Raw genomic sequence first — 230,686 nt, forward strand, 5'->3', positions numbered from 1 at the left:
TTTTGGCTGTCATAGCGAGCAAGCAGAGTCGCAGTTTGCGCCAGAATATCGGCTTCAACCTGCTTAAGAATATAATGCGCAGCCCAAACACCCGCCGCACTCACTAACAGTGCAAGCAGCATGTTCATCGAACAAATGCGTATCCTTAGTTTCATACCCAGCCATTCATGCTAATTGATGATTCATACAGACAGCTACTGGCACTTTCTCAAAAAATTAAAATGAAAAATATCACTTAAAAGTTGTGATTTTTTGATACGGAGAACTAGATCAAAGTTTTTGGGATATAAAAAAGGCAGCCCTGAGGCTGCCTTTAACAATTGAATTATCTATTTCGCGTTTTTGCGCTTGTCAGTGATATCCCACTTACCATCGTTGTAAAGCGCGGTCCAGCCTGATGGTTTGCCATCCGTTTCGGTACGCACGTAATGCTCTTTACTCTTACGGCTAAAACGAACCACCGCCTTCAGGCCATCTGGGTCCTGAGATGGGGCTTCGGCCAGATATTGATACTTCTCTGGCAGGCGATCACGGTACTTGGCTAGCTCTTCCACGAGTGGCGCACGAGTCTCGCGCGATTTAGGAAAATTGCTGGCCGCGAAGAACAGACCTGATGCACCATCACGCAGAACAAAGTACGCATCCGAGTTTTCACATGGCAGTTCAGGGAAGTGGACCGGATCTTCTTTAGGAGGTGCAACTTCACCGTTTTTCAGGATCTTACGCGTGTTCTTACAAGATTCACTGGTACAGTCCATGTATTTACCAAAGCGACCGTTTTTCAGCACCATGTCTGAACCACACTTGTCACACTCGACAACCGGGCCATCATAGCCTTTCACTTTGAATTCGCCTTGTTCAACGATATAGCCGTCACAGTTAGGGTTGTTACCACACACGTGTAGCTTACGCTTATCGTCAATCAGGTACGCATCCATCGCGGTTTCACAGATAGGACAACGCTTCTTAGCGCGCAGAGCCGCTGTTTCAACATCCTCTTCCAGAACGTTGATGATGCCTTCTTCATCGCCCAGGTTGATGGTAGTTTTACAACGCTCTTTTGGCGGCAAAGCGTAACCGGAACAACCCAAGAAAACACCCGTTGACGCAGTACGAATGCCCATTGGTCGTGAACAAGTCGGACACAGAATGTTGGTCATCACGATGTGGTTTGGTTTCATACCACCGTGCTCTTCATCTTGTTCTGCCTGCTCCAGGTTCTGACTGAAATCTTCAAAGAAGTTATCCAGTACACCTTTCCAGCTGGTTTCACCTTCCGCAATCTGGTCCAGTTTCTGTTCCATGCGTGCGGTAAAATCGTAGTTCATCAGATCTTCAAAGCTGTCATCAAGACGGTCGGTTACGATCTCGCCCATCTTTTCAGCGTAGAAACGGCGCTGATCCACTTTTACGTAGCCACGGTCTTGAATGGTCGAGATGATCGACGCGTAAGTCGAAGGACGACCAATACCACGCTTCTCCAACTCTTTAACCAGTGCCGCTTCAGTAAAACGAGCTGGCGGCTTGGTGAAGTGTTGTTTTGGATCGAGTTTTTCCAGGGACAGCGTCTCACCAACTTTAACGGCTGGAAGAATCTGATCTTCATTTTTACCCAGAGGGCGTTGAACTCGCGTCCAGCCATCAAACTTCAGAATACGGCCTTTCGCTTTCAGCGTGTATTCTGCAGCCTTCACGCTCACTGTGGTTGAATCGTATTGAGCAGGTGTCATCTGACAAGCAACAAACTGGTTCCAAATCAGAGCGTACAGTTTATGGGCATCCGCTTCCATACCTTCCAGATCATCAGCCTTAATCGCGACATCTGAAGGACGGATCGCTTCGTGCGCTTCCTGAGCCCCTTCTTTGCTACCGTACACGTTTGGTTTACCTGGCAGATAAGCTTCGCCAAATTCACTGGTGATGTACTGACGAACCGCATCAACCGCTTCCGAACTCAGGTTGGTTGAGTCGGTACGCATATAGGTGATGTAACCTGCTTCATACAAACGTTGCGCCAGCATCATGGTCTTTTTCACACCGTAACCAAGGCGGGTACTCGCCGCTTGTTGCAGTGTAGAAGTAATAAATGGTGCAGATGGTTTGCTACTGGTTGGCTTGTCTTCGCGTTTGCACACTTCATAAGCCGCTTTTTGCAGCACCGACATCGCCGCATTCGCTTCCGTTTCGTTGGAAGGTTTGAATGCGACGCCATCTTTTTGTGCCACCAGCAGGCGGAAATCGTCTTTACCCGGCGTTTTGGTGTCTGCGTGGATGTCCCAGAACTCTTCTGGCACAAACGCTTTGATTTCGCGCTCGCGCTCAACCAGCAATTTCACAGCCACAGACTGAACACGCCCTGCCGAAAGGCCACGTGCTACTTTTTTCCACAGCAACGGAGACACCATGAAGCCCACAACGCGGTCCATAAAACGACGCGCCTGCTGAGCGTTCACACCATCCATATTGAGCTCGCCAGGATGCTGGAAAGCCTGTTGGATAGCGTTTTTGGTAATTTCGTTAAACACAACACGTTTATATCGCTCTTCATCGCCACCGATGATCTCACGAAGGTGCCAAGCGATAGCCTCTCCCTCGCGGTCCAAATCGGTTGCGAGATAAACGCTGTCTGCGTCTTTCGCTAATTTCTGTAGTTCGGCAACAACCTTCTCTTTACCCGGTAGGATTTGATAATTCGCTTCCCAGCCATGATAAGGGTCAACACCCATTTTCTTGATCAGCGCGGCTTGGTCTTTCTCTTTCTTTAAGCGCGCTTTCTCTTCTGCGCTCAAATTTTTAGTCGACGTAGCGGCCGCTTTCTTGGTTGGTGTAGTACTGCTCTGACCGGCAGTAGGCAGATCGCGGACATGACCGACACTAGACTTCACAATAAAGTCTTTGCCAAGATATTTATTGATTGTTTTGGCCTTGGCTGGCGACTCCACTATAACGAGTGATTTACCCATAATTTGATTCAAATGTCCTTAATCACTATGCGAACAGTCGATCGCATTGACGTTCTAAAATATTGCTTCTTTTTTTACTATCGAGCCGAACAAAGAGAAGATCAACTTGTTTTTTTAAAAAACCATTTATTTGCTCGACAATTCGACGAAAGCGTATTCTCTGTTCTAAAACCCGCACATACTAAAGTGACTGTGCGTCCCGTGCGACCGCAAACGAGTGAAATATGGAACAAATCACAAATTGCTTAACAACGAGGATGCGAATTTAGCTGCTTTTGATCATGGTATTTACGTGTCACAGCTCTAAACTGGAGCCAGTTCCAACCTGAGGAGAAGTACAATGAATGAGAAAAAAGCCATCAGTGAATTTGATCTGTTGCTGATCGCCAACCAACTGATTCAGGAGCACGAAAGCTATATAGAGGGCATGCGTGCCGAGAGCGTGGAAGAGAAAGAAGGTGTTCTGGTGTTCAAAGGCAACTACTTTTTGGACGACAAAGGTTTGCCTACGGCGAAAACAACGGCGGTATTTAATATGTTCAAATATCTCGCCCACCAGCTGTCCAAAGAATTTACTGTACAAAAATAATAAAAGCCTCGTTAAGAGGCTTTTATTTCAATCACTTTAGTGACTCAGCTGTGCAAACTTATCAAAATAATCCGGGAAGGTTTTTGACGTACACTTAGGGTCATTAATGGTCACTGGCGTATCGCTCAGAGCAACCAAAGAGAAGCACATCGCCATACGATGGTCGTCGTACGTATCAATCGCGGCATGAGTCAACTGCTCCGGTGGCGTAATGATGATGTAATCTTCACCCTCTTCCACCGTTGCACCGACTTTACGCAACTCAGTCGCCATTGCAGCCAGTCGGTCTGTCTCTTTCACTCGCCAGTTATATACATTGCGAATCGCCGTAGTGCCGCTGGCAAACAGGGCCGTGGTAGCAATGGTCATTGCAGCATCAGGAATATGGTTGAAATCCAAATCCACCGCATTCAGTTCGCCGCGACGAGCGATAACGTAATCATCACCCCATTCGATTTGTGCGCCCATTTTTTCCAACGCTTCAGCGAATTGAATGTCACCCTGAATACTGTTCTTACCGATACCGGTCACTTTTACCTGGCCACCTTTAATCGCGGCCGCGGCCAAGAAATAAGACGCCGATGATGCATCCCCTTCCACCAGGAAGTTACCTGGAGCAACATAAGACTGGCCAGCTGGAATGACAAATTCCTGATAATCGTTGTTGATCACCTGAACGCCAAACTGTTCCATGATGTGCAAAGTAATGTCGATATAGGGTTTCGATACCAGCTCACCCTCAATCTTGATGGTTACTTTACCTTTTGCCAAAGGTGCAGACATCAGAAAAGCGGTTAAGAACTGACTGGAGATCGAGCCGTCAATTGAGACGGTTCCCGACTCTAAACCTGTACCCGTGATACGCAATGGTGGGTAGTTTTCGTTTTCCAGATACTCGATCTGCGCACCAGCTTGACGCAAAGCATCAACCAGATGGCCGATTGGGCGCTCCTTCATGCGCGGCTCACCCGTCAGGATGAACTCGCCCTCTCCCAGACACAACGCAGCGGCCAGAGGGCGCATAGCAGTACCTGCGTTACCTAAGAACAGTTCCTGAAGCTCAGAGACGGTAAACGGCTTACCGAGCCCTTCCACTTCACATTCGGTTTTGTCTTCTGACAAACGATACACCACGCCCAGCTTGCTTAGGGCATTCAACATGTGGCGAATATCATCACTGTCGAGCAGGTTGGTCAGACGCGTCGTACCTTTGGCTAACGCAGCCAGCAGCAGAGCGCGGTTTGATACACTTTTGGAACCCGGAAGGTTCACTTCTCCGTCAATTTTTGCAATGGGTTGTAACGTGAGGCTTTCCATTAAAGTTGTGTTCCTTGCACCGCCACTATTCCTGTTTTTATTTAGGGCAGTGAAAATTCTTCGTATCCGCAGACTAACCAAATTCTATGGGGATAGCCAGTGCTAATCTGCGGTTTAAAATGAAATTCTACCGACACCATAGCCGCCAGCAGAAAGCCGTACAGACCAGGCTACATCTCCTTATCCACTCTTACTCCGTCGTCAAAATACAGAATACGTACCCGGTCACCGGAACTGAACAACATCTGACTATCGACATCCTGAATCACGTCAATCAACTTACCTTCTGAAGTTTTGATCAGAATTTCCACCAGACGATACTCTACATGATAGGTTTGGTTGGCATTGGAACGAGCAATGCCCGCGCCCGCCACCGCACCAATCGCCGTCGCGACTTCTCGACCATGCCCATCCCCAAACTGGTTGCCAATCAACCCACCAACTACGGCGCCAAGCAGAGTCTCCCAACCATTCGCCTTTGAATGCACGATATCTTGTTGAGAGATGTAGCGTACCGTTTCAACCTGGCCGAACACCACCTCATTCACTGGGCGAGCCTGATTCCGCTGATAGGCAGCATTGGCAAACAAAGGAAAAATCAATAAGATCAAAAACCACCGTTTCATTTTTATCTCCTTGAAGATGAATGTTGTTGGGAAACTGCTTGGGTTACTAGGACACTAACGAAGCTATGGCGATATATCTCACCGAACTTGCACCGGGAAACTTTGATTTTCCCTCTCCCTACTCTGCGCTGAAAGAACCTAATGGCCTGCTGGCGTTTGGGGGCGATCTCAATCCCGAGCGGATTTACCAAGGTTACCAAAGCGGCATTTTTCCTTGGTATGGTCCTGATGAGCCTATTCTATGGTGGAGCCCTTCGCCACGCGCTGTGTTTGATCCTAAGACCTTCATTCCGGCAAAAAGTGTGAAAAAGTTTCAACGCAAGCACCAGTACACTGTCAGTATTAATCACGCGACCGCTGATGTCATTGATATGTGCGCAGCGGTACGTTCTCCGGAAGAGACCTGGCTGAATGAAGAAATGCGTCACGCCTACACTCAGCTTGCCCGTGCAGGAAAGTGTCATTCAGTGGAAGTGTGGCACCAGGACGCCTTAATTGGTGGGTTGTATGGCATTGAAGTAGGCCGATTATTTTGTGGCGAGTCGATGTTCAGCCTTGCAACCAACGCATCAAAAATTGCATTGTGGTATTTCTGCCATCATTTCAAAACCAATCAAGGTCAGTTGATTGATTGCCAGGTGATGAACCCGCACCTTAAATCATTGGGCGCTAAGGAATTATCCCGCGACAAATTCATGCAATCATTGCTATCTTTAAAAGAACAGCGTGTAACAGAAAGTTGTTTTCAACCTCAATGGCTGACTTGCCCGGTTGAAGCATCTGCTGAGGAGTAAGTATGAGTTCCGATCTGCAGCATATTCGTATTGGTCTCACCAACAACCATCCGTGCAGCTACCTCAAAGACCGTATGGAGCGCGTCGCGGTCGCTATCGACACTCAGATGCAATCGCCAGAAAATTATGAAACTCTGCTGGCCAACGGTTTTCGCCGCAGCGGAGATACGATTTACAAGCCCCATTGTGATACTTGCAGTGCCTGCGAAGCTCTGCGGGTTTCTGTGGCAGATTTTGTACCATCCAAAAGTCAGAAGCGATTGCTCGCTAAAACGTACCGCGAGTGTCGTTGGGAACTCAAGGACGATATGGACAAAAACTGGTTCGCGCTCTATTCACGTTATATTAAAGCGCGCCATCGCAACGGCACCATGTACCCGCCGCGCAAAGACGAGTTTGATAAGTTCGCACATTCTGAGTGGCTCGATACACGCTATTTGCATATTTATCATCATGATACCTTGGTTGCGATCGCGATTACCGATTTGCTTCCGCACAGCGCCAGTGCATTTTACACCTTCTTTGACCCGGACCACCCACTCTCGCTGGGCACACTCGGTGTGCTGACCCAACTGGAGCTTTGTCGACAAATGGGTAAACAATGGCTTTATTTGGGATATCAAATCGATGAATGTCCTGCCATGAACTACAAAGTGCGCTTCCAGCCTCATCAAAGGCTAGTAAATCAGCGTTGGCAAGGGTAGAATACGCCCCAACTTTACATATTGATTGATTAACGGCAGAATGCGGCCGTTAATTTTTGCCTAATTTCTAAAGAGGATTAAATGGCTAAAGAAGACGTAATTGAGATGCAAGGTACGGTCCTTGATACTCTTCCAAACACAATGTTCCGTGTTGAGCTAGAAAACGGTCACGTAGTAACAGCTCACATCTCTGGTAAAATGCGTAAGAACTACATTCGTATTCTTACTGGTGACAAAGTTACTGTAGAGATGACTCCATACGACCTGACTAAAGGCCGCATCGTCTTCCGTGCTCGTTAATCACTGATTTTCGAATGCAACAAAAACGGAGCTTTGAGCTCCGTTTTTGTTGCCTGAGAGACAGGATGAACAGCAAAGAAAAAGCGCACTACTCTGAGTGCGCTTTTTTGTTTGTGCCGTGAGATCAATGAACCACTTCTTCTCGTGTCCCCATGTACTTGAAGGTGAGTTGATCTTCGTTCAGATCCACTTTAACCGTACCTCCATCCACCAGAGAACCGAACAGCAGCTCGTTGGCCAGTGGTTTCTTCAGCTGTTCCTGAATCACTCGGCCCATCGGACGCGCGCCCATTTCACGGTCATAGCCTTTCACTGCCAACCAGTGGCGAGCGTCTTCCGACACTTCCAGTGATACTCCACGCGCATCAAGTTGTACTTGCAGCTCGACGATGAACTTGTCGACAACCTGATGGATCACACGTTCGTCCAGCGCGTTGAACCAAATGATATGGTCCAGGCGGTTACGGAACTCTGGCGTGAACACCTTCTTGATTTCCGCCATCGCATCATGGCTATGATCCTGCTGAATCATACCGATCGATTTTTTCACCGTCTCCGCGACACCAGCGTTGGTGGTCATCACCAAAATCACATTGCGGAAGTCAGCTTTGCGGCCGTTATTATCCGTCAGCGTGCCGTTGTCCATCACCTGTAGCAGCAGGTTAAAGATATCCGGGTGCGCTTTTTCAATCTCATCCAGCAGCACGACTGAGTGTGGATGTTTGATAACGGCATCGGTCAACAAACCACCCTGATCGAACCCCACATAACCCGGAGGCGCGCCGATCAAACGGCTGACCGAATGACGCTCGCCGTATTCCGACATGTCAAAGCGCAGCAGTTCGATGCCCAGCAGCTTAGATAGCTGAACGGTCACTTCTGTTTTACCGACCCCAGTTGGGCCAGCAAACAGGAATGAACCGACCGGACGATTGTCCGACCCCAGACCTGCACGAGTTAGTTTGATGGACTCGGTCAGAACATCGATAGCGTTGTCTTGTCCGAACACTAACATCTTCATTTTTTTATCCAGATTTTTCAGGATATCTTTGTCAGATGAAGAGACTGATTTTTCCGGAATACGCGCCATTTTAGCAACCATGGCTTCGATTTCTGCAACACCAACCGTTTTTTTACGGCGACTAGCTGGCATCAAGCGAACACGTGCACCGGCTTCGTCAATCACGTCAATCGCTTTGTCTGGCAGATGACGTTCGTTGATGTATTTCGCCGACAACTCTACCGCGGCACGCAACGCTTCTTTGGTGTAACGTACATCGTGGTGCGCTTCGTATTTCGGCTTCAGACCCATCAGAATTTTGGTGGTGTCGTCTAATGAAGGCTCGACGATATCAATTTTCTGGAACCGACGAGAAAGCGCGCGTTCTTTTTCGAAAATGTTGCTGTATTCCTGATAAGTCGTTGAACCGATACAACGTAGCTTTCCGCTGCTCAGTAGAGGCTTAATCAAGTTTGCTGCATCTACCTGTCCACCAGACGCAGCACCTGCACCGATAATGGTGTGGATTTCGTCAATGAACAGAATGGCGTCTTTCTCTTTCTCCAACTGTTTCAGGATGGATTTGAAACGTTTTTCGAAATCACCACGGTATTTTGTTCCAGCCAGCAGCGAACCGATGTCTAACGAGTAGATCACGCTGTTCTGAATCACTTCAGGCACCTGGCCTTCTACAATTCTCCACGCCAAGCCTTCTGCAATGGCAGTTTTACCAACGCCAGCTTCACCCACTAACAGCGGGTTGTTTTTACGACGGCGGCACAACACCTGAATCGTACGTTCCAGTTCTTTGTCACGACCGATCAGAGGATCGATTTGACCTTGTTTCGCCAGATGATTCAGGTTAGTGGCAAAACTTTCCAGACGTTCATCAGAGCTGACGTCTTCACCACTCTCTGTGCCAAACGAATCGGACGATGGCTCATCGCCAGAACTGGATGCTTTGGTAATGCCGTGGGAAATGTAGTTCACGATATCCAGACGGCTGATATCATTTTTCTTCAGCAAATATGCAGCGTGAGACTCTTGCTCGCTAAAGATCGCCACCAGCACGTTTGCACCAGTCACTTCACTGCGGCCAGATGACTGCACATGGAATACCGCGCGTTGAAGCACGCGCTGAAAACTCAGCGTTGGCTGTGTTTCGCGAGTTTCATCATTTTCAGGAATGAGAGGGGTTGTTTGGTCGATAAAAGTGTCAAGTTCACGACGTAATGTGTCGATATCTGCCTGACAGGCCAGTAATGCTTCCTTCGCTGCATCGTTTTCCAACAATGCAAGTAGGAGGTGCTCGACGGTCATAAATTCATGTCTTTTGTCTCGCGCCCGAGCGAACGCGCCATTTAGACTCGACTCTAGTTCTTTGTTAAGCATAAGGCCTCCTTAAGGAACAACCACATTGTCGTCGCAAGTGCTAAGCTCGCTCCATGGTACACAGCAGTGGATGCTCATTTTCCCTTGAGTACATTGTCACCTGTGCGACTTTCGTCTCTGCAACCTCTGCAGTAAATGTGCCACAAATTGCTTTCCCTTCGTAATGCACTTTCAGCATCACTTGAGTTGCTCTTTCAATATCCATCGAAAAGAAACGTTCCAGGATTTCGATTACAAAGTCCATCGGTGTGTAGTCATCGTTGTTTAAGACCACGTTATACATAGCCGGCGGCTTAATTGCTGTTTCTTCTCGCTCCAGTAAATCTGAGCCTGGAGTTACCCATTCAAAATTTTTACTCATGACGGCCGTATTTCAGACTGTTTCTCAAACAAATTAGACATTCCAGTCCCTTCTATCAGCACGGTTTCATAACGTAACATGCTGTCAGTTCAGGTGAAAAACAACCCTTACTTAGAGACTAATGCAGCAATTGTATCGCTGCAAATAAAACATTGCTATTCAGCTTCATCACACAAGCAAACGTTCAAAAAGACGCCACCATTATGCAAACGCACTCACAATATGCTTCGCTATTTGCAAATAGCATTTTTATCAAAATGCCACGGATAGATAGGAAAGTTAACGAAGTTGCAATCAAACAAGTGCCAACTTGACGCAAGATGGCAACAAAAGTGATTTACTTATAAAACTCTATATCTTTATACGTTTTTACTATTGACTGTGTTCAATCATTGACTACATTGGTCAATTAGTGACTAAAAATTTGGCAGCGGCTGAATTGCTATTCACTATTTGGAGAGCTCTTCGATGGAGAAAAGAGAGTGTTCTCTTCAACAACATCAGTAACAAAATGCATGAGGGATGTATAGCATGGCTACAGGTACAGTGAAATGGTTCAACAACGCCAAAGGATTTGGATTTATTTGTCCTGAGGGTGAAGATGGAGACATTTTTGCACACTACTCAACGATTCAAATGGATGGCTACCGCACACTGAAGGCGGGCCAGCAGGTATCGTATGAGGTTGAACAAGGACCTAAAGGTTACCACGCGAGCAGCGTCGTACCGATTGAAGGTCAATTAGCAAAATAATCGCTGCCAAAACATTTGTAATAGACAGTCAGTAAACTTTACCGGACTGAAAAAAGAAAACCCGCCAGCTGGCGGGTTTTTTATTGTCTGTGTATTTATGCGCGGTCAACAATGTGATTCAGAGTTGCACTCGGGCGCATCAGTGGTGCCGCTTTCTCAAATTCAGGCAGGTAGTAACCGCCCAAATCACCCTCAACGCCTTGCGCGCCATTCAGTTCAGCAACGATCTTTTCTTCGTTGTCTTTCAGCTGTTGCGCGATTGGAGCAAATTCCGCGGCCAGATCCGCATCTGCGGTCTGCTCAGCCAGAGCTTCTGCCCAGTACATCGCTAGATAGAAGTGGCTGCCACGGTTGTCCAGTTCACCCACTTTACGTGATGGTGACTTGTTGGTATCAAGGAATTTGCCCGTTGCTTTGTCCAGTGCGTCCGCCAGAACCTGCGCTTTCGCATTGCCGGTCACCACGCTCAGGTGCTCCAGAGAAGCGGCCAGAGCCAGGAATTCACCCAGTGAATCCCAACGTAGATGGTTTTCTTTCTGAACTTGTTGAACGTGTTTTGGAGCCGAGCCGCCTGCGCCAGTCTCAAACAGACCACCACCATTCATCAGTGGAACGATAGACAGCATTTTCGCTGACGTACCCAGTTCCAGAATTGGGAACAAGTCAGTCAGGTAGTCACGCAGTACGTTACCCGTTACGGAGATAGTGTCCAGACCTTGCTTGATACGAACCAGTGAGAACTTAGTCGCTTCAACCGGAGACAGGATCTTGATTTCCAGCCCGGCTGTGTCGTGCTCAGGCAGGTACTGGTTCACTTTCTTGATCAGCTCTGCGTCATGCGCACGTGCTTCATCCAGCCAGAATACCGCTGGCGCGCCTGATGCGCGAGCGCGAGTAACCGCCAGTTTCACCCAATCCTGGATTGGCGCATCTTTCACCTGACACATACGGAAGATGTCGCCCGCTTCCACAGCTTGCTCAAGCAGTACATTGCCTTCAGCATCGACAACGCGCACGGCGCCGTCTGCATCAAGGATGAACGTTTTATCGTGAGAGCCGTACTCTTCCGCTTTCTGAGCCATCAGACCCACGTTCGGTACACTGCCCATGGTGGTTGGGTCAAACGCGCCGTTCTCTTTACAGAATTCGATCACCGCTTGGTAAACGCCCGAGTAACAACGATCCGGGATCATCGCTTTCGTATCTTTCTGTTTACCGTCTGGGCCCCACATTTGACCAGAAGAACGAATCATCGCTGGCATTGATGCGTCAACGATAATGTCACTTGGTACGTGCAGGTTGGTGATACCACGGTCAGAATCAACCATCGCCAGTGGTGGCTGAGTTTCGTAAACCGCTTGAATCGCTGCTTCAATTTCAGTGCGCTGCGCTTCTGGCAGAGTCTGAATTTTCGCGTACACATCACCCAAACCGTTGTTCACATCTACGCCCAGCTCTTCAAACACTTTACCGTATTTCGCGAAGACGTCTTTGTAGTACACCTTCACCGCGTGACCGAAAATCACGGGGTCAGACACTTTCATCATGGTCGCTTTCATGTGCAGAGACAGCAGAACGTTCTGCGCTTTCGCGTCCGCGATTTCTTTTTCGAAGAATTCAATCAGCGCCTTTTTGCTCAATACGCTGGTATCAATGATTTCTTTATCTTGCAGTGCGAATGGTTTCTTCAGCACTTTGGTTGAGCCATCGTTGCCAACAAACTCAATCGAAACTTGAGTTGCACCGCTCAGCGTCACCGATTTCTCGCTGCCAAAGAAATCTTTATCTTCCATGCTTGAAACGTGTGATTGAGAGTCTTTTGACCATGCGCCCATTGAGTGCGGGTTTTTCTTCGCATAGTTCTTCACTGATGCTGGCGCGCGGCGGTCTGAGTTACCTTCACGCAGCACTGGGTTCACCGCACTGCCTTTGATTTTGTCGTACGTTGCTTTGATCGCTTCTTCTTCGTACGTACTTGGCTCTTCAGGGTAGTTTGGTAGCGCGTAGCCTTTGTCTTGCAGCTCTTTGATCGCAGCTTTCAGCTGAGGAATAGAGGCAGAGATGTTCGGCAGTTTGATGATGTTCGCTTCCGGAGTCTGAGCCAACTCGCCCAGTTCAGCCAATGCGTCGCCAATGCGTTGTTCTTCTTTCAAATGCTCAGGGAAGTTGGCCAGAATACGGCCTGCTAGCGAAATATCACGCGTGTCAACATTGATGCCTGACGATGCCGTGAATGACTGAATGATTGGCAGTAATGAATACGTGGCAAGCGCCGGTGCTTCGTCAGTAATGGTGTAAATAATTGTAGGTTTTTCTGTAGGCATGAACTTTCCCTATTTGTTCTAACAGCACCGTTGGATGAAACAGCACTGTGTGAATGTCCGTACTCAAGTAAGTATTACATCCTCAAACTTGTGCACGATAATCCCACTCTTTCAAGTCTCAGGTCGAACGACATTCATTGTGTTCGGTTTAGTCCGTGAGTGAAGGCAGTTATAATTAAACAAAAGCAAGATAATAGTCTATCATCTTGTTCGTCAATCCTGTTTTCGGGCGCGCAAATGATAGCCTAAAATCGACAGCCAGAAAACTTTCAAACACAACTCATTCACATTTTTGCAAGGTACTTAACATGTCATCCCGCTCACCGCGAGCTTCTTCTTCCTCTTCTCATCCCGCAGGAAAATCTCATTTTAAACAGGCAAAACGCCCAGGTTCTGCACGTCCAAATAAGCCTGCGTCATCGGTGCGTTCACGTACCGACAAACCGAGAGTTTCACCTCAAGAACGTAAGGTTGTGATTTTTAACAAGCCCTTCGATACGCTGAGTCAGTTTACCGATGACGATGGGCGCAAAACGCTGGCCGACTTTATTCCAGTCAAAGATGTGTACGCCGCTGGCCGCCTGGACCGCGACAGTGAAGGTTTGATGGTGTTGACCAACGATGGCATTCTGCAAGCCAAGCTGACTCAGCCGCAGTCCAAATCGCCTAAAACCTATTGGGTGCAAGTGGAAGGTGCGCCCCAGGAAGCGGATCTGGATAAACTGAGAAACGGCGTCGAATTGAAAGATGGCCTGACATTACCTGCCATCGTTGAAATCATGCCTGAACCTGAAGTGTGGGAGCGAAATCCGCCAGTGCGCTTTCGAGCCGCTATTCCGACAACCTGGCTCGCTATTACGATTATCGAAGGACGTAACCGTCAGGTGCGTCGCATGACGGCCAATATCGGTTTTCCAACTCTGCGTCTGATTCGTTATTCGATGGGCGACATTGTTCTGGGTGACCTCCAGCCCGGCGAATGGAAACACATTGAGATTTAATGCGCCGACTTCCCATAAAAAACGCCCCAATCAGGGGCGTTTTTCTTTATTACTTGTGACGCTCTTTGAGCTTGTTAATCACATCGTTCATGGCAAGCCCTTGGTCTTGTAGCAATACCAGCAGGTGATATATCAAGTCTGCCGATTCACAAATCAGCTCCGCCTTATCGCCCGACGTCGCCGCAAGCGCGACTTCAACGCCTTCTTCACCCACTTTCTGCGAAATGCGTTTGGTGCCACGCGCATAAAGGCTAGCGGTGTAAGAGGATTCTGGGTCGGCACTCTTGCGGGCAGCCAGTAGCTGCTCAAGTTGATGAAGCCACACCATTTGTGACTCCTCTTGCGCGTCACCATCCCAACACGTCGTTGTGCCAGTGTGGCACGTCGGGCCAATCGGCTTCACTTTGACCAGCAGAGTATCTTGGTCGCAATCAAGTGCAATGTTCTTGAGTTCAAGCACATTACCCGACGTCTCACCTTTGGTCCAAAGGCGCTGCTTGGTACGGGAGAAAAATGTCACCTGATTGGTTTCTATTGTTTTCGCCAGCGCCTCTTGGTTCATGTAGCCCATCATCAGCACCTGGCTGGATGCAAAATCTTGAACGATCGCCGGCACCAGACCATCGACCTTGTCCCAGTTAATGCGGTCTGAGAGCTCTGTCATCACTGCTTGGCTCATAGTCTTACCTCGATCTGTTGTTGTTTTAGATAGTGTTTGAGTTCACCGATATTAATGATTTGCTTGTGAAATACCGATGCCGCTAGAGCGCCGTCGACATTCGCCAACTTGAACGCGTCCGCAAAGTGTTCCATCGCGCCCGCGCCGCCCGAAGCAATCAGCGGCACTTTACAAACTGCACGCACCATATTGAGCTGCTCTAAATCGTAGCCATTTCGCACGCCATCTTGGTTCATCATATTCAGCACGATTTCACCTGCACCACGCTTTTGTACTTCTTGCACCCAATCTTTGGTTTCCCATTGGGTGGCTTTAGTGCGCGCTTCATCACCGGTAAACTGGTAAACCTGATACTTGCCCGTCTCTTTGTCGTAATAGGAATCGATGCCGACGACGATACATTGAACGCCAAATTTATCCGCTAAATCGGTGATCAGCTGCGGATTGGCCAGCGCGGGTGAGTTGATGGAAACTTTGTCGGCACCAAACTCCAGAATGCGCGCCGCGTCATCTGCGGATTTAATGCCACCCGCAACACAGAACGGAATATCAATCACTTCTGCAACGCGTGCCACCCAGCTTTTATCCACCACTCGGCCATCACTTGATGCGGTGATATCGTAAAACACCAGTTCATCGGCGCCTTCTTCTGCGTAACGTTTTGCCAGCGGTACGATGTCACCGATGATTTCGTGGTTGCGAAACTGAACGCCTTTCACCACCTGTCCATCACGGACATCAAGACATGGAATTATGCGTTTTGCCAACATGCGAATGCCTCCTCAGCGGTGAATTTGCCATCCAGCAGCGCGCGGCCAACGATCACGCCTGCGACACCAGTGTCTTTCAACGCTTCGATATCGGCTAAGCTGCCAATGCCACCGGATGACTGGAATTGCACCTGTGGGTACTGCTTGCACAAGTCGACGTACAAGCCCACATTTGAACCAGCCAACGTGCCGTCGCGTGAAATATCGGTGCACAGGACATGTTTTAGCCCAACGGTCAGGTAGTTCTCGATCAGCGCTTCAATCGTCACGCCTGAATCTTCCTGCCAACCGGAGATGGCAACTTTGCGCACGCCGTTGTCGTCGATGTTGATGTCGAGAGCCAGCACGATTTTCTCCGCGCCATATTTGCTCATCCAGCCTTTCACCAACTCCGGCTGTTTGACCGCGGTAGAACCCACGACCACCCGTTGCGCGCCCGCTTCCAGCAGGTCAATCACATCTTGTTCGCTGCGCACACCGCCGCCGATTTGAATATTGGCTGGCGTACTCGCCAAGAGTTTGGCAATTAAGTCCAGCTGGCGCGCTGAGGTGTCTTTCGCGCCGGTTAAATCCACCAAGTGCAGCCAGTTTGCACCCGCTTGGTGATACAGGTTGAACTGCTCTGCCGGGTCTACTTTGTATTCGGTCACTTGGCCGTAGTCGCCTTGATAAAGGCGAACGACCTGACCTTCAATTAAATCTAATGCGGGAATGATCATTCTAAATCCTTATTCCTGCCTAACGACATTGTCGTCAGACGTCAATCCTTACAGTTCCAGAAAGTTTTGAATCAGCTTAGAGCCTGCTCTTGAAGAGCGCTCCGGGTGAAACTGCACACCGTAGTAGTTGCCGTTTTGAATCGCGGCACTGAAGGGCTGACCGTACTCACATTGCGCAATGGTGTAATCGCCGACGGGCATGGCAAAGCTGTGGACGAAGTAAAAGTACTCGCCCTCTTCGATGCCTTTGAACAGCGGATTTCCAGCGTTGGCCGAGACGGTATTCCAACCCATGTGCGGCAGTGGCAAATCGCCCGTTTGCATCAGGCGGACCTCGCCACTGACAAGACCAAGACAATCGACAATCTCATCGGCTTTCTGGCCTTTTTCTTCCGATAATTTCCCCATCAGCTGCATGCCAAGGCAAATCCCAAGCATCGGCTTTTCAACTTTCTTGACCAGCTCGATCAGATTACGTTGCTCTAGGTTTTTCATCGCTTCGCTGGCCGTACCGACGCCGGGAAGGAACAATTTGTCTGCCGCGAGCACGACCTCTGGGTCTTTCGAAATCGACACGTCGTAGCCCAAACGTTCAATGGCAAACTTCACCGAAGAGACGTTGGCACAACCGGTATCAATAATGACAACTTTCTGGCTCATCACAGCACCCCTTTACTGCTCGGCAGTTCATTACCCTGCACCTGAATCGCCTGGCGCAGCGTGCGGCCAAAGGCTTTAAACAAGCTTTCGATGATGTGGTGATCGTTCTCGCCCGCCGACGACAGATGTAGCGTACACGCCAAGGTGTCGGTTAAAGAGCGGAAAAAGTGATACACCATTTCCGTCGACAAATCGCCAACCTGTGGGCGGCTGAAATCTGCGTCGAATTTAAGATACGGGCGACCCGATAAGTCCAGTGCGCATTGCGCCAAACATTCATCCATTGGCAGGGTGAAACCAAAGCGACCAATGCCACGTTTGTCACCCAGAGCCTCTTTCAGTGCCTGACCCAGAGCCAATGCGGTGTCTTCTACCGTATGGTGATCGTCGATGTGTAAGTCGCCCACTACTTTCAGTTTGAGTTGGAAGCCACCGTGGGTCGCAATTTGATCCAGCATGTGGTCGAAGAAACCCAAGCCTGTCTCGATTTGATTGCCACCGGTTTCATCCAAATTCACCGCAACCAGAATGTCGGTCTCTTTGGTTTTACGGACCACTTCGGCTGTGCGCGCTTTGACGGTCAGGTCTTTCACAATCTCGCGCCAGCCCATGGTTTGCGGATTATATTGAATACCGCGAATCGCCATATTCTCTGCCAATTGCAGATCGGTCATTCGATCGCCAATCACTACTGATTGTTTGAAATCAACTTTGCCGCCTTGCAGGTACTCTTTCACCATGCCCAATTTTGGTTTACGGCATGAACAGTTGTCTTTTTCAAAGTGTGGGCAGATCAGCACGTCATCAAATTTAACGCCCTGAGATTCGAAAATCTCCATCATCATATTGTGTGGCGCATCGAAATCTTCTTGAGGGTAGTTGTCAGTCCCCAATCCGTCCTGATTGGTCACCATGACCAGACGGTACCCCGCGTCCTGAAGAGTCAGCAGACTCGGAATCACATACGGTTCGAGTTTGAGTTTGTCTAAACGGTCGACCTGAAAATCGACAGGTGGCTCAACAATTAAGGTGCCATCACGGTCGATAAAAAGAATTTTCTGTTGATTGCTCACGGGAATGTCCTTTTCTTACAGCAGCGATACCCGCTGCCTGTCATAACTTTTAATTACTGGTAGTAGTTGCGAATAAACGCGACCGTTTTCTCACACTCTTCACGGTTACCCACCGAAATGCGCACACAATTTTCAATCGGTGAATTGCGCAAGATGATGCCGTGTTCCCATGCTGCTTTAAACAGCGCGTCGCCATCCGGGAATTTCACCAGTAAATAGTTGCCCCAGCCTTCAAATACCTGGACACCGTCAATCATCTGCAAGCCAACCTGCAGGTAAGCACGGTTGGCATTCAAATCCAGCACCTGGAATTTGGCACGTGCCAGCCCGGCTTCAGACAGCGCCTGCACCGCGATATCCGCCACAGGCACCGGCACTGGGTAAGGGGCAATCACTTTCAGCAAAACGTTGATAAGTTCAGCGTTTGCCAGCGTGAAACCACAACGTAGCCCGGCCAGCGCAAATGCTTTCGACAATGTGCGCAGAATCGCCAGATTCGAGTACTCAGCCAGTAAGTCAACGGTGGACGCTTCCGGGCAGAAGTCGATATACGCTTCATCCATCACCACAATCGCGCGGCCTTTGGTCATCTTTAATAATGAGATGATGTCTTCGCGCTTCACCAGATTTCCGGTTGGGTTATTCGGGCTGCACACAAACACCAATTTCACGTTGTCCAGATTGGCTTCGATAGTTGGCAGATCAAGTTGCCAGTCTTGGGTAAGCGGTACTTTCTTGCGTTCTACACCAAAGGTTTCGGCACTGATGGCGTACATACCGTATGTCGGCGGACAGAATAAAATCGCATCTTCATTCGGTTCACAAAAGGCACGAATCAGCAATTCGATGCCTTCATCAGCACCACGCGAAGTCAGAACCTGTTCTGGTTTTACACCAGCGTAATTGGCATAAGCCTGAATCAAGGCTTTAGGTTGGCAATCGCTGTAACGGTTGAGGCGGGCAAAATCCGTTTTGTACTCGTTATCAAATGGTGATTCATTGGCATTCAGCCATACATCACCACTACCACCAATGCGGCGTGCAGACAGATACGGGGTCAATGCCTGAACTTGTTTACGTGCGAGTTTTTCCATGATGATTAAGCCTTCTGTAACTTTTCTACTCGAATGGTCACGGCACGTTTGTGTGCATCCAGACCTTCCGCATTTGCCATTGCCACAACGGTCGGAGCCAGAGTTTGCAGACCCTCTGCACTCAGCTCTTGCACTGTCATTCGTTTACTGAAGTCTGCCAAGCCCAAGCTTGAGTACGTACGGGTATAACCGTAGGTTGGCAGTACGTGGTTGGTACCTGATGCGTAATCGCCAACCGACTCTGGCGACCAGTCACCCAGGAAAATAGAACCAGCATTGTCGAGCAGTGGCACTAACTCACGTGGATTTTTGGTCTGAACAATCAGGTGTTCCGGCCCATAGAAGTTTGAAATCGATACCGCTTGAGTCAGTGACTCAGCAATGATGATTAAGCTTGATGCCAGCGCTTTTTCAGCGATACCGGAACGTGATAGTTCTTTCAGTTGCTTTTGCACTGCGTCGGTCACTTTGTCGGCAACGACTGGTGATGGCGTCACTAACACAACTTGAGAATCTGGGCCGTGTTCTGCCTGGCTGAGCAAATCAGCAGCGATAAAATCTGGATCTGCGGTATCGTCAGCAATAACCAATACTTCTGACGGACCTGCTGGCATATCAATCGCCGCACCACGGAAATCGTTGCTCACCTGACGCTTAGCTTCGGTGACATACGCGTTACCCGGGCCAAAAATCTTATCGACTTTAGCCACGGTTTCGGTGCCGTAAGCCATGGCCGCAATCGCCTGGCCGCCGCCAACGTTATAGACTTCATCAATCTTACACAGCTTCGCTACATACAGAATTTCGTCGGCAATCGGCGGCGGTGAACACAGCACCACTTTACGACAACCCGCAATTTGCGCCGGAACACCCAACATCAATACTGTTGACGGCAGTGGTGCGCTGCCACCCGGAATATAAAGGCCCACTTTATTGATGGCGCGTGTCACTTGCTCACACACCACACCCGGCATGGTTTCGACCTTAATTGGTTGCGGTTTCTGTGCTTTATGGAACTTTGCGATATTGGTGTAAGCCTGCTCCAGTGCCTGTTTCATCTCGTCGCTAAGACGTTCAGACGCTGCGTCAATTTCGTCTTGAGTGACACGAATCGATTCTGGTGTCACACGGTCAAACTTTGCAGTCAGCTCCAGCAGCGCAGAGTCGCCTTCTGCACGCACCTTCGCGATCACTTCAGAAACGGCAGCAGTAATATTGGCACCTTCTGCAATGGCAGGACGCTCCAGAATGGAATCTTGCTGAGTCTCACTCAACGATTGCCAAACAACAGTTCTCATCGCGATTACTCCATAATCTTTTCGATTGGTAGAACAAGAATAGAACTTGCGCCTAATGCTTTCAGCTGTTCCATCGTTTCCCAGAATAGATTCTCTGAGCTCACCATGTGCACGGCCACCTTGGTTTTATCAGCAGAAAGAGGCAGAACGGTTGGATCTTCAGCACCCGGCAACAGGGATTTCACTTGCGCCAGTTTATCGACCGGAGCATGCAGCATGATGTACTTCGATTCTTTTGCTTGTTGAACGCCCTGCATACGAGCCAGCAGCTTTTCAATCAGTTCAACTTTATCAGCCGCGAAATCACCGCTGCGCTGAATCAGAACCGCTTTAGACTGGTAAATGACTTCCACTTCTTTCAGGCCGTTCGCTTCCAGAGTTGCGCCGGTAGAAACCAGGTCAGCAATAGCGTCAGCCAGGCCAGCACGTGGTGCCACTTCCACCGAACCGGTTAGCATACAAGTAGTGAAGTCAATGCCCTGCTCATCCATGTAGGCTTTTAGCAGTTGCGGATAGGTGGTTGCGATGCGTTTGCCACGCAGATCTTGTGGACTGTTGTATGGCAGTTCTTTATCGATGGCGATAGACAGGCGACAGCCTCCGAAATCCATACGACGCAAAGAAACAAATTCACTCGGCTGGTTGAGAGCCTTACGATCAAGACGGGTTTCTTCCAGTACGTTTTCACCCACGAAACCTAAATCCACAACACCGTCCATGATCAGGCCCGGAATATCGTCATCACGAACCAGCAACAGGTCAATCGGCATATTTAGTGAGTGCACGACCAGGCGCTCACCCATGATATTGAATTTCACACCACATTTTTTCAGCAGTTCCTGACACTCTTTGCTCAGGCGACCTTTCTTTTGAATTGCGATTCTTAGGCGTTGTGTTTGCATTACATTCTTCCTTAATAACTTGTTGAATTTATTTAAGATTTATAAAAGCCAAATAGTAAAAAACCCTCGAGAGATTGGTCTCCCGAGGGTCTGAAATCTGTAAATATTTTCATGTAACCACCGGGAGCGTCCTGCCTCCCGGGTATGCGTACATCTCCCGAAAGACAACTTAGGGATGATGGTGATGATGAATGTTCATTACAAAATTACGCATACTTAACAACTTTGGGTTGGTTAACTGGATTGCTTTCAACACTAACCAAGCTGGAGATAATTTGCAACCGCTAATTTATATTTTTTTCACCTGATGAATCCACACCGAAGCGGTCTCCATCACCAACCCGAAGAAACGAGTAAAGTATTAGTACGGAACTCATCCGATTTTCTTAGCGGCCACTTCCTCAATTTCATCAAAAAGTGATATTTGAGCGCAAGTCACTGACAAAGATATGCACCACATCACATAAAGATGAGTAAGCCTTTGTGGTTTCTTAAATGTAAGACACGGTCTAGACCTTAAGTTACGCTAAGTTTAAAGAGGTCATTTTACCTTGGTATCGTGAAGTGAGTGCTCATGTAGATTCATTGTGTGCCGCAGCTTACAACACGCTGGAACTGATCGGCGAGAGCTCCAGCATGGCAGATGTGCGCAACAAGATTTTGAAATACGCCAACAGTGACACTGAAGTCCTTATCCAAGGTGAAACCGGTGTGGGCAAAGGCCTGTGTGCCAAACTGATACACAAACTCTCTGCGCGGCGTGATCACCCATTCATTGAAGTGAACTGCGGATCCATCGCCAGCGGTCTGATTGCATCTGAACTGTTTGGCCACCAAAAAGGCGCATTTACTGGCGCTATTTCTGACCATATTGGTTACATCCAACGCTCGCACAACGGCACACTATTTCTCGATGAGATTGGTGATATGCCACCGGACTTGCAAATTCATCTGCTGCACTTTCTTGAGTCCAAAAAGATGCAGCGTTTGGGCTCAGACAGCAGCGTAGTGGTCAATTGCCGCATTATTGCGGCCAGCCATGTAGATTTGAAGCAAGACATTATTCAAGGCGGATTCCGGGAAGATTTATATTATCGCCTCAATATTTTGCCGCTCTTTATTCCCCCATTGCGTGAGCGCAAAGTCGATATCACCGGCTACGCTCAGTATTTCCTCAATGTGTTAAGCGATGGTAAGAAAAAACACCTGACCAAACCGGTACTGGATTATCTCAGCCGCCACTCTTGGCCGGGCAATGTGCGGGAACTGCGCAACGTGATCCAAAGAGCGATCATTATGTGTGGTGATAAGAACATCACTATTGCGGATTTGGGATTAGAAATTATCGACCGTCAAATGCTGCCCGCTTCCGATACGATTGATTCCGACTATTTATTGCAGGTCATCAGCGATCATAAACACAATATGAGTGCCGCAGCCCGCTATATGGGAATATCTCGCACCACTCTTTACCGGCTTTTGAAAAAGTACAATCTGCAGAAATAAAAAACTCCGCCTGGGCGGAGTTTTTTATTTGGAATTCGACGATTAAGCCGTTTCGCAACTGGTCATTTTCGCTTTTGACAGACTGACAAAAACAAAACATACCGCGATGAAGGCTGCGCTCGCTGCGGAAAACGACAACATCACTGACGCCGTCATACCCAGCACCACGAAACCTACCGCAGAAACACCAGCTACCGCCAAAGAGTAAGGAAGCTGCGTTGATACGTGATCGATGTGATTACAACGTGCACCAGTTGAAGACAGAATCGTGGTATCTGAAATTGGTGAACAGTGGTCACCAAATACCGAACCTGCCAGCACAGCACTCAGCATTGGCAGCATCAGAGCTACATCGGTAGCACCAGCCATATCCCCTGCAATCGGCAGCATGATGCCGAATGTGCCCCAAGAAGTGCCGGTCGAGAACGCCATGATGCCCGACAGAGCAAAAAGAATCACTGGCAACCAGTGTGGGTTGATGTTGCCTTGCACCATGGATGAAAGGTAAGCGCCGGTTTTCATATCGCCGATAACAGAACCGATTGTCCAGGCGAAAATCAGAATCAGAATCGCACCGAACATCGATTTCGCACCGATCCACAGTGTTTTCGCGATTTCACCCAAACCAATACGCTGCTTCAGAACTGTATACAAAGCCACAGCCAGACCAACCAGGCCACCGTAAATCAGTGAAGTGCCCACATCGGTATTTTCAAATGCGCCCAGCACGTTGAACGCTATACCATCGCTGGCCAGTGATTGACCCCCCGTGAAGAGCATCGCGCCAATAGTAGCGATGATCAGCAGAACGATAGGCAGGATCAGATCAGACACTTTACCGTGCTCGCTTTCGCGGATATCCAGCTCTTCATTGAGATCGTGAGCCGCTTGAGAGTCACTATCATCGTCACTGTCGAAACCACGGCCCTGAGACGCATTAATTTCATGTTGACGCATTGGGCCGATGTCCATCTTGAACCAGACCACCGCGAATACCATCAACAGAGCGAAGATCGCGTAGAAGTTCATCGGTACCAGACGCATGTACGCACCCAGTGGTGAATAATCAGTGATACCGTGTGACACCAGAATGCCACCGATGATGGTCATAATGTAGGCGCCCCAACTTGATGCTGGCATCACCACACACATTGGCGCTGCGGTCGAATCCAGAATATACGCCAGTTTAGCGCGAGACACGTAAAAGCGGTCAGTAACCGGACGAGCAATAGAACCTACGGCCAGGCTGTTAAAGTAGTCATCAACAAAAATGAACACGCCCAGGAAAGCGGCCAGAAGTTTAGAGCCTCGTTTACTTTTCACTCGAACCTGAGCCCACTCAGCGAACGCACGAGTGCCGCCAGAGAGTGTCAGCAACGCCGTCATCATACCCAGCAGAAGCAGGAAGCCAACAATACTCATGTTCCAAGTATTCAGACCGCCGTCTTCAACAAAGACACTCGATACTTTAGAACCGACATAGCTCAATGCCCCACCGACAGAGTAGTCAGCAAGAAGTAACGCACCTAATAAAATACCTACACCGAGAGATACCAATACTTTGCGGGTAACTATAGCCAGGCTAAGAGCCACCAGCGGCGGAAGTAAAGATAGTGGAGAGGAAGCAAAATCAATTACATTCATGATCTTCAAAAACCAGTAATAAATGGCTAGAGATCTACTGCAGACAAACCACGCAACGCTGCACGCAATTTATGTTGAACTAAGCGAAAGGGAAGCGAACACTTCACCCAACCCTACAGTAGCGCTCCATAGTTTAACAACAATATAGACTATGGCAGTGTTGCCCCTATTCGCTGACAACCCCAGCCAGCCGCTTTGATGTGCGAACTGACTTCGGCGATAAAACCTTTCATCATGGTTCATTGGCATCACCCCAACCATGAGTACTATTCGATACCGCGCCTCTACATCGAAAGTAGGACAATAAGTGGCAGTTAATACAAATTAACCGAATCTCACGTCGTACTTCCCATTAGGTGGGCGCTATTGTACTTATCAAGATTGTCAATGCAACATATCCTGTTATTTTAATTCGCCCACACAATGTCACATTGAACTTACATCCATTGATACTCATTTCATATCGCTATGCAATGGATATCACTTTGCATATATATAATGAAAGAAAAAACACCCATCTATTTAACTGAAATTGGCGCTAAAACCTTAATTAACTTATGGATGAATGGATTGCACAATAATAGTGAATGTCGCGCATTTAAGTTTTGACAGATATTTTGCTTAATATTCTGTATTCAATGTTGCCAGAATAAATTCCTAGGTTTAGTATTGAACTGTTAATTATTTTATTTCATAGGAAACGGTAATGTCGGAAGTTACGAAAACTCTATTGAATATTCGCAGCCTGCGCGCTTATGCACGCGAATTGACTCTGGAGCAGCTAGAAGAAGCTTTGGATAAATTAACTATCGTTGTTCAAGAGCGTAAAGAATCTGAAGAAGAAGAACGCGCAGAACGCGAAGCTCAGGAAGCGAAACTGGCAGCAATTGCAGAACAAATTGCAAAAGACGGCATTGATGTTGACGCGTTAATTACTGCTCTTGCTGGTGAAACAAAAACTAAAGCAAAAGGCAAACGCGCTCCTCGTCCAGCGAAATACAAATACATGGACAACGGCGTAGAAAAGACCTGGACAGGTCAAGGCCGTACACCTTCTGTTATCCAGAAAGCTCTGGACGAAGGTAAATCACTGGAAGAGTTCGCTCTCTAAGCCTTTGTGCTCTTAGCTCCAAGTAAAAAAGCTCCTTCACGGAGCTTTTTTTATTTTTGATATAATACGATTATCTCAGCAGACCAAACGTTATATTAAACTTACTGACTATAATTGGTTGCATATAATCAGAAAGGTCTTATCCCCCTTTCAGATTTTTCTGACATTTTAAGTCATTGTTGTCTAAAAAATTCGGCGCTTTTACTTTTAGAATGAGAACGTCGTTCTCTAATTACTCATCAGCAAACTGCAGATAAAAAAACGCCACCGTTAACGGTGGCATTTTCTTAAACAAAGAATTAGCGTTCCCAGTACGCTTCTTCCAAACTATCTTCACGCTCTGGCAGTCCACGGGATAAACGTGGCGAATGTTGAACCAACACCTCATAACTCACGCGATTTGAATATTTACAAACCTGAGAAAATGAAGAATAGGTTAAGAATTCATGCTGGTGTTTGCTTGAATTCGGAACATTTTCTTTATGGTATTTATTTGCTGCCATATCGTGCAGTAGAGCAGACAAAGCGGCATCACCGGCACCATTGGTGTTTTTAATTTTCTCCGGACCACCCATATAAGGAGAAATATGAGAATAAATACGAACAGGATTAATGCAGCTGATTTTGCTGGCAGGACGGCTGAACTCATAGCGGTTGAATTCTGGAATCGAGCCAGGCAATAAAGGCAGAGAGGTTTCACGTTTCGCTGAATCCTCGGTGTAACCCGCCATAAACAGGCCAACCGGACCTGCGGTACACAGAACAAGGTCAACCCAGTCCAACGCTTTATCTGACGCCGCCAGAGGATCGCGCTCGCCCGTCAGAGCTTCCGCTTCATCTTCGTTCATCGCGACAACCGTCACGTGGTCACGTAGGAAATCCTGCCAGAATTTAGGATCGTCCTGAATCACGAACTTAGTCCCCAGCGTCAGTACCACAGGAACGTCGTATTTTTTCGCGTACTCAATGGCGCGCATAGTGGCTTCCGGCATCGGATCGCCTTCTTTACAACGCACCAAATAGGCGGTAATTACCAACGCTGAAGCACTTTTGAAAATCTTCTCAGGAATATTTTCCGGGCTCAGCTGGTTCATCTGACCTTCACTGATCGCAAACGTGCGCTCACCATCTTCGGTAATCAGAGCGAAACAACGACCAATAGCGCCATCGACACCCTGCAGGTAATTCAAATCCATGCGGCTGGAGGTATTACACAGATAACGGTAACCATAACTGCCGATTTTAATATCCTGACTCATTACGCCTAATAAGGTCGAACGATCATCAGCCAGTACAGAATAGTTATGAAGTGTGTTACCGATAGTGCCACCCGCATATTCATTAGTAATCAGCTGTTCAGACTTCAACTCATTGTACAGTGCTTCAGCCGCTTCATCGCTGATTACCAGCGAGTGTCCTTTGCTCAGACCATAACGCTCAATCAAGTCAGTATCGACTTTCGCTTCAATATCCACCAGAGTCTGGTCGATACCAATAATATGAGTGCGCGACATTTTTTTGCTTTCTTGTGCTTGAATCACAAGAGGATCGCGCGCGTGAACAGGGAAATAATGCTTGGATTTGCGTTGGCCAGGAAATTTCATAACGTCAGTTTGGGCTTGGGAATGAAAGGATGCGCGATTCTACCTCGCACCCTATAAGGCGGCAACTCACACAATTATAGCAAACGATTGCAACGTGGATATTTTTATCAACGCCATAAATAAGAACGATTACATTCTGCAGCTATGTTTATATTGGCGAATTGCCCAGCGATATTTGTCGCTGGAAAGCGATAAATATTTATCCCCTGCCCTTCGGGCATTTTGCGCAGCGTTTCGCTACTGGCGGAAAGAGCATCAAATAGCATCGCAAGGAAGTGTGATTGCGGTCGCGGATCTGTCCTCAAAAAAATCTTTCTGTTAGAATCTGCCTCCTAGTTAATCAAGTGGTGTTTAGTCATGTCAGAGAACCGCAACGCAAACAGCCAAAAGAAAGTCATAGTCGGTATGTCAGGTGGCGTTGATTCATCCGTTTCAGCTTATCTTCTTCAACAGCAGGGTTATCAGGTTGAAGGCCTGTTCATGAAGAACTGGGAAGAAGATGACAACGAAGAATACTGTACAGCGGCGGAAGATTTGGCGGATGCTCAGGCAGTCTGTGACAAACTGGGTATTCATCTGCATACCATCAACTTTGCAGCGGAATACTGGGACAACGTGTTCGAGTATTTCCTGGCTGAGTACAAAGCAGGTCGTACGCCAAACCCGGACATCCTTTGTAACAAAGAAATTAAGTTCAAAGCCTTCCTTGAATTTGCTGATGAAGTGCTCGATGCAGACTACATTGCGATGGGTCATTATGTGCGTCGCACCTTCCCGCAAAACGGTGAAAAGCCGCAAATGTTGCGTGGCCTCGACAGCAACAAAGATCAGAGCTACTTCCTTTATACACTAAGCCACGAGCAAGTTGATCGCAGCCTGTTCCCAGTGGGAGAATTGGAAAAGCCTGAAGTTCGCCGCATCGCGGAAGAACAAGGACTTATCACCGCGAAGAAGAAAGATTCGACCGGTATCTGTTTCATCGGTGAGCGCAAATTTACCGATTTCTTGTCTCGCTATTTGCCAGCGCAACCGGGTAAAATCGAAACGCCTGAAGGTAAAGTGATTGGTGAGCATCAGGGCTTGATGTATCACACGCTGGGTCAGCGGAAAGGTTTGCACATCGGTGGCACCAAAGATGGCTCTGAAGAGCCTTGGTACGTAGCCGATAAAGATCTGAAACGTAACGTGCTGATTGCTGTTCAGGGCGCGGATCATCCATTGTTGAAATCAAATGGTCTTATCGCCTCTCAATTGCATTGGGTAGACCGCACCCCAATCACAGAGCCAACTCGTTGCACCGTGAAAACACGTTATCGTCAAACGGACATCCCGTGTACAGTCATCCCAGTCGATGACAACACCATCAAAGTGATGTTTGACGAGCCACAAGTGGCGGTTACCCCGGGTCAGTCTGCCGTATTCTATCAAGGCGAAGTGTGTCTTGGCGGCGGCATTATTGAAGAACGACTGTCTTAGTTCATTCCGCTAGTCAACCTTAGGAGTATATACGTGGCTAACACAAATTATGACCGTACCATCGCTTTCGCCGGGATCTGCCAGGCTGTCGCTCTGGTTCAGCAAGTGGCGAAAAACGGTTACTGTGATTCAGACGCGTTTGAAACTTCACTTAAAGCTATTCTGTCGACGAACCCATCGAATACGCTGAACGTATTCGGTAGCGAGGCCAACCTGAAAGTCGGCCTCGAATGTCTGGTCAATGGCATCGACAGTACACCTGCTGGCAGCGAAGTGACTCGCTACATCATCAGTCTGATGGCTTTAGAACGTAAACTAACGAGCCGCCGTGACGCGATGTCGCAGCTCGGCGATCGTATTCAGATGATTGAACGTCAGGTCGAGCATTTCGACTTGCTGGAAGATCAAATGATCAGCAACCTAGCCAGCGTTTATCTGGATGTGATTAGCCCTATTGGCCCACGTATTCAGGTAACGGGTACCCCAGCGGTACTGCAACAAACGGCGAATCAGCAAAAAGTGCGTGCACTGCTGCTATCCGGTATTCGCTGCGCCGTATTGTGGCGACAAGTGGGTGGTAAACGACGTCATTTGATTTTCGGGCGCAAGAAGATGATTGAACAGGCAAAAATCCTGTTAGCCAGACTGTAATCAAGTCCTCGTAAGCTCGCGATCTATCGCGAGCTACTTTTTTGCGCCTCAGACATATTTTTGACCACAATAACTTTAGCGCAAACGTTTGCGCAATATTCGTGACAATTGCCACTGTTATTGGTATAAAGCACACGAAATTTAGAAACTCAATTCAGGAGAACACCATGGAACTGTCAGCATTGACTGCTGTTTCACCAGTAGACGGCCGTTACGGAAGTAAGACAATTGCACTACGCAGCATCTTTAGCGAGTTTGGCCTACTAAAGTACCGCTCTATCGTTGAAATCCGTTGGCTGCAAAAATTAGCTGCCACCGACGCGATCAAGGAAGTACCAGCATTCAGTGCAGAAGCAAACCAGTTCCTGGACGATATCGCCGCTAACTTCAGTGAAGAAGACGCGCTGCGCATCAAAGAAATCGAACGTACCACTAACCACGACGTAAAAGCGGTTGAGTACTTCCTGAAAGAGAAAGTTGCTGGCATGCCAGAACTTCACGCGGTAAACGAATTCATTCACTTTGCTTGTACATCTGAAGACATCAACAACACGTCTCATGCTCTGATGCTGAAGGAAGCGCGTGAAACTGTGATTCTGCCAGAAATCCGCAACCTGATCGATGCGATCAAAGCACTGGCTGTGGAATACCGCGATATTCCACTGTTGTCTCGTACACACGGTCAGCCTGCGTCGCCATCGACCATGGGTAAAGAAATGGCAAACGTTGCCTACCGCATGGAACGTCAATACAAGCAAATCGAAAACGTTGAGATTCTGGCGAAAATCAACGGCGCCGTAGGTAACTACAACGCACACCTGTCTGCCTACCCAACGGTTGATTGGCACAAATTCAGCGAAGAGTTTGTCACTGAATCTCTGGGCGTAACTTGGAACCCATACACCACTCAGATCGAACCTCACGATTACATCGCAGAGCTGTTTGATGCCGTGGCGCGTTTCAACACCATTCTGATCGACTTTGACCGTGACGTTTGGGGCTACATCGCACTGGGCCACTTCAAGCAAAAAACCATTGCAGGCGAAATCGGTTCTTCAACCATGCCGCACAAAGTGAACCCGATTGACTTCGAAAACTCTGAAGGCAACCTTGGTCTGGCAAACGCAGTCTTTGGTCACCTGGCGCAGAAACTGCCTATCTCTCGCTGGCAGCGTGACCTGACGGATTCAACCGTACTCCGTAACCTGGGTGTGGGTGTTGGCTACGCGATCATCGCTTACACTTCAACGCTCAAAGGCATCAGCAAGCTGGAAGTGAACCGTGACGCTCTGCTGGCTGAACTGGACAAAAACTGGGAAGTTCTGGCTGAGCCAGTACAAACTGTGATGCGTCGTTACGGCATTGAAAAGCCTTATGAGAAGCTAAAAGAGCTGACTCGTGGTAAACGTGTCGACGGCGAAGCGATGCGTAACTTCATCGACGGTCTGGAACTGCCTGAAGACGAGAAAGCACGTCTGAAAGAGATGACGCCAGCGAGCTACATCGGTTACGCCATTGAGCTGACTGATCAGCTGTAATGCCTTAGCGGCGAAAGCAACAAAAATTAAAAAGGGAGCCTAGGCTCCCTTTTTGTTTGCGGCAAATGTTAAACGTGCAACTGATATCTCGCGTTTAATCCTTTTCAAAAAACAGCGTCACTTTACCCACTTCCAGACCAAATTTGCGAATGGTGGTGACATTAAATAAACGCTTGTCGTCCTGGCGGAACAGCCAATCATCAAAACTGACCGTCACTGCGCTGTCATCCGTTTTGAGCAGGAAATCGTATTGCCATTGCAGCGCGTTGCCAATCTCCTGTCCTGTCGCAACACCAATCACATCATCCGCTGTACCTTGATAGTGCCCATCACCAGTTCGAGTAATGGTCCACACTCGCTGGCTCTCTTCGCCATCATCAAATACGAAATCTTCGATTAAGGTGAGTGTATCGCTGGAGACGTTGCCCTGAATCACCACCTGAAATCGTCGGGTCTGTTTGTCACTGTAATCCTGCACCATACCCCAGGCGCGGGTTTCACCGCGAAAATAACCAAACAGATCAAACGCAGGCTGACTGGTCTGGTAATCTTTCAACTCCGCCGAACAGCCAGCAAGAAGTATCATAAAAACCAGCGACCACGCTTTCAAAGAGTGTCTCATCGATTCATTCCTATTAACTGATTACGCAATTTCGGGTATTCGGTTTTGGGTGACAACCAGATGGACAAGAATGCATCGTTCATCTGCTCATCCGCCACCGAGCCGAGCAAACGTTGCTGCCCCTGCTGGGTGAAATAATACATTTGTCCGCTGAGTCCGTCCGATACGTAGACTAAGCGCTCTCCCGCTTTCACATCAGGAATCATGCTGGTCAGTGCGTCTAACCATTGGTCACTGCTGGATTCGTTATACCCAAGCTTGTGCCATTGATCTTGTGTCGCTTCCAGCAGTTGCTCACGACTGATGTCGCGCAAATATCGGATCTCCAGTGCCACCGGATGCGGGGTCACATCGCTGTCTTGCTGATAGTGTCCATCAGGTGTACGCAGTTGTGACGAGTAGATATCGAGCCAGAACCAAGACAAGGTAGCCTGACCGACAACAGGCCAATCCGTCCATTGCGCCGAAGGCTTCCCATTGATTTCAGCACTGTTAGCGGTGGCGGTCCATAGGACGGCCATCAGGTAGAGTTGAGCGGTTACGAGTGGCGTTTTCATTCCTAAATACCTTCATCAGTAATAAAGACAACACAAACCATTCCAAGAACAGTGCCAACACTGACCAAAAAACAGACAGCTCAAATTGCACTGCACCAAAACGATAACCGGCCCAATAACTTAACGCGCCACCTGATGCAGTAACGATTGATACGAAAAATTTAGGCAAATGGCTCACTGCCGGAACGGCAAAACTGGCAAACCAGGCAAAGGCAAACCACAATCCCATCAACCAAATCGGAAGGTGCAGAAAAGTAAAAGAAAACAGCCCGACATACAGATTTGCGTAATCCAACGCAATGCCTAAAGTGGCAATCAGAATCACCCGCTCAAGGGCAATGGGTAGCCGCAATGCGGTAAAGGCCATCGTGGCCGTGACAACACCGATCGTTATCCATTGCAACCGCTCCTGCCCCAATACTGCCAATAGCCAGATGAACTCAAACCACAGCGAAATCAGCAGGAAGCGATGCATTATTGACCTCGTTGCAACGTCATATGGATGGTGCTGATGGTGCGGGCATTAAAGCCGCCTTCGCAATAACACAAGTAGTAACGCCACATACGGACAAAACGCTCATCGTAGCCCAGCGCTTGCACGGTGTTTAACGCGGCTTCGAAACGCAAACGCCAGTCGGCCAGTGTTTTGGCGTAATCCATACCAATATCAAACACATCGCGAACGATGAAGTCTGTGTGGCGAGTTGCCATTTGCGTCAGCACAGTAATCGACGGTAAAAAGCCGCCGGGGAAAATGTATTTCTGAATGAAGTCGACGTTGTTGCTGTAGTAATCGTAGCGTTGATCAGCAATCGTGATCGCCTGAATCGCCATCAGGCCACCCGGTTTCAACAACGACTGACATTTCTCAATGTAGGATTGAAGATACGCTTTGCCGACCGCTTCAATCATCTCAATGGAAACCAGTTTATCGAACTGCCCCTCCAGTAGACGATAATCCTGCTTCAATAACGTGATTTGATCCTCCAGACCCAGGCGAGCGATTTCCGCGTCTGCATAGGCGAACTGCTCCTCAGAGATGGTCGTTGTGGTTACCTTGCACCCATAGTGTTGCGCCATGTAAATCGCCATCGCGCCCCAGCCAGTGCCAATTTCAATCACGTGATCATTCTCAGTGAGCTGCAATTGCTGACACAAACGGTCCATCTTCTGAATCTGCGCCTGCTCCAGGGAATCGCTAGTACTGAGATATAAGGCGCTGGAATAGAGCATGCGTTCGTCAAGAAACGTCTGATACAGGTCGTTGCCTAAGTCGTAGTGGGCTTCGATGTTTTGCTTGGCACGCACAATGGAGTTGCGTTTTAGCCAATGACCCACTTTGTTCATCGCACGAGTTACAAAACTGCTTTGCGCTTCCAACTGATCCAGCGCGCTCAGGTTGCGGGCCATAAGCTCTGTCACTGCGGTTAAATTCGGGCTGTCCCACCAATCATCCATGTACGCCTCGGCAGCGGCGATACTGCCGCCTTTCAGGACACGGCCGTAGAATCCCGGATGAGTAACCCGAATATGAGCCTGAGGCTGACCTTCATGAGCGAAACCAAAATGTTCGACCGTCACATCATGGCCTTCATACGCCTCTTCTAACGTCAAACTGCCAATCTTAATCAACTGTAGCGACTTCAGTGCCACGGAGCGCGCACCTTTCTGTAACGCCGTCATTGATTTGGGCATTTCTAGTGAAGACGAATTTAGCATTGAGAATTCTCCTTGTTATTCTTATCTGCCTCATGCTGGCGATACTTGGGATGCGAATAGAATGGCGCGCCTTTTATCCACAATTTCAGAGCGTGCCAATAAATCCCGGTCAACACTTTTACCGTCATCATCGGCGTTCGGATCAGCAATGTAATCAGAGCTTTTGTGGTAAAAGGCTGCGCTTTTAAAGCCAGCGTGGCATCAAATTCCTTTTGATCCCGATGGCACTCAAGGTGCACCATCAACGCATCAGACAGCGGTTTAAGCTTCCATTGATAAATCTGCTCAACCGGGTTAAACGGCGACACATGAAAGGCTTTGTCGTGCGTCCAGTTTTCCCCCAGATCACCGCGTTCTGCCGGAACGGCGTAATAATGTCGCTCATTCCAGGGCGTGTTGCTGACCTCTGCAAGCAGGTAGCGCCAAACGCCTTGCTGATCATAAAGATAGTAGAAATTTACCGGACTGAAATAGAGGCCAAGATAGCGCAGGTGCACCACAGCTTGCACCCTGCCCCTTATCTGCTCGCCGGTCAGCTCAAACACTTTGTCCTGAACCGCAGTTTTCAAACCACCAGTACCAAGATAATCCTCGCGGCGAAAGCGTGCCCAATGCCACCAGCGCTCGCCCAAACCCCACACCCGTTTTTGCAACACTGGCCATTCGTCCAAATCAATATTCGGCATAAACAGCGGGTAGTTCAGCGCATGTTCAACTGGCGTAAAGCGGCGATGGCGAACATGACCCACCATCAACGCGCTGTTTGCCAAGTCGGCATTTCTGGTGCTCATGCTGCGCCCTTATCGACCCGCGCAGCCTTGGACTGCAATTGCGTAACCACATCCAACGCACTTTTCACACCGTCTTCATGAAAACCGTTATGCCAGTAAGCCCCACAAAACCAGGTGTGATTAACACCACTGACTTCTGCTTTGCGTTGCTGGGCACGAATCGACTGCTCAGTAAACACGGGATGGTGATAGATAAAGCGGCGCAGAATTTTGTCAGGATCGATGCTTTCGCTACTGTTGAGCGTGACACAGAACGTTTCGTCGCTTTCAATGTGCTGCAAAATGTTCATATTGTAGGTTAGCGATGGCAATTTGATTTCTTCACCATTTTGCCCGTTCAGCCAATAGTTCCACGATGCCCACGCCGCTTTACGTTTTGGCAGCAAGCGGCTGTCTGTGTGTAACACCACCTCGTTAGCCTGATAAGCCATCGACGACAGAACCGCTGTTTCGCTCTGACTTGGGTCATCGAGCATGGCCAGTGCCTGATCACTGTGACAGGCGAAAATCACTTCATCGAACGTTTCAATGCCATGTGAAGTTTCAACATCCACACCAAACAGTGAGCGTGTAACCCGCTTAACCGGAGTGTTGAGGCGAATGCGTTCCGCAAATCCCTTCGTCAGTGGTTCGATATAAGCGCGTGAACCTCCTTCAATCACGTACCACTGTGGCCGGTCGGTGACTTCCAGAAGACCGTGGTTGACGAAGAAGCGCAGGAAGAACATAAGCGGGAAAGCGCGCATATCGGCGAGTGATGAAGACCAAATCGCTGCGCCCATCGGCAGAATATAATTGTGGCAAAAATAGTCCGTAAACCGGTGATAGGAGAGGAATTGCCCTAAGGTTTGCAAGTTCTGCTGCGCATTATCCGCTTCGGCTTTGGCCAGTTTATTGAAGCGAAGAATCTCGCCGATAAAGCGATAGAAGCTCGGTTTCAGCAGGTTGCGTTTCTGCGCAAACAGCGTTGCGAGTGTATGGCCGTTGTATTCCAATCCATTCGAATCGTTGCGTACGCTAAAACTCATCTGCGTCGGTAAGCCTTTTACACCGATTTCGTTCATCATGCGGATGAAATTCGGATAGGTTCGATCGTTGTACACAATGAATCCGGTATCAACAGAATAGCGCTGCCCTTTGACATCCACATCGACCGTTGCGGTGTGGCCGCCGATGTAGTCGTTGGCCTCAAACAGAGTAATGTCGTGCTGCTGATGCAGATAGTAGCCGCAAGTCAGCCCTGAAATTCCCGTTCCGATAATCGCAATTTTCATGAGTTATCCTTCTGTGTGCGAAAAAGCCGGCTAACAATTTGGTACTGCCAGGTATAGGGCAACATGCCCAACATACGAACGACCCAGGTAAAACGAGCCGGAAAATAGAGATTCGCCACGCCCTTCTCTAAGCCGTGGCGAATCGCGTGAGATGCACGTTCCACCGAAATGATCATCGGCATCTCAAAGGTATTTTTCTGTGTCAGCGGCGTAGCGACAAAACCAGGGAACACGCACGTGACATTAATGCCTTTGCTGGCCCAATCGAGTCGCAGGGTGCGCGCCAAATACGCCACCGCGGCTTTCGAGGCGCCGTAAGCTTCTGCGCGCGGCAATGCCAGTTCACTGGCGATTGACCCGACCAAAGCGACGCGATGACCTTTAGACAAGTGAGGCTGAATGGCCTCAATGGCGTTGGCCAAACCCAGCACATTAATCTGCATCACTCGCGCCATGAGTCTGGCATCCATTTCACCGTCATCGATATATTCGCAATCGCCGGCATTCAAAATCCACAGCGTCGGAATAAAGGGTAATGAGTTGAGTACGGTGTGCGTTGCATCGAGGTCGGTTAAATCAAATTGCAGTGGTTTAATCGAAGCGTACAACGCGCTCAATTCACTCAATACCTGTTCGTTTCGCCCACAGGCAATGACCTGCCAGCCGAGTCGCGCATAGTCTTGTGCCAACTGTCGGCCAATGCCGGACGTTGCTCCGGTGATAAGTACGCCACTCATTGGCCAAGCCTCCGCTTGATTGAACGAATCACGCTGCCAAGGAGCGGCAATTGCTCGTACAACATTTCGCCCAAATCAAAATAGTCACGGTGATAAATCACTTTGCCGTCCTGAAAACGAAGGTGGCTGACGCCCTGCACATTCACCAGTTTCCCGTTGCCGAGCTTTGGATGTTGCAGATGCATAGTCCAGGTCAGGAAGGCGTTGCTTTGACTTTGATGCTGTTCATGAATAGTAAAGTCGCACCGATCCACGTTTTGATAGAGGTTAGCGAAATAGTCAGACAGGGAGATAAAACCCTCTATTCGATGAGCGGCATCTTCAAACACAATGTCTTGATGGTAAATATCCTGCAGCGTGTGCAGATTATGTTTGTTGAGCTGAGAATAGAACCGCGCAACGGTTTGTACATCCATGAGCTGACCTCGCATTGGTTGTACAAAAATTATTTCCGTACAACTTAACTGTAAGATAGTGCAAATTGAAAAGTTGTACAAAATTTTTTTTGTATAACTTTTGTAAAAAAGGTTTACGCATGAAGGTACAAAATGGATCAGAAACGGCAGCAACAAAAAGCGCGCGCTTTGAAAGAGATAGAGAAATCGCAGAGACAAAAAAGCCAGCTCGAAAGCTGGCTTTAATCAAAATCACATTACGAATTACGCAGTGCAGCAATTCGCTTATCGAGCGGTGGGTGGCTCATCAGCAGCTCAGTCATGGTGCGTTTACCATTGATACCGAACGCCATCATCGAACCTTCCAGTTGTGGTTCGTAACTCATTTTCAAACGTTCCAGCGCCGCAATCATCTTATGTTTACCGACCAGTTGCGCCGCGCCTGCATCAGCATGAAACTCACGCTTGCGGCTGTACCACATGGTGATGAAGCTTGCCAGGAAGCCGAATACCAGTTCCAGCACCATCGACACACCAAAGTACACCATCATGTTGCTGCCTTCGCCGTCTTCAGAATCACGCGAAGCAACCAGATTCGCGATAAAACGCGATAGGAAAATAACGAAGGTGTTCACCACGCCTTGCATCAGCGTCATCGTGACCATGTCACCGTTTGCGATGTGGCTGACTTCGTGCGCCAGCACCGCTTCCGCTTCATCACGCGTCATGTTATGAAGCAGACCCGTCGATACCGCGACCAGAGAATCATCACGCTTCGCACCCGTCGCAAACGCGTTCATATCCGGTGATTCATAAATTGCCACCGTTGGCATGCCGATGCCCGCCTGTTGCGCCTGACGGCTCACGGTTTGCATCAACCAATGTTCCATTTCATTGCGCGGGTTTTCAATCACAACGCCGCCCACTGAACGCAGCGCCATTCCTTTCGACATCAGAAGCGAAATGAATGCACCGCCGAAACCAAACACCGCAGCCATCACCAGCAAACCAGACAAACTGCCTGGCTGCATACCTGTGACGGCATACACAATATTCAAAACAACGCTCAACACCAGCACAACGGCCAGGTTGGTTGCTAGGAATAACAATACTCGCTTCATTACCTTTCTCCGAACGGAATCTTTTTTGTTATCTCAAAACCTTTAAGCACAGTAGCTGAGAGGCTTCGAGGGTTTTCTAATACATAGTGTCTAAGATTTAATATTCAAGGTTAAGCGGTAAATTGAAACATTTAATGTCTGGAAAAATGGAGAATAGGACAAGAGATCCGATGAGTCGCGTTTTAGACTTTGGTCTTATTGAGGCTAATACTTAAAGCATCTACATTCCATGGGTCGAAGGATTTCAACTTGAAAACAAAGGAAACCATCATGGCTGAAGCGCATAGCTACCAAATGGCGATTGATTTACTTTGCTGTCACTTAGGCTTAACTGAAGAAGAAGCTAAGAAGCAACTGGGTATCAGTTCAGAGCAAATGATTCAAAAACAGATCGCGGACACTCAGCAATCTCTGATGGGTATTGGCCAAGAGAAATAATCGCGAGAATGAAAAAAGGGCTGCACACGTGCAGCCCTTTTGCTTTTTAACTTCTGTTAAGCCGTAACGACTTCACCAACGAGCGGTGTCACATCAATATACTTACCGAGTTCGCTGCGCTTAGCGCTCGGAACGTATGGTATTTCACCCAGCTTCGGCGCACCGATGCGAGCTTCCAGAATCTCAATGATGTCCGCGTAATGCTCGGTCCCCGGATTTACGCGGTTTGCGACCCACCCCACTACATTCAAGCCATCGGCGCGAATGCTTTCGACGGTCAACTGTGCGTGGCTCAAGCATCCCAGTTTAATGCCGACTACCAGAATAACCGGCAACTTTTCTCGTTTAACCCAAGTCGACAGGCAATCCGTGTCGGAAACTGGCACACGCCAGCCACCAGCACCTTCAACCAGAACGATGTCGGCATTGGCTTTCAGCTTAGCGAGTTTTTCACTCAGCACGCTGTATTCAATGGTGACATTTTCATGCTTGGCTGCAATGTGCGGTGACGCTGGCAGTTCCAATGCATATGGATTGATGTCGTCATAATCCATTTTCTTCGATGCCGCTTGCAACAAGTGCAGTGCATCCGAGTTACGAAAACCGTGCTCGGTTTTGTCACATCCCGCGGCAACTGGTTTGTAACCAATTGTCGACAAATCCTTGGCAGCTAATGCTTGTAGGATCGCTTTAGAAGCGACCGTTTTGCCCACATCGGTGTCCGTACCCGCAATAAAAAAAGCATCTATCATCGATGTATAACCCCTAAACAAACCTGATACGTTGCAGGTAGAAGACCTTGATGGTTGCGATATAGCTGATATTCCTGCTCAACCTGTGCGAGCATTCGGCGGCTGGTAAGCCCTTGCGAGCGACCATTCACATGATTCGCGCCAATCCCTTTGAGATCGCGCATTAAAGCGAACGCCGTGTCATACCAGACCGTTATCGTGGGTAAGTCTATGTGATGTTTCTCGCACTGAGCTTGCGCTAACGCAATTTTTACCTGATTGAGCGTGATGAAATGATTGACGTGTTGATGTGCATCAATTTTCATCCATGAACGCTGCAATTCAAGCAAAGAACCATCAAGAAGTGTTGAAAAATAAGCGCTTGCGCCGACTTTTAAAACGCGACGAATCTCTTTAAGTGGTCGTGATAAGTCATCACACCACTGCAGTGCCAAGCTGGAAAATACGCAGTCAAATGTTGCATCAGAAAACGGCAGTGCTTCGGCATCCGCTTCGACATAGCGCATGTTGTCGATTCCGCAGCGCTGTTTGGCCTGCTCTAACATCGCCGGAGACAGGTCAGCGCACGTCACCCGCGCGCCTCGCTGCTGCAATACTTGCGAGCAATATCCAGTGCCGCACCCCAAATCGAGAATGTGCCAGCCGCTTAAATTGTCCGGCAATTTCGCCAGCAGACGCTGGGCAACATCGCGTTGAAATGCCGCGTGACGATCATAACTCTGCGCCGCTTTGCCAAAGGCTTGGGCTATCGCGGCTTTGTCACTGACGACTGCGCCCAACGCTTGCGCCATTTCACTCATGAGACGCCTCCACACATTGCTTTAAGGTGTCGGCCATCTGCTGAACTTGTTGCGGTGTGTGATGAGCAGTCAGCGTAATTCGCAGCCGCGCGCTGCCACTTGGCACCGTGGGCGGGCGAATCGCCGTCATCCATAACCCCGCTTCACGCATCGCGCTGGCGACATGCAATGCACGCTGCGCAGAACCGAGCACGAACGGTTTGATTGGCGTTTGCGTCGCGACAAATCCCGGCACATCGCGCAGCAATTCGTGATAAAGCGCAGACAGTTCGGTCAGTTTGTCCCGCCGCCATGCCTCGCCTTGAATCATGCCGGCAGCGTGCGTTAACGCATGCGCCTGCGCCGGTGGCATCGCCGTGGAATAGACATGATGACGAGCAAACTGAGTGAGGTAATCCCCCAGCGCGGCGTCGCACAAAATCGCTGCGCCTGACAAACCAAACGCTTTGCCAAACGTCACCACTAGCACTTGCGGCTTGATTCCGGCTGCCTGACAACTGCCCGCGCCGCGCTCACCCAACACGCCCACGCCGTGCGCATCATCCACCGCGAGCCAGGCATTGCTACCCAATGCGGCTTGAATCTCGGCCAGCGGTGCTTGGTCGCCATCCATGCTGAACACGCCTTCGGTGACCACCAGCGTGGCAACCTGCTCATCCAGCAAACGGGTTAAATGAGCGACATCGTTGTGCTGAAAACGCTTCATCTGCGCCGAAGACAACAGGCCCGCTTCCATCAGCGAGGCGTGATTGAGCTTATCTTGCAGCAGCAAATCGCCTTTTTGCAGCAGGGTAAACAGCAGCGCCTGGTTGGCACTGAATCCAGAGCCAAACAGCACCGCGCGTTCAAACCCGAGCCACTCACACAAGGTGCGCTCTAAGGTTTGGTGCGCCTCGCTAAAGCCGGTCACCAAAGGTGACGCGCCACTGCCGCAACCATACAGGCTGAGCCCCTGCTGCCAGGCATGAACCAAGGCCGCATCGCTCGCCAGCCCCAGATAGTCGTTGCTGGAAAAATTGACATAACGCTGCCCGCGTTGCGCCAGCAGCGTTTGATTGCTGCGATCCAGCACTTGTAGCGAGCGACGCAGCCCCTGCTGCTCGCGGTCAGCAAGGGCTTGATGAATGCGCGAATTAAAGGCTGGCATCGTAGAACATGTCATCCGCTGTTGGACGCGCGGCCACACGTTCTACCACGCGGTCCAGCAGTTCATTTTCAGTAATCTCGTCGGGCTTTTGCGCCACTTGTTGGCTGTTGATGCCCAGTTTTTTGAACAGCAGCATGTCGCTGTCTTCCGCCGGGTTGGGAGTCGTCAGCAGTTTGCAGCCATAGAAAATTGAGTTTGCACCCGCCATAAAGCACAGCGCTTGCATCTGTTCATTCATCTTTTCACGGCCCGCAGACAGGCGCACCGCCGACTGCGGCATCATGATGCGCGCAACGGCAATCAGGCGCACAAAATCAAACGGTTCGACATCGTCCACTTGTTCCAGCGGCGTGCCTTTGACTTTCACCAGCATGTTGATCGGCACGCTTTCCGGATGCACAGACAGGTTCGCCAGTTCCACCAATAAGCCAGCGCGGTCATTGGTGCTCTCGCCCATGCCGATGATACCGCCCGAACAGATCTTCATGCCCGCATCACGCACATGGGACAGCGTATCGAGACGATCCTGGTAAGTACGCGTGGTGATGATGTTGCCGTAGAACTCCGGCGAGGTATCCAGGTTATGGTTGTAGTAATCAAGGCCCGCATCCGCCAGCTCTTGCGCCTGATCAGAAGTTAACATGCCCAGCGTCATACAGGTTTCCAGCCCCATGCCTTTCACGCCGGAAATCATCTCTTTGAGCAGCGGCATGTCGCGCGCTTTCGGGTTTTTCCACGCCGCGCCCATACAGAAACGGGTTGAGCCTGAGCTTTTGGCTTTTTGCGCAGCATCCAGCACGCGTTCTACTTCCATCAGACGCTCTTTATCGACATCGGTGCGGTAGTGCGCGCTCTGCGGGCAATATTTACAATCTTCCGGACACGCGCCGGTCTTGATGGAGAGTAATGTGCTCACCTGAACATGGTTGTGCGGATGATGCTGGCGGTGGACGAGTTGAGCGTCGAACAGCAGATCCATAAACGGTTTTTCAAGCAGTGCTTTAACTTCAGCCACTGTCCAGTTATGACGAATTTCCACGTGTAATCCTTGTTGGTGTTATTAGTTTTATGCCCAAGTGACCGGGTGTTTCAGGCTGGCGAACCAAAGTCGTCAATGCTCCGCAACGCCCTGTGGCATGGGGATTATGCTTGGCTAGTCTACTGACACACGGTAGACTGTCAACAACAAGAACGATCACAAGTTTACATTTGATTATTTTTTAATCTTATTTTTATTGCGGAATTGTCATGGATTTAGCCTTCGACCGCCAGCACATCTGGCATCCCTACACTTCAACCCTTACACCTCTGACCTGCTATCCGGTCACGCATGCTGACGGTGTTTTCATTTATCTCGAAGATGGAAAAGCGCTGGTCGACGGCATGTCCTCGTGGTGGTCCGCCATTCACGGATACAATCATCCTCGCCTGAATGCCGCAGCGCATCAGCAGATCGATAAGATGTCTCACGTCATGTTTGGCGGCATCACCCACCAGCCGGCCATTGAGGTATGCCAGCGCTTGCTCTCTCTGGTGCCGAATAATCTTAAACATGTATTTCTCGCCGATTCAGGTTCCGTGGCAGTGGAAGTGAGTTTGAAAATGGCGCTGCAATACTGGCACGCCAAAGGCGAACAGCGCCCGAAATTCCTCACCCTGCGCCACGGCTATCATGGGGATACCTTTGCTGCGATGTCGGTCACTGATCCGGATAACTCAATGCACACGCTGTACAAAGGTTTTCTCCCTGAGCATCTGTTTGCCGAATCACCCAACACCGGCTTTTGGGAAGAGTGGAATGAACGCGATATCGAAGATTTTCGCCATCAACTCTCCGAGAATCATCGCCAGATCGCAGCCGTCATTCTAGAGCCGATTGTGCAGGGTGCGGGTGGAATGCGCATTTATCACCCGGAGTTTTTGCGTCAGGTACGCGCGCTGTGTGATGAGTTTGGCGTGCTGCTGATCCTCGATGAGATCGCCACGGGCTTTGGTCGAACCGGCAAATTGTTTGCGTGTGAACATGCGAACATTCAGCCGGACATTTTATGTGTCGGGAAAGCGCTCACCAGCGGCTACATGACCTTATCGGCCGCACTGACCACCAAGGAAGTCGCTGATACGGTCTGCGGCGGCGAAGCGGGCTGCTTTATGCATGGTCCAACCTTTATGGGCAACCCGCTGGCGTGTGCGGTCGCCTCGGCCAGTCTGAGCCTGATTGAAGAAGGACATTGGCAGCAACAGGTGAAGCAGATTGAGTTGGGCTTTGCCGAGCGCTTGCCGCTGCTCAATCGCTACCCGCAAGTCAAAGCCACGCGCTGGCTCGGGGCGATTGGTGTGGTTGAGACGCATCAACCGGTCAACATGGAAGCGATTCAGGCGCTGTTTGTGCAGCATGGCGTGTGGATTCGTCCATTTGGTCGCTTGATTTACATGATGCCGCCATTTATCAGTGAGCCACAGCATCTGGATCAACTGATTCAAGCGGTGGAAGCGGCGCTCCAATCCCCAGAATGTTTTTTGAGTGATACCGACTGATTGAGTCAGATTCAATGGCGCGTTTGAGCGGTGTTTTTTGAGAAAAGATCCCGTCATTCGTAGAGACAACAAAAAACCTGGCGACTGAGGCCAGGTTTTTTAGTTAAATCATTAAGTTGTCAAGCGAGCGCTGTTTCACTCAGCAGCACGTACACCTGCTCGGCTTCCACCAGCACACGCCAGGTCTTCAGCGCCACATCCGGTTTTTCCACACACTGCCCTGTCAGTAAGCTGAAATGTTGTTTGTAGAGCGGCGAGGCAACGCACGGCTCTCCTTTCACATCGCCGACAATACCGCGAGCCATCACATAGGCCTTGCCAATGGGATCCCAGTGTTGCACCGCATACACGTGCGGCTCATCACCGGGCAGATAGAATAGCGCTGCTTGTTGATCGCCAATCCACGCGCCACATCCTTGAAATGGCGTCAGCTCGCTCAAATGACACAGTCGTTGTTTCATGATGATATCTCCTCGCTAACCGGAATACGCTGACCACGCAGGCGCTGATATGGCAGGCTCACGCTGCCCTGTTCGTGATTAATGAACGGACGGAACTTACGCAGTTTGTCCTCATTTTCAAGCGTACTTTTCCACTCGCATTGATAGGTATCGACCACACGCTGCATCTGGTTTTCCAGTTGCTCGCACAGTCCGAGCGAATCGTCCAGTACCACCTGTTTGAGATAATCCAGACCGCCTTCCAGATTGTCGAGCCACACCGATGTGCGTTGCAGCTTGTCGGCAGTGCGGACATAGAACATCAACACGCGATCAATCAAGGTCACAAGCTGCGATTTGGTTAAGTCAGAAGCCAGCAGGTCGGCATGACGGGGGCGCATGCCGCCATTACCGCACACATACAGGTTCCAACCCTTTTCGGTCGCAATGACACCGATATCTTTGCTCTGCGCTTCAGCACATTCGCGTGTACAACCCGAGACGGCAAACTTGAGTTTGTGCGGTGCGCGCAAGCCTTTGTAGCGATTCTCCAGCTCAATCGCCAGCCCAACCGAGTCATCCACGCCATAGCGGCACCAGGTTGAACCGACACACGATTTCACCGTTCGCACCGACTTACCGTACGCATGGCCGGTCTCAAAGCCGGCGTTAATCAAGGTGCGCCAGATCTCAGGAAGTTGCTCCATTTGCGCGCCGAACAAGTCAACCCGCTGACCACCGGTGATCTTGGTGTACAGATCGTACTGCTTCGCCACTTCCCCCAGCACGATCAGTTTTTCCGGCGTTATTTCGCCGCCCGGCACGCGTGGCACCACAGAATAAGAGCCGTCTTTTTGCAGATTCGCCATAAAGGCATCGTTGGAGTCCTGCAGCGCACTCAGCTTCGGTTCCATAATGTGCTCGTTCCACAAAGAGGCAAAGACCGAAGCCGCGGTCGGTTTACACAAATCACAACCCAAGCCGTGGCCGTGTTTCTCCAGCAAGGTGTCGAAGTCTTTGATTTCTTCCACCTGGCAAATGTGGAACAGTTCCTGACGGGAGTATTCAAAGTGTTCACAAATATGATTGTTCACTTCCACGCCCATGGCCACCAGTTCAGCGTCCAGCACCGATTTCACCATGCTGGAACAGCCGCCACAGCCAGTGCCCGCTTTGGTGACGGATTTGAGTTCATTGAGCTCGGTCGCGCCAGCATGAATCGCAGCCACCAGCGCGCCTTTGGTGACGTTGTGGCACGAACAGATCATGGTGTCGTCCGATACTTCGCCGCTCAGCATCGACGTATCAAACAACAGGTGCGCCGGATGATCAGGCAGCACGGTTTGGTTGAGATACGCCTGCAGTAACGCATCGTAGTCGCTGTTGTCACCCACCAGAATCGCGCCGAGTAATTGGGTACCACTCGCATCGACTATCAGTTTTTTGTAGGTTCCCTGTACCGTGTCCTGCAACACCAGTTCCTGCGCGCCCGCGGTTTGCATCTGCGCGTCACCAATTGAGGCCACATCCACCCCCAACAGTTTGAGTTTGGTACTCATGTCCGCCCCCGTGAAACTGCCGCTATGTCCCATCAACTGGTCAGCCACGGCGCGCGCCATGGCGTACCCCGGTGCCACCAGGCCAAAAATCCGTTGTTGCCACAGCGCACATTCGCCAATGGCGTAGATGTTCTCGTCGCTGGTTTGGCAACTGTCGGAAATGACAATGCCGCCACGTTCGCCCACCGCTAAACCGGACTGACGCGCCAACGCATCCTGCGGGCGAATGCCGGCAGAAAACACAATCACGTCCACTTCCAGCGGCTCTGCATCTTTGAATACCATGCGATGCTTGGCGCTTTCGCCGTCAATGATGCGCTCAGTACCCGTTGAGGTATGCACCGTCAGACCAAGCTGCTCAATTTTCTGTTTCAGCACACCACCCGCACCATCATCGAGCTGAACCGGCATGAGTCGCGGCGCGAATTCGATCACATGCGTTTCTAATCCCAGCAGACGCAGCGCGTTGGCCGCTTCTAATCCCAGCAGCCCCCCCCCGATCACTGCCCCCGTGCGAGCATGTTCACACGCATTGCGAATCGCAGACAGGTCGTCCAAAGTCCGGTAGACAAAGACGTTGTCACGCTCTGAACCCGGTACGGGGGGCACAAACGGATAAGAACCGGTTGCCAGCACGAGGGAGTCGTAACCCAGCACATCTTCGTCATCCAGAATAATGCTTTTCTGCACTCGGTTAATGGCCGTGACCTGGCTACCCAGAATCAGATTGATCCCGTGTTTTTGATACCACTCTTCGCTGCTCAGCATCAGATCATCATGCGATTTACCGGAGAACAGCGACGAGAGTTGTACGCGGTCGTAAGCGATAAAACGCTCCTCGCCAATCACGGTAATCCGTTTTTCAAGGTGGGCTTGTTTTTCCACCAGCTTAGCAACCAGATGGTGACCGACCATTCCGTTGCCGATAATGACAATATGTTCCATCATTTTGCGTTTCCTTATGCAGTTTTGGCGACTGGTGCAGCAGCAGGTTGACGACCTTCAGATTTCGATTGTTTCTCATACAAAAAGCGCAGTACCGACTGACGATATTTCTGATACGTCGGGTCATCCGCCAGTTGAACGCGATTGCGTGGGCGCGGCAGTTCAATGTTGAGCACTTCGCCGACCGTCGCAGCCGGGCCGTTGGTCATCATGACGATTTTGTCCGACAGCAGCACCGCTTCGTCCACGTCATGGGTGATCATGATGACGGTGTTATTAAGCTCAGCCTGAATCTCCATCAGCGCATCCTGCAAGCGAGCGCGGGTTAAGGCGTCGAGTGCACCGAACGGTTCATCCATCAACAACACTTTGGGTTGCAGTGCCAGCGCGCGGGCAATACCGACGCGCTGCTTCATCCCACCCGAGATCTCATCCGGTTTCTTATCCGAGGCGTGCGCCATTTGGATCAGGTCGAGATAATGTTCAACCTGCTGTTTAATTTGGGCTTTACTTTGTCCTTTGGCGACCTGTTTCACCGCCAGCTCAACGTTTTGGTACACCGTCAGCCACGGCAGCAGCGAATGGTTCTGAAACACCACCGCGCGCTCTGGCCCAGGGCCATCGACTTCGCGTCCATCCACAATCACACCACCGTCGGTGGGCATGTAAAGGCCCGCGACCAGGTTAAGCACGGTTGACTTGCCGCAACCTGAGTGGCCAATCAGTGAGATGAACTCGCCTTTTTGGATCTGCAGGTCGACGTTTTTCAGCGCGACAAACTCACCTTGTGGCGTGGGAAAGCGCATGCCGAGTTGGGTTAAATCTAAAAATGCTTTGGACATATGCCGTTCTCCTTAACGCAGCGCTTGCTGTTTGTTCCAAGACAGATGTTTTTGCAGTTGCAGCATGCCGCGATCCAACAGCAGCCCGATAAAGCCAATCGCAATCACCGCCACCATAATTCGCCCCAGCGACGCCGAGCTGCCATTTTGAAATTCATCCCACACAAACTTGCCGAGACCCGGGTTCTGCGCCAGCATCTCCGCGGCAATCAGCACCATCCAGGCAATCCCGAGCGACAACCGCAGCCCGGTGAAGATCATCGGAATCGCTGAGGGCAACACGATGGTGCGAATATGTTGCCACCACGACAGGCGCAACACCTTGCTCACGTTAATCAGGTCTTTATCCACACTGGTGACGCCAACCGCGGTATTGATCAGCGTCGGCCACAAGCTGCACAGCGCCACAGTCAACAGCGAGTTGACGAACGATTTGGCAAACATCGGGTCATCGCTGACGTAAGTCGCACTCACCACCATGGTGACAATCGGTAACCAAGCCAGTGGCGATACTGGTTTCAGCAGTTGAATGATGGGGTTGAATGCCTGATACAGTCCGTGGTTGAGCCCCAGAACAATACCGAGCGGTATCGCAATCAAAGACGCCAGCGCAAACCCCGCCGCCACCGTGACCAGGCTGGTCCCGATCTGATCAAAGAATGTCGGTTTACCGGTGTACGGACGAATGCGGACATCCGCATTGGGGTCTTTGGCCAATTTGGCAGCGTTACGCTTCTCCTGGCGTTCAATAAAAGCCTGCTCTTTTTCTCGCTCTTTGAAGTGTTCATTAACCAAGTTGCTGAACTGGGCGAACGTCTGCACCGGTCCTGGCAGCGTACCGAGTGACGTTTCGACCTGTCTGGCGGCGAGGTGCCAGAACATCAGAAAGATAAGGATTCCAATCAGTGGCATCAGCATCACTTTACTGCGACTGACCACTTTTTCGCGACTGGGGATCAGTGAAATTACATTGCTCGACATAGCAAACTCCTTGCGCTATTGCGTCTCGTCCCTGTGAAGGCAGGTCTGGTGCAGCCGTGTGGCCTTGACCCAAAGCACCAGACCCCGTGTTTTATACTTTGTCGTTACCCTTCAGACCGATAGCGAACTTGTTGAGGTAAGCGTTCGGTTGATGGCCGTCGTAGACGATGTCATCGATGAAGTGTTTCTGTGGCGCACGGAAACCGTCTTCATGGTTGAAATCCGGAAAGTCTTTCGCGCTCATCACACCATCTTCAATCAGAGATTCCGCCGCCTGCTGATAGATATCCGGACGGTAGACCTCTTTGGCGATATTCATGTACCAGTCGTCCGATTTGGCATCCGCAATCTGGCCCCAGCGGCGCATCTGAGTCAGATACCAAATCGCATCGCTGTAGTACGGATAGGTTGCGTTATGACGGAAGAACACGTTGAAATCCGGCACCTCACGTTTGTCACCTTTTTCGTACTCAAAGGTGCCTGTCATGGAGTTGGCAATCACCTCTTTATCGGCACCGACATACTGACTTTTCGACAGCATCGCGACAGCTTCGCTGCGGTTGGCGTTGTTGTTTTCATCCAGCCAATGCGCTGCACGAATCAAAGCTTTCACCACGCGAATGTGCGTATTCGGATATTTCTCCGCCCACGCTTTTGATACGCCAAACACTTTTTCCGGGTTGTTTTTCCAGATCTCGTAATCCGTGACCACCGGAACACCGATGCCTTTGAACACCGCCTGCTGGTTCCACGGTTCACCCACGCAGTAGCCTTTGATGGTGCCCGCTTCCATGGTCGCTGGCATTTGTGGTGGCGGAGTGACGCTGAGCAGGACGTCGGCTTTCAACTGACCGCTGTTGTCCCCCGATTGCGGTGCGTAGTAACCCGGATTGATACCGCCTGCCGCCAGCCAGTAACGCAGCTCGTAGTTGTGCGTCGAGACCGGAAACACCATGCCCATGTTGAAAGGTTTGCCTTGGTCGCGATATTGCTGCACCACAGGTTTCAGAGCATCCGCTTTAATGGGGTGAACGATTTTGCCGTCGCTCTCTTTGCTCAAAAACGGCTTCATCTGCTCCCAGGTATCATTGGAAACGGTGATGGCGTTGCCGTTAAGATCCATACTGAACGCCGTGATGACTTCTGCTTTGGTGCCGATACCAATCGTCGCACCCAGCGGCTGGCCCGCCAGCATATGCGCGCCATCCAGTTCGCCGTCAATCACGCGATCAAGCAGCACTTTCCAGTTCGCCTGCGCTTCGAGCGTGACGTACAGTCCTTCGTCTTCAAAAAAGCCTTTTTCATACGCGACGGCAAGTGGTGCCATATCCGTCAGTTTGATAAAGCCGAACTTCAAATCTTCCAACTCTGGCTCACCCACCTGAGCATAGGCTCCGGCGCTCAGCAGTGAAGCGCTCAACAGTAAGCTGCGCATCCATGGTGTTTTCGATTGCATCGCAATACTCCCTTTCCTTGATTACAAATCCTGTCTGATTCCAAAACTTGCTTGATTCAAAAAGCCACAAAAAAGGCGCTACTGCTTCTCAGAGCAGTAGCGCCTTTGCTATTTCCGTCATCACCGCCGTTGATGATGTGGGTCAGCAGCCTTGCGGCTTATTCCAAATTGTCGGATGTACTTCATTTCCGTTACTGAAGATGACAATCCAAGTTACATGCCAGTTTTCATAGTTATTATTTATCAATAGGTTAAGTTGAATTTCTGAGATATTTACTGTTTTCGTGCTTTGTTTATGTGCAAAGTGCACCAGTGACAAGAATTCCGCCTAACCCCAAAGTATTATCAGAGACCCAGACCTTCCATAGTGTGGATCACGTTCTTCGCCACCTGCGCCAGTGACAGGCTCGACTGCATCGCGCTGCTGCGCAGTGCGCGATACGCTTTATCTTCATCCAAACCATGCAGACGCATCAGTATCCCTTTGGCCTTTTCGACCCATTTACGCTCTTCCAGTTTTTGCGTCAACGACTCGATTTCCTGCGCCATCGCCATACTGGTCTCACGCACCTGCTTGGCATAGTCAATCCAGGGCTTGAGCTCAAACGCCGAGTCAAAAGGCAACAAAACGAAATCGTGATGTTGCGGTAAGCGATTGATATCGTTCACCTGAAGCTGTTTAAGAATCACCAGAAGCGGCACCTTGCGCTGGGAACAAAACTCGACAATGAGCCTCAGCTCTGCACTCGGTTGGCGCCACGACACCACCACAGTGGGTGAAGATTCTTTGTCGATCATGCGCTCCAACTGAGCCAGTTGGCAGAGCAGGATCTGGTCGTAGTGCAACGCAAGTTTGGCACTGATCCCGGCCTGATCGCTGACGCTGTCACAGCACACCACAATGGATTGAGAAGAGTGAGAGAGAGACATAGCCATTCCTTGTTGTGTTCAAACTCTATGGAATGAAACTGCAAGGAGTGCGCCATGTTGAAGGTGCGAAATTTAGTTCAATAATAACAATAATATAAAGTTAATATCTGACAGTTTATAACTCTTTAGGGCTAGATTGAGCGGTACACCCAAAAGTGCTCACGACCTTCCCGGCGCCCTCTTGTTACAGAGAAGCGCTCAGGAACGGTGACACATGTTGACTTCACGATGTGATAGTTGAATGACTTGGTTGCGTCAATCCGCCATTTGATGTGGCAGAGGAGAAAAACGCGGGGGTAAATCAGTGCGTGTCGACATAGGCTTGCCAATAGCGAAAGGCCGTCGCCATCGCGGTATCGCGATCGAGCGTCTTCGCAAACAGCACAGCGGTCATGGTCGCAACGACACTGTTCGCCATCTGGACCCACTCTTCTTGCGGTGTACCCAGTGGGCAAGTGTTAGGCAGCGCGATGTCTGAGACAAACTGCTCAGGCCAATAGTAAGAGTGCACGCCATCGGTCTGGCTGAGCCACACCGTCTGGCTCACCTTCGGGTTGTACTCCGACTCACCGGACTGGCCTTTAAATGAGATCACCGCATGGGCGGTTTTGCCAATCACGTGCTCAACTTCTGCGTGCAGTTGTTGAAAACCCGGATGGAAACTGCCTCGCAGACCAATTTCACCGCCGCCAGGATTCAGCGCCCGCGCTACCGTGTTGATCGGCGTGCGCAGGCCGTAGCGGTTTTTCCAGCCAATCATCACCTCGGCTTGCGGCGCAAAATGACGCAGCGGCAGATACGCAATGTTGCCTGTTTGCAGCAGCGCTTTAGCGTGCTCTGCATCCTTGGCTAGCGGAACCTCACACGCAGCCAAATAAGCTTCTGCATGCTCACGTGACGCCGGTTTGTCGTTGTAGCCGTGCATCAGTACTTTGTGTCCGTTGTCAGCCATGATTTTGGCGGCCAGCAGATGCCAGGGTTTACCCGCCGCGGCACGTTTTCCGGCGTAACAGGGCCAGTCAATCTCCGCGCCAATACTCGGCACTCGGGACTGAAACGCTTTCACAAATCCGGCGATCTCAGCATTGGTTTCGTTTTGCACTCGGATCAGCATCAACAGCATCGCCATCTGATCATCGCCCACGTCTCCGTTCAGGTAGTCATCCATCACCTGAAATGCCTGCTCAAAACTGAGCGGTTTTCGGCCGCGTTCACCGCGGCCGACAGTACGAATACAGTCCAGAATTGTGCTCATTGAGTCCTCTTAATAAGCCGGGGCGCTTGCAGGTTGCGAATGTGACTGGGTCACCGCGTGCGCCGTTTGCATCAGTTGCTCCCGAAGTTTTACCACGTCTCCCATAATGATCAATGCCGGACTGAGACCTTTGAGTGCATTTGCTGTTTGTGTGAGCTGATTGAGCTCAAAGGTCACGACCGTTTGCTGCTCAGAACAGCCTTGGCCGACCACAGCAACCGGCGTTGAACCACTGAGACCCGCGGACATTAAACCCTGTTCAATCGCGTCTGCTTTTTCCAGCCCCATGTAGAACACCAGCGTCTGACCGCTGCTCACCAAACCCGCCCAGGCAGGCAATGCACCCGTGACGACTTGGCCGGTGATTAACGTCACGCTGCGCGAGACCTCTCGATGTGTCAGCGGAATCAACGCGCTTGACGCACAACCGATGGCGGCAGTAATGCCCGGCACCACTTGATAAGCGATGTTGTGTTTGACCAGCGCCAGCGCCTCTTCACCACCGCGGCCAAAGATGAACGGATCGCCGCCTTTCAGACGCACCACCTGTTTACCTTGCTGAGCGAAATCGACCAGCAGCGCGCTGATGGCTTCCTGTGTCATACTCGGCTGTCCGCAACGTTTACCCACATACACCATCTGCGCATCGGGATTGGCGAGTTCGAGAATATCGCGGCCGACTAAGCGGTCATAGACCACCACATCAGCGTGTTGCAGGACTTTCACGGCTTTGACGGTGAGTAAGTCCGGATCGCTCGGCCCCGCGCCGACCAGAAACACAAAGCCTTTTTGACCAGCAGGTTGGCTTGTCTTCGGCGCGCTTGGGCTGTTCTGATAGAAGCGATCATGCACCGTAAAGGAGGTCGCGTCAGAGCGGGGACTGCGCGCAAATCGTGGGGTTGAATCGGTTTTCATGGCTCGACTCCTGAGATTAAGGTTTCGCCATCACCAGCACAGAACGGCTGGCCAGCAATTTGTTGACTTCCGGCAGGCAGGAACCGCAGTTCGTGCCGCACTTCAATTTGCTCTGTAACTGGTTGAGCGTCACGCAGCCATCCTGCGCCATCGCGTGTTGAATCTGTTTGTCCGTGACGCGAAAGCAGCTGCACACCAACTGGCTGGTTACGGTTTTCCCGGCAAGTGCGAGCACCGAACCCAGCTGCAATGGCTTGCCAATCAGCGCCACCATCGCGGTGTACTCCTGCTCGACGGGTTGGGTGGAGACCATCAGGATGCCAGCCACTTCCATCGCAGGTGTATCAGCTTTTGCGCGCCCGATGACCATCATCCAGCCTTGCGGCAGATCCCAACGCAGCACCTGCTCGCCGCTGAGCAATTCAAACTGACCTTTGCCCAGCTCCGTTAGTGAGGCAAAACGCGTCACACCAAGGCGTTCTTCCTGCTGATAGCTGACATAATCACATTCTGGTAGCGTGCGGGACGCGCCGACATACAGGCCGTAACTTTGCATGGTGACGGGTGCAAGATGCACGTGAGCCGACTTAAACGCAGGCTGACCGGAGATGGGGTCGGCCGCGCGCAGCACGGCACGATTCACCTGAGAGTGCGCGCTGTAACGCCCGGCCCAGTGCATGGACATAAATAGCTGCTTTCCTTTCAGCCCCTCATCAAACGCCACGCGCGCGAACACGCACTGAGTTTGGCTGTCACTGCGCAGCGCGGCGATTTCCCCTTCCTTGAGGCCAATCGACTGGCCCGCAAGTTTGTTGACGTAGAGCGTCGGTTCGACTTCTGCCGCTGCCAGTTTGGCAATGTGTCCGGTGCGGGTCATGGTGTGCCATTGATCGCGCTGACGCCCGGTATTGAGCCACCACTCACCGCTTGGCACCTCATGAGGCTCAACGGCGATAAAATTGGCACGTCCGGATGGCGTTGAAAACTGGCCGTCGCGATATGGCGCACTGCGTGTCAGCGGCCATTGCACCGGCGTCCAGCGCTCATACTCATCGTCACTCATCGTTGCAAACATCGACAGATCGAGCAGATAGGGAGTACCACGGTTGATGCCCGTCAACCCCGCGTATTCGCGAAACACATCCGCTACGCTTTGAAACGCAAACCCGTCAGCGATGTTCAGGCGTGAACATAACGCACTCCCGACTTGGCTCACCGCCCACCAATCCGGTTTGGCGTCTCCGGGCGCGGCAAGAAAGGCGCGCTGACGCGACAAACGGCGCTCGGAGTTGGTGACCATGCCCTGTTTTTCACCCCAACCTGCCGCAGGCAGCAACAAATCCGCATACTCGGCGACATCGCTGCTGGCGGTAATATCCGAAACAACCACAAAGTCGCAGTGTTTCAAAGCACTACGGATACGGTCGCTGTCTGGCAACGAGACTACCGGGTTGGTGGCCATGATCCACAGCACCTTAATGTGCCCTGCTTCGACGGCATCAAACAGATCCAGCGCTTTCAGACCCGGTTTATTCGCGATGGTTGGCGATTGCCAGAACGTCTGTACTTGCTGGCAGGCGATGTCATCAAAACCGCGGTGCACAGCAAGTTGATTCGCCAGCCCGCCGACTTCGCGTCCGCCCATCGCATTAGGCTGACCAGTGAGTGAGAATGGCCCGCAGCCTTTGCGACCGATTTTACCGCTCGCCAGATGTGCATTGATGATAGCGTTGCCTTTATCCACCCCCGATACGGACTGGTTCACACCCTGGCAAAACAGCGTCAACGCCGTCGGGCTGGAAGCAAACCAACGGAAAAACGTGCGCAGCGCCTCATCGTCAACATCCAGCGCTCGGCTGACGTGACTCAACTGATAACGCTCATCCGAAATTTCCGTCAATAACGCCTCAAAACCCTGCGTGTGCTCGTCAATATACGTCTGATGGAGCGTGCCGCTGTCTTTCATAAAGCGCAGCAGGCCGTTATACAGCAAGACATCACCATCATTTGCGATCGCCAGATGCAAATCGGCCTGCTCAGCGGTGACGGTGCGCCGCGGGTCAATCACCACCAGCTTGAGTCTGGGGTTTTGTTCACGCGCCTGCTGAATACGACGAAACAGCACCGGATGCGTCCAGGCACTGTTGGCACCCACCAGCACCAGTAGGTCCGTTTGATCGATGTCATCGTAATTAACGGGAACCACATCTTCGCCAAAAGCGCGAACATGCGCGGCCACCGCCGACGACATGCACAGACGGGAGTTGGTGTCGATGTTGGCGCTGCCAACGTAGCCTTTCATCAACTTGTTGGCGACGTAGTAATCCTCAGTCAGGATCTGACCTGAGACATACATCGCCACCGAATCCGGTCCGTGCTGCTCAATTGCCTGATGAATACGAGTGGCAATATCGTCAATTGCCGCATCCCACTGGATTTCTTGGCCTCTGAGTTTGGGATACAGCAAACGGCTGGGCATATTGAGGCTTTCAGCTAATGCAGAACCTTTGACACACAGCGCGCCCTGGTTTGCCGGGTGTGTTTTGTCCCCAACGATCGTCTCACGGTTGGCTGACACGCCACACCCGACGCCACAGTATGGACACGTTGTGAGAATATTGGCTTGAGTCATCATCACTTCCTTGTGCTCAAGGCAAATAAAAAGCGCCTTACTTCCGAGAAGTAAGGCGCCTTTGCCTAGGTATTAACAAATATCTTTAATCGATATAGACAGAGCAAACCTTATACCAACTTTTGCGCTTTTATTTTTCAATAAGTTAGCAACATACGTCTGTTTTCGTTGCACCAGTGAAGTGCAGACTGCCCTGAAATTCAACACCAATTCGAGCAACCAACTAACCACAGGTTTGACAACAACGGACAAACCTTGACCAGCCATTTAGACGTCTAGACGTTGACATTCATCAGCGAGGCGATTAGTCTTCACGCCTTTCTATTTTTAAGTTTGTCGTTTACATGTCCGGTTCCCAGCACACTACGAAAACAGTTGCACCGTCTGCGGTCGCGCTGATCCCACTGATTATCTTTCTTGCACTGTTTATTGGTGTAGGTACTTACTTGTCTTTGCAAGGCGTTGAGTTTGCCTTTTATCAATTACCTGCACCGATTGCGATTCTGCCCGCTATCATCATCGCTTTTCTGTTGAGCAAAGATAAGCTCAGCCGCTCTATCGAGCACTTTATGCATGGCGTCGGCCATCAAGACATCATCGCGATGTGCATGATCTATTTGCTGGCGGGTGCCTTTGCCGCCGTTGCTAAGGCTTCTGGTGGTGTGGATGCGACCGTCAACCTCGGTTTGTCAGCCATTCCAACCAACATGATTCTGCCTGGTTTGTTTCTGATCTCCGCCTTCATCGCCACCTCAATGGGTACCTCGATGGGGACCATCGCTGCGGTAGCACCGGTTGCACTTGGCATTGCGCAATCGGCCGGAATGAGCTTACCAATGACTGCCGGCGTCGTCCTGAGCGGCGCAATGTTTGGTGACAACCTGTCGATCATCTCGGACACCACGATTGCGGCAACGCGCTCGCAAGGCTGCGAAATGAAAGACAAGTTCAAAGAGAACGTTCGCATCGCATTGCCAGCCGCGCTGATTGCGTTGGTCGTGTTCGCTTACCACAGTACCGCGACACAAGTGCCGCAAGCCGGCCCGATTGAGTGGCTGAAAGTGCTGCCGTACATCACGATTCTGGTGTTGGCTGTCTCTGGGATGAACGTCTTTGTGGTCCTGACTATCGGTATTTTGCTTGCAGGCGGTGTGGGTCTGGCGTCGGTCGATGGCTACGCGCTCACCAATCTGGCTCAGGATATCTACGCCGGATTTGGCAACATGCAGGAGATCTTCCTGCTGTCTATGCTGATCGGTGGATTGAGCGAACTGATGCGTCGTCAAGGCGGACTGGCTTTTCTGACTAATCTGGTCAGCCGTTTGATCAATACCTTTGGCTCACGCCACTCAAAACACGCGAACAGCCGTGCGAGTGAACTGGGTATTGCCGGACTGGTTTCGCTGGTGAACGGCTGCACCGCGAACAATACCGTCGCGATTATTGTCTCAGGCAGCGTGGCTCGTCAGTTAGCTGAGGAGAACAATGTCTCACCTCGCCGCTCTGCCAGTTTGTTGGATATCTTCTCGTGCGTGGTACAAGGCATTCTGCCTTATGGCGCTCAGGTGCTGCTGCTTGGCTCTGTGTTTAAGCTGTCACCGCTGGAAATCGTCGCAAACTCCTACTACTGTTTTGCACTGGCGATTGCTGCCATCGTTGCCGTGTTCCTCAAACACCAACCGCGACAAGCCACAGTGAAAGCAGAGAGCTAACAAGCGCTCTCAGCCCCGCCTGCCCGACCATTGATTGGACAACGCGGCTGAAAGTAACGTTGCCTTGCTGTGTTCAGCACATAAAAAAACGGAGTGTTTACACACTCCGTTTTTTTGTACCTGTTCACTCAGACTGGCTTAGCCGATGTGAGTCACGCCGCCCATGTACTTTTGCAGTACCGCTGGGATTGCGATGCGACCGTCAGCTTGCTGGTAGTTTTCCAGAATCGCAACCATGGTACGACCAACCGCCAGACCAGAGCCGTTCAGCGTGTGAACCAGTTCAGGTTTTTTCTCGCCTTTACGACGGAAGCGTGCTTGCATGCGACGAGCCTGGAAATCCCACATGTTTGAACAAGAAGAGATTTCACGGTAAGTCTTCTGAGCCGGAACCCAAACTTCCAAGTCGTAAGTCTTGCATGCGCCAAAGCCCATGTCGCCAGTACACAGAACCACTTTGCGGTATGGCAGCTCAAGCAGTTGCAGAACTTTCTCAGCGTGGCCCGTCAGTTCTTCCAGTGCTGCCATTGAGTCTTCAGGCTTAGTGATCTGAACCAGCTCAACTTTGTCAAACTGGTGCATACGAATCAAACCACGCGTGTCACGACCGTATGAACCCGCTTCAGAACGGAAACATGGTGTGTGCGCTGTCATTTTCAGTGGCAAATCCGCTTCTTCAGTGATGGTGTCACGAACTAGGTTCGTTACCGGCACTTCAGCAGTTGGGATCAGAGACAGGCGACGAGGTTCTTCATCGCTGGCTTTTTCTGCCAAAGGTTCAGTATGGAACAGATCTTTACCAAATTTTGGTAGCTGGCCAGTACCAAACAGCGTGTCTGAGTTGACCAGATAAGGCACGTACAGTTCAGTGTAACCGTGTTGCTCTGTGTGCAGATCCAACATGAATTGCGCGATTGCACGGTGCAGACGAGCAAACTGACCTTTCATGATCACAAAACGTGCACCAGTAATTTTGGTTGCGCTCGCAAAGTCCAGACCATCGCCCATTTCACCCAGGTCAACGTGATCTTTCACATCGAAATCGTACTCTTTGGGTGTACCCCAACGAGACACTTCAACGTTGTCGTTTTCGTCTTTACCGTCTGGCACAGAATCGTCAGGCAGGTTTGGCACGCTTTGAGTGATCGCGTCAAGCTGGCTTTGAATCGCATCCAGTTCCACTTTCTTCGCGTCCAGATCGTCACCCAGAGTACCGATCTGTTTCTTCACTTCTTCCGCGCCTTCTTTGTCGCCTTTCGACATCAGTTGGCCAATTTGCTTGGAGATGGAGTTACGCGTGGATTGTAAATTTTCAACTTCTACTTGAATGGACTTACGTTGTTCTTCAAGTGTACGAATTGTGTCCACGTCGAGTTTAAAACCGCGACGCGCCAGTTTTGCAGCTGTTTCATCCAGCTCAGTACGAAGTAATTTAGAATCCAGCATTGCTAATCCTATGCTTTAAGAGTTGCGAAAAAACGCGTGTGCTTCCTTTTTAATCAAAGCCACGCGTATAGAAATTTAACCCGTCAACGATAACGAAAAGCCGCTAATTTTCATAGCGCTTTTGTGGGCTTTTTGCGTCTAAATCCGCCAGATAATCTAACTTTTCACCAATCTTGGTTTCTAAGCCCCGATTCGTCGGCTGATAATAGCGAGTTCCTGTCATTTCAGGAGGGAGATAGCGTTCACCCGCCGCATACGCGCCGGGTTCATCATGGGCATAACGATACTCTGCGCCATAGCCAAGATCTTTCATCAAACTGGTTGGTGCATTACGCAGGTGCACGGGCACTTCATACTCGGGCAAATTCTGTGCATCACTCAGTGCCTGCTTCCAGGCGGTATAGACCGCATTGCTTTTTGGCGCGCAAGCGAGATAGACAATGGCCTGGGCAATCGCACGATTGCCTTCTGCCGGACCAACCCGAGTGAAACAGTCCCACGCCGACATCGCCACTTGCATGGCGCGCGGGTCGGCATTACCGACATCTTCAGAAGCAATCGCCAGCAGGCGACGTGCGATATAGAGCGGATCGCAGCCCGCTGAGATCATGCGCGCCGCCCAATACAGTGCACCATCCGGATTCGAACCACGAATCGACTTGTGTACCGCTGAGATTAAGTCGTACCAAATGTCGCCTTTGTTATCAAAACGCGCCACTTTTTCGCCCGCGACTTCCGCCAGCAGGCTGAGCGTGATCTGCTTTTCGCCCTGCTCGTTCTCTTCTGCCATGTCATACAGCAGTTCAAGATAGTTGAGCGACATGCGCGCATCACCATTGACTAACTCGGACAGGCGATCCAGAACATTGTCATGAAACTGCGCGGCTTGTTTACCCAAACCCCGCTCGGTGTCTTCAATGGCCTGATCCAACGCCTGACGAATTTCCGTCTGGCTGAGTGACGTCAGTTTGTACACGCGCGCACGCGACAGCAGTGCGTTATTGAGTTCAAAAGAGGGGTTTTCAGTAGTGGCGCCAATGAAAGTCACCGTACCATCTTCGATGTGTGGCAGAAAAGCATCCTGCTGCGATTTGTTGAAGCGGTGGACCTCATCGACAAACAGTATGGTGCGCCGGCCTGCAAGCTTGTTTTCTCGTGCTTTCTCTATCGCGGCGCGTATCTCTTTCACGCCTGAAGTGACTGCCGAGACGCGCTCCACTTCCGCATTGGCGTAGTTCGCGGCAACTTCTGCCAGAGTGGTTTTACCTGTGCCGGGTGGGCCCCACAGAATCATCGAATGAATGTGGCCAGCTTCCAGCGCCCGGCGCAGCGGTTTACCCGGACCAAGAACGTGTTGCTGACCAATATATTGTTCAACGGTTTGTGGGCGCATTCGCGCAGCAAGGGGACGAAAATCTTCGTCCCCGGCAAAATCAAAACTGTAGTTGCTCACGGTACTCACTTACCGGGTATGTGTAACCCGATTTAATTACGTTGGTCGTCGACTTCCACACCGTCAGGAACATCGAACTTAAAGCGGCTTGCCTGCGGCTTTTGTTGTTTCACATCATTAAACGTGAACAGACTCTTCTGTCCATCCTGCTCAATAACATTAAAACCTTTTACCACACCTTTGCTGTCGATGGTGATTTGGAACTGACCCTGATTCGAATCGACCGCTGTTGGCGTCAGAGTAAAAACATCGCCTTTCTCTTCAACCTGGTAGGCATCCCAGTCACTGGCGCGATTACGGGTCAGCAGGACAAACGGCGTTTGCTCGGTCGCTTGTTCCTGATTGTAAATGGTCACCTGTTCAATAAAAGGGCTGTAATACCACAGCGATTTACCATCCGACACCAGCAGATTCTCGTCTGGCGCCAGTGTCTCCCAGCGGAACAGACTCGGGCGAGCAATATCGACCAGACCATTGCCTTCCATGACGACGTCACCGTCGGGGCTGACAACCTGCTGCTCAAACTTGGCACTGAAGCCATCGGCCAGCGCCAAACGCTCGCTGAGCGTCTCTTTTGGCGTCGCGAATACGGAAAAACTACAAAAAAACAGTGCGAACCATTTCTTCATTCTGTTACTGCTCCTAGCAATTGGGGATAAGGAAGTTATAGGCTTTTCGCTTCCTTATTGTGTCAATCCTGTGTGGGAAAAGTTCGATTATTTGCAGGGAAAGTTACTGCCCGCAGCACTGTTTGAACTTTTTACCGCTACCGCACGGGCAAATGTCGTTACGGCCAATCTCCTTGAACGGGTTGACGCTTTGCGCTTTGTTACCCAACATCGCTTCGTCTGCCGCCAACGCGACCTCATGCACCATCAAATCGAGCTGTTCAATCATGTTAGCCAGCATCGGCAGTGATTCATAACCGGCTTCTCTCATCTGAGCGTGAGTCTGCTCTTCGTCGATCGCCAGCATCAGCGTGGTCAGCAGAGCTTGAAGCATACGCATAGAACCATCGGAAAGATTGACCGACTGCCATTGTGATTCGACTTGCGGCCACACACTCATAAAGCCTTCAGCGAAATCAGCCAACGCCTCTTCACGCGACATCTCCTGATGGGCAAGCAAAGCCAACAAAGCATACTCATTGCGTTTGAGCTGGTGATATTGGGCATGAATCTGAGCCACGATGACCGCTTCCAACGCGGGTGCCTGTTCACCGAATACCACCGGGATCCACATCTCTGGATCCAGCGGCTGAGTCGCCAGGTTGGCCGCGTACACGGCACCTTCAATAAACAACGGGGATTCATTGCACTCAATCTGAGCCAAATTCACTAGCTGGTAACTCATGAAATCTCTTTTATCATAATGACTGGTTAGCCGAGCATTATACCCCAGCCTGCCGATTTGGCGAGTTTGACGGGGAAAATCATCGGGGCAACATATTTTTCTTTTAAAAATTTATTCATAAGAGCATTATTTCAGAATAATTCAAATAACAACCCATAACTCACTATGAAACGTCACTTTGGCTTTACTTTAATCGAGTTGATTGTCGTCATTGTTATTCTCGGCATTCTGGCCGTTACGGCGGCGCCTCGCTTCTTTAACCTTCAGAGAGATGCGCACGAAAAACGCGCCGCCGCGGCTTTTGCCAGTTTCCGCACCTCGGTGACTATGTACAATGCCCAATGGCTGGTTGACGGTGAACCCGCTATTTCTCAAGCCGTTGGTTATGGTCAAGGCGACATCTATCCTTCAACAACGGGCTATCCGATTTCCGTTAATCAAATCCCGTACAACGAAGGCAACTCGATTCGCGGCGCGGATTGCGTGGCACTCTGGCCAGCGCTCCTCAATACCGATCTGACGATTCGTTCGCAAATGGATACGGGCTATGTGTTGCCTTCCGATAGCGACATCGTGAGTTGGTACACTGGCAGTAACGAATGTTATTACTACTACACCTCCGGTTACAGCGCAGAAGATAGTCTGCCGATACTCTATTACTCCCCTCTGACTGGCGAGATCAGTGTCACAACCGAGAGTCCGACCGTCACGCCATAAGCCTTCGTGACATTGCGCCCGCTTCCAACTACAATCTCGCCTCAATTTTATTTGGCGAAGACAAAAACAGAATATGCGAGTCATTTTAGGCCCGATGGAGGGCGTGCTGGATCACCTGATGCGTGAAATGCTGACACAGATTAACGATTACGATTTCTGTGTCACCGAGTTTGTTCGTGTGATCAATCTGCCGCTTCCGGACCATGTGTTTTACCGTCTTTGCCCAGAGCTGAAACAAGGCTCGCGCACCAAAGCGGGTGTTCCCGTGAAAGTTCAGTTGCTCGGCCAAGAGCCACACTGGATGGCGGAAAATGCGGTACGCGCCGCTGAACTTGGCGCATGTGGGGTTGATCTGAATTTCGGCTGCCCGGCTAAAATGGTTAACCAAAGCAAAGGTGGCGCGGCACTGCTGCAACACCCTGAACTGATTTATCAGGTGATCAAAGCGTGCCGCGATGCAGTTCCTTCTGATATTCCGGTCACCGCTAAGATTCGCCTTGGTTGGGAAAACCCGGATGACTGTTTTGAGATTGTCGACGCCGTACAACAAGCTGGCGCGGATGAACTGACCGTTCATGCCCGAACCAAAGCGGGCGGCTACAAAGCCAGTGAGATCAAATGGGATTACATCGATCAGATTCGCCAGAAAACCACCGTTCCTCTTATTGCAAACGGTGAAATCTGGAATTATGCCGACGGTCAGGCGTGCATTGAAACGACGGGTGTGGATTCTTTGATGGTGTGTCGCGGCGCATTGAACGTGCCCAACTTGGGCAACATCGTCAAACACAACCACAGCGCAATGCCATGGCATGAGGTGGTGGATCTGCTGCTGGAATACTCAGCGTATGAAGTGCGTGGTGACAAAGGTAAATACTACCCGAATCGTGTAAAACAATGGTTCTCTTACCTACGCCAATCTTACCCACAAGCAGCCGACCTGTTCCGTGAAATCCGCACTATGACAGAAGTCGACCCTATCGTGAGCCATTTTCAGCGTTACCGCGATACCCTTACTTAACACTAACAGCTGGTGTTAAAACACCAGCTTATCTTTCCCTGTAGTTTTCGCTTCATACAGCTTTTCGTCTGCCAGTTTAAACAGCTCATCGAAACTCCAGTCTGGGTCGCTTTCAATGACTTCTACTCCGCCTGAAATGGTGAAACCATTCGGCACAACCTGTTTGGAATCCTTGGTAATGGCATCTTTGATTCGCAGCATAACGGTCTTTAACTGCGCTGCATCTTCGCTGGTCAGATACACAACGAATTCCTCGCCGCCAAAACGTGCAACGGCATCGGTATCACGCATGCTGTGTTCAATCCGTTCGCCCATGTAACAGATTACGTCATCTCCTACGTCATGGCCGTGAGTATCGTTAATGGACTTGAAATTATCGATATCCAGCACCGCAATAGACAGGTAGCGACGATGTTTTTGCGATGCCAGGAACTCTTTCATTCCCCGTCGATTCAGCAACCCTGTCATCGGATCTCGAGACGCCAGATTCTCGTAGTAGGACTTCTCAATGCGGGTGTTGAAGTAGAACAGAGCCACCACTGACACCATGTAAGCCAGCAGCAGCGCAATCAACGCTGACTGTTTCTCCGCTAAAAACTGTTTCGCTTCCGCAGCCCAATTCCACTCGTAGTAAAGATAGTGATCGAGATTGACGTAGTTAGCTTCCAGACGATAAGGCTGATAAGCCGAGCCATCGGCGGGAAGGTCTGCCGTTCTCACCAACTGAATTTTACCCTGCAAACGTGAGTCGCTACCGATGAGTTTATCAACACTCACATCCATTACCACGACGCCTTGAAATTCACTTTCCCGGAAAACAGGCATGGCTAAAGCCATATTGTTACGCTGACGCAGGACTTCACTGAAAGCACTGGGACCGACAACACTGATCACATCTGCATTGCTCGACGCTTGCTGCCAAAACGTTCTCAGTTTCACGGTAACCAGTTGTTCCCTGGTAAGGTCTTTGATCACCGAATCTGGCGCTGATATGGCATAACCTTGATTGTCAATGTAGTGGACACCAGTAATGTAGCCATCAAGATCATGAATAAAGGAAAGTGTGGGCGCCAAAGACACTTTCCGCAACATTGATTGGTAAAGAGGATTCTGAGCATCACATAAGGACTCAACGCCTATCATCATGTAGCTAATGCTAATTGGCGGCGAAGAATTGGCCTTTTGATTCGAAACGACGCTTGATTCCTTGTGCTTGATTCGGCACAAACCGTCACTGATGTTTTGATTGAAACCCGACGCAGGAATCGGCGGTGATTCTAGGTAATTGGAAAATCCATAATTCAAGGCAATGACAATTTTGCTCACCCTTTTGAGCATCTCTCCTACACTGTGATACTCATCGTCAATATCGTTGTTCAAGACCTGCATGTAGGAGTAAATCATGGCGGCTAGCATCACCAATACGACGAGAAACGGTCCCAAGATTGCGTTTTTTTTACTGTAGTTCTTCTTTGGTTTCATTTAAGTAATCTGAGATTAAGCGGAGAGCAACCTGCTCACTATATAAACATGGGTGGATATGATACAGCAGAATCACAGCAATAGTATAAACCAATCATTACGTCTTCAGCGCTTCCATCAATGACAGTTATCAAATGCTGTCTACCAGATTGATGCAGACATGCAGCTACCCACGGTGGCTATGGACCGATATAAAACAAAAAGCCTCCCGTTGATTTGACACCAAACGGGAGGCTCATTTTATGTTGTACGGGTTGATTAACTCAGCAACAGACTGTCATCACTCAGCTCTTCGCCACGCACTTTAGAGAACATTTCCAGCAAGTCGGGAACCTGCATATTGGCACGCTGTTCACCCGCCACATCAAGAACAATTTGTCCTTGGTGGAGCATAACGGTGCGATCGCCACAAGCTAACGCATCTTTCATCGAGTGCGTGACCATCATGACGGTCAGGTTAAACTCTTTCACGATCTTTTTAGTCAGGTCGATGATGAAAGCCGCCATACGTGGATCCAGTGCCGCTGTATGTTCATCAAGTAATAAAAGTTTGCTGTCTGACAGCGTTGCCATCACCAGACTTACAGCCTGACGCTGGCCACCGGAAAGCAGGCCAATGCTGTCACCTAAACGATCTTCCAGCCCAAGCCCGAGGATACTGATACGTTCCTGAAACAGCTTACGGCGATTGGAAGAGAGTGCATGCGTCCAGCTGCGGCGTTTGCCTCGCATATAGGCCAACGCCATATTTTCTTCGATGGTCAGAGCGCCGCAAGTCCCCGCCAGTGGGTCCTGGAAAACGCGCGCGCACAAATTGGCGCGTTGGTCCACACTCTGGCGAGTTACGTCCGTTTCATCAATCAGGACTTTGCCACCTACCATTGGCGTTTCCCCGGTAACGGCGCCCAACAGCGTCGATTTACCCGCTCCGTTCGAACCGATAACGGTCAGAAACTGATGCTCAGGCACCTCCAGGCATACGCCTCTCAGCGCTCGGTTTTCCAGAATAGTGCCAGGGTTAAACGTAACTTGAATATCTTCTAAACGGATCATACTGCTTCTCCTGACGACTTACCCTGCTTAGATACCGCTATCTTCTGAGCAGGTGCACTACCCTTTTTTAATTTCAGATTCCTTTTCATTTTCGGCATGATCAGCGCCAGTGCGACCAGCACCGCGGTTACCAGGTTCAGATCCGATGCCTGCAAACCAAACATGCCAGTACTCAGTGCAAAAGCCACCGCAAGACGGTACAACACCGAGCCTACAATCACCGCCGTGACTGCAACCCAAATTTTTCGCCCCGGGATCAGTGTCTGACCCAGAATTACCGCAGCCAGACCGACCACGATCGTACCGACACCAGAGGTTACGTCAGCGAAACTGTTGGTTTGTGCAAACAGAGCACCGGCAAAGCCAACGAAACCGTTCGACAAAGCAAGACAGAAATAAGTGTAAAACGCGGTGCTGGCACCTTGCGCCGCAACCATACGCGCGTTGACGCCCGTGGCACGAAGACCCAGACCGAAATCACTGTTCAACAGACGAACGACAAACAGCGCCGAAATCAATACCAGTACCGCGACCACTAGCGGGCGAATGTACATGGAATCGCCCATGGCTTCGAACGGCGTGAGAATGGTGTCATCTCCGAGAAGCGCCAGGTTTGGTCGGCCCATAATGCGGATATTGATGGAAAACGCAGCAATCATGGTAAGAATCGATGCGAGAAGATGCAGGATGCCACATCGAACGGTGAGGAACGCGGTTACCCAGCCTGTCGCAGCGCCGGCCAAAATAGCCATGCCCGTTGCTACCCAAGGGTTAATGCCTGAAACAATAGCGGTTGCGGCGACCGCAGCTCCCATAGGGAAACTACCGTCCACACTCAAATCGGGAAAATCAAGAACTCGGAATGTCAGATAAACACCCAGAGCAACCAACCCGTAAATAAGGCCTACTTCCAAAGCCCCAAAAAATGCAAAAGCAGACATACAAACTCCCTTTCTGCTTAACAATGCCGGCATGGAGTCATACCGGCATGATTAATCTATTATTTTACGCTGGTCGCACGGTCCAGAACGGACTGAGGAATGGTCATGCCTAACTTGTCAGCCGCCGTCTTGTTGATGACGAGATCAGAACCTTTCGCTACTTTCACATCCAGAGTACCTGGATCAGCACCTTCAAGGATCGCCGCTACGTAATCCGCAGTCTGTACACCAATCTGGTAGTAGTCGAAGCCCAAGCTCGCAACCGCACCACGTTCAACGTATGACGTTGCGGCACCAAATACCGGCGTTTTCGCCTGATTTGCGGCCACAATCATGCCTTCGATGGCACTCGCAACTGTGTTGTCAATCAGTGCATAGATGATGTCAGATTTTGCAGCAATCGCTTGAGTCGCAGATTGTACATCCGCACTTTTCAGCGCTGTTGCTTCAACCAGCTGCACGCCATTTTTCTTCGCGGCCACTTTCAGAAGCTCCATCAGGCTAACCGCGTTCGCTTCACCCGGGTTATAAACGACACCAATCGATTTCACATTTGGCATCAGTTCTTTGATCAACTCAACGTGTTGTTCAACCGGAGAAAGGTCAGACAGACCCGTAACGTTTTTGCCCGGCTGTTCCATCTTCTTCACCAGTTTGGCGCCGACAGGATCAGTGACTGCTGTGAAAACGACGGGAATAGATTTGGTCGCAGCGACTAATGCCTGAGCAGTTGGTGTGGCAATGCCCACCAATACGTCTGGGTTTTCACCCACAAATTGACGTGCAATCTGTACGGCAATCGCTGGGTTACCTTGAGCGGTTTTGAAGTCAAATTCTAGGTTTTTGCCTTCTTCATAGCCTTTCGCTTTCAAACCGTCCAGAAGCCCTTGACGAGCCGCATCCAAAGCAGGATGTTCAACGATTTGCGATACAGCCACTTTAGCGACATTGGCCAGAACAGTGTGTGAAGAGAGTAATGCAGCTCCGGCTAGAACGGCGGTAGCTATAGCTTTGCCTGCTTTCATCTTAACTCCTTGATTTAAGCATTATTATTTTGGATGTTGTGTTGTGTTTGTTTTTATCGCGCACAGAGTGTGCAGCTAACGACATTATTACCAGTAAGTTTGGGGAAAGGGAAGCAAGAGTTAACAGGAAAGTAACAAAAAGAGAGATGGGAATATGGTATACAGCGCAAAATCAAGAGGAGTTCACTATTTGCACTTTTTCACTTGAAGAAAAGGCCGTCTTGAACTAATCAAAACGGCCTCTCAAAGGAACTAGAACCAGCGTTCGAGCGCGGCCTTATCCAACTGACGGAACGCTCTATTGAGCACCATCGCCAGCTCTTTATAACGTGGTTGAGACTTAATGGGTTCGAGTGCAAATCCGGTTTCAACGATTTTCTGATACAGTTCGCGATACCAACTCGCGAGCGCTGGCGGCAATTGTGTGTTGGCGCGGTTGCCCAACCACCAGATACCTTGCAGCGGCAAACTGATTGCAAACAGGGCGATGATGATGGATTGTGGCATCGCCTGCACATTGTGGAACGTCATCTGGGTCAGCACACTGATTGCGGCAACCGCAGGCATCACTTTAATACCAAAGCGGGTTGCTTTAATGATGCGCTGCTCCGGGAACAGAAGGTTCAACTCTTTTCGCATCGGCCAGGTATCCATGTACTTCTGACCATCTTTTAGGCTGTGAACGATTCCGGCTCTATTACTCATACCATTTCCCCTCACTGTCTGGCGATCATTTCACTAAAAAATAGTTGAATGATTCAACAAATGGCGTAAAAATTTGACAAAAGCTAATATTGTTTCAAATTTTTTTTGTTATATTGGCCCATTATCGCTATCCTTTGCGGACTCTCAATCTCATTGTTGCCGTTATTTACAATTTAGGCAACTCCGAGGCGAATGCTGCACGGAACGCACCGACGATTTCACTGACACTGTCACGTCTTACTATACGGAAATTGAAGTTTTATTGACCAAGATTAGTACGCACTCTTTGGTGGGTCGTCTATTCTTGTGATTAATTTTTATCCTAACCGATTATTACAGGTAGTTACTCATGTCTAAGCTAGTTTTAGTTTTAAACTGCGGTAGTTCTTCACTGAAGTTCGCTATTGTCGATGCACAAAATGGCGACGAGTTCCTTTCAGGCCTTGCTGAATGTCTACACCTTCCAGAAGCACGAATCAAGTGGAAACTTGATGGTAAGCACGAAGCACAATTGGGTGAAGGCGCTGCACACGATGAAGCTCTGACTTTCATCGTTGAAACTATTCTTGCTTCTAAGCCAGAACTGGCAGAGCAACTGAAAGCCATCGGTCACCGTGTTGTACACGGCGGTGAGCAGTTCACTCAATCAGCACTGATCGACGAAACCGTTCTGAAAGGTATCGAAGACGCAGCAAGCTTTGCACCTCTGCACAACCCAGCACACATCGTGGGTATCAAAGCAGCACAAAAAGCATTCCCTGCTCTGCAGAACGTTGCGGTATTCGACACTGCTTTCCACCAAACTATGCCAGAAGAAGCGTACCTGTACGCTCTGCCATACAAACTGTACAAAGAGCACGGTATCCGTCGCTACGGCGCACACGGTACTTCTCACCTGTTCATCGCTCGTGAAGCGGCTGAGCGTATGGGTAAACCAGCAAACGAACTGAACATCATCAACTGCCACCTGGGCAACGGTGCTTCTGTTTGTGCCATCAAGAACGGCCAGTCTGTAGACACTTCTATGGGTCTGACTCCGCTTGAAGGTCTGGTTATGGGTACTCGTTGTGGTGACATCGATCCTGCGATCATTTTCCACCTGCACGACACTCTGGGTTACTCAGTTGACGACATCAACAAGATGCTGACTAAAGAGTCTGGTCTGCTGGGACTGACTGAAGTGACTTCTGACTGCCGCTTTGTTGAAGACAACTACGGCGCTAAAGAAGAAGCGACTCGTGCGATGGATGTATTCTGCCACCGTCTGGCAAAATACGTTGCTGGTTACACTGCGAGCATGGACGGCCGTCTGGACGCTATCGTGTTCACTGGTGGTATCGGTGAAAACTCTGCACCAATCCGTGAAATGGTTCTGAACCGTCTGGCTATCTTCGGTATCGAAGTAGACGGCGACGCAAACCTGAAAGCACGCTTCGGTGGTGAAGGTGTAATCACTACTGCAAACAGCCGTATTCCAGCGATGGTAATTTCTACCAACGAAGAGCTGGTTATTGCTGAAGACACTGCACGTCTGACTAACATCTAATCATATTCATCTGGCTAACTGCGAAGTTAGCCAGTGTTTTATAGGGGCTCAACTCCTATTCATTCTGAATACGCAGTTGGGCTTTGTTCCTTTCAATCTAAGTCCCTTAGATTGCAATCAATAGTGTTGAGGTACTTTACGAATGTCCCGTACTATTATGCTTATCCCAATCAGTGCCGGCGTTGGTTTGACCAGCGTGAGCATGGGTCTTCTGCGCGCTATGGAGCGCAAAGGTGTAAGCGTTTCTTTCTACAAACCAATCGCACAACCTCGCAGCGGCGGTGACCAACCAGATCTGACGTCCACTATCGTGGGTCGTAACAGCGACATGAAAATTGGTGAGCCAATGTCTATGTCGTCTGCAGAAACTCTGATCGGTAGCGAAAAAATGGACGTTCTGCTGGAAACAGTGGTTGAGCGTTACAACCAAATCAACACTGCAGAGGTCACTCTGGTTGAAGGTCTGGTTCCAACTCGCAAACACCCATTTGCTAACCAAGTGAACGCGGAAATCGCGAAAACTCTGGGCGCAGAAATTGTGTTCGTTGCGACACCTGGTACGGACAACCCAACGCAGTTGAAAGAGCGCATTGAAGTTGCGTGTTCTAACTTCGGCGGCACTAAGAATAAAAACATTTCAGGCGTCATCATCAACAAGCTGAATGCACCGGTTGATGAAGCTGGCCGTACTCGTCCAGACCTGTCTGAAATCTTCGATGATGCAGATGGCGCAAAACAAGCCAATGTTGAAGTGATGCAGATCTTCAACACCAGCCCAATCCGTGTTCTGGGTTGCGTGCCTTGGAACGTTGATCTGATTGCAACTCGTGCCATCGACATGGCGAAACACCTGAACGCTGAAGTAATCAACCAAGGCGACATCAACACTCGTCGTATTAAGAGCATCACTTTCTGTGCGCGTTCAATCCCGCACATGATTGAACACTTCCGCCCAGGTTCTCTGCTTGTGACTTCTGCAGACCGTCCTGACGTTATCGTTGCAGCCTCTCTGGCAGCAATGAACGGCGTTGAAATCGGTGCTGTACTGCTGACTGGCGGTTACGATATTCCTAAAGAAATCGTTAGCCTGTGTAAACCAGCGTTCGACACTGGTCTGCCAATCTTCAAAGCTCAGGGTAACACCTGGCAAACGTCTCTGAACCTGCAAAGCTTCAGCCTGGAAGTACCGGCAGACGACCGAGAGCGTATCGAATTTGTTTGCGACCACGTTGCAAGCCACATCGACGGTCCTTGGATTGATACTCTGACTGAAGGTACTCAAGGTACTCGTCGTCTGAGCCCACCAGCGTTCCGTTACCAACTGACTGAGTTTGCCCGTCGTGCCAACAAACGTATCGTTCTGCCAGAAGGCGACGAGCCACGTACAGTGAAAGCGGCAGCCATCTGTGCTGAACGCGGTATCGCGACCTGTGTACTACTGGGTAACCCAGATGAAATCCGTCGTGTTGCAGCACAGCAAGGTGTTGAGCTGGGCGCTGGCGTTGAAATCATCGATGCAGATTCAGTTCGTGAAAACTACGTTGCTCGCCTAGTTGAACTGCGCGGCGCGAAAGGCATGACTGAAGTTGTGGCACGTGAAAAACTGGAAGACTCCGTATTCCTTGGCACCATGATGCTGGAAGCGAACGAAGTTGACGGTCTGGTTTCTGGTGCGGTTCATACCACAGCAAACACCATCGTACCTCCGTTCCAGATCATCAAAACAGCGCCGAATGCGTCGATTGTATCGTCTGTATTCTTCATGCTGCTGCCTGATCAAGTACTGGTTTACGGTGACTGTGCAATCAACCCGGATCCAACCGCTGAACAACTGGCTGAAATCGCAATCCAGTCTGCAGACTCTGCAGCGGCATTCGGTATCGACCCACGCGTAGCGATGATCTCTTACTCTACCGGTACATCTGGTAAAGGTGCAGACGTTGATAAAGTACGCGAAGCAACACGTCTTGCTCAGGAAAAACGTCCTGATCTGATCATCGACGGTCCTCTGCAGTACGACGCAGCAATCATGGAAAACGTAGCGGCTTCTAAAGCACCTAACTCTCCAGTTGCGGGTAAAGCGACCGTATTCGTGTTCCCAGACCTGAACACAGGTAACACCACTTACAAAGCGGTACAACGTTCAGCTGACTTGGTATCAATCGGTCCAATGCTGCAAGGCATGCGCAAGCCGGTTAACGACCTGTCTCGTGGCGCGCTGGTTGACGACATCGTCTACACCATCGCTCTGACTGCGATTCAGGCAGACCAAGAGCAGAAATAATCGCTCTTAGTGCTAAGCAAAAAGCCTTCGGACTCCGAAGGCTTTTTTGTATCTCTTACCCCGTCAATCGCTATCTCACACTCAATGCAGTATCAATAGCGTCACCGCTCCCGCAACAACCGACAGCACCATCGCTGGTGCAACCCTAACCCACAAGCCTCGATCCCCGATACTGATCACCATCCCCATTTTTACCAACGTATTGACCGAAGCAGCGATAATGATCCCCATCGCAGCGGTATAAGCATCCAGCGAGTGAGTACTTTGCCGGCCTAAAGCCAGCGTGATCGCATCAACATCCGTAATACCGGAGACCGCAGACAGTGCCAGTGTCCCCGCCTGACCAAACCAATCTGACAGCGCATGCGCGAGCAGCATGATAATGGCCAGAATGACACCAAACCAGAGTGCAGATTGCAGCGCTAACGGGTTTTTATGATTGGCCGACTGGTCTTCATTAAAATCCACATCCGTCGAGCGCCAGATAAACCAGGCCGGAATATAGAGCCCAATCATCATCACGACGATGACAGGCCAGAGAATCGGGGTTAATTCGGTATTGATCAGAGAAGCCACAATCAATAAACGCGGAAACATGGTACCGCAACAAAGCAGAATACCCGAAGCAAGGAGTGGGCTGATAGTGGGCTGATCGCGCGACAGATTGGAAAATTGTAAAGTCAGAGCGGTTGAAGAGCTGAAACCAGCAAACACGGATGTAAATAACACCCCGCGTTTCGCACCACCAATTTTAATCGCAAAGTAGCCGAGAAAGGAAATGCTGGCGATTAGCACCACCATCCACCAAATCTCATACGGATTGAGTGCCTGCCAAGGCCCGAAGCTTTGATTGGGTAGAAGCGGCAACATGACAATAGAAATCAACATCAGACGCAGCGCCGCGTCTAACTCGTACTCTTGCAGTTTTTGCAACGCTTCGTGCAGCTCTTTCTTGTTATCCAATACCACGGCCGTGATCACCGCCGCTGCGGCCGCAAGCACAGGTTCCCCAGACACAGCCAGACTACCAAGCACAAACGTCACCAGCAAACTGACCACCCCGGTGATACTGATGTCCTGACTTTTGCGTTGCTTGAGTACAAACGCGATGCTGGCTAATACCACCAGCGCCAGTAACGCAAAGCCAAGCAACAGCGGAGAATAATGAGCAGCCAGTATCGCAGACAAGCCACCGTAAAGACCGACCAACGAGAAGGTGCGAATACCCGCGACCCGACTGCCTTCAACATTGTTGCGAGCCACCCAACCACGTTGCGTACCGACGATCGCTCCAAGTAGCAGTGCGACGAGAAGATTCCAGACAACACTCTGGCCGCTGACAATTTCGTTTAAGTCCATCGCCCTCTCCTTATCTCATCACTTACCTTCAGTGTATGCGATTTACCCGGTTAATCCGTGAGCGAGGCAAAATTGTGGTTATCTTTCAGTGCACTGAAAAAGGGAGATAAAAAAGCGCGGCCAGATGCTGCGCTTTTCTTCACGTAATGCGGGTTACATTTTTTCCCGGCCATGTGGCGATTCCAGATCCAGTTCAGGACCAACCGGCACCACTTGTGTTGGGTTGATGGTTGTGTGACTGAAGTAGTAATGTCGCTTAATGTGGTAGAAATCCGTGGTCTCTTTCACACCCGTTACTTGATAGAGCTCTTTCATATAGCCATTCAGGTTCGGGTAGTCGGCGATACGTTTCTTGTTACATTTGAAATGGCCAACGTAAACCGCATCAAAGCGAATAAGCGTGGTAAACAAACGCCAGTCGGCTTCAGTAATTACACTTCCCGCCAGATAACGATGAGTAGCCAGATGCGCTTCCACTTTATCCAAAGCATCAAACAGGGAATCATACGCTTCTTCATACGCTTCTTGTGTGGTAGCAAAGCCGCAGCGATAAACCCCATTGTTGATGTTTGGATAAATGAACGTATTCCATTCATCGATCAACGGGCGTAGGTGTTGAGGATAGTAATCGTCATCGTTGCCAGTCAGCTCGTTGAATGCAGAGTTGAACATGCGAATGATTTCTGAGGATTCGTTACTCACGATGGTCTGAGTTTTCTTATCCCACAACACCGGGACAGTTACACGGCCTGTATAATCTGATTTAGCCTGAGTATAAATCTGGTGCATTTTTGTATGACCAAACAACGGCTCTGGGATGCCAAATTTCCAGCCTTCGCTCATCATATCCGGACAGACGATGGTCACATCAATATGTTCCTGAAGCTGCTTCAATGAGCGGAAGATCAGGGTACGATGCGCCCATGGGCAAGCCAGAGACACGTACAGATGATAACGACCTGATTCCGGAGCAAACTGTGCATCTGCTTTGTTTTCGATCCACCCACGAAAGCCCGCATCCTCACGCACAAAGCGTCCGCTGCTGCTTTTCGTGTCGTACCAAACGTCTTGCCACACGCCTTCGATCAGTTTACCCATGACTCACCTCGTTCTAATTCAAGTAATGCTTTAATTAAGTCCATTATAGATATTGAAAAATAGGATATAACCGGAGAGTTCTGGCTTAGTTATTCGAAAAATTTGAACTAGGTGTAACACCAGCCTTTAAGGCATATCAGGGTTCTCTAAGCAGTTAAAACCGACCCAAAACTGGGTCTTCATCCCGATCGATTTTACATCAACAATCTCACCGGGCTGTTGAGGGTAATGCACCCATCGGTCATAAAGACGATAGCTACAGGTTGTGATGACGCCTAACGCCAACATCACCACTATCACGTGACTGAGTAGCGATGGTGCTACTGCGGACAACTTAGGCTTTAACGATGCCCAAAATGCCGCCAATGAGATAATGGCCAGCAGTTGGCTCATCGGCGAATCCAATACACCGGAAACCAGACTGTACAGTAATCCTGTCAACATGCTCGCGCCTAACACTTTAGTGACACGGGAAGCAGCGGTGGTGACCTTAAACAACAGTAAAAAGCACAACGCAGCATAGCAAACAGCCGATATCCAACCCCAATGGACTAACACGTTTAACACTGAATTATGGGGGCGACCAAAGTTGAAGTCGTGGCAGACAAAGGCACCACCACCATTCCCCCAAAATGATGCAATACTCAATGCTTGTGACCACAACGCCAGCCTGTCTGACGTTGTAGTGCGAAATAAAATGGCTTCACTTTCAATACCAAGAAGATACGACGGCAGTGGATTCAAAAATGCAAATGAAATACACGCCCCAAAAAAGGCGGCGATTAACAGCGTCTTGATCCATTGGCGCCACAGCGCCCTGTCCACTAGGGACATCAGAATAAAACCGGACAACACAGCCAGAACGACTCCCCTGCCGTTAAGGGTAAAGCAGACTGAAAACGCCATTGAAACCGAAAGCAATGGCAAGAAGGCAGATTTTTTTCTTCTCAGAGCACGCACGGCCAAATATGCCATGGGCAAAATTAACCAAACTTGCACCTGATTAATAAATCGGGGATTAGAAAATCCGTAGAAGGTTGTCGTACCAACTGGAACTCGGTGATAGAGAAGCGTCCAGAACGCCACTGCGACACTCAAAAATAGCAAGACATTAAGCAACATCGCTAAATTGAATAACACTGAGCGAGAAGACTGAAAATAAGAATTGAACAGGCCTAGCAGTAAAAACAAGCCCATCAGATAAAACCATTGGGTTGGCGCACTGATACTATAGTGACTCAATGCAGTGGCAATCATACTGGATACGATAAACACCACTGCCAATCCTTTAACTGGCTGTTCAAGCGATTGATAAACTTTGATCACAGGCCGGCGAATACGTGCCGACACAACCAATCCTGCCGCAAATAAAATGAGCAACAGGCTGACAACTAAGCGTTTAGAGTCATAGATAAACAACAGTTGGTTGCGCGGAATAAAGACATTAAAACTAAAGACAATCAGCGACCAGAAAGTCAGTTTGACGATCAAGGTTTCCCATAACGAATTACGATTCACCATTTGCGCCTTTCATTATTATTTTCAATAACCTGAGTATTGTTGATATTTTATAAATGGCAAACTTGGATCGGCGTTTTGAGAATTGAGAGCAACGAAGAACTTGGAGCGAGAAATAAAGACAAAAAAAGCGCGACCCAATTAAGGAGCCGCGCTTAAGCCCGTCACAGGCTGAATTTACGCACTAACGTGCAAGCAGGATACGGAATGCGTATCTGTGCCTTCGATTTGTGGTTTGGTCTTCGCACATTCCGCGGTTGCTTGCGGGCAACGAGTACGGAATACACAACCGGATGGTGGATTGATTGGCGACGGCAAATCACCTTCCAACATCTGAATTACTTTGGCGCGCTCCAGGTTTGGATCCGGAATGGGTACCGCCGACATCAGCGCTTTGGTGTATGGATGCAGAGGGTTAGCAAACAGTTCATCGGCTTCGCCCAGTTCCACCGCATTGCCCAAGTACATCACCAATACGCGGTCAGAAATGTGTTTTACCACTGATAAATCGTGCGCGATGAACACCAGGCTGAGGCCCAGTTCTTTCTGTAGCTCTTTCAGCAGGTTGACCACCTGAGCCTGAATTGAGACGTCCAACGCTGATACAGGTTCGTCACAGATGATCATCTTAGGTTTCAGAATCAACGCGCGAGCGATACCGATACGCTGACACTGGCCACCTGAGAACTCATGCGGGTAACGGTTAATCACGTTAGGCAACAGGCCTACTTTAGCCATCATTTCCTTAACGCGATCTTTGACTTCCTGCTTAGACAGCTCTGGGTAGAACGTCTGCAATGGTTCAGCAATGATGTCGCCCACCGTCATACGCGGGTTCAGAGAAGCCAGCGGATCCTGGAAAATCATCTGAATTTCTTTACGCGTATTGCGGCGTTTCACTTCCTGCATGCGAGTCAGATCCTGACCCAGCCAAACCACTTCACCTTCGGTTGACTGAACCAGACCGATGATCGCGCGGGCAAAGGTGGATTTACCACAGCCGGACTCACCCACAACGCCCAATGTTTCGCCTTCGTAAAGACGCACGTTAACGCCGTCTACCGCTTTCAGAGTAGATGGTTTAGTCCATGGCCAGCCCGATTTAGCCGCGATGCTGAAGTGAACTTTCAGGTTTTTTACATCTAACAGTAATGGTTTATCTGCGCTCATTTTGTCCAAGTCTCCCAATCAGAAAAACAAGCACGCTGACGACCATCACCAAATGGAGTCAGAATCGGTGCTTCACGCTTACAACGGTCCATCACACGATGGCAGCGCTCTTGATAAGGGCAGCCAACAGGCAGACGCAGTAAGTTTGGCGGGTTGCCAGGAATGGTTGGCAGAATTTCGCCTTCTGTATCCAGACGAGGAATCGCTTTAAGCAGACCTTCCGCGTATGGGTGACTTGGGTTATAGAAAATCTCGTTAACGCTGCCGTACTCCATGGTACGACCCGCGTACATCACCAGCACTTTGTCACACGATCCTGCAACCACACCGAGGTCGTGAGTGATCATGATGATTGCCGTGTTGAATTCGCGCTTCAGCTCGTTCAGCAGATCCATGATCTGCGCCTGCACGGTCACATCCAGTGCAGTGGTTGGTTCGTCGGCGATCAGCAGTTTCGGACGACACAGCAGTGCCATCGCGATCATCACACGCTGACGCATACCGCCCGAGAATTCGTGTGGATACATGGTGATACGTTTACGTGCTTCAGGGATTTTCACCGCTTCCAGCATGCGTACTGATTCTTCAAACGCTTCCGCCTTGCCCATGCCTTTGTGCAGCATCAATACTTCCATCAGCTGATCGCTGACTTTCATATATGGGTTCAGAGACGTCATCGGGTCTTGGAAGATCATCGCGATCTGCTCGGAACGAACTTTGTTCAGTTCTTTCTCAGGCAGGTTAAGAATCTCTTTACCTTCGAATTTTGCACTGCCCGAAATCTTACCGTTTTTCGCCAGCAGGCCCATGATCGCGAATACCGTCTGAGATTTACCCGAACCGGACTCACCGACAATACCCAGTGTCTCACCTTGTTTAAGTGAGAAGTTCAAATCGTTGACTGCGGTTACGATACCATCTTGCGTGGTAAATTCGACGCGCAGATCTTTGACATCTAATAAGCTCATCATTGCTTCCTTAATCTTGCTCTTTTCTGATTATCTGTCTTTTGGATCCAGCGCGTCGCGCAGGCCGTCACCGACGTAGTTAAAACAGAACAGGGTAATCACCATGAATGCGGCTGGGAAGAGAAGCTGCCAAATCGCGACTTCCATTGTGTTCGCACCTTCTTGTAGCAGTGCACCCCAGCTGGTCATTGGTTCCTGTACACCCAGACCAAGGAATGAGAGGAAAGATTCTGTCAGAATCATGCTTGGGATCAGCAGCGTTGAGTAAACGGCTACGATACCCAGTACGTTAGGCACGATATGACGGGTAATGATTCTCCATTTGCTAACACCACATACGTGGGCCGCTTCGATAAATTCTTTGCTGCGCAGGCTCAGAGTCTGGCCACGCACGATACGCGCCATATCCAGCCAGGCAATAGCGCCGATAGCAACGAAAATCAGAATGATATTACGACCGAAGAAGGTCACCAGTACGATAACCAGGAACATGAACGGAATTGCGTACAAAATTTCCAGAATACGCATCATGACACGGTCAGTACGGCCGCCGATGAAACCAGAAGCAGCGCCATACAGCGTACCAATCAGAACCGCCACCAGCGCGCCCATGATACCGACCATCAGAGAGATACGGCCACCCACCAGAGTTCGCACCAACAGGTCACGACCCAAAGCATCGGTACCAAACCAGTGCTCAGCCGTTGGCGCTGCATGCATTGCGTACCAGTCCGTATCTTCGTATGTGTAAGCAGAGAACATTGGCACAAAAATAACGGCCAGTGTAATTAAAGACAGAATGAACAAGCTGACCATCGCCGCTTTGTTGCGCATGAAACGAATGCGAGCATCCTGCCACAGGCTGCGACCTTCAATTTCCAGGTTCTCAGTGAACTTTTCGATCGCTTCTAAGTTTTCTTTTTTGGTTAACATAATATCCGTGTCCAATTAGTAGCGAATTTTAGGGTCGATATACGCGAGCAGAATATCCACAACCGCATTGAAGAGAATGAATAGGAAACCGATAAGGATCGTTACACCCATAACCAGAGAGTAATCACGGTTAAAGGCAGCGTTAACGAACAGTTTACCAATCCCTGGCAGACCAAAAATCGTCTCGATAACCACTGAACCGGTAATGATGCCGACGAATGCCGGGCCCATGTACGATACAACAGGCAACATTGCTGGTTTCAGCGCGTGTTTAATCACGATGTAGCTGTAGCTCAGGCCTTTCGCACGTGCGGTACGAATAAAGTTACTGTTCAGTGTTTCAATCATTGAACCACGGGTAATACGCGCAAAAGTTGCAACGTACAATAGCGACATACCAATCACAGGCAGCGCCATATAGTGGAAGGAGCCATCTTGCCAACCACCCGCCGGGAACCAGCCAAGGTTGATGGAGAAGATGTAAATCAATACCGGCGCTAACACGAAGGATGGCATGACCACCCCGAGCATGGCCGTCGACATTATCGTGTAGTCTATCCAGGTGTTGTGCCTTAGTGCCGCAATTGTGCCAACCGCTACCCCCATAATGACGGTAAAGATGAAGGCCGCAAAACCCACTTTGGCAGATACTGGCAGCGCACTCGCGATAAGCTCGTTCACCGAATAGTCTTTGTATTTGAATGATGGACCAAAGTCACCCTGTAGGATGTTGGTCAGATACGTTAAATACTGTTCAGATACTGGTTTATCCAAACCGTATTTCGCGTTGATGTTGGCCATTACCTCTGGCGGCAAAGGACGCTCAGAAGAAAATGGGTTACCTGGTGCAAAACGCATCAGAAAGAAAGATATTGTGATCAGCACCAACAAGGTTGGAATCGCTTCAAATATCCTTTTTGCAATGAATTTAATCATAAACTCACTCTTTCAGTCTGTGACAATAGAAAATGAAAAGACGCTGTATGTGCGCTGCACATACAGTGTCTATATATTTATAGTTTTAAATGCTCAGGAATTACTGAGCTTTGATGTAAAGATCTTTTGCGTAGATCTTATCTTCCGCGTTACCAGCTGGGTAGCCGCCAACAGTCGGAGATACTAGACGTGATTTAACGTACTGGTAGATAGGCGCGAGTGGCATATCACGAGCCAGCAGTTTCTCAGCATCAACGTACAACCCTTCACGTTCAGCGTCTGAAGTGGTGTTCATCGCTTTTTCCATCACTGCATCGTATTCTGCACTGTGATATTTCTGGTCGTTTGAGCTGTTGTTAGACTGCATCAGTGACAGGAAGCTTGATGCTTCGTTGTAGTCACCACACCAACCTGCACGAGTCACGTCGTAGTTACCTTGACGACGAGTATCCAGGAAGGTTTTCCACTCTTGGTTTTCTAGCGCTACGTCAACACCCAGTGTGGTTTTCCACATTGATTGGATCGCAGTTGCAATCTTCTTGTGGTTTTCTGAAGTGTTGTACAGCAGTGTGAATTTCAGAGGGTTTGATTTGTCGTAACCCGCTTCAGCCAGAAGTTTCTTCGCTTCAGCAATGCGCTCTTTCTGAGTCATCTTGCCGTAAGCTGGCATTTCTGGGTGGAATCCTGCCGTGATTTCTGGCGTCAGGAAGTAAGCAGGTTTCTGGCCTTGGCCAAGAATCGCGTCGGTGATGATGTTACGGTCAATCGCGTAAGACAGTGCTTTACGGATACGAACATCGTTGAAAGGCGCTTTCTGGTTGTTGAAACCGTAGTAGTAAGTACACAGGTTACCTTGTACTTGAACTGACTCTGGGTGCTCTTTCTGCAGACGTTTGAAGTGCTCAAGTGGCAGTTCGTTGGTGATCTGGATTTCGCCAGATAGGAAACGGTTCATTTCCGCAACTTGGTTTTCAATCGGCAGGTAAGTCACTTTGTTGATGACTGTGTGCTCGTTGTCCCAGTAGTTCGGGTTACGTTTCAGTTCCATGCGTTCGTTCACAACCCATTTGTCTAGAACGTATGCACCGTTACCGACGAAGTGATCAGGTTTAGTCCACTGATCGCCCCATTTTTCAACCGTTGCACGGTGAACTGGTTTCACAGTAGTGTGGCCCATCATTTTCACAAAGTATGGAACCGCTGATTCAAGTTTGATCTCCAGTGTGTTTGCATCCAATGCTTTCACACCCAGAGTTTCTTTGTCTTTTTTCCCTGCGATGATGTCAGCAGCGTTTTCCATCGTCGTCATCTCTAGGTACCAAGAGTATGGCGACGCGGTTGCTGGATCAACTGCACGTTTGAAGCTGTATACGAAGTCTTCAGCAGTCACAGGATCGCCGTTAGACCATTTCGCATTTTTGCGCAGGTGGAAAATAAAGGTTTTGTTGTCTGTCGTTTCCCAGCTTTCAGCCACACCTGGAATAGTGTTGCCAGCTGCATCCTGGTTCACCAAGCCTTCTAGCAAATCGCGGATAACGTTTGACTCAGGCACACCTTCCGTTTTGTGCGGATCGATAGACGCAACTTCAGTACCGTTACCGCGTACGAGTTCTTGTACATCCGCCAATTTGGTGCCTGCTGGAACGTTAGCAGCGATGGTTGAGAAAGAAGTGGTTGCCACTGCAAGGCTAGCGCCTAGAAGAAGGGCTTGTGTGATTTTATTTTTATACATGCATAAACTCCAAGTTTTCATTTTGCATCCATGACTTCTCTGGAGAGCATCTAGAACGAAACGGCTAGCACTCAGGTTGCTTAGTGCAAAAACTAAACTAAAAAAACCTAAACCCTCACAGAGAATGCGGCACACATTAGCAATCATCGAAGTAATTTGCCATAAATTTGTGGCAAAAACTGAATATATTCTGAGCCAACTTCAATAATTAGCGTAATACTTCAAGCTTGTTCTATAGGCTAGATTATTAGAACAAAGAACAACTTACGCGTAGACCATAGTGCCATTTCATCTAACTAAGATTGCATTTATAGAATCTTATGCTAGAAATTACTCAAAAATTTAACATTTAGTGTACAAGGCGTCTAATTGAAAGTGATGATCCACTCGTCAGATGACAGGATTTGTGAAGATAATCACCTCTTGCACTAGGATGATCAGGACTGCACTTCTTCGGCGCAGCCAGTGCATAAATATTGAAAGGATAGTTCGGCAGGAAACAGGAATATGCAGCGACCCACTTTGCATCAGTGGGCGCTGCAATTGAGCATTATTGAGCGTCGCGAATCAGTTCTGCGAGGCTGGTTAAACGGCGGCGGGAATCTTTCACGTACGGATTTTGAGTATCCCAGGCATAGCCAGCCAAAATAGAACAGATCATCTGTTTGATACGCTGATTGGGCTTGTCATAGTAGATAACATCCTGAAGCGAACCGTCATACCACCCTTCTACATAAGTGCGGAACGTGTTCACACCCACCATCAACGGCTCGGCATACTCTTGCTGCCAATCAACGGCTTCACCGCTCAATTGACGCTGCACGCAGCGCACCGCAAATTGCGCAGATTTCATGGCAATTGTTACACCGGATGAAAAGACCGGATCCAAAAATTCGCCGGCGTTGCCAAGCAAAGCATAATGGCGGGTAGCAAGGTGCTTCACGTTCGCAGAGTAACCACGCAATTCACCAGGCGCATTTGGGTATTCCGCCTGCTTGAGCAGCTCTGCCAGGCCAGGCTCTTCACTCACCAGTTGTTGCAGTGCGGTGAGTTTGTCCTGCGGATAACGTTCAAAGAACGCGGGCTCACCAACCACACCTAAAGAGCATGTACCGTTAGAGAATGGGATCAACCAGTACCATACGTCGCTGTTCTCCGGATGAACGGAAATCAGAATTTTATTGCGGTCATAAGGCAGGCTTTCGGACTGAATATGATCAACCACGTGAGTAAAAATCGCTTTACGTGGCGGTAAGCAAGATGGTTCTTCCAACTCGAGCAATTTTGGCAATACTCTGCCAAATCCACTGGCGTCCAATACATAGTCCGCTTCTACCTGGTAGTGTTGATCCAACTCGTCTGCAATCGTCAACCAAGATTTTGAACCTTCAAAAGTTACCGCCAGCACTTCATGACCGTAACGAATCTCCACGCCCTGCTCTGCCGCGCTGTCAGCCAGTACTTTATCAAAGTTGGCGCGTTGGACCTGAAACGTCGTGCCCGGTCCTGGCGTAAATTTATCGGTGAAATCAAACTCGGTATACACGCCCTGCTTGCGAAACGCCGCCCCATTTTTAAATTGGAATCCCGCAGCTTGCACCGCGTCGGTCATGCCCGCCTCTTCAACCACTTCCATACACGCTGGAAGCAAACTTTCGCCGATGGAAAAACGCGGAAACTGCGCTTTTTCGACCACCAGCACATCAATTCCTTGCTTGAGCAACAGTGCTGCAGCCGTCGAACCTGACGGGCCTGCACCGATAATAACCACTTGACGCTGCTGAATATTCATTGTTTTTACTGTCATTTTGACTTTGCTTTGAGTTTAAGTAAGGTATGGCCTAAACCAATATTGTCGGTACGTTCTTCAATGACCAACCCCGCCGCTTCGATAAGTTCAAGGAAGTCATCACTGCGGTAGAAACGGCTGTTGCCGTTGGCAAGGCAGGTGAAATAGAGTGAAGTCGCATTCAGACTGTATGACGCCGCATCATATTTCTGTGCATCCCAAAACAGTTCGAGAATATACACCACGGCATCTTCGGTTAACTGAGCTCGTACCCGTTGCAGGATACTGAGAATTTCCATTGGTGAAAAGCAGTCAAGAAACTGGCTCATCCACCATACGTCGGCTTTCTCCGGCAGCGCTTGCGCTTTGTCGAGCATATTGGCCGGATACGGATGAATACGCTCGGCAAATCCTTGCTCGGACGCATTACGCATCGCCATTTCCAGTTGCTGTGGTAAGTCGACAATCGTTACCTGCACCTCTGAATCATAACGGCAGCATTGCAGTGCCCATTTTCCGGTGTTGCCGCCAATGTCGACCAGATGTTTCGGCTTGTCGGCAAACACCCGTTCCAACAGAACCGGGAACGAGCGATCGGAGTAAAAATGGTCGAACTGGAACCAGCTCTGTTTGGCTTGTTCCGGCAGGCGTGACAACCCTTGGTAAATGGTTTCCCAATCCCCCAGCTCTTTCAGCCCCGCAGGCTTGCCCTCTTCTATCGCCTCCGTTAAGTGCATCATCGCGGCGTAACAGACGTCAGCGGTGAAATCCATATTGGCGCGGGTCATGCCGTCATGCAGCAGGAAAAAGCCCAAATTAGCAAGACGATAGTGCGGTTTAGTCCACAAGACGATGTTGGCGCTAATCGCCATGTCGAGCAGCACTTTTACGCCGTACTCGGATACGCCTGTCTGCTGATGAATTGCCTGTGCGGACAAACCAGTGTCACCCGCCTCATCCAGTGCTTTTAAAATCCCCAAATCACGCAATGTTCTTGCGGTATGGAATACGATCGGGGCAAATGAAAGTTTTTGGGCTTCAGTCTTCGCTTCGAGAGCGTTAAAGGGGTCAAGTTGTTCCATCAAGAGAACCTAGCTGTTATTAGTGTGTTCGGAAATTCACCTATTGAGCCGCCGCAGCTTGCGCAAGCTGTTTCTTAATATCGACGTTTAAGTTGTTGACCCAACGGTTATAATTGCGGTGAATGCTACCATCGTTCGCTTTTAAGTTTTCTGACCTAACGTAAAGAATTGAGTAGTATTTTTCGTTATAAGGAATATGAATTTCAGCGAAATGGTTACGCACACTAATTTTGGCGTCCAAAAGGCCGGGCTCTATCTCTTGAATAACCCAGCCGCGTTGAAGTGCTGCTTGAGTAATTGCTAATTTAATTTGATCACTTTGAAGATTATAAGCAACTGGAGTATTCTCCACATTCAGAACATGCTGGACGCGACCACAAGCAGCCAACAAAAATATTAATAAAACTGATAGGGTTAATTTAATTACCTTCATGGCTTATCCTTATTTTCAGCAAAATGAAAAGTCGGCCATAGTATTTAATCCCCTCGGCAACAAATCAATCGTTTATGTCAAATCAATTGCAATTCATGTCGTTCAATATCGACGCCTGGTCAGCCAACGCGCAGGGAATTCATCAATGCGATGAATGGAAATCATGGAGTCAGGATGGAATCTGGCCAGAAGGGCCGATTGAAGCCGGACTCATTCCGCCAATGATGCGCCGCCGCATGAGTCCGCTCAGTAAATTAGCGGTTCAAACGGCACTCTCTTTAATGAACGAGCATGCGGTTGATTATCTGGTATTTTCCAGCCGTCATGGTGAACTGCATCGCAGTGCCGAGCTGGTGAAAGAGATTCTACACGGCGAAGAAGCCTCTCCGATGAACTTCTCGCAGTCGGTGCACAACACGGCAGCCGGACTATCAACCATCGCCAGCAAACAAGCCATTCCGGTCACCTCGATTGTGGCGGGAGACAACACTTTTCACAGCGCACTGACTGAAGCTTGGTTGTATCTGTCAGAGCATCCTGAGCAACGTGTGCTGCTGGTCGATTTTGATCTACCCCTGCCACAAGCCTATCAGGAATTTGAAGACAAGCAGTTCAGCGGATACGCATTGGGGCTGGTTCTTTCTGCGGGCGGCCAGTGGAACGTGACCGGATTGGCAGCAACTTCAGAGGTCGATATCCTGCCTCAGGCACTGGTCGTGCTGAAACATTATCTGGCTAGTGAAACACAGTGGTTGGTTCAGGGCGAGCGCAACACTTGGCAATGGCAGCAGAAATGAAAATCATCAGCCAGTATTGGCGAATATTCGCCACCGGTTTCTGTTTCAGCGTGTTTGGCCTTGGCGGCCTGACCCTGAGCTTTATCATCATTCCGTTGATTCGGCTGACAACGCGCGAGCAAATTAAACGAGAATATCGGGTACAAAAAGTGATTCGTGCCACCTTCAACTTCTTTTGCAAGTTAATGAAGGCCACTGGCGCAATTGATTATCGAATTGACGGAGCGGAGATCCTCAAGCAGGACCGCAACTGTTTGATTGTCGCCAACCACCCAAGCCTGATTGACTATGTGCTGATAGCTTCGCAGTTACCGCAATGCGACTGCTTGGTGAAATCGGCCATTTGGTCCAATCCGTTTATGAAGCACATCGTCAAAGCGGCTGGCTATATTCCTAACGAAACGCCGGATGATCTGCTGAGCCTGTGTGATGAGCGTTTTGAGCGCGGTAACGTGCTGCTGGTCTTTCCGGAAGGCACCCGCACCACGCCGGGAGTAGAATCCAAATTGCAACGCGGCGCAGCGCAGATTGCGATTCGTACTGAACGCGATTTACGCGTCATTCACATTACAGTGACACCCAGCTTTCTGACGAAACAGAAAAAGTGGTATCAGGTTCCCGATACACGTCCATTTTTCCTGATGGAAGTTAAGGATAAAGTTGAGGTCGCGCCCTTTATAGAGCAAACTAACAATCCGACTTCGGCGGCTAGGCGATTAAATCGACATTTAGCTGAAGTGATTTTTCCAGTTGATAAATAACAAAAAAAGTAGGTCCCAGTGGAAACACTACACAACGACATTAAACAATTGATCATCGATGCCCTGAATCTAGAAGACATCAGCATTGATGATATTGATACTGAAGCTCCTCTTTTCGGAGATGGTTTAGGTCTGGATTCGATTGATGCGCTTGAGCTTGGCTTAGCGATCAAAAAGAAATACAACATTGTGATTGACGCGGACGACACCAACACTCGCCAACATTTTTCATCCGTCGCCAATCTGGCTCGTTACATCTCATCTCAAACCAGTAACTAATTGATAGACATCGCTATGACAGACACAAATAAGCAGCAAGTATTTGATCAGGTTAAAGACGCTCTGGTAGAGCTGTTTGAGATCGACGCCGACGACATTCAGCCAGACGCGCATCTTTATCAGGACCTAGATCTGGACAGCATTGACGCCGTGGATTTGGTGGTTCATCTGCAAAAAGTTACCGGCAAGAAAATTAAGCCGGAAGAGTTTAAGGCCGTACGCACCGTTGAAGACGTGGTTGAAGCGGTAACCGAACTGCTCAAGGACGCCTGATGCGCCAACTGCTGACAGCCCTGTCTGCAATTGTTCTGCTCGCTTACCCTTTCGCTGTCTATTATGGCATCGATAAACTTGGATTAAGTATCATTGGGCTGTTACTTGCTGTGATGTTCGCTTTACGCATCATCACAGCAAGTCGAACCAAACTAAAAGAATTCAAACAGTTAGCTGCAATTAGTGGTCTCATTGGGATCACTTTGATTATTTTGGGCGTGGTGTTTCGCAAAGAAGGGTGGCTGATGTTCTACCCGGTGGCGGTTAACGCCTGCATGCTGCTGTTTTTTGCCAGTAGCCTTAAGCAACCACAGACCCTGATTGAACGTCTGGCCCGTTTACAAGAACCCGATTTACCTGCCAGTGGCGTGCGATATACGCGCAAAGTCACGCAGGTGTGGTGTCTGTTTTTCCTATTCAATGGAATCACAGCGCTGTACACCTGTTTTTTGCCGCTGGAAATCTGGACGCTGTACAACGGTCTTATCAGTTACTGCCTAGCTGGCGCACTGTTTACCATTGAATGGCTGGTTCGCCGCTCTGTTCGTCAACACGATTGAACACCAAACTGTTTGCCAGAATAACTGTTCGCAAGGACTGATAAAGCATGAATCACAGCAACACTCCTTTCTGTTCCCTGTCACAACTCTTACTAACATCACGTGACAAGAACGTGGTGGCCTTTCAGGGCGATGAACACATTGGCTGGTCGCAGTTTGTTCAGAATGTGAGTGATTACACACATCTTCTGAATCGCTACCCGCAACCAACCGTCGCCCTGTGCGCCCGTGACAGTTACTGGTTCGCCGTCGGCTTTTTTGCTCTGTGTCACAGTGGAAAATCCATAGTGCTGCCTGGTAATTATCAGCCTCAGGCGCTGGCTGAATTGAGCGCCCATTTTGATCTTTTGCTGCACGACAGTGAACTGAACGATATCGCCAACTGCCCGAATATCGAATTGGGCAAAGTGACGGATCCATCGCCGCATTTCGACTTTGCTCCGCTTGATCTTGATGCGACCAAACTGACCCTGTTTACGTCCGGTTCGAGCGGCGTACCAAAAGCGATTCATAAAACGTTGCGTCAACTGGATGTCGAAGTCAGCATTCTGCAGTCTTTGTGGGGCGAAGCCCTGTCAGGATGCCGAATTGAAGCGACCGTATCGCATCAGCACATTTATGGCTTACTGTTTCGCCTGTTATGGCCTTTGTGCGCAGGCCGACCGTTTGCACGTCACAATCTGGAGTTCCCAGAGCAAGTGAACGCTCACGCAAGCCCTGACGTGGCGTTAATCAGCAGCCCCGCGTTATTAAAACGCCTATCGGAAGAACATCAGGCAAACACTCTGCGCATGACGTTTTCATCCGGCGGCCCACTGCCCCACTCTGCGGCTGTCCACGCCCACGAACTATTTGGCTCGCTGCCCGTCGAAGTGTTTGGCAGTACGGAAACGGGCGGTATCGCGCATCGTCAACAAGCCCATGCAGTGACACCTTGGCAGCTGTTTCCGCGTGTTGAAGCGACACTCAATCAAGAAAACTGTCTGCGCCTGCGTTCTGCGCATGTCGATCCACAAGGGTGGTATCAAACTGCCGATGAGTGCGAATTTGTTGATGAACGCCACTTTGTGCTCAAAGGACGGACTGACCGCATCATTAAAGTGGAAGAAAAGCGGGTTTCTCTGGTCGAAGTGGAAAAACGTGCAGAGCAACTTAGCTATATTGATGAGTGCGCCGTGATCCCGGCCAGCGAAGGTGAACGCACCGTATTGCTGGCGGCGATTGTGCTGACCCAAGACGGTCACCAAAGCGTCGCAACATTGGGCAAAGGTAAATTCTGGCTGCTGCTGCGCAACGAACTGCGCCAATGGCTTGAACCGATTGCCGTGCCGCGCCGCTTTCGCATCGTCACGGAAATTCCGCTCAACAGTCAGGGCAAAAGACAAAATACCGAAATCGAGCGACTGTTTGCCGATGCGCAGACTCGCGATTAGATAACGAGCACTATGATCAAAAGAAAACCGACGTTACTGGCTACCGACATTCAACCATCGCAGGCAACATTGTCCTTGCGGGTGGATGCCGACATTCTGGATTTTTCCGGCCATTTCCCACAGTTTGCTCTGCTGCCGGGCGTATCGCAGATCGACTGGGCAATTTTCTACGCTTGCGAACTGCTGTCGACGCCCGACCAGTTTAAAGGGATGGAAGTGATCAAGTTTCAGGAGCCGATTTTGCCAGATATGGAAGTCATCCTGACCCTGAACTGGGATGCCGACAAACAAAAACTGGCGTTTCAATATCGCTCCGAACGCGATGGTCACCCAGTGGTGCATTCCTCGGGCAAAATGAAACTGGGAGAACGCAGTGACTGAGAATTCCTTCGCTCCCGCGTATCATCCCTGCTTTTTGATCCCCTGCTACAACCACGGCTCAACCGTAGCCGCGGTGCTTGATTCGCTGGCTCGTTTTGAGTTTCCGGTGCTGCTGGTCGATGACGGCAGTAATCAGGAAACCAAAGCCGCGCTGAGTGAAGCCGCACAACGCGATAACGTGCATCTGCTGACGCTGCCAGTCAATCAGGGCAAGGGCGGCGCGGTGATGGCGGGCATCCGTCAGGCGCACTGGCTTGGTTTTAGCCACGTGATTCAGATTGATGCTGATGGCCAGCACGATATTGAAGCGCTGCCTACACTGATTGAAGCGTCTCAGGCCAATCCGCAGCATCTCATTTCCGGCCAACCGGTGTATGACGAGAGCGTACCAAAAGCGCGACTTTATGGCCGTTACGCTACGCATATCTGGGTATGGATTGAAACGCTGTCGTTTGCTATCAAAGACAGTATGTGCGGTTTTCGCGCCTATCCTGTGGCCAAAACCGTCGAGGTACTAAGCCGTTTTGATATTGGCAGCCGCATGGATTTCGACATCGAAATTCTGGTGCGTATGTACTGGCAAGGTGTCGACATCGATTTCGTCGAGACACGGGTGATTTACCCGGAAGGCGGCATTTCTCACTTCGATGCGCTGTGGGACAACGTCAAAATCAGTTGGATGCATACCCGTTTGTTCTTTGGCATGCTGCCAAGAATCCCGGCACTGCTGGCCAGAAAAAAACGTCGCCAAACAGGCAGCGACGCTCACTGGTCAAAACGTCAGGAGCGCGGCACAGTACTTGGCATCAAAACACTGATGTGGGTTTACCGCCTGCTGGGTCGCGGCGCGTTTCAACTGATCCTCAGAGGGGTGATGGCTTATTACTACCTGACGGGCAAACAGGCACGCCGCGCGTCTGAGCACTATTTGCAACAGTTGACCCATTACGCTGCCAGCAACCACATCACGCTGCCTGTCAATCTGACCAGCTATCGGCATTTGCTTTCGTTTGGCGAAACCATGCTCGATAAGCTGGCGGCCTGGCGCGGAGATTTTAGTGCCGACAACCTGACCATTCATGGCCAGGAGCAGTTTCAGTCGATGGTGGAAAAGCAGCAAGGTGTGCTGATTTTAGGTTCGCATCTTGGCAACATCGAACTGTGTCGCGCGCTCGGCCGTCGTCACGCCAACATCAAGATCAATGCTCTGGTGTTTACCGAACATGCTGAACGCTTCAACGCGGTGATGAAAGCCATCAATCCGAGCTCCGAACTCAACCTGATTCAGGTCTCGACACTCGGCCCTGACACCGCCATTCTGCTGCAACAGAAAATTGAGCAGGGCGAATGGGTAGTGATTGTCGGCGATCGCACCTCCACCAGCAAAGAGAGCCGCGTGGTCTGGGCCGATTTCCTTGGTCAATCTGCACCGTTCCCGCAAGGGCCATTCATGCTGGCATCCGTATTAAAAGCGCCGGTTTACCTCTTGTTTGGTCTGCGTGACGACACACAAAAAACACCACATTTTGACGTTTATTTCGAACATTTCAGCGATGGTATTGAGCTGCCAAGGGCACGCCGACAAGCCGCGCTGCAAGAAGTGGTTCAGCGCTATGCTGAGCGCCTGCAACACCACACGCTGAATGCACCGCTACAGTGGTACAATTTTTTCAACTTTTGGACATTAAGCAAACAACACCATGACGATGAACAACAATAAGATTCTCTTTGGCGCGGAGCGCCTGACCATCGAAGATGTGGTCGCTATTGCCAATGGCGCACAGGCGGCAATTAACGATTCTGACGCCTACAAAGCGCGCATCGATCGCGGAGTGGCGTTTCTTGAGCGTCTGTTGAAAGAAGAAGGCGTGATTTACGGCGTGACGACCGGTTACGGCGACTCATGCACCGTGGCCATTCCACCCAGTCTGGTTGAAGAACTGCCGCTGCACCTGACCCGTTTCCACGGTTGTGGCTTGGGTGAAATTCTGACTCATGAGCAGTCGCGCGCAGTTCTGGCCACGCGTTTGTGTTCGTTGGCACAAGGTGTTTCTGGTGTGTCGCACGATGTGCTCAATCAACTGATCAATCTGATTAACTTTGATATCGCGCCGCGCATTCCTCAGGAAGGTTCGGTTGGAGCCAGCGGCGATTTGACGCCTCTGTCCTACGTTGCCGCAACACTCATCGGTGAGCGAGATGTACTGTACAAAGGCGAACTGCGCGAAACCCGCGACGTGTTTGCCGAACTGGGTATTCCGCCGATCAAGCTTAAACCCAAAGAAGGTCTGGCGCTGATGAACGGCACGTCAGTGATGACCGCGCTGGCCTGTCTGGCGTACAAACGCGCAGAATATCTGGCACAGCTCTCGACCAAAATCACGGCGCTGGTCTCGGTGGGCATGCACGGCAACGACTTCCACTTTGATGAAGCGCTGTTTGCGGTGAAACCTCATCCTGGTCAACAACAAATTGCCGCTTGGCTACGTGACGACCTTCAGGCTGAACGTCCACCACGCAATAGCGACCGTCTGCAGGATCGTTACTCGCTGCGCTGCGCACCGCACGTCATTGGTACAGTGCAAGATGCTCTGCCGTGGTTGCGTCAGCTGATTGAAAATGAACTCAACAGCGCTAACGACAACCCAATTATCGATGGCGACAACGAACGCGTGCTGCATGGTGGTCATTTCTACGGCGGCCACATCGCCATGGCGATGGACACGTTAAAAACTGGCGTGGCAAACCTGGCCGATCTGCTGGATCGCCAAATGGCTCAGCTGATGGACTACAAGTTCAACAACGGCCTGCCATTTAACCTCACCGGAGCAGAAGGCGCACGTAAACCGATTAACCACGGTTTTAAAGCAGTACAAATTGGCATCTCAGCCTGGACAGCAGAAGCGCTGAAACACACCATGCCAGCGAGCGTTTTCTCCCGATCCACGGAGTGTCACAACCAGGACAAAGTGAGCATGGGCACCATCGCCGCGCGCGACTGTTTACGTGTTCTGCAACTGACCGAACAGGTGGCGGCGGCTTCACTGCTGGCGGCCACACAGGCGATTGAGCTGCGTAAACGTCATCAGGAACTGGATGAGCAACACATGAGCCACAGCCTGAAGCAGATGGTTGACGCGGTGCAGAGTGAGTTTGAATTTGTGGTAGAAGATCGCCCGTTAGAAGCCGATCTGCGCTTGTTCATCGAACGTATTCAGACCCAACACTGGGCCTTGTATTAATCATTGAGGAGAAAGTATGAGTGATGTGACTTTCCCGCTGGAAACAGAGGTGACACTGGTCACCTCTTTTCAGGACGCCGACCCGATGGGCGTGGTGTATCACGGCAACTACTTCCGCTATTTTGAAGAAGCACGCCGTGAGCTGTTGGATAAAATTGCCTATGGCTATCTGGCGATGAACGATTCCGGCTACATGTGGCCGGTTATCGATACTCGCGTTAAATATGTGAAAGCGATTCCGTTTAACCATAAAATTCGCGTCCATGCTCGCCTGACTGAATGGGAAAATCGCCTGCGCATTGACTACGTCATCTTTGATGCCGAAAGCGGTCAACGTATGTGCAAAGCGCACACCACTCAAGTTGCGGTCGAACGACAAACGCAAGAAATGTGTTTCGTCTCCCCAACGGTTTTCACCGACAAAGTGTCCCACTGGCACCAAACCGGAGAGTGTCTGGCATGATGGCAAAAAAGACGTATCGCTTACTTACCCTGCTGGCGCTCAGCGCCGCCAGTCTATTCTCAACAGCCATGGCTCAGGTCACTGATCTGGCGTCGCTGCAGACTCAGTTGCAACGCTTTGAGATTGTGCGTGGTGACTTCACGCAAAGCCGTAAAATTGAGATGTTTGCCGAGCCACTCTCTTCGCAGGGCACATTTCTGCTTGATAAAGCGCATGGCCTGTTGTGGCAACAAAGTACACCTTTTCCGGTCAATCTGGTGCTGACGCAAGACAAATTGCGCCAGACGTTTGCCGGCCAAGCGCCGCAAACCATCACCGCCAAAGAGAACCCGATGGCATTCTATTTCAGCCATATTTTCCTGTCGGTGTTCCACGGTGACACCGAGCAACTGCAATCTGAATTTGACCTCGATTTTTCTGTTCAGGATGAGCAGTGGACGCTGGTTCTGACTCCGAAAGGCGCTCCTCTCAACGCGGTGTTTAAACACATTACGTTGCAGGGTCAAGACGATATCAACGCTCTGTCACTGCAGGAAGTTCGTGGTGATAACACCGAGATCCGCTTCAGCGCGCAAACGCACGAGCCGCAAACGTTAAGCCAAGCGGAACAAGCGCAGTTTGAGTTTTAATATGCCAAACTTGCCAAGCTCCCGCTCCATTGCCTCTTCGCGCCTCGCCTTTTTATGGCTGGCGCTGGTTGTGCTAGCTTCAGCATTGCTCGTGAAACAATGGGCCTTTTCGGCTAGCTCGCCGATTGAAACCGACATCATGAAGCTGCTGCCGCAGTCACGGCAGAACCCGCTCGCTCAGGCCGCGTTTGATAAAGTGACTGACAGTATGAGCGATAAAGTCGCCTTTGTTCTGACTGGTAAGGATTCCACGTCACTGTTCGCTGCCGCGCGCGACCTCGAAACCAAACTCCGTCACCAGAGTGAACTGACTGAAGTCACCGGACAGATTGACGCAGCCAAGCAGCAAGCCTGGGCGAGTTATTACTTTCAGCACCGTTTTCAATTTCTGACTGACGCGCAACGTAACCGTCTCAAAACGACACCAGAACAGCAGGTGCAAAGCGTCATCCAAGCGCTCTATAATCCCTTTTCCGGCGTGACCGGACAGGAGCTCGCCAGCGATCCGTTTCTGCTGTTTCGTGATTACCTCAGTCACCTCAATCAGTTGTCGACCCAATTTCAATTGCACCAAGGTTTCCTGACCACACAAAAAGATGGTCAGACGTACGTACTGCTCACCGCCTCACTGACTGATTCGCCTTATAGCCTGCAAGCTCAGCAGATCGTGGCTCAGGTTAATGAGTGGCAACAAGCAATCAAGCAGCAGTATCAGGTCGAGATGGCTTACACCGGCGTGGTGTTCTACGCAGATTTCGGGACCCGCAGCGCCAAATCTGAAATCAGCACCATCGGCAGCGTGTCGCTGCTCGGCATTGTGCTGTTGGTTATGCTGGTGTTTCGCAGCGCGGCGCCACTGCTGCTGGCTTTGCTATCGGTATCGGTCGGATTATTGGTTGCCTTAGCGACGACCACTGCCATTTTCGGCAAGGTGCATCTGTTCAGTTTGGTGTTCGGCGCCAGCTTGATTGGCGTTTCCATCGACTACGCGTTCCATTATCTGACTGATCGTCTGGCTGCCGGTAGACGTTGGGACAGCGTTGCCGGGCTCAAACACATTCTTGCCGCCATCACGCTGGGATTAATCACCAGTTTAATTGGCTATTTGGGCTTGCTCGTTGCGCCGTTCCCGGGCTTGCAGCAACTGGCGCTCTTCTCCGCGATTGGTTTGCTGGCCGCCTACGCTACCGTGGTGAGTTGGTATCCGTTACTGGCGCGCGCGCCAACGCCCTCTCGTCATTTGCCCGCCATGGGCTTGCTCAGTCGATGGCTCGATTGGTGGCAAGGTCGCACTATACGCATCGCTCTGCCTTCAACGCTTCTGGTGCTCAGTGCCATCGCTCTGACACAGGTGCACTACGATGACGACATTCGTCAACTGCAAGCCATGCCTCAGGCATTAAAGCAGCAGGAAACGCGGGTCAGTCAGGTCACTGGCATGAACTCGTCACAGCAGATGTTGGTGGTTTCGGCCAACGATGACGAGGCCCTGATGCAGAAACTTGAACAGCTCGATGGCACACTGCAAAACTGGCAACAGGATCAGGTGTTACAGGGTTACCAGAGCCTGCATCAATATCTGGCGTCACAGCAGCGCCAGCAAAGCGACTTTGCGCTGGTTGAGCAACTCTACCAAGGCTTTGCTCCGCAACTGAGTCAAAGCTTGCGACTGGCTAGCGAGCCGACGTTGAGCGCCTCATTTATCCCCGTATCGCTGAGTGATTATCTGAGCGCAAGTGTCTCTGAGCCGGTGAAGTTTCTCTATCTTGGCCGGATTGGCGAAGCGGTCGCCGCGGTCATCATGTTAAAAGGCGTGCAGCATGCCTATGTGATTCAGGCGTTTGCTGCCAATGACGCACATCTGGCTTATCTGGATAAAGCAGCCGAAATCTCGCAGCTGTTTGGCGAGTACCGCGTCAAAGTGATGGAGCTGCTGGCGGCTGCCTTGGCCGGAATCGCCCTGCTGCTGATGTGGCGTTACGGCTGGCGACACACGCTGCGCATTCTGTTCCCCTGTGTGATTGCGTGCATGGTCGGACTGGCGGTCACTGTGCTGACGGGTTCGGCTCTCAACCTGTTTAACCTGCTGGCCTTAGTGCTGGTGATTGGTATCGGTATCGACTACACACTGTTTTTTGCCGAGCAGTCTCGCAGCCATAGCACGTTGCTCGCGATTACTTTGTCGGCGATAACCACTCTGCTGTCGTTTGGTCTATTGGCTCTGAGCCAGACTCACGCGATTCACAGCTTCGGTGTCACCACCTTAAGCGGCATTTTTATTGCCTGGCTGCTCTCGCCGCTGGCGATTCAGCCACCACCACCTTCGGAGTCAAAATCATGAAGTGGTTACTGACCAGTCTGATGAGTCTTTGGTTGTGCGCTTGCAGTTTGCAACCCCAGATCAGCGCGACACAAGTCGAAATCAGCCCGGATGTTTGGGTAGAACTGCCTAAGCCGGCTCAGCTTAGTCAGTCGTTTACCGCCAGCCAGCTGATTTCAGCGACCTGGCACAACGAAACTGGCCACAGTCAAAGTCAGCAGTTACCGGTGCAGCTTCAGGTCAGCGATCAGCAGGTGCTGCTGGCGGGCTTTTCCTCGTGGGGCACACGCATTCTTTCTCTCGATTACGATGGCGAGCAGATTCAGACTCAGGTGCTGTCCGGTTTAGAGAACACCGTTCCAAAGCCGGAACAGGTACTATTTAACCTGATGATCACGCTCTGGCCGCGAAATGCTTGGGAAGCCCCGCTAAATAAGGTAAGGTGGCGAATTATTGATGACGCTAATCAGCGCACTGTGATCAATGAAAAAGGTGAAACTATTCTGGCTATCACCTACTCCGGCGACACTCCGCTTAGCGGCGATATTCATTTTAAGAATCTGCCTCTGAACTACGACATCACGATTCAGACGCTGACTCTTCAACCGACACAAACAGCATCACAACAGTAGATAAGCCATGATGAATTCCCATTCTTCATTTCCAATTTTCATTCATGACTGTGGCTTTCACTCCGCTATGGGGCGCGAAGCAGCGCAAATTCATCACACGTTGGCCAGCGGTCAATGCGCGCATATGTTGCGCGACGATGAAATTCTTAACACAGGGACATCGACCATCATCGGCCGGGTCACGGAGACATTACCTGACGTTCCGGCGACACTGGCGCGTCATGACTCGCGCAACAACCAACTGGCGTTGTCAGCCTTACAGCAAATTGAACTCAGCGTGCGAAGCGCAATCGAGCGCTTTGGCGCTGATCGGGTCGCCGTAATTGTTGGCACCAGCACCTCAGGCATTTCGGATGGCGAACACGCCTACGCCCAGAAGCTGGACCAAGGCGCTTTCCCTGCTGATTATCACTATCGCAAACAAGAGCTTGGCAACACCAGCGAGTTCGTTGCGGATTACTTTGGGATCACTGGCCCGTGCTACGCTATCTCCACCGCCTGCTCCTCCAGTGGCCGCGTGTTTATCAGCGCCAAACGGATGCTCAAAGCGGGCTTGGTCGACGCAGTGATTGTCGGCGGCGCCGATACCATCTGTAAGCTCACTCTCAACGGTTTTAATGGCCTGGAAGCGCTGTCAAACTCGCTCTGCCAGCCATTCAGCGCTGAGCGCAGTGGTATCAACATCGGCGAAGCGGCCGCGTTTATGCTTCTTTGCCGCGAACCGAGCAACATCGCCCTGCTCGGCGTAGGCGACAGTTCCGACGCACACCATATCTCCGCGCCTCATCCTGAAGGCGTCGGTGCGTTTGATGCGATGCAAAAGGCGCTCGACGATGCCGGTTTAACCCCACAGGACATCGGCTATATCAATGCCCATGGCACCGCCACACCGCTCAACGACAGTATGGAAAGCAAAGCGATATTCCGTTTGTTTGGCGACGGCGTTCCGGTAAGTTCCACCAAACCGTTAACCGGACATACGCTCGGTGCCGCCAGCGCTACCGAAGCCGCCATCGCCTGGCATTTGCTGCGTTACGATCTGCCGCTGCCACAACAGCGTTGCCACAACAAAGCGCAAGACATTGAAGTCTCCTTGGTCGAATCAGACCAAACGCTGCATGGAAAAGCCATTTTAAGTAACTCGTTTGCCTTTGGAGGCAACAACATCAGTTTGATTTTTGGATACGTCAATGCGTGAATACCCAGCCATAGAGCAACTGCTTCCGCACGCCAGACCGATGATTCTGGTCGATCGTGCTCTCGACATTGGTGCTGAGTCGATTCACTGTCAGGTGGATATCGGCGCTCACCTGATGTTCTTTGATAAAGAGACGCAAACCATTCCGGCGTATGTCGGCATTGAGTTTATGGCTCAGTCTATCGCCGCGTGGTCCGGTTTCCATGCCCTTGAAAAAGGAACCGTACCACCGATCGGATTTCTGCTCGGCAGTCGCCGCTATCAGGCAGAGTGCGATCATTTCACTCAGGGACAAACGTTGGATATTCATGCCGAACAGGTGATGGAAGATAACGGCATGGCCGTCTTCTCCGCCCGTCTTGAGCATCAGGGCCAGTTAGTGGCACAGTGCCAGCTTAATGTGTACGTGCCATCAGAAGAAAAATTACAAGAAATGAAAATCAGGAGTCACGCATGACCCGACAAGTTCTCGTCACCGGCGCCAGCAAAGGCATCGGCAAGGCCATTGCAATTCAGTTGGCAAAAGATGGGTTTACCATTGTTGTGCATTACATGGGCGATGAAAAAGGCGCGCAAAACACACTCGACACCATTTTACAAAACGGCGGTCAGGGCCGTTTGATTCAATTTGATATCGGTGACCGAGCTGCGTGTCGCAGCAAAATTGAACACGACATTGAACAACACGGCGCCTATTACGGCGTGGTGAACAATGCTGGCATCACCCGTGATACCGCGTTCCCAGCCATGACCGAAGAAGAGTGGGATGGCGTAATTCACACCAACCTCGACAGTTTTTACAACGTGCTGCACCCGTGCGTGATGCCGATGGTGCAACTGCGCAAAGGTGGCCGCATCGTCACGCTTGCTTCAGTGTCCGGCATCATGGGCAACCGTGGCCAGACGAACTACAGCGCAGCGAAAGCGGGGGTGATAGGCGCAACCAAAGCACTGGCGCTCGAACTGGCTAAACGCAAAATCACCGTCAACTGCGTGGCTCCGGGCCTGATTGATACGGGTATGATCGACGAACACGTCAAAGAGCATGCCCTGCCTCAGGTTCCTCTGCGTCGTATGGGTGAACCCGAAGAAGTGGCCGGTTTGGTCAGCTACTTAATGTCGGATATTGCGGGCTACGTGACCCGTCAGGTTATTTCAGTCAACGGAGGTCTGCTATGAACCGTCGTGTTGTTGTCACAGGGATGTCCGGTATTACTGCTTTTGGTAACGACTGGCAGGCCATTGAGCCTAAGCTGCGCGACTGTCAGAACGCTACCCAGTACATGCCGAGCTACGAACAGTATGAAGGTTTGAACACCAAACTGGCGGCGCCGGTTATTGGATTCGAACTGCCGAAACATTACAAACGTAAGCAGGTACGCGGTATGGGCCGCGTCTCACAACTGGCTACCGTTGCGACCGAAAACGCGCTGATTCAGGCCGGACTGATTGGCAACGACGTTCTGACCAACGGCCAGACGGGCATTGCTTACGGTTCATCGACCGGCAGTACCGACGCCATCGGCGCGTTTGGTGTCATGCTGAATGAGAAAACCACCAAAGCAATTACTGCGACCACCTACGTACAGATGATGCCGCATACCACTGCGGTAAACGTTGGACTGTTTTTTGGTCTGCGCGGCCGCGTCATTCCCACCAGCAGCGCTTGTACTTCTGGCAGTCAGGCAATTGGTTATGCCTACGAAGCCATCAAACATGGTTACCAGACCGTGATGGTGGCTGGCGGCGGCGAAGAGCTGTGCCCGACTGAATCGGCGGTGTTTGACACCCTGTTTGCCACCAGCCTGAAAAATGACGCGCCGAAGACCACGCCACGCCCATACGACAGCGAACGTGATGGTCTGGTGATTGGCGAAGGCGCTGGCACGTTGGTGCTGGAAGAGTACGAACACGCCAAAGCTCGCGGGGCAAAAATTTATGCGGAAATCATTGGCTTTGCCAGCAACTGTGATGCGGCACACGTGACGCAACCACAGATGGAAACCATGCAGATTTGCATGGAAATGGCGCTGCGTGACGCCCAATTGGATCCGGCGAAAATCGGTTATGTGTCGGCGCACGGCACCGCTACCGACCGCGGTGATATTGCCGAGAGTAACGCCACCGCGAATGCGCTGGGCAAAGTGCCAATCAGCTCGCTGAAGAGTTATTTTGGTCATACGCTGGGGGCCTGCGGAGCAATTGAAGCGTGGTTAAGCCTCGAAATGATGCACACTGGCTGGTTCCACCCGACGCTTAATCTGGAAAGTCTCGATCCCCAATGCGGCGATCTCGACTACATCACAGGCACTGGCCGTGAGATGACGGTCGATTACCTCATGAGTAATAACTTCGCATTTGGTGGCATCAACACCTCGATCATCTTTAAACGCCACGCCGAGTAACGCCGATAGCGCACTCGCAAATGGTCAAAAGCCGTCCCTCTGGACGGCTTTTTTGTCTCTATTTTTCGTCAGGAAAAAAGATTTACGCCACCGCCCGACTGAGTATTTCCACAATCTGCGGGCGGAAAATAAAGAACACGGCGCCAAGCAGGCACAATCCCGCCCAGACGAAATCCATTCGAAACGGCTCTTTCATGTAAATCAGCGCAAAGGGTACAAACACCGACAGCGTGATGACTTCTTGCAGGATTTTCAATTGGCCGAGGTTCATGACCGTGTAACCAATGCGGTTTGCCGGCACCTGGAACAGATATTCAAACAGCGCGATACCCCAACTGAGCAGCGCAGCAATCACCCACGGCTTATGACCAAGCTCACGCAGATGGGCATACCAGGCAAATGTCATGAAGACGTTACTGATCAGCAACAAACCAATCGTAATCAGCATAGGAGGAAGAGCAAACATGCGGGACTCCGAAAAACAAGATCGAAAACGCGCGCAGTGTGCGCCGAGTTGCGTTGGCCGTCAATCGGATTCATCGCTTTGACGCAAAACTGGGAACGATACCGAATTTAAAATCAAAATGCCTCCTGATCTGTTTATTTCTCCCTAATTGATCACAAATCTGAATGACAACATCAGGCGCAGCGGCTTTGGCACTGTTCATCAGCAGCACTTGGATTACACTGAGGCAAATTTTATGGAGAGATACGATGAGCAAAGTATGGGTCACTGGCGACGCAGTCGTCGACTTAATTCCTGACGGTGAAGCGCACTACCTGAAATGTCCGGGTGGTGCACCTGCTAACGTGGCTGTGGCGATTGCGCGCCTTGGCGGCAACAGCGCATTTTTCGGTCGGGTCGGGAACGATCCCCTTGGCCGTTTTATGCAGCAAACGTTGAACCACGAGCAGGTTGACTGCCAGCATCTGGTTCTGGACGACGAGCAACGCACGTCGACCGTCGTCGTGGATCTGGACGAGAGCGGCGAACGCAGCTTTACATTTATGGTCAAGCCAAGCGCCGACCAATTCCTGCAACCCACAGATATTCCTACGTTTCATGCCGGAGACTGGTTACATGTCTGCTCGATTGCTCTGGCCAATGAGCCAAGTCGCAGCAGCACCTTTGCAGCGATTCAGCGCGTCAAACACGCGGGCGGCTTCTTCAGTTTTGACCCGAATCTGCGTGAAGAAGTATGGGCCAAGCCGGAAGAGCTTACCGAAGTGGTGATGCGCGCGGTGGCGTTGGCGGATGTAGTGAAATTCTCCGAAGATGAGCTGATGCTACTGACAGGCACCCATTCGATTGAGCAAGGCCTGCTGGCGTTAGCGCCGTTGTCACTGCCTCTGGTTGTGATTACTCAAGGTGCCAAAGGTGCTCTGGTGGTAACTTCAGGCAGCCAAACGCTGGTGAGCGGCAAAGTCGTCAAACCGGTGGATACGACGGGGGCGGGAGACGCGTTCGTGGGTGGTTTGTTGTATCAACTGTCGGTCAGTGGACACTGGCAATCAAACGATGCAATTGCTCAAGCCATCCACTTAGCCCATGGTTGCGGAGCCCTCGCCACGACGCAAAAAGGCGCGATGACAGCCCTGCCCGATTTAGCGGCATTGCAACACTTCCTTAGCGAATAACTCTGAATGTGTCCGTCAGGCGAGCCTCGTGCTCGCCTTTTTTATCGCCAATAGAACGTGACTTAGCACATATACCCAGATCACAAATCTTATTCAGATCGTGAATCAGCTAAAAGTTTTCAATAATTTTTCGGGATCGTTCCCTATCAATTGGATATAGTCCAACCCACACAATGAGTGATGATTTATCAGGTGTTAGGTCATTTATATTTGAACACTGCCAGATAATTTTTACTCATACATCCACGCTGCCTTATGATTATTTGGGAACGTTTGCAAACCATCAAATTATCATCCAATGTGGAGAAACAGAATAATGAAAACTAAAGCATTGACGCTGGCCGTTGCCGCTGCCCTCTTCCCTGCCACAGCCGTTTGGGCAGATTCTGATATTGCGACGCTGGAAGCGCGTATCAATGATTTGGAATCGCGCCTGGCACAAACTGAGCAAACCGCGCAGCAGGCGCAAGAATCCGCGTCTTCGTTTGAGTTCCACGGCTACGCGCGCGCAGGCCTTTTGATCAATGACAATCTCAATGGCGCAACAGGCACTGGCCCTTACATGACCGCCGCCGGTGCACTGGGTGCACCAGTTGGCCGCCTTGGTCTGGAAGATGACAACTATCTTGAAGCTAACCTGATTCACAACCGAACGCTTGATGACGGTTCGACCGCCCGCTTTCGTATCATGTTGGCTGACAGCGTTGAAACCAACAACGAATGGACCGCAGACGACAGCCAACTCAACGTGCGTCAGGTGTATGCCGAACTGGCGAACTTAAGCTCGTTCTCCGGTGCGTTTGAGCACTCGACCCTGTGGGCCGGTAAACGCTTCGACCGCGATAACTTTGACATCCACTTTTTTGACTCTGACATTGTGTTTCTCTCTGGTACCGGCGCTGGCATCTACGATGTTCAGTTTACCGACAGCTGGAAAGCCAACTTCTCTGTCTACGGCCGAGACTTTGGTGAAATCGACAGCTCAAGCACCGACGTGGAAAACTACATTGCGACCATGAATAACCGTTTTGGCAACTTCCAACTGATGGTCAGCGGCATGACTTCGTCGGATAACCAAGGCCGCGACACCGACAGCGCCTCACCAAGCAAACGTGCAGAAAACGGTGTACACGCGCTGTTTGCCTACCATGGTGAGAGTTTCTATGGCCTGAGCGACGGTTTCTCCAAATCCGGCGTGTTGATCGGTCAGGGCTTGGGGGCTGAACTGAAAGGCATCGGCTCAAACGGCGACCTGAACGATGACGCTAAAGCCATGCGTTTGTTCAGCTACGGCGTGACCCGCTTTGCGGATAACTGGCGCATCGCCCCTGCCGTCATGGCGGAATACAGTCAGGACCGCATCAAAACCAATGACGAATTCAAATGGGCTTCGGTCAACGTTCGCCTCGCGCAGGAACTGACCCAAAACTTTGAAATGGTGTACGAAGGTTCATACCAGTACATGGATCTGGACAACAGTGTCGATAAAGCCAAAGGCAGCTTCTACAAAGCGACGATAGCCCCGACTTTCAAACTGGCAACGTCAGCGGGCTTCTTTGACCGCCCGGAAATTCGCTTTGCCGTGAGCTATGTCGACTGGAGCAGCGCGCTGGATGATTACGCCGTCAGCCTCGACAGCGATGCCAGCACCATGGGCAGTGGCGGCGAAACCGTCTTTGCCCTGCAAATGGAAACCTGGTTCTAAACCATACCTCCCATCAACCCGGCTTCAGCCGGGTTTTTTGTTGCGTTTAAGATAGCAAGCCGTCAGTTGCAGAGCCTAAAGGAGCCAGCTAACCTTTAGTCTGGGTTTACAATTAGGTGGATGTAATGGGCGAAAAATCAGAACATTGCGAAAGAATAGTCTGCCAGCAATGCGCGGTAGAGCGTGCGTTGGACTTCGATTTTACCATGGCATTTCAGCCTATTATTGACTGTCAGGCGCAACGTGTATTTGGCTACGAAGCACTGGTGCGAGGTCTCCACAATGAGCCTGCTCCTGTGGTGATAGCACATGTAACCGAAGAAAATCGCTACCTCTTTGACCAGCAATGCCGCATCAAGGCCATTTCTCTTGCCTCGAAGCTGGGTATTGACGGCATACTGAGCATCAACTTTTTGCCCAATGCGGTCTATCAGCCGGAACGCTGTATTCGCACCACCCTGGAGGCGGCGAACACTTATCAGTTTCCCACTCAGAACATTATGTTTGAATTCACTGAAGGGGAGCAAATTGCCGACAGTCGTCATGTCAAACGCATTATTGAATACTATCAGTCGCTGGGGTTTAGAACAGCGATTGACGATTTCGGTGCCGGCTATTCGGGGTTAAATTTGTTAGCTGACTTTCAAACCAACATCGTCAAACTGGATATGGCGCTGATACGCAGCATCGATAGCGATTTCGCGCGCCAAGCCATTGTGCGCCATTGTCTGGCGATGTTTGCCGAACTCAATATTACGCCGCTCGCTGAAGGGATTGAAACGCTGGCTGAATATCAATGGCTCAAGGAAGCGGGTATTTCTCTGATGCAAGGCTATCTGTTTGCCAAACCCGGTTTTGAGTGCCTGCCTGCGGTAAATTTTATCCGTTGATCGTTACCTTGGTCTGCAAAGACAAAAGCCACCTTGGCGGTGGCTTTTTAGCATGCGGTGAAATCACCAACGTAATGATTAACGCGGTGCAAATGACCATTGCATGGCGTTGAGCGGGGCAAACGTGGCGCTGGCTACCGCATGATTCAGCGAAATATGCGTCGCGTTTGACGGTGTAAATACGCGCCCGGTCATCACGTGCTCACCATCATTGATGAAGGTTTCCAGCGATGAGTTGTCCGCCAGAATGCGCAGCTTCACCTCGCTTGATGTCAGTGGCAGTTCACGAATGGTATCGCCCTGACGAATCTGGGTGTGGCTTCGGTCAAACCGCAGCACGCCTTGCTCGCCGTCAAGAGTCAGCACCACAGCGTGCTCATCATCATGCAGTAAACGCAGTTCACTGCCCCAAGGCAGTGTCACCTCCAGATCGAAGCTTTTGCGACCCAGATCCAGCGGCTGCTGGTTGAGCGTCAGTGCGCGAGTCTCACCACGCAATTGCGCCAGTTCTGCAATAGGTTGTTGAATGATTTTGCCGTTGTGCCAACTCAGCTCGCGCAGCGCAGTAAACTGATGAATCCAGCCATTGTCGCAACTCGGGTGTTCAACCTCGTCCGGCAATCCCATCCAGCCGCACATCACGCGGCGGCCATCGGCGGTTTGCATCGATTGCGGAGCATAGAAATCGAATCCCGCATCAAGTTGCCAGCCTTGCAGAAAATGAAAGCCGCCGTTGTCATCCTGATGAATGCGAAAGATACGATTGTGATGAACGATGGTGTGATGCGGATTATCCGCATGAATGCCTTGCGGACCAAACACCACAAACTGCTCACCGGCCATCTCAAACCAATCCGGACACTCCCACATATAACCGTAGGGCGCCAACTCTTCGCCATACAGCTTATCAAACTGCCAGTGCTGCAAATCCGTTGAATGGTAGACGGCCAGACGACCTTGCAAATCCTGAGTCTGCGCACCGAGCAACATATGCCAGCGCCCCTGGCGTTGCACCACTTTCGGGTCGCGAATGTGTTCCGTGACGCCCGGCGGTAACGTGCGAATCTGCGGGCCTAATTTTTCAAACTGATTTTGTTGATTGAGGCGCGCTGCACACTGCATTGTCTGGCGTTGACGGTCGTGTCCAAGACGCGTGTTACCGGTGTAGAACAGCCATAAATCGTCACCATCACTGACAGCATGACCAGAAAATACCCCGTGGCTGTCGAACCAATCCGACGGCGTTAACGCAATGGACTGCCACGCCCAGTTCACCATATCCTGGCTTTTCAGGTGCACCCAGTATTTGTCTTTGTGCTCACAGGCAAACGGATACCACTGATAGAACAGATGGTACTCGCCTTGGTGATAGATAAAGCCGTTCGGATCATTGAGTAATCCCTGCGGCGGTGAAATGTGCCACTGTGGGCGATACGGACAAGGCGTCGGCTGCAAATACGCTGAAGCGGCCTGACGCTGCGCACTGGCGATGGCCAGACCAAGCTCGGCGAGATCAGCATCGGTGATGTCGCTACCGCGCGCCATGCACAGCTGCCACTCGCCCAGTACTGACTCAGCACTCACCTCTTGCGGCAGCGGCTGAACACGCTCAGCATCACGCACCGCCACCGTCACCCGCCCTTCCGGGGCTAAAATTCGTTGAATATTATCGACCCCGCCCGCGAGATCAATAAGTCGCTGTAGTGACATGAACTTACCTAATATCAAATTCGGGAACGTTCTCAAAAATATAAAACAAACATCGTTTAGGCAAGTTTTTCCGTAATAAAGCGAGGGATAATCCGGTTGAGTGTGAAGCCGGGCACAGAAACCCGGCAACAGCAGAGAGGAATTTGAGCGTGAGTTTTAGCAGGTTTCGCGGGCTACATTCTGGAAAGTGAGCACAACTTTACTCATCTCCTGGCCGCGTCCGGCAATGCGTTCCAGAAGCATCTTTGCTGCATTTTCTCCAGCTTTATCAAAGGCATAATTAAAAGTTGATAACGGAGGTGTGCTGACATAGGCCAGTTCGTCATTGCCGACTCCGAGTAGTTTCACCTGTTCACCAACCTTTACGCCGGCTTCCTGCAGCGCTTTGATCGCGCCGACGGCCAAACGGTCGGTTGCACAGAACAGGCCATCCATTTGCGGATATGATTTGATCTGCTCTTTCGCCAGACGATAGCCGGATTCAATCGAAAAATCGCCACGCACATGAAACAGCAGCGGCTTATTGTGAAATGCCAGAGCCTGCTCCAGACCTTGTGAACGTTGGACATCCACCGCAATGTCATCACTCTGAACGCCGATAAAACCGATCTGTTCGCAGCCCGCTTGCACTAAGCGGTTGCCCGCTTCAAAGCCAACGCGCGTATCATCGTGCACCACACTCGGAATATTGTGCAGCGAGCCGTCCTGTCCCACCAGCACCACCGGCACCGCCGATTGCTGAATCGCTTTGACGAGCGGCGCGTCCAGATGGGTGGCATAGAACACAATCCCTTCGACACGCTTTTGATTAAATATTTGAATATATTCAAGTTCTTTTGCATGAACTTGATGAGTATTGGCAAGCAATACATGTTTACCCGCTTGTTCGAAGATCGCCGTCAGGCCATCCACGCCTTGTGCAGTCGCATGGGACGATACCCGCGGCACAATCACACCAATCAGGTTAGTTTTCTGTGATTTAAGATCTTTCGCCACCTGGTTAACGACGTAGCCACACTCAGAAACTGCCTTTAACACTTTGATTTTGGTCGACTCTTTTACGCCGTACTCATCATTAATTACGCGAGAGACGGTCGACTTTGACACACCAGCCAACCTGGCGACATCATGCAAACTTGCCATAAAGCATCCTATTTCACCTTCCAATTGGGATTGATTGCAGAAATACCCTATTCCAACCCCGGCATTAGCGTGATTTTACCCTTGTTTTGTTGTTTCTCGATCCTGCTTTTGGCGATCATTCTCACAGAATTCATCACGATCTTTTGACCCAGCGGAATTAATTGACAAGAATCGCTTTTGCAAACGTTCCCAAAAATATAATCATAAAGCAGCACACAACTAAACCCAGACGCATTGAAGCGGCCGACACCGCGCAACTTCAGACAGGACGGGTATACTGACAAGTAACAAGAACCGGGGTGAGTTATGGACTATCCAGTCATAGCAAAACAACTTCTCGAGCACTTGGGTGGCAAAGCCAACATCCAGGCGCTGGCACACTGCGCAACACGACTACGTCTGGCAGTGAAAGATGAATCACAGATTGATGAAAGCGCAATCGAAACGCTGGATGGCGTTAAAGGCCAGTTCAAGGTCGCGGGCCAATACCAGATCATTTTTGGCTCAGGTATCGTCAATCAGGTGTATGCCGAAATGGCGAAACTGACCGGCATGGCCGATATGTCGACCAACGACGTCGCCAGCGCTGGCGCGCAAAAACAGAACATCGTGCAGCGCGCGGTAAAAGGCCTATCCGATATTTTCGTGCCTATCATTCCGGCCATCGTCGCGGGCGGTCTGCTCATGGGCCTGTTCAACGTACTGACCGCCAAAGGCTTGTTTATTGATGGTCAATCGCTGATTGATGCCAACCCCGGTCTGGCGGATTTGGCCAGCATGATCAACACCTTCGCCAACGCCCCGTTTGTTTACTTACCCGTTCTGCTGGCGTTCTCTGCGTCACGCAAATTTGGCGGAAACCCGTTCCTTGGCGCGGCACTGGGTATGCTGATGGTTCACCCGGATCTGCTTAACGGTTGGGGCTTTGGTAGTGCGACCGTGGCTGGCACTGTGCCGACGTGGAACATTCTCGGGCTGGAAATTCAGAAAGTGGGTTATCAAGGCTCAGTTCTGCCAGTGCTGGTTTCGGCCTTCATTTTAGCCAAAGTTGAGCTCGGTCTGCGCAAAGTGATTCCGTCCGTACTCGATAATCTGCTGACACCGATGCTGGCGATTTTCATCACCGGTTTCCTGACGTTCACCTTAGTGGGCCCAATCACGCGTGATGTTGGCTTTATGCTGGGTGACGGCCTCAACTGGCTGTACGATTCGGCAGGCTTTATCGGCGGCGCGCTGTTTGGTTTTATCTATGCTCCGTTCGTGATCACCGGTATGCACCACAGCTTCATTGCAATTGAAACTCAGCTGCTGGCGGATATCGCAACCACTGGCGGCACCTTCATTTTCCCGATTGCAGCCATGTCAAATGTGGCACAAGGCGCCGCAGCGCTGGCGGTCGGCTTTACCACCAAAGACATCAAGCTCAAAGGCATTGCCGTGCCATCGGGCATTACCGCACTGCTGGGCATTACGGAACCGGCGATGTTTGGTGTGAACCTGAAACTGCGTTACCCGTTCATCGCCGCCATCACAGGTTCTGCGATTGCCAGTGCGTTCATTACTCTGTTTAACGTCAAAGCGCACGCACTGGGTGCGGCAGGTTTGCCAGGCATCATCTCCATCAACCCGGAGAAAATCGGTTACTACGTGGTGGGCATGGTGATTTCGTTTGCGGTTGCGTTTGGTCTGACTCTGATGTTGGGCATGCGTGAAAAAGCAAAACAAGGCGTTCGCGCTACAGCGTAATACGTGCCCCCTATAACGATTACGCTTTGCCCACTCGATTGAGTGGGCATTTTTTATTGCCAGAGGAAGTTGATCGTTACCTCGCGGCCATTGTCGCGTTCAATAGTGTGATACTGCCATTTATAGTGACGAATAATGCGATTAGTCAGCTCAAGGCCCAGACCAAAGCCGAGTGTATCCTGAGCATCACTGCCACTGTGATCCTGATTGGAAATGGTCACACGAGCCCCTTGCTGAGTGATGAGCACTTTGCCAAACAGCGTGTGTTGATAGGCATTGCGAATGAGGTTACTCAACACAATGTGGCACAGCGTTTTGGGCAGTAAAAACTGACCGGGAGAGAGATGCACTTCCACCTCTACCTCTTTGTTTTGCACCAGATAACTCAGTTCCTGACTGATGTGTTCAACCAATGTACACAGCTCCACTTCACTCAGCGGTGGTTCACTCTCGTTGCCGCGATTTAGCCATAACAGCGTTTCAGTCAGGTCGGTCATCGTAACCCCTGCACGTATTATCCGTTCCACCACTTGTTTCTGCTTGTCCAGGCTGTCCGGTTTATCAAGCAGCTTAGCCAGCAACTCAGCGTTGCTGCGCACCACGGCGATCGGTGTGCGCAGCTCATGGCTGGCATGAGCGAGGAACTTCTGTTCACGACGCAATGAATCTTCCACCGATGACACGCTATTGCGCAGGACATCTGCCAGACGGTTCAACTCGTTGTACTGAAAATCCGGCAGCGGCTCATTGAGCTGCGCAGGGGTCAGGTTTTTCGCCCAGTGACCCAGTCTCTCCACTGGTTTGGCGACCAGTTGCATCAGAAAATACATACATAACGCAAACAGCGCGATACCCAGCGCGCCGTAGCTCATCAGTTTGACAAAATGGGGCCACTTGCCTTTGGGCATACCATGGTCAATTTTGGCGTGCGTAAAGTCATCCATCACGCGCGAAATGTAGAGTGTTTCGGTCGTGCCCTGATCGTAACGCATCAGAAACAGCGCGCGCTCCGGCACCGAGAACCAGCTCGAACTGTCGATACGTTTGCTAAAGTCGAGATGTTCACCGGGCACGGCAAACACTTCGCGAATCGCGGGTTGCACATCCTGCCAGCGGCGGGCGACCTGAAAGCCGAGAATCATCTTAGGCTTGCCGTTCTCCAGTTGCGCGTGACGCCCAATTTCAACCATGGTCATACGCATACCGCCATCAAGCCCTTGCTCGAAGTAGTTGGCGGCGAGAGTGGAATAGCTCAGCACCGTGATGGTGCCCATCGCCATCACCGCGCAGGCAAAAAATATTTTCAGGCTACGACGCAGTTTCATCATTACCCTGCCGTTGTATGGCGAATCCGTAACCGGGAAGAGTGTGAATCAATGGTTCTAATCCCTCTTTATCTATCTGTTTACGCAGGTTGAACATGTGTACTTTGAGGCTGTTGCTGCCCGGTTGTTCATCACCCCACACATTCAAAACAATCTTCTCCCGTGATACGCCCGATGGGTATTCACGCATCAGCAATTCGAGAATTTTAATCGCAATCGGCGAGAGTTTGATCTCCTGCCCGGCGCGCGTCACTTTGCGCTGCGCCATATCCAGTTCCAGATCGGCGACACGCAATTTCGACACCTGTCCGCTGCGGCGCTTCGCCAACACCTGAATGCGCACCATCAGCTCTTCCATCGCAAACGGTTTGACCAGATAGTCGTCCGCACCATGGCTAAAACCTTGCAGTTTATCGTCCAACGTATCGCGCGCGGTCAGCATCAATACCGGTGTTTCAATTCCGCGTTCACGAATACGCTCGCATACCACCAAACCTTCTATTTTGGGCAGATTGAGATCGAGTACAATCACGTCGTAGCGATTTGCCATGATCAGGTTGTAGCCAACTTGTCCGTCGGCGGCGAAATCGCATTCGATCTCTTCCAGAGACATATAGTCAATCAAAGCGGTGGCCAGATCGATATCGTCTTCCACCAATAACGCCTTTAACATTCCTTTTTACCTACTGCTGTTACGGATAAGGGCTTTGCTGAATCTTTCGACCTGAAGGTCACTGTGCAAGGCCGAATGGCGCGCGTGACGCTCATTCTTGCGCTTTGCTTTACATCATAGCGTAACTGAATGATGCCAAAGAAAAAGGCAGGTCAAAGCCGACGAATTTTTTTGTCGTGCTCAGCGTAATGGAACGTGGGTTAAGACCGGGTTAACCGAATGCAAGACGCCCGGCCAAAACCGGGCGCTTGAGATTGGCAGATTAGAACTGATAACCGAGTTTCAGCTCGATGGTGCGTTCCGCGCCATACCAGCAGTTCATGTTGTTGTAGCAGGTGTAGTACGCCTGATCGAACAGATTACTGGCGATAAGATCCGCACGCGCCCCTTGCAGACGCTCACTCACGCGGCCGAGATCGTAACCCAGTGACAGGTCAACCACGGTGTAATCCGGCACTTTGCCTTGAGTATTGGTCGCGTCCATGTACATTTCACCGACATAGCGCGCGCCGCCGCTCACTCTGCTGCCGCCCAACATCCCTTCATCAACTTGGTAAGTGCTCCATAAGGTAGCGCTGTGTTTGGGTACATAAATCGGCGTAGTCCCTTGCAAACCATTGGCGCTGTCTTTGGTCACTTCGACGTCAGCGTAAGTGTAGCTTGCCGCGATGTCCCAGTTTGGTATCAGCCACCAGCGGCCTTGAACTTCTACGCCTTGTGAGCGCACTTCTCCCACCTGAATATCATCCTGATAGTTAGCCGAGCTTGGGTCCGTCACCACTACATTGTTTTTCACAATGTGGTAGAGCGACACGCTGGCCTGCTTGCTCATGTCCGCCGACTGATATTTCACGCCCACTTCCATCTGCTCGCCTGTTTCCGGCTTGAACGGCTGACCGAACTGACTGTCGGTGCCAGCCACTGGTGAAAAACTGGTGGCGTAGCTGGCAAACGGTGCGAACCCGGAATCAAACTGATACAGCGCGCCAACGCGATAAGAAAACTCGTTGTCGTCGGCTTTGGTGCTGTAACCGGACACCACGCTTTCGCTGGTGTAGTGATCGAAACGCCCGCCGGCAATCAGCACCCAGCGATTCCAGCGCAGTTGATCCTGGAAATAACCGCCAAGCTGTTTGATTGCGATATCGTAGTCGTATGCATACTGCGCCGACACTGTGCTGCTATCGAGCAAATTGTTGTTGGGATTGAACAGGTTAAAGCTGTAAAAATCGCTGTCGGTGGTGGTGTAGGTTTTATACAGCGAGTCGCCTTTCAGGCGTTGGTAATCAACACCGAACAGCAGATTGTGTTCCACGCTGCCCCAGTTGATCACACCGGACAGTTGGTTATCCACCACCAAACCGTTGTAACTTTCATCGGTGCTGTAAATGTTGCGCGTCAGCACGCCCGTGGTTTCATCAAAACCACCACTGCTGTGATAGAGGTTTTTCTGGGTCAATGATGCGTCGGTGTAACGCAGGTTCTGTAAGAACGCCCAGTTATCGGTGAACTGATGCTGCACTTTATAACCCAGCATCAGAATTTCACGCTCGAATTTGCTCCAGTTGGTGTCACCCGCGTAAGTCGAGGAGGACGTTGACCCGTTGGCGTTAGAGGTCACGGTGCCTGACGCAGGCAAAGCCGAGTTCATGCCCATCGCCGGATCGTTCTGATAATAGAGGTTAAGATTGATCAGCGTTTTGTCGGTGACTTGCCAGTCAAGTGACGGCGCAATCAAATAGCGCTCTTCCTCCGTACCATCAACCTGGCCGTCCTGTTTGCGCGCTTTGGCAATCAAACGGTAAGAGAGCGCATCGCTGAGCGGCCCGGTGGTATCGAGCGTCACTTGCTGCAAATGGCGCGAACCCGTGGAGGCCGACACTTCGGTGCTGCGCTGCTGTTGCGGCGCTTTAGCAATCACATTCACCATACCGCCCGGAGGCATCGCGCCATACAACACCGATGTTGGCCCTTTGAAGATCTCCAGTTGCTGCATCGCAATCGGGTCAATCTGTGGCTGCAAGTTCCAGCCTTTAAGGTATTGCAGTACCAAGCCGTCGTAATAGCTTTGGTCGACCTGAAAACCACGAATGTAGAAGTTGTCGTACATGGTGACCGAACCACCTTTGGTTTCCGTCACCACGCCAGGTGCGTAGCGCAGCGCCTGACCAACCGATGTTACGCCGCGCTGCTCAAGCAGTTCGCCGTCAATCACGGTGATGCCTTGCGGCGTCTCTTCCGGCGCCAGCGCCGTTTTCGTCGCGGTGTTGCGATAAGTCTGGCCTAAAATGGTCACCGTTTCCGTTTCTGAGCCACTTGGCTCATCGGCGGCAACACTGGTGGTGGGCATCAAAAGTGACAGGATCGCCAGCGCGATCGGCGAAAATGTGGTGTGTGGATTCAAATCCATGATATTTAACTACCCTGCTTTTCTTTTTGTGAGAATAACTATCATTTGTATTTTATGAAAAGTGCAGGTCAAAAAGTTAACAATTTGGAGCATGTTAAGTTTGCTCAGGCAATTTCAACCGGTAGCCAGTATTCCATCTCAGCATTCAAAGCCGTGCCGTCGTAGTCATCGGGGTAACGCTCCAGTTCAAACCCATCCACACCGCGATAGTTCGATTGCGGCAGCCAGTCGAAGATAAACCACGCCAGCGTTTGTGGCAGCAAGGCAATCGGCCCGCGATGTTTCACGACTGCGTAAGTTTGCGCAGGCACCGTCACGCGATCGGCGCCCGATACGGGGTGCGCGCTGGTTGCCCAGTAGATCAACGCATGGTCGTTGCCAGAGGCAGCCGTCACGTCAATCACGCCGGTCAGTGGCTGCGTGGCTTGATGCTCAATCAGCGGCGAAAACTGCGCCCACAAACTTGGCACCTGCTCAGCAAAATCGGGCTCTGCAGCCAGCAAGCCACGAATCGGCGTCGCAAGGCCATAAAAGGTTTCCGATTCAGCCGATTCGACCCGCAACTGCATCAGTTGCGGCGCTTGGCTTACCTTCGGTGGGCGCTGCGTGGTTTGCAGCGGTTTGCGCAGCCCGGTGCGACGACCGAGCTTGCGATAGTCACGCGGGCTTAGCCCAAAATGCTGCCGAAACGCGCGGCTAAAGCTGATTTCAGAGCTGAAACCGTTGGCGAGCGCAATATCAATAACCCGCTCTGAGCCGCCAATCAGGTTTTCGGCGGCTTCGCTCAGTTTCAGCTCACGCACGTAGTTAGCCACGGTCAGTCCGGTTTCACTCTGAAATACTCGCTGTAATTGCCAGCGTGACCAACAGCTTTGCTGCGCCAAATCATCCAGCGACAGCGGCTGATCCAGATGCGCATGGATGTAGTCCAGCAGTTTACAAAGGCGATTAAACGATAAAGAAGGACGAGTCATGACAGTAAAACACCTCAAAAACAGAGGGCTTAGTGTCGCACAAACTCGCAGTTAATGAGAAGTATTATCAACTAATAACTCAACAACCGTAAGTTAGATTTAGGTAGGCAAATTAAAAAAGGGGGCTGAAAGCCAGCGAGAGTCCAATTCCTGACAAACAGCCCCGTGGATTAATTCGTTTAGTGCGTGTTATTTAGTGCGCCGCGGACGGGTCCACCGCGTGTTTCGGTTTCGGCGCAAACCAGATCATGCACGCAGCAACGGCAAAAATTACCGCGATCACAAAGAACAGTTGGTTGGTCGCGACCATCACACTTTGCCCTTGCAGCATCCAGTCCATCGCCGAACGGGTTTGATCGGCGCTCATGCCCGCGTTTTGCATCGCTTGCGTCGCCACACCTGCTTTGTCGGTCAAGCCCGCCAATTCAGCATGCACGTAGCGCGATTCGTGCTCCCAGGAAGTGTTGATCATCGAGGTGGCAAACGCGCCGGATAAGGTTCGTATGAAGTTCATCAACCCCGCTGCCGATTCCATCTCATGGACTTTGACACTGCCGAGTGCAATCGCCGTCAGCGGCACAAAGAACAGCGGCATACCAATCCCCTGCACGAACATCGGCCAACTGATTTGCTCAAAGGTCATATCAACCGTGTTGAAACTGCGCATAAAGGTCCAGAAACCGAGCCACATCACGCCGACAAACACAAACGGCCGCGGATCATATTTCGACGACAAGTTGGCGATGATCGGTGCAAGAAACACCGCCAGTATGCCCATGGTCGCCGTCGCATGCCCCGAGATGGTCGCGGTGTAACCCATGTAAATTTGCAGCCATAACGGCGTCAATACCGAGATACTGAAGAAAGCGCCAAACGCCAGTGACAAGGTCACCATGCTCATGGAGTAGCCGCGATGACGGAACACTTTCAAATCCACCACCGGATTACGCTCGGTCAGTTCCCAAATCAGGAAAGCGACAAAGCCCACCGCGGCAATCACCGCCAGCGTGACAATACGTGACGATTCAAACCAGTCGTGATCTTTACCTTCATCCAACATTAGTTGCAGTGCAGCAACCCACACCACCAGCAGTACCAAACCGACCTTGTCGATTTTCGAATGGGCAGTTTGAGTTTCAAATTTCTTCAGCAGCTTCCAGCACAAAATCGCCGCCACAATCGCAAAGGGCGTTTTGACGAAGAAGATGTACGGCCAGCTGAACTGGTCACACAGTACGCCGCCCAAAATCGGCCCCATGATCGGCGCCACCAAGGTGGTCATCGACCAGATACCAATCGCCGTGTGGCTCTTGTTTTTGGGGAAGATACGAATCATCAGCGTTTGTGACAGCGGCATCAGCGGACCACCAGCAAAGCCGAGGAACACGCGGAACATCACCAGCATATTCATGCTGGTCGCCATGCCACACAGCAACGAAAACACACCAAACAGCAGAAAACAGGTAACGAAGACGCGAATCGACCCAAAACGCCGCGCAAGCCATCCGGTTAAGGGAACCGAAATCGCTTCAGCCACTGCATACGAGGTGATCACGTACGTGCCCTGACTGGTTGAAGTGCCTAAGCTGCCAGCAATGTTCGAGACCGACACGTTGGCAATCGTGGTATCCAAAATGGCGAGAAAGTTCGCCATCGCCAGACATAAGGCGCCGAGAAACAGCGCCCCACCTGACAAAGGTTTGATCTCATTGTCAGAGGAATGACTCATGGCTTCACCTTAGCCTTGCTCTGACGCTTTCGCTGCGCGGAACTGAGCAATCGCCTGCTCATTGGTGTCAGCGGAAGTATCCACCGTGACGATCATCGACAAGCCCACTTGCAGCGGATGAGACTGCAAATCTTTCGGGTCGAGTTCAATGCGCACCGGCAGACGCTGCACGACTTTGATCCAGTTACCCGTTGCGTTTTGCGCGGGAATCATCGAGAACGCTGAGCCCGTGCCACCAGAAAATCCTGCGACCACACCGTGATAAGTGACATCGTCACCATATAGATCGGCGGTCAATGTTACTGGCTGCCCCACTTTCACGTTGCGCAGTTCCACTTCTTTGAAGTTGGCATCGACATAAATGTTGTTCACTGGCACCACGGTCATCAGCGGCATACCGACTTGAACACGGCGACCCACCTGAACCTGACGCTTGGCGATGATGCCGCTGATCGGCGCGCGAATCACGGTGCGTTCCAGATCGATCTGCGCCTGTTCATAACGCGCTTTCGCCAGCAGCACTTCCGGGTTGTTTTCGACCGTGGTGTTATCGGTCAGCGCGGCATTGGCTTTTTGTGAACCAATGGTCGATAGCTTGGTGGCCTGTGCCTGTGCCATCGCCGCTTTCGCCGCATTCAGGTTGGCCTGCGCTTGTTGGAAACCGGTTTTGGCGTTGGTCAGCTCTTCGCCGGACACCGAACCACTGCGCACCAAGTCTTCACGGCGCGCAAGGTCAATCTTAGCGCGCGCAAAATCGGCCTGCGCGGCTTTCAGTTGTGCCTCGGCACGTTGCTCGCTCGCTTCCTGCGCTTCAACCATCGCAGTCAAACCTTCGTCATTGGCGAGGTAGCTGCGTACGCGGCGCGTAGCCAGCGCCAAATCCGCTTCCGCCTGGCTGAGCGCCAAACGCGCATCGGTATCGTCGATTTGCACTAACACGTCGCCTTTATTGACGTATTGGGTATCGACCACGCTCACGCTGGCAATAATGCCACCCACCGCCGGGGTCACTTCGGCAATTTCTGCCGCCGCATAGGCGTTGTCGGTCGACACATAGCGTGAACCGATAAAATGCCAGTAGGCGCCGTAACCGCCACCCGCCAGAATGACTGCGGCGGCCAGTGCCAGAAACCCTTTTTTACGCGACTGCTTGGCTCGCGCAGCATCAAATTCTGTTGTTTCTGTATTGGTATTGTCTGATGAACTCATGGGATAGAAACCTTTTTAAAACCGAATCAAGACTGTGTTGATTGAAAACCGCCGCCCAAAGCATGGATCAGAGCGAGGTCTAAACTGAACGCGCGTGACTGCAAGTTCACCAGCGCTCGTTGGTTATTCAATAGCGACTCTTCTGCCACCAGCACGTCAAGGTAAGTAGCGAGGCCACCCTGATAACGGTTGCTGGCAATCTGCAACGCGCGCTGCGCCTGCTCGACCGCTTCCTCTGTTTTGGCGATGCGCATATCCAATGCCTTGGTGCTGGTCACCACGTCGGCCACGTCATGCAACGCTTGGGTGAGCGTGGCGTTGTACCCGCCGACCGCTTCCTGATAACTCGCCTGCGCCGACGTCAATTGACCGTCCAATCGGCCGCCGGTAAATAGCGGCAAATAGATAGCCGGACCAATACCGCCCGCGTCGTTGCCGCTGTTAAACAGGTTATCGAGGCCAAACGCCTGATAGCCGATAAACGCAGACAACGTCACATCCGGATAAAACTGCGCTTCAGCAATGCCCACGCGCTGAGCAGCCGCTTCGGCGCGCCAGCGCGCGGCGGTGATGTCGGCGCGATGCCCGAGCAAACCGATACCAGCATCCGTTGGCAATCCGTAACGCGCATTCAGTGCCACCTGGGGTTCCTGAATCGTCAATGCGCGATCCGGCCCTTGACCCGCTAAGGCCGCCAGTGCGTTTTTCTGCAATTGAATCGATTCATTCAGGCCCAGCAATTCCGCTTCAACGCTGGCTGCAATTGCTCTGGCCTGACTGACAGAACCTAAGGTTTCCAGCCCGTTTTCATAACGCTTTTGCAGCAGTTCGACGGTTTTGTTGCGCACATCCAGCGCCGCTTCCACCGTATGTTGGTTAGCATACAGACGCGCCAGTTCGGCATAGGCATTGGCGATAGAGGTGGCGAGCATCAGACGTGCCGATACCCCTTCGGCTTCCGCCGCTGCCAGCTCAGATGTCGCTGCGGCAACGGCCGCTCGGTTCTTACCCCAAAAGTCAAAGTCATACTGGAAGTTAAGAGTTAGCGAACCGTAGTCATTCCAACCGTGCGGTGGCATTGCCGCCTGATATTGGTAACTCACTTTGCTCTCTGTCGCCGACGCGGAAAGCCCGACATTCACCGAACGCGCCGCGCCTGCTTGCTGCGCAATACCTTGCGCATTTTTCATACGCGCCATGGCAATTTGCAACGTTGGTGATTGAGCAAAGGCTTCGTTGATCAATTGATTCAACTGCGCATCCTGATAACGCTCCCACCAATGATCCGATGGCCAGTCCATCTCGGCATGATTGGCAAAGGTTTGTTGCGATTGAAGGTCGGCCGCATCGGCGACCGTGCCCAGTTCACTGCTGTGATTAGGCGTAGAACAGCCCGCTAAAATCAGCGTACTGAGTAATGTCATGGAGAAATAAGGGACTGTTTTGCGCACTATCCCTTGGCGTTTGGCACTGCTTTTCACATTTGGAAACCTTATAACTAAACCGTACCGTACAGTTATACTCTTGACAGATTTGGATCGTCAAGAGAAACTTATCCACAATTTTCCACGGGAATAGACGAGTTCATGCGAGTAAAAAGCGAAGAAAAAAGACAGGCCATTTTGGAAATTGCGAAAAATTCCTTTACACAGCAAGGGTTTGAGCAAACCTCCATGTCCCATATTGCCAAGGAACTGGGCGGATCCAAAGCGACGCTGTACAACTACTTCAGCTCTAAGGAAGAGATCTTTTGTGCGGTCATGAAGTCTTCAGCGACCGAACAAATTGCTCAATCTTTCCTCTCTCTTGACCCGAATCGTGAAATTCGCACTTCGCTTTTAGAATTTGGTTACAATTTTTTAAGCTCTGTTCTGACGCCGGATGCCATGGCCATTTACCGCATGGCGATTCACGAAGCTGACCGATCATCGATTGGCCGTCACTTTTATGAAAATGGTCCGAAATGTGGTTGGACACACCTGAGCGATTACATCGACAGTCAGGTGAAAAAAGGCACTTTGAAAGCCTGCGATACCTGGATTGCTGCAATGCAGTTCAAAGCATTACTGTCGGCGGAGCACATTGAACCGTTCGCCTTAGGTGCGATTGAAAAACCTAAGCCAGCAGAACTCAAAGCCACCACCCTGCGCGCAGTCGACACCTTCCTGACACTCTATTCCGCCTGACTTTCTCAGCTCAAACCGGCCTGATGCCACGCTCAGGTCGGGACATTTTTTCCTGCTAACGTTCAATTTGCACTAGACATGAGAACCATTCTCATGCTGCAATATTGTTATGTTATAACATTTCAGCATGGAATTATGAAAAAGCTATTGATACTCGCTCTGGTGTTGGGCGTGGGCGCGACTCTATTTTGGAAACCTTCTGCCACGACGCACGACACACTCTCTATTTCTGGCCCGTTTGAATTCAACAGTCAGGATCTGTCGAAAGACGGGTTTGTGTTCTCCCGTCTACAAGTGGTGGAATCGTTGGTTGGCATCAACGATGACGCCGAACCTTACCCGCTGTTGGCACAAAGCTGGCAGCAAAGTGATGACGGCCTGAGCTGGACATTCACCCTTCGTCCGAACGTGCATTTCCACGACGGCACACTGCTGAGCGCGCAGGCGGCAGCGCAGTCGCTTAATATCGCGCTCGCCAAACCGGGCGTGATTCGCCAAGTACCGATTCAGTCGATCAGCGCGCTGAACGATCGCGTGGTCATCACGCTGGATCGCCCTTACCGCGCGCTGCCCTCAGTGCTGGCACACTACTCCACCGCGATTATCGCGCCAAGCTCGATGGACGCCAGCGGCAAAGTGATTCAATTACAAGGCACCGGGCCTTATCAGATTGCAACCCTGCAAGCGCCGCACAAAGCTAAAGTGACACGCTTTGACGCCTATTGGGGTACGCCTGCCCATATCGACACGGTGGAATACCTTGCCGGCCATCGCTCAGAAAGCCGCGCCTTGTTGGCACAAAGTGGTCAAGCCGATTTGGTCTACACCCTCGACCCCATCAGCATCAGCACACTGCAAGCGGCAAAAAATATTGACCTGCATGTGGAATCGATGCCGCGCACGGTGTTGGTCAAACTCAACAACGCGCACCCGTTTCTGAATGACAAAACCGTGCGACAAGCACTGAGTTTGGCTCTGGATCGCGAAGGCATCGCGCAATCGGTGCTCCGCCTGCCAGGCTCTGAAGCCTACCAACTGTTTTCGCCTGCGCTGGGTGCATGGCACATCGCGCAGCGCGATCATCAACCCGGTACCGCTCACGTCAACAATCAGCACGCGGACAAGCTGCAACAAGCGAAAGCGTTGCTGAGCGCACAAGGGTGGCATGCCAATGCGCAAGGGCTGATGCAACGCGACGGCCAGGTGTTTCGCGTGCAGTTGGTGACTTACGCGGACCGCCCGGAGCTGCCGCTCATCGCCACCGCGCTGCAAGCCCAATGGCGCGAACTGGGCATTGATGTTCAGATCTCGATTGATAACTCCAGTGCCATTCCAGCCAAGCACCACGACGACAGCTTGGAGATGGCACTCATCGCCCGCAATTTCGGCACCTTGGCCGATCCCCTGCCGCTACTGATGAACGATTTTGCGACCGAAAAAGGCTCCGACTGGGGGCCGATGCACTGGTCATCCAACACCTTTAGCACGTTGCTCGAACAACTGTCTGGCGAAGCCGACCCGGCGCAGTATCGCCAGTTAGCACAGCAAGCCGCCACGGTACTGGCCGACGAAATGCCGCTGATCCCGGTGACCTATTACCGCCAGATTGTCGCGGTCAATCGCCACCTCGACGGCTTCTCATTCGACCCGTTTGAAATCAATTACCGCGTGTCGGAGATGCGTTTCCATGACTAAGATTTTGCTATCCCGTTTGTACCAGGCGCTGTTTGTGGCGTGGTCGGTCGGCACGTTGACCTTCGTGTTGATGCGGCTGATTCCGGGCGACATCGCCTACCGCATTGCCGCAGGACGTTACGGTTATGACTACGTGAACGCCGAAGCCGCGCAAGCAGTACAGGCAGAATTGGGGCTGGATCGCTCTGGATTTGAGCTGTATTTCAACTGGTTGTGGGACCTGCTGCATTTTAATCTCGGGAATTCTCTGGTCAGCGGCGAGCCGGTGATCGCAGCACTATCGCACCAGTTGGGGCATTCCTTGCTACTGGCTGCGGCCGCGACCGCACTGTCGCTGCTGATCGCCATTCCGGTCGGGCTGTATTGCGGTCGCCGTGCCAATCAGTGGAGCGATCACGCGGCGCTGTTTGGCTCCATCATCATCAAGGCGCAGCCGGTGTTTCTGATTGGTTTGCTGTTGGTGTTGGTGTTTGCACTCCATTTCAACTTATTCCCCGTTGCCGGGTTTGGCAGCGTCGAATATCTGGTGCTGCCTGCATTGGCGCTGGCGCTGAGCATGGCTGCGATGTCGAGTCGAATGATTCGCAACGCGACGCATCAGGTACTGAACTCGCCTTATTTTCAATTCGCGCGCTTAAAAGGGCTGAGCCATCAACAAGCGTTTACCCGTCACGCGCAGCTCAATATTGCGCTGCCGGTAATGGCGTTTGTCGGCATTCAGGCCGTCAGTTTAGTCGAAGGCATTGTGATGATTGAATCGCTGTTCTCTTGGCCGGGCATCGGCCACGCGTTGTCGCACGCGATTTTTCGTCGTGACATTCCCATGATTCAAGGAGCGGCGCTGTTGATGGGGCTGCTGTTTGTGGTCATCAACACGCTGGTCGATGTCGCGCAGTACTGGCTCGACCCACGTCAGCGTTTGGCGACCAAGGCGGTGATGGCATGAAACAGTTCTCGCGCAGTCAATGGGCAGGCATGAGCATTCTCGCCGCGTTGGTGGTTTTTGCTGCCTTTGAAGCCCTGATTTACCGCGGCGATCCCGCGCAGCAATCCTTGACGCAAGCCTTTGCCTCACCCTCCTGGCAAGAGCCGCTGGGGCGCGATCACTATGGCCGCAGCAACTACGCCCGCTTAGCGAGTGCCGTGAGTACCTCCTTGCTGATGGCGGTGGTGAGCGTGGTCACCTCGGCCGCTTTGGGTTTGCTGGCTGGCGTAGCCGCCGCTTGGAAAGGCGGCTGGTGGGATAAATCGCTCTCGTGGCTGGTCAATATGTTGCTCGCCATGCCGGGGCTGATTCTGGTGCTGCTGTTTGGCGCCATGGTGCCGGGCTCATTTTTGGTCCTCTATCTCGCCATCTCGTTGATGTTGTGGGTGGAATATTTCCGCGTCGTGCGTAGCCGCACCTTGAGCTTGTTGCGTTCACCCGAAATCGAAGCCTCGCGTTTGTACGGCTTCGGCGTTTGGTATCAGTTCAAACGCCACCTGTGGCCGGAGCTACGCACCGACCTGTTTACCCTCGGCTGCTTTGGCGCAGGCAACGCAATTCTGGCACTGGCCTCCATTGGCTTTTTGTACGTCGGCCTTAAACCGCCTGCGGCCGAACTCGGTTTGATGATGGTCGAGCTGTTCCGCTATTACCAACAGGTGCCGTGGGTGCTGGTTCAACCGATTGTGGTGGTGTTTTTGTTAGTGATGAGTTTTCACCTGTTGGCACGAGGAAAGTAGGCATGAGTGTGTTATTGAACGTCGAACAGTTGTCGATTCAAGCCGGTGAGCAAACCTTGGTTGAGCCGCTGTCATTTGAGCTTCATCGCGGTGAAGCGGTCACGATTTTGGGCGAAACCGGCTCGGGCAAAAGCCTGATGGCCAACGCCATTATCGGCACCTTGCCGGAAACGCTGATCATGCAGGGCGACGTGACGCTGTTTGGCGACGCGCAGCGCGACCTCAGCCACGACGCTCGCCAACAGTTGTGGGGCAAAAAGCTGGCCGTTTTGCCACAAGAGCCGTGGTACGCCCTGAGCCCGTTGATGGCAGTGGGCGAACAGGTGCGCGAAGTGCACGAGGTGGTCAATGGCGATCCCGCGCAAGCGCACACTTATACCCAAGCGGCATTTCAGGGCGTTGAACTGGGTGACGACATGGCGAAATTCCCGCATCAGTTATCCGGCGGGATGGCACAGCGCGTGGCCTATTTGTGCGCGACACAAGCCGGTGGTGAACTGCTGATTGCCGATGAGCCAACCAAAGGCCTGGACATCAGCCGCCGCGACCAAATCATCGCGCAGTTGCTGAGCCATAAACAGCGCGGTGCGGTGCTGACCATCACGCACGACATTGAAGTCGCGCAGCAATTGGGCGGCGAAATCATCGTGATGAAAAAAGGCGTGGTGCAAGAACGAGGGCCAGCACAACAAGTGCTGAGCGCGCCGCAATCGGACTACGCCAAAGCGCTGATCACCGCGGACCCACGTTTCTGGCCAAACGCATCGCTACCGACTGTTGGTCAGCCGGTGCTGCACGTGGAAAACCTGAGTATGAATTACGGCGATCGCACGCTGTTTGAGCAGCTCAATTTTTCCATTGCGCAGGGCGAAATTCTGGGCATCAGCGGAGACAGCGGATGTGGCAAATCCACGCTGGCGGACATTCTGGTCGGCCTCAAATGCGCCACCGGCGGCACGTTGCGGCACACCACACCGTTTGCGACAGGCGATGTGCTCAAGCTGTATCAGGATCCGCCAAGTGCGCTGCCGAAAAGTGCAACGCTGCACACGCTGCTGAGCGATTTGTGTCAACGCCACACCATCGACCCAACCCGCATTGAGCCGCTGATGACCAAGCTCAAATTGTCGATGCAGCTGCTGGGACGAAAAGTGACTCAAGTGTCCGGCGGCGAACTGCAACGCTTTGCAATTTTGCGCGCGTTGCTGATGAAACCCAAACTCTTGATTGCCGACGAGCCCACCTCACGCCTCGACCCCGTGACGGCCGCCAGCACATTGCAATTGATGACCACATTGACGCAGGAAATGGGCTGCGCGCTGGTGCTGATCAGCCACGACAAAGTAGCGCTGAGTAAAACCTGTCACCAGATCATTCGCCTCTAACCTGCCCGTTGCCGCTGATTCCTGCACGTTCAGCGGCAATGTCACACGAACCTAGCTCCGAGCGCCACACATCTGCTATCATCGACGCCTATAGTCGGGGAGCCACAAGGCTGAGATCGCCCCCACTGCCCAGCGGCAGCGGCGCGAGACCCGTAGAACCTGATTCAGTTAGCACTGACGTAGGGAACTATTTACGTTTCGCGATGCTCCCGCTTTGAAAAGTGGCACTATCACCAAGCGTATGGCTGCCAGCCCGGCAGCCGTTTAGCCACCAGCGGTTGACTTCCACTGCGCTAAACCGGTTCCTGATTGTCGGAGATTAGGAGCCCAAATGCCTCAATCAGACATTCAATGTAACACCCCTATCGTTCTCACTATTGCCGGCTCAGACAGCGGCGGCGGTGCGGGCATTCAAGCCGATATCAAAGCCATTTCTGCCACCGGTAGCTTTGCGTGCAGCGCGATCACCGCCATTACGTCGCAAAATACGCTCGGCGTGTCTGCCATTCTGCCCATTCCGATTGCTCACGTCGAAAGCCAGCTGGACGCCGTGTTCAGCGACCTCAATGTCGTCGCCGTCAAAATCGGCATGTTGGCTGACAGCGCCATCATCCAAGCGGTCGCGGGTAAACTGCGCCAGTATCAGCCTCAGTATGTGGTGCTCGATCCGGTCATGGTTGCCACCAGCGGTGATTTGCTACTGGAAACCGAGGCGATCAGCAGCCTCAAAAACGAGCTGCTGCCGCTGGCGACCGTGATCACCCCCAACTTGCCGGAAGCCGCCGCACTGACCGGCCTGCCGCTGGCCGAAAGCGAATCGGATCTGGCCGCGCAATTCGCTGCGCTGCGTACGCTGCCTTGCCAAGCGGTGCTGCTCAAAGGCGGTCATTTGGCGTCGGCCACCCATAGCGATGACTGGCTCATCCGCGCTGGCGATCACCACACTTTTCGCGCCGAGCGAGTTGCCACACGCAATACGCACGGCACCGGATGCACGCTCTCTTCGGCGATTGCTTCATATCTGGCCCAAGGCGTTGCACTGACTGACGCGATTCAATTAGCGAAAACCTACATTTCGCAAGCCATCGCCCATGCCGATGAACTGGATATTGGCCGCGGCCATGGCCCGGTTCACCATTTCTTTGCTTTGAATGCTCAACCAACTTCCGCCCAGGAGATCGCATGAATACACTATTGATCGCTGATACCTTCCGCACTCTGCGTGCCACCAAACCGCTGGTGGTGAATATCACCAACTATGTCGTGATGAATAACAGCGCCAACGCGTTGCTGGCTGCGGGCGCCTCCCCCATCATGGCGCATTCCCGTCAGGAAATGGACGAACTGATGCAGTTTGCCGGCGCGCTGGTGATCAACATTGGCACGTTAGATGAAATCTGGCTGGCACGCATGGAATACGCGATTGAAGCGGCCAACCGCAACCACAAACCCGTGGTGCTGGATCCGGTAGGCTGCGGCGCAAGTCGCCTGCGCACTGACGCATCGCGCAATTTGGCGGCCAAAGCCGATACGCTCATCATTCGCGCCAACGCATCGGAAGTGATGGCCATGGCCGGCGAAGCGGCACAAGGCCAAGGCGTCGACGCGCGCGATTCCAGCCACAGCGCCATTGCTGCCGCCAAAACCTTGGTGAATCGCTATCAAGCTAATGTAGTGATTTCCGGCCCGCAGGATTTCATCGTCACCGACTCGCACGTGTGCCAGCTCGGCAATGGTGACGCGCTGATGCCGCTGGTGACTGGCATGGGGTGTAGCCTGAGCGCGCTTACGGGTGCCTGTGCCGCTGCAGGCGATCTGACTGGCTTAACGGCCGCCGCAATCATGGGGGTGGCCGGTGAACTGGCTGCGCGCCGCGCCAAAGGCCCGGGTAGTCTGCAAATGGAACTGCTCGATGCGCTGTATCAACTCGATGAAGCAACGCTGCTGCAACTGCTGCGTTTTGAAGACGTCAGCGAGGCGATGGCATGACTCCCTACACACTCTATTTGGTCACCGATGATCAGCAAGATCTGGGCACCCTGTGCCATGTGGTGCAACAAGCGATCGCAGGCGGCGTTTCGCTGGTTCAGGTACGCGAAAAACAGGGCGACGTGCGGACCTTTATCGAACGCGCGGCGGCGGTGAAAGCGGTGCTGAGCGGCAGCGGCGTCCCCCTGATCATCAATGACCGCGTTGACGTGGCCTTGGCGGTGGATGCCGACGGCGTACATCTGGGTCAGAGCGACATGCCCGCCACGCTGGCGCGCCAGCTGCTCGGCCCAGATAAGCTGATTGGCCTGTCGGTCGAAAACGAGCAACAATTTGAACAAGCGCAGTCGCTTCCGGTCGATTATCTCGGGCTCAGTGCGATTTTCGCCACACCAACCAAAATCAATACCGTCAAGCATTGGGGGCTGGATGGTCTGAACTGGGCGATGGCGCGCAGCCGTTTGCCCATGGTGGCAATTGGCGGTTTGAATACCAGCAATATCGGGGCTGTCGCTCAAACAGGCGTGCAAGGTATCGCGTTGGTTTCAGCCATCAGTCACGCACGTGACCCACAACAGGCCGCTCACGATCTGCGTTTGCTGATCGAACAAAATCGCCCGGCTTCACTTGTTCGAAATTATTGAATGACCACAACAAGCTGCACGGCTGTTGACGCCTGTCCGAAAGGGCTAGACTTCCTATCAAGCCTGAGGGAGTGAGCGATTCCCTCCCCCAATATCAAGAACGATTTGGTCCGCCAAGTCGAAGGAGCAGAGCATGATCGAAGTAAGAAAAGCAGAGCAACGCGGCCGCGCAAACTTTGGCTGGTTGGATAGCAAGCACACCTTTTCATTTGGTAGCTACTACGATGCGAAGCACATGGGATTTTCAGAACTGCGCGTGATCAACGACGACAAAGTTACACCCAGTGCCGGCTTTGAAACCCACGGTCACCGCGACATGGAAATCATCAGCTATGTGCTCAGCGGTACTATCGCGCACAAAGACAGCGCTGGTAACGTCAAAACCTTGCCCGCGGGCGAGTTCCAGTTAATGTCCGCTGGTCGAGGTATTTACCACAGCGAGTTCAACGCCTCCGACACCGAGTCACTGAGCTTTCTGCAAATCTGGATTCAGCCGAACCGCTTTGGCGGTGAACCGGGTTATCAGCAAAAAGACTTTGGTCAACAACCGGGCCTGACCACCATCGCCACTCCAACTGGTGAAGATGGCACGTTGCACATCAAACAGGATGCGCGCTTATTGCAACTGATTTTGGAGCCCCATAGCACGCTGACTTACGACGTCCCCCAAGGTCGCCGCGTCTATGTGCACCAAATCGACAGCGCATTGAGCATCAACCAAGTCGAGCTGAATCCGGGTGATGGCGCAAAAATCGCTGACGAAAGCCAGCTTGTACTGCGCAACGACAGTGACTTGCCCGTGAAAGCCCTGGTGTTCGATTTACCATAAGTAAGTTCAAACCCTATAAACCGCAAGCCATCTGATACCGAAACGCCGCGTGATCGTTACGACGCGGCGTTTTTTATTGCTTCCGCTCCATTGCCCTCACGTTCAAACCACCTTCATCTCTCACAAACCTCCAATGTCTGCTTCATTTTGAAACCGGTTACGGAAACCGGTTCCATTTTAAAATTTACTGATCTAGAATGCGCTTAAATTGACTATGATTGATTCAGATTTGTTCATGGTTGGGGTCGGTGGATTCGCTGGCGCGACAACCTCATCAACACCAATAGAACACGGCACAAAGGGGTAACGAAATGTCACAACAAGGTTTTCCAAACGACTTTCTGTGGGGCGGCGCTGTCGCAGCGCATCAGGTTGAAGGCGGCTGGAACAAAGGCGGGAAAGGCATCAGCGTCGTTGACGTGCTGACCAAAGGCGCCCACGAAGTACCACGCGTGATCACCGAAAACGTGGAAGCGGACCAGTTTTATCCTAACCATGAAGCGGTGGATTTCTACGGTCACTACAAAGGCGATGTGGCGCTGTTTGCTGAAATGGGCTTTAAGTGCTTTCGTACTTCGATCGCCTGGACGCGTATCTTCCCGAACGGCGATGAAGAAACCCCTAATGAAGCGGGCCTGCAATTCTACGATGACCTGTTCGATGAACTGCTGAAATACGGCATCGAGCCGGTGATCACCCTGTCGCACTTTGAAATGCCGAACCATTTGGTCAAGCAATACGGCAGTTGGCAAAACCGTCAGGTGATGGATTTCTTCGTCAAATTCAGCCAAACCGTGATGCAGCGTTACCAGCACAAAGTGAAATACTGGATCACCTTCAATGAGATCAATAATCAGCGTAACTGGAAACTGCCGATTTGGGGATATTGTAACTCGGGCATGATCTACGCCGACCATGAACATCCGGAACAAGTGATGTACCAAGTGCTGCATCACCAATTTCTGGCCAGCGCCAAAGTGGTCAAACTGGGCCATGAGATCAACCCGGACTTTAAGATCGGCAGCATGATCCACATGATGCCGCTCTACCCGGCGACCTGCCGTCCGGAAGACATGTTGCTGGCGCAAGAGTTGATGCGTGAGAAATACCTGTTCAGCGACGTTCAAGTGCGCGGTTACTACCCAAGCTACCTGCTGAAAGAGTGGCAACGCAAAGGCATTCAGGTGGAGATGCAAGACGGCGATGATCAGATTCTGCGTGACGGCTGCGCTGATTATCTGGCCATCAGTTACTACATGACCAACATCGTTTCCGCGCAAAAAGATGAGGAAGGAGAAACCACCTCGCTGTTTGAAGGTAGCCGTTTGAACCCCTATCTGCCTGCGTCGGACTGGGGCTGGCAGATTGACCCGGATGGCCTGCGCTTTGCGTTGTCTGAGCTGTACGAGCGTTACCAAAAACCGATCTTCATCGTCGAAAATGGCCTTGGTGCCGTCGATCAGGTGGAGTCCGATGGCACCATCAACGATGACTACCGCATCAACTACCTGAGCGCGCACATTCAGGCGGTGAAACAAGCGATCAGTTACGATGGTGTCGAGGTAATGGGTTACACCCCTTGGGGCTGTATCGACTGCGTCTCGTTCACCACCGGCGAATACAAAAAACGTTACGGGTTCATTTATGTGAACCGCCATGATGATGGAAGCGGTGACATGGCGCGTTCGAAGAAGAAGAGTTTTTTCTGGTATCAGAACGTGATCGCTACCAACGGCGAAAGCCTGTAACCCGGCTGGCCAGCAGATAACTGTTTCAATCTGCTGGTGAAGTTCGCTAAACTCGCCACCCGGCCAGAGAATTTTGCTCTCGCCGGATGGTTTAATTAAGGAGCAGCGATGGCCACAATCAATGATGTATGTAAAGCCGCAGGTGTATCGAAAGCGACAGTGTCACGTGTTTTGAACGGCAGTGGGCAGGTGAAAGAAGCCACCCGTCAGGTCGTGATGAAAGCGATGAGCGATCTGGGCTATCAGCCCAATGCACTGGCACAAGCGCTGGCCACCAATACTTCTCACTCCATTGGTCTCATCCTGCCACAATTTCAAAGCAGCTATTTCGGTAGCGTGCTGCATCACGCCGAACAGGGCGCACAGCAGGCGGGCAAAAAGCTGTTGGTGGTCAACAGCAAAGATACCGCAGACGGTGAACGAGAAGCCGTCGCGACGCTGACCAATCAACGCTGCGACGCCATCATGCTCTACAGCCGTCATCTGTCACAGGATGACCTCGATCAGCTGCAACACTCCATTGCTGTCCCTTTGGTGGTGATCAACCGCCAACTCTCTATCGATTCTGTTCCCAGTTTTGGCCTTGATCAGTGCCAGTTGGCGACCATTGCCATGCAGCATCTGCTGGATTTGGGCCATCAACGCATCGCATGTATCACCTCGCCACTGCAAAGTGAAACGGGTCGACTACGTTTTGGCGTCTACCAGGAGATGCTCACTCAACACCAGATTGAATATCAAAACGAATGGGTGGCCGAAGGCAACAATACGCTGGAGCGCGGTTATCAGGCGGCGCAAGAATTGCTGGTGCATGGCTGCACGTTTAGCGCCATTTTTGCTTGTAACGATGACATGGCGATCGGTGCGATTCGCGCGCTGCACGATGCGGGCTTGTCGGTGCCACACGATGTGTCGGTGATTGGGATTGATAATGAACCAGCCGCCGCCTATGCCATTCCGAGCCTGTCGACCGTCTCTCTGCCGATCACCAAACTGACTCAGGACTCGGTTGCACTGACGATTGCTCTCGCCAACAAACAGCAACAGGCACCGCAGCATCAGACCTACTGCGGCGAATTGGTGAGACGCGAGTCAACCCGCGCGGTAAAGTGAGTGAGTTAAGAATTTAAGAATAAATCGAAGCGAGCGCCCTGCTCGCTTCTTTGTTTTCCGTCAGGATGACGCATGGCATTGCGCCAGCGTGATGACGCGCTGTTCATCCCAGAGATAATGCACTTCAAACACCCATGCGCTGCCGGCCAGTTCCGCCGCGCGCTGCACCAATTGCAGCGTCAATCGCCCATTCGCTTCATCCCATATCAGCAAACGCGAATCGTGAAACTCAAGGTATTGCCCCACGCGCGGATACAGCGCTTTGAATAAGCTCTCTTTGGCCGAAAACAGCGTGGTGACGCACTGCGCGGCATTGAGAGATACCCGGGCCAAAATGGCCGCTTCCTGCGCAGTCGCAATCGTGCTTTGAATGGCGGGCAGTGAACGGTCATCAATCCGGCTTTCCACATCCACGCCAAGCAGCAACGCGTCAACGCCACTGTCGACCCGCTGCGCTACCGCCAGCGCGAGGTTTTCGTTGTGTGAAATCGAGCCCACCACTCCTTGCGGCCACCGCGGCGCGCGATGTTTCCCCACTGCCAGCATCTGCGGCGTAGCACCAACCGCTTGCAACGCGTCACACGCAGCAACCCGACCCGCGATAAATTCCGCTTGGCGTTTTGCCACCGCGCGCTGTAGATCCTCTGGCAACGTTAATCCATACGGCATGCCCCCATGTGGCAACGACTGTTGAGGGAAATAACGCGCCACCTCAAACTGACGCAAATGCAACGTATACCCGCCCAACTCACGTTGCATCGGCGCGCTGAGAAAGGACTCATTCATGCCGTGTGCGTCCCCGCGGAATCACCAGCGGCGTGTGGCTGACCGGGTCCTCAATGATCACGCTTTCCAGGCCAAACACGTCACGCACTAGGTCAGCATTGATCAGTTCACTCGGATTGCCTTCCGCGATGATCTTGCCATGTGCCATGGCAATCATGTGGTCGGCATAACGACACGCCTGATTGAGGTCGTGCAGTACCGCGATCAGCGTGTGACCGCTGGTGAGGTTGAGATCGCGGAACAGTTCCAGCAACTCAATCTGATGAGCGATGTCGAGATACGTCGTCGGCTCATCGAGCAGCAGCAGCGGTGTTTGCTGCGCAAGCACCATCGCAATCCACACCCGCTGACGTTGACCGCCCGAAAGTTCATCCACTTGGCGTTCGGCCAACGCGTCAATGCCCGTCACCTGCATGGCCAAGCGCACCGCGCGTTCATCGTCGAGGCTCCATTGGCGAAACAGTTCCTGATGCGGATAACGCCCGCGCGCCACCAAATCGACCACGCGAATGCCATCGGGCGCCGTGGCGCTTTGCGGCAACAGCCCTAACTGGCGCGCCAGCGCTTTGGTCGGTAGCCCATGAATGTCGTGCCCATCGAGGCAGACCTGCCCTGCTTTGGGTTTGAGTAAGCGGCACAGCGTGCGCAGCAAGGTGGATTTTCCGCAGCCATTGGGGCCAACGATGACGGTAAACTTACCATCGGGAATACGTACATCAATGCCATCAAACACAGTATGCCCTTCGTAGCCTAATCGCAGGTTACTGCCCGTCAGGCGCGCTTCAACTTCGGTGTTCATGCGTGTTCCCTTGTCATCCATTCACTGTTAAGCATTGACCAGTTCGCACAGTAAGGTTTGTTCGGCGTTTGGCTCGGCAAAACGTGCCAACATGCGTTGCGTGGTTTCGGTCAGGGTTTTTACCTGCGTATCGCCATATTGATCGCTGCGATAACTCATCAATACACGCACTCGGTCTTCACCACCAACGCGCTCTTCCATCACTTCAAATTGCAGCCCAAGAGCCGACTCACTTTTCTCCGGGTCGACCTGCTCAAAGCGCACCGCCTGCTGCGAGCTCATCAGTTCGCCGTGCAGTTTGTTTTTGGCATGCAGTTGAATCATCACCTCAAACAGATGATGTTTGTCGGTTCGCTCGCCAAGCAACGCATCTTCAACCCAATCAATCGGTACATCGGAATAATCCAACGATTCGTTGATGGTGTTTTTCACTTGTGCGATGAGCTCTGCCACCGACTCGGCGCGATCAAAATGCACCACATGCATCGCCAGCGTGGTGAAATAGCCCACGGTATCGAAGAATTCCGCATCCAGACGCCCGGAGGCCGGTGTGCCGACAATCAGTTGACTTGGCGCGCCCAGTTTTTTCAGCGCCAGCGAAATCGCCGCATACACCACGTTAAACAGCGACGCGCCCTGCTGACGTGCGAGCTGATTGAGCCCCAATGCCACGTTGGTATCGAGTTTAAATTCCACCCAGCCGCCGGCATCGGACGGCTCGGCATCCGGCTGATTTTGCAACTCTGGCAGCAGCGGTGCATCCAGCGGCACGCCCTCAAACTGCTTCAGCCAGTAGGCTAAATGCGACTCATCAAAGCCCCGCTCATGTTGGCGGGCGGCGTATTCACTAAACGGCAGCGGCTGTGCGCGCCCCTGCGGCGTGGCTCCTGATGCGCGAGCCTGATACGCCTCACGCAAATCATCCATCAGCACGTTCACCGACCACTCATCCAACACCACGTGATGGAACAAGAACGACAGATATTGCAGCGCCGAATTTGGATCGCGCACAAAGCGCAGCCTGACGGGCAGCTCACGGCTCAAATCAAAGACATGGGATGCTTCCTGATTCAGCGCGGTTTGTCGATCCACCGGCCCCGTCTCTTCCGAGCGCCAGAACCAGCGATACTGGCTGAGTTCAGCTTCCGGCACCACGTGTTGCTCAACGGTGTCGCCCTCAATCACAAAGCGAGTCCGCAGCACCGAATGACGACGCATCACATCTTCAAATGCCAGACCAAACAGCGTTTCATCCACCGGGTCTAAAAAGCGCAGCGCAAACGGAATGTTAAACAGTTCGTTGTAACCAAAGGCCGCGTACGCTTTCCACAACGATGCCTGCGCAAACGACAGCGGCGCGTGATGGCGCATCGGTTGCACCTCATTTTGCACTTGAACAGGAAACGAGTGGCTGTGCGAAATCGCGTGTTCTGCCAATCCCCACGCCGTCGGCTGGCTGAACAGATCGTTAATGTGCACTTCGACCTGATGCTCGGTTTTAAGTTGACCAATCACGCGCGTGGCGATCAGCGAGTGGCCACCGAAATCAAAGAAATCATCATGAATCGAGAAGTTGGCTCTGTTGAGTGCAGCGCCAAATGCTTCGGCGATCAACGCCGCAATGCGTTCACGTTCGCCGCGCTGCGGAGTGAGCTCATTCACCACCGATTCCGTTGGTGTCGTCGTTACGGCAATATTGATGTCATGGCCGAGCGAAGCGGTAAACTGCTCCAGCAGCCAACCGGCGATATAAGGCGAGAGACGCTCGCCAGTGGTCAGTTCCAGCAGCAGCTTGTTGTCGCAGCTGATTCCCAGTGCCAGTACCAGGTCAAAATCGCAATGCAGCGGCGCCAGACGTACGGTTTCCGTCTGTACTTTTCCCAAGCGCAGATGCACGGCCGGATCGACGCTCCAGGTCACCAAGATCGCCAAATCATCGGGGTTGGTGAGGCTGCTCGCATGCGAATCTGCGCGTCGCCATTGTTGGGTCACCTCATCCAACAAGGCCGCTTGATGCGGATGACCCGCATTGATGGCCAAGCGCAATAAACCGCTTTGCACTGCGCTGCCGTTGAGTTCATGATGGCGCTGAACCACCTGTTTGGGCGCAAACGCCGTTTGCTGCGTTTTACCACTCAGGCGAGCGATGAAGCGGGCGAACTCGGTGACGGCCGCGCACAGCATCACGCCGTGATCAAGGCTTGCCTGCGCCCCTTTATGTTCGCTCAGTTGCGTTAATGCATGCACTGGCAGCGATACACGCACTTTTTCTGCGCGGCGCTGGATGGTTTTGATTCGTTCGCTGCCCAACCATTCGATGCTGCTGCGCGCTGAACTCTCTCCGGCTGCGAGCCATAAGTAGGCCGAATTTAATGGTTGCTCGCGCGAATAGAGCGGATACGCCAACGACAACTCAGTTTGATGTGACTGCGTCCAAGCCTCGGCATTGAGTTCGCCCTGATAAAAACTGCTCAGTGAGCTAAGCAGCGTTTGCCAGTTGATGTTGTGCGCGAGAATACGGTGGTGACGAGCGGCCAGAATCAGTTCATCGCCAAGCAGTAAGCGAAATTGCATCGGCGGTTCGAAGGCTAAATCGATGCGTTCGTTTTGCCAGTTAAGCAAATGCTGCACCGCTTCGGTTCGGTCAGCGACCTGCACCAACTCCACTCGCTGGCCGGGCGACGTCGAGAACAACTTGATCAGCTCAAACTCATCATTGAGCTGGTAACGCACATTCAGGTCTGGCAGTGATTGCAACATCGACTCCAGCGCTTCAAGCAACAGAGAAAGATGCACGTCGCCACTCAAACGAAACGCACTCAGCCATTGATGCGAACTGTCGCCACACTGCTCATGGTGCAGCCACACCTGCTGCTCAAATTCACTGAGCTGGTCCGGCTGTGCGGCGCTGTCTGCCGGGCGCTGAGGCGCAAAAGAATGGTATTCACTCATGATTCGTTCCTTGTGACTGAGAGTGGTCATCGGTTGGGGATTCAAGGGCGCGCTGAACCAGTGCAATCCACTCATTCAATGTCGGTCGAGATGCCAGAGGAAGATAGCCGATATAGCTGCCGCACTCGGCGCTGAAACGTTCGCTCAGGCGCAGGATCAGCAGTGAATGCAGGCCCATTTCGTAGAGGTTGGTGTCAAAATTGAAGGCATGAGAAGGCAGCGCGAGCGCTTGGGTCACTTCGTTGATCACCAGTTGTTTTGCATCGACCATTGTTGAGCTCCGTGGGTGTTAGCAAAGATTCTCTGGTGCGCGGTTGCCAACTACGGTTTCACTCGCCAGAGGGTGAAAATAGCGGTGCCCGCTACCGGGCACCGGGGGACATCAGAAGTCCAGTTGTAGAGAAACACCCACCAGACGTGGTTGCTGGGTCACAGCGGTATACACATCGTTGTCGGTGATCATGGTTGGTTGCGTCGAGTTGAACAGGTTGGTCGCAAACAGCGTTGCACGGCCCATGCTGAAGTTGTAAGCCAGCTGCACGTTGGTGATCCAATCTGCATCGATTTTACCCATCTCATCGTTGTCGTAGTACGAGTAGTAGGTATCGGTGTAGTTAACCGTCGTACTGAACACGAAATCGTTGAAGAAGGTGTAATCCGCACCAAAGTTCATGCTGTAAGACGGCGCACGTGGCAGTTCATTGCCTTCGTATTCACTATCGCTGAACTTGTTGATCTTGGTTTTCAGCAAGCCCACCGCTGCCGACAGTTCCAGATCCGAGATTGGCAACCAGCGTGAACTGAATTCGGCACCGTAAGTCTGGGCTTTCTCGGCGTTGATGATTTTGGTGGTACGCGCACTGATGTAGAACGGCAGTTGCAGATCATCGTAATCGTTGTAGAAGAAGTTCGATGTCAGCTCGACTTTGCCATCCAGCAGGCGGTGGCGCGTGTACATCTCGTAACTCCACACATACTCTTCATCGTAGGTATATGCTGTGTAAGGGGTATCAAAGGTCATACCCGCGCCGCCCGCGTTGTAGCCTTTGGCGACCATCACACCGACCGTGTGGTCGCGATTAAGCTTCCACGCCACATCCGCTTTTGGCAGGAACACGTTGTAGGTTTCGTCAAAATCGACTTCCACCGTTGAACTGCCGCCCTTACGGGTGCGGTGTTCGCTTTCCAGGCGTCCGGCGAGCGTCAAATCAACCGCTGGCAATACCGCGTAAGTGACTTCCGCAAATGCTGAACCGGTTTCGGTTTTGTCGTCAAACGTGCTGCCGCCAAACAGGTAAACATATTCGTCTTGCGAGGAGTGGTAGTAACGCAAGCCCGCTAAACCGCGCCACTGCTCATCGTTAGTGGCAAAGTGCACCACTGGTTCAACATGGAATTCCGCACCATCAATATTGGCGTAAGGCAAAGTGGTGGCCGTGCGGCGGTTGATGGTGAAATCGGTGTAGGCAATTTGGTTTTCAAAGCGCAAATTGCCTGCGGTTTGATATTCAAAATCCCAGATACCGCTTGTATTTTTAGTTTCGAATACCGGGCGACGTTCATCGTAACGCGCACTTTGATGTTCAGCAGACGGGATCAACGCTTCGTTTTGCGGCGCTTTGCTGTCGAAATGGTTCAGAGTCAGCTTGGTGGAGAGACCGGGCAGCGCAGAAGGCTCGTACAGCAACTTACCGCGTGCAGTGATGGTTTCGACGTCACGCGGGTCACCAACCGGATCGTACGATGGCATGTCCACGAAGCTTTCACGAGTTTGGCGGTCAATCGACAGACGGAACGCGAGTTCATTGTCGATGATCGGGCCAGACACTACAGCCGCGGTTTGAGAGTAACCCTGCTCACCATACGAACCGCGAATGGAACTTTCCCACTGATAGGTTGGATCTTTCGATTGCAGCACCACAGCGCCTGCCATGGCGTTACGGCCCTGAATATAACTTTGCGGACCGCGATACACTTCAACCTGTTGCAAATCCCACAGCGATTGCGGGCCAAACGCCAGTTCATTGTAAGTCAGCGAGCGGCCATCAAGAGACACGTTCAAACGTGGACGCGTGCCGTTGAGGAAAGCGTTCGCGCCGCGCGCCGCGCCAGAACCGTCAATACCGCGAATCGCCGGCACATCGTTGCCGACACCCACATCGACAATGTTCGGTGTGTTTTGCAGCAGGTCGGTCACGTCGGTGGCATTGGGCATCGAGTCGATTTTGCTTTCATCATACACTTCGACGCTGGCACTGGTTTCCTGCATCGAACGCGCCACTTTCTCACCATACACAGTGATGGTGGAAACCGCTGAAGGTTGGGTCGCGTTGGTGTCTTCAGCCAGCGCCAAAGGGGCGTGGCACAGGCTCATGATCATGCCCGACAAAATGCAAACCTTTGTATTGAGAGTTGTAGACGGTTTGTTTTGTCGGACAAGGTGTGATGCTGTCATTTTTTTCTCCTTTCGTCAGCATAAACGTCACACACTCACGTCGTGTTTGCAGATCAGGTTTAAGCCCACTGCGAGGAGAAAAAGCCTGCAAGTCAGCGACGTGGATTGTTCTGTTTGACTACATTCCAAACCAAACAGGGAGCCTACTTTAGAACTGAGAAACTCAAATGTAAAGGATTCTCATTTACATTTGATAATAATTTTCATTATTTTGTTACTTATCACCTAATCAAGAAGAGTAACCCTATAAATAAGTTAATTATCAATAATATAGTTTAATTGCGTTAACCTCTGTGAATGAACGTCACGCAACAAATCATCACAGTTTTGGTGAACGTGTGAGCAGCCAGATCAGGTACAAACCACCGACAATACCGGTCATGCGACCAATCGGCAGTGTCAGATTAAGCGGTTGCAGTTGCGTGATGAGATCCGCCACCACCATCAGTAGCGCGCCCATCACCGCCGAGCCATACACTGGCAATTGTGAAGTACGTAACAAGCGGCTGATCAACTGCGGCGCGGCCAAGGCGATAAATGCAATCGGCCCTGCTGACCCCGTCGCAATCGCCGCCAAAATTACCGCCGCCAACAACATCACCAAGCGCACCCGCTCAACACGAATGCCCAACTGCGTCGCCAGATCGTCGCCCATTTCCATCAGGGAAAGCTGCCTTGCCAACAACATGATCAACGGCACCAAGACGATGACGCCGACCATGACCGGAATGGCGTGCGACCACGTACGCGCATGCAGCGATCCCGCCAGCCAGAGATTGGCGGTAACTGCGTTGTCGATGTTGCCTTTGACCAACATCAACCCATTGAGCGCACTGAGCACCGCACCAATGCCGATCCCGGTCAGGATCAAACGATAACCGCCGACCACGCCAGCTTTGCGCGACAGCAAATACACCATCACAGCGGTGACAATCCCACCGAGGATCGCCGCCAGTGCCACCTGCACCGGCCCTTGCTCAAACAGCACAATCTGCGCAATCGCGCCAGTCGCCGCGCCAGTGGTAAAACCAATCACATCTGGCGACCCCAGCGCATTGCGCGACACCGATTGGAAAATGCCGCCCGAAACACCGAGAGCCGCCCCCACAAACACCGCGGTGACAATGCGCGGCAGACGAATATTCCAAACGATTCGTTCCTGCACCGCACTGCCCTGCCCACTGAGTACTTGCCATAAGTCCGGCATCGAGATGGGGTAGCGACCAATCGTGAGTGCGTAGGCAGCAAGGCCTATCACCAACACCGTCAGCAGCAATAACCACCCCATCGACGCCGCCGAATAGCGCAGCGACCAGCCGCCACGACGCCAGACTTGATACACCGGTTGAGAACAACGATTCATAACTGCGCGATCTTCCATTTTCGAACCAACACCACAAAGAATGGCCCACCAATCAGCGCCACCATAATGCCCACACTGATTTCATCCGGATAACCGATCACACGGCCAAGTATATCCGCCACCACGGTGAGTAACGCCGCGATCAGCATTGAATATGGCAGCAACCAACGGTGATCCGGGCCAACCAGAAAACGCGCCAGATGCGGCGCCGTTAACCCCACAAAACTGAGCGGCCCAGCGGCCGAAGTCGCCGCGCCTGAAAGCACCACAATCACACTGGAAGCCAGAAGCCACACTCGCTGCGGATTGGCACCCAGCGCTTCCCCCAAATCTTGTCCCAACGACACGGTATTCAGCGCTTGGCGCAGCGCCATGGACAGTGCCAGTCCGAACGCCACCAGCAGAGTGACCGGCCACAACACATCGTATCCGCGGCCTTGCAATGACCCGACCGCCCAGTGACGAAACTGGTTAAACACCTCTTGATCGCTGTTGACGGTGATGATGTGCGTGAGCGCGAGTAACACCACCGACAGCGCCGAACCAGCGAGCACCACGCGCACCGGATTGATGCCGCGACGCAACCCCGCCAGCAGATACACCGCGCCACCAGCGATGGTGGCACCAATCAAGCCAAACCACATGTAACCAAACACATCGGTGATGCCAAATAGCGCAATCGCACTGACGATCGCCACCGTCGCACCCGCGTTTACCCCAAGAATGCCCGGGTCCGCCAATGGGTTACGCGTCAGCGCCTGCATCATCGCCCCCGCCACACCCAGCGCGCCGCCCACGACCACCGCCAGCAGCGTGCGGGGCACGCGCAAATAGTGCACAAGCAGATGCTCGCTCTCGGTCGGGTCAAAGGCGGTGAGCGCTTGCCAGGTCACCTCAGGCGCCACAAAACGCGTGCCGATAAACACACTCAAAGAGGCGCAGCCAAGCAACGCCAACAGCAAAACCACAATGCCCCATATTTTGGCTCGATCGTGGCGGCTCAGGTTCATTCGATCAGCGGCACAGGTGATCATGGTGCAACGGGCGCTGCAAAGCGCGCGCGAATACCGTCCACAATTTCGTGCGCGCTGAAATAATCAATGCGAAACGAATTCGCCCCCAAACCATACACCTGACCGGTTTTTACCGATGGCAAATTGGCGAGCACCGGATCATTTAAAAACTGCGGCACTTTGGCATCGGTGGCGTTAAATAAGAATGTGGTCGGCGCGGTCAATTCGGTCAGATGTTCGTAGTGAGCGCGGACAAAATCGTTGAGTCGGCTCGGCCCAGTTTGCCAAGCGGGATTGGGGCCTTCGATATCAAAACCGAGTGATTTCAGCAGCATGCCGTGTGAGCCGTGTGGCGTGGCGATGGGGTTGGTGACCCCAGGGCCGTTGTAACTGATGATGTTCGCCTGCCCTTTCGGGAGCGTCAGTGCCGCGCGAGTTTGCGCGATGTAATCATCAAACTGAGCAATTTTAGTGGCCACTTTCTGCTCAATTCCCACCACTTCGCCGATTTTTTCTGCGAGTTGTTGCCAGTTTTGGCCGCCGTAATCAAGCACCACCGTCGGTGCGATTTGGCGCAGCTCATTCAACTGACCGAGCGCAGAATCCGCACCGCCCAGCGACACGATGATCAAATCCGGTTCAAACGCATACGCCATTTCCAGATCCACACTGCCCGCCGGCCAGAGACGTTCAACTCCGCGCTGCTCGGCAACCGCGCGCCACTGCGCAAAGTAGTCGCCACTGGTCGTGGTGGCACTGGCAATCACAGGTGCATCGACCGCCAATAGAGTGCCGGTGATGGACACGGAGGTGGAAAGAATACGTTTCGCGGGCGCGTTCAAGGTTGTGGTGGAACCGTCAGCATTGAGGAACGTGCGCGGCCAACCTTGCGCCTGTACGGCGCCACTGACGAGGAGCGTGAACAAAAATAATTTTCTAATGATATTTATTATCATTGTGATTCTCATTACATTAATAGACTTCAATATCGCGTAAAAAGACGTTTATACCTGAAATTTATGGGAATTTTCACAGAGCGAGGTGATGGCTCTGACTAAGGGAATCTTTCACACGAGACCGACATGCGAGTGCGCAATCCGGTTCCGACACACATGAGTGAGCCCTCATGCTACACACAAGTTCCCCATAAGTTCAAGAAGTGAGCGTGAAAAACGCCACGCATGATCCGCTGCATCACACTGAGTGGCATTGGATTGAGTAATCTGGCCCCAGCGCGATCCATTCGCAACAACAGCCCAATTTAGAAGGACCCGTGATGAGTTCCCCCCAACCTTTGTGCATTGGCATGGCCTTGGCCATCAGTTGGCTCACCAAGAACGGCTGGCGCCGCGACGACAGCGGTGTCGAGCGCATGTATGACACCGATGTGTATGTCGAGCTGGCCCAACGCGCCGAACGCGCCAAGCTGGATTTCCTGTTTCGCCCCGACACCCTGTTTCTTGCGACGCACGCTGTCGCCACTGAACCCGGTTTTAGCAGCTTAGATCCCATGGTGCTGCTGGCCACGTTGGCGCGTGAAACCACCCACATCGGTTTGGTTTCAACTGCGTCCACTACCTTCAATCCACCTTATGTGGTGGCGCGTCAGTTGCAATCGCTCAACTGGGTGACCCAAGGACGTGCCGGTTGGAACATCGTCACTGCGATTGACGGCCAGCAGAACTTTGGCCAGCAGACCATGTTGCCATCCGAAGCACGCTACCAGAAAGCGCGCGAGTTTACCGACGTGGTGCTTAAGCTGTGGGACAGCTACCCCAGCAGCGCCATCAAAGCCGATAAACAAAGTGGCCAGTACGCGGACATTGACCAGATTCAGCCCATTGCCCATCACGGTGACTACTTCGACGTACAAGGGCCTCTCAATGTGCCCAAGCGCCCCGGCGGCGACATACCGCTATTTCAAGCCGGCGCGTCTGAATCCGGGCGCCAATTTGCCGCCAGTATCGCCGATGCGATTTTTGCCGCCACGCCCGATATCGATGCTGGCGTTGAGCTGCGCAATGATCTGCGTCGCCGCGCGTTGGCACATGGTCGCCCCGCCAATGCGGTGAAAGTGCTGCCGGGGTTGTCTCTCTATCTGGCCCATACGCGGAAAGAAGCGCAGGCGCTGCACCGTGAGACGCACGCCAATATCGGTAGCGAGCGCAAGTTTGCCTACGTCAAAGAAGCGCTCGGCCTTGACCTCAGCCAGTTCGCCCCTGAGCAGCGCATCACGCCCGATATGCTAGCCCACCCCGAATATCAAGTGCGCAGCCAAACCCATTCCAACTTGTTACGCCGTTTGATTGAGCGCGAATCGCCCACCGTGGCCACGCTGCTCGAGCGCCCGGAAGTGATTGGGTCTGCACACTGGATTGTGATTGGCACGGTTGATGATGCGTTTAACGCCATCGTAGAACGCGTGAGCGCAGGCGCGGCGGATGGTTTTATTGCCGTTCCCGGCGGTTCATGGCAATCGGTCGATCTGTTCTTTGATGAACTGATACCACGATTATCGCAAGCCGGACTGTTTCGTTCCGACTACCAAGGGCGCACATTGCGCGATCACTTAGGGCTGTGATTGGGTCAAATTTTGACATTGATGCAAATGATAATAATTGCCATTATCAAAAATAACGCTAAACTTATTTGCGTGAGTGGCTGTTCTTTCGCCTCCCTAGAATCCTGAAAGAACAGGCGCTCACGCAAACTCCTCTTGAAAAGGCACAAGCTTCGCGGCTTGCGCCTTTTTCTTATCACAACAATAATTCAAGGCTTTTTACATGTCAGTTACTGGTTCGGCTCTTCATTGGATGCCCCTTACTCTGCCCCAGCTCGATTTCTGGGAAGAATTTTCCCTTCACCCGGATGAGCCTCTCTCGACCGTCGCTCACTACATTGAACTCAAAGGCACGGTGAATGAAGCGGCGCTGTGCCGCGCCATTGCACAAACCGCGCAAGAAACCGATGTACTGGCGCTGCGTTTTCGACTCGATGACGACGGCAAAACACCGTTGCAAGCCCACGATCCAGCGCGCATACCGCAGGTGGAGATCAAAGATCTGCGCGGCAGTTCGCAGCCACTGGCGGATGCTAAAGCGCTCATGGATGGCGATGTGAACGCGCGCCTCAACCTGCTGCGCGATCCGCTGTCAGCGCAATGGCTGATCAAACTGAGTGACAACCATTACCTGTGGTACATTCGCGCCCATCACATCGTGATGGATGGCTTTGGCATGACGCTGTTTGAGCAGCGCTGCGCCACACTGTATCAGCACTATTTGGAGCGCACCGATGCGGGCAAACCGTTTAACGCGTTCGTCAGTTTCTTGGATGAAGAGCAGAGCTATCAAGCCAGTACGCGCTATCAACAAGACAAAGCGTTCTGGCGCGATTATCTGTCGAACCCAGCGCAACTGACCGTCCTCAACAAGGAGGATGATTACGGCGATGAAACGCTGCACGTTGCCCATGAACTGACGCCCGCCATGAGCCACGACATTCGCCAGTTGGCGCACCAAGTCACCATGGGCTGGCCGGATTTATTGGTGACGTTGTCAGGTCTTTACATGCATCGCTATTTGGCCGACGCGTACTTGGACCAAGGCAACGCAATGCCGTTGTGGATCCCGTTTATGAGCCGCTGGGGCAGCGTGGGCGCCTACATGCCTGCCCTGCTGGTCAACATTCTGCCGTTGTATGTGCAGGTAGAGGAGAACACATCGCTGCGTGATTACCTGACGCAGACCGGCAAAACCCTGCGCCAACTCTACGCGCGCGGCCGCTATCGTGTGGAGCAGATTGCCCGCGATCAGGGCGTGACGGAAAACAGCCGTTACTTCTTTTCGCCTTTTGTCAATGTGCTGCCGTTCGATCCGCCGCAATTTGCTGGCTGCCAGGTCAAACATCATGTCATCACCAGCGGACCGGCCGACGGGTTTAACCTCACCTTCCGTGGTCAAACCAATGCCGATGGCTTGGTGCTGAGCTTGGATGCCGATTCTGCCGCGCATCCGCATGACGAGTTTGATCAGCACGCGCAGCGCGTGATGACCTTCATGCAGCAGGTGTTGGACGAGCGCTACCTCGACCAGCCGATTTCCGCGTTGTATGACGCAATTGACCACGCCTAAGCCCTAAGCTCCTAAGCTCCTAAGCTCCTAAGCTCCTGAGCAAAAAGATTCGCGAACACATTCGCCAAAACATCGTCAAAAAAAGCCGCTTCAATGAGCGGCTTTTTATTTCGACAGGGCGAAGTCATGACGTTGAATTACCGAACAGCACGTCAACTCAGTTCGAGCAGTTTCGACACCTGGCCGGCGTTCTTGCAGCTCAGGAGCTGGCGCGGCTGCACCGATTTACCAAAGGTTTGGCTGAGTTTCTCCGCCACGGCTTTCACGTGGGATGGCATCAAGCCAGCCTGAATAAACTCAGCATGTTCCGTTAGTGACGCGGCGCGCTCCCCCAGCACCTGCTGATAAACATCAACGATGGATTGCCAAGGCACCGTTTTTTCTGGCGTCAGCGAAGTGGTTTGAGACTCGCGGGAAGACCCGAATGGCGCCGCTACGTTAGCTGCCACAGTGCGCGGCGATTCATTCGCGGCCGTGAGCATGGCCAAGAGCGCGCGTTTGTCTTTCTTCCCATTGGCAGAGAGCGGAAAGCGCTCCAATGGCACAAAACGCTGCGGCAGGTGCGATGCGGGCAGCCGCTGCCCCACGATGTCACGCCACTGCGCCGCATTTTTCACAGCGCCGTCAACAGAGACATAAAACAGCGCCAAGCCAACATCGCCGGTGATCGGATCGTTAAAATCAATCACCGCTAAATCTTGCACGTTCGCGACATTCATCAGCACTTTCTCCACATCAGGCAGCGAGATGCGTACGCCGCGCACTTTGACGTAACCGTTGATCCGCCCAGCGAAGATGAGGCGCCCATCGTCGCGATAGTAGCCCAGATCACCAGTTTTAAAGGCGCGAACTCGCTCACCGTGTGACGTCTCGATGGCAATGAAATCGGTTTGAACCACTTCGCCATCAACCAGATACCCCAGCGACAGGTTCATGCCCGCCGTGACGATGCGCCCCACCACGCCTTGCGGGCAGTGTTGGTGCTGCTCATTCACCACGTAATATTGCGTGCCCGGCAGCGGCGTGCCGTAAGGAATCACCGCGCCATCCTCAGCTTCAAGCTCATGCCAGATGCTCCAGATGGTGGTTTCCGTCGGCCCGCCAAGCGAGAACAAGCGTGCGTTAGGCAGACGCTCGCGCAGCGTCTGAATGGTCTGCGGTTTGATGTAATCGCCGCCCTGCGCAATCAAGCGCATCGATTGCCCCTGCGAAGTAGACTGGCAGGCCAGCAGCATCTCCAAAATGGCGGGCACCGAACACCACAGCGTGACGCCGTGCCGTTCGACCAAGGTGTTCCAGTGCAGCGCATCCTTTTCAGCCTCAGGTTCCGGAATGACCAAGGCAGCGCCCGCACACAACGATCCCAGCAGGTCAAACACCGACATGTCGTGATGCAGCGGCGTCACCGAGAGCATGACGTCGCGCTCATTCACCTGCCACGCCACTAAAGTGTGATGCAGCACATTGGCGGTCGCGTGGTTGTTAAGCACCACACACTTGGGCTGCCCCGTCGTGCCAGAGGTATAGAGGTAATAAGCGGGCGCCTCACTGTGACTGCGCGCGCGCAGCACCTCTTGGCTTGGTAAGCGCGCCGCTTTCAGCGCTGGCTGCAGCAGCTCACGCATCGCGACACAATGCGGGTGTTCAACATTTTCCACATCGTCGCTGGCCACAATCACCAGCGCTGGCTGGCAGTGCGACAGCAGATACGTTTTGCGCTCCGGCGGACTGGCGGCATCAATCGGCACCCAAATAACGCCCGATAGCGCGCAGCTCAGTGTTGCGATGACATGTGCTGCGCTGCGAGGCAGGCAAATCGCCACCACGTCGCCGGCTTTAACGCCGCGCGCCTGCAGATGCGCCATCATGTTGGCGACCTGCTCTCCCAGTTGCTGATAGCTCCAGCGCTGCTCACCGCAGAAAAGCGCAGTGCGCTGACTCGGCGTGTCCCACAGGCGCTCCGCCAGCGTGGTCAAAAACGGCGCCGTCCCGTCATCCGAGTCTTCGGTGTTGCGGTGATAGTGGCTTAAATCCAGCGCTTCGCGGCTCACCCACTGCAAACTCTGGCGTTCAATCATGCTCTGCGCCGCTCGCTTGCAACTGGTCAACCACGCGGCCACCTGCGCATGACTCAGTGCTTGCGTGACGTAATCAGCGCTGATGACCAGATTTTTATGTGCGTCGTAAGCAAGGCGAATATCGAGCGCGATCTGCGGCGTTTGGGTCAGCCCATCATGCTGCTGCAACGTATTGTCGGCTCGCAGCGTTTCCCACCCCAATCCATTGGTGATCACCACGGGCAGCGGCATGGTGCGCGCTGGTAACTGGCTCATCAATTGGCGGTTAAGTTCAATGCCCGAAAACGCCAGATGCGCCATGCCTTCGGCTACATCGCGTTGCACACGCCGCGCTTGCGTAGCGAAGTCCGCTTCATCCAGCGCGTAGGTCAGCGCAATAAAGCTGGAGCGATTGGTCAACTCTCCGGCCAGCGGGGGCGGCGCAACCGGCAAACCGATGCACAAAGGCGTACCCGGACACCAGTTCGCGAGCGTGTGCATGGCCAGCGTTGTCAACACGCTGTTCGGAAACAGTCGTTCACTTGCCGCCAATTTCAGCAGCGCGCGCGTTTCGTCGCGGCTCAGCGTGACGCTTTCTCGCGCGTAACGCGGTTGGTAAAGGGTATGAAGCGGCGCTTGCCACGGCAGCGCCATCGGTTCGGTCACACTAGACAACTTCTCGCGCCAGTAGGCTTGCGCCATTTCGCGCGCGTTGGCTTTTTGCTGCTGAGTGACGTTTTGTTGAGTGATGTGTTGTTGAGAAAGAGGCTTTGCTGGCACCTCGCTTGCGGCACCACACGCAAGGGGCGTGGCGACGGGCTTGGGTTGATTTTCCAGCAAGCGAGCCAATAGATAAGCGATGGAATGGCCATCGGAAATCAGCGCATCAAAACTGGTGAGTACGATATGGCGAAAAGCGTCAGCGGCCAGCGTGTCCGGTTCAGCTTCGGGTAGCGACACTAACCAGATTTTCCACGGTGAGCGCGCTAAATCATGCCGACTGTGCGAGACCTGCTCGATCAGTGCCTCCGCTTGGCTTAATGCCTGCGCCCGACTCTGGTCACGCAGGTCGTAATGCTGCCAGTTGACGATTCGCTCATCACTCACCCATTGCGTGAGCGTAATGTCGTCGATGCGAGTGCGCAGCACGGGCAGTGTGTCCACCAGTTCCACCAAACGCGCGTGCAACTGATCAGCATCGACGGTCCCGCGATAAACACGAAAATCCTGCATCGCCACGCCACCCAAAGGTAAGTGCTCACTGCGCCCAACCAGATACGCCTGTTGCAATCCGTTCAGTGGTGTTTGGTGAGGGCGTTGCGCGCTGCTGGACGCACTTGTCGTCTCAATACTTGTCGCCTTAATAGTGCATGGTTGCAACACACGTTCGGGGCGCTCAGCCAACTCACTCAACAGCGCTACATAACGGGTGAACAGAGACTGATAGAATTCGCGCGGCACACTGTCCGTGCGCACATCCCAGTTGATCAGAACGCCGCGCTTGTAAGGCACAATCTGCGCGTCCAGCAGCACATGCGCGCCCTGAGAACAGGCCCATACCATGTCGCCCAGCGTGTCGTGCACCCGCTGAGAATAGAGATCGCCGCCGATGTCCCAGCCCGAGGTGAACACCACTGGCGAGGTTTGCAGAGAGCCCTGCTGGCGCGACAGATCGCGCATGACATTAACGCCGCTGTAATGACGATGCTCCAAGCACGCCATCAACTGATGTTGGGTTTGTTCAAACAGCGTTAAAAGTGGTACGTTCGGCGCACAATTAGCGCTAAATAGCGTTAAATTAGCAAAATCTCCCACCGTATCGTCAAAGCCTTGCGGGCGATAAAACAGCGGCACGTTGATACGAAACGCTGGCTGTTTAAGGGCATCCGCCAACAGCGCATTGAACGCACCGAGCGACACAGCGCTCAGGCTGAGGTGATGTTGGGCGGCCAACGCTTCGAGTTGCGCGCGCTGCTGAGCCGACAGTTCAAACGCCAAGCGCTCAGTATGCACAGCAGCCGAATCTGGATTAACGGGATCACGCTCGGGCAACTTGGGCGCAGGCGCAATCGTGCTTTGCAGCGCTCGCCAGTAACGGCGATCGCGCGCTGCTAATGCCTGCTGCGCAGAGGTCGTCATTTGACGTTGAAACTCAGCAAATGGCGCACTGCGGGCATCACTCAGTTCACCATGATAAGCCGCAACCAGCGCTTCTATCATCAGACGAAAACTTTGCGCATCGGCGGCAATCATGTCGACATCCACATGCAAACGAAAGCGATCGTCAGATAACTGAGTTAAAACAAACTCTGCACCTTGCCCTTGATTCAATGCCAACTTTTGATGGGTTTTCTGCTCACGCATGACCCTAAGTCTTTTATCGCTATCCGCAGCGTCGAGCGCGCGCCAATCCAGCACCTGCAATGCGTGAAATTCGTTGAGTTCACCGACGGACCATTGGCCGTCCTCGCTGACCGTGACGCGCAGCATCTCATGGCGAGCAAAGAGCGTGTGAACCGCGGCGGCCAGTCGCGTTTCATCGATTCCCTTCCCTTCAAATTCGATATACAAATGGGCCGCATCGCCAGCCCTTGGTGTGGTGGATTGCCTGCCTACCCAATAGGCCGCCTGTAACGTTGTCATCTCGTGCATGATGTTTTCAACACGCCTCTTGTTGTGTTTTGATTATTTGTTAGTCACCATTATTGTTACAATTAAATACACATAATGACAATAATTATCATTTACAACAACCAGCATTGGCATCACTGCACGCCTACAAAGGTTATTAAAATCATTGTGTTAAAAATTCGTTATTTGGCCCGCCTCCTCCTATTTTCTCGCCTCAACATCACATTTCAGCGTGAATCGCCACTTGACAACAAAACCGAGCGTTGCCGATAATCGCCAACATCAAAATTGATAATAATTATCATTTGCAAAATATAACAACGATGATTCCGCCCGTTTTACTGCCCGTCTTGAGGGGGACGAATGCAAATCCTTAACAACGTCATACGCTCAACCATTGTCGGCCAACTGCCGTTTGTCGAAACACTGCTTAGCTCAATTCCCACCAGCGCCACCCAGCAAGCGCTGATTAACCAACGCCGCCAAGCGATCGCCGCCATTCTGGAGGGGCAGGACCCGCGCCTGCTGGTGATTGTAGGCCCATGCTCGATTCACGATCCGAAGCAAGGGCTTGAATACGCACGTAAACTCGCCGCGGTACAAGCCGATTACGCCGACCAACTGCTGATTGTGATGCGCACCTATTTTGAAAAGCCGCGTACGCGCACCGGCTGGAAAGGCTTGATTGTCGACCCCGACCTCGATGGCGCGCACAACATGGCGAAAGGTCTGAGTGTTGCCCGCATGTTTTTGCGTGACGTGACCGATTTAGGGCTGGCGACGGCCACCGAATTTCTCGACACCACCGTTTATCCGTACATCAGTGATCTGATTTGCTGGGGCGCAATCGGCGCGCGAACCACCGAGTCACAAATTCACCGCCAAATGGCGTCCGCACTGCCCTGCCCGATCGGGTTTAAAAACGGCACCGATGGCAACGTGTCCATCGCGATTGATGCGATTCACGCTGCGCAGGCCGAGCACGTAATGAGCGTAGCGGGCACTCAAGGCGCCCCCGCCTTGGTGATGACACACGGTAACCCGCACGGACACGTGATTTTGCGCGGCGGCAAAGTACCCAACTATCACAGCGATGATGTGGTGTCGGTGTCGAAACAGTTGGAGGAAAGCGGCCTCAATCCGCGCTTGATCATTGATTGCAGCCACGGCAACAGCCTGAAAAAAGCGCACAATCAACTCGGCGTAGCGCAAGATATCGCGCAGCAATTGCTGGCGGGCGAAACCTGCATTGCTGGCGTGATGTGCGAAAGCTTTCTCAAACAAGGCAATCAGAGCCTGGGGAACGAGGACTTGAAGCCGGGGCTATCGATTACCGACGAATGCCTGAGTTGGGACAACACGGTTAAACTGTTGGATACGTTGGCGGAAGCAATGAATGGCGTGCTCTCGCAGCGCTATTCCACCGTCGCCTGATTCGGCAATATCACGCACAACAAAAACCCCGCGAATGCGGGGTTTTCTTATTTGTGGAGAGGGCTTATTTGTGTGAAAGATCATCAATTGTCGAGCGTCGCGCCTCCGTCAACGCGCAAATCGTGCATGGTGATGTGATTGGCCGCATCCGACAGCAGAAACAGAATGGTTTTGGCAATGTCTGCCGGCTCTGCGATTTTCTGCAGCGGGATCCCCAGGCGATAGCTTCCCGCATCTCCGGCGATGGCATTGGCTTCGCCATAATGTTCGTTCCACAACTGCATTTGCATGTCGGTGCGTGTGGAGCCCGGGCTGACAATGTTGCACCGCACACCAAACGGCGCCAGCTCAATGCCCATGCACTTCACCAGCATGTGCAGCGCCGATTTCGACGCCCCATACGCGCCCATATTCGGGCGCGGCGTGTTGGCCGCGTTAGAGCCGATGACCACCATCGCACCGCGTTTGGCCGCTTTCATCGACGGGCTGAGCGCCTGCATCACACTCAGAATGCCAAAGGTGTTGACCATAAACGTCTCCTGCACCTGAGCAAACGACATGTCGTTGATGGCGCCCAAATGCAAAATACCCGCACAACTGACCAAATGATCGATCGGACCGTGTTGCTGCTGCAGCGCCCCAATGACGGCCGCCGTTTTATCCGTCTGGGTCACATCCAGCTCGGCACATTGCAGTTTTTCCCCATACCGGGCACGCAACACTTCGGTGTGACTCAACAGGGTTTCGATACGCACATCGGTGGCCACCACGCGCGCGTTTTGCGCCAGCAAATGTTCTACAACACTTAAACCAATCCCTCTCGCGGCTCCGGTAACCAATACCATTTGCTCATTTAATGACAAATCCATCGTTATAACCTTTTATTTAGCATGAATATAGCCAGCACTTACTGACTGAACTGTGAATTAAGCACGGTAAAAACTGTGACCCTTAATCAATAATGATATTTATTATCAAATGACAATGATAAACGTTATCATTAAAAGTGTTATAACTGTATCGATTGCCCAATGAAATGGCAAATGATCTCTACCTCGGTGGTGGACCGCTGTGCATGACGCGGCCGACCGCTGAGTCACATCAGAAAATAAGTAGTCACGTCAGAAAGTAAAAGAGGGATTCAAAATGCAACGTGAAGTGATTGGCTATACAAAAATGGAGAGCGAACTGCTGAGCGATCAGCTTGAACGCGCGCCGTTTTTCTTCGCTTCTCCTAATAATACGATGCTGGGTATCGGCATCGAGCAAGAAATCCACCAGCCTATACCCTTTGCTCAGTTGGCAGAGCAAGCGCAAACCATGCTGCAAGCCGCAAAACAGCACGAATCGGATAACCCGGTGCTGTTTGGCATCGTGCCATTTCGCGAAGAAAATCCGACCCGATTTGTGATTCCGCAGCAGCTGTTTGTCTCCAGCAGCACACGCGGCTCCGCCAACACGGCGGCCAACCAAGCGGCGCAGGCCAAGGTGATTTCCTCCCCGTCCGGACAACATTACCGCCAAGGCGTGAGCGATTTGCTCAATCTGTTCGCCACCACTAACCTCGCCAAAGCGGTGCTATCACGTGCGGTGGAAGTGGAAACCGACACCGACATTCACCTGCCGGGCCTGCTGCGCAACTTGCTTGCGATCAATGCCAAAGGCTACACCTTTGCCGCCGACACCTTGCCGGGCGTGAAGCTGATGGGTGCAAGCCCTGAACTGTTGGTGGCGAAAAAAGGCAGTTACGTGGTGTCGAACCCGTTGGCTGGCTCACGTCCGCGCTCAGCCAGTGAGGCACAAAACGACGATTCACGCCTGTCGCTGCTCAACACGCAAAAAGATTTACACGAGCACGGCTTGGTGGTGGAAGAGGTGGAACGCGTACTGAGTCAGTACTGCCACAACCTGTATGCGCCGATGATTCCGTCGGTGATCGAAACCCAAACCATGCTGCATCTGTCGACGCTGCTTGAGGGCCAGGCGAACGACGCCAACCTCAATGTGCTGAAGATTGCGGCCGATTTACACCCGACGCCAGCGGTATGCGGCTATCCGCGCGCCAATGCCTATGAAGCGATTCGCAACATTGAACAGTTTGATCGCGGCTATTTCACCGGCATGGTGGGCTGGTGCGATTCGCGTGGAAACGGCGAATGGGTGGTGACCATCCGCTGCGCCGAAGTGCAAAAACGCCAAATGAAGGTATACGCCGGTGCGGGCATCGTCCACGAATCTGTACCGCAAAGTGAACTGGATGAAACCGGCGCTAAGATGGGCACCATTTTATCCGCCGCTGGCATTCAGCTGAACGAACTCCTCACCGCCTAGGACGCCCCATGAACGCACAACGAGAATTAGATTACACCCCTTGGCCGCAGGAGCTGGCCGACCATTACCGCGCGCTGGGTTATTGGCAAGATAAAACACTGTTGGATTACCTGCTGGAAACCGAAGCCAAGTTTTCGCAGCGCGAGGCCATTGTGTGCGGCCAACGCGCGATCAGCTATCGCGAACTGGTCAACAGCGCGGCACAACTGGCAGCGGGATTTCGTCAGCTCGGTTTGCAGCGCGGCGACAACGTCGTGTTGCAAATGACCAATATTGCCGAGTTTTATCAGTGCTTCTTCGCCCTGCTGCAAATTGGCGTGCGCCCGGTGCTTGCGCTTCCCGCGCATCGCCAAATGGAAATCAGCTACTTCTGTCAGCACGCCGATGCCAAAGCGTATCTGATTGATGGCGAGGCGAGCAGCTTCAATTATCAGACATTGGCAAACAACATCGTGGCACAGTGCCCGACCATTGAGCATGTGATTGTTCGCGGCCAAGTCACTGTGGACGACCACCGATTCGTGGCGCTTGATGAATGCCGTCAACCTGCGCTGCAAGAGCAGGATGCCGACGCCAGTGATGTTGCGTTTTTCCAGCTGTCGGGCGGCACCACGGGCACACCGAAACTGATTCCGCGCACGCACAACGATTACGCCTACAGTGTTACCGGCAGTGTGGAGATTTGTCATTTCGACCACATGACGCGTTTTTTGTGTGCACTGCCAGTCGCGCATAACTTTCCGCTCAGCTCTCCGGGTGCGTTGGGCGTGTTCTGGGTGGGTGGCTGCGTGATTCCTACCCAAGATCCAACGCCACAACATGCGTTTGAGATGATTGAGCGTCACCGCGTCACCGTGTCTGCGCTGGTGCCGCCACTGGCGCTGCTGTGGATGGATTACGCCGAGAAGGCCACGCACGACATTTCCAGCTTGGAACTGCTGTTGGTTGGCGGCGCTAAGTTTAGCGAAACTGCGGCACGCGAGCTGCCAAGCCGACTTCACTGCCGCCTGCAACAGGTGTTTGGCATGGCCGAAGGGTTGGTGAACTACACTCGGTTGGACGACAGAGATGAGGTGATTGCAAGCACCCAAGGCCGCCCGATTTCACCGCACGATCAAGTGCGCGTGGTCGATGAGGACGGGAACGATGTCGCCGTCGGCGAAGAGGGATTTCTGCTCACGCAAGGGCCGTACACTATTCGCGGCTATTATCGCGCGCCAGCGCACAACGAGCGCTCGTTTACCCCAGACGGCTTTTATCGTACTGGCGATCTGGTCAAGCGCACCGCAGAAGGCAACATCATTGTGACCGGGCGCGACAAAGATCAGATTAACCGCGGCGGCGAAAAAATCGCGGCAGAAGAGATTGAAAACTATCTGCTGCGCCACGAGGCGGTGCACGACGCGGCGCTGGTGGCGGTACCGGATGATTATTTGGGCGAGCGCAGCTGCGCGGTGATCGTCAAGCGCGAAGGTCATCAGGTCAAAGGATTGGAGCTAAAACGCTTTCTACGTGAATTAGGCTTAGCGGATTTCAAACTGCCGGATCAAATCCAGTTCATCGATGTGTTGCCGAAAACGTCAGTCGGCAAAGTCGACAAAAAAGGACTGCGCGCGCTGTACAGCTAAGCAATCAACGCACGCAAAAAAGCCCGGTTGACCCGGGCTTTTTCATGCCTCTTTTTTCGCTCTATACCGCCATATCAGCAGCATTGGCTTCGCCGATGCCGTGCGGATTTCGTTGCCCCATAAAAAAGGGCTTTGCCAGTGGTAAACTCGCAAAGCCCATCAACCGGTTTGGCCACCATGACGTTATGCCATGGCAGGTTCCGCCTCCGTTCGCGTGGTCGGTTCACCGATAAGCATCCACCATTCCTGCAACGTCACTTTCTCAATCAGTTGCGCGAACGTCACATTCACACCGTACGGACGCCACTTCTCCAGCAGCACCATGGCGCGAATCGAATCCAAGCCGAGGAACAGCAGGTTCTCGTTCACATCGACGTCATCGAGATCCAGCGACAGCGCTTCAGCCACGTCGATACACATTTGATCCAGCGTCAGTGATGGCTTGCGGGCAAGCGTCTGCTCCACCGCGTGCAGTGTCTGCACACTTGCAGCGCGACCTGCCAGATAGTTAAGGGTATGAATGTGATCCTGCTGACTAAAATCGGCAATCGCATCGCCAATCACGAACGGTTTGATATCCAGCATGAACGCTTCGAGCGCGGTCGACAAAATACCGATGTGGCCGTACACGCCGCAGATGATCAGTTGATCTCGACCCTGCGCCTGCATATCTTCCAGCAGCGAGGTTTTCTTAAATGCGCTGTAACGCCATTTCACGTATTCCACGTCGTCTGCTTCTGGCGCTAATGCTGCAAGAATCGCGGTTTCTTCTTGTAGTCCAGGCCCCCAGAAATCGGTCAGCAGCGCACGCTCGGCCGGATCTTGATTGGCCGGCTGCGCCGTATACACCACAGGAATGCCGACTTGTTTAGCCGCCGCTTTCAAACGTTGAATATTGTTGATGATGTTGCTCATCGGCGACTGAGTGTTATCAAAGAAGTTAACGAAGTATTCCTGCATATCGTGGATCAGCAATACAGCCTTGGCGGGGTCAATCTGCCACTGAGTTTTGTTGAGCGGGTAGTGTTCGCTGGCAGGCAGTGAGTAACCTGCAATTCTTGGGATTGCCATTAATCCGAATCCTTAATTCTTGTGAACCTCGACCATTCCAACTGACCGCGCTCTTCGCGGCCACTCGGGTTGGACAGATCTCTTTTTTAGATGCTGACGTTGTTAGCGCGCCCGCCTTGTTGTTTTGAAATATTCCCAGAACACTTCAAAACTTCAGCCACAACAAGGCGGCGCGTTAAGCTGACTGCATACTAGCAACTCACCAACACCATGTAAACGATATTCATTCTCATTATTATTTATCATGATAAAAATGAATGCATTTTGGAATCGGATTCGAGTTTTTCATGCCGTTGTGATGGTTTTGCAACCTGCTCTCGCCTTTCGCGGACAATAAAAAAGGCAGCCACATGGACTGCCTTTTTCGCATTTAACCATCAACGAATCGATGGGAATTTTTTCAGCAAGGTCACAATCAGCAACAGCGCCAGCAGCGCAAAGCCGGAGCCGACATAACCAATCGCTTCCAGTGAGCTGAAATGAATGACTTTAGCGCCAATCAACGCGCCAGCGCCAATACCCAAGTTGATGATCCCGGAGAACATCGACATGATCATATCGGATGCATTGGTGTCGATATTGAGCACCTTAACTTGCATCGCAAGACACACGATCATCAATGCTGTCCCCCACAGCAACAACAATGTGCTCACACCCCATGGGCTGCTGGCCGAAAGCAGCAGTAGTACCATGCACAACATGACCACGGCAGTATTGCTCACCAGCAATTTGGTGTTGGCGCGCTCACCCCAGTAGCCAAAAATTACACTGCCCAGAATACCTGCACCGCCAAATAGGAGTAGCAGGAAGGTGGTGAAGTTTTCACTCACTTGGCCTACCACTTTCACAAACGGTTCAATGTAGCTATACGCGGTGTAGTGCGCGGTGAACAACAGGAAGATAAACAGGTACAAACCGAGCAGCGTTGGTTTACGCAGCAGCTCCGGCAGTTTTTTCATCGAGCCTGAGAACAAACTTGGCAAGGTTGGCAACAAACGGAACAGCGCAAACATGATCAGCAATGCCGTCACACCGATGACACCAAACGTCACGCGCCAGCCCAGCCACTGCCCGATAATCCGCCCCAGCGGCACACCCAACACCATCGCCAAGGAGGTGCCTGTTGCCAGTACGCTCAGTGCCAGCGTTTTCTTACCCGGAGGCGCAACGCGTATCGCAATCGACGCCGTGATCGACCAGAACACCGCATGCGCAAACGCGATACCAATCCGACTCGCCACCAGCATTTCAAAGTTCCACGCAATGACGGAGAAACCGTGGCTGACAATAAACAGCGTGAACACACTCAACAGCAACGTTTTGCGTTCCATTTTACTGGTCAGCATCATCATCGGCAGAGACATCGAAGCCACAATCCAGGCATAAATGGTCAGCATCCAACCCGCCGAGGCAAGCGGCACATCGAAGTCTTTCGCAATATCGGTCAGCAAGCCGACCGGAACGAATTCTGTGGTGTTAAAAATAAAGGCACTGAAGCCCAGCGCAAAAACGCGTAAATATTGGTTGTGGCGCGAATTGTCATTCGCCGCCGAAGCGGTTTGAGTCATATGCAAACAGGATGTTCTAGGAGGAGGACAAAGAGTGATCATTGTCTCGCTTTTCTTACATAAAGAAAAGAATTTATACAACTTATTTTATATCTCGTTATTTCTTTTACATTTGGGCTACCTGACCGGGCTTTCCCCTGCCACATCTGAGATCAAATAGGTGTAAATTCTTATGCATACGCCAATATTCATTTGAATGCAGTGACGAATTGGATAACTATTTTAACACGCTCAACCACACGCCAAGATTCTATGACCAGCCAACGTATTCTGATCCTCTACGCCCACCCTTGTCAGCACAAGAGTGAAGTCAACGCACGCCTGTTTAAAGCCGCCCGTTACGCACGCAACGTGACCCTTGTCGATCTCTATGGCGAATACCCGACGTTCAATATTGATGTCGACAAAGAACAGCAACGTCTGCTGGAACACGATGTGATCATTTTCCAGTTCCCGATGTACTGGTACTCCACTCCGTCGATTCTCAAAGAGTGGCAGGATCTGGTGTTGGAGTATGGTTTTGCCTATGGTCAGGACGGCACGGCTTTGCACGGTAAAACGCTGCTGTGTATCACGTCAACGGGCGGAAAATCCGAGAGTTATCAGGCCAGTGGCTATAATCACTATAGTGTGCGTGAACTGCTGCGCCCTATTGAGCAGATGGCCGGCATGACCGGCATGCATTATCTCGCGCCGTTGGTGCTGTTTGATGCCCGCGCCGCATGCGACGACGAACGTCTCAACGCGCACATCAAACGGTACATGCAGGTTCTGCAGGCCTTAGGCGATGATCGCATCGATATCGAACGCGCCGGCGAACTGCCGACACTCAATCAATACTTCCGCCCTATGGAGCTGAGACACTCTGCATGACCAGTTATTTTATTCAGGCCTTCATCTATCTTGTCGCTGCGGTGATCGCGGTGCCGCTTGCCAAGCGTTTTGGCCTCGGCTCAGTATTGGGCTACCTGATGGCAGGCGTAGTCATCGGTCCGGTCGTCGGACTGGTTGGCGATGAAACATCCACCATTCAGCATTTCGCCGAATTTGGCGTGGTGATGATGCTGTTTCTGGTCGGTCTGGAACTGGAACCGAAAATGCTGTGGGCGATGCGTACACGCCTGCTCGGTCTGGGTGGTTTGCAGGTTGGCGTCACCACGCTGGCGACCATGGGCATGTGTTTACTGTTTGGCCTAACCTGGTCTGTAGCGCTCACCATCGGTTTGATTTTCTGCCTCTCTTCAACCGCGATCGTGCTGCAAACCTTTAACGAAAAGCGCCTCAACCGGACTGAAGGTGGTCAAAATGCGTTTTCGGTCCTGCTGTTTCAGGACATCGCCGTCATTCCGATGCTGGCTTTTATTCCGCTGTTGGCGTTGCCTGAGCTGATTGAGCAAGCGCAAACAGCGGCCAATGCCGCCGCCGCGCATCACGATGAGCTGACGCTGATCGCCGACCTGCCGGGCTGGGCATACGGTCTGGTGATCACCGCAGCAATTGCCACCGTGGTGGTGGGCGGTCACTACCTCAGTCGCCCGCTGTTTCGCTTTGTAGCCAGCGCGGGCGTACGCGAAATCTTTACTGCTACGGCACTGATGCTGGTGGTCGGTATCGCAACGTTGATGAATGTGGTGGGCTTGTCTCCGGCACTGGGCACTTTCCTTGCCGGCGTTGTCCTCGCCAACAGTGAATTTCGCCACGAACTGGAAGCCAACATCGAACCGCTGAAAGGCTTGTTACTCGGGCTGTTTTTCATCACCGTGGGCGCTGGCATCAAATTCGACATTCTGTTCAGCCACTTCTTTATCATCATCGGCGCCACCCTCGGTGTCATGTTACTCAAAGCGTTGGTGCTCTATCTGTTGGCGCTGATCTTTCGTATCAAAGGCAGCAACCGCTGGCTGTTTACCCTCAGTCTGGCGCAGGCGGGCGAATTTGGTTTCGTACTGTTAACTTTCACTCAGCAACGTCATGTTCTGCCTGCCGATTTAGCGCAGATACTGTCTCTGGTAGTCGCGCTGTCGATGTTCCTCACTCCGGGGCTGTTCATACTGTTCGACAAAGTGATTCTGCCGCGGTTTGAGCGGGTGACCAACGAACGTGAAAGCGACACTATCGACGAAAAAGGCACCGTGATCATCGCAGGTATCGGCCGTTTCGGCCAAATTGTTAATCGTCTGCTGGTTGCCAATGGCGTTCAAACTGTGGTGCTCGACCATCAGGCGGTGCAGGTTGATAACCTTCGTCGTATCCGAACCAAAGCGTACTTCGGTGACGCGACCCGACCAGACCTGCTGCATACCGCTGGCATTGAGGAAGCAAGCTTGCTGGTGGTGGCGATCGACAATCAGGAGAGCAGTGTTGAGCTGGTGAAATACGTCAAACACACCTACCCCCATGTCAAAGTGCTGGCTCGGGCGTTTGACCGTGGTCATGGCTATCGTCTGCGTCAGGCTGGGGTCGATATGGCGGTCTCGGAAACCTATCACTCTGCACTGGAAGTGGGTGCAGCGGCAATGAAGACTCTGGGCTTTCACCCCTTCTTCGTCGAACACCAGAAAAATATCTACAAGAAAGTGGAAAGTACGCACTCCGATGGCTTATACGCCGCCTGGAATGCGGAGACTTTCGGTAAGGAGCGGCTGGACAACAACTACATCAAGCTATTTATTGAACTGGAAGAGCGCCTGAAAGCTGAAATGGCGTTCGACCGCACTGATCGTCGTTTTGATACCGAACGTCACTGGACGCCACCGCCCAAAGAAACGGCTAGTGACAATATGCAAAAATAGCCTTGGATGACTAAAAATAACGTTTAAACGAATTTCTCCTTTCGCGTTTAAACGTTATTTTCCACCAACCCGACTTTCCCTTTCGAGATATTTCATTACCAATTTCAGCCTATATAACCCACACTAAAACTCGCCACATTCTGAAGCAAAATCAAATATTAATATCACTTACCCTTACTCACCTCTCTTTTTCTATCCACCATCAATTTTGCAACCATAATTACCGGAACAATAAATTGATGCGCATCAACAAAGTTATTCGAAATAATTGTTCATCATCGCCAACAGCGAGCGTGCAACTATTTCGTAATTCGATGCTAAGTTAATAAAAAACCACTCGGGAAAATCATTATGAAAGCGCTACTAAACGGATTAGATTCATTGTTGGACAAAGATGACCTGGGCAAGCTGATTCTGCGAGTCAGTTTCAGCGTAATGTTCCTGCTGCACGGCATCCATAAAATCTACGGCGGTACAGAGTTCATTCAGGGCTTGTTTGTGAAGCATGGTTTACCTGCATTCTTTGCTTACGGTGTCTATCTGGGCGAAGTTGTCGTGCCTATTCTGATTATTCTCGGCGTGTTGACCCGCTTGTCCTGCATTGTGTGGATCGGCACCAGTTTGGTCGTGATTTGGCTGATGCATTCCGACAACCTGTTTACCCTGAATAAAGTGGGAGCATGGGCCGCTGAAGGTATTGGCGTGTATCTGTTTGTTGCCATCGCCATCATGCTGATGGGGCCTGGCAAATACGCGCTGGAAACACGCAATAAGTAACGCGGTTTACTTTCTGCCGATTCAAAAGCTTCGCATCCGCGAAGCTTTTTTGTTGTCAATTCGATTGCACGTCATTCCCTATGCAACCCGTTGTTTTCAGGAAAAATAAACTTTTCTCTACCCTGACTTTAGCCATGGCAAACCCGCGATTTCAAACCTCAGGTGTCTGCCCAGTCAGAATTCAGTCATAAGCGCCACCGATAGCTTGCGGGCTTCCTGATTCGCTTCTTTAATAGCAACTGATGGAACCAAGCAGGACTATCGTATGTTGAATAAATGGTTATTAATGGGCGCCGCATGTTTGCCTTTCGGTATGGCGCAGGCTGATGTTTCTGTGCGTCAAAGTGGAGTCACGGTGGAAGCAGACTGTCTGCAGATCAAAGTGGATGGTTTAAGTATTGGCACTGGCGATTGCCGCCCGACACGCTATTACCGGGAGAGCGTGAAGCATTATGATGTGCATCACTACTACCATGAAGACGAACGCCCATGGAAACATCCGGGTAACTGGAAAAAGAAGGCGAAATGGAAGGATAACCCCGGCCATTGGAAAAAACGTGAAAAGATCACTTACGAAGAAGAATGGGTTTACGAGCGCAAACACCGTCACTAATCCCTCATTCCAACCTTGACGGTCAAAAGCTCCGCGGAGCCAATCACGACGAATTAAAACCACAAAGGTCACCTAGTGTGACCTTTGTTTCGTTTGCCAACCAGTCAGTTACACATTGAGATTCGTTGAGCTGTTGAACGAAAACATGCGCACTTCGTCACGCGCAAACCAGCCTAATTTCTGATAAAAACCTTGCGCGCTTTCATTGGTGTTAAACACAAACAGGTGAGTTTTATTAATACCCAGAGCCGCCAGAGAATCGACGGTCGCGCTGACCAGTTGTTCACCAATCCCTTGGCCACGCAAGCGACTACTGACCGCCAGATGTTGCAGATAACCACGGCGACCATCGGTGCCAGCCAGCACAGTACCGACAATCACATCTTCCTTGATGGCAACAAAGCTACAACCCGGATTGCGGGTCAGGTAAGCCGCAATGCTGTCGCGTGAATCGGCATCACGCAGGGATAAATGTTCAGTTTCACTCCAAATCGCGATGACTGCATCGTAATCTGAGATATCCATTTCTCGAATAGTGACCACATAAGCTCCTGATTTTTCAATTATGCGCGTTTGGCAAGGTATGCATCATGGCACACTTTATCGCCAGAGGTACAGTGGCAAACCTTGATTTCATTGAGCTGCGGCGATTCACGGACGGAAAAATTCGGTTCGAAATCGCGCTTTTTTTATGTTCAAATAGTGACCTTTGCGTGATCTATTCCACTTATTAAACAGAAAAACAGGACTCGTGGATAAACGCCCCTTGCTTTAAGGGATAAAAAGCCCAATAAATGGGGAAATAAGGCAGAAAACGTGCTTTTCATGAATTCTTGATTCACCGCAATACACCTTCTTCCCTGCCAGTTTAAGTATTAGGCTTCTGTTTCGAAGCCCCATTCTAAGGATCTTTATTATGTCTGACCTAACGACGAGCATTGACTCTATCCAACCTGTTGTCGAATCTTCCGGCTCCTCTATCTGGGGCTATGTGATCGGCGGTATCGTCCTGGTTCTGGCTGCTGGCTACTTTGGTTTCAAAAAAATGAACCAACCTGCTTTCGTGATTAAGCAGCTGCGCAAACGCAACCGTAAAGAGATGCAAAAACAAGGCGTTGAAAGCGCAGAATCGATGGCGGATCTGGATCTGCTACTGGATTCTGTTCAAAAGTACGCGACTGAGAAAAAAATGACGGGCACCGCTATGGTTCAACTGCTGGCGCCAATGAACGACAAAGCGAAAGTGAAATCGGGCACTGATTTTTACCATGCCATGGCGTACATCGCGAAAAACATCGACGATGCCCAGCTGGCTCGCAGCTTCCAGAACAAATCGAAGCAAGTCAAATCCAGCTCTCCGCTGATGGCGGGTCTGCTAAAACGTGCAGGCGTATAAGCACCACAACCACTAACCACTCTTTCCGATAACCCGCCAAGTGCGGGTTATTTTTTTGCTCTCAAACCACACTCAGATCCAATCGGCATCACTCTCTGGCGACAAACCCCATTTTTGCGATGGCATTTCTTGAGCTTTGCCAGTAACGTCATGATTCCCTCATAAGAAAAATGAAAAGGAAGTCATGACCAGTCTTGTGAACCGCCTTAGATCCAGCCCGAAAAGCACGTTGTGGGTGACGCTCTGTTTGCTTGCGCTGCCACCGCTCTTCTGGGCAGGTAACTTTATTGTCGGCCGCTCGGTGCGCGGCGATATTCCCCCGCTCACTCTGTCGTTTGATCGTTGGTTGATTGCCAGTCTGGTGCTGCTGCCGTTTACCTACAAAACCTTGCGCCGTGAATGGCGGCTTTACTGGCAATACCGCACGCGGATTGTCATCGCCTCCATCACCGGAGTCGCGGCGTTTAACTCGTTTATCTATCTTGGTTTGCAAACCACCACCGCCAGTAATGCGCTGATCCTGAACTCGTTCATTCCGCTGCTGATCATGCTGTTTGGCTCGCTGTTTTTTAAACTCACCCTCAGCGCCAAACAGTGGCTGGGGATGAGCATTTCGTTTGTCGGCGTGCTGAGCATTATTTCGCGCGGTGAGTGGTCAGTACTCACCTCACTGAGCTTTAATCAGGGCGATATGATTGTGTTTCTGGCAATGGTCAGTTGGGCTATCTACACGCTGGTGATTCAGCGCATGCCGAAAGAAATCAACCGGATTGGTTTGATGTCGGTGCAGATGTTCCTTGGCTTGTTGGTGGTGCTGCCGTTTTACCTGTGGGAAGTGCACTCCGGCGCGTTGCCGAACTGGAACAATCACACGCTGCTCGCGCTGGCTTACGTGGGGATTGTGCCGTCAGTGCTGGCGTATCTGCTCTACACTGCGGGCGTGGAACGTTTGGGGCCAGCTAAAGTCGGGTTATCCATTCACCTCATTCCGGTGTTTGGCGTGTTGCTCTCCATCGCGCTGCTCGGCGAGAGCTTGCATCTGTATCAAATCAGCGGCATGGCGCTGATCTTCCTCGGCATTCTGCTCAGCTAGCGCTGACAGGAAGATTTTTCCCATAAAAAAGTCCCCGGCGAAGCCTCTTGCCGGGGACAAAGAGCTAAAAGTAAGCTCTACACTTCGGTTAAGCCCTGAGACCGGCTGCGGTCATCAAGGCTCGAAACAGCGTCGCGACAATGCCCAGCGCCGCCACGCTGACACACCAAATGCCCGCCAGCCACAACCACTGTTTCCAGGTCGCGGGCGTCTCAGACGCCTGATGTGGTCTGTTCAATGGTACGCCTCCCCGTCTTTCACTTTGCCGCCGAACACGGCATAGCTCCAAAAGGTGTACATCAAAATGAAGGGAATGATGAACAGCGCGCCCACCAGCATAAAACCTTGGCTTTGCGGCGGTGACGCAGCCTGCCACAAAGTGACCGACGGCGGAATGATGTTCGGCCACAGGCTGATGCCCAAACCAACAAAGCCCAGCAGTACCATACCCAGCGTGGCGACAAACGGCAGGCGATCCGCATGGCGCGCCAATGCGCGATAGGCCGCCCAAGCCAGTAAACCAGTAGCCAGCGGCACCGCAGAGAGCCACACCACGTTCGGCACACTCAACCAGCGCGTGGCAATACTCGGTTGCGCCAACGCCGTCCACGCACTTACCGCGATCATCACTGCCAATTGCATCGTCAGAATACGCGGCGCCATGCCAAAGAATCGCTGCTGTAAATGACCCTCGGTTTTCATGATGAGCCAGGTCGCGCCCAGCAGCGCATACGTCACCACCAAGCCTAAGCCACAAAACAGCGAAAACGGCGTCAGCCAATCAAACGCGCCGCCCACGTAGTGGCGATGTTCAACCGCAATGCCCTGAATCACAGCGCCCACCACCATGCCTTGGCATAAGGTCGCGGCAATCGAGCCGACCATAAAGGCGCGATCCCAAAACACGCGATGATGCGCCCACGCTTTAAAGCGAAACTCAAACGCCACGCCGCGAAATATCAGCGCCACCAGCATCAGCGTGAGCGGTATGGTCAGCGCATCAATGATCACGCTGTAGGCGAGCGGAAACGCGCCAAACAGCGCCGCGCCGCCCAACACCAACCAGGTTTCGTTGCCATCCCACACCGGCGCGACCGAATTCACCATGGTGTCCCGTGCCTCGCCGCGGGTCACCATTGGCATCAAAATGCCGATACCCAAATCAAATCCATCCATGACGATGTACATCAGCGTGGCAAACACGATGATGCCAAACCACACGATTGATAAATCAAATCCCATCTCAGGCTCCTTGAATTAAATGCGACCGGACAAAAACGGCTGTTCGTGTTCAGGCGAATGCGCAGCATCCGGCCCATGTTTGATTTGGTGAATCATGTACAGATAGCCAAAACCAAACACCGCGCCATACACCAGCACAAACCCAATCAGGCTGATGCTCATGTGCAAATCGCCATGGGCGGACACCGCATCTCGCGTGCGTTGCAGCCCATACACCACCCATGGCTGACGGCCCACTTCGGTGGTAAACCACCCCGCCAGAATCGCAATTAACCCGCTCGGCCCCATCCAAATACACAATCGCAGAAAGCCACGATGTTGATTGAGTGTGCCTCGCCGACGCAGAAACACGCTCCAGAGCCCTTGCAGCAACATCAACATGCCGAGTCCAACCATGATGCGAAACGCCCAGAACACCACTGTGGCATTCGGTCGGTCTTCTTTGGCAAACTCCTTCAGCGCTGGAATCGGTTTACTCAGGCTGTGATTGAGGATCAGGCTACCCAAATAAGGAATTTCCAGCGCGTAATCGGTGGTCTCTGTGTCCATATTCGGCATGCCGAATAAAATCAGCGGCGTCGGTTCGCCATGGCTGTTATCCCAATGCCCTTCCATTGCAGCAATTTTCGCAGGCTGATGTTCCAATGTGTTTAAGCCATGCAGGTCGCCAATCAGGATCTGAATCGGCGTCACCACTACCAGCATCCACAGCGCCATGGAAAACATTTTGCGCACCGCGCTGCTGGCATTGCCGCGTTTTAAATGCCACGCCGCCGAAGCTGCGACAAACAGGGCGGTACTGAGAAACGCCGCCACGCCCATGTGCAGCAAGCGGTATGGGAAAGACGGGTTGAAGATCACTGCCAGCCAATCGACTGGCACCACACGGCCATCGACAATCTCATAGCCTTGCGGCGTATGCATCCAACTGTTAGACGCCAGAATCCAGAAAGTGGAGATGATGGTGCCGAGCGCCACCATGCAGGTGGCAAAGAAATGCAACTGTTCCCCCACCCGTTTCCAGCCAAACAGCATCACGCCGAGAAATCCGGCTTCGAGGAAAAATGCCGTCAGCACTTCGTACGTCAGCAACGGGCCTGTGATCGAACCGGCGAAGTCCGAGAAACCACTCCAGTTGGTGCCGAATTGGTAAGCCATCACCAAACCAGACACCACACCCATGCCAAAGTTGACCGCAAAGATTTTCGACCAGAAATGGTAAAGGGTTTTGTAATCGGGATTGCGGCTTTTCAGCCACAGCCCTTCAAGCACCGCCAGATAGGTCGCCAGACCAATCGTAATAGCGGGGAAAATAATGTGAAACGAGACAGTAAACGCGAATTGAATGCGAGCAAGCATGAAAGCGTCGAGACTGAACATAACTTCCTTCCAGTATCTTTTTAATTGTGGAAGGCATTGTATGTCGCCACAAAAATTGCGAACAGATACAGAAACTCACTGCTTTTCTATAACAGTGATGAAAACCAAGTGTTATATTCCGAATGTCAATAAAAGGGATGAGCGATGGCGAAATACGAACAATTGGTGGCACAGATCAAGCATCAAATTGACGCAGGTATCTGGCAGGCGGGCGATAAGTTGCCGTCGCTACGCAAGCAATCTGAGCACACGGGCTTGAGCCTGATGACGGTGCTGCACGCCTACCAAGTGCTCGAATCGCAAGGCTGGATTCAATCGCGCCAACGCAGTGGTTACTGCGTGTCGCCACAATTGGCCCCAGCGGCCAACACCGTGCCGCGCGCCATCGAATCGATGGAGCAGATCGACATCAACGATTTTATCTTTGATGTACTGCAAGCGGGACGCAATCCGCACATGGTCACCTTCGGTCACGCCTATCCCGATCCCAGCCTTTATCCACGTCATCAGGTGAATAAATCGCTGATGGCAGCCGCGCGCAGCATGTCGGTGTCCAGCGCGCTCGATAACCTGCCGCCGGGCAACGATACGCTGCGCTCAATCATCGCCAAACGTTACGCCGCCCGCGGCATCAACATCTCACCGGATGAAATCGTGATCACCGCAGGCGCATTGGAGGCGCTCAACCTCAGTCTGCAAGCGGTGACGCGTCCCGGCGATTGGGTGGTGGTGGAATCGCCCACCTTTTACGGCGCGTTGCAAACCCTTGAACGCTTAGGGCTGAAAGCGCTCTTCATACGCACCGATCCGCAGTACGGCATCGACCTAAACTCCCTTGAACGTGCGTTGCAATCGCATTCGGTCAAAGCGTGTTGGTTGATGAGCACGCTGCAAAATCCGCTCGGATTTACGCTCAGCGCCGAAAAAAAGCAGCAACTGGTGCAGCTACTCAGCCGCTATCAGGTGGCCTTGATTGAGGATGATGTCTACAGCGAACTTTACGCAGGTAAGGAAGCGCCGCTGCCCGCTAAAGCGTGGGATCGCAGCGCCAACGTGATGCACTGCTCGTCGTTTTCCAAATCCTTGGTCGCCGGTTTTCGCATCGGCTGGGTTGCCGCGGGTCAGCACGCCCTGCGAATTCAAAAACTGCAACTGATGAGCACCCTGACCACCAGTGTGCCGATCCAACTTGCGTTGGCGAACTACCTCACCACGCGCAATTACGAACAGCATTTGCGACAACTGCGGCGCAAACTTCACGAACGAAAAAAGGCGATGCTGGAGCAGCTTCATCAGGCGTTTCCGCCCGAAGTGAGTATTACCGATTCCGATGGGGGGTATTTTATCTGGGTTGCACTGCCGATAGGAATGGATGCGATGGCGCTGTATCAGCGCGCGCTGCAAGAGATGATCACCATCGCGCCGGGCAAAATGTTCAGCCCGGGCGAGCAGTTTGCCCACTGTTTTCGCCTCAACAGCTCGTTTGAACTGACCGAGCAACGCCAGCGGGCGATTTCTCGCTTAGGGGAATTGATTCGTCAGCAGATGAGCAAAATTTAAGCCACGGCTTTAAGCGACGACGAGGCAGTTTTTGCCCCGGCGTTTGGCCTGATAGAGCGCATTATCTGCCTCCACCAACAATGACTCAACACTGGCCCCGTGTTTCGGATACACCGCGGCGCCGATACTGATGCCGATCCGCAGGCTTTGACCGTGAATGACAATAGGCTGGCCGATGGCATCGATGATCTGCTGCGATTTATGGAAGTATTCATCGTCGGTATCGGGCAAAATTGCCACAAATTCATCGCCGCCAAAGCGGGCCATAATGTCGCTGGAACGAACCGTCGATTTCAGGCGCTGGGCGACTATCTTCAACACCTGATCGCCAACGGCATGACCATGGGTATCGTTGATCGCTTTAAAACCATCAAGATCCATGAAATAGAGCGTGAACGGCTGCTGATGCGCGACTGCTGTATCGAAGTGATTGTGCGCCAACTCATAGAAGTGTCGGCGGTTGGTCATGCCCGTCAGATCATCCTGCGTTGCGAGGCGACGTTCCAATTCCGCGACTTCCTGGCGGCGTTCCACTTCTTGCTGCAAATGCTGCGTCGCCGCCTTGACCGCTTTTCTGACATACAGCTTGTGGCTCAGTATGCGGTACAGACCAATCGCTATCACACCTGTCGACAACAACAGATAAATCCAATACCAAGAAGACAAAATAAAGCTGGTGTGGTTGCTGTACGCGTCTTTGCGGCCAGCCATCGATAGCACCCAGCGGCTGTTGCTTAACTGAATCTCGGTTTGCAATACCGGGTTAGCATCGGTATCGATATCCCCCAGTACCAGCGCATTCACATCGCCAACCGGGTTAATAGCGCGGACCGATAAGGAAAACTCTTTGGAGAATTCGGTGATGATCGCCGATTTCAACAAGGCTTCCATATCGATCAACACCGTGGAAAAGCCCCAGAATGTATTGCGCGGACCATTCTTTTCCAATGGCAGATAGATCGGTGCACGAGCAATCAGAGCCTGACCGCCCTGCAGCAAAGTTAACGGGCCATCGACGATGGTGCGTCTGCCAGAAATCGCTTTTAAGACACTCGCTTTGCGTTTTGGATCTTGCAGCAGATTGTGACCAAGCGCTTTTTGATTGCGATTCACATCGGTTACATAAGTCACAATCCCTTTCGGCGCGAGTTGCAAGCTGGTGATGTAAGGCGTTTTCTCTAACACACGGTTGGCGAACGTGGTGAACTCTTCGTCAGTAAAATTGGGGCGCGACATCACAAACGCTTCGAGGCTGTCTGTCAGCCGCAACTTGCTTTCCAGTGTCGCGTCGAGTGTGATAGCCAGACCTTGCAAACGCTGTTTGTAGAGGTAGAGATCGTCACGCTGCTTCCCTTCGTGTTCGATATAACGAAGACTGATCGCAATCGTCAGCCAGATAATGCAAGCCAGCACAACGATAGTAAGATGCAGTGGGTTAGCGTGATAAAGCGTGTTGCGGGCAACATTCTTATCGGCAATGATGCCGCGGTAAAGAAAGTAGTTGGACGCCAGTCGAATCAAATGGCCGGCGGCATTGGCGTCGCCGTACACTGACGCGTATTGGGTAAAGCAGAATTCGGCCAACATTGTCAGCGCAAAAGAAATCAGCAGATACTTCATCTGACTTGCCGGGTAGCTTTCGCGTCGCCACCACACCCCTATGGCGGCCAGTAACACAAAACTGATCACCGCATATTCGCTGTAGATCTTAAACGGCGTCAGCCCCTGACCTTCAATAAAAGCCTGAGGGAAAATTTCCAGCGGATAAATCGCGCACACCCCAGCCAGCGTGACCAGCACCAGGGCTTTGATATAGTGCTGCACATAACGGCACTGAAAAGGACAGATAAACACCACAGCAAGTCCGACCGCTTCCACCAAGCGCGCCAGCACCCAGAATTGCGTCGGCGGGTTCGCGCCCAGACCTTCAGCAAACAGTGATCCTTTGTAGCTCATCATATGAGCGAGGTCGACAAACGCCACGCACAGATAGAGTGAACTGAGCAGCGCCAACGGGCGCGCGTCACTTTTTGCCGACGCTTTATAGCCAGCAAGAGCAATCAGTCCGGAGACAAATACCGTAGAGAGTTCAATAACTGCGTGAAAAGTGACAAAGTCTCGGCGCGACAACATCCATAACAGGCCTAAAACCAAAGCCAGTATCAGAGATTGTGTCGTCCTGACAAACGAGCTTTTGTCAGTGAATGGCATACTTTCCAACGCTTCCTATCCTACGCAATTGGTTTTTCGACAGACCGATGTTGAGAATCTAAGTATTCATTGCCGCCAAACAGCCACCGATAATCGGCTCACGTGAGTTGGGCGAGCAAATTAATTTCAGGATAGACGACTTAGTAATAATTTGAATAGTAACGTCGTTCATAAAAGCGGGTCAATTCATTGACAGCAGAAATGTTGTGACTATCGCCGATGCAATGTACCCACAGCCTCAGTTACATCATTGAAATACCAAATATTTGACGCGGGATTAATCTCATGTTCAGCAAGGCTATTCAACTAAAGGGTTAGGAGAGAAGCACGTTGCGTGGCTGTTTATTATTGACGAGTTTAATGTCTCAATCCCGCCAGTTTGCCCCTTAAGTGGTGTGGTGATGTCTCCCGCTTCACCATTAAAATAGCCTCTTTATTCCAAGGGGTTAACATGTCCAACAAACCCGACCGCCTCACCGCTATGCAGCAGATCATCGACGCGGTGCAACAGGAATTCCCGCTGTATCAACAAGACACCTTTGTTTGCGGCCCAAACAATACCTGTGTCGGCTGCCCGAAAAAACTGATGGAACTGGTCGACAGCGAACTCAGCTACTGGCAACACCAGGTGAAGCGCGGCTTACCGCCCTCGTTCGACGAACTCAACCGATTTGGCAAATTGTGCAAAAACGTGCGCCGCGCTCTGGTGCGCAATGGTCGAATCGCGTTCACTGAGCGGTAAGAATCCACCAGCAGATCTGGTGGTTGAAAGAGAGAAAAAAGCGCTCGAATGAGCGCTTTTCAATTTAGTTGACCGTACCGCTGGGATACGCTTTGCTGCCCAAGCGATACCCCTCAACTGTTTTGCCATAGAACCCATCATGGGCGTGGTACTGCTTGAGGTTGGCATCCAGATCGCCTTTATATCGAGGGTCTTGCGGACGCTCGTGACTGTTGACGTACGCCGCCACATCCCACGCTTCTTGCACGGTTAGCTGAACGCTCTTACCCAGCGGCATGTTTTCATAGATAAAAAACGCCGCCGTATTGATACGGTGCATGCCTGCGCCCCAGTTGTAGGCATACTCGCCCCACAGCGGCGGAATGTAAGAACGCCCTGTTGCATCGGCCATGCCCTGTCCGTCTGCCGCATGGCAGGTTGAGCAGTTTTTGGCATACACGTCTGCGCCACGTTCGCGCGACGGTGCTTGCTCTGGATTGGCGAGCTTCGGATAGCCACGCCCGGCCAGATTGCCACGTTTTTCGACCGGCAGCGCTTTGGCAATCACGTCCGGCAGCGGGAACGACTCAATTTTGCCACCCGTTTGTAGCTGCTTGGCATCCAGCGTCGGAACCGGCTGATCGCCAAGACCATACTGATCCATCAAACCGCCCATCGCCAACCAGTACGCATAAGCGCTCAGCGCCACCAGCTCCGGTGAATCGTACTCAGGCGGCTTACCATTCATCGAATACTGAAAACAGCCCTGAATGCGGTCGGCGTAGCTGTTTACCCGGTCGTTCTTTTTGCGATAGGCCGGATACGCCATGTACGCCGCCCACAGCGGCGCCGCGTTCGGTTTACGTCCCGCCTGCATGTGGCAGTTGACGCAGTTCTGATCGTTGCCGACATACTGGCCACGCATCTGCTGTGAATTCACAAACAGCGAATAACCGTGTTTGACCTGACGGCCAAATTCATCGTCGGGAATCGTGCTCAAATCGCGCGGCACCAGATACTCGGTCTGCGACGATTTCTTTACCGCGGGGAGTTCTGTCTGACGATCAGGCAGCTCTGTCGTGGCTATAGCCAGCGCTGGCAACAGACTGAGCGTTAAAAGGGAAAATGCAAATTTCATGAGCTCTCCTGCAGCAATCAGTAACGGAACGACGCGAAGTAAAACGCCAAATTCTCAATTTCATCATCCGTCAACTTGCCGGCAATGGTCGCCATCATGTTGAGCGGGTCGCCTTGACGCGAACCGTTTTTCCAGCTGTGGAGCTGATTTTTCAGGTAATCGGCATGCTGGCTGGCCAAACGCGGGAATGTCGCTACGCCCATTCCGCTGGCACCATGACACGTTGAACACGCCGGAATGTTGCGGTCCCAATCTCCCTGATAAATCAGCTTGCGATAGGGGTTGCTGATGTCGGCCTGATCGCCGCGCTGTTCAAGATGGGTAAATTGGTACGTCGGCAGTGCTGAGTAGTAATCCAGTACACTTTTGCGCACCGCAGGATCGCTCAACCCTTGCGCCATCGCCGTCATCATCGGGTTCTGGCGCTCGCCAGAAATAAAGAGTGCTATTTGGGTTTGCAGGTATTCGCTATCCAGCCCGGCTAACATCGGCGCCACATTGGGCTGGCCTTTGCCGTCGGCGCCGTGGCAGCTGGCACAGACTTCGCCTTGGACAGGCATGGCAGCCGCGTGGACACCGCTGGTCGCGGCAAACAGTAACAGCGCCGCGGCGGAAAATAATTTGGACATGCTGACTCACTATGACTTTATTGCTCTCCTCCCTATTGTCAACTTTGACACTAACGTCAGCTATTGTGGATTTCCACATATTTACCAAGCAAGCCGAGTGACCACCGATACGTATTTACCGTGGAAAAAAGGCGCAGTGGTTTAAGTCCACTGCGCCGGTGTGGTGTGCAGGGTTTCCTACGCTTTGCGAATCCGCGCTGGCAGGGATTGGCGAGCCGCCGCGCCGACCACCCAGTCGAGCAGAACGCCCGGGCTTTGCCGGGTTGGGTCAATCAAGCCGATATCGTTGATGTTGACGCCATCGCTGCGCTTCATTCTGACCGGTTGCTGCTTGTCGCCAATCCAGTGCGCCCGCTCGCCGAGTTCAGTATGGCCAAAGCCGTGCTCGAAACCGAGCGTGCCGGGGCGAATACCCTCCAGCACCATCGCCACCGCCGTCATCTGCGCGCTCGGGGTTTCAATCACAAACCGATCACCCGTTTCAATCCCCGCCGCCTTGGCATCGTGTGGATGCATGTAGACCGGGTTGTCACCTTTGATCGCGTTGAGACGGGGCGACAAATTTGACACCGCGCTGTGAATATTGGATTTAAAGTTGGTCAGGCTGAACGGCCATTCGTGCGGCGGATAACGCGCTTCCAGCGGCGTGCCGTCGGCCAGTTTTTGCGGATACCAAGTCGGGCAACCGCTGTAGCGCTCACCGGTCATGGTATTGCGCGACGTCGCCAGTTTTTCGTTCCATATCGCAACCGGATTGACCCATTTGTATTTTATGGTGTCGCCTTTGTAGGCTTCGGTTGCATCCTCAAACCGCCCGCCACGCGCAAAGATGTACGCCACCCGCTTCATCTCGTCCGCCGTCAATGCCTGCTGCATGGCGGGCATCAGGCGCTCCAGCCCTGACCACGCAATGTCTTCCGCCGTCACTTCCGGTACGCCGCCTTTGACATACGCCAGGTTGGCCGCCGAACGCAGGTAGAAATCTTCCGCACTGTGAATGCCGTGCCAGTTGCCATCGGCATCAGCAATGGCGTTGTCACCAAAACCACCGAGCTGCATTTTCTTTGCCACGTCGATCAAAAAGTTTTCCAGACAGATCGAGCGCCCATCCGCCGTTTTGGCCGTGCGCGGCGCCACAACCGGCCAGCGCGCCGTGACGGTTTTAACGGGCACGTCATGCCACGGCCCGGCCATGCCCCAGCTTTCATACGTGACGGTATCCGGCACAATGTAGTCCGACAGCGTGGTGGTTTCGTTGATGAACGCATCGACCGACACGATCAGCCCCAACTGCTTCGGATCTTTGAGTTTCTCTTCCAGCAGCGCTTTGAGCCCCGGCACACCGTAGATCGGATTGGCAATGTGGTTGATCCACGCTTTGATGCGATACGGATAGCCGTCCATTGCTGCCGACAAGTGTTCGGTCAGCAGTGGCGCAGAAATCGGATACCACGGTGCACGTGTTGGGTAAGGCGACTCTCCGGCCGCTACGCGGCGCCGGTATTCACTGCTTTTGTGATACGGGAATTTGCTCCGCGACAGGAAAATGCCTTTGGGTGCGACCTTGCCGGCAAACTGGTTGAAGTTGTAACGCGGGCCGTCTCCCGACGTCGGATAACCGCCCGCTTTGGCCATTGCGCCGCCTTTGCGGTTGATGTTTCCCACCATCGCATTGAGCATCATGATGGTGAACGCGTTGTAAAACCCGTTGGTGTGCATGTTGCCGCCGTGGGTGTCCACCACCGCTTTGGTGCCATAGCTGGTAAAGCGCTGTGCCAGCGCGATGATTTGCTCCTCGCTGATTCCGCACTGCTGGCTGTAATAGGCCAGATCGTATTTAAACGCCTGCTCTTTGAGGTGTTGCAACGACGATTTGACCATGACGGACTTGCCCGCCAGCATCACCTCACGCGTGACAAACAGCGCCGCTTCGTGTGGTTCGGTATTAAGCGCGAACTCGTCACTGCTTGCATTGACCACCACGTACGGATCGCTGTCTGAACGCGCTTCCCCGTCAAACGGCAACCCGACATCCGATGCGCGCAGGAAGCTGCCGCAACGCGGATGCTGCTCGTCACTAATCACCAAATGGGTCGCGTTGCACCAGTGCGCCGTGCCGGCACGCTGCATCGCAGCCACACCCGGCTGAGCCAGAAATGTTTGGTTGTAGCGCTGATTGGCGATGATCCACTGAATCATACCAAGCACCAACGCAGAATCGGTGCCCGGTTTGATTGCCAGCCAATCGTTACGATCGCCCGCCGCTAGGCTCGACGACCCCGCTGGCAGGCTGGGCGTGACCACGGTGTATTCGAGTTTGCCTTCGCTACGCGCATTGGCAAGCTGGCGCGCCTGACGCTTGAACGGGTTACCCGCCTGCGCCGGTGACATGCCGATAAACAGAATGTACTCGGCGTGGTCAAAATCCGGTTTGAGGTGAGCGTATTTATCCAAATCGTTGAGGAATGCGCCGCTGCCGGCACGAAACGCGTAGCCGCAATACGAGCCGTGATGGCCGAAGTTGCGCGTGCCGAAACTGTTAAACGCAAAGCGTTTGATGATGTCATCCCGCCCCTCGTTACTGGCATTGGTCACCAGCAACTGGTTGGCTTTCGGACCATATTCCGGATTGTCGGTATCCAGCGGCGTGGTGAGGTCGCGAATAGCACGCAACCCCTCAACGTGCCCTTCGCCAAACAAGTCGCCCCCTTCTACTATCTCCTCAATCAACTGCTCGTAGCTGATCGGCTCCCAGCGCCCTTCACCACGTTTGCCAACCCGTTTCAGCGGCTGCGTGATTCGGTAAGGGCTGTTTTGCATGTCCAGCATCGCATTGCCGCGCGCACATGCCGTTGAACGGCCTTGCAACCCTGCTTCGCCCGCCATACTCAGATAAGCGTCTTTGACTGGCGTCGCAAACGGAATCGCATTTTGCTGTGACAGCGGATGATACGGGTTACCGCTGATGCGCAGTATGTCATCGTTGCGATTGTCGATGCGCACGCGCAGGCCACACAGCGTCCAGCAACCAAAACACATTGAGGGGGCAACGCGCTGATTCGGATTGGGGATCAGATTGCCGTTGCGATTAACGCGGTATTCCGGCTCCAGCGAATTACCATGATGCGGATCGCGGGTGGCCTGCCCGGCTTTGCCTTCCACAATCCCTTCCACCATGTGTTTGGTGGTGGTTGCGTAACCGGCGGCAAATGCGCCCACACCACCGACGGCAAGGCCCGACTTCAAAAACTGACGGCGTTTGTTGTCCATGTTCTGTTTCTCCTACTCGTGGTGTGTCAGTACGGATGAGGGATGGGTTTGCGCGCGGTGTTGCACCAGCTCACTGCCCAGCAGTGCCAGCGCCAGCCACAAACCGAACATGCCCGCGATGCCGAGAGCGCCATTGGCGCCCCAGGGCAATTCATACGGATAAGGCCCGACATCGAACTTAGGAATGGTCTGTACCTGCATCATGGTGACCCAGCGTACCAACCAAGCGGCGACAAGGCTGAGTGCCATCATGCCAATCAAACCGAACCCGCGGGTTCGGTCGTGCAGGCTGAAAAACGCCCATGCGATACAGCCCAGCAGCGACGCGGTGAGCAACGCCAGATGCTGCGTCCATTGCGCATTTTCATACAGCGAAAACGTTGGGTTATTGGCCGCCCAAATCGGCACTAAAATCAGCGCCAGCACCGCACTGAGCGACACGGTTTTCTTCAGTAAACTGAGATCAAAGCTGCTCAGTTGCGCCGAAATGGCTTTCGGCACCAGCAGATGAACAAACAGGCTAAAACCCACGGCGGCCAGAAACGCGGTGACAAACCACAACAGCGGCGCGGCGGGTTGATGCCACAGCGGACGTGCGCTCACGGCGGCAATTTCAGCGCCGGTATAGAGTGCAATCGACAGCCCCGAGAGCGCGGTCAGCGTCGCCACCAGCAGCATTAAACGGCGCGACGTGCGCCACTGGCCGAGCGACAGTTGACCAACCCAGCGCAACACCAAACCACGGCTTTGCTGCAGCGCAATCAAATCGGCGCGCAGATAGAGCCAAGCCGTCGCCACCGCCAACGCTGAAAATAGCGGCAGAAACAGCGAGCCCAGCGACATCCACGACCACGGCGTGATGTAAGCGTAGAAGTGCCACGCTCTGCCGGGTTGATGCAAATCGCCGGTCAGGGCCAGCGGGCCAACCATGGCGCCAATCGCCAACGTGAGTACCAGCGCGGCACGCAAACGGTGACTGCTGCGCCTTTCAAACAGCAACGCAATCAAAAAGAGTATGGCCGCGGCGTACGCCGAGCCAATGTAGAAGAAATACTGCACCGCCCACGGTAACCAGGCGATCGCTTGCGACGGAACCAACACTTCGGTGATGTTCATGCGTGACCTCCTTGCGGCTCGTAAATGGCGGCTTTGCCTTGAATGTGCGAGGTAAAGCGTTCATCCATGCCGAGATAAAACACATGCGGCTGGGTATTGGCTTCCGGTTTCAGCACTTTCAGTTCGCCTTGATGCTGCGCCATCACCTGGCGAATCTGACTGGTTGCATCGTTCAAGTCGCCGATAATGCGCGCGCCGCCGACACAGGTTTCCACGCATGCCGGCAGCAAGCCCTGTTCCAGACGATGCGCACAGAAGGTGCATTTATCTGCCGTCAGGGTGTGTTCGTTGATCACCCGCGCATCGTAAGGACACGCCTGCACACAATAGGCACACGCCACACAGCGGCTGTTGTCCACCATCACAATGCCATCCTCACGCTGAAAGGTGGCCTGCACCGGACACACCGCCACGCACGGCGGGTTATCGCAGTGATTGCACAAGCGCGGCAGCGTGAACGCTTTCACCTGCTGAGTCGCCTGCGAGCCATCGGTTAAGGTCACTTCGTACTGTTTGACGGTGGTACGAAACTGGCCGATAGGCATCTGATTTTCAACACTGCACCCGACCGTGCAGGCCTGACAGCCCACGCACTTGCGCAGGTCTATCAACATCGCATAGCGTTTGCCTGTTTGACCTTTCCGGTCCGGCGCTTGGTTATTGCGTATCACGGTGCTGGCCGTTGCCGTGCCAATCCCGGTTACGGGGATTAACGCAGCACCAGCGGTCACCGCGCTGAGAAAACGTCGTTTGGTGGAATCCATCACTCACCTACTGAAGTTGGTTGGGTGAGTTGATTGTCAGCAATGCGCCGCGCGGTCGGTATTGTGGTTTTCCACATACCCGGCGGTTCATTGATCTAAAACAAATGGGGCGTGGTACGGGTTGCTGTTATCCTAGTCGCCAATTGATGCATTCAGGGATGAAGACCGCATGTTCACTTCGTTAGTTCGCCGTTTGATGTTCCCCATACTGCTGGGGTTGTGCTTGTTGAGCGCGCAAAGCATCGCGGCGCAAGAGGCGGCCAATCAAGTTAAGTCTTCCAAAATCAAGCCTGTCGTTGATGTTGGAGTGTTGGCAATTCGCGGTAATCTGGCCGCGGAGCAGCGCTGGCAACCAACCATCGAATGGCTCAATCAACACATTCCGGATGCCGAGTTTGTGCTGCATCCGCTCGATTTAGACGGCATGCTGAATGCGGTGAAATCGCAGAGCATGGACTTTATCGTCACCAACCCCGGTCAGGCGGTGCGCCTCGGCAGGCAGTACGAGCTGTCGTGGATGGCAACGCTCACTAATCGCGCGCCGAGCCATTCTAACTACGCCATCGGTTCGGCACTAGTGGTTCGGGCCGATTCCCCTTATCAGCAACTGGCGGATATCGCCGGGCATCCGATGGCCGCGGTCTCCGAGCGCGCTTTTGGCGGCTACCTCACGCTGCGCTATCAGGTGTTAGAACTTGGCTTTCATCCGAATGATTTTTTCGCCAACGTGCGCTTTTTAGGGTTCCCGATTGACGCCAACCTCTATCAGTTGCGTGATGGGTTTGTCGACGCGGCGGTCGTACCCGCGTGTTTGCTGGAAACCATGACCCGTGAAGGGCTGCTGGAGGCCAATCGCTATCGCGTGCTCAACGTCGACACCAACGCAGATTTCCATTGTCAGGTATCGACTCACCTTTATCCGAATTGGTCGTTTGCCAAAACCGACCGCGCATCGGCGCCTCTCGCCAAACAAGTCACCCGCGCGTTGCTTGCCATGCCTGCCGAAAGCCCGGCCGCCATCGCCGCTGGTGCGTCCGGTTGGACCTCGCCCGTCAGCTTGCTGTCCATCGATAAACTCTATCAGGCGCTCGATCTGCATCCATTGCAGGAGCCGTGGTGGAAAGAGGCGATCCGCTGGCTGCGTTTTCATCAGGAGTGGGCTTGGGCGCTGTTTATCGTCGTGGTGGTGCTGAACGCCTACCACTTCTGGCTCGAATACCGGTTTAGCAAAAGCCAACAAGCACTGGAGAAAACGCAGCTGCGCCTCAAAGAGAAAAGCGAACAGTTGGAACACGCGCAGCGCGTGGCAATTGTGGGCGAACTCGGCAGCAGCTTGGCGCATGAAATCAATCAGCCACTGGCGGCAATTCGCAACTACAGTGAAGGCGGTTTGCTGCGCGTGGCAAAACAGCGCCCGACAGAAGAGATCACGCCGGTGTTTGAGAAGATTCAGGCGCAGGTCGATCGCGCCGATGCGATCATCAATCGCCTGCGTAACCTGATCAAAAAACGCAGCCTTGAAAAGCAGCCGTGCAACATCGAAACCCTGCTCGACGAGACACTGGAGCTGATGCACTACCGCTTGCAAAAATACGAGGTGGCGATCAGCCGCAGCAGCGAAGGCGACGTCATTGCCGTAGAAGCAGACCGCGTCGGTATGCAGCAAGTGCTGGTGAATGTGCTCAGCAATGCCATCGACGCCTGCCTGCTGTATCAAGAGCGTGAAGCATCCGGCAGTTATCAGCCCAAAATCGCGCTACATACTGATTATCAGCCCGAGACGCTGTACATTCGCGTGGTCGATAACGGCACTGGACTGGAACACGGCACCCCGAGTGAAGCGTTTGTCAGTCACAAAGCGCATGGCCTCGGATTGGGGCTGGCCATTTGTCGCGATGTGATGGAAAGCCATGGCGGGCAAATCAGCCTGATGTCCGTCGAGCCACACGGATGCATCGTCAGCCTTTCTCTGCCCTATTGGGCGTAAATTCAGGAGCGCATGAATGAGTGAATCGAATCCACACCTGCCCGTCTATGTGGTTGATGACGATGAATCGGTGCGTGATTCTCTGCAATTTATGCTGCAAGAGCACGGTTTCCACGTCACCACCTTTGCCAGCGGCAAGGCGTTTCTCGACCACATCAATCCGCTCAAACCTGGCTGCGTGATTTTAGACAGCCGCATGCCCGAGCTGCGCGGCCAGCAAGTGCATCAGCGGCTCAACGAGGCCAACAGTCCGCTGGCGATCATCTATCTGACCGGTCACGGCGATGTGCCGATGGCGGTGGATGCGCTACAAGCGGGCGCGATTCACTTCTTTCAAAAACCCGTCAAAGGCGACGAACTCGCCGCCGCCATCACGCAAGGGCTACAACAGTCAGCATCGAAGCTGGATCTGCTGGCGGCAAAAACCGCATTTGAATCGCTGACGACACGCGAGAAAGAGATCCTCAAACTGCTGATTGCCGGTAAACGCAACATTCGTATCGCCGACGAGCTGTGCATTGCGCAGCGCACTGTCGAAGTGCATCGCGCAAATCTGATGAAAAAGTTTGCCGCCAGTACCGTGGCCGAACTTGCCTACGTCTACGGCCAACTGGCCAAGGTGATGCGATGAACACCAACGGCGCGGTTCCTTGTCTGCTCACCACCTGGTCGCGCAGCGAACAGATGCTGTTTCGCTGGCTGGTGAAACGCTGTGGCGATCGCGATCTGGCGGTGGATGTTTTACAGGAAACGTTTCTCAAAGCACTGCAAATGAATCAGTCCTTTTGTGAAATCGAACATCAGAAAGCCTGGCTGTTCCGCGTGGCCGCCAATGCGCTCACCGATGAGTGGCGCCGCCATCAGCGTGATGATGAACTGTGCGATGCCGCCATACCGACGTTAACAGCAAACACTGATGAACCTGAAGCGGTTGACGGGCTGACACAGTGTCTACCCACCGCGCTGGAGCGGCTCAGCGAGGACGATCGTGAAATTATTCAAGCCTGCGATCTCAATGGCCTCAGTCAACAAGCCTTTGCCGAGCAAAAGCAGTTACCGCTCTCCACCGTCAAATCCCGTATTCAGCGCGCCCGCGCTAAGCTGCGTGATCAATTGAAGACGCACTGTCACATCCGCTTTGATGACAACCACAAAATCTGCTGCTTTACTCCTTCATCCCTAAAATAATCACTTATTTTTGCGTCTTTTTCCGGCCTGCGCCGTCTTGTCTGTGAGATGAATTTTTCTCCAACAATCATGACAAGGAAACAACATGTTTGCGCTTTTTACCGCTCTAGCCGACTGGCTGACCTACTCTATCTTGGCACTGTCACCGCGCACGCAACTGGCCGAGGCGGTGCACTTTTTCATTGAAGATGTCAGCAAGATTTTTGCACTGCTGCTGGTGATGATTTATTTCATTGCCCTGCTGCGCGCATCGATGAATGTTGAACGGGTACGCGATTACCTTGCCGGGAAACATCAGTTTCTTGCGTATGGCTTTGCCAGCGTTTTTGGTGCCGTAACACCGTTCTGCTCCTGCTCCAGCATTCCGGTCTTTCTGGGTTTCACCACAGCGGGAATCCCTTTGGGGATCACGATGGCGTTTCTGATCACATCGCCACTGGTTAACGAAGTGGCCGTGGTGCTGCTGTGGGGACTGCTCGGCTGGAAGCTGACCCTGTGGTATGTCGTCATCGGCATCACTATTGGCATTTTGTGTGGCTGGCTGCTGGATAAAATTCGCGCGGATCGTTGGTTGCAACCCTTTGTTTCGGATGCACTGAACCAAGGTCATTCCGCGCCCACAACCAGAGCGTCGAGCGACGCAATCCAAATGACACTGAACCAGCGTCACCAGTTTGCCAAGGGCGAAGTACGCGCGATTGTCAGCCGGGTGTGGAAATGGGTCATCATCGGCGTTGGTGTCGGGGCTGGTTTACACGGGTTTGTTCCCGCAGGCTGGCTCACTGACAACCTCGGAAGCGGTCAGTGGTGGTCGGTGCCAGCCGCGGTATTGGTGGGCATTCCACTCTATTCCAATGCCACTGGCATCATCCCGGTGATGGAAAGTTTACTGACCAATGGCCTGCCGCTTGGCACTACGCTCGCGTTTTGCATGAGTACCGTCGCCGCCAGCGTGCCGGAATTTGTCATGCTCAAACAGGTGATGCAGTGGCGATTGCTGGCGTTGTTATTCGGCTTATTGCTGGCGGCCTTTACTCTGATCGGCTGGCTATTCAACCTCATCATTTTGCTCTAAGGAGTTTTATCATGCGACATTTCAAAGTATTAGGTTCTGGCTGCACCAACTGTCAGAAAACCGCGGCACTGATTGAACAGGTAGCCCATCAACTGGCTATTGAGGTCCGTGTGGAAAAAGTCACGGATCTCACCGCCATTCTGCACTATCAGGTGATGTCGACCCCGGCAGTGGTTGAGAATGAACAGGTCATCCACGCAGGCAATGTACCCAACGAAAATATGATTCGCGGTTGGTTAAACCAGCCGGGAAAACCATAGCACTCCATCCCCATGGCTGAAGAAGCAGTATTCACTCAGCCATGGGACCGAATCCTGAACACATTGATAAAACGCACCAATAGCAACATCTGTGTTACAAATATTAATGTTTTGTTTCACAGAATGCTGTTTGCTTTCTCAATATGCAACACGCGCAACGTGAGTGGCAATGCAAACCTGTATAACCTGAAAAAACTTAAGGTGTCTTAAGCTAATCTTAAGTTTAGATTTGCATCATGCGTCCACAGTTTCACTTTCGGGTTCTTTTTGATGTCGAACTTCAGCCGTTTTACTTTTCCTCGTATTCCGATGAGCATGACCACGCTCATTGTCGTATTCGCAGTGTACTTTGGTACGGTGATGAACTATCCCGTGCTGAAAACTATTTTTCATTTAAGTGCGGATGTCTCTAATCCGCTTTTTGCGTATACGGCGCCTCTGCTGCTGACTTGCGCTTTTATCATTATTTTCTCAGCGTTCGCCTGGCCGTATTTCTTCAAACCGTTTATGGCGTTTGTGGTACTGACTTCTGCCGCTGCGTTGTATGCGGAAGTGAACTTCCAGACTCTGTTTGACACCACCATGATGGAAAGCGTGTTTGAAACTAACTCGTCTGAAATTTCGTTCTATCTCAACTCAGCAACGGTGCTTTACCTATTGGTTTTTGGCGGACTGCCTTGTCTGTTCCTCGCAATGGTACGCGTCAAGCCATACCGTACCTGGACGCGCGCAATCGTCTCTCGCGTGGGCGTGGTGCTGATTGCGGTCGCGGGCATCGGTCTGGTCGCCGGAACCAGCTACAAAGATTACGCCTCGGTCGGCCGTAACAACCATTACCTGAATAAGATGATCATTCCGGCGCACCTGTACAACGGTGCGAAATACCTGAATAAAACCTACTTCGAAACCAAACTGGCGTATCAGACGCTTGGCTCAGATGCCAAAGTGACCGCAGCACCAAACGGCAAACCCACTCTGATGGTTGTTGTACTGGGTGAAACAGCCCGTGCAATGAACTTTGCCTACAACGGTTACAACCGCGACACCAACCCGTACACCAAAGACATGGGCTTGATTGCGTTTCAGGACGTTTCTTCCTGTGGTACTTACACGGCGTTATCAGTGCCATGCATGTTCTCGAACATGACTCGCGACACATACAACAAACCTCGCGCAGCCGCGCAGGACAATGCGCTGAACGTGCTGCAACACGCAGGGGTTGATGTGCTGTGGATCGATAACGATGGCGGTGACAAAGGCGTGGCCGACAAACTGCCGTACATCTCTATCGATGCGTCCCTGAAAAACAACGACTGTAACGGTTCGACCTGCTTTGACGTGGCGATGATGACCGATGCGAAGAAATTCATCGACGACGGCTCTCATAACAAACTGCTGGTTCTGCACACGATTGGCAGCCACGGCCCGACTTACTGGCAGCGTTACCCGGATGCTCAAGCGCCGTTCCAACCTGCCTGCAACCGCAGCGACATCGAAAACTGTAACGACAAACAGATCGTGAACGTCTACGACAACACTCTGGTGTACACCGACTACGTGCTAGCCCAAGTGATCAACGAGCTGAAAAGCGTGTCGAACGATTACAACGTAATGCTGACGTACATTTCAGATCACGGGGAATCTCTGGGTGAAAGCGGCCTGTATCTGCATGGCACACCGTACGCGATTGCACCAAAAGAACAGACTCATGTGCCTTGGCTACTTTGGATGCCAGAGCAATATGCACAGCAGAAAGGATTGAGTACTCAGTGCATCAAAGACAAAGCGCAGAACAGCACCTTGTCGCACGACAACTTGTTCCATAGCTTGCTCGGCTTATATGGAGTGCGTTCACAAGTTCAGAATCCAGAGCTGGATATTACGCAAAGCTGCCTATTAAATTCATAGTCCAGATTTATAGAGTACTCATTAAATGCAACAAGAAGTAATCATTAAGCGTACTGGTGTTCACCGTATTGCTTATACCTTTGTTCACAGTTTTAACGGATTTAAATGGCTTTGTAAGCACGAAGCCGCTTTTCAACAGGAGTTGATGCTCTTTGTTCCACTGACGATTTTTGCCTTCTGGCTGGATTTGCCAGCCATGCACACCTTGCTGGTGATGCTGAGCATGGTGTTCGTGCTGTTTGCTGAAATGGTGAATACGGCGATTGAAGCCGTCGTGGATCGCGTAGGTCTGGAATATCACACCTTATCTGGCGTAGCGAAGAACATCGGTTCTGCGCTGGTGCTGCTGAGTATGGCCTGTTCGCTGGCCGTTTGGGGTACTGTGTTATGGCTACGCTGATTTCTGTCCTGACGGGCGAGCGTTCGAAGTTTAAATTCGGCGCTCTGTTGCCGCTGCTGTGCTTTGCGTTGATTGATCTGGTCCTGCTGAGTTTGTCACGTCTGATGCTTTCGGTATGGCAAAGCGAGCGTGTGTTCTCCACTACCGACTTCGGCCAGATTTTTATCGGTGGCCTGCGCATCGATATTTCCTCAATTGGTTATCTGTTTGCGCCCGCTTTGCTGCTGGTGATTGCTGCGACCCTGCTACGTGCGACCCGTTATATTCGTGTTCCACTTAAAGTTTATTTGGTCGGCGGCAGCCTGCTGTTCCTGTTCTTTGAACTGATCACTCCCACCTTTATTCTTGAGTACGATCTGCGTCCGAACCGTCTGTTCATCGACTATCTGATCTATCCGAAAGAAGTGTTTTCAATGCTGGTTTCCAGCTACAAAACCGAGATTCTGGTGACATTCGTTGTTCTGTTCGTTGCCGCCCGACTGTTGGGTAAAGCGTTTGACGCGGTGTGGAGCTCAGATGTGAAAGGTGCGCTGGTATCGCAAATTGCGATGCAGTTGGTTCTGACCTGTCTGTTGGTGCTTGGCGCTCGCGGCACGTTGGAACACCGCCCAATCAACCCGGCGTTGGTGGCGTTCTCTACCGACCACTTACTGAATGACCTGAGTCTCAACTCGGCTTACTCTGTGGCCTTTGCCTGGAAACAAGCGAAGAGCGAAATGTCGAGCTCCGATTTTTACGGTCCAATGGATCAGAAAGCGCTGCTGAGTGAAATTCACCGCACGCTGCAAAACCCGAACGCGGATTTTGCCGACCCGAATGCGCCGACCAAAACCATGCATACCACCAGCTTCCCGGGTCGTAAAAAGAATCTGGTGATCCTGTTGCAAGAGAGCTTGGGTGCCCGTTATGTGGGTAAACTCGGCGGCCTGCCGCTGACACCAAACCTCGACAAAATCATGGATGAAGGTTGGAACTTCACTCGCCTCTACGCCACGGGTACACGTTCAGTGCGTGGTATCGAAGCGGTGGTCACCGGCTTTACGCCAACACCTGCTCGTGCAGTGGTGAAGCTGGGTAAATCACAGCAGAACTTCTTTACTCTGGCGAGTTTCCTGGGTAATCAGGGTTACCACACCCAGTTTATCTACGGCGGTGAAGCGCACTTCGACAACATGAAAACCTTCTTCCTTGGTAACGGTTTTCAGGACATCGTTCAGGGCAGCGATTTCGACAAAGTCGATTTCACCGGCTCTTGGGGTGCGTCGGATGAAGATCTGTATGATCAGGCCAACAAAGAATTTACCGAACTGCATCAGCAAGGTAAGCCGTTCTTCAGTTTGGTGTTCACTTCATCGAACCATTCACCTTTCGATTACCCGGACGGTAAAATTACTCCGTACGATAGCGACAAACAGACCCGTAACAATGCAGCGAAATACTCTGACTACGCACTGGGCGAATTTGTGAAGAAAGCCAAGCAGTCGGAATACTGGAAAGACACCATTTTTGTGGTGGTGGCAGACCACGACTCGCGTGTGTACGGTGCCAGCCTGGTACCTGTGCGCCACTTCCACATTCCCGCGGTGATTTTCGGTAACGATGTTCCACACAAAGTGGATGATCGTCTGGCAAGCCAGATTGACCTGGGCCCGACGCTGCTGTCCCTGATTGGTGCCTCTGGTGAACACCCGATGCTGGGCAATGACTTTACCAAGCCGCTGACAGAATCTCAGCCGCGTGCCCTGCTGCAATACGACAAGAACTTCGCTTACCTCAAACAGGGCAAAGCCGTTGTCTTCCAGCCGGATAAAGCGCCGCAGACCTTCCTGCTGGACGGTGAAAACCTCACACCGACTCAGCCGGATGAAGCACTGGCTCAGGAAGCGCATGCCTACGCCAACTTCGGTAGCATGGCGTATCAAAAAGGTTGGTACGCACCTTAACCAGAGCCCTGAATAGCAAAACGCCAGATAGTCACTATCTGGCGTTTTTGTTTCTGGCCTTGAATCGAATTAACGATTGGCGTCTGCAGTTTGGCGAGCGCGTGGCGCGCCATTGCCATTGTTGTGGCGTCTTGGCTTGTTCGCTTTCGCCGCCCCTGAGTTCTGCTCACCCGCTTTGCCCGAACGCGCACCGTTGCGCTGTTTTGGTTTCGCGCCTTCAGGCTGTTCTTTCTTCGCCTGAGGATTGCCATGGCGTGGCTTACCTGATTTAGACCCGGCGTTTGCCTGACCCGTTTTTTTACCATTGGCCGCCGGCTTATCGCCTTGCGCTTTGCCTTCACCCTGCACGGCTGGCTTCTTCGGTTTCTTTGGCTTTTTCGGTTTGATTGGACGGGTATCCAGTTTAGATTCCGGCACTGCGTTGGTTGGTTTAAAGCCTTCCAGTTCCACACGTGGCAATACTTGCTGAATCAGACGTTCAATGCCGAACAGATCCGGCGCTTCAACGGCACACACCAACGAGATGGCACGACCCGCTTCGCCCGCACGGCCCGTACGACCAATGCGGTGTACGTAGTCTTCCGCCACATTTGGCAGTTCAAAGTTCACCACTTGTGGAAGCTGTGGAATATCGATGCCACGCGCGGCGATATCAGTTGCTACCAGTACACGCAGTTCACCGGATTTAAATTCAGCCAGTGCCGTCGTGCGTGCGCCCTGACTCTTGTTACCGTGAATCGCAGCAGCTTTGATGCCCTCTTCATTCAAAAACGCCGCCAGCTTGTTCGCGCCACGCTTGGTGCGGGTAAACACCAGCACTTGTTGCCAGTTGCCGTCTTTGATCAGTTTCACCAGCATCGGTGCTTTCTTTTTCACGTCCGCCGGATACACATACTGCTCAACGGTTTTTGCCGTCGAGTTCGCCGGGTTGACCGAAATCTCCACCGGATCGTTCACCAGACCTTTCGCCAGTGCGCGAATTTCGTCAGAGAAGGTGGCCGAGAACAGCAGGTTCTGACGTTTCTTTGGCAGCAGTTCAAGAATCTTACGGATATCGCGGATAAAGCCCATGTCGAGCATGCGGTCGGCTTCGTCCAGCACCAGCACTTCCAGTTGGTCAAATTTGACCGCGTTCTGGTTATACAGATCCATCAGACGACCCGGCGTCGCTACCAGTACATCCGCCCCTTTACGTAGGCGCAGCATTTGTGGGTTGATCTTCACGCCACCAAACACCACCGCACTGCTCAGCGGCAGATGACGGCTGTAGGTAAACACGCACTCTTGTACCTGAGCCGCCAGTTCACGGGTCGGAGTCAGGATCAGGGCACGTACCTGGTTGCCACGCACACGCGGGCCTCCGCTCAGGCGTTCCAGAATCGGCAGAGTAAATCCGGCGGTTTTACCTGTACCTGTCTGAGCCGCGGCCATCACATCCTTGCCTTGTAGCACAGCAGGAATGGCTTGTGCCTGAATTGGAGAAGGTGTTTCGTAACCTTTTTCCTTGATAGCTTGGAGGATTGGTGCAGACAGACCTAACGAGGTAAAACCCATAGTTGATTCTCAATAGTTAATAGAAAGGAGATTCGCAGCCAAATGTGACCACGAAAGTCCGGCATTCTGAATCTTTTAAGCTTCGGGTTCAACCAGTAATTACAAAGCCGCCGTCTGTGGTGAATAACCACACGCCAGCTTGTTGAATTTGTTCACAAAACAACCAAAGACAATCAAACAAAAAATATTTCTGATAATTTCATCATTTTTTCATTCACCGTGCTCATCCTAAGCCAACGCTAAGTAACGCCCAATATGATGGAGAGACTTAATTCAGTCTCATTTGGGTAATTGGAGGTAAGGTTATGATGCAAATGGTCAGTGAGAATCCAAAACTGCGAATCAAAAATCACTTACGTAAATTTGATCGCTACCGTAAAAACAAGATGTCCAACATCGCGAATCTGATGCTGTCTGCTGTCGGTAACCACCGTTATTCTCAGTCGTCATTGATTGCCGCCGATGAGGTTAAGGAAATTCTGATCGTCAGAAGTAATGACCGTGTTGGCAACACCGTATTCCTGATCCCGTTTATTCGTCAGGTTCAACACCACTACCCGAATGCCAACATTACACTGCTGCTCAATAAACGCTGGCAGCAAGATGTGTTTGCCAATATGGGGATTGAAACCTTTGAGTTTGCTAATCTGTCGTTTTCCAGTTTGTCGCAGTGTGTGAAATCCGTGCGCAACCTGAGAAAGCGCGTATTTGATCTCTGCCTGTCACCAAGTGTGTCGGCGCAATCTTCCGTACTTTGCTCGCTCATGAGTGCGCGCAATAAGATTTCCTACACCAGCCGCTACGACAACGCCTTCACTCACACCTTCCCGGTGCACAAGGTGTATTCGCATGCCGCGCTGTGTAACTTAAGCCTGCTGCCGCAACTGCACAGTTCAGAGTTACTGGTTAACCCGTGGAACAGCCATCAAATCAGCATCAGCGAGGAAGAGTGTCGCCAAGGGTTTGAAGCCAAGGGCGCGCTGGCCGGTGATGATTCACTGTGCCTGACTTTCTTCCGTGGTGCGCGCGGCGATAAAAAACTCACGGATGTCGAGTGGCTCAATATTCTGCGTCAGTTCGAACGCGCTCATCATCAACCTATCACCTGGATTGAAATCATGGGGCCGGAAATCGAAGCGCCACTGTGCCGCAATATTCAAACCTACCGCAGTAAAAGCCTGCGTGAACTGGCGTGCTTCCTGCGTCACACCGATGGTTTCATCAGTTGCGATACCGGACCACTGCACCTGGCCGACGCCGCAGGCGCAAGCTGTATTGGTTTGTATACGCACACAGATCCCGCGGTTTACGGCCTGCTAGGCGAGCGCAGTTTCCATGTGACAGACCTAGACAACATTGACGCAGCCACCATTCTGCAAGCACTGGAATCGGCGAAAGTTCTGCCGCAAGCCGCCTAATCTTGGACAGACTCCTCACGTTAAAAAAGCAGCCTGATGGCTGCTTTTATTTTGCTTGGCGTCCGGTTCAGCACGTAAAACTGGTCGGCGACTTATCGCCCCCGATGCAACACTGCGCGCTCTATGTTGATCAAACCATTCAACAGAGGTGTAAACCGCGCGGAAAGCCATTGAAAATAGCCCCAAACCACTGCCCCACTGACTAAGTACGCGCCGAGGATATCGAACGGATAATGCACGCCGACATAGACTCGCGCCCAACCCGTCAGCGCCGAGAGGGCTAAAATCACTCCGGCGAGCAGCCGGTAGGTTTTATCCCGCCCGATAGCGAAACCAATGCCCGCCATGAGTGTCACATGATCGCTGGGAAATGAAGAGTCCGTTACATGGGCAATCAGTTGTAGCCCAAGATGATCCGCGAACGGACGATTGTGATACCACAGCAGCGAAATAAGCAGGTTCGTCGTCAGCGCCAACACCGTCGCCAATGCGGCGTGAAATGCAACCGCTTTGCCACACGAACTGGTAAACCACAGCGCCAGCAGGCACACAGGTACAATAACCAAAGGCATTTCCGCAATGCCCTTGGTTATACTCATTAAAAAAGAGCCGGGCTGATGAGCCGCGTTGATAAGCAGGAATAATTGTTGATTTAAACTGTCCATAACATCGAGTCTTGATAAGAAATTCAATCCCCCAAGGGTAATAGCCAATACTTAGCAATGGCTTAGCACCCGCTGACTAAGTCAACGCTAAGTTTACAGCGTTAGCCTTAGCCAAAATCGCACTACAGCGCGGAGAAACAATGAGAATACTGCTGGTCGAAGATGACCACATGATTGGCGAAGTGGTTGAGCAGGAATTGCAGGAACAACACTTTGCCGTGGATTGGGTCAAAGACGGCAACAGCGCCACTTTGGCCGCTGACACCCACCATTACGAAGTACTGCTGCTTGATCTCGGCCTGCCACAAAAACACGGTTTTGACGTGCTGCGACATCTGCGTGGAAGCGGAAATCATGCGGGCGTGATCATCATGACTGCGCAGGATGCCACCGAAGACAAAATCAAAGGACTCGATCTCGGCGCCGATGATTACCTCATCAAGCCATTTGAGATGGGTGAACTCATCGCGCGCATCAAAGCGGTCGCCCGACGTAAAGCCGGACATTCAGGCCCCATTTACTCCAATGGCGTCATCAGCCTCAATCCGGCGACCCACGAAACGGACGTCAACGGCGAGAGCATTCGCCTGACCGCAAGGGAATTCTCGGTGTTGCAGGCTCTGTTACAACGGCCGGGGACCATCTTGTCGCGCTCGGATTTAGAAGAGCGTATCTATGGCTGGCATCAGGAAGTCGAGAGCAACGTGATTGAATTCATCATCAGTTCTCTGCGCAAAAAGCTGGGTTGCAAAACATACATTATTAACGTCAGAGGTGTCGGATGGATGGTCTCCAAAAATGGCTGAATCGCTCGGTTAAAGCTCGTCTGTCCTTTTGGATGTCGCTGATCATCATCGTGATGTCCGTGTTCAGTGCCGGGTTGTCGTTCACCTTCTCCTTTTATGAAGCGCATCAGTTGCAAGATGATCAGTTGCGTCAGTTTGGCGCGCTGATCAATCATCAGGGTTTGATTTCTGCCAGCCAGCCGTTTGATCTCAAGCTGTCTGAAATCGACAAAGACGCGCGCATTTTTCTTCGCGTGCTGAATGAAGAACACGCTGGCCCCGACTCCGCTTTTGGGCCACATATGACAGAAGGCTTTTCGACTCTGCGCGACAAAGGCCGCACCTGGCGGGTGTATGTGTTGACGACCGATGCTGGCCAGAAAATTTCCCTCGCTCAGGATATCGATTTACGCAACGAATTTGCCCGCGAAGGCGCGCTTTACTCATTGCTGCCGACCCTGTTTCTGATGCCGATTCTGCTGATCTTGACCAATCTGCTCATCAACCGCATCTTTTTGCCCGTCAGCGTCTCAGCCAACAAAATCAATCGCCTCTCCACCGAACAGCCATGCGTGATTGACCTGGATTCCGTACCGCTGGAAATAAAGCCATTTGTCATGTCCATCAACGCTCTGCTGGCACGGTTGTACCAATCCATGGAGCAGCAGAAACGTTTCATTGCTAACGCCGCGCATGAACTGCGCACGCCACTCACGGCGCTGAGTTTGCAGGCGGAAAGTTTAGGTTCTCAGCAATCCACGCCCGCGCAGCAGAGAAAAATCAGCCGCCTGCAAGATGGGTTGAATCGCGCGCGCAATTTGTTGGAACAGTTACTGACTCACGCCCGAATGCAGGAAAACGGCCGCGAGCCGGAGCAACCCTGTTCCGTACAAGACACGCTGCGTTCGGTGCTGGCGGATACGATTGTTTACGCGCAGCGCAAAGGGGTCGATGTCGGGCTGACCTCCAGTACTGATGCCACGCTCCGCCTCGCGCCGATCGATCTGTACACATTGCTGAAAAATCTGGTCGATAACGCCATTCGCTACACACCAGCGCAAGGTACGGTCGATATCTCCGTCCATCAGCGCGACTACTACGTCGAAATCAGAGTCAGTGACAGCGGACCGGGCATTCCACAACAGGCGTTGAGCCAGGTATTTGAACCGTTTTATCGCGGTGACAACCATTCGGAACCGGGATCCGGGCTGGGGCTCTCGATCGTCAGCACCATTCTGAAACGGTTGAAAGGTAAAATCGTGTTGCGGAACAAAGATCACCAGCAGCAGGTCACCGGGCTGGAAGTCTCGGTGTTTCTGCCCACACATCAGCATTTCAACCGCGCGATAAGCCTATGAATTAGGTCATTTAGCTTGACCTTACCCTAGGGGTAAGGATTATAGTCTCACCACTTTTGATGTAATTCTGTCTGTTTAAATTTGGTTTGTATGCGCCTGAACTTCATGACGACAACCTGGATAACGCTGCTGACATTAGCTTCACTGCTGATGTCAGGCTTTGTTGCAGGTTCGCCAGCCATGAATGTCGCGATGGCGACACAAATACAAACGAGCATGCCAGCCCGCTGCACTGAGGCTTCGGTCATCACACACACCGATAACGCAATGCAGACGCTCATGCAAGCCAATACCGGTCAGTGCGATGTCAGTCATGACATGGTGCACAGCTGCTGTGATACGACCTGCACTAATGCGTTAGCTCTGATGGGTTTCCCCTCCGCTGTCGCTTCTCTTGTCACCACTCAAACGCAATACCAACGTTCTGTTGTCGGTGATGTTATTCACCGCACGCAAACCCTTTATCGGCCCCCCAGCGCTTAAATCCCAACTCTCGAATCTCGGATTCCGCCCCTACTAGCTGTGAACAGGTAACAGGCGGAAAAGTTTTCGTGCGCGTTACGCGCTCAGTTGTGGATGAACAACGTGAAATTAAAACCATGCCTTTTGGCGCTGTCTGTCAGCGCGGCGGCTTGGGTGAGTTCTCTGGCGATGGCGAGCGAAACCTCGCCTGCCAGCCCATCACCTCAGTCAGCACAGGCGTTGTCTCAATTGATTGAGACGGCGCTGTCGAACGACGGAATTCGTCGTCAGTATTACGCACAAGCGCAAGCGATGCGCGAAACGGGTCGTGCCAGTGCGACCTTAATGGATCCCAAACTCAAAATGGGCGTCACCGGTCTGCCCGTCGACAGCTTCAAGTTCGATGAAGATGCGATGACCAACATTTCCGTCGGCCTGATGCAGCAGTTTGAGCGGGGTGACACGCTCGATCTGCAAAACAAAAAAGCCACGCAACAGGCACAAGGCGTCGAAGTTCAGGTCGTCGGTCGCGAGCTTGAAGTCGCCAACGCGCTGACCCAATTGTGGCTTGAACTGGGCTATCAGCAGGTGGCGCAAACCATTCTGCTGGAAAATCGCAGCCTGATGAATGAGATGGTCAATTTCATTCAAACCAATTACGCGATTGGCAAAAGCGAAGCGCAGGATCTGCTCAATGCCCAGCTGCAGGTCTCGCGCCTGGACGAGAAGTTACAGGCTAACGCGCAGATGCAGCAGCGCCTGACCGCTCAGCTCTCCGAATGGCTCGGTTCAGACTGGCTGCTTTCAGCCCATCGCCTTCAGGCATCGAACCAGTTGCCGTGGCCTAAGCTGGAGCAAACCCTCACTCACCCGTCGACCGACAACGCTTACTACAGCGATCTGAGCCGTCACCCTGCGGTGCGCATGGCAGATTCATCGATTGAAGCCGGTCGTACTCAGGTGGATATTGCGCGCGAAGCCTACTCGCCGCAGTTTGGGGTGGAAGTGATGTATGCCTATCGCCAAGCCAACAACATGCGCGGTGAGCCTGCATCGGACTTGGTCAGTGCCTATCTGACCCTGGATATTCCGCTGTTCACCGGCAACCGCCAAGACCGCAACCTCGCGGCCGCTCAGTATCAGGTCGGTGCAGCCCAATCGCAAAGAGACACCTTACTCCGTCAGATGAACGCCAAAGTGAACGCGCTACGCGTCGATCGCGACAACCTCGCTCAGCGTTTGGCGCGTTTCAACTCGACCTTGCTACCGCAAGCCAAAGCGCGTGTTCAGGCCACCGAGCGCGGCTATCAGAACAATACCGCGCAGTTTAACGACGTGATTTCGGCCAGTACGGATGAATTGGCGTTGCAACTCGAGTATCAGCGCCTGCTCACCGATCGCAATCTGGTCAACAACAACCTCGCGGCGCTGCTCAGCAGTTACGAATACCAAGTCAGTCAGCCACAGCTATCCCTGCCATCTGCCGAGCAGGAATAAGGACAAACGATGAAAAACAGTCACATAGCGATTATCGCGCTGGCCATCGGCGCAGCTCTGGGCGTAGGTGTCCAAACGTATCTCGCGGGCATGAACGCCGAACATAACGTAATGAACAGCGCCGCCAGTGAAGGCAGCAAAGAACCGCTGTATTGGGTTGCGCCCATGGATCCAAACTACAAACGCGACAAACCGGGCAAGTCACCGATGGGGATGGATTTGATTCCGGTGTATGCCGAAGAAACCGCGAACCAGAAACCAGGCACGGTGACCATCGACCCGTCGGTCGAAAACAACCTTGGCGTGAAAACCGCACAAGCTTTGCGCGAGCCACTGTCACCCAGCATTGAAACCGTTGGCTACATCGCCTTTGATGAGAGCCGTTTATGGCAAACCAACGTGCGGGTGGCAGGCTGGGTCGAGAAGCTCTACGTCAACGCGGTCGGCGATCGCGTGCGGAAAGATGACGTGCTGTTCACCCTTTACTCTCCCGAATTAGTGAAAGCACAAGAAGAGTTGCTCAATGCCTATCGCACCGGACGCAGCGCGCTCGTGAAAGGTGCGACCGAGCGTCTGGTGACACTCGGTGTCGACCGCGCGCAGATTCAGACCATCCTTAAACGCGGCAAAGCCTCGTCGTCCGTCGACATCAAAGCCAAAGCCGATGGCATCATCGCCAGCCTGAATATTCGTGAAGGCGGCTATCTCTCTCCGGCACAAGCGGTGATCAGTGCTGGTCCGTTGGATAATGTTTGGGTCGATGCCGAAGTGTTTGAGCGCCAGTCACACTGGGTGACCGCAGGCAGTAAAGCGATGATGACGCTGGATGCGATGCCGGGACGCGAATGGCAGGGCGAAGTCGATTACGTCTACCCGATTCTCGACCCACAAACCCGCACGCTGCGCATGCGCCTCAAGTTTGCCAATCCACAGGGCGATCTCAAACCCAACATGTTCGCCAACATCTCGCTGCAACCGGTCACAGAAGACGCGGTATTAACTATTCCAAAATCGGCGGTGATCCATTCTGGCGGCATGAGCCGAGTGGTGCTGGCCGAAGGTAAGGGTCAGTACCGCTCAGCGCGCATTGAAGTCGGCCGTGAAGCGGGCGATCGCATCGAGGTGCGCCACGGGCTCAATGAACAAAGCCGCGTGGTCACTTCAGCGCACTTCCTGCTCGATTCAGAATCGAGTCAAACGGCCGATTTGTCGCGCATCGATGGCCTGCAAGCCGCCAGCGAAGCGATTTGGGCCAAAGGTGAAGTGACCGATGTGATGGAAAAAACGCGCATGTTAACCATCAGCCACCAGCCTGTCGCGGAGCTGAACTGGCCGGGTATGACGATGAATTTCACTCTGGCCGATAGCCTGACAATAGAACCTTTCAGTCGCGGACAGGCGATCGAATTCGCGCTAGAAAAAGGCGATGACGGCCAATACCAAGTGGTCGATTACCGTATCGGTGACACGGTTATTCCTGGCGAACTGTGGCTGACGGGTGAAATCAGTATGCTGATGGCCGATTTTGGCATGATTACCCTCAAACATCTGCCGGTTGCCGAGTGGAGTTGGGATGCGGGCGAAATGAATTTCAGCGTCGGTGATGACGTTGACCTCAGCGGGCTGAAGGAAGGTCAGCCGGTTCGGTTTCTAGTGCAGAAAAATGGCACCGATTATGTGCTGAAATCGATTGAGCACCTCGGAGGTCAATCATGATCAACGCCATTATTCGCTGGTCGCTGCACAACCGCTTTCTGGTGTTGGTCGCGACGATTGCGCTCATCGCAGGTGGCCTGTTCAGCGTTAAGCAAACGCCGGTGGACGCGATTCCCGATCTGTCCGATGTGCAGGTGATCATCAAAACCAGTTACCCCGGCCAAGCGCCGCAAGTAGTGGAAGATCAGGTCACTTATCCGCTCACCACTGCTATGCTGGCCGTGCCCGGGGCGGTGACGGTGCGCGGTTATTCGTTCTTTGGTGATTCCTACGTTTACATCATCTTTAACGACAAAACCGATATGTACTGGGCGCGCTCACGGGTGCTCGAATACCTCAGCCAAGTAGCACCTAAGCTGCCAGCCAACGCCAAACCCACACTCGGTCCCGACGCGACAGGCGTCGGCTGGGTCTACAGCTACGTGCTGCAAGACAAAACCGGGCAACACGATTTGGCGCAGTTGCGCAGCCTGCAAGACTGGTTCCTCAAATACGAGCTGCAAACCGTGGCTGGGGTGTCGGAAGTTGCGACGGTGGGTGGCATGGTCAAGCAATATCAGATCCAGATCGATCCCGCCAAACTGCGTGCCTACAACCTGACCCTGCAACAAGTCAATGCCGCCATTCAAAACGGTAATCAGGAAACGGGCGCCTCAGTGATCGAAGTGGCCGAAGCCGAGCACATGGTGCGCACCACTGGCTACCTGACCGGGATTGAAGACATTCAATCGCTTCCGCTCAAAGTGACCAGCAAAGGTACGCCGCTGCTGTTGGGCGATATCGCCGACATTACCCTTGGCCCACAAATGCGCCGTGGCATCTCAGAACTGAATGGTGAAGGGGAAGCCGTCGGCGGCGTCATCGTCATGCGCTTTGGCGAGAACGCCAGTCAGGTGATCGCCAACGTCAAAGCCAAGCTGAACAGTCTGCAAGGCAGCTTGCCCAGCGGGGTGGAAATTGTGCCAACATACGACCGCTCCACACTGATCAATTCTGCGGTCGAGAACCTATGGAAAAAGCTGGCGGAAGAGTTCATCGTGGTCGCGGTTGTGTGCGCGCTGTTCCTGTTCCACATTCGTTCGTCACTGGTGATTGCGCTCAGCCTGCCCGTCGGCATTCTGTCGGCGTTTATCGTGATGCACTGGCAAGGCATCAACGCCAACATCATGTCGCTCGGCGGCATCGCGATTGCCATTGGGGCCATGGTCGACGGTGCGATTGTGATGATCGAAAACGTGCACAAGCACATTGAGCGTACGCCGCTGACCGACAAAAACCGCTGGCAAGTGATTGGTGATGCGGCGCAGGAAGTCGGCCCACCACTGTTCTTCTCACTGCTGATCATCACCCTCAGCTTTGTGCCTGTGTTTGCACTGGAAGGTCAAGAAGGCAAGATGTTCTCGCCGCTCGCCTTTACCAAAACCTACGCCATGGCGGCGTCGGCAGGTCTTGCCATCACATTGGTTCCGGTGCTGATGGGCTATTTCATTCGCGGAAAGATCCTGCCTGAGCACAAGAACCCGGTGAACAAATCACTGGTGGGCTTGTACCGCCCGCTGCTCAACCTCAGCTTGAGTTATCCGAAAACCATGATTGTGATAGCGATGGCGTTGATGGCATCGGCCTACTACCCGACCAGCAAGCTCGGCAGTGAATTCATCCCGCCATTGGATGAGGGCGATTTGATGTACATGCCGACCACCTATCCGGGCATTTCAATTGGTAAAGCACGCGAGCTGTTGCAGCAAACCAACAAGCTGATCAAAACCGTACCGGAAGTGAACACCGTGTGGGGCAAAATCGGCCGCGCCGAAACCGCAACGGATCCCGCGCCGCTGACCATGATCGAAACGGTGATACAGCTTAAACCACGCAGCGAATGGCGTGAGGGCGTCACGACGGAATCGCTGCGCAAAGAGTTCGACAATCTGGTTCAGTTTCCGGGCCTCACCAACGCTTGGGTAATGCCGATCAAAACCCGCATCGACATGCTGGCGACCGGGATTAAAACCCCGATTGGCATCAAAATCGTCGGGCCGGAACTGGCGACCATCGAACGCATTGGCGCAGAACTGGAACCCATTCTTAACGGTGTGGAAGGTACGGCATCGGTGTATGCCGAACGTGTGGCTGGCGGCCGTTATGTCACGGTCGACATCAAGCGCCGTGCCGCCGCGCGTTACGGGCTGAACATCAAAGACGTGCAGCAAGTGATTGCTACTGCGGTCGGCGGCATGAATGTCGGCGAGACGATTGAAGGGCTGGAACGTTACCCGATCAATGTGCGCTACCCGCAGGATTACCGCGACTCGGTAGTCAAACTGCAAAACCTGCCATTGGTGACACCCAACGGCGCACGCATTGCGCTTGCCGATGTGGCTGACGTACGTTACGAAGATGGCCCGCCGATGATCAAAACCGAGAATGCTCGCCCCAATGGCTGGGTATTTGTCGACATCGAGGGGCGCGATCTCGGTTCCTACGTGGCCGAAGCGCAACGCGTGGTGACCGATCAACTCAAGCTGCCTGCGGGCTATTCGCTGGCGTGGTCAGGGCAATATGAATACATGGAGCGCGCCAAAGACCGCCTCAGTGTCGTTGTGCCCATTACACTCACCATCATCATGCTGCTGCTCTACTTCAGCTTCCGCCGTGTGGGTGAAGTGCTGATCATCATGGCCACCCTGCCGCTGGCGATGGTCGGCGGCTTATGGCTGATGTATTCGCTTAACTACAACCTGTCGATCGCCGTCGGTGTGGGCTTTATTGCTCTGGCTGGTGTCGCGGTCGAGATTGGCGTCATCATGCTGGTTTACCTCAATCAAGCCTGGCATTACACCAAGCTCAAGGCTCAAGAACGCAAAGCCACTTTGACGCTTCAAGATCTCAATGACGCCATTCGCGAAGGCGCCGGGCTGCGCGTGCGCCCGGTCATGATGACGGTGATTACCGTCATCATCGGCCTCATTCCCATTATGTACGGTGAAGGCACCGGTTCTGAAGTGATGCAACGCATCGCCGCGCCCATGATTGGGGGCATGGCATCCGCGCTGCTGCTGACTCTGCTGGTGCTGCCCGCCATTTTTAAGCTGTGGAAACAGCGTGAAACTCAACCGACGACCACTACTGAAAAGGAATAGATCATGAAAGTAACTGTATTAGCTTTGGCACTAAGCCTCTCTTCCCCACTGGCACTGGCTGACATGATGCACAGTGATAGCAAGCAATCAGGCATGGACCACAGCATGATGTCTTCAGACAAGATGCCGCAACAAGGAATGGACCACTCCGGTATGATGAACATGGGCGAAATGTCGGACGTGGGCATGTCCGCCACAGGATCCAAGCCGACAAAAGTGGTACATGTGCTACTTTCTGACGACATGAAGATCACGTTTAAAAAAGAGGTCGACATTCAACCCAACGACGTAGTGCAATTTGTGATCATGAATACCGGCAAAATCGACCACGAATTCTCGATTGGTTCCGCCAAAGAACAGTTGACGCACCGCGAAATGATGCGCTCTATGAATGGCCAACACATGCATGATTCCGGCAGCACGGTGACCGTGCAACCGGGTAAAGCCAAGCAATTGATGTGGCATTTCCAAGGCGATAACCACGTCGAGTTCGCCTGCAACATTCCCGGCCACGCCGAAGCTGGCATGGTGAAAAAAGTGACGCTGTAAACATCGCAACCTGCGATTAAATCACATTAAAAAAACGCACCGATGGGTGCGTTTTTTCTCTCAATATCAGCCCGCTCTGGTGCCATTGGGTAATTCGGATTCCGGGCAGGCGAGGCACGGTGTCAGCCGGTCTTCGTAGCCAATATCAAACAGCATGCCTTGAGAAACTTCGCCCGCCATTGTGCGCTCGGGCAGATTGACCACAAACAACGCCTGCTTGTCTTCAATTTCTTTCGGGTTGGCCCTTTCCTGTTTGATGCCTGCCAATATTGAACGGGTGTGATCGCCAAAATCGACGATCAGTTTCATTAACTTGTCGGACTTTGGAACGTCCAACACTTCCACAATACGCCCGACGCGAATGTCCACTTTGGCAAATTCATCAAAGCTGATCTCAGGTTTAATCGGTGCAGGTGTCATCCCTTCTCCTCGTTCTAAAGTGACATGGTGGCTAGAAAATCGGGCTGTTTAGCATTCGAATCATGCGAGAGAACGCTTCACCGCCACCACGGAATAGGTATGCCAGTGCTTCATTCTGCCCAATGCAGTTTTGGCGCTTTCGTCACGTTCAAAGAATCTGACGACATCGAAATGGGCAAATAGAGACGTCACTTGCGACTCGGTGAGGGGTGTCGTCGGGCCGCGATAGTTGTTCGCCCAGCTGTCTTTTTCACCCATGAAATCACCAGCAAACACGCCGCCAGCCTCCAAACACGCTTCGATCTTATACCAAGTCTCCTGAAACTGGTCAGGGTTGGCAAAGAACAAACTGGAGTTGGCAATCACGATGCCCGCTTTGGGGTAGTCGAAAGACTCAAAAGCGGCCTGCTCAATTTCAACCAACGCATTTTCTGCAAACCTTGCTTTGCATAGCGCTGTTGCATCGGAATTCACATCGAATCCGTGCACCTGATATCCCTGCTGCGCCAGATACTGGATATCGCTCCCGGTGCCGCATCCGCAATCCACCGCAACACGTGTGCGGGATTGATTAAGTTTGACCGCCAACTCTGTTCGCTGGAGATGCGGACGTGAAATGGCCTGTTCATAATATTCTCGCCAAATCTTAGTGTTGTCTTCCATCACAGTTCGCCGCTGGTATCGAGTTCATCAGGGAACAGGTATTCCATGTTGATTTGGCCTTCGGGGTCGAGGGTAAAGCGAATATGGTCGTGGCCGATGCCAGACTGATTGATGTCCGAACACCCCAGAAACAGCTCCCAATCGTAGCTGTATTCGATTTGATAGCGGTTCTCCGCCAAATGATGCACCGACTGAATCTCGATGCCATTGACGTTGTGCGCCATGTCATCGATGTAGGAGAGATCGGGGATCAACTTGTCCTGAAAGGTGCTTTTGTTGGCGATGAGGAAATCTTTCAGCGCATCGCACAGCGCAGGGCCATGTTCCACCGGTTGAGATGAGGGAGTAAAAATCACGTCTTGTTCTCCAGTTGAAATCGCGCAGATTCAGTAAATAGAAGGTCAGTTTAAATCCAAGGACAAGCGCAACATGTCCTGATGCTGAATGCCCTGCTCGAAAATCGGCTCCGGATAGTGCTTGAGAAAGTGATCTTTCAGCACGCTGTCCACCCGAAAACCGAGCCGTTGATAATAGGTCAGTTGATAACCAAAAGTGCCGGTGCCCAGCTCAACACGCTGCACGTTGCTATTCTTCAGCTCATGCAACGCAAACCGCAGCAGCTCAGAACCGATACCCTGCTGCTGAAATGGCGCAGCAACCGACACATTAAAAATCTCAGCGGTGGTCTCATCCAGCGCTTTCACCACGCACGCGCCAATCACGGTGCCGTGATGCGTGACGGCAAAGCACCACGCGTCCTGCAAATACGTTGCGATGTTTTGCTGCGACGGATCGGCTTCCAACAACAGTGACATCGGAATGTCATCGGGTTCAACACGTAAGTAATGCATGTGGCCTCAAGTCAATGGTCGACAGGAAAGTACCCAACTGCGGGCATATGCAGCGGAGTGAATCTCACACTTTACTGCAATCGGCTGGGGACAGCACTCGTTTCATTGCCATCCAAGGTTTTGACGTACCCTTTGGGCGAAATACCAAACTTGTCTTTAAACCGCTGGCTGAAGCGGCCTTCCGACTGATACCCACACAGGCCTGCGATCAGCGCCACGTTGTTGTGCCCTTCTTGTATTAAACGAAGGGCGTGATTCAAACGCACTTCAGCCAGCACTTCACGATACTGAACGCCCTCTTGGCGCAGTTTTCGAATCATGGTAGCGCGGCTCATCGCAAAGTGGCGGGCCACGTCATCCAGCAGATGGTCGTGGCTGGGCGAATGCGACAGATAGCGACTGAGTTTTTGAGTCAGTGAATCCTGCGAAGTGGCAAAGAGGTGATGCAATACGCCCCGCTCCGCCAGTTGCTGATACACACCCAGCACCCAATATTGTTGGGTTTCGGCGCTCAACGCTTGGCGGTCAAACGCATAGAGCGCATTAAGCGTGTCGCGCAATGCAGCATCGTGACAAAGCATGAACGAGGTGCCTTGCTCAGCGTTTCGCAGACTCAGTTCAAGCATGGCAGGCGGCGGCGTGCAAAAAAAACTGAACATGCGCGATGAAAACCGCCCTTTGTGCGGCATGTTTTCAAAACTCAGCGACATGCCTGAGCTGCACAGCAAGACTTGAGTCGCGCCCAGTTCACTCATTTCATCCTGCCAAAAGAGTCGTTTACTGCCTGCCGTGATCTGAATCAGACTCGGGGAATGGATTCGAACATTACGCAGCGGCTGCTGCTGTCCGGCACGAAATACGGTGACTTGATACTGATGATTCATCCATTCCCTCGCTGAATTTATTGACGCGTATACGTGGCGGTCAGTCTGGCTTTGCCCAGCGCCATGCTGTTGAGGGTAAAACCAAACACAGCTGGCGGCGTGTTGGCATCCAATTGCAGTGATGCTTGCGGCAGCGCCCAAACGGTAAATTGATAACGGTGCATGCCGTCATTGACCGGCGGACAAGCGCCACCAAAGCTTGCGACTCCATAATCGATACGCGCTTCTTTGCCACCCAGTTTTGCGATATTGGCACCGCGCGGCACGGTATTCACCGATGCCGGAATATCAAACGCAATCCAGTGCCAGAAGCCGCTTTCTGTCGGTGCATCCGGGTCATACGCTGTGATGGCAAAGCTTTTGGTGCCTGCTGGCGCATCGTCCCACATCAATTGGGGTGACAGGTTACCGCCGTCACATCCCCACCCGGCGTACTCAAAGGTCTTCGCCATCGGGTGACCTTCCTGGATGTCATTGCTGGTCAATTGAAAGGCCTGCGCGGAACCCGCGGCCAGTAGGCTGACGGTCATGATGCTATTGATGAAAAATTTCATTGCTGTTCTCCTTCGTTGGTCTGACTAAGTGTAAGCGTGCATCACGACAATTGCCGACCTGAAAGTATCAGATGAACATAATAATCAGCAACATTTGATACTTAGTGACAAATAACATTGAGTGTTCAATAAGGAATCCATCGCGCCGCAACCCAAGCCCCCTTTACGCCGCTTCCATCAGTTTCGGCAGACAATCCACGATCGCGTCTAGCGGAAAAATACTCTGGAGCGCTCGGCACAGAACCACGGCGCCTTCAATGCTGGCGATGATGCCCAGCGCGCGGCTTTGCGGCCACCATTCTGGATTCGGTCACAGGTTGCGCGGTTCATTCCATGCTCGAAGCGGGAGTGAGTTACGGCACCGTCGATTTGGCGATAAAAATGATGCGCCCAGTGCCGATCAACGAACCGCTCATCGCCGAGGCGAAAATTACCCACATTTCACGTTCATTGGACATCGCCGAAGGCACCCTTCGCACCCTCGATGGCAAGCTGCTTGCCAGTGGTTCTGCGACTTGTTTTATCAAACGTCCGAGCAACTAAGTCAAAGATTTAAAACATTGGGATGAGGGCTAACTGACGTACTCGCCCTTATTTCAAACTCACCGAAGCTTTCGGGATTTTGAGCAAGTCATAACCAAACTGTTGATAGGCAGGCATCGATAAGTACCACTTCAACAGACACTAGCTGATTGGAAAAAGTAGGCCAACTACCCAACCTCAAGAAATGACAGGAAAATGCTCCAACTTGGAAAGGGGCATTTCTGAGCTATAAATTGCTGAGCGTGATGAAGTCTAAAACATGCTTTTATGTTTAGCTCTTAATTTGCTCAGGTAATTCATCATAACTAGGGACATTGCATAAATTTTTAGACCAGTTTGCACGGCGGCTAACATAGATTTTGGCGGTTGGCTCAATTGAGATTGGGCTATCTAAACTACCTGCAGGCACCACTACATGGTTAATACTTTCAGCAATCGAGGGAAGTGCTGACCCACATTTCTGGCAAAAGCTTTTTGTATGCCTTGAATTGGGATGCTGGTAAGTTTTAACGTAACTCTCACCTTGCAACCACGTTAACGTGTTCCCTTTAGCAAACAGATTAGCAGCATGAGCAGACCCCGTATCTTTTTGGCAACGCGTACAGTGACACAAGAAGAAGGATTGGAAGTCACCTGAAAGCTCATACTTTACTTCACCACAAAGGCACGAACCTTGATGTTTACTTGCCATAAAAGCCTCCTCACTTTTAATCACTCATATAGCGTCATAAAGTAGCGAATCAGCTCCAGTACAACTGCCATTTTTAGTCTTTCCCAAAGTACGTCGAGTGAACGCTCGACAATACAAGGGACCAAACAAGTTTAGCGTCTAAATGGGCATCTTAGCATCAGCTCAGAACTGATTTATATCGGGGAACGGCGTCCATTAGGCACATCTGAAAACGTAGCTAATCTCCGCCAGGTACCTTCGATGATCACGAAGAACTTGCGTCGGTATCGATGCAATCTACTCTACCAAGGGCGATTCAGAGCGACTAACTGGTATCAGAGATGCGAGAACGGAGGTTTTTTCTACTTTTGCGGAGTTAGAAAGAGGTCTTTAAATTTTTCATATCATCGGAAACGATGACTCAGTTTACGACGCAAACACATCGTAAGATGTCATAGCGTGAGTTGAAAAACAGCAGACCCAAGAGCCAAGCTGCTGGGTCTGCTGCTAAAAATGTTCATCCTTTACAAGATTATAAAGGCTTAACGTTAGTGGCACACGGTCCTTTCTGGCCTTTGCCAACTTCAAATTCTACTTTTTGGCCATCACTCAGTGATTTATAGCCTTCCATCTTAATTTCAGAATGATGAACAAATAGGTCTTTGCTACCGTCATCCGGTGTAATGAAACCAAAACCTTTGTCACTATTGAACCACTTAACTTTACCTGTACTCATTTTTCCAATCTTCATCTGGGGACTAAATAAACAGCGATTCGAGCCGCCATATCGGCAAGAATAGCCCGAGTTATCAACGCTCTACGAAGTATAGTAGAAAGCATCACGACTAATCATTGGTTAGATTTCACAAATGAGCAAGGGCGACGTTCAATAAAAGTCAGTCAATTGCGTAAATTGGGATAAATGACCGTTTAATTGCGAATTTTGAGCCCGTTAAACATGGTAAGTTTCCAGAATCAGGACGAATTTCGACCAAGTGGATATGACCAGCCACCGACCTGATAGCCACATTTTAGTTAGAGTTTGGACAGAACCTTACCAGACCTTCAGCTTAACTCACATCGTTTCGAATAGTTTTTTAGTATCGCAAACCGGCATTAACAGCCAGTGAATGAATAAAGGAATATTGAAGCAACTGTTCGTCATTGCTCTGCTAACAGTATCTTTCTTAACAAATTTGCCAACTGTTCTTGTTCTTGGCTACTAAGTACGCTCAGCATATTATCCATATTGGCAACGTGTGCATTCAGTGTAGTGTCCACCAACTCAATCCCCTTTTGAGTCAGAATAACTTTACAGCTGCGTCTGTCCTCTTCACTGGCAATACGTTGGACAAAGCCACTTTTCACCAAGTGTTCAATACGCGTACTGACCGCTCCAGAGGAAAGCATCAGAGTCTGATACAACTCAGTAGGAGTGACTGCAGTATCACTGCGGCGCATGGTGGCCAAAATATCAAACTCAATGCTGCTCAGCCCGTACTCTTGAAAAACCGAATCCAACTTCTTCTTCCATACAGCACTGGTTCGACGCAATCGCCCGACAACCCCCATAGCTGAGCAATCCAGATCCGGCCTGACAGCGAGCCATTGAGCAAGAATTTTATCGACTGTGTCTGATGACATGTTTATCTCTCCAATAAATATCTTTCAAAAAAGATACTTGATAAAAAATCATAACTCCATTACTTTCTAAAAAGTATCTTTTTTAAGAGATACTTTTGGGGATGATTAACGATTCAGTCAAGGTGAGTTATGAACAGGATTCAGCAAATTAAAACAATAGCGTTAACCGCAATTGCACCTATTGTCTGGGGCAGTACCTATATAGTGACAACGGAAGCGCTGCCACCAGAAAGTCCGCTTATTGCTTCAACAATTCGTTCGCTGCCTGCTGGTGTATTGCTGGTGCTTATTAGCCGAGCGTGGCCAACTGGATTGTGGTGGCTTCGTATGGCAGTGCTAGGTTTTCTGAACATCGGGCTATTTTTCTACTGCTTATTTTTCGCGGCAACCTACCTACCGGGAGGCATGGCATCGATGGTGATGTCTATCCAGCCGGTGATTGTCATGAGCATGAGTTGGTACCTTTTGAGTGCCAACTTCTCTTCACAACAACTGATCGCCAGTGGATTAGGTATTCTCGGCGTAGGTCTGCTGGTACTTAACAGTTCAGCCGAACTCAATATCGAAGGCATGTTGACCGCCATACTCGGAACGCTGAGCATGGCTTTAGGTGTGGTGCTGACAAAAAAATGGGGACGTCCAACGGGCATGACAATGCTCGGATTTACAGGTTGGCAGCTGTTATTTGGCGGCATCATTTTGTTGCCTGTCTCGCTTTGGCTGGAAGGCATTCCAACCCAACTTACCTCTATCAACTACCTAGGCTATGGATATTTGAGCTTGATTGGTGCCATTTTGGGTTACTTTCTCTGGTTTCGCGGAATCGAAAAACTGCCTCCTGTGACCGTCTCTTTTCTCGGTTTTCTAAGCAGTGTTTCTGCCTGTTTTCTTGGATATCTAGTCCTAAATCAAACCCTGACTTGGCCCCAATTACTTGGAGCGTTAGCCATTTTGTTTTCAATTGTGCTGGCTACGCCTCGCTCATCCGCACAAACCGATCATCGACTACAACTTCAGACCGTAAAAAGGAATTAATATGAACATTACTATCGTATCAGGAAGTCAAAGAGCGCATTCTCAAAGCCTAAATGTCGCCTATTACCTACAAACACTGGCTGAGCCCCATTTTGACAAGGCAACTGTTCTCGACTTACACCAATTGGATCTACCGCTGTGGAATGAGGGGGTATGGCAGGACAGTGAAGAATGGCAACAATGGAAACCAGTTGCTGAAATTCTTCAGCGATCGGATGCATTTATTTTTATTACCCCTGAATGGCACGGCATGGCGACGCCTGCATTGAAGAACTTTTTGATGCTGACTACCGACGAAGAATTAGCGCACAAAGCCGCTCTGCTGGTGAGCGTTTCAGCCAGCGTGAATGGTGTCTATCCGATCAGTGAATTACGCATGACGGGTAACAAAAACAATCATGCGTGTTTTCTGCCGGATCATCTTATTTTTCGTGACTGCGAAGAGATTCTGACAGCAGAACATAAATGTACCGACCAGCATCTGCATGCTCGCAGCGAATATACCATGAAGCTGCTTGCTGCTTACGCCAGCGCATTAGCTCCTGTACATCGTGATATGGTCAATATAGGTAAAACGTTTCGCTATGGAATGTAGCGGCTGTCATACAGGAAGCACCTGCCCCAAACAGGTGCTTCTTGTCAGTTTGTAGCTGCATAGTCATACAACCTGCTTAACATTATCCAAATTAGTGGATGTACAGTATTGGGATAACGTGAGCATAGTACCCTGCGCATCTTCGTATTAGCTCTGTATTGAAAGCTCAATTAACAGCCTAATAATGGGTATTAGCATTGAGAAAAAGGGGCAGAGATGATCTACCAAACAACGTGTTTTGCAATTGTGTAGCAGCTTGTTGCATAAATTAATCTCATGGTGATTTTCTGCTCTCTAAACGCGTTTTGGACATTTTTAATTTGACATCGACGGACTAACTTTCACCCTATTAATAACTTTTAGTATCCAAAAGCATAATCAGGCACTGCTTATCACTGTTACAGAGATTCAAGAAAATGGACAACAACTTCCATCTTCAACCAGTTGTGTTAGATTCATATTATGCACTTTTTCAGCATAACAGGCAGATTATCCTTAGAAATACTTGTCCCCTGAAATAAATTTCAATTCAAATCGAAACTTATAACTAAATCTACCGTAAAAAAACCTCTAAGATTTTCTTATAAGTCTCGTGTCTGACAATACTACGGCCTTCAGACAAGAGAAAGTTTTTCAGAACGTTGTAAGCTAGCGGATTATTGGCAATTTCTCTGGCCAATTGCTCAGGTATTATTCCTTTTGAATCTTCAATCTTTAGTAGCTCAGGTCTCTTTTCAATTAATAGTTCAATTATAGGCAGATCGCCCATGCGAGTAGCCGTATGTAACGCTGTTGCACCTTCTTCGTTAATTAACGTTGCATCACAGCCATGCTCTAGTAGAAGTGACGCAGATTTACAACATCGGCTAGCCGCAGCGGCATGAAGCGCTGTTCTACCCGTGAAATCTTGAAGATTCAGATCTGCGTTAGCCTTCAACAATGCTTTTACCGTTTGATAATCTTTGTTGTTTGCAGCAAACATCAAAGGCGTCTGATATTTAAAGTCTGTAATATTAACAATTTCTGGCCATAGCTCGATGACCTTACGGATACCTTGAATCATCCCATTACAGACATCACTAATTTCATTAGCAATGTCTGTTGGAACCATCTGCTTGTTATAATTTAACTTCCGAAGCAACTCGTAGCTCATCTTCATCATTAGCAAAATGATGCTATCTGCTTGTGGGTATTTCAGTTGTTTCTTTTTTAAAGCTTCGTGTTTTTTAAGTACTAGCTCAATGGAACGTCCATTTTTTATACACTCTGCGAAATCACGACTAAACTTTTCAATATCGCTAGAACAAGAAGCAAAAAGCGGTTGATAGTTAGGATAGCATTGATACAACTTTTCCCAAAAATACTCATGTAATTCACGCGAAACATCATAAATATTAGGTTCTCCTTTCAGTCCGCCCCAGTAGTACATGTCTCTAAAGTACTTTTCGTGATTATTAGGAATGAGTTTTTGGTTTGCTATAGCCAATGCGAATGCATCTCTAGCTAACAATCCTCTAAACTTTCCAAAGCTGTATTTCTTACATTCATCAATAGCCAAATTAAGATTTTTTTCTGCTTCTTTAAGCTTGTTCTGCGCAATATAATGAAGAGCTTCATAACGTAGTATATTTGCTTTTGAAAATCCAAAATCATCACAGTTTTTCGCCTCATCTAGCAAAGCAGATACCTTTTCTTCGGTTTTTGAACCAAACTTATTAAGGAGTAGATGAGTTTCTAGTTCAAATAATATTCGCTTCATCGACTCAGTAGGTGTGGCTTCTAGAAATTTTAACCTTTCAACAATCATGTCACCTATATTAGGATTTGAATATTGATTCGCCTGAATAATTCTAGCCCCATATACTAGATCAAAATCATCAATATTCTGTAATTGTTTAAATGGAGATTTGTTTTGTTTTAGCTTATCTATTAAAACATCTCTACGCATAAGGTAATTATTTGAATAATCACCTTCTTCTTTTATAAGTTTACACATTTTTTTAAATTCATCTTGAGACGTAGGAAAGACATTATCTAATATATCCTCTTCTCCAGAACGGCTAAAAATACAATTAATTCTATCTAAAGTACTCCATGGGATATCGTGCTCATTGTCTGAGGTAAAAATTCGCAATAAATCGTACCTAAAAAAGGAAGGAAGTTGTTCTTCAAAATACTTATTTTCCGCATGGTCTCCTAAACTTCCCTTTTGAATATGAGCCATAAAAGTCAGGTTATATACATAGTTGTAAAGTTCAACTAACTGAAGTGTTTTATTTTCATTTAAGTCAAAAGATAGTTTATCGACTCCAGGTGTTAAATACTTAACTAATTGCTCATATCCCTCTTGAATAGCTCTGGCTATCAGCAACCTCATACGTATCACTTTAGAGCTTGGTGCCTGATATCGTACTTTTAGTTTCTGTACAAAATCTCGCTGCTCCGCTGCTGGGCATTCACTCCTTAATATTCGCTTTAAGTCTTCACAATCAATAGCTATTTCATGCTGTAAGTCATCATAAGACAAACCTTTTTTTTCAATAAAATCTAGAGCCTGTTCAAATTGCGAAGACTTTTCATCAGGCTCAAAACAGCCACCAAACTGTATATTCACTTCGTCCGAAAACGTTTTCTCGATACTTGATATCTCAGGGGTACTCTTGGATTTTTGCCAATTGTAAAGGTTCCTTAATACTTTTTCGTATTTATCCACACTATCTAGATCGTTGTTTAAATTATTAGCAATAGATGTTTTGGTGTTTTGGATTAAGTCGATAAGCCAATTCAAGACCTGCGGTACAGGGAGAAGAAGTTGCGTAGGTTCAATCGGAGAATCTACGGCTGGAAGATACCAAAACCGCCCGCCAGGCATACCTTCATCCATTTTTGATTCAATTTGCCAAAATACCGTATGTCTCGCTAGAGCTGGTATGATAACCCTGGCTAAATAATGCCAAACGATTTTTCTTTGTGACGCCTTTGAAGAATAAACATTAAGCTCGATGTTCTTGTGCATCAAGTAATCGTCTGTAACATTGGAGATCAGATCTTTTTTCGCTCTTTCATCAAGCCCTAAAGCATCCGCTATATCACCCAAAATACTTTCCCAAGTATTAGATAAATTATCCATCGTCATCTCGACATATTTAAACTTGCTTTTCGATTTTGAAGTCATCTGACCATTAGCGCCAAGCGCTTTAGCAATCTGCAGAAGTACCGATTCGAAGGTTGGAAAAGTAGCCACTGAATGTCCTTTTATTGTTTCGTTTTCCGCTAGAAAAAGAAAATTGAGGGGGGGATTTTGCTTTTCATTTTTCTACAGAGCCGATTTTATCATACTGAAGCCATCTGAATACCTGAGAATAAAAAGCATGACAACAGCACAATCTAGAAAAACAAAAGAACTGGTAATCAATTGGCACATGACAGAAGTCTGCAATTACAGTTGTAAATACTGTTTTGCAAAATGGGGACGCCCCAAAGAACTCCATCGTTCAGAACAGGCAATCGCTAACTTATTGGATAAGCTAGCAGACTACTTCATCAAAGGCACTCCAGTCTTAAAAGAAAAGCTGGGGTACGAAAGTGTTCGTCTTAACTTTGCAGGAGGGGAACCAATGATGTTAGGAAATACGTTCGTTACCGCTTTGGTTCTTGCAAAACAAAAAGGATTTAAAACCTCAATCATAACTAATGGACATTACCTAATTCATGGAAAATCACCGTTGCCGAAAGATACTTTAGACATGATTGGAATCAGCTTTGACAGTCAGTACTTAAGTACACGTATGAAAATAGGAAGAAACGATCGAAAAGGGAACTCTTTTGGTGTTAATGATTTAACACATGCTCTAGCGAACCTTACACAGTCACAAACAGGAATCAAAACAAAGATTAATACTGTAATTAATAGTCTTAATTGGGAAGAGGATTTCTCTAATTTAATTTCTAGTCTAAAACCATACAAATGGAAAGTATTACAGGTCATGCCTTATGGTGATAATGAAATACTAATTTCCAAAGAACAGTTCGATAATTTTGTTCAAAGACATAGTGGATTAGGGTTACCTATGTATTCTGAGTCTAATTCTACTATGACAGAATCATACTTAATGATTAGTCCAGAGGGTTGCTTTTACCAAAATACTGCCAATAAACCTGGATATAAATATAGCGAATGCATTAATTCATGCGGTGTGAAAAAAGCTCTTTCTCAAATAGAGTTCAATCCAATTACGTTTTCTTCAAGATATAAAGAAACCAATATAGATATTGTGGAAATCTCATAAAATCTACTAACAAAAAATAAAACTAGGTTCCTTATTATAGGAACTATAAATAATCACAAAATATTAGATGAGGAACAGATGAATAAATTTATCGTTTTTGAAGGGTTAGATGCATGTGGAAAAACAACATTAAGCTCTCTATATGCTAAAGAAATTAATACTATCGTTCACAATGCGGTAGTCCCTGAAGCTCATGATCTAAGAAAGGTCATTGACTCCTATGAGTCAAAAGAGAGTGCATTTCTATTCTTTTTGTTAAATAACTTATTGAAGAGTAATGAGGTTTCGAAAGTATTAAACGATGAAGATATCATATTAGACAGATATGTATTTTCAACTTTGGCTTACCAAACAATTATGCTTGGGGAAGATATTGTCAAAAATATTTTTGACACACTTAAAATTAATAAAAAAATACTTCTTCCAGAAGTGATAATTTTTGTTAAAGCTGATATTGAAACAATAAACAACAGAATAGAGGCCAGAGGTGACACAGTTCAGTGGTACGGCGATGCAGTTACGCAAAATAATAGTGTTGAATCAGCATATCACAAAGTTTTTAAATGGTTTGATATTCCAATTGTAGAGGTCGATACATCAGAAAAGCATGGCCGTTCGGTAGAAGAAAATTACCAACTAATGAAAGATCGGGTCGAGCACGTTCTTTCGGGAGGGAATAATTTGTACAGTTTCTAGTTCGATATCTCTCGGTGATATTGCATGATGTAGTGGTCAACTAAAATTGGCCACGGTTTTAGAGTTTTCCCAATACAGTCGTTCAGACTCATTGGGTGTTAGACCACCATTATATTGATGTGGCCTGAGTTGGCTGTAGTAGCCCGTGATGTATCGAGTTATATGTTCTCTCGCTTCGCTAAGACTCCGATAACCCGACACTGGTATCCATTCTGTCTTTAAGCTTCTGAAGAACCGTTCCATCGGACTGTTGTCCCAGCAATTACCTCGCCTCGATAAGCTTTGCTTGATTTGATGACGCCACAGCAGTTGCCGATAAGAACGACTGGTGTAATGACTTCCTTGGTCGCTGTGGAACATCACGCCTTTGGGCTTACCTCGTGATTCAAACGCCATAGAGAGTGCCTTTCCTGTCAACTTGCTATCAGGCGGGACTGACATCGCCCAACCAATTGGCTTTCTCGCGAACAGGTCGATGACAACAGCAAGATACATCCAGCGCAGTCCCGTCCAGACATACGTCACATCACCGACCCAGACTTGGTTGGGAGCGGTAACGGCAAATTGTCGAGACAGATGGTTTGGGATCTCTACGTGCTCTTGTGATGCTTTTCGATATCGGTGGTTCGGTGCTTGACCGCTTACCAGCCCTAATAATTTCATTATCTTAGAAGCTCGATAACGTGTCAGTTTTATACCTTGAGCTGTCACCATGTCGGCAATGCTTCTCGCACCAGCAGAGCCGTTGCTTGCCGTATGAACTTCTTTAATAAGACTTTTTAGCTTCACCAACTCTGGAGAAACACGCTTAGGGCGACAACGCCAGTATTTGTAACTGCTGCGGTGGACACTGAACACATGACACAGGGTTGTTACGTTAAAGCTCTGCCTGAGTTTCTCGATTATCGAGAGTTGTTCAGTGAGTCCGACATCAAGAGAGCTGTAGCCTTTTTTAATATTTCATTGTGCTCTTCAAGGCGTGCAAGTTTCTTCTTCAGCTCTCGTATCTCAATTTGCTCTGGTGTCATTGGTGAGGCTTGAGGTGCTACTCCCATTCTTTCTTGCTTGAGCTGCCTTACCCACTTATCCATTGTCGATTTACCCACACCCATGGCTTTTGCGGCTTCAACAACGGTGTAGTTTTGGTCGAGAACAAGTTGCGCTGCTTCGAGTTTGAATTCCGCCCTGAAAGTGCGTCTGGTACGCTTGGTCATAGTTTCACCTGTCATGCTATGAGGTGTATCTTAACACCTCTAATCAGGTGGCCAAATTCACTATGCCACTACAAGATGTCTGGAACATCTTGACCAGAATTGTGGCCCCTAACTGGCTTAAGGTTTTAGCTTGGGTTTATCTTGGTAGGGTCATAGGGGGCGGTGTGTGTTTTGATTCTAAAAGCCGACCAGATTTCAGCGTGGTTTGATAGCTATCTACTGAAAAAAGACAAAGAGTAGACGTGATTGTGAAGCTCTAATATCGGTCTTTAGCATGATAAAAGCGAGTAGCCAAATAAAATGGTTCTCGCTTTTTTAATCAATTACCACGTTCGATTCGAGATAAAAATTACCCAGTAAACTCTTCAGAATCGGGACGATTGGTAAACTGCACACCATTTAAGAAGTCGCACAGCAGTTGGTCTTCACACTGTTTGTAGTTTTTGTTGTTTGGCTTGCGGAAATACGCACCAATTTCGTATTTACTTAAACTAGTACCAACCACTTCTAAAACGTCCAACACATCTTCTGCTTTCATGTCTAGCGCGATGCGCAGCTTCATGAGAATCATGTTGTTGGTCAACGTGACTTCTGGCTTAGGTTGCTCGCCGTCTTTTTTTCCTCGCTTGAGGTTAATAAAGCCATTTAAGAATACCGCTAACTCTTGATCCTTCATCTTAACGCAAGATTTGTCACTTTCATCTTTTAACCAATTTGCCACTTTATCGTGAGCCACAGTGACTTCGGCCTGCCCGAAAGCTTTCATTATCTGCGCGTTTTTAAGGTTTAACGCGTGTTGGATACGACGTAAAATTTCGTTGTTAGTCACTAGGGATTCCTAAAATGAGTTCTAAGGGTGAATAAAAATCCATCAATGACATGCGATCTGTGAGTGTCTTTATTCAATAGCGTAGTTGACGGTGACTCTAACAGAGAACACGTTTCTTCGGTAGGTTAAAAATAGAAATAAGACGGCCTATTCGAACGAGTTGGCTAAGTTGGTAAGACCCCACTTTCATAGACACTATGCTGATTAGAAGAAGTAGATCAAACCACCTCACTGTGATTTGTGAGGTAGAAGGTTACTGGCAAGGAATGGGGCAAAAGTGGATTACAGTTATTAAATGGGAAATGTTTTTCCTCATACTCTTCAACTAATACAGCTAACTTTTCAAATTCACCACCTTCAGGAGTCTCTGGTTTGGCTGCGGCCTACAGAAATCATATTCGACTCAAACCAATGCATAATTGTTTATTGATTTGCCTGATTTATAATTTCTATCAATAACAACAATGACATGATGAGCTCACAAGATGACCAACAAGGTTCTATTTCCAGCGTTACTATTGCTCACAGCAATGTTAACGGGCTGCACTTATGGGATGCATCAGGCAATTTGGGGGCACAGTGATGAACCCACGGAGACGCCTGAAGAGATGACCAAATCCTCTCAATACGTTATCAACCGTATGGAACAGTACTGCCTAGATTCCACCAAAGCGTGGAAAGGTAATTCATGCCGCTTTACATTCAACACACAATGGGATTTCTGGGGACGTTCAGGAGATTGGTTTGAAGCAATGACACGCGGTATCGGTACGTTCGATCAAGTTCTGAAGGAGCACTACCCTATCGTCGCGGGTGGACACGTGGTGAGTTACTACTTTAGAAGAGGTTGGGACAGCACTCAAACTCGCTCTTGGCGATATGTCCTTGGTGATGGCTCAACGATATTGACGATCGACAGAACGTGGAAAAACCTTCCCAACGAAGTTGAAACCGCAATCGTTGAAGAGCAGATTACCTTTGTCATCGGGTTTGAATCGAGTCACCCATGCCTTAAGTCATCATCCTACCTTTCGATGAGAAAGTGTGAGGGCTTTCTGGACTCACTGCACAAAACACCAGAACAGTTTCAGGAAGCAGATTTATCCCGAACAGCCGCGTCCATTAGGCGCGTTAATACCTCACTTGCTTATCTGGCAGCCAAAGGAGATAAGAGTTCCGAAGCATCTAAAGCCTACAACCAGATGGTTGCAGAACAGAAGAAACGAGATAGTGAAGCGGTCAGCGCAGGTATCCGCCAAGGGTTGGCAAACTTCGATACTAGCGTTAAAACGCTGCCTACATACAGCCAATCGAATACTAACAACTATGTTCCCCGACCGAACCTGAGTAAGCAATACGCGCAAATCCAACCGACTTACATGGATCGTATGGAAAAGAGAGAGCAGGCTCTGGCTACGATGAAAAATGCTACCCAAGCCGGAAATAAAACAACGACAGCACCATCTGTCGCGTCTGCAGCTTCAAGTCAACCGTCAACCAACGGGACAACCGTTCAGGCTAACCCAACTCAACAAACCGGTGCGAATGCTAAACCTATAAGTACAGCACGAACTAAAGACTTCAAAGAGGCGATTGCCTACTGCTGGACGCTCAAAGAGCCGAAGAGTGGTCAGAAGGACATTTGGTTCTGCCACGGCCCCATCCAAAAAACATTAGTTGCGACCACTCTCCCGAAAGCTATGGAGTTAGTCGGTTGTGATTACCCAAATGCACTGAGAAAGTGGGATTTTAAAGATGGTGTGGTTCACGCCTGTGACCTTGGTTTGGAAAACTACGATGAAGACGTCGCTAATCTCTACCAGGTACCTTCGGTAATCACTAAGAATTTGCATCAGTATCGATGCAATCTACCTTACCAAGGCAGATGTAGAACAACTCACTGAACTCAAGGGCGCTCGATTGGGCGCCTTGTTACTAATTTCGATTACCGATGTATTAAGTTTAGGTTTTCTAGATACACACCATTACGTATCTGCTTATCAGTGACTAATACCAATAATTTTCTTATTGCTTTGCAGTAATACGCTTTAGAACAAAAGTACGTTTGAAATCTTCAGAGAAGGTTTTATCCAGAGGTTTAACTTCAACGAAGTATTCTGAATCATCTTGGTTTCGGACGAGAAAATCAGGAGTATAGGAATAACGCTTGTGACCTGAAGAATAATAGAAACCTTCGGGTTGTGATCGGAATGAAAGAACGTCCTTAGAGCATTCGAGATGATAACAACAATCTCGTTCTAAAGAACTTGCACACAAAATGACACTTCGATTTTAGAACTCGCAAACTTATAAACGTTTTTGTTGCGGATGGTTTGCGAAGATTGCGAACGTACATAACCTGTCCCATAACGTTGTAATAACACAACCAAATTTAGTTTAGGACACTTAATGGGTTTAAAAAGGACAGCTTACGCTTTTATTGGGACGCTTTATGGTTTCAGCTACAAAGATGGGTGGAAGCCCCAGCCACATCCCGGCACACACGTCATTCGCTGTGGCTGCTTCCTTCCGGACCTGACCAGATTCACGAACTAGTGTTGCGGGAGGACCAGGGCCCCCATAGGTCAATTCAGCTTGCTGCCGAAGAGTGGTGAGGATTATCCGGTATCGCCCCCGCTATTGCAACCCCAAATAGGGCGAAAAGCATTGATTTACCTTCAACTGCCCACCATTTGAGCAATTTGTTTATTTCACTTCCATCGGCTCTTTAGCCGGACGTTCCGCTTTTGCCAGCGGGCGTTTGCGTTTCTCCTGATACATGGCGATATCCGTTTGATGCAGGACCTCCTGCAGCGACATATAGCGTTCACGTTCAGTAGAGATCCCCACCGCTACTGTCACATCAAAGCTGACATCACGCTCGGTACAGATAAACAGGAAGCTTTGTAGCTGATCAATAATGGCTTGTAACTCATCCCCGCGCGCTTCACCAACCAGAATGAATTCGTCGCCCCCAATGCGGTACGATTTTCCTTTCCACACCTGATTGATCCGCGCGGCTAACTGCTTGAGAACTTTGTCGCCAATTTCATGGCCGTAGTTATCGTTAATCGGCTTGAACTGGTTCATATCCAGATACACCAGCGTGGTTTTGCCCGGTAAACCGCGGCGGAAGCGGCGGTACAACGAACGGCGATTGCGCAATTTGGTGAGATTATCGGTGTTGGACTGAAAATTCAGATACAGCGCCACACTCAACAAAAACAGCACCAGTAAGATAAACAGCCACTGACTGTGGCGGGCGAAGCGCTTTTCCGTCAATAGCGTTGCACGCCAGTCCGGTTGATAATCGTATTTTTTGATGATTTTCTGGGTATCGATAATTTTGATTGCGCGCGTAAACAGCGGTGCCAGCGCGGCGCCGACTTGGTTCTTAGGGAAACCAATCGCAATATCGTAGGCGTAGAAACTGCCGATCATCGAATCTTCCACGATTGGCAACAGTGAATCCGCATCACGCAGAATCTGGTTAAAGTTCGCCTTACTCAGCACGATGTAGTCGACTTGCTTATCGAGCAATGCCTGAATCTGCTCTTCCTGATTAGAGAAGGTGATCAGCGCTTTGTTAGGCAGCATGCGCTGCATCAGCTCTTCAAAGAAGTCATCTTTGATCACGCCAATGCGCTCCACGACCAGCTCCGAGACATTGCTGTACACGTTGTCCTTATAGCCTTCGCGTTTCACCATCACCGCTTGTGGGTGGTAATAGCTCTCGCTGAAATAGACCATTTTTTTGCGCTGCTCAGATATGGAAATCGGCGCAATGATATCGATGTGCTTGTCCTGAATGTCCGTGAACATGCTTTCCCAGGTTTCATCCGCTGCGCTGACCAAATCGCATTTAAGCAGCAAGATGTCACACGCTTGGAATACTACGTCTGCACTGATGCCTTTCACTGACCCATCATTGCCGTATCTGGCAAACTGAGTCAGGTTTTCGAGCTTCACCCGCAACGGACGTTGCTGGTTGACACCGCTGTCGATGACCGCCTGACGCAGCGCCTGTTTACGGATGTCGAACTGATATTTCTGAATCGATTCACGCAGCAATTTTTGCACTTTGGCTGAGTGAATGAATGTCTCGAACTCATGCAGCAGTTCACCATGTTTGCCTTTCGGCACAATCAGCGAGACAGGTTGAATCGAAATGCGATCGTTCAGCAGCTGAGCATCCAGGCCGCGCGTTAACATCGGTTTGAGTTGGTTGATCGCATCGACCACACCATCAACTTGCGCGCTTTCCAGCAGCACTTTCGCTTCGCTGAAACCGTCGTATTCCACTTGTGTGAGGTGTGGGTAATTTTCACGAATCAGCTCACCATAAATCGTCCCTTTCGGCACGCCGATACGCTTAATTTCATCCAATGTGGCGTTGGTATAGCTGTAGAGGTAAGTGTATTCGATATTGGTGGGCGCCGAGTAATCAAACCGTTTCGCGCGCGCTTCCGTGTAGGTAACGTTGGCGGCGAAATCGCTTTCACCGGACTCGACCGATTTTAAAATCGCATCAAAACTTGGGTAGTTGACGTACTGAATGTCGATATTGAACTGGTAGGCAATCGCATCGAATAACACGCGCGTGACGACATCGTCCGCTTCGGTCGCGACTAAATAGGGTTGTTCATTATGCGGTGGCTCGGCGTGTGCCGGAACTGCGAGAAAATACAGTAGCAGCAGCATCCAGCCCCGAATTGCTAGCGTTTTAAACATTGACGTTGTTTTTTATAGAATTGTAATTTTAGTAATTGCTGATAATACCGAATCTCAGCGTGTATGCATAAGGACTTATTTCAATGTCCTTCATAAGTTTGCACTGGATTCGATTTTCTGTGCATACGTTTACAATGGCTGCTCTTCGGTATTTTTGAGGATGTAGTCGGTCATCCAGGCCGTCGTCAGCAAGCAGATCCACACCACAAAGACAGGTTTAGGTACGTCGATGTCCGGCGAAAGCACCACTGCCATAAAGCTGACGGAAGGCAGAGTCCAGCACAAAAGCTTACTCCAGCTAAACGATTTAACTTGTGACAGGCTCTCCATCACAGCCACCAGCCCAGTCAGGCACAGCGCAATCACCGCAGCAAACGTCAGACCCGCCACCCACAATGGAATGATCAGTCCCAATGCCCACCAACTATGGCTATGGCTCGGTTTCCAACTCGATGCCGACCACCAGATCACGACCACCGCAGCAAGCTGCACAACCGTCATCCAAGGTTCACCGTCTAATTTACCCGCCGCTTGCGTCACCATAATACCGACTTGCAGCGTGATCACGATAAGTGCGCTGATCGCCATGATGCCCTTATTGCTGCCACGTGAAAACGCTACCATCATCATAGGGAACAGTACCCACATACTGACCGAGAGCGAGGCTGGCTGATAAGGAAGCGTAATGCCGTAAGCGGCCATCCCCGCCAGCAAAACGAAACCCGTGATCCCACCGCGCGGCAGTATCCAGAGAGCAGGGATGACAAAAGTAATGAATGGAACATCGCCCTCGCTCAGACCGAGCGCCCGGGCACACACCATCACCAATAACGTTGTGATTACAAATTGAAAAGCGGAGAATACCAATTCCAGCTCCTTATACCTATCCGTGGTAACAATTGAACTAGGACACTGTCATTATGGACCAATTTCTGGCACAGATCTTTGCTGTCATTCACCAAATCCCACACGGGAAAGTTTCGACCTACGGCGAAATCGCACGTATGGCGGGTTATCCCGGTTATGCGCGCCACGTCGGCAAAGCGCTGGGAAACTTGCCCAAAGACAGCAAACTGCCGTGGTTTCGTGTCATCAACAGTAAAGGGGAGATTTCGTTAACCGGCCCTGATTGGGACAGGCAACGGGAACGATTAGTCGCAGAAGGGATAGCCGTGAGCAGTCAGGGAAAGATCTCACTCAGAATATACAAATGGCAGCCTTAGGCTGCCATTGCTTTTTATCGTCACTCTCAAAGCATTAGTTTGCGCTAACGCCAACCAGCTTCAAATCAACCTGGTTAGTGTTATTATCATCAGTAATCACACCGTAATGGGTATCGGTGATAAAGCGCAGTTTGCCGTTTAGCTCGATACGAGCGCTGACACTGTAGGTATGACGAGCGTCGATTTGGACGCTGTCGTAAGCCAGTTCAAACGCAAACGGAACTTGCTTGCCTTTCGTCTCAAAAGTTTGAGTCGCGATCACTTTCGCTGGCGCATCCATCAGAGAAACGTCTTGCAGCGTTACTGTCACCACCGCATTTTCTGGCAGCGCAATGCGCTCACGATACGCGAGAGTACCCGTTACCGTCTTCATGGCTGCGGGTGTGGTTTGTGTCATGGTCGTTGAGTCCTCAGAAGTCTGGCAACCCACCAGTACCGAACCTAACAGAACCGATGACGCCAGAAGTAGTGCCTTTTTCATAGTGCCTCACTTGAATTAAGGTAATCGCAGCTATTATAAGATCCGTTTCATAAACTGCTATGACCCTCAGTTGGTCTTGACAGTTATTTGACGTAACTCACAAAATAACAACGAACATAACCAATCAGGTGAGGAGCCATGAGCAAACCATTAAAAGAGCTGCTGAGCTTGCTGCAGCTAGAAAAACTGGAAGAGGGTCTCTACCGCGGCGAAAGCGAAAACCTCGGTTTGCCGCAAGTGTACGGCGGCCAAGTGATCGGTCAGGCGTTGTCGGCGGCGCGTTACACGGTGGCACCCGATCGCACCGTGCACTCTTTTCACAGTTACTTCCTCTACCCTGGCGATCCAGAAAAACCGATCATCTACGATGTTGAAAACCTGCGCGATGGCCGCAGTTTCAGCACGCGCCGCGTGAAAGCGATTCAAAACGGCCGCCCTATTTTCTACCTCACCGCGTCTTACCACGGTGAAGCGCCGGGCTTTGAGCATCAGAAAACTATGCCGGATGTTCCGGGGCCGGAAAACTTTGCGTCGGAATCTGAACTGGCGGCGCAAATTGCTCACCTGCTGCCAGAAAAAGTGAAGAAAGTGTTCTGCGGCGAGAAGCCGATTGAGATGCGTCCGGTGACCGTTATCAATCCGCTCAAACCACAAAAAGCCGAACCGAAACAGTACCTGTGGATTCGCGCCAACGGCGAGATGCCAGACAATCAGCTCATTCACCAATACCTGCTGGGTTACGCCTCGGACTGGGGCTTTCTGGTAACGGCGCTGCACCCGCATGAAGTCACGTTGATGACGCCCAATTTCCAGGTCGCCACCATCGACCACTCGATTTGGTTCCACCGTCCGTTCAAAATGGACGAATGGTTGCTGTATGTGATTGAAAGTCCGACCGCCAGCAACACACGCGGCTTAGTGCGCGGGGAAATCTACAACCGTGAAGGCCACCTGGTCGCCACCGCCGTGCAAGAAGGCGTAATGCGGTTTAAAAACGCCTAAGTTTTTTCGCAGCGACGCTTTACCTTCCCCCAAGGTCAGGCTTTACAGTGCTACCGACATTCACTCAGGAGGGGACATTATGGGATGCTGTAATCAACCACCCAATGGCGGCAGCACTGACATCAAACCGCTACTCAAAGCATTCGCGGTACTGTTGGCCGTGGTCTTGCTGCTCGCTTGGCTATTTGGCTGAGCTTGCCTGCCTTCAACGGCCTGATATCGCTTCACCGCTGGCATCAGGTCGTTGCGTGCTAAAGCGGTAGTTCAGTGGTGTATTTAAGCGATTCCATCGCAAAGGTCGATGTGACGTTATTCAGCCCGCCAACGCTGTTCACCAGCTTTTTGTAAAACTGGTCAAAGTGCTTCATGTCTTTGACCAGCACTTTCATCATGTAATCGTACTCCCCCGCCATGCGGTAGAACTCCATCACTTCAGGGTATTCGTCCACCGTCGCCACAAAACGGCGATACCACTCGTGCGAATGATCGCTGGTTTTGACCATCACAAAAGCGATAAACGACAAGTCGAGTTTTTCCGGATCAAGCAGCGCGACCCGTTTGCTGAGAATGCCGGATTCTTCCAGCTTTTTCAGTCGCTTCCAGCAAGGCGTGGTGGTGAGATGAACCGCTTCCGCCAAGTCGTTGAGCGACACCGTGCTGTCTTTTTGCAAAATTGCCAAGATCTGACGATCAATTTTGTCGAGTTGCATACATTTAGCGCCATTATGGAGAAAATTATTCTCCAAAACTACAAAACCATAGGTAAATTAGCAAAGTTTTTCTCTCTTATTACAGCTAAATTATTCCCATACCGATTTCAATTTTCCCAAACGTTGTGCGACCTTTCTTCCGGTTTGGGATTCACGCTCATGGAGAGACCTATGTGTACCGACCATCAATGGATTAACAGCGCGATTCGCAAAATCGAAGCCGACTTTCAACGCTCTGCCGACACGCATCTGATCAAGCTCGACCTGCCGAGCGTGGCTGGCATCGACATCTATCTGAAAGATGAAAGCACCCACCCGACCGGCTCACTCAAACACCGTTTGGCACGTTCACTGTTTCTCTACGCCATTTGTAACGGCTGGGTCGGTCCGGACACACCGATCATCGAATCGTCCTCCGGCAGCACCGCGGTGTCTGAAGCATACTTTGCGCGCCTGCTGGGTCTGCCATTTATTGCCGTGATGCCCAAATGCACTGCGCGTAAGAAGATTGAGCAGATTGAGTTTTACGGCGGCAAAGCCCATTTGGTCGACCGCTCAGATCAGATTTATGACGAGTCGCGCCGTCTGGCCAAAGAGCTGAATGGTCATTACATGGACCAATTCACCTACGCCGAGCGCGCCACCGACTGGCGTGGCAATAGCAACATCGCCGACAGCATTTTTCATCAGATGAAGATGGAAGATCACCCAATCCCGAGCTGGATCGTGATGAGTCCGGGAACGGGTGGCACGTCAGCAACCATTGGCCGCTTTATTCGCTATCAGCAGCACAACACCAAACTGTGCGTGGTCGATCCGGAGAATTCGGTGTTTTACGATTTCTACCAAACCCGCAATCCGAACCTGACGCTCAAGTGCGGCAGCAAAATTGAAGGCATTGGCCGCCCTCGCGTTGAGCCAAGCTTTATTCCGAATGTGGTGGATGAGATGCGGGTGGTGCCGGATGCAGCGAGCATCGCGACCATTCAATGGCTGGAAAAAATTCTCGGCCGTAAAGCGGGCGCCTCCACCGGCACCAACCTGTATGGCGCGCTGCAACTGGCGAGTGAGATGAAACGCCGCGGAGAAACCGGCTCGATTGTGACGCTGCTGTGCGACAGCGGTGAGCGTTATCTCGATACCTACTACAACCCAGCCTGGCTGGCGGAGAATATCGCCGATCTGTCACCGTATCTGGCCAAGCTGGAAACGTTTCAGGCCACTGGCGAACTGGCGTAAGTTCCTGCTCGTCGCTCCGTTCGAATCACAATGCGCGCTTACGATGGCGCGCATTGAGGATATCTTCGATCTGCTTTTGCTCTTTGCGCGCACGCTCAAAATCCTGCTTTTTGCGCCAGCGCTCCAGCACCTGTTCTAACCCTTTGACCCGCGCGTGTTTACTCTCCAGCACCTGCTGCACCGAATGACACTGCGCCGCCATCACCGCTTGTTCCTGCTCATGGTGACGCAGCAGTTTTTGCAGCATGTGGTCGACACGATTGAGGTTCATCAGCAGCGCACTGTTGAGCGTTGGCGCGTGCAGCGTTGAATCGCCAGCGCTGGATTTAAGACTCGCCAATTGATCGAGCTGCGCTTGCAGATATTGATGCCGCTGGCGCATCGAATTGAGCTGCTGCCCGATGCGGTCGCGGGTTTTCTCTTCGACCTGTTGCAGTTTGCCGACGGCGCGAATCTTCTCTTTCATGGCTTATCTCACGGCATTTGAAACAGCTGAGCCAGTTGGGTCAGGCTTGCGGTGTAATCGACACGTTCTTTGGCCGACTGTTGCAGAAATGCTTTGAGATGAGGATACATAGCGACGGCGCGATCCAGCTCCGCATCCTGCCCCGGCTGGTAACCGCCGAGCGGCAGCAGCTCTTTGACCTGCAAATAGTTGGCGTAAAGCTGACGAAACTGATTGGCAACCGTGACGTGCGCGTCCGGTGTCACCGCCGACATACAACGGCTGATCGAGGCATTGACATCAATCGCCGGGTAGTGCCCCTGCTCGGCCAGCTGACGTGACAGCACCACGTGACCATCGAGAATGGCGCGCGCTGAATCGACCACTGGATCTTGCTGATCGTCGCCTTCGGCCAGTACCGTATAAATCGCGCTCAGGCTGCCATCCGGGTTATCGCTGTTGCCCGCGCGCTCAAGCAGTTGCGGCAACACGCTGAATACCGACGGCGGATACCCGCGCGATGCAGGCGGTTCGCCAAGCGACAAGGCAATTTCACGCTGCGCCATCGCATAGCGGGTCAGCGAGTCCATCAGCAGCAAAACGTCTTTACCCTGATCGCGAAAATATTCCGCCACGCGGTGGCAAAGCAGCGTCGCGCGCAGTCGCATCAGTGGCGACTCATCCGCCGGAGCGGCAATGATGATCGCTTTGCGGCGTGCTTGTTCAGTCAGGTTGCGCTCGATAAATTCACGAACCTCGCGGCCACGCTCCCCAATCAGCCCGACCACAATCACGTCCGCTTCGGTGTTCTGGGTGATCATCCCCATCAGCACACTTTTACCCACACCGCTGCCGGCCATCAGGCCGATGCGTTGGCCTTTGCCGACCGTCAGCAGGCCATTAATCGTGCGGACTCCGACGTCGAGCGGCGTGTCCACCGGGCGGCGTTTGAGCGGGTTAATCGGTTTGGGTTCGAGCGACACGCGGTCGCCACCGCGCAGCGGCGCGCCATCATCAAGTGCTTCGCCTAACCCGTTCACTACCCGGCCGAGCCATTGGCTGCTGAGCTGCACCGTGCTGTCGCCTTCCAGCGGCACCACTTTCGCCCCCGCAAACAGACCGCCCAAGCGGCGAATGGGCATTAAATAAGCGACATTGTGGTCGAAACCGACCACTTGTGCTTCGATCATGTCGCCTTCAGCGGTTTCGACCAGACAGCGCTGTTCGAGTTTGAAGCGGCAGCCCACCGCTTGCAGCATCAGGCCGTTCACCTTCACCAGTCGCCCGGTCACCCGCGCCACCGGGACAGAATCGAGCGACGCGATGGCATCGTTGAGGCGGTCCGTCAGCATTCCGCCGCTGTGCGGATTACTCATCCGCCACCTCTTGCCCTGCGGTGACTTCATCCAGCAGATGCTGTTTCACATTGTCCATACACGCATGCAGGCGTGAGTCACAGCTGGCATCGGCTTCGGCATCGTCCGTGACCAGATGGCAACCGCCCACGGGCAGATCTTTGTTCGCCACCAGTTTCCAGCTCTTCGGCAGATCGGCATTGATGTCGCGAATGCGGTCAAGATCCTGCGGATTCAGATGCACAATCACGCTTTCCGCTTTGCCCGGCATCGCATCGAGGGTTTCACCCACCAGCGACAAAATCTGCTGTGGCATCAGCGTCAGTTCGGCGCGAATGACCTGCTGCGCGACTTTCTGCACCAGCTCACAAATGATGTGACGCTGCTGCTGCTCGCGTTCCGCCTGCCAGCGCGACAGGGTTTGATACAGTTCGTTGACCGGCTTGGCGGCTTCCAAAAAGTGCTGCTTACCGGACTGTTCACCGGAGACAAAGCCTTTCTGAAAACCCTCTTTCTGGCCGTCAATAATGCCTTGTTGCTTGCCCTGTTCCAGCCCCTGACGCAAACCTTCGTCATAGCCCTGCTGCAGCCCTTGCTGAAAACCTGCTTCGAGCTGCTGCTGAATATCCACCTGCGTGTCCTGCCACTCGTCATCGAGCAATCGGTCGTCCGGTGCCTTCACTGGCTGAGCCAGTGGCGGGAAACGGTGCAGACGATAACTGCCCGTAGGCAGACGCATAATTTTTTCTGCTGACATGGCTTACTCCACCGTCGGTTCCTGATAAAGCAGCAGTTCGATTTCGCCTGCTTCACTCAGTTCACGCACAATCTGCATGATGTCCTGACGCGCGCGCTCAACCCGGCTGAGGGCCACCGCACCACGCACCTGCATATCGTCTTCCAGCGCCTTGACCATACGTTGCGGCATCGAGCGTTTGATCGCCTGTTGCAACGTGATCTCCGCTCCCTTGAGCGCAATGCCCCACAGCTCCATCGGTACCTGTTGTACCAGACGGTCCATGGTCTCTTCGCGCTGACGGCCGAGCACCATAAAGTCAAACATGTTCTGTTCGATTTCACTCACCACATCTTCATCATGCAGTTTGAGCATTTCCATCAGTGTGGCGCGATCGCCTTCAAAGCGGTTAATGATATCCGCGACCTGCTTCACGCCGGACAGCGGCGCGCTTTGCGTCACCGAGACCTGTTCGATGCAACGTTCAATCAGCTCATTGAGATCATTCGCGACCTGATGGTCGATGTCCTGCAGACGCGCGATGCGGTACAGCAGCTCATCGTGATAATCCTGCGGCAGGCATTTCAGCACCGCTGAAGAGCTGTCCGGCGGCAGATAGGCGAGGAAAATCGCCTGCATCTGCGGGTGTTCGTTGCTGATAAAACGCGCCAGCATTTCCGCGTCCACCCATTGCAGACGCTGCATGTTGTTGCGAATCTCATCGCCATACAGATTGTTGAGCAGGCCTTTGGCCAGGTCATTGCCCAGCGCTTTGCGCAGCGTGTTGGACAAGTATTCTTTTGACGCGCCACGAATGCCACTGTGCTGACGAAAATCATCAAAGAACTGCTGAATGATGTTTTTCGCGTTGTCGCTTTTAATACCGCTGAGGCGCGCCATCGCTTTGGTCACGCGCTGCGTTTCATCACGGCTGAAATGGCGCAGCACTTTCGCCGCGGCATCTTCGCCCATTCCGAGCAGGACCAGTGCGGTCTGCTCGACATGATTAAGCTCTTGGTTCTGCGTTGACTGTGCTGTGTTCATTCACATTTACCCACTGTTTCAAGACTTCTGCGACGCGTTCTGGCTCTTCATTGGCAATCAGCTGCAGATGTTTCAGTTGAATTTCTAACGGCGATCCCGGCGGTGGCAACATGTCGCTGCTCACGTCCAGACCGCTGGATGCTTTGATGCCTTTCTCTTCCAAGCGGCGGTTAAGCGCCTCTTCACGTTCACGCTCTTCGCGGGTTTGAAGATTCTCGTAGTAAGGCTCTTCTGGCGGCGGCGCAAACTCCAGCTCTTGGCTGCGGCGATCCGCACCGGTGAGATGCATGATCAGCGGACGCAACACGAAGAAGATCATCGCCATGCCCAGCATGCCGCCAATCACGTAACGCAGAGGCTGCTGCACGGTCGGATCCTGCCACCATGGAATGCTTGGCGGCGCTTCAATCTCGATCGGCGTAAAGTTAAAGCTCATCAGGCTCAGGCTGTCACCGCGCGCGGCGCTGATGCCAACGGCATCCATCAGCATGGCGGAGATTTCTGTCTTCTCTTGGTCGCTCCACCCGGTGCCATTCGGCGCAGCCGCTGAGTTCAACAGCACAGAAACGTTGAGTTTTTTCACCTGACCTTGCTGGTACTGCGTGCGGCGTACACTGCTGCCCACGGCGTACTGGCGGTTGATTTCAGAGCGCGCGTTCGAGTTCTGGCTGTCCTGAGTCGGCTTCTCACCAGTCACTGGCGGCTGGTTGCTCAGCGACCCCGGAATGCCGAGCGCAATCTGGTCAATCGAGTTGTTCTGAACGGTGTGCTCGTTTTGCACCACGGGCGTGTTGTCGAGGATTTCCTGAGTCTCTTCCACACGGCTGAAATCCATGTCGGCTGCCACCTGCACGCGGAAGTTGCTTGGACCGACAATCGGCGTCAGCATGTCTGCCGCGCGCTGAATCACCTGCTTCTCCAGGTTCTTCTGGTAATCAAGGTATTTGGCGTTCACTTTGCCCGAATCGCCCGACGCCACGTCGGCGCTCAGCAAGCGGCCATATTGGTCAATCACCGAGACGAATTCCGGCTTCATGCCCGTCACACTGCCCACCACCAGATTGATGATCGCTTCCACCTGCTCCGGTTTGAGGTCTTCACCCGCTTTGAGTTCCAGCATGACGGACGCCGACGGCGCTTCGCCGTTCTGGCGCACAAACAGCGTTTGACGAGGAATGGCCAAATGCACACGCGCGTTCGATACCGCATTAAGCGCGATGATAGTGCGCACTAACTCACCTTCCAAACCGTGGCGGTAACGGGCGGTTTCCATAAACTGGCTGGTGCCAAGCGAACTGTCTTCTTGTAGTGAATCAAGCCCGGTCGGCAGCTTGGCTTTGATGCCTTTGGCGGCCAGCAGCATGCGTACGCGCGCCACTTCCCCTTCCGGCACCAGAACCTGGCCATTCTGCTCCTGCAGGCGATAGCTGATGCTTTCCGCTTCCAGCACCGAGACGATGTCGCCCACATCAAACTGCTCTTGCTGACCATACAGCGGACGGAAACTCTGCGAAGAACTCCACAGCGCGACCACAATCAGCGCCGCCACAATCGCCGCCAGCACCGCCGAGAGCACAAGATTGCGCTGACTGCTTGACCACAGCTGTTTCAATTTACGGCTGATATCGTCCATGCCCCTGACTGAAGAGCCATTCGGGCTGATGCCACTGGCACCCGCCACTTGAGTAGTAAGTTCAGACATGATTTACACCGGCATCTTCATAATGTCTTCAAACGACGCAACCACTTTGTTGCGCACCTGCATCAGCGCGTTAAACGACAGGCTGGCCTTCTGGCTGGCGATCATCGCCCCCACCAGATCGTCGCTCTTGCCGGTTTCCACCGCGGTCATTTTGCTGCTGGCGACCGCCTGATGCTGGTTCACCACATCCAGAACCTGCGTCATGGCCGATGAAAACGACAGAGGCGGATTGACCGCTTTGACGTCCAGCGGGTTCGCACTGACGACGAAATCCGGCGTCGCCTGTACGCGCATTGCGTCCATTTTGGTGAGCATTAACTGCTCGGCGGACATTGCATTACCGATAGGTTGATTTGCCATGTTTACCTCTCCTTTAGGCGGCTGAGCCTAGTACTGACTGAAGGTCGATGCCCTGTTCACGCATCGCCGCCAATTTGTAGCGCAGTGCGCGGGTCGATACGCCCAGAGCATTCGCCGTTTTCGTCCGGTTACCACCGAACTGACGAAGTTTGTCCAGAATGTATTGGTATTCCGCCTGTTTCTTTGCTTCGACGTGACCAAAGGCCGCATCAGATACCACAGGCTGTGAAGGTGACTGGAACTCCACCGGCAGCATCAGATCCTGCGCAGTGATGTAGTCGCCGTGACGCATCACCAGAGCACGCTGAATCACGTTCTCCAGCTCACGAATGTTGCCCGGCCAATGGTACTGGCTGAGCGCCACGCGCGCGTCCTGAGACAGATGGCATCTGCTGCCATCCTGATATTTGGTGATAAAAAACTGACTGATCGGCAGGATATCCTCTTTGCGCTCACGCAGCGGTGGCCAGTGCAAAGGCAACACATCCAGACGGTAATAGAGATCTTCACGGAACTGGCCTTTCTGTACCTCTTCGCGCAAGTCTTTGTTGGTGGCGGCAATCACACGAATATCGAGTTGAATCGCTTTGTGACTGCCCACCCGTTCCACTTCCCGCTCCTGCAAAACACGCAGCAACTTGGCCTGCACTGCC

205 protein-coding genes, 1 other RNA gene, 2 riboswitches and 1 other annotated feature (2 of these 209 only partly in view) are annotated in these 230,686 nt (G+C 51.6%); of the genes, 88 read left to right on the forward strand and 118 right to left on the reverse strand.

From position 1 onward, the window contains the following. Together JIG40_RS03270 and topA are read right to left on the reverse strand one after the other, a co-directional pair. Window positions 1-155 carry the start of a GGDEF domain-containing protein gene (locus tag JIG40_RS03270; protein WP_199464745.1) on the reverse strand. It extends 1,543 nt beyond the left edge of the window, so the window shows 155 of its 1,698 coding nt (coding positions 1-155); its start codon is at window positions 153-155; its stop codon lies off the left edge, out of view. A gap of 174 nt (window positions 156-329) precedes the next feature. Beyond that, entirely contained in the window at window positions 330-2,963 is a 2,634-nt protein-coding gene (gene topA, locus JIG40_RS03275; protein ID WP_020330226.1) for a type I DNA topoisomerase, read from the reverse strand. Window positions 2,964-3,303: 340 nt separating this feature from the next. Between topA and JIG40_RS03280 the strand changes: the two genes are divergently transcribed. Then, window positions 3,304-3,552: a YciN family protein gene (locus JIG40_RS03280; protein WP_020330225.1), complete on the forward strand. Its 249-nt coding sequence runs from the start codon at window positions 3,304-3,306 to the stop codon at window positions 3,550-3,552. A 36-nt stretch (window positions 3,553-3,588) separates the two neighbouring features. Here the strand turns inward: JIG40_RS03280 and aroA are convergent, their stop codons facing one another. Then, the gene (aroA, locus tag JIG40_RS03285) at window positions 3,589-4,869 is read right to left on the reverse strand and encodes a 3-phosphoshikimate 1-carboxyvinyltransferase (protein WP_199464746.1); all 1,281 of its coding nucleotides are present in this window, start codon (window positions 4,867-4,869) and stop codon (window positions 3,589-3,591) included. A gap of 170 nt (window positions 4,870-5,039) precedes the next feature. Then, entirely contained in the window at window positions 5,040-5,495 is a 456-nt protein-coding gene (locus JIG40_RS03290; RefSeq protein WP_020330222.1) for a glycine zipper 2TM domain-containing protein, read from the reverse strand. 65 nt (window positions 5,496-5,560) lie between these two features. Between JIG40_RS03290 and aat the strand changes: the two genes are divergently transcribed. The 3 genes from aat (at window position 5,561) to infA (ending at window position 7,293) form a co-directional block, all read left to right on the forward strand. Beyond that, a complete protein-coding gene (aat, locus tag JIG40_RS03295) occupies window positions 5,561-6,289 on the forward strand; it encodes a leucyl/phenylalanyl-tRNA--protein transferase (protein WP_020330221.1) in 729 nt (242 codons plus the stop codon). 2 nt (window positions 6,290-6,291) lie between these two features. Continuing rightward, the gene (locus JIG40_RS03300) at window positions 6,292-6,993 is read left to right on the forward strand and encodes an arginyltransferase (protein WP_199464747.1); all 702 of its coding nucleotides are present in this window, start codon (window positions 6,292-6,294) and stop codon (window positions 6,991-6,993) included. An 81-nt stretch (window positions 6,994-7,074) separates the two neighbouring features. Further along, window positions 7,075-7,293: a translation initiation factor IF-1 gene (gene infA / locus JIG40_RS03305; protein WP_006075347.1), complete on the forward strand. Its 219-nt coding sequence runs from the start codon at window positions 7,075-7,077 to the stop codon at window positions 7,291-7,293. 124 nt (window positions 7,294-7,417) lie between these two features. Here the strand turns inward: infA and clpA are convergent, their stop codons facing one another. After that, the gene (clpA, locus tag JIG40_RS03310) at window positions 7,418-9,685 is read right to left on the reverse strand and encodes an ATP-dependent Clp protease ATP-binding subunit ClpA (RefSeq protein ID WP_020330219.1); all 2,268 of its coding nucleotides are present in this window, start codon (window positions 9,683-9,685) and stop codon (window positions 7,418-7,420) included. Window positions 9,686-9,725: 40 nt separating this feature from the next. Beyond that, a complete protein-coding gene (gene clpS / locus JIG40_RS03315; protein WP_020330218.1) occupies window positions 9,726-10,046 on the reverse strand; it encodes an ATP-dependent Clp protease adapter ClpS in 321 nt (106 codons plus the stop codon). A gap of 531 nt (window positions 10,047-10,577) precedes the next feature. Between clpS and cspD the strand changes: the two genes are divergently transcribed. Continuing rightward, window positions 10,578-10,799: a cold shock domain-containing protein CspD gene (cspD, locus tag JIG40_RS03320; protein ID WP_020330217.1), complete on the forward strand. Its 222-nt coding sequence runs from the start codon at window positions 10,578-10,580 to the stop codon at window positions 10,797-10,799. A 95-nt stretch (window positions 10,800-10,894) separates the two neighbouring features. On the opposite strand, the gene JIG40_RS03325 is transcribed toward cspD, so the two are convergent. Then, window positions 10,895-13,123 (reverse strand): NADP-dependent isocitrate dehydrogenase, encoded by a 2,229-nt coding sequence (locus JIG40_RS03325; RefSeq protein WP_199464748.1) that lies wholly within the window; start codon window positions 13,121-13,123, stop codon window positions 10,895-10,897. A 308-nt stretch (window positions 13,124-13,431) separates the two neighbouring features. On the opposite strand from JIG40_RS03325, the gene JIG40_RS03330 reads away from it, so the two are divergent. Further along, window positions 13,432-14,124: a pseudouridine synthase gene (locus JIG40_RS03330; RefSeq protein WP_206769325.1), complete on the forward strand. Its 693-nt coding sequence runs from the start codon at window positions 13,432-13,434 to the stop codon at window positions 14,122-14,124. Window positions 14,125-14,173: 49 nt separating this feature from the next. Here the strand turns inward: JIG40_RS03330 and hisIE are convergent, their stop codons facing one another. Genes hisIE through hisG form a run of 8 tightly spaced genes read right to left on the reverse strand, consistent with a single transcriptional unit; the run spans window position 14,174 to window position 21,319 of the window. Then, window positions 14,174-14,803, reverse strand: a complete 630-nt coding sequence (gene hisIE / locus JIG40_RS03335) for a bifunctional phosphoribosyl-AMP cyclohydrolase/phosphoribosyl-ATP diphosphatase HisIE (RefSeq protein WP_199464750.1) — start codon at window positions 14,801-14,803, stop codon at window positions 14,174-14,176. Next, window positions 14,800-15,573: an imidazole glycerol phosphate synthase subunit HisF gene (hisF, locus tag JIG40_RS03340; protein WP_032080251.1), complete on the reverse strand. Its 774-nt coding sequence runs from the start codon at window positions 15,571-15,573 to the stop codon at window positions 14,800-14,802. Before hisF ends, hisIE begins: the two co-directional genes overlap by 4 nt. Continuing rightward, window positions 15,555-16,292 (reverse strand): 1-(5-phosphoribosyl)-5-[(5-phosphoribosylamino)methylideneamino]imidazole-4-carboxamide isomerase, encoded by a 738-nt coding sequence (hisA, locus tag JIG40_RS03345; protein WP_158147380.1) that lies wholly within the window; start codon window positions 16,290-16,292, stop codon window positions 15,555-15,557. Before hisA ends, hisF begins: the two co-directional genes overlap by 19 nt. Before the next feature lie 48 nt (window positions 16,293-16,340). After that, a complete protein-coding gene (gene hisH / locus JIG40_RS03350; protein ID WP_020330210.1) occupies window positions 16,341-16,952 on the reverse strand; it encodes an imidazole glycerol phosphate synthase subunit HisH in 612 nt (203 codons plus the stop codon). Continuing rightward, window positions 16,952-18,025, reverse strand: coding sequence for a bifunctional histidinol-phosphatase/imidazoleglycerol-phosphate dehydratase HisB (hisB, locus tag JIG40_RS03355; protein ID WP_199464751.1), 1,074 nt, complete (start codon window positions 18,023-18,025; stop codon window positions 16,952-16,954). The genes hisH and hisB overlap by 1 nt, the downstream gene beginning before the upstream one ends. Window positions 18,026-18,078: 53 nt before the next feature. Further along, complete coding sequence (gene hisC / locus JIG40_RS03360) at window positions 18,079-19,119, reverse strand: histidinol-phosphate transaminase (protein WP_199464752.1); 1,041 nt, start codon at window positions 19,117-19,119, stop codon at window positions 18,079-18,081. A gap of 5 nt (window positions 19,120-19,124) precedes the next feature. Then, window positions 19,125-20,417 carry a histidinol dehydrogenase gene (gene hisD / locus JIG40_RS03365; RefSeq protein ID WP_154184296.1) on the reverse strand — a complete coding sequence of 431 codons (1,293 nt, stop codon included), beginning with the start codon at window positions 20,415-20,417 and terminating at the stop codon, window positions 19,125-19,127. 5 nt (window positions 20,418-20,422) lie between these two features. Further along, window positions 20,423-21,319, reverse strand: a complete 897-nt coding sequence (hisG, locus tag JIG40_RS03370) for an ATP phosphoribosyltransferase (RefSeq protein ID WP_020330206.1) — start codon at window positions 21,317-21,319, stop codon at window positions 20,423-20,425. A 54-nt stretch (window positions 21,320-21,373) separates the two neighbouring features. Continuing rightward, window positions 21,374-21,510 (reverse strand) — a sequence feature (His leader region). A 373-nt stretch (window positions 21,511-21,883) separates the two neighbouring features. Between hisG and JIG40_RS03375 the strand changes: the two genes are divergently transcribed. Continuing rightward, window positions 21,884-22,825, forward strand: a complete 942-nt coding sequence (locus tag JIG40_RS03375) for a sigma-54 dependent transcriptional regulator (RefSeq protein WP_199464753.1) — start codon at window positions 21,884-21,886, stop codon at window positions 22,823-22,825. 42 nt (window positions 22,826-22,867) lie between these two features. Here JIG40_RS03375 and JIG40_RS03380 read toward each other — a convergent pair whose 3' ends face one another. Continuing rightward, window positions 22,868-24,469: a Na+/H+ antiporter NhaC family protein gene (locus JIG40_RS03380; RefSeq protein ID WP_158150828.1), complete on the reverse strand. Its 1,602-nt coding sequence runs from the start codon at window positions 24,467-24,469 to the stop codon at window positions 22,868-22,870. 111 nt (window positions 24,470-24,580) lie between these two features. Then, window positions 24,581-24,764, reverse strand: a riboswitch (Lysine riboswitch). Window positions 24,765-25,175: 411 nt separating this feature from the next. On the opposite strand from JIG40_RS03380, the gene JIG40_RS03385 reads away from it, so the two are divergent. After that, the gene (locus JIG40_RS03385; protein ID WP_020330203.1) at window positions 25,176-25,580 is read left to right on the forward strand and encodes an H-NS family nucleoid-associated regulatory protein; all 405 of its coding nucleotides are present in this window, start codon (window positions 25,176-25,178) and stop codon (window positions 25,578-25,580) included. 299 nt (window positions 25,581-25,879) lie between these two features. On the opposite strand, the gene JIG40_RS03390 is transcribed toward JIG40_RS03385, so the two are convergent. Next, window positions 25,880-27,184, reverse strand: a complete 1,305-nt coding sequence (locus tag JIG40_RS03390) for an inosine/guanosine kinase (RefSeq protein ID WP_020330202.1) — start codon at window positions 27,182-27,184, stop codon at window positions 25,880-25,882. A gap of 357 nt (window positions 27,185-27,541) precedes the next feature. Here JIG40_RS03390 and mnmA point away from each other — a divergent pair, with 357 nt between their 5' ends. From mnmA to purB, 3 genes are all read left to right on the forward strand, one after another. Then, complete coding sequence (gene mnmA, locus JIG40_RS03395) at window positions 27,542-28,660, forward strand: tRNA 2-thiouridine(34) synthase MnmA (protein WP_020330200.1); 1,119 nt, start codon at window positions 27,542-27,544, stop codon at window positions 28,658-28,660. Window positions 28,661-28,693: 33 nt separating this feature from the next. Continuing rightward, window positions 28,694-29,311 carry a high frequency lysogenization protein HflD gene (gene hflD, locus JIG40_RS03400; RefSeq protein ID WP_032079874.1) on the forward strand — a complete coding sequence of 206 codons (618 nt, stop codon included), beginning with the start codon at window positions 28,694-28,696 and terminating at the stop codon, window positions 29,309-29,311. A 167-nt stretch (window positions 29,312-29,478) separates the two neighbouring features. Next, window positions 29,479-30,849 (forward strand): adenylosuccinate lyase, encoded by a 1,371-nt coding sequence (gene purB, locus JIG40_RS03405; protein ID WP_032079875.1) that lies wholly within the window; start codon window positions 29,479-29,481, stop codon window positions 30,847-30,849. A gap of 94 nt (window positions 30,850-30,943) precedes the next feature. Here the strand turns inward: purB and JIG40_RS03410 are convergent, their stop codons facing one another. The 9 genes from JIG40_RS03410 to htpX all read right to left on the reverse strand — a co-directional run bounded on the left by JIG40_RS03410 (window position 30,944) and on the right by htpX (window position 38,065). Beyond that, on the reverse strand, window positions 30,944-31,471 hold the full coding sequence (locus JIG40_RS03410) for a DUF3833 domain-containing protein (RefSeq protein WP_199464754.1): 528 nt from the start codon (window positions 31,469-31,471) through the stop codon (window positions 30,944-30,946). After that, window positions 31,468-31,992, reverse strand: coding sequence for a chalcone isomerase family protein (locus tag JIG40_RS03415; protein ID WP_230600328.1), 525 nt, complete (start codon window positions 31,990-31,992; stop codon window positions 31,468-31,470). Before JIG40_RS03415 ends, JIG40_RS03410 begins: the two co-directional genes overlap by 4 nt. Further along, on the reverse strand, window positions 31,964-32,503 hold the full coding sequence (locus JIG40_RS03420; protein ID WP_199464755.1) for a DUF2878 domain-containing protein: 540 nt from the start codon (window positions 32,501-32,503) through the stop codon (window positions 31,964-31,966). The genes JIG40_RS03415 and JIG40_RS03420 overlap by 29 nt, the downstream gene beginning before the upstream one ends. Further along, window positions 32,503-33,747, reverse strand: coding sequence for a cyclopropane-fatty-acyl-phospholipid synthase family protein (locus tag JIG40_RS03425; protein ID WP_199464756.1), 1,245 nt, complete (start codon window positions 33,745-33,747; stop codon window positions 32,503-32,505). Before JIG40_RS03425 ends, JIG40_RS03420 begins: the two co-directional genes overlap by 1 nt. Continuing rightward, complete coding sequence (locus JIG40_RS03430; RefSeq protein WP_199464757.1) at window positions 33,741-34,538, reverse strand: DUF1365 family protein; 798 nt, start codon at window positions 34,536-34,538, stop codon at window positions 33,741-33,743. The genes JIG40_RS03425 and JIG40_RS03430 overlap by 7 nt, the downstream gene beginning before the upstream one ends. Further along, complete coding sequence (locus JIG40_RS03435; protein WP_199464758.1) at window positions 34,535-35,812, reverse strand: NAD(P)/FAD-dependent oxidoreductase; 1,278 nt, start codon at window positions 35,810-35,812, stop codon at window positions 34,535-34,537. Before JIG40_RS03435 ends, JIG40_RS03430 begins: the two co-directional genes overlap by 4 nt. After that, window positions 35,809-36,549 (reverse strand): SDR family oxidoreductase, encoded by a 741-nt coding sequence (locus JIG40_RS03440; protein ID WP_199464759.1) that lies wholly within the window; start codon window positions 36,547-36,549, stop codon window positions 35,809-35,811. Before JIG40_RS03440 ends, JIG40_RS03435 begins: the two co-directional genes overlap by 4 nt. After that, window positions 36,546-36,965 carry a nuclear transport factor 2 family protein gene (locus JIG40_RS03445; RefSeq protein WP_020330190.1) on the reverse strand — a complete coding sequence of 140 codons (420 nt, stop codon included), beginning with the start codon at window positions 36,963-36,965 and terminating at the stop codon, window positions 36,546-36,548. Before JIG40_RS03445 ends, JIG40_RS03440 begins: the two co-directional genes overlap by 4 nt. Before the next feature lie 236 nt (window positions 36,966-37,201). Continuing rightward, window positions 37,202-38,065 carry a protease HtpX gene (gene htpX, locus JIG40_RS03450; protein WP_020330189.1) on the reverse strand — a complete coding sequence of 288 codons (864 nt, stop codon included), beginning with the start codon at window positions 38,063-38,065 and terminating at the stop codon, window positions 37,202-37,204. 270 nt (window positions 38,066-38,335) lie between these two features. Between htpX and JIG40_RS03455 the strand changes: the two genes are divergently transcribed. Beyond that, window positions 38,336-38,503, forward strand: coding sequence for a hypothetical protein (locus tag JIG40_RS03455; RefSeq protein ID WP_020330188.1), 168 nt, complete (start codon window positions 38,336-38,338; stop codon window positions 38,501-38,503). Window positions 38,504-38,559: 56 nt separating this feature from the next. Here the strand turns inward: JIG40_RS03455 and bioD are convergent, their stop codons facing one another. The 4 genes from bioD to bioB are packed head-to-tail and all read right to left on the reverse strand — an operon-like array spanning window position 38,560 to window position 42,241. Further along, window positions 38,560-39,255: a dethiobiotin synthase gene (bioD, locus tag JIG40_RS03460; RefSeq protein WP_195714759.1), complete on the reverse strand. Its 696-nt coding sequence runs from the start codon at window positions 39,253-39,255 to the stop codon at window positions 38,560-38,562. Then, window positions 39,252-40,055 (reverse strand): malonyl-ACP O-methyltransferase BioC, encoded by an 804-nt coding sequence (gene bioC / locus JIG40_RS03465; RefSeq protein ID WP_154184287.1) that lies wholly within the window; start codon window positions 40,053-40,055, stop codon window positions 39,252-39,254. Before bioC ends, bioD begins: the two co-directional genes overlap by 4 nt. Further along, window positions 40,048-41,202, reverse strand: coding sequence for an 8-amino-7-oxononanoate synthase (bioF, locus tag JIG40_RS03470; protein WP_154184286.1), 1,155 nt, complete (start codon window positions 41,200-41,202; stop codon window positions 40,048-40,050). Before bioF ends, bioC begins: the two co-directional genes overlap by 8 nt. Next, window positions 41,189-42,241 carry a biotin synthase BioB gene (gene bioB, locus JIG40_RS03475; protein WP_004725339.1) on the reverse strand — a complete coding sequence of 351 codons (1,053 nt, stop codon included), beginning with the start codon at window positions 42,239-42,241 and terminating at the stop codon, window positions 41,189-41,191. Before bioB ends, bioF begins: the two co-directional genes overlap by 14 nt. Window positions 42,242-42,450: 209 nt before the next feature. On the opposite strand from bioB, the gene bioA reads away from it, so the two are divergent. After that, entirely contained in the window at window positions 42,451-43,740 is a 1,290-nt protein-coding gene (gene bioA, locus JIG40_RS03480; protein ID WP_195714806.1) for an adenosylmethionine--8-amino-7-oxononanoate transaminase, read from the forward strand. Window positions 43,741-43,859: 119 nt separating this feature from the next. On the opposite strand, the gene nirD is transcribed toward bioA, so the two are convergent. The 9 genes from nirD to JIG40_RS03525 form a co-directional block, all read right to left on the reverse strand. Next, window positions 43,860-44,201 (reverse strand): nitrite reductase small subunit NirD, encoded by a 342-nt coding sequence (gene nirD / locus JIG40_RS03485; protein ID WP_154184284.1) that lies wholly within the window; start codon window positions 44,199-44,201, stop codon window positions 43,860-43,862. Next, entirely contained in the window at window positions 44,198-46,684 is a 2,487-nt protein-coding gene (gene nirB / locus JIG40_RS03490) for a nitrite reductase large subunit NirB (protein ID WP_195714811.1), read from the reverse strand. The genes nirD and nirB overlap by 4 nt, the downstream gene beginning before the upstream one ends. A gap of 14 nt (window positions 46,685-46,698) precedes the next feature. After that, entirely contained in the window at window positions 46,699-47,526 is an 828-nt protein-coding gene (locus JIG40_RS03495; protein WP_047458214.1) for an ABC transporter ATP-binding protein, read from the reverse strand. A 12-nt stretch (window positions 47,527-47,538) separates the two neighbouring features. Further along, the gene (locus JIG40_RS03500) at window positions 47,539-48,507 is read right to left on the reverse strand and encodes an ABC transporter permease (protein ID WP_154184282.1); all 969 of its coding nucleotides are present in this window, start codon (window positions 48,505-48,507) and stop codon (window positions 47,539-47,541) included. A gap of 91 nt (window positions 48,508-48,598) precedes the next feature. Further along, window positions 48,599-49,942, reverse strand: coding sequence for a CmpA/NrtA family ABC transporter substrate-binding protein (locus JIG40_RS03505; RefSeq protein ID WP_172465287.1), 1,344 nt, complete (start codon window positions 49,940-49,942; stop codon window positions 48,599-48,601). A gap of 366 nt (window positions 49,943-50,308) precedes the next feature. Next, complete coding sequence (locus tag JIG40_RS03510) at window positions 50,309-50,893, reverse strand: ANTAR domain-containing protein (RefSeq protein WP_199464760.1); 585 nt, start codon at window positions 50,891-50,893, stop codon at window positions 50,309-50,311. Between the two features lie 301 nt (window positions 50,894-51,194). Next, entirely contained in the window at window positions 51,195-52,148 is a 954-nt protein-coding gene (locus JIG40_RS03515; protein ID WP_199464761.1) for a glycosyl transferase family protein, read from the reverse strand. A 9-nt stretch (window positions 52,149-52,157) separates the two neighbouring features. Further along, window positions 52,158-53,063, reverse strand: coding sequence for a uroporphyrinogen-III C-methyltransferase (cobA, locus tag JIG40_RS03520; RefSeq protein ID WP_154184280.1), 906 nt, complete (start codon window positions 53,061-53,063; stop codon window positions 52,158-52,160). Window positions 53,064-53,079: 16 nt separating this feature from the next. Continuing rightward, a complete protein-coding gene (locus tag JIG40_RS03525; RefSeq protein WP_154184279.1) occupies window positions 53,080-55,695 on the reverse strand; it encodes a nitrate reductase in 2,616 nt (871 codons plus the stop codon). 344 nt (window positions 55,696-56,039) lie between these two features. Between JIG40_RS03525 and JIG40_RS03530 the strand changes: the two genes are divergently transcribed. Next, a complete protein-coding gene (locus JIG40_RS03530) occupies window positions 56,040-57,407 on the forward strand; it encodes a Na+/H+ antiporter NhaC family protein (RefSeq protein ID WP_195714805.1) in 1,368 nt (455 codons plus the stop codon). Window positions 57,408-57,545: 138 nt separating this feature from the next. Here JIG40_RS03530 and serS read toward each other — a convergent pair whose 3' ends face one another. From serS to JIG40_RS03550, 4 genes are all read right to left on the reverse strand, one after another. Further along, on the reverse strand, window positions 57,546-58,853 hold the full coding sequence (serS, locus tag JIG40_RS03535; protein WP_004725316.1) for a serine--tRNA ligase: 1,308 nt from the start codon (window positions 58,851-58,853) through the stop codon (window positions 57,546-57,548). Between the two features lie 103 nt (window positions 58,854-58,956). Continuing rightward, window positions 58,957-60,306: a replication-associated recombination protein A gene (locus JIG40_RS03540; RefSeq protein WP_055453071.1), complete on the reverse strand. Its 1,350-nt coding sequence runs from the start codon at window positions 60,304-60,306 to the stop codon at window positions 58,957-58,959. 32 nt (window positions 60,307-60,338) lie between these two features. Then, entirely contained in the window at window positions 60,339-60,935 is a 597-nt protein-coding gene (gene lolA / locus JIG40_RS03545; protein WP_020330170.1) for an outer membrane lipoprotein chaperone LolA, read from the reverse strand. A 103-nt stretch (window positions 60,936-61,038) separates the two neighbouring features. Continuing rightward, entirely contained in the window at window positions 61,039-61,659 is a 621-nt protein-coding gene (locus JIG40_RS03550; protein WP_020428785.1) for a YecA family protein, read from the reverse strand. 165 nt (window positions 61,660-61,824) lie between these two features. On the opposite strand from JIG40_RS03550, the gene JIG40_RS03555 reads away from it, so the two are divergent. After that, the gene (locus JIG40_RS03555; protein ID WP_199464762.1) at window positions 61,825-62,376 is read left to right on the forward strand and encodes a type II secretion system protein; all 552 of its coding nucleotides are present in this window, start codon (window positions 61,825-61,827) and stop codon (window positions 62,374-62,376) included. 73 nt (window positions 62,377-62,449) lie between these two features. Then, complete coding sequence (gene dusC / locus JIG40_RS03560) at window positions 62,450-63,397, forward strand: tRNA dihydrouridine(16) synthase DusC (protein ID WP_158150799.1); 948 nt, start codon at window positions 62,450-62,452, stop codon at window positions 63,395-63,397. Between the two features lie 15 nt (window positions 63,398-63,412). On the opposite strand, the gene JIG40_RS03565 is transcribed toward dusC, so the two are convergent. The 5 genes from JIG40_RS03565 to yfbV form a co-directional block, all read right to left on the reverse strand. Beyond that, the gene (locus JIG40_RS03565) at window positions 63,413-64,471 is read right to left on the reverse strand and encodes a diguanylate cyclase (protein WP_244662626.1); all 1,059 of its coding nucleotides are present in this window, start codon (window positions 64,469-64,471) and stop codon (window positions 63,413-63,415) included. 666 nt (window positions 64,472-65,137) lie between these two features. Next, a complete protein-coding gene (locus JIG40_RS03570; protein WP_032079898.1) occupies window positions 65,138-65,932 on the reverse strand; it encodes an ABC transporter ATP-binding protein in 795 nt (264 codons plus the stop codon). Further along, window positions 65,929-66,873: an ABC transporter permease gene (locus JIG40_RS03575; protein ID WP_020428794.1), complete on the reverse strand. Its 945-nt coding sequence runs from the start codon at window positions 66,871-66,873 to the stop codon at window positions 65,929-65,931. The genes JIG40_RS03570 and JIG40_RS03575 overlap by 4 nt, the downstream gene beginning before the upstream one ends. A gap of 59 nt (window positions 66,874-66,932) precedes the next feature. Then, the gene (locus JIG40_RS03580; protein WP_020330161.1) at window positions 66,933-67,898 is read right to left on the reverse strand and encodes an ABC transporter substrate-binding protein; all 966 of its coding nucleotides are present in this window, start codon (window positions 67,896-67,898) and stop codon (window positions 66,933-66,935) included. Window positions 67,899-68,150: 252 nt separating this feature from the next. Next, window positions 68,151-68,603: a terminus macrodomain insulation protein YfbV gene (gene yfbV, locus JIG40_RS03585; RefSeq protein ID WP_024373408.1), complete on the reverse strand. Its 453-nt coding sequence runs from the start codon at window positions 68,601-68,603 to the stop codon at window positions 68,151-68,153. A 349-nt stretch (window positions 68,604-68,952) separates the two neighbouring features. Here yfbV and JIG40_RS03590 point away from each other — a divergent pair, with 349 nt between their 5' ends. Beyond that, window positions 68,953-70,149, forward strand: a complete 1,197-nt coding sequence (locus tag JIG40_RS03590) for an acetate kinase (protein WP_020428796.1) — start codon at window positions 68,953-68,955, stop codon at window positions 70,147-70,149. Window positions 70,150-70,291: 142 nt separating this feature from the next. Next, window positions 70,292-72,433, forward strand: coding sequence for a phosphate acetyltransferase (pta, locus tag JIG40_RS03595; RefSeq protein WP_020330158.1), 2,142 nt, complete (start codon window positions 70,292-70,294; stop codon window positions 72,431-72,433). An 81-nt stretch (window positions 72,434-72,514) separates the two neighbouring features. On the opposite strand, the gene JIG40_RS03600 is transcribed toward pta, so the two are convergent. The 11 genes from JIG40_RS03600 to JIG40_RS03650 form a co-directional block, all read right to left on the reverse strand. Further along, window positions 72,515-73,792 carry an MgtC/SapB family protein gene (locus JIG40_RS03600; RefSeq protein ID WP_199464764.1) on the reverse strand — a complete coding sequence of 426 codons (1,278 nt, stop codon included), beginning with the start codon at window positions 73,790-73,792 and terminating at the stop codon, window positions 72,515-72,517. A 153-nt stretch (window positions 73,793-73,945) separates the two neighbouring features. After that, window positions 73,946-74,890: a glutathione S-transferase family protein gene (locus tag JIG40_RS03605; protein ID WP_199464765.1), complete on the reverse strand. Its 945-nt coding sequence runs from the start codon at window positions 74,888-74,890 to the stop codon at window positions 73,946-73,948. A gap of 126 nt (window positions 74,891-75,016) precedes the next feature. Next, window positions 75,017-76,411: an O-antigen ligase domain-containing protein gene (locus JIG40_RS03610; RefSeq protein ID WP_199464766.1), complete on the reverse strand. Its 1,395-nt coding sequence runs from the start codon at window positions 76,409-76,411 to the stop codon at window positions 75,017-75,019. Between the two features lie 174 nt (window positions 76,412-76,585). After that, window positions 76,586-77,578: a murein tripeptide/oligopeptide ABC transporter ATP binding protein OppF gene (gene oppF, locus JIG40_RS03615; RefSeq protein ID WP_020330148.1), complete on the reverse strand. Its 993-nt coding sequence runs from the start codon at window positions 77,576-77,578 to the stop codon at window positions 76,586-76,588. Next, window positions 77,575-78,546 (reverse strand): ABC transporter ATP-binding protein, encoded by a 972-nt coding sequence (locus JIG40_RS03620; RefSeq protein ID WP_020428807.1) that lies wholly within the window; start codon window positions 78,544-78,546, stop codon window positions 77,575-77,577. The genes oppF and JIG40_RS03620 overlap by 4 nt, the downstream gene beginning before the upstream one ends. Window positions 78,547-78,576: 30 nt before the next feature. Then, window positions 78,577-79,479: an oligopeptide ABC transporter permease OppC gene (gene oppC, locus JIG40_RS03625; RefSeq protein WP_020330146.1), complete on the reverse strand. Its 903-nt coding sequence runs from the start codon at window positions 79,477-79,479 to the stop codon at window positions 78,577-78,579. Window positions 79,480-79,494: 15 nt separating this feature from the next. After that, entirely contained in the window at window positions 79,495-80,415 is a 921-nt protein-coding gene (oppB, locus tag JIG40_RS03630) for an oligopeptide ABC transporter permease OppB (RefSeq protein ID WP_020330145.1), read from the reverse strand. A gap of 100 nt (window positions 80,416-80,515) precedes the next feature. Beyond that, window positions 80,516-82,147 (reverse strand): ABC transporter substrate-binding protein, encoded by a 1,632-nt coding sequence (locus JIG40_RS03635; protein WP_020330144.1) that lies wholly within the window; start codon window positions 82,145-82,147, stop codon window positions 80,516-80,518. Between the two features lie 550 nt (window positions 82,148-82,697). Continuing rightward, window positions 82,698-83,939, reverse strand: a complete 1,242-nt coding sequence (locus JIG40_RS03640) for an NAD(P)/FAD-dependent oxidoreductase (protein WP_199464956.1) — start codon at window positions 83,937-83,939, stop codon at window positions 82,698-82,700. Between the two features lie 11 nt (window positions 83,940-83,950). Beyond that, a complete protein-coding gene (locus tag JIG40_RS03645) occupies window positions 83,951-85,018 on the reverse strand; it encodes a class I SAM-dependent methyltransferase (protein ID WP_199464767.1) in 1,068 nt (355 codons plus the stop codon). A gap of 40 nt (window positions 85,019-85,058) precedes the next feature. Beyond that, complete coding sequence (locus tag JIG40_RS03650) at window positions 85,059-85,451, reverse strand: hypothetical protein (RefSeq protein WP_199464768.1); 393 nt, start codon at window positions 85,449-85,451, stop codon at window positions 85,059-85,061. Between the two features lie 74 nt (window positions 85,452-85,525). Between JIG40_RS03650 and JIG40_RS03655 the strand changes: the two genes are divergently transcribed. From JIG40_RS03655 to JIG40_RS03735, 17 genes are all read left to right on the forward strand, one after another. Then, window positions 85,526-86,248 (forward strand): beta-ketoacyl synthase chain length factor, encoded by a 723-nt coding sequence (locus JIG40_RS03655; RefSeq protein WP_047457041.1) that lies wholly within the window; start codon window positions 85,526-85,528, stop codon window positions 86,246-86,248. After that, window positions 86,245-87,009: a lysophospholipid acyltransferase family protein gene (locus JIG40_RS03660; protein ID WP_199464769.1), complete on the forward strand. Its 765-nt coding sequence runs from the start codon at window positions 86,245-86,247 to the stop codon at window positions 87,007-87,009. The genes JIG40_RS03655 and JIG40_RS03660 overlap by 4 nt, the downstream gene beginning before the upstream one ends. A gap of 18 nt (window positions 87,010-87,027) precedes the next feature. Beyond that, window positions 87,028-87,288, forward strand: a complete 261-nt coding sequence (locus JIG40_RS03665) for a phosphopantetheine-binding protein (protein ID WP_020330137.1) — start codon at window positions 87,028-87,030, stop codon at window positions 87,286-87,288. Between the two features lie 15 nt (window positions 87,289-87,303). Further along, window positions 87,304-87,561, forward strand: a complete 258-nt coding sequence (locus JIG40_RS03670; RefSeq protein ID WP_020428819.1) for an acyl carrier protein — start codon at window positions 87,304-87,306, stop codon at window positions 87,559-87,561. Continuing rightward, window positions 87,561-88,121, forward strand: coding sequence for a hypothetical protein (locus JIG40_RS03675; protein ID WP_154184270.1), 561 nt, complete (start codon window positions 87,561-87,563; stop codon window positions 88,119-88,121). The genes JIG40_RS03670 and JIG40_RS03675 overlap by 1 nt, the downstream gene beginning before the upstream one ends. 47 nt (window positions 88,122-88,168) lie before the next feature. Then, window positions 88,169-89,554: an AMP-binding protein gene (locus JIG40_RS03680; RefSeq protein WP_199464770.1), complete on the forward strand. Its 1,386-nt coding sequence runs from the start codon at window positions 88,169-88,171 to the stop codon at window positions 89,552-89,554. Window positions 89,555-89,566: 12 nt separating this feature from the next. Then, entirely contained in the window at window positions 89,567-89,935 is a 369-nt protein-coding gene (locus tag JIG40_RS03685) for a 3-hydroxyacyl-ACP dehydratase (RefSeq protein ID WP_199464771.1), read from the forward strand. Next, entirely contained in the window at window positions 89,928-91,655 is a 1,728-nt protein-coding gene (locus tag JIG40_RS03690) for a glycosyltransferase family 2 protein (RefSeq protein WP_199464772.1), read from the forward strand. Before JIG40_RS03685 ends, JIG40_RS03690 begins: the two co-directional genes overlap by 8 nt. Beyond that, complete coding sequence (locus tag JIG40_RS03695) at window positions 91,636-93,177, forward strand: aromatic amino acid ammonia-lyase (protein WP_199464773.1); 1,542 nt, start codon at window positions 91,636-91,638, stop codon at window positions 93,175-93,177. Before JIG40_RS03690 ends, JIG40_RS03695 begins: the two co-directional genes overlap by 20 nt. 16 nt (window positions 93,178-93,193) lie before the next feature. After that, complete coding sequence (locus JIG40_RS03700) at window positions 93,194-93,640, forward strand: acyl-CoA thioesterase (protein WP_020330130.1); 447 nt, start codon at window positions 93,194-93,196, stop codon at window positions 93,638-93,640. A gap of 68 nt (window positions 93,641-93,708) precedes the next feature. After that, complete coding sequence (locus JIG40_RS03705; protein ID WP_222771312.1) at window positions 93,709-94,269, forward strand: outer membrane lipoprotein carrier protein LolA; 561 nt, start codon at window positions 93,709-93,711, stop codon at window positions 94,267-94,269. A 1-nt stretch (window position 94,270) separates the two neighbouring features. Next, a complete protein-coding gene (locus tag JIG40_RS03710) occupies window positions 94,271-96,610 on the forward strand; it encodes an MMPL family transporter (protein ID WP_199464774.1) in 2,340 nt (779 codons plus the stop codon). After that, window positions 96,607-97,221: a DUF3261 domain-containing protein gene (locus JIG40_RS03715; RefSeq protein WP_020428828.1), complete on the forward strand. Its 615-nt coding sequence runs from the start codon at window positions 96,607-96,609 to the stop codon at window positions 97,219-97,221. Before JIG40_RS03710 ends, JIG40_RS03715 begins: the two co-directional genes overlap by 4 nt. A 10-nt stretch (window positions 97,222-97,231) precedes the next feature. Continuing rightward, window positions 97,232-98,419, forward strand: coding sequence for a beta-ketoacyl-[acyl-carrier-protein] synthase family protein (locus JIG40_RS03720; RefSeq protein ID WP_199464957.1), 1,188 nt, complete (start codon window positions 97,232-97,234; stop codon window positions 98,417-98,419). Then, window positions 98,412-98,876, forward strand: coding sequence for a hotdog family protein (locus JIG40_RS03725; RefSeq protein ID WP_199464775.1), 465 nt, complete (start codon window positions 98,412-98,414; stop codon window positions 98,874-98,876). The genes JIG40_RS03720 and JIG40_RS03725 overlap by 8 nt, the downstream gene beginning before the upstream one ends. Continuing rightward, complete coding sequence (locus tag JIG40_RS03730; RefSeq protein ID WP_199464776.1) at window positions 98,873-99,598, forward strand: 3-ketoacyl-ACP reductase FabG2; 726 nt, start codon at window positions 98,873-98,875, stop codon at window positions 99,596-99,598. Before JIG40_RS03725 ends, JIG40_RS03730 begins: the two co-directional genes overlap by 4 nt. Continuing rightward, complete coding sequence (locus JIG40_RS03735; protein WP_199464777.1) at window positions 99,595-100,824, forward strand: beta-ketoacyl-ACP synthase; 1,230 nt, start codon at window positions 99,595-99,597, stop codon at window positions 100,822-100,824. The genes JIG40_RS03730 and JIG40_RS03735 overlap by 4 nt, the downstream gene beginning before the upstream one ends. A gap of 82 nt (window positions 100,825-100,906) precedes the next feature. Here JIG40_RS03735 and JIG40_RS03740 read toward each other — a convergent pair whose 3' ends face one another. Then, window positions 100,907-101,290 carry a DMT family protein gene (locus tag JIG40_RS03740; protein WP_024373193.1) on the reverse strand — a complete coding sequence of 128 codons (384 nt, stop codon included), beginning with the start codon at window positions 101,288-101,290 and terminating at the stop codon, window positions 100,907-100,909. A gap of 248 nt (window positions 101,291-101,538) precedes the next feature. Here JIG40_RS03740 and JIG40_RS03745 point away from each other — a divergent pair, with 248 nt between their 5' ends. The 3 genes from JIG40_RS03745 (at window position 101,539) to JIG40_RS03755 (ending at window position 105,057) form a co-directional block, all read left to right on the forward strand. Next, a complete protein-coding gene (locus tag JIG40_RS03745; protein WP_158125145.1) occupies window positions 101,539-102,462 on the forward strand; it encodes an aminoimidazole riboside kinase in 924 nt (307 codons plus the stop codon). Window positions 102,463-102,778: 316 nt separating this feature from the next. Next, window positions 102,779-104,167: a carbohydrate porin gene (locus JIG40_RS03750; RefSeq protein WP_047457061.1), complete on the forward strand. Its 1,389-nt coding sequence runs from the start codon at window positions 102,779-102,781 to the stop codon at window positions 104,165-104,167. Window positions 104,168-104,292: 125 nt separating this feature from the next. Next, window positions 104,293-105,057 carry an EAL domain-containing protein gene (locus tag JIG40_RS03755; protein WP_199464778.1) on the forward strand — a complete coding sequence of 255 codons (765 nt, stop codon included), beginning with the start codon at window positions 104,293-104,295 and terminating at the stop codon, window positions 105,055-105,057. A 78-nt stretch (window positions 105,058-105,135) separates the two neighbouring features. Here JIG40_RS03755 and JIG40_RS03760 read toward each other — a convergent pair whose 3' ends face one another. Together JIG40_RS03760 and JIG40_RS03765 are read right to left on the reverse strand one after the other, a co-directional pair. After that, complete coding sequence (locus JIG40_RS03760) at window positions 105,136-106,767, reverse strand: glycoside hydrolase family 32 protein (RefSeq protein ID WP_199464779.1); 1,632 nt, start codon at window positions 106,765-106,767, stop codon at window positions 105,136-105,138. 156 nt (window positions 106,768-106,923) lie between these two features. Then, entirely contained in the window at window positions 106,924-107,910 is a 987-nt protein-coding gene (locus tag JIG40_RS03765) for a LacI family DNA-binding transcriptional regulator (protein WP_199464780.1), read from the reverse strand. A 306-nt stretch (window positions 107,911-108,216) separates the two neighbouring features. Here JIG40_RS03765 and JIG40_RS03770 point away from each other — a divergent pair, with 306 nt between their 5' ends. Beyond that, window positions 108,217-109,656, forward strand: coding sequence for a sucrose-specific PTS transporter subunit IIBC (locus tag JIG40_RS03770; protein WP_020330111.1), 1,440 nt, complete (start codon window positions 108,217-108,219; stop codon window positions 109,654-109,656). A 53-nt stretch (window positions 109,657-109,709) separates the two neighbouring features. Here JIG40_RS03770 and JIG40_RS03775 read toward each other — a convergent pair whose 3' ends face one another. The 7 genes from JIG40_RS03775 to JIG40_RS03805 all read right to left on the reverse strand — a co-directional run bounded on the left by JIG40_RS03775 (window position 109,710) and on the right by JIG40_RS03805 (window position 119,457). After that, on the reverse strand, window positions 109,710-110,984 hold the full coding sequence (locus tag JIG40_RS03775) for a HAMP domain-containing sensor histidine kinase (RefSeq protein WP_244662627.1): 1,275 nt from the start codon (window positions 110,982-110,984) through the stop codon (window positions 109,710-109,712). Beyond that, window positions 110,965-111,654, reverse strand: coding sequence for a response regulator transcription factor (locus tag JIG40_RS03780; protein ID WP_199464781.1), 690 nt, complete (start codon window positions 111,652-111,654; stop codon window positions 110,965-110,967). Before JIG40_RS03780 ends, JIG40_RS03775 begins: the two co-directional genes overlap by 20 nt. 262 nt (window positions 111,655-111,916) lie before the next feature. Further along, window positions 111,917-114,004, reverse strand: coding sequence for a TonB-dependent siderophore receptor (locus JIG40_RS03785; protein WP_244662638.1), 2,088 nt, complete (start codon window positions 114,002-114,004; stop codon window positions 111,917-111,919). A 164-nt stretch (window positions 114,005-114,168) separates the two neighbouring features. Further along, complete coding sequence (locus JIG40_RS03790; protein WP_199464783.1) at window positions 114,169-115,038, reverse strand: helix-turn-helix domain-containing protein; 870 nt, start codon at window positions 115,036-115,038, stop codon at window positions 114,169-114,171. A 193-nt stretch (window positions 115,039-115,231) separates the two neighbouring features. Then, the gene (gene vceB, locus JIG40_RS03795) at window positions 115,232-116,767 is read right to left on the reverse strand and encodes a multidrug efflux MFS transporter permease subunit VceB (protein ID WP_199464784.1); all 1,536 of its coding nucleotides are present in this window, start codon (window positions 116,765-116,767) and stop codon (window positions 115,232-115,234) included. A 9-nt stretch (window positions 116,768-116,776) separates the two neighbouring features. Continuing rightward, on the reverse strand, window positions 116,777-117,976 hold the full coding sequence (locus JIG40_RS03800; protein ID WP_014204819.1) for an HlyD family secretion protein: 1,200 nt from the start codon (window positions 117,974-117,976) through the stop codon (window positions 116,777-116,779). A gap of 26 nt (window positions 117,977-118,002) precedes the next feature. Beyond that, window positions 118,003-119,457, reverse strand: a complete 1,455-nt coding sequence (locus JIG40_RS03805; RefSeq protein WP_020330089.1) for an AdeC/AdeK/OprM family multidrug efflux complex outer membrane factor — start codon at window positions 119,455-119,457, stop codon at window positions 118,003-118,005. Between the two features lie 105 nt (window positions 119,458-119,562). Between JIG40_RS03805 and JIG40_RS03810 the strand changes: the two genes are divergently transcribed. The 11 genes from JIG40_RS03810 (at window position 119,563) to JIG40_RS03860 (ending at window position 131,290) form a co-directional block, all read left to right on the forward strand. After that, the gene (locus tag JIG40_RS03810; RefSeq protein WP_020330088.1) at window positions 119,563-120,162 is read left to right on the forward strand and encodes a TetR/AcrR family transcriptional regulator; all 600 of its coding nucleotides are present in this window, start codon (window positions 119,563-119,565) and stop codon (window positions 120,160-120,162) included. 135 nt (window positions 120,163-120,297) lie between these two features. Continuing rightward, window positions 120,298-121,857, forward strand: coding sequence for an ABC transporter substrate-binding protein (locus JIG40_RS03815; RefSeq protein WP_199464785.1), 1,560 nt, complete (start codon window positions 120,298-120,300; stop codon window positions 121,855-121,857). Beyond that, window positions 121,850-122,803, forward strand: a complete 954-nt coding sequence (locus tag JIG40_RS03820; protein ID WP_024373182.1) for an ABC transporter permease — start codon at window positions 121,850-121,852, stop codon at window positions 122,801-122,803. The genes JIG40_RS03815 and JIG40_RS03820 overlap by 8 nt, the downstream gene beginning before the upstream one ends. Beyond that, window positions 122,800-123,582 (forward strand): ABC transporter permease, encoded by a 783-nt coding sequence (locus JIG40_RS03825; RefSeq protein ID WP_199464786.1) that lies wholly within the window; start codon window positions 122,800-122,802, stop codon window positions 123,580-123,582. The genes JIG40_RS03820 and JIG40_RS03825 overlap by 4 nt, the downstream gene beginning before the upstream one ends. A 2-nt stretch (window positions 123,583-123,584) precedes the next feature. Next, on the forward strand, window positions 123,585-124,967 hold the full coding sequence (locus tag JIG40_RS03830) for an ATP-binding cassette domain-containing protein (RefSeq protein ID WP_199464787.1): 1,383 nt from the start codon (window positions 123,585-123,587) through the stop codon (window positions 124,965-124,967). An 85-nt stretch (window positions 124,968-125,052) separates the two neighbouring features. Beyond that, window positions 125,053-125,170: riboswitch (TPP riboswitch) on the forward strand. A 128-nt stretch (window positions 125,171-125,298) separates the two neighbouring features. Continuing rightward, on the forward strand, window positions 125,299-126,153 hold the full coding sequence (gene thiD / locus JIG40_RS03835; protein ID WP_199464788.1) for a bifunctional hydroxymethylpyrimidine kinase/phosphomethylpyrimidine kinase: 855 nt from the start codon (window positions 125,299-125,301) through the stop codon (window positions 126,151-126,153). Next, window positions 126,150-126,956, forward strand: coding sequence for a hydroxyethylthiazole kinase (gene thiM / locus JIG40_RS03840; protein ID WP_199464789.1), 807 nt, complete (start codon window positions 126,150-126,152; stop codon window positions 126,954-126,956). The genes thiD and thiM overlap by 4 nt, the downstream gene beginning before the upstream one ends. Then, complete coding sequence (gene thiE / locus JIG40_RS03845) at window positions 126,953-127,600, forward strand: thiamine phosphate synthase (RefSeq protein ID WP_199464790.1); 648 nt, start codon at window positions 126,953-126,955, stop codon at window positions 127,598-127,600. Before thiM ends, thiE begins: the two co-directional genes overlap by 4 nt. Window positions 127,601-127,733: 133 nt before the next feature. After that, window positions 127,734-128,429: a pirin family protein gene (locus tag JIG40_RS03850; RefSeq protein WP_014204808.1), complete on the forward strand. Its 696-nt coding sequence runs from the start codon at window positions 127,734-127,736 to the stop codon at window positions 128,427-128,429. 311 nt (window positions 128,430-128,740) lie between these two features. Then, window positions 128,741-130,177: a 6-phospho-beta-glucosidase gene (locus JIG40_RS03855; protein WP_199464791.1), complete on the forward strand. Its 1,437-nt coding sequence runs from the start codon at window positions 128,741-128,743 to the stop codon at window positions 130,175-130,177. A gap of 108 nt (window positions 130,178-130,285) precedes the next feature. Beyond that, complete coding sequence (locus JIG40_RS03860) at window positions 130,286-131,290, forward strand: LacI family DNA-binding transcriptional regulator (protein ID WP_199464792.1); 1,005 nt, start codon at window positions 130,286-130,288, stop codon at window positions 131,288-131,290. 60 nt (window positions 131,291-131,350) lie between these two features. On the opposite strand, the gene JIG40_RS03865 is transcribed toward JIG40_RS03860, so the two are convergent. The 8 genes from JIG40_RS03865 to fepB form a co-directional block, all read right to left on the reverse strand. Next, entirely contained in the window at window positions 131,351-132,076 is a 726-nt protein-coding gene (locus JIG40_RS03865; protein ID WP_199464793.1) for a 4'-phosphopantetheinyl transferase superfamily protein, read from the reverse strand. Beyond that, entirely contained in the window at window positions 132,069-132,875 is an 807-nt protein-coding gene (locus JIG40_RS03870) for an ABC transporter ATP-binding protein (RefSeq protein ID WP_244662628.1), read from the reverse strand. The genes JIG40_RS03865 and JIG40_RS03870 overlap by 8 nt, the downstream gene beginning before the upstream one ends. 27 nt (window positions 132,876-132,902) lie before the next feature. Further along, window positions 132,903-135,827 carry a condensation domain-containing protein gene (locus JIG40_RS03875; protein WP_199464794.1) on the reverse strand — a complete coding sequence of 975 codons (2,925 nt, stop codon included), beginning with the start codon at window positions 135,825-135,827 and terminating at the stop codon, window positions 132,903-132,905. Then, window positions 135,820-136,098 (reverse strand): phosphopantetheine-binding protein, encoded by a 279-nt coding sequence (locus tag JIG40_RS03880; protein ID WP_199464795.1) that lies wholly within the window; start codon window positions 136,096-136,098, stop codon window positions 135,820-135,822. Before JIG40_RS03880 ends, JIG40_RS03875 begins: the two co-directional genes overlap by 8 nt. Before the next feature lie 111 nt (window positions 136,099-136,209). Beyond that, the gene (locus tag JIG40_RS03885; RefSeq protein ID WP_233275353.1) at window positions 136,210-138,282 is read right to left on the reverse strand and encodes a TonB-dependent receptor; all 2,073 of its coding nucleotides are present in this window, start codon (window positions 138,280-138,282) and stop codon (window positions 136,210-136,212) included. A gap of 319 nt (window positions 138,283-138,601) precedes the next feature. After that, a complete protein-coding gene (locus JIG40_RS03890; protein ID WP_199464796.1) occupies window positions 138,602-139,645 on the reverse strand; it encodes an iron chelate uptake ABC transporter family permease subunit in 1,044 nt (347 codons plus the stop codon). Then, a complete protein-coding gene (locus JIG40_RS03895) occupies window positions 139,642-140,679 on the reverse strand; it encodes an iron ABC transporter permease (protein ID WP_199464797.1) in 1,038 nt (345 codons plus the stop codon). Before JIG40_RS03895 ends, JIG40_RS03890 begins: the two co-directional genes overlap by 4 nt. Beyond that, complete coding sequence (fepB, locus tag JIG40_RS03900) at window positions 140,676-141,644, reverse strand: Fe2+-enterobactin ABC transporter substrate-binding protein (RefSeq protein ID WP_199464798.1); 969 nt, start codon at window positions 141,642-141,644, stop codon at window positions 140,676-140,678. The genes JIG40_RS03895 and fepB overlap by 4 nt, the downstream gene beginning before the upstream one ends. 290 nt (window positions 141,645-141,934) lie before the next feature. Here fepB and JIG40_RS03905 point away from each other — a divergent pair, with 290 nt between their 5' ends. Beyond that, window positions 141,935-143,239, forward strand: coding sequence for an NtaA/DmoA family FMN-dependent monooxygenase (locus tag JIG40_RS03905; protein WP_199464799.1), 1,305 nt, complete (start codon window positions 141,935-141,937; stop codon window positions 143,237-143,239). A gap of 202 nt (window positions 143,240-143,441) precedes the next feature. Further along, window positions 143,442-144,791: a condensation domain-containing protein gene (locus tag JIG40_RS03910; protein ID WP_244662629.1), complete on the forward strand. Its 1,350-nt coding sequence runs from the start codon at window positions 143,442-143,444 to the stop codon at window positions 144,789-144,791. Window positions 144,792-144,943: 152 nt separating this feature from the next. Here the strand turns inward: JIG40_RS03910 and JIG40_RS03915 are convergent, their stop codons facing one another. Further along, complete coding sequence (locus JIG40_RS03915; RefSeq protein WP_199464800.1) at window positions 144,944-149,500, reverse strand: amino acid adenylation domain-containing protein; 4,557 nt, start codon at window positions 149,498-149,500, stop codon at window positions 144,944-144,946. A gap of 342 nt (window positions 149,501-149,842) precedes the next feature. On the opposite strand from JIG40_RS03915, the gene JIG40_RS03920 reads away from it, so the two are divergent. Further along, the gene (locus JIG40_RS03920; protein WP_199464801.1) at window positions 149,843-150,913 is read left to right on the forward strand and encodes a 3-deoxy-7-phosphoheptulonate synthase; all 1,071 of its coding nucleotides are present in this window, start codon (window positions 149,843-149,845) and stop codon (window positions 150,911-150,913) included. 83 nt (window positions 150,914-150,996) lie between these two features. Here JIG40_RS03920 and JIG40_RS03925 read toward each other — a convergent pair whose 3' ends face one another. Further along, on the reverse strand, window positions 150,997-151,782 hold the full coding sequence (locus JIG40_RS03925) for a 2,3-dihydro-2,3-dihydroxybenzoate dehydrogenase (protein WP_199464802.1): 786 nt from the start codon (window positions 151,780-151,782) through the stop codon (window positions 150,997-150,999). 277 nt (window positions 151,783-152,059) lie between these two features. Here JIG40_RS03925 and JIG40_RS03930 point away from each other — a divergent pair, with 277 nt between their 5' ends. Both JIG40_RS03930 and JIG40_RS03935 read left to right on the forward strand, forming a co-directional pair. Next, window positions 152,060-153,244: an isochorismate synthase gene (locus JIG40_RS03930; protein ID WP_047457141.1), complete on the forward strand. Its 1,185-nt coding sequence runs from the start codon at window positions 152,060-152,062 to the stop codon at window positions 153,242-153,244. An 8-nt stretch (window positions 153,245-153,252) separates the two neighbouring features. After that, the gene (locus JIG40_RS03935) at window positions 153,253-154,872 is read left to right on the forward strand and encodes a (2,3-dihydroxybenzoyl)adenylate synthase (RefSeq protein ID WP_158147326.1); all 1,620 of its coding nucleotides are present in this window, start codon (window positions 153,253-153,255) and stop codon (window positions 154,870-154,872) included. Window positions 154,873-155,055: 183 nt separating this feature from the next. Here the strand turns inward: JIG40_RS03935 and JIG40_RS03940 are convergent, their stop codons facing one another. Both JIG40_RS03940 and JIG40_RS03945 read right to left on the reverse strand, forming a co-directional pair. Further along, complete coding sequence (locus tag JIG40_RS03940) at window positions 155,056-155,943, reverse strand: isochorismatase family protein (protein ID WP_199464803.1); 888 nt, start codon at window positions 155,941-155,943, stop codon at window positions 155,056-155,058. A 377-nt stretch (window positions 155,944-156,320) separates the two neighbouring features. Further along, window positions 156,321-157,511 (reverse strand): sugar transporter, encoded by a 1,191-nt coding sequence (locus JIG40_RS03945; protein WP_020330058.1) that lies wholly within the window; start codon window positions 157,509-157,511, stop codon window positions 156,321-156,323. A gap of 252 nt (window positions 157,512-157,763) precedes the next feature. Here JIG40_RS03945 and JIG40_RS03950 point away from each other — a divergent pair, with 252 nt between their 5' ends. The 4 genes from JIG40_RS03950 to JIG40_RS03965 all read left to right on the forward strand — a co-directional run bounded on the left by JIG40_RS03950 (window position 157,764) and on the right by JIG40_RS03965 (window position 161,693). Continuing rightward, the gene (locus JIG40_RS03950; RefSeq protein ID WP_032080613.1) at window positions 157,764-158,384 is read left to right on the forward strand and encodes an NAD(P)H-dependent oxidoreductase; all 621 of its coding nucleotides are present in this window, start codon (window positions 157,764-157,766) and stop codon (window positions 158,382-158,384) included. Further along, window positions 158,381-160,303, forward strand: a complete 1,923-nt coding sequence (locus JIG40_RS03955; protein ID WP_158150722.1) for a monovalent cation:proton antiporter-2 (CPA2) family protein — start codon at window positions 158,381-158,383, stop codon at window positions 160,301-160,303. Before JIG40_RS03950 ends, JIG40_RS03955 begins: the two co-directional genes overlap by 4 nt. A gap of 351 nt (window positions 160,304-160,654) precedes the next feature. After that, complete coding sequence (locus JIG40_RS03960; RefSeq protein WP_020330055.1) at window positions 160,655-161,080, forward strand: DoxX family protein; 426 nt, start codon at window positions 160,655-160,657, stop codon at window positions 161,078-161,080. A 265-nt stretch (window positions 161,081-161,345) separates the two neighbouring features. Continuing rightward, the gene (locus JIG40_RS03965) at window positions 161,346-161,693 is read left to right on the forward strand and encodes a hypothetical protein (protein WP_206769326.1); all 348 of its coding nucleotides are present in this window, start codon (window positions 161,346-161,348) and stop codon (window positions 161,691-161,693) included. A 108-nt stretch (window positions 161,694-161,801) separates the two neighbouring features. Here JIG40_RS03965 and JIG40_RS03970 read toward each other — a convergent pair whose 3' ends face one another. After that, a complete protein-coding gene (locus JIG40_RS03970) occupies window positions 161,802-162,236 on the reverse strand; it encodes a GNAT family N-acetyltransferase (protein ID WP_158150720.1) in 435 nt (144 codons plus the stop codon). 373 nt (window positions 162,237-162,609) lie between these two features. Here JIG40_RS03970 and JIG40_RS03975 point away from each other — a divergent pair, with 373 nt between their 5' ends. Further along, complete coding sequence (locus JIG40_RS03975) at window positions 162,610-163,089, forward strand: hypothetical protein (protein ID WP_014204782.1); 480 nt, start codon at window positions 162,610-162,612, stop codon at window positions 163,087-163,089. A gap of 184 nt (window positions 163,090-163,273) precedes the next feature. Further along, window positions 163,274-164,182: a DMT family transporter gene (locus JIG40_RS03980; RefSeq protein ID WP_020330048.1), complete on the forward strand. Its 909-nt coding sequence runs from the start codon at window positions 163,274-163,276 to the stop codon at window positions 164,180-164,182. 88 nt (window positions 164,183-164,270) lie between these two features. Here JIG40_RS03980 and JIG40_RS03985 read toward each other — a convergent pair whose 3' ends face one another. The 3 genes from JIG40_RS03985 to JIG40_RS03995 are packed head-to-tail and all read right to left on the reverse strand — an operon-like array spanning window position 164,271 to window position 166,804. Continuing rightward, on the reverse strand, window positions 164,271-164,420 hold the full coding sequence (locus JIG40_RS03985; RefSeq protein WP_081035157.1) for a DUF2474 domain-containing protein: 150 nt from the start codon (window positions 164,418-164,420) through the stop codon (window positions 164,271-164,273). After that, window positions 164,417-165,424: a cytochrome d ubiquinol oxidase subunit II gene (gene cydB / locus JIG40_RS03990; protein WP_199464804.1), complete on the reverse strand. Its 1,008-nt coding sequence runs from the start codon at window positions 165,422-165,424 to the stop codon at window positions 164,417-164,419. Before cydB ends, JIG40_RS03985 begins: the two co-directional genes overlap by 4 nt. Before the next feature lie 15 nt (window positions 165,425-165,439). After that, window positions 165,440-166,804 (reverse strand): cytochrome ubiquinol oxidase subunit I, encoded by a 1,365-nt coding sequence (locus tag JIG40_RS03995; protein WP_199464805.1) that lies wholly within the window; start codon window positions 166,802-166,804, stop codon window positions 165,440-165,442. Window positions 166,805-166,948: 144 nt separating this feature from the next. On the opposite strand from JIG40_RS03995, the gene JIG40_RS04000 reads away from it, so the two are divergent. Next, a complete protein-coding gene (locus JIG40_RS04000; protein ID WP_199464806.1) occupies window positions 166,949-168,364 on the forward strand; it encodes a PLP-dependent aminotransferase family protein in 1,416 nt (471 codons plus the stop codon). 9 nt (window positions 168,365-168,373) lie between these two features. On the opposite strand, the gene JIG40_RS04005 is transcribed toward JIG40_RS04000, so the two are convergent. Then, window positions 168,374-170,575: a sensor domain-containing diguanylate cyclase gene (locus tag JIG40_RS04005; RefSeq protein WP_199464807.1), complete on the reverse strand. Its 2,202-nt coding sequence runs from the start codon at window positions 170,573-170,575 to the stop codon at window positions 168,374-168,376. A 451-nt stretch (window positions 170,576-171,026) separates the two neighbouring features. Between JIG40_RS04005 and JIG40_RS04010 the strand changes: the two genes are divergently transcribed. Next, entirely contained in the window at window positions 171,027-171,317 is a 291-nt protein-coding gene (locus tag JIG40_RS04010) for a hypothetical protein (RefSeq protein WP_020428936.1), read from the forward strand. 64 nt (window positions 171,318-171,381) lie between these two features. Here the strand turns inward: JIG40_RS04010 and JIG40_RS04015 are convergent, their stop codons facing one another. From JIG40_RS04015 to dsrO, 5 genes are all read right to left on the reverse strand, one after another. After that, window positions 171,382-172,434 carry a c-type cytochrome gene (locus JIG40_RS04015; RefSeq protein WP_199464808.1) on the reverse strand — a complete coding sequence of 351 codons (1,053 nt, stop codon included), beginning with the start codon at window positions 172,432-172,434 and terminating at the stop codon, window positions 171,382-171,384. 17 nt (window positions 172,435-172,451) lie between these two features. Then, window positions 172,452-173,063 carry a c-type cytochrome gene (locus JIG40_RS04020; protein WP_199464809.1) on the reverse strand — a complete coding sequence of 204 codons (612 nt, stop codon included), beginning with the start codon at window positions 173,061-173,063 and terminating at the stop codon, window positions 172,452-172,454. A 177-nt stretch (window positions 173,064-173,240) separates the two neighbouring features. After that, window positions 173,241-176,333 carry a tetrathionate reductase subunit A gene (locus tag JIG40_RS04025; RefSeq protein ID WP_158148346.1) on the reverse strand — a complete coding sequence of 1,031 codons (3,093 nt, stop codon included), beginning with the start codon at window positions 176,331-176,333 and terminating at the stop codon, window positions 173,241-173,243. A gap of 12 nt (window positions 176,334-176,345) precedes the next feature. Then, window positions 176,346-177,449 (reverse strand): NrfD/PsrC family molybdoenzyme membrane anchor subunit, encoded by a 1,104-nt coding sequence (gene nrfD / locus JIG40_RS04030; RefSeq protein WP_199464810.1) that lies wholly within the window; start codon window positions 177,447-177,449, stop codon window positions 176,346-176,348. Continuing rightward, complete coding sequence (gene dsrO / locus JIG40_RS04035) at window positions 177,446-178,213, reverse strand: sulfate reduction electron transfer complex DsrMKJOP subunit DsrO (protein WP_199464811.1); 768 nt, start codon at window positions 178,211-178,213, stop codon at window positions 177,446-177,448. The genes nrfD and dsrO overlap by 4 nt, the downstream gene beginning before the upstream one ends. A 196-nt stretch (window positions 178,214-178,409) precedes the next feature. Here dsrO and JIG40_RS04040 point away from each other — a divergent pair, with 196 nt between their 5' ends. The 8 genes from JIG40_RS04040 (at window position 178,410) to JIG40_RS04075 (ending at window position 186,974) form a co-directional block, all read left to right on the forward strand. Beyond that, window positions 178,410-180,200, forward strand: coding sequence for a PhnD/SsuA/transferrin family substrate-binding protein (locus JIG40_RS04040; RefSeq protein WP_244662639.1), 1,791 nt, complete (start codon window positions 178,410-178,412; stop codon window positions 180,198-180,200). 16 nt (window positions 180,201-180,216) lie between these two features. Next, the gene (locus tag JIG40_RS04045; RefSeq protein ID WP_024375251.1) at window positions 180,217-180,831 is read left to right on the forward strand and encodes a response regulator; all 615 of its coding nucleotides are present in this window, start codon (window positions 180,217-180,219) and stop codon (window positions 180,829-180,831) included. Then, the gene (locus JIG40_RS04050) at window positions 180,828-181,388 is read left to right on the forward strand and encodes a sigma-70 family RNA polymerase sigma factor (protein WP_055452884.1); all 561 of its coding nucleotides are present in this window, start codon (window positions 180,828-180,830) and stop codon (window positions 181,386-181,388) included. Before JIG40_RS04045 ends, JIG40_RS04050 begins: the two co-directional genes overlap by 4 nt. 85 nt (window positions 181,389-181,473) lie before the next feature. After that, window positions 181,474-182,463, forward strand: coding sequence for a permease (locus JIG40_RS04055; protein ID WP_199464813.1), 990 nt, complete (start codon window positions 181,474-181,476; stop codon window positions 182,461-182,463). Window positions 182,464-182,474: 11 nt separating this feature from the next. Next, complete coding sequence (locus tag JIG40_RS04060) at window positions 182,475-182,723, forward strand: thioredoxin family protein (RefSeq protein ID WP_199464814.1); 249 nt, start codon at window positions 182,475-182,477, stop codon at window positions 182,721-182,723. Window positions 182,724-183,038: 315 nt separating this feature from the next. After that, entirely contained in the window at window positions 183,039-184,631 is a 1,593-nt protein-coding gene (locus JIG40_RS04065; protein WP_199464961.1) for a phosphoethanolamine--lipid A transferase, read from the forward strand. 25 nt (window positions 184,632-184,656) lie between these two features. Then, complete coding sequence (locus JIG40_RS04070; RefSeq protein ID WP_020330023.1) at window positions 184,657-185,031, forward strand: diacylglycerol kinase; 375 nt, start codon at window positions 184,657-184,659, stop codon at window positions 185,029-185,031. Next, window positions 185,019-186,974 (forward strand): LTA synthase family protein, encoded by a 1,956-nt coding sequence (locus tag JIG40_RS04075; protein ID WP_199464815.1) that lies wholly within the window; start codon window positions 185,019-185,021, stop codon window positions 186,972-186,974. The genes JIG40_RS04070 and JIG40_RS04075 overlap by 13 nt, the downstream gene beginning before the upstream one ends. A 69-nt stretch (window positions 186,975-187,043) precedes the next feature. Here the strand turns inward: JIG40_RS04075 and JIG40_RS04080 are convergent, their stop codons facing one another. After that, on the reverse strand, window positions 187,044-188,528 hold the full coding sequence (locus tag JIG40_RS04080) for a DEAD/DEAH box helicase (protein ID WP_199464816.1): 1,485 nt from the start codon (window positions 188,526-188,528) through the stop codon (window positions 187,044-187,046). A gap of 305 nt (window positions 188,529-188,833) precedes the next feature. Between JIG40_RS04080 and JIG40_RS04085 the strand changes: the two genes are divergently transcribed. Beyond that, a complete protein-coding gene (locus JIG40_RS04085; protein ID WP_244662630.1) occupies window positions 188,834-189,946 on the forward strand; it encodes a glycosyltransferase family 9 protein in 1,113 nt (370 codons plus the stop codon). 92 nt (window positions 189,947-190,038) lie between these two features. Here JIG40_RS04085 and JIG40_RS04090 read toward each other — a convergent pair whose 3' ends face one another. After that, window positions 190,039-190,545, reverse strand: coding sequence for an undecaprenyl-diphosphatase (locus tag JIG40_RS04090; RefSeq protein ID WP_199464817.1), 507 nt, complete (start codon window positions 190,543-190,545; stop codon window positions 190,039-190,041). A gap of 206 nt (window positions 190,546-190,751) precedes the next feature. Between JIG40_RS04090 and JIG40_RS04095 the strand changes: the two genes are divergently transcribed. The 7 genes from JIG40_RS04095 (at window position 190,752) to JIG40_RS04125 (ending at window position 200,118) form a co-directional block, all read left to right on the forward strand. Beyond that, window positions 190,752-191,417: a response regulator transcription factor gene (locus tag JIG40_RS04095; RefSeq protein ID WP_199464818.1), complete on the forward strand. Its 666-nt coding sequence runs from the start codon at window positions 190,752-190,754 to the stop codon at window positions 191,415-191,417. Then, the gene (locus JIG40_RS04100; RefSeq protein ID WP_100267370.1) at window positions 191,393-192,754 is read left to right on the forward strand and encodes an ATP-binding protein; all 1,362 of its coding nucleotides are present in this window, start codon (window positions 191,393-191,395) and stop codon (window positions 192,752-192,754) included. The genes JIG40_RS04095 and JIG40_RS04100 overlap by 25 nt, the downstream gene beginning before the upstream one ends. A 90-nt stretch (window positions 192,755-192,844) precedes the next feature. Next, window positions 192,845-193,237, forward strand: a complete 393-nt coding sequence (locus tag JIG40_RS04105; RefSeq protein ID WP_199464819.1) for a hypothetical protein — start codon at window positions 192,845-192,847, stop codon at window positions 193,235-193,237. A 168-nt stretch (window positions 193,238-193,405) separates the two neighbouring features. Then, window positions 193,406-194,713: a TolC family protein gene (locus tag JIG40_RS04110; RefSeq protein WP_233275380.1), complete on the forward strand. Its 1,308-nt coding sequence runs from the start codon at window positions 193,406-193,408 to the stop codon at window positions 194,711-194,713. 9 nt (window positions 194,714-194,722) lie between these two features. Next, complete coding sequence (locus JIG40_RS04115) at window positions 194,723-196,429, forward strand: efflux RND transporter periplasmic adaptor subunit (RefSeq protein ID WP_154184212.1); 1,707 nt, start codon at window positions 194,723-194,725, stop codon at window positions 196,427-196,429. Then, complete coding sequence (locus tag JIG40_RS04120) at window positions 196,426-199,569, forward strand: efflux RND transporter permease subunit (RefSeq protein WP_199464820.1); 3,144 nt, start codon at window positions 196,426-196,428, stop codon at window positions 199,567-199,569. The genes JIG40_RS04115 and JIG40_RS04120 overlap by 4 nt, the downstream gene beginning before the upstream one ends. 3 nt (window positions 199,570-199,572) lie before the next feature. Then, window positions 199,573-200,118, forward strand: a complete 546-nt coding sequence (locus JIG40_RS04125) for a cupredoxin family protein (RefSeq protein ID WP_199464821.1) — start codon at window positions 199,573-199,575, stop codon at window positions 200,116-200,118. A 66-nt stretch (window positions 200,119-200,184) separates the two neighbouring features. Here JIG40_RS04125 and JIG40_RS04130 read toward each other — a convergent pair whose 3' ends face one another. The 6 genes from JIG40_RS04130 to JIG40_RS04155 form a co-directional block, all read right to left on the reverse strand. Then, on the reverse strand, window positions 200,185-200,538 hold the full coding sequence (locus JIG40_RS04130) for a tRNA-binding protein (protein WP_199464822.1): 354 nt from the start codon (window positions 200,536-200,538) through the stop codon (window positions 200,185-200,187). A gap of 60 nt (window positions 200,539-200,598) precedes the next feature. Continuing rightward, window positions 200,599-201,201, reverse strand: a complete 603-nt coding sequence (locus JIG40_RS04135; protein ID WP_199464823.1) for a class I SAM-dependent methyltransferase — start codon at window positions 201,199-201,201, stop codon at window positions 200,599-200,601. Then, window positions 201,201-201,557, reverse strand: a complete 357-nt coding sequence (locus JIG40_RS04140) for a hypothetical protein (RefSeq protein WP_158142745.1) — start codon at window positions 201,555-201,557, stop codon at window positions 201,201-201,203. The genes JIG40_RS04135 and JIG40_RS04140 overlap by 1 nt, the downstream gene beginning before the upstream one ends. A 45-nt stretch (window positions 201,558-201,602) precedes the next feature. Continuing rightward, window positions 201,603-202,052 (reverse strand): GNAT family N-acetyltransferase, encoded by a 450-nt coding sequence (locus JIG40_RS04145; RefSeq protein ID WP_020428983.1) that lies wholly within the window; start codon window positions 202,050-202,052, stop codon window positions 201,603-201,605. Window positions 202,053-202,123: 71 nt separating this feature from the next. Then, entirely contained in the window at window positions 202,124-202,936 is an 813-nt protein-coding gene (locus tag JIG40_RS04150; protein WP_199464824.1) for an AraC family transcriptional regulator, read from the reverse strand. A gap of 17 nt (window positions 202,937-202,953) precedes the next feature. Then, on the reverse strand, window positions 202,954-203,490 hold the full coding sequence (locus JIG40_RS04155) for a YbhB/YbcL family Raf kinase inhibitor-like protein (RefSeq protein ID WP_199464825.1): 537 nt from the start codon (window positions 203,488-203,490) through the stop codon (window positions 202,954-202,956). A gap of 333 nt (window positions 203,491-203,823) precedes the next feature. On the opposite strand from JIG40_RS04155, the gene JIG40_RS04160 reads away from it, so the two are divergent. Then, window positions 203,824-204,033, forward strand: a complete 210-nt coding sequence (locus JIG40_RS04160) for a PaaI family thioesterase (protein WP_244662631.1) — start codon at window positions 203,824-203,826, stop codon at window positions 204,031-204,033. Between the two features lie 271 nt (window positions 204,034-204,304). Here the strand turns inward: JIG40_RS04160 and JIG40_RS04165 are convergent, their stop codons facing one another. The 3 genes from JIG40_RS04165 to JIG40_RS04175 form a co-directional block, all read right to left on the reverse strand. Next, window positions 204,305-204,724 carry a GFA family protein gene (locus JIG40_RS04165; RefSeq protein WP_199464826.1) on the reverse strand — a complete coding sequence of 140 codons (420 nt, stop codon included), beginning with the start codon at window positions 204,722-204,724 and terminating at the stop codon, window positions 204,305-204,307. A 511-nt stretch (window positions 204,725-205,235) separates the two neighbouring features. After that, window positions 205,236-205,439 (reverse strand): cold-shock protein, encoded by a 204-nt coding sequence (locus tag JIG40_RS04170; RefSeq protein ID WP_020329995.1) that lies wholly within the window; start codon window positions 205,437-205,439, stop codon window positions 205,236-205,238. 425 nt (window positions 205,440-205,864) lie between these two features. Beyond that, the gene (locus JIG40_RS04175; RefSeq protein WP_020329994.1) at window positions 205,865-206,347 is read right to left on the reverse strand and encodes a MarR family transcriptional regulator; all 483 of its coding nucleotides are present in this window, start codon (window positions 206,345-206,347) and stop codon (window positions 205,865-205,867) included. Between the two features lie 129 nt (window positions 206,348-206,476). Here JIG40_RS04175 and JIG40_RS04180 point away from each other — a divergent pair, with 129 nt between their 5' ends. Together JIG40_RS04180 and JIG40_RS04185 are read left to right on the forward strand one after the other, a co-directional pair. Next, window positions 206,477-207,382 carry an EamA family transporter gene (locus JIG40_RS04180; RefSeq protein ID WP_199464827.1) on the forward strand — a complete coding sequence of 302 codons (906 nt, stop codon included), beginning with the start codon at window positions 206,477-206,479 and terminating at the stop codon, window positions 207,380-207,382. Window position 207,383: 1 nt separating this feature from the next. Beyond that, complete coding sequence (locus JIG40_RS04185; RefSeq protein ID WP_020329992.1) at window positions 207,384-207,977, forward strand: NAD(P)H-dependent oxidoreductase; 594 nt, start codon at window positions 207,384-207,386, stop codon at window positions 207,975-207,977. Window positions 207,978-208,530: 553 nt separating this feature from the next. Here JIG40_RS04185 and JIG40_RS04190 read toward each other — a convergent pair. Further along, window positions 208,531-211,221 carry an ankyrin repeat domain-containing protein gene (locus JIG40_RS04190; RefSeq protein WP_199464828.1) on the reverse strand — a complete coding sequence of 897 codons (2,691 nt, stop codon included), beginning with the start codon at window positions 211,219-211,221 and terminating at the stop codon, window positions 208,531-208,533. Window positions 211,222-211,348: 127 nt separating this feature from the next. Between JIG40_RS04190 and JIG40_RS04195 the strand changes: the two genes are divergently transcribed. Further along, window positions 211,349-212,266: a viperin family antiviral radical SAM protein gene (locus JIG40_RS04195; RefSeq protein WP_199464829.1), complete on the forward strand. Its 918-nt coding sequence runs from the start codon at window positions 211,349-211,351 to the stop codon at window positions 212,264-212,266. Between the two features lie 78 nt (window positions 212,267-212,344). Next, window positions 212,345-212,962 (forward strand): deoxynucleoside kinase, encoded by a 618-nt coding sequence (locus JIG40_RS04200; RefSeq protein WP_199464830.1) that lies wholly within the window; start codon window positions 212,345-212,347, stop codon window positions 212,960-212,962. A 36-nt stretch (window positions 212,963-212,998) separates the two neighbouring features. Here the strand turns inward: JIG40_RS04200 and JIG40_RS04205 are convergent. Both JIG40_RS04205 and JIG40_RS04210 read right to left on the reverse strand, forming a co-directional pair. Continuing rightward, window positions 212,999-214,176 (reverse strand): IS3 family transposase gene (locus JIG40_RS04205; protein WP_199464831.1). Its coding sequence is split into 2 segments (ribosomal slippage): window positions 212,999-213,909 and window positions 213,909-214,176, totalling 1,179 coding nucleotides; the frame shifts between segments, so codons are not numbered across the junction. A 349-nt stretch (window positions 214,177-214,525) separates the two neighbouring features. Beyond that, window positions 214,526-215,005 (reverse strand): DUF1456 family protein, encoded by a 480-nt coding sequence (locus tag JIG40_RS04210; RefSeq protein ID WP_020329986.1) that lies wholly within the window; start codon window positions 215,003-215,005, stop codon window positions 214,526-214,528. A gap of 485 nt (window positions 215,006-215,490) precedes the next feature. On the opposite strand from JIG40_RS04210, the gene JIG40_RS04215 reads away from it, so the two are divergent. Further along, window positions 215,491-216,909: a hypothetical protein gene (locus JIG40_RS04215; protein WP_199464832.1), complete on the forward strand. Its 1,419-nt coding sequence runs from the start codon at window positions 215,491-215,493 to the stop codon at window positions 216,907-216,909. A 121-nt stretch (window positions 216,910-217,030) separates the two neighbouring features. Here JIG40_RS04215 and JIG40_RS22825 read toward each other — a convergent pair whose 3' ends face one another. From JIG40_RS22825 to JIG40_RS04235, 4 genes are all read right to left on the reverse strand, one after another. Then, a complete protein-coding gene (locus JIG40_RS22825) occupies window positions 217,031-217,282 on the reverse strand; it encodes a Tn7 transposase TnsA N-terminal domain-containing protein (RefSeq protein ID WP_233921513.1) in 252 nt (83 codons plus the stop codon). A gap of 201 nt (window positions 217,283-217,483) precedes the next feature. Next, window positions 217,484-217,580: signal recognition particle sRNA small type (gene ffs, locus JIG40_RS04225), an RNA gene on the reverse strand. Window positions 217,581-217,711: 131 nt separating this feature from the next. Further along, window positions 217,712-219,706, reverse strand: coding sequence for a GGDEF domain-containing protein (locus JIG40_RS04230; RefSeq protein WP_104966999.1), 1,995 nt, complete (start codon window positions 219,704-219,706; stop codon window positions 217,712-217,714). 159 nt (window positions 219,707-219,865) lie between these two features. Beyond that, window positions 219,866-220,603: a hypothetical protein gene (locus JIG40_RS04235; RefSeq protein ID WP_020432084.1), complete on the reverse strand. Its 738-nt coding sequence runs from the start codon at window positions 220,601-220,603 to the stop codon at window positions 219,866-219,868. Between the two features lie 53 nt (window positions 220,604-220,656). Here JIG40_RS04235 and JIG40_RS04240 point away from each other — a divergent pair, with 53 nt between their 5' ends. Then, a complete protein-coding gene (locus tag JIG40_RS04240) occupies window positions 220,657-220,959 on the forward strand; it encodes a DNA base-flipping protein (RefSeq protein WP_020329981.1) in 303 nt (100 codons plus the stop codon). A 34-nt stretch (window positions 220,960-220,993) separates the two neighbouring features. Here JIG40_RS04240 and JIG40_RS04245 read toward each other — a convergent pair whose 3' ends face one another. Further along, window positions 220,994-221,440 carry a YbaY family lipoprotein gene (locus JIG40_RS04245; protein ID WP_199464833.1) on the reverse strand — a complete coding sequence of 149 codons (447 nt, stop codon included), beginning with the start codon at window positions 221,438-221,440 and terminating at the stop codon, window positions 220,994-220,996. A 138-nt stretch (window positions 221,441-221,578) separates the two neighbouring features. On the opposite strand from JIG40_RS04245, the gene tesB reads away from it, so the two are divergent. After that, the gene (tesB, locus tag JIG40_RS04250; RefSeq protein ID WP_199464834.1) at window positions 221,579-222,442 is read left to right on the forward strand and encodes an acyl-CoA thioesterase II; all 864 of its coding nucleotides are present in this window, start codon (window positions 221,579-221,581) and stop codon (window positions 222,440-222,442) included. 251 nt (window positions 222,443-222,693) lie between these two features. Here tesB and JIG40_RS04255 read toward each other — a convergent pair whose 3' ends face one another. Further along, on the reverse strand, window positions 222,694-223,152 hold the full coding sequence (locus JIG40_RS04255; RefSeq protein ID WP_199464835.1) for an Lrp/AsnC family transcriptional regulator: 459 nt from the start codon (window positions 223,150-223,152) through the stop codon (window positions 222,694-222,696). A gap of 171 nt (window positions 223,153-223,323) precedes the next feature. On the opposite strand from JIG40_RS04255, the gene JIG40_RS04260 reads away from it, so the two are divergent. Then, window positions 223,324-224,391: a PLP-dependent cysteine synthase family protein gene (locus JIG40_RS04260; protein WP_032080652.1), complete on the forward strand. Its 1,068-nt coding sequence runs from the start codon at window positions 223,324-223,326 to the stop codon at window positions 224,389-224,391. A 25-nt stretch (window positions 224,392-224,416) separates the two neighbouring features. Here JIG40_RS04260 and fliJ read toward each other — a convergent pair whose 3' ends face one another. The 7 genes in view from fliJ to JIG40_RS04295 are tightly spaced (at most 13 nt apart) and all read right to left on the reverse strand, a layout consistent with a single transcriptional unit that may run on beyond the window. Beyond that, the gene (fliJ, locus tag JIG40_RS04265; protein WP_199464836.1) at window positions 224,417-224,857 is read right to left on the reverse strand and encodes a flagellar export protein FliJ; all 441 of its coding nucleotides are present in this window, start codon (window positions 224,855-224,857) and stop codon (window positions 224,417-224,419) included. Between the two features lie 8 nt (window positions 224,858-224,865). Next, a complete protein-coding gene (fliI, locus tag JIG40_RS04270) occupies window positions 224,866-226,212 on the reverse strand; it encodes a flagellar protein export ATPase FliI (RefSeq protein WP_075988368.1) in 1,347 nt (448 codons plus the stop codon). Further along, a complete protein-coding gene (gene fliH, locus JIG40_RS04275) occupies window positions 226,205-226,948 on the reverse strand; it encodes a flagellar assembly protein FliH (protein WP_199464837.1) in 744 nt (247 codons plus the stop codon). The genes fliI and fliH overlap by 8 nt, the downstream gene beginning before the upstream one ends. A gap of 3 nt (window positions 226,949-226,951) precedes the next feature. Continuing rightward, window positions 226,952-227,971 carry a flagellar motor switch protein FliG gene (locus JIG40_RS04280; RefSeq protein ID WP_020329974.1) on the reverse strand — a complete coding sequence of 340 codons (1,020 nt, stop codon included), beginning with the start codon at window positions 227,969-227,971 and terminating at the stop codon, window positions 226,952-226,954. Continuing rightward, on the reverse strand, window positions 227,934-229,673 hold the full coding sequence (gene fliF / locus JIG40_RS04285) for a flagellar basal-body MS-ring/collar protein FliF (RefSeq protein ID WP_024373213.1): 1,740 nt from the start codon (window positions 229,671-229,673) through the stop codon (window positions 227,934-227,936). The genes JIG40_RS04280 and fliF overlap by 38 nt, the downstream gene beginning before the upstream one ends. Before the next feature lie 3 nt (window positions 229,674-229,676). Beyond that, window positions 229,677-230,033 carry a flagellar hook-basal body complex protein FliE gene (fliE, locus tag JIG40_RS04290; RefSeq protein WP_020329972.1) on the reverse strand — a complete coding sequence of 119 codons (357 nt, stop codon included), beginning with the start codon at window positions 230,031-230,033 and terminating at the stop codon, window positions 229,677-229,679. Between the two features lie 13 nt (window positions 230,034-230,046). After that, window positions 230,047-230,686 carry the end of a sigma-54 dependent transcriptional regulator gene (locus JIG40_RS04295; RefSeq protein WP_199464838.1) on the reverse strand. The gene runs 692 nt beyond the window's last position, so only the last 640 of its 1,332 coding nucleotides appear in the window; the start codon falls outside the window, past its right edge; its stop codon occupies window positions 230,047-230,049.

Origin of the sequence: Vibrio sp. bablab_jr001 (genome assembly GCF_016464285.1) — a bacterium.
In the GTDB taxonomy this organism is placed as follows: Bacteria; Pseudomonadota; Gammaproteobacteria; order Enterobacterales; family Vibrionaceae; genus Vibrio; species Vibrio fluvialis.

Excerpts from the sequence above, each read along its gene's own strand:
- topA (WP_020330226.1), bottom strand. The coding sequence starts at position 2,963 with ATGGGTAAATCACTCGTTATAGTGGAGTCGCCAGCCAAGGCCAAAACA.
- JIG40_RS03280 (WP_020330225.1), top strand. The coding sequence starts at position 3,304 with ATGAATGAGAAAAAAGCCATCAGTGAATTTGATCTGTTGCTGATCGCC.
- aroA (WP_199464746.1), bottom strand. The coding sequence starts at position 4,869 with ATGGAAAGCCTCACGTTACAACCCATTGCAAAAATTGACGGAGAAGTG.
- JIG40_RS03290 (WP_020330222.1), bottom strand. The coding sequence starts at position 5,495 with ATGAAACGGTGGTTTTTGATCTTATTGATTTTTCCTTTGTTTGCCAAT.
- aat (WP_020330221.1), top strand. The coding sequence starts at position 5,561 with ATGGCGATATATCTCACCGAACTTGCACCGGGAAACTTTGATTTTCCC.
- JIG40_RS03300 (WP_199464747.1), top strand. The coding sequence starts at position 6,292 with ATGAGTTCCGATCTGCAGCATATTCGTATTGGTCTCACCAACAACCAT.
- infA (WP_006075347.1), top strand. The coding sequence starts at position 7,075 with ATGGCTAAAGAAGACGTAATTGAGATGCAAGGTACGGTCCTTGATACT.
- clpA (WP_020330219.1), bottom strand. The coding sequence starts at position 9,685 with ATGCTTAACAAAGAACTAGAGTCGAGTCTAAATGGCGCGTTCGCTCGG.
- clpS (WP_020330218.1), bottom strand. The coding sequence starts at position 10,046 with ATGAGTAAAAATTTTGAATGGGTAACTCCAGGCTCAGATTTACTGGAG.
- cspD (WP_020330217.1), top strand. The coding sequence starts at position 10,578 with ATGGCTACAGGTACAGTGAAATGGTTCAACAACGCCAAAGGATTTGGA.
- JIG40_RS03325 (WP_199464748.1), bottom strand. The coding sequence starts at position 13,123 with ATGCCTACAGAAAAACCTACAATTATTTACACCATTACTGACGAAGCA.
- JIG40_RS03330 (WP_206769325.1), top strand. The coding sequence starts at position 13,432 with ATGTCATCCCGCTCACCGCGAGCTTCTTCTTCCTCTTCTCATCCCGCA.
- hisIE (WP_199464750.1), bottom strand. The coding sequence starts at position 14,803 with ATGAGCCAAGCAGTGATGACAGAGCTCTCAGACCGCATTAACTGGGAC.
- hisF (WP_032080251.1), bottom strand. The coding sequence starts at position 15,573 with ATGTTGGCAAAACGCATAATTCCATGTCTTGATGTCCGTGATGGACAG.
- hisA (WP_158147380.1), bottom strand. The coding sequence starts at position 16,292 with ATGATCATTCCCGCATTAGATTTAATTGAAGGTCAGGTCGTTCGCCTT.
- hisH (WP_020330210.1), bottom strand. The coding sequence starts at position 16,952 with ATGAGCCAGAAAGTTGTCATTATTGATACCGGTTGTGCCAACGTCTCT.
- hisC (WP_199464752.1), bottom strand. The coding sequence starts at position 19,119 with ATGGAAAAACTCGCACGTAAACAAGTTCAGGCATTGACCCCGTATCTG.
- hisD (WP_154184296.1), bottom strand. The coding sequence starts at position 20,417 with ATGAGAACTGTTGTTTGGCAATCGTTGAGTGAGACTCAGCAAGATTCC.
- hisG (WP_020330206.1), bottom strand. The coding sequence starts at position 21,319 with ATGCAAACACAACGCCTAAGAATCGCAATTCAAAAGAAAGGTCGCCTG.
- JIG40_RS03380 (WP_158150828.1), bottom strand. The coding sequence starts at position 24,469 with ATGAATGTAATTGATTTTGCTTCCTCTCCACTATCTTTACTTCCGCCG.
- JIG40_RS03385 (WP_020330203.1), top strand. The coding sequence starts at position 25,176 with ATGTCGGAAGTTACGAAAACTCTATTGAATATTCGCAGCCTGCGCGCT.
- JIG40_RS03390 (WP_020330202.1), bottom strand. The coding sequence starts at position 27,184 with ATGAAATTTCCTGGCCAACGCAAATCCAAGCATTATTTCCCTGTTCAC.
- mnmA (WP_020330200.1), top strand. The coding sequence starts at position 27,542 with ATGTCAGAGAACCGCAACGCAAACAGCCAAAAGAAAGTCATAGTCGGT.
- purB (WP_032079875.1), top strand. The coding sequence starts at position 29,479 with ATGGAACTGTCAGCATTGACTGCTGTTTCACCAGTAGACGGCCGTTAC.
- JIG40_RS03410 (WP_199464754.1), bottom strand. The coding sequence starts at position 31,471 with ATGAGACACTCTTTGAAAGCGTGGTCGCTGGTTTTTATGATACTTCTT.
- JIG40_RS03415 (WP_230600328.1), bottom strand. The coding sequence starts at position 31,992 with ATGGCCGTCCTATGGACCGCCACCGCTAACAGTGCTGAAATCAATGGG.
- JIG40_RS03420 (WP_199464755.1), bottom strand. The coding sequence starts at position 32,503 with ATGCATCGCTTCCTGCTGATTTCGCTGTGGTTTGAGTTCATCTGGCTA.
- JIG40_RS03425 (WP_199464756.1), bottom strand. The coding sequence starts at position 33,747 with ATGCTAAATTCGTCTTCACTAGAAATGCCCAAATCAATGACGGCGTTA.
- JIG40_RS03430 (WP_199464757.1), bottom strand. The coding sequence starts at position 34,538 with ATGAGCACCAGAAATGCCGACTTGGCAAACAGCGCGTTGATGGTGGGT.
- JIG40_RS03435 (WP_199464758.1), bottom strand. The coding sequence starts at position 35,812 with ATGAAAATTGCGATTATCGGAACGGGAATTTCAGGGCTGACTTGCGGC.
- JIG40_RS03440 (WP_199464759.1), bottom strand. The coding sequence starts at position 36,549 with ATGAGTGGCGTACTTATCACCGGAGCAACGTCCGGCATTGGCCGACAG.
- JIG40_RS03445 (WP_020330190.1), bottom strand. The coding sequence starts at position 36,965 with ATGGATGTACAAACCGTTGCGCGGTTCTATTCTCAGCTCAACAAACAT.
- htpX (WP_020330189.1), bottom strand. The coding sequence starts at position 38,065 with ATGAAGCGAGTATTGTTATTCCTAGCAACCAACCTGGCCGTTGTGCTG.
- JIG40_RS03455 (WP_020330188.1), top strand. The coding sequence starts at position 38,336 with ATGGCTGAAGCGCATAGCTACCAAATGGCGATTGATTTACTTTGCTGT.
- bioD (WP_195714759.1), bottom strand. The coding sequence starts at position 39,255 with ATGATAGATGCTTTTTTTATTGCGGGTACGGACACCGATGTGGGCAAA.
- bioC (WP_154184287.1), bottom strand. The coding sequence starts at position 40,055 with ATGAGTGAAATGGCGCAAGCGTTGGGCGCAGTCGTCAGTGACAAAGCC.
- bioF (WP_154184286.1), bottom strand. The coding sequence starts at position 41,202 with ATGCCAGCCTTTAATTCGCGCATTCATCAAGCCCTTGCTGACCGCGAG.
- bioA (WP_195714806.1), top strand. The coding sequence starts at position 42,451 with ATGGATTTAGCCTTCGACCGCCAGCACATCTGGCATCCCTACACTTCA.
- nirD (WP_154184284.1), bottom strand. The coding sequence starts at position 44,201 with ATGAAACAACGACTGTGTCATTTGAGCGAGCTGACGCCATTTCAAGGA.
- nirB (WP_195714811.1), bottom strand. The coding sequence starts at position 46,684 with ATGGAACATATTGTCATTATCGGCAACGGAATGGTCGGTCACCATCTG.
- JIG40_RS03495 (WP_047458214.1), bottom strand. The coding sequence starts at position 47,526 with ATGTCCAAAGCATTTTTAGATTTAACCCAACTCGGCATGCGCTTTCCC.
- JIG40_RS03500 (WP_154184282.1), bottom strand. The coding sequence starts at position 48,507 with ATGTCGAGCAATGTAATTTCACTGATCCCCAGTCGCGAAAAAGTGGTC.
- JIG40_RS03505 (WP_172465287.1), bottom strand. The coding sequence starts at position 49,942 with ATGCGCAGCTTACTGTTGAGCGCTTCACTGCTGAGCGCCGGAGCCTAT.
- JIG40_RS03510 (WP_199464760.1), bottom strand. The coding sequence starts at position 50,893 with ATGTCTCTCTCTCACTCTTCTCAATCCATTGTGGTGTGCTGTGACAGC.
- JIG40_RS03515 (WP_199464761.1), bottom strand. The coding sequence starts at position 52,148 with ATGAGCACAATTCTGGACTGTATTCGTACTGTCGGCCGCGGTGAACGC.
- cobA (WP_154184280.1), bottom strand. The coding sequence starts at position 53,063 with ATGAAAACCGATTCAACCCCACGATTTGCGCGCAGTCCCCGCTCTGAC.
- JIG40_RS03525 (WP_154184279.1), bottom strand. The coding sequence starts at position 55,695 with ATGACTCAAGCCAATATTCTCACAACGTGTCCATACTGTGGCGTCGGG.
- JIG40_RS03530 (WP_195714805.1), top strand. The coding sequence starts at position 56,040 with ATGTCCGGTTCCCAGCACACTACGAAAACAGTTGCACCGTCTGCGGTC.
- serS (WP_004725316.1), bottom strand. The coding sequence starts at position 58,853 with ATGCTGGATTCTAAATTACTTCGTACTGAGCTGGATGAAACAGCTGCA.
- lolA (WP_020330170.1), bottom strand. The coding sequence starts at position 60,935 with ATGAAGAAATGGTTCGCACTGTTTTTTTGTAGTTTTTCCGTATTCGCG.
- JIG40_RS03550 (WP_020428785.1), bottom strand. The coding sequence starts at position 61,659 with ATGAGTTACCAGCTAGTGAATTTGGCTCAGATTGAGTGCAATGAATCC.
- JIG40_RS03555 (WP_199464762.1), top strand. The coding sequence starts at position 61,825 with ATGAAACGTCACTTTGGCTTTACTTTAATCGAGTTGATTGTCGTCATT.
- dusC (WP_158150799.1), top strand. The coding sequence starts at position 62,450 with ATGCGAGTCATTTTAGGCCCGATGGAGGGCGTGCTGGATCACCTGATG.
- JIG40_RS03570 (WP_032079898.1), bottom strand. The coding sequence starts at position 65,932 with ATGATCCGTTTAGAAGATATTCAAGTTACGTTTAACCCTGGCACTATT.
- JIG40_RS03575 (WP_020428794.1), bottom strand. The coding sequence starts at position 66,873 with ATGTCTGCTTTTGCATTTTTTGGGGCTTTGGAAGTAGGCCTTATTTAC.
- JIG40_RS03580 (WP_020330161.1), bottom strand. The coding sequence starts at position 67,898 with ATGAAAGCAGGCAAAGCTATAGCTACCGCCGTTCTAGCCGGAGCTGCA.
- yfbV (WP_024373408.1), bottom strand. The coding sequence starts at position 68,603 with ATGAGTAATAGAGCCGGAATCGTTCACAGCCTAAAAGATGGTCAGAAG.
- JIG40_RS03590 (WP_020428796.1), top strand. The coding sequence starts at position 68,953 with ATGTCTAAGCTAGTTTTAGTTTTAAACTGCGGTAGTTCTTCACTGAAG.
- pta (WP_020330158.1), top strand. The coding sequence starts at position 70,292 with ATGTCCCGTACTATTATGCTTATCCCAATCAGTGCCGGCGTTGGTTTG.
- JIG40_RS03600 (WP_199464764.1), bottom strand. The coding sequence starts at position 73,792 with ATGGACTTAAACGAAATTGTCAGCGGCCAGAGTGTTGTCTGGAATCTT.
- JIG40_RS03605 (WP_199464765.1), bottom strand. The coding sequence starts at position 74,890 with ATGGGTAAACTGATCGAAGGCGTGTGGCAAGACGTTTGGTACGACACG.
- JIG40_RS03610 (WP_199464766.1), bottom strand. The coding sequence starts at position 76,411 with ATGGTGAATCGTAATTCGTTATGGGAAACCTTGATCGTCAAACTGACT.
- oppF (WP_020330148.1), bottom strand. The coding sequence starts at position 77,578 with ATGAGCGCAGATAAACCATTACTGTTAGATGTAAAAAACCTGAAAGTT.
- JIG40_RS03620 (WP_020428807.1), bottom strand. The coding sequence starts at position 78,546 with ATGAGCTTATTAGATGTCAAAGATCTGCGCGTCGAATTTACCACGCAA.
- oppC (WP_020330146.1), bottom strand. The coding sequence starts at position 79,479 with ATGTTAACCAAAAAAGAAAACTTAGAAGCGATCGAAAAGTTCACTGAG.
- oppB (WP_020330145.1), bottom strand. The coding sequence starts at position 80,415 with ATGATTAAATTCATTGCAAAAAGGATATTTGAAGCGATTCCAACCTTG.
- JIG40_RS03635 (WP_020330144.1), bottom strand. The coding sequence starts at position 82,147 with ATGTATAAAAATAAAATCACACAAGCCCTTCTTCTAGGCGCTAGCCTT.
- JIG40_RS03640 (WP_199464956.1), bottom strand. The coding sequence starts at position 83,939 with ATGAATATTCAGCAGCGTCAAGTGGTTATTATCGGTGCAGGCCCGTCA.
- JIG40_RS03645 (WP_199464767.1), bottom strand. The coding sequence starts at position 85,018 with ATGGAACAACTTGACCCCTTTAACGCTCTCGAAGCGAAGACTGAAGCC.
- JIG40_RS03650 (WP_199464768.1), bottom strand. The coding sequence starts at position 85,451 with ATGAAGGTAATTAAATTAACCCTATCAGTTTTATTAATATTTTTGTTG.
- JIG40_RS03655 (WP_047457041.1), top strand. The coding sequence starts at position 85,526 with ATGTCAAATCAATTGCAATTCATGTCGTTCAATATCGACGCCTGGTCA.
- JIG40_RS03660 (WP_199464769.1), top strand. The coding sequence starts at position 86,245 with ATGAAAATCATCAGCCAGTATTGGCGAATATTCGCCACCGGTTTCTGT.
- JIG40_RS03670 (WP_020428819.1), top strand. The coding sequence starts at position 87,304 with ATGACAGACACAAATAAGCAGCAAGTATTTGATCAGGTTAAAGACGCT.
- JIG40_RS03675 (WP_154184270.1), top strand. The coding sequence starts at position 87,561 with ATGCGCCAACTGCTGACAGCCCTGTCTGCAATTGTTCTGCTCGCTTAC.
- JIG40_RS03680 (WP_199464770.1), top strand. The coding sequence starts at position 88,169 with ATGAATCACAGCAACACTCCTTTCTGTTCCCTGTCACAACTCTTACTA.
- JIG40_RS03685 (WP_199464771.1), top strand. The coding sequence starts at position 89,567 with ATGATCAAAAGAAAACCGACGTTACTGGCTACCGACATTCAACCATCG.
- JIG40_RS03695 (WP_199464773.1), top strand. The coding sequence starts at position 91,636 with ATGACGATGAACAACAATAAGATTCTCTTTGGCGCGGAGCGCCTGACC.
- JIG40_RS03700 (WP_020330130.1), top strand. The coding sequence starts at position 93,194 with ATGAGTGATGTGACTTTCCCGCTGGAAACAGAGGTGACACTGGTCACC.
- JIG40_RS03705 (WP_222771312.1), top strand. The coding sequence starts at position 93,709 with ATGGCTCAGGTCACTGATCTGGCGTCGCTGCAGACTCAGTTGCAACGC.
- JIG40_RS03710 (WP_199464774.1), top strand. The coding sequence starts at position 94,271 with ATGCCAAACTTGCCAAGCTCCCGCTCCATTGCCTCTTCGCGCCTCGCC.
- JIG40_RS03715 (WP_020428828.1), top strand. The coding sequence starts at position 96,607 with ATGAAGTGGTTACTGACCAGTCTGATGAGTCTTTGGTTGTGCGCTTGC.
- JIG40_RS03720 (WP_199464957.1), top strand. The coding sequence starts at position 97,232 with ATGAATTCCCATTCTTCATTTCCAATTTTCATTCATGACTGTGGCTTT.
- JIG40_RS03725 (WP_199464775.1), top strand. The coding sequence starts at position 98,412 with ATGCGTGAATACCCAGCCATAGAGCAACTGCTTCCGCACGCCAGACCG.
- JIG40_RS03730 (WP_199464776.1), top strand. The coding sequence starts at position 98,873 with ATGACCCGACAAGTTCTCGTCACCGGCGCCAGCAAAGGCATCGGCAAG.
- JIG40_RS03735 (WP_199464777.1), top strand. The coding sequence starts at position 99,595 with ATGAACCGTCGTGTTGTTGTCACAGGGATGTCCGGTATTACTGCTTTT.
- JIG40_RS03740 (WP_024373193.1), bottom strand. The coding sequence starts at position 101,290 with ATGTTTGCTCTTCCTCCTATGCTGATTACGATTGGTTTGTTGCTGATC.
- JIG40_RS03745 (WP_158125145.1), top strand. The coding sequence starts at position 101,539 with ATGAGCAAAGTATGGGTCACTGGCGACGCAGTCGTCGACTTAATTCCT.
- JIG40_RS03750 (WP_047457061.1), top strand. The coding sequence starts at position 102,779 with ATGAAAACTAAAGCATTGACGCTGGCCGTTGCCGCTGCCCTCTTCCCT.
- JIG40_RS03755 (WP_199464778.1), top strand. The coding sequence starts at position 104,293 with ATGGGCGAAAAATCAGAACATTGCGAAAGAATAGTCTGCCAGCAATGC.
- JIG40_RS03760 (WP_199464779.1), bottom strand. The coding sequence starts at position 106,767 with ATGTCACTACAGCGACTTATTGATCTCGCGGGCGGGGTCGATAATATT.
- JIG40_RS03765 (WP_199464780.1), bottom strand. The coding sequence starts at position 107,910 with ATGGCAAGTTTGCATGATGTCGCCAGGTTGGCTGGTGTGTCAAAGTCG.
- JIG40_RS03770 (WP_020330111.1), top strand. The coding sequence starts at position 108,217 with ATGGACTATCCAGTCATAGCAAAACAACTTCTCGAGCACTTGGGTGGC.
- JIG40_RS03775 (WP_244662627.1), bottom strand. The coding sequence starts at position 110,984 with ATGATGAAACTGCGTCGTAGCCTGAAAATATTTTTTGCCTGCGCGGTG.
- JIG40_RS03780 (WP_199464781.1), bottom strand. The coding sequence starts at position 111,654 with ATGTTAAAGGCGTTATTGGTGGAAGACGATATCGATCTGGCCACCGCT.
- JIG40_RS03785 (WP_244662638.1), bottom strand. The coding sequence starts at position 114,004 with ATGCCCACCACCAGTGTTGCCGCCGATGAGCCAAGTGGCTCAGAAACG.
- JIG40_RS03790 (WP_199464783.1), bottom strand. The coding sequence starts at position 115,038 with ATGACTCGTCCTTCTTTATCGTTTAATCGCCTTTGTAAACTGCTGGAC.
- vceB (WP_199464784.1), bottom strand. The coding sequence starts at position 116,767 with ATGAGTCATTCCTCTGACAATGAGATCAAACCTTTGTCAGGTGGGGCG.
- JIG40_RS03800 (WP_014204819.1), bottom strand. The coding sequence starts at position 117,976 with ATGAGTTCATCAGACAATACCAATACAGAAACAACAGAATTTGATGCT.
- JIG40_RS03810 (WP_020330088.1), top strand. The coding sequence starts at position 119,563 with ATGCGAGTAAAAAGCGAAGAAAAAAGACAGGCCATTTTGGAAATTGCG.
- JIG40_RS03815 (WP_199464785.1), top strand. The coding sequence starts at position 120,298 with ATGAAAAAGCTATTGATACTCGCTCTGGTGTTGGGCGTGGGCGCGACT.
- JIG40_RS03820 (WP_024373182.1), top strand. The coding sequence starts at position 121,850 with ATGACTAAGATTTTGCTATCCCGTTTGTACCAGGCGCTGTTTGTGGCG.
- JIG40_RS03825 (WP_199464786.1), top strand. The coding sequence starts at position 122,800 with ATGAAACAGTTCTCGCGCAGTCAATGGGCAGGCATGAGCATTCTCGCC.
- JIG40_RS03830 (WP_199464787.1), top strand. The coding sequence starts at position 123,585 with ATGAGTGTGTTATTGAACGTCGAACAGTTGTCGATTCAAGCCGGTGAG.
- thiD (WP_199464788.1), top strand. The coding sequence starts at position 125,299 with ATGCCTCAATCAGACATTCAATGTAACACCCCTATCGTTCTCACTATT.
- thiM (WP_199464789.1), top strand. The coding sequence starts at position 126,150 with ATGAATACACTATTGATCGCTGATACCTTCCGCACTCTGCGTGCCACC.
- thiE (WP_199464790.1), top strand. The coding sequence starts at position 126,953 with ATGACTCCCTACACACTCTATTTGGTCACCGATGATCAGCAAGATCTG.
- JIG40_RS03850 (WP_014204808.1), top strand. The coding sequence starts at position 127,734 with ATGATCGAAGTAAGAAAAGCAGAGCAACGCGGCCGCGCAAACTTTGGC.
- JIG40_RS03855 (WP_199464791.1), top strand. The coding sequence starts at position 128,741 with ATGTCACAACAAGGTTTTCCAAACGACTTTCTGTGGGGCGGCGCTGTC.
- JIG40_RS03860 (WP_199464792.1), top strand. The coding sequence starts at position 130,286 with ATGGCCACAATCAATGATGTATGTAAAGCCGCAGGTGTATCGAAAGCG.
- JIG40_RS03865 (WP_199464793.1), bottom strand. The coding sequence starts at position 132,076 with ATGAATGAGTCCTTTCTCAGCGCGCCGATGCAACGTGAGTTGGGCGGG.
- JIG40_RS03870 (WP_244662628.1), bottom strand. The coding sequence starts at position 132,875 with ATGAACACCGAAGTTGAAGCGCGCCTGACGGGCAGTAACCTGCGATTA.
- JIG40_RS03875 (WP_199464794.1), bottom strand. The coding sequence starts at position 135,827 with ATGAGTGAATACCATTCTTTTGCGCCTCAGCGCCCGGCAGACAGCGCC.
- JIG40_RS03880 (WP_199464795.1), bottom strand. The coding sequence starts at position 136,098 with ATGGTCGATGCAAAACAACTGGTGATCAACGAAGTGACCCAAGCGCTC.
- JIG40_RS03885 (WP_233275353.1), bottom strand. The coding sequence starts at position 138,282 with ATGACAGCATCACACCTTGTCCGACAAAACAAACCGTCTACAACTCTC.
- JIG40_RS03890 (WP_199464796.1), bottom strand. The coding sequence starts at position 139,645 with ATGAATCGTTGTTCTCAACCGGTGTATCAAGTCTGGCGTCGTGGCGGC.
- JIG40_RS03895 (WP_199464797.1), bottom strand. The coding sequence starts at position 140,679 with ATGATCACCTGTGCCGCTGATCGAATGAACCTGAGCCGCCACGATCGA.
- JIG40_RS03905 (WP_199464799.1), top strand. The coding sequence starts at position 141,935 with ATGAGTTCCCCCCAACCTTTGTGCATTGGCATGGCCTTGGCCATCAGT.
- JIG40_RS03910 (WP_244662629.1), top strand. The coding sequence starts at position 143,442 with ATGTCAGTTACTGGTTCGGCTCTTCATTGGATGCCCCTTACTCTGCCC.
- JIG40_RS03915 (WP_199464800.1), bottom strand. The coding sequence starts at position 149,500 with ATGCACGAGATGACAACGTTACAGGCGGCCTATTGGGTAGGCAGGCAA.
- JIG40_RS03920 (WP_199464801.1), top strand. The coding sequence starts at position 149,843 with ATGCAAATCCTTAACAACGTCATACGCTCAACCATTGTCGGCCAACTG.
- JIG40_RS03925 (WP_199464802.1), bottom strand. The coding sequence starts at position 151,782 with ATGGATTTGTCATTAAATGAGCAAATGGTATTGGTTACCGGAGCCGCG.
- JIG40_RS03930 (WP_047457141.1), top strand. The coding sequence starts at position 152,060 with ATGCAACGTGAAGTGATTGGCTATACAAAAATGGAGAGCGAACTGCTG.
- JIG40_RS03935 (WP_158147326.1), top strand. The coding sequence starts at position 153,253 with ATGAACGCACAACGAGAATTAGATTACACCCCTTGGCCGCAGGAGCTG.
- JIG40_RS03940 (WP_199464803.1), bottom strand. The coding sequence starts at position 155,943 with ATGGCAATCCCAAGAATTGCAGGTTACTCACTGCCTGCCAGCGAACAC.
- JIG40_RS03945 (WP_020330058.1), bottom strand. The coding sequence starts at position 157,511 with ATGACTCAAACCGCTTCGGCGGCGAATGACAATTCGCGCCACAACCAA.
- JIG40_RS03950 (WP_032080613.1), top strand. The coding sequence starts at position 157,764 with ATGACCAGCCAACGTATTCTGATCCTCTACGCCCACCCTTGTCAGCAC.
- JIG40_RS03955 (WP_158150722.1), top strand. The coding sequence starts at position 158,381 with ATGACCAGTTATTTTATTCAGGCCTTCATCTATCTTGTCGCTGCGGTG.
- JIG40_RS03960 (WP_020330055.1), top strand. The coding sequence starts at position 160,655 with ATGAAAGCGCTACTAAACGGATTAGATTCATTGTTGGACAAAGATGAC.
- JIG40_RS03965 (WP_206769326.1), top strand. The coding sequence starts at position 161,346 with ATGTTGAATAAATGGTTATTAATGGGCGCCGCATGTTTGCCTTTCGGT.
- JIG40_RS03975 (WP_014204782.1), top strand. The coding sequence starts at position 162,610 with ATGTCTGACCTAACGACGAGCATTGACTCTATCCAACCTGTTGTCGAA.
- JIG40_RS03980 (WP_020330048.1), top strand. The coding sequence starts at position 163,274 with ATGACCAGTCTTGTGAACCGCCTTAGATCCAGCCCGAAAAGCACGTTG.
- cydB (WP_199464804.1), bottom strand. The coding sequence starts at position 165,424 with ATGGGATTTGATTTATCAATCGTGTGGTTTGGCATCATCGTGTTTGCC.
- JIG40_RS03995 (WP_199464805.1), bottom strand. The coding sequence starts at position 166,804 with ATGTTCAGTCTCGACGCTTTCATGCTTGCTCGCATTCAATTCGCGTTT.
- JIG40_RS04000 (WP_199464806.1), top strand. The coding sequence starts at position 166,949 with ATGGCGAAATACGAACAATTGGTGGCACAGATCAAGCATCAAATTGAC.
- JIG40_RS04005 (WP_199464807.1), bottom strand. The coding sequence starts at position 170,575 with ATGCCATTCACTGACAAAAGCTCGTTTGTCAGGACGACACAATCTCTG.
- JIG40_RS04010 (WP_020428936.1), top strand. The coding sequence starts at position 171,027 with ATGTCCAACAAACCCGACCGCCTCACCGCTATGCAGCAGATCATCGAC.
- JIG40_RS04015 (WP_199464808.1), bottom strand. The coding sequence starts at position 172,434 with ATGAAATTTGCATTTTCCCTTTTAACGCTCAGTCTGTTGCCAGCGCTG.
- JIG40_RS04020 (WP_199464809.1), bottom strand. The coding sequence starts at position 173,063 with ATGTCCAAATTATTTTCCGCCGCGGCGCTGTTACTGTTTGCCGCGACC.
- JIG40_RS04025 (WP_158148346.1), bottom strand. The coding sequence starts at position 176,333 with ATGGACAACAAACGCCGTCAGTTTTTGAAGTCGGGCCTTGCCGTCGGT.
- nrfD (WP_199464810.1), bottom strand. The coding sequence starts at position 177,449 with ATGAACATCACCGAAGTGTTGGTTCCGTCGCAAGCGATCGCCTGGTTA.
- dsrO (WP_199464811.1), bottom strand. The coding sequence starts at position 178,213 with ATGGATTCCACCAAACGACGTTTTCTCAGCGCGGTGACCGCTGGTGCT.
- JIG40_RS04040 (WP_244662639.1), top strand. The coding sequence starts at position 178,410 with ATGTTCCCCATACTGCTGGGGTTGTGCTTGTTGAGCGCGCAAAGCATC.
- JIG40_RS04045 (WP_024375251.1), top strand. The coding sequence starts at position 180,217 with ATGAGTGAATCGAATCCACACCTGCCCGTCTATGTGGTTGATGACGAT.
- JIG40_RS04050 (WP_055452884.1), top strand. The coding sequence starts at position 180,828 with ATGAACACCAACGGCGCGGTTCCTTGTCTGCTCACCACCTGGTCGCGC.
- JIG40_RS04055 (WP_199464813.1), top strand. The coding sequence starts at position 181,474 with ATGTTTGCGCTTTTTACCGCTCTAGCCGACTGGCTGACCTACTCTATC.
- JIG40_RS04060 (WP_199464814.1), top strand. The coding sequence starts at position 182,475 with ATGCGACATTTCAAAGTATTAGGTTCTGGCTGCACCAACTGTCAGAAA.
- JIG40_RS04065 (WP_199464961.1), top strand. The coding sequence starts at position 183,039 with ATGACCACGCTCATTGTCGTATTCGCAGTGTACTTTGGTACGGTGATG.
- JIG40_RS04070 (WP_020330023.1), top strand. The coding sequence starts at position 184,657 with ATGCAACAAGAAGTAATCATTAAGCGTACTGGTGTTCACCGTATTGCT.
- JIG40_RS04075 (WP_199464815.1), top strand. The coding sequence starts at position 185,019 with ATGGCTACGCTGATTTCTGTCCTGACGGGCGAGCGTTCGAAGTTTAAA.
- JIG40_RS04080 (WP_199464816.1), bottom strand. The coding sequence starts at position 188,528 with ATGGGTTTTACCTCGTTAGGTCTGTCTGCACCAATCCTCCAAGCTATC.
- JIG40_RS04085 (WP_244662630.1), top strand. The coding sequence starts at position 188,834 with ATGATGCAAATGGTCAGTGAGAATCCAAAACTGCGAATCAAAAATCAC.
- JIG40_RS04090 (WP_199464817.1), bottom strand. The coding sequence starts at position 190,545 with ATGAGTATAACCAAGGGCATTGCGGAAATGCCTTTGGTTATTGTACCT.
- JIG40_RS04095 (WP_199464818.1), top strand. The coding sequence starts at position 190,752 with ATGAGAATACTGCTGGTCGAAGATGACCACATGATTGGCGAAGTGGTT.
- JIG40_RS04100 (WP_100267370.1), top strand. The coding sequence starts at position 191,393 with ATGGATGGTCTCCAAAAATGGCTGAATCGCTCGGTTAAAGCTCGTCTG.
- JIG40_RS04105 (WP_199464819.1), top strand. The coding sequence starts at position 192,845 with ATGCGCCTGAACTTCATGACGACAACCTGGATAACGCTGCTGACATTA.
- JIG40_RS04110 (WP_233275380.1), top strand. The coding sequence starts at position 193,406 with ATGGCGAGCGAAACCTCGCCTGCCAGCCCATCACCTCAGTCAGCACAG.
- JIG40_RS04115 (WP_154184212.1), top strand. The coding sequence starts at position 194,723 with ATGAAAAACAGTCACATAGCGATTATCGCGCTGGCCATCGGCGCAGCT.
- JIG40_RS04120 (WP_199464820.1), top strand. The coding sequence starts at position 196,426 with ATGATCAACGCCATTATTCGCTGGTCGCTGCACAACCGCTTTCTGGTG.
- JIG40_RS04125 (WP_199464821.1), top strand. The coding sequence starts at position 199,573 with ATGAAAGTAACTGTATTAGCTTTGGCACTAAGCCTCTCTTCCCCACTG.
- JIG40_RS04130 (WP_199464822.1), bottom strand. The coding sequence starts at position 200,538 with ATGACACCTGCACCGATTAAACCTGAGATCAGCTTTGATGAATTTGCC.
- JIG40_RS04135 (WP_199464823.1), bottom strand. The coding sequence starts at position 201,201 with ATGGAAGACAACACTAAGATTTGGCGAGAATATTATGAACAGGCCATT.
- JIG40_RS04145 (WP_020428983.1), bottom strand. The coding sequence starts at position 202,052 with ATGCATTACTTACGTGTTGAACCCGATGACATTCCGATGTCACTGTTG.
- JIG40_RS04150 (WP_199464824.1), bottom strand. The coding sequence starts at position 202,936 with ATGAATCATCAGTATCAAGTCACCGTATTTCGTGCCGGACAGCAGCAG.
- JIG40_RS04155 (WP_199464825.1), bottom strand. The coding sequence starts at position 203,490 with ATGAAATTTTTCATCAATAGCATCATGACCGTCAGCCTACTGGCCGCG.
- JIG40_RS04160 (WP_244662631.1), top strand. The coding sequence starts at position 203,824 with ATGCTCGAAGCGGGAGTGAGTTACGGCACCGTCGATTTGGCGATAAAA.
- JIG40_RS04165 (WP_199464826.1), bottom strand. The coding sequence starts at position 204,724 with ATGGCAAGTAAACATCAAGGTTCGTGCCTTTGTGGTGAAGTAAAGTAT.
- JIG40_RS04170 (WP_020329995.1), bottom strand. The coding sequence starts at position 205,439 with ATGAGTACAGGTAAAGTTAAGTGGTTCAATAGTGACAAAGGTTTTGGT.
- JIG40_RS04175 (WP_020329994.1), bottom strand. The coding sequence starts at position 206,347 with ATGTCATCAGACACAGTCGATAAAATTCTTGCTCAATGGCTCGCTGTC.
- JIG40_RS04180 (WP_199464827.1), top strand. The coding sequence starts at position 206,477 with ATGAACAGGATTCAGCAAATTAAAACAATAGCGTTAACCGCAATTGCA.
- JIG40_RS04185 (WP_020329992.1), top strand. The coding sequence starts at position 207,384 with ATGAACATTACTATCGTATCAGGAAGTCAAAGAGCGCATTCTCAAAGC.
- JIG40_RS04195 (WP_199464829.1), top strand. The coding sequence starts at position 211,349 with ATGACAACAGCACAATCTAGAAAAACAAAAGAACTGGTAATCAATTGG.
- JIG40_RS04200 (WP_199464830.1), top strand. The coding sequence starts at position 212,345 with ATGAATAAATTTATCGTTTTTGAAGGGTTAGATGCATGTGGAAAAACA.
- JIG40_RS04215 (WP_199464832.1), top strand. The coding sequence starts at position 215,491 with ATGACCAACAAGGTTCTATTTCCAGCGTTACTATTGCTCACAGCAATG.
- JIG40_RS04230 (WP_104966999.1), bottom strand. The coding sequence starts at position 219,706 with ATGCTGCTGCTACTGTATTTTCTCGCAGTTCCGGCACACGCCGAGCCA.
- JIG40_RS04240 (WP_020329981.1), top strand. The coding sequence starts at position 220,657 with ATGGACCAATTTCTGGCACAGATCTTTGCTGTCATTCACCAAATCCCA.
- JIG40_RS04245 (WP_199464833.1), bottom strand. The coding sequence starts at position 221,440 with ATGAAAAAGGCACTACTTCTGGCGTCATCGGTTCTGTTAGGTTCGGTA.
- tesB (WP_199464834.1), top strand. The coding sequence starts at position 221,579 with ATGAGCAAACCATTAAAAGAGCTGCTGAGCTTGCTGCAGCTAGAAAAA.
- JIG40_RS04255 (WP_199464835.1), bottom strand. The coding sequence starts at position 223,152 with ATGCAACTCGACAAAATTGATCGTCAGATCTTGGCAATTTTGCAAAAA.
- JIG40_RS04260 (WP_032080652.1), top strand. The coding sequence starts at position 223,324 with ATGTGTACCGACCATCAATGGATTAACAGCGCGATTCGCAAAATCGAA.
- fliJ (WP_199464836.1), bottom strand. The coding sequence starts at position 224,857 with ATGAAAGAGAAGATTCGCGCCGTCGGCAAACTGCAACAGGTCGAAGAG.
- fliI (WP_075988368.1), bottom strand. The coding sequence starts at position 226,212 with ATGAGTAATCCGCACAGCGGCGGAATGCTGACGGACCGCCTCAACGAT.
- fliH (WP_199464837.1), bottom strand. The coding sequence starts at position 226,948 with ATGTCAGCAGAAAAAATTATGCGTCTGCCTACGGGCAGTTATCGTCTG.
- JIG40_RS04280 (WP_020329974.1), bottom strand. The coding sequence starts at position 227,971 with ATGAACACAGCACAGTCAACGCAGAACCAAGAGCTTAATCATGTCGAG.
- fliF (WP_024373213.1), bottom strand. The coding sequence starts at position 229,673 with ATGTCTGAACTTACTACTCAAGTGGCGGGTGCCAGTGGCATCAGCCCG.
- fliE (WP_020329972.1), bottom strand. The coding sequence starts at position 230,033 with ATGGCAAATCAACCTATCGGTAATGCAATGTCCGCCGAGCAGTTAATG.